The 228,770-nt window shown below is 54.0% G+C and carries 220 protein-coding genes, 2 tRNA genes, 1 other RNA gene, 3 pseudogenes and 1 riboswitch (2 of these 227 cut by a window edge); of the genes and pseudogenes, 81 read left to right on the top strand and 145 right to left on the bottom strand.

Annotation, left to right across the window (positions count from 1 at the left end; translation table 11 throughout):
* Positions 1 to 1,222, bottom strand: the beginning of a protein-coding gene (locus tag ACIP6T_RS18705) for an autotransporter outer membrane beta-barrel domain-containing protein (RefSeq protein ID WP_400458325.1). The gene continues 1,490 nt to the left of window position 1, outside the view; 1,222 of the gene's 2,712 nt are visible here — the first part of the coding sequence; its start codon is at positions 1,220 to 1,222; its stop codon lies off the left edge, out of view.
* A gap of 684 nt (positions 1,223 to 1,906) precedes the next feature.
* Between ACIP6T_RS18705 and ACIP6T_RS18700 the strand changes: the two genes are divergently transcribed.
* Complete coding sequence (locus ACIP6T_RS18700) at positions 1,907 to 7,342, top strand: Ig-like domain-containing protein (RefSeq protein ID WP_400458324.1); 5,436 nt, start codon at positions 1,907 to 1,909, stop codon at positions 7,340 to 7,342.
* 220 nt (positions 7,343 to 7,562) lie between these two features.
* Here the strand turns inward: ACIP6T_RS18700 and ACIP6T_RS18695 are convergent.
* Positions 7,563 to 7,638: transfer RNA gene (locus ACIP6T_RS18695), tRNA-Phe, on the bottom strand.
* 195 nt (positions 7,639 to 7,833) lie between these two features.
* On the opposite strand from ACIP6T_RS18695, the gene ACIP6T_RS18690 reads away from it, so the two are divergent.
* Positions 7,834 to 9,156, top strand: coding sequence for a methyl-accepting chemotaxis protein (locus tag ACIP6T_RS18690; protein ID WP_400458323.1), 1,323 nt, complete (start codon positions 7,834 to 7,836; stop codon positions 9,154 to 9,156).
* Between the two features lie 9 nt (positions 9,157 to 9,165).
* Here ACIP6T_RS18690 and mrdA read toward each other — a convergent pair whose 3' ends face one another.
* The 11 genes from mrdA to ACIP6T_RS18635 form a co-directional block, all read right to left on the bottom strand.
* Positions 9,166 to 11,040: a penicillin-binding protein 2 gene (gene mrdA, locus ACIP6T_RS18685; RefSeq protein WP_097096038.1), complete on the bottom strand. Its 1,875-nt coding sequence runs from the start codon at positions 11,038 to 11,040 to the stop codon at positions 9,166 to 9,168.
* Positions 11,041 to 11,275: 235 nt separating this feature from the next.
* Entirely contained in the window at positions 11,276 to 11,989 is a 714-nt protein-coding gene (deoD, locus tag ACIP6T_RS18680) for a purine-nucleoside phosphorylase (protein WP_097096037.1), read from the bottom strand.
* Between the two features lie 33 nt (positions 11,990 to 12,022).
* Positions 12,023 to 13,246 carry a phosphopentomutase gene (deoB, locus tag ACIP6T_RS18675; protein WP_400458322.1) on the bottom strand — a complete coding sequence of 408 codons (1,224 nt, stop codon included), beginning with the start codon at positions 13,244 to 13,246 and terminating at the stop codon, positions 12,023 to 12,025.
* Between the two features lie 94 nt (positions 13,247 to 13,340).
* Positions 13,341 to 14,663, bottom strand: coding sequence for a thymidine phosphorylase (deoA, locus tag ACIP6T_RS18670; RefSeq protein WP_400458321.1), 1,323 nt, complete (start codon positions 14,661 to 14,663; stop codon positions 13,341 to 13,343).
* 62 nt (positions 14,664 to 14,725) lie between these two features.
* On the bottom strand, positions 14,726 to 15,505 hold the full coding sequence (deoC, locus tag ACIP6T_RS18665) for a deoxyribose-phosphate aldolase (RefSeq protein ID WP_097096034.1): 780 nt from the start codon (positions 15,503 to 15,505) through the stop codon (positions 14,726 to 14,728).
* Between the two features lie 294 nt (positions 15,506 to 15,799).
* Positions 15,800 to 16,579, bottom strand: a complete 780-nt coding sequence (locus ACIP6T_RS18660; protein ID WP_345828307.1) for a TatD family hydrolase — start codon at positions 16,577 to 16,579, stop codon at positions 15,800 to 15,802.
* Positions 16,576 to 17,628, bottom strand: a complete 1,053-nt coding sequence (locus tag ACIP6T_RS18655; protein ID WP_345828305.1) for a DUF6363 domain-containing protein — start codon at positions 17,626 to 17,628, stop codon at positions 16,576 to 16,578. The genes ACIP6T_RS18660 and ACIP6T_RS18655 overlap by 4 nt, the downstream gene beginning before the upstream one ends.
* Before the next feature lie 174 nt (positions 17,629 to 17,802).
* Positions 17,803 to 17,964, bottom strand: coding sequence for a DUF1328 domain-containing protein (locus ACIP6T_RS18650; RefSeq protein ID WP_007893192.1), 162 nt, complete (start codon positions 17,962 to 17,964; stop codon positions 17,803 to 17,805).
* Between the two features lie 93 nt (positions 17,965 to 18,057).
* Positions 18,058 to 18,672, bottom strand: coding sequence for a molecular chaperone OsmY (osmY, locus tag ACIP6T_RS18645; protein WP_097096031.1), 615 nt, complete (start codon positions 18,670 to 18,672; stop codon positions 18,058 to 18,060).
* A gap of 261 nt (positions 18,673 to 18,933) precedes the next feature.
* Positions 18,934 to 20,523, bottom strand: coding sequence for a peptide chain release factor 3 (gene prfC / locus ACIP6T_RS18640; RefSeq protein ID WP_400458320.1), 1,590 nt, complete (start codon positions 20,521 to 20,523; stop codon positions 18,934 to 18,936).
* 286 nt (positions 20,524 to 20,809) lie between these two features.
* Entirely contained in the window at positions 20,810 to 21,913 is a 1,104-nt protein-coding gene (locus tag ACIP6T_RS18635) for an amidohydrolase (protein WP_400458319.1), read from the bottom strand.
* 238 nt (positions 21,914 to 22,151) lie between these two features.
* Here ACIP6T_RS18635 and ftnA point away from each other — a divergent pair, with 238 nt between their 5' ends.
* Positions 22,152 to 22,658, top strand: coding sequence for a non-heme ferritin (gene ftnA, locus ACIP6T_RS18630; RefSeq protein ID WP_097096028.1), 507 nt, complete (start codon positions 22,152 to 22,154; stop codon positions 22,656 to 22,658).
* A gap of 108 nt (positions 22,659 to 22,766) precedes the next feature.
* Here ftnA and ACIP6T_RS18625 read toward each other — a convergent pair whose 3' ends face one another.
* The 11 genes from ACIP6T_RS18625 to ACIP6T_RS18575 form a co-directional block, all read right to left on the bottom strand.
* Entirely contained in the window at positions 22,767 to 25,610 is a 2,844-nt protein-coding gene (locus ACIP6T_RS18625; RefSeq protein WP_400458318.1) for an EAL domain-containing protein, read from the bottom strand.
* A gap of 202 nt (positions 25,611 to 25,812) precedes the next feature.
* Positions 25,813 to 27,549: an ABC transporter permease gene (locus ACIP6T_RS18620; protein WP_400458317.1), complete on the bottom strand. Its 1,737-nt coding sequence runs from the start codon at positions 27,547 to 27,549 to the stop codon at positions 25,813 to 25,815.
* Between the two features lie 2 nt (positions 27,550 to 27,551).
* Positions 27,552 to 28,538, bottom strand: coding sequence for an ABC transporter substrate-binding protein (locus ACIP6T_RS18615; RefSeq protein WP_345828288.1), 987 nt, complete (start codon positions 28,536 to 28,538; stop codon positions 27,552 to 27,554).
* Positions 28,539 to 28,562: 24 nt separating this feature from the next.
* Positions 28,563 to 29,630 (bottom strand): ABC transporter ATP-binding protein, encoded by a 1,068-nt coding sequence (locus ACIP6T_RS18610; protein WP_097096024.1) that lies wholly within the window; start codon positions 29,628 to 29,630, stop codon positions 28,563 to 28,565.
* A 152-nt stretch (positions 29,631 to 29,782) separates the two neighbouring features.
* Entirely contained in the window at positions 29,783 to 31,483 is a 1,701-nt protein-coding gene (locus ACIP6T_RS18605; protein ID WP_345828284.1) for a GNAT family N-acyltransferase, read from the bottom strand.
* A 132-nt stretch (positions 31,484 to 31,615) separates the two neighbouring features.
* Positions 31,616 to 32,320, bottom strand: coding sequence for a proteasome-type protease (locus ACIP6T_RS18600; RefSeq protein ID WP_097096022.1), 705 nt, complete (start codon positions 32,318 to 32,320; stop codon positions 31,616 to 31,618).
* Positions 32,321 to 32,340: 20 nt separating this feature from the next.
* Positions 32,341 to 33,138, bottom strand: a complete 798-nt coding sequence (locus ACIP6T_RS18595) for a transglutaminase family protein (RefSeq protein WP_097096021.1) — start codon at positions 33,136 to 33,138, stop codon at positions 32,341 to 32,343.
* On the bottom strand, positions 33,135 to 34,064 hold the full coding sequence (locus ACIP6T_RS18590) for an alpha-E domain-containing protein (protein WP_345828280.1): 930 nt from the start codon (positions 34,062 to 34,064) through the stop codon (positions 33,135 to 33,137). The genes ACIP6T_RS18595 and ACIP6T_RS18590 overlap by 4 nt, the downstream gene beginning before the upstream one ends.
* A complete protein-coding gene (locus tag ACIP6T_RS18585; protein WP_400458316.1) occupies positions 34,058 to 35,497 on the bottom strand; it encodes a circularly permuted type 2 ATP-grasp protein in 1,440 nt (479 codons plus the stop codon). Before ACIP6T_RS18585 ends, ACIP6T_RS18590 begins: the two co-directional genes overlap by 7 nt.
* Positions 35,498 to 35,608: 111 nt before the next feature.
* On the bottom strand, positions 35,609 to 36,217 hold the full coding sequence (locus ACIP6T_RS18580; protein ID WP_097096018.1) for a hypothetical protein: 609 nt from the start codon (positions 36,215 to 36,217) through the stop codon (positions 35,609 to 35,611).
* 751 nt (positions 36,218 to 36,968) lie between these two features.
* The gene (locus ACIP6T_RS18575) at positions 36,969 to 37,661 is read right to left on the bottom strand and encodes a FliA/WhiG family RNA polymerase sigma factor (RefSeq protein ID WP_097096017.1); all 693 of its coding nucleotides are present in this window, start codon (positions 37,659 to 37,661) and stop codon (positions 36,969 to 36,971) included.
* An 884-nt stretch (positions 37,662 to 38,545) separates the two neighbouring features.
* On the opposite strand from ACIP6T_RS18575, the gene ACIP6T_RS18570 reads away from it, so the two are divergent.
* Positions 38,546 to 39,028: a YlaC family protein gene (locus ACIP6T_RS18570; protein WP_400458315.1), complete on the top strand. Its 483-nt coding sequence runs from the start codon at positions 38,546 to 38,548 to the stop codon at positions 39,026 to 39,028.
* On the opposite strand, the gene ACIP6T_RS18565 is transcribed toward ACIP6T_RS18570, so the two are convergent.
* The 3 genes from ACIP6T_RS18565 to ACIP6T_RS18555 all read right to left on the bottom strand — a co-directional run bounded on the left by ACIP6T_RS18565 (position 39,025) and on the right by ACIP6T_RS18555 (position 44,868).
* Positions 39,025 to 40,437 (bottom strand): PLP-dependent aminotransferase family protein, encoded by a 1,413-nt coding sequence (locus tag ACIP6T_RS18565; protein ID WP_345829839.1) that lies wholly within the window; start codon positions 40,435 to 40,437, stop codon positions 39,025 to 39,027. The two genes, ACIP6T_RS18570 and ACIP6T_RS18565, sit on opposite strands and share 4 nt — an antisense overlap.
* A 96-nt stretch (positions 40,438 to 40,533) precedes the next feature.
* Positions 40,534 to 42,624 carry a bifunctional diguanylate cyclase/phosphodiesterase gene (locus ACIP6T_RS18560; protein WP_097096013.1) on the bottom strand — a complete coding sequence of 697 codons (2,091 nt, stop codon included), beginning with the start codon at positions 42,622 to 42,624 and terminating at the stop codon, positions 40,534 to 40,536.
* Positions 42,625 to 42,783: 159 nt separating this feature from the next.
* Positions 42,784 to 44,868, bottom strand: coding sequence for a putative bifunctional diguanylate cyclase/phosphodiesterase (locus ACIP6T_RS18555; protein WP_400458314.1), 2,085 nt, complete (start codon positions 44,866 to 44,868; stop codon positions 42,784 to 42,786).
* 548 nt (positions 44,869 to 45,416) lie between these two features.
* Here ACIP6T_RS18555 and ACIP6T_RS18550 point away from each other — a divergent pair.
* The 5 genes from ACIP6T_RS18550 to ACIP6T_RS18530 are packed head-to-tail and all read left to right on the top strand — an operon-like array spanning position 45,417 to position 50,639.
* Entirely contained in the window at positions 45,417 to 45,986 is a 570-nt protein-coding gene (locus ACIP6T_RS18550) for a spore coat protein U domain-containing protein (protein ID WP_097096011.1), read from the top strand.
* Between the two features lie 22 nt (positions 45,987 to 46,008).
* Positions 46,009 to 46,524 carry a spore coat U domain-containing protein gene (locus ACIP6T_RS18545; protein ID WP_400458313.1) on the top strand — a complete coding sequence of 172 codons (516 nt, stop codon included), beginning with the start codon at positions 46,009 to 46,011 and terminating at the stop codon, positions 46,522 to 46,524.
* A gap of 25 nt (positions 46,525 to 46,549) precedes the next feature.
* Positions 46,550 to 47,248, top strand: coding sequence for a molecular chaperone (locus ACIP6T_RS18540; RefSeq protein ID WP_176519149.1), 699 nt, complete (start codon positions 46,550 to 46,552; stop codon positions 47,246 to 47,248).
* Positions 47,248 to 49,677, top strand: coding sequence for a fimbria/pilus outer membrane usher protein (locus ACIP6T_RS18535; protein ID WP_097096009.1), 2,430 nt, complete (start codon positions 47,248 to 47,250; stop codon positions 49,675 to 49,677). The genes ACIP6T_RS18540 and ACIP6T_RS18535 overlap by 1 nt, the downstream gene beginning before the upstream one ends.
* Complete coding sequence (locus ACIP6T_RS18530; protein ID WP_400458312.1) at positions 49,674 to 50,639, top strand: spore coat U domain-containing protein; 966 nt, start codon at positions 49,674 to 49,676, stop codon at positions 50,637 to 50,639. The genes ACIP6T_RS18535 and ACIP6T_RS18530 overlap by 4 nt, the downstream gene beginning before the upstream one ends.
* Positions 50,640 to 50,727: 88 nt before the next feature.
* Here ACIP6T_RS18530 and ACIP6T_RS18525 read toward each other — a convergent pair whose 3' ends face one another.
* From ACIP6T_RS18525 to exbB, 3 genes are all read right to left on the bottom strand, one after another.
* Positions 50,728 to 52,047, bottom strand: a complete 1,320-nt coding sequence (locus ACIP6T_RS18525; RefSeq protein WP_400458311.1) for an MFS transporter — start codon at positions 52,045 to 52,047, stop codon at positions 50,728 to 50,730.
* 182 nt (positions 52,048 to 52,229) lie between these two features.
* On the bottom strand, positions 52,230 to 52,652 hold the full coding sequence (gene exbD, locus ACIP6T_RS18520) for a TonB system transport protein ExbD (protein ID WP_097096006.1): 423 nt from the start codon (positions 52,650 to 52,652) through the stop codon (positions 52,230 to 52,232).
* Positions 52,653 to 52,657: 5 nt separating this feature from the next.
* On the bottom strand, positions 52,658 to 53,386 hold the full coding sequence (gene exbB, locus ACIP6T_RS18515; protein ID WP_176519207.1) for a tol-pal system-associated acyl-CoA thioesterase: 729 nt from the start codon (positions 53,384 to 53,386) through the stop codon (positions 52,658 to 52,660).
* Positions 53,387 to 53,646: 260 nt separating this feature from the next.
* Between exbB and metC the strand changes: the two genes are divergently transcribed.
* The gene (gene metC / locus ACIP6T_RS18510) at positions 53,647 to 54,837 is read left to right on the top strand and encodes a cystathionine beta-lyase (RefSeq protein WP_400458310.1); all 1,191 of its coding nucleotides are present in this window, start codon (positions 53,647 to 53,649) and stop codon (positions 54,835 to 54,837) included.
* A gap of 97 nt (positions 54,838 to 54,934) precedes the next feature.
* The gene (locus ACIP6T_RS18505) at positions 54,935 to 55,597 is read left to right on the top strand and encodes a DedA family protein (protein ID WP_097096003.1); all 663 of its coding nucleotides are present in this window, start codon (positions 54,935 to 54,937) and stop codon (positions 55,595 to 55,597) included.
* Here ACIP6T_RS18505 and ACIP6T_RS18500 read toward each other — a convergent pair whose 3' ends face one another.
* Positions 55,598 to 56,518, bottom strand: coding sequence for an AraC family transcriptional regulator (locus ACIP6T_RS18500; RefSeq protein WP_097096002.1), 921 nt, complete (start codon positions 56,516 to 56,518; stop codon positions 55,598 to 55,600).
* 205 nt (positions 56,519 to 56,723) lie between these two features.
* On the opposite strand from ACIP6T_RS18500, the gene dkgA reads away from it, so the two are divergent.
* Positions 56,724 to 57,551 carry a 2,5-didehydrogluconate reductase DkgA gene (gene dkgA, locus ACIP6T_RS18495; RefSeq protein WP_097096001.1) on the top strand — a complete coding sequence of 276 codons (828 nt, stop codon included), beginning with the start codon at positions 56,724 to 56,726 and terminating at the stop codon, positions 57,549 to 57,551.
* Positions 57,552 to 57,760: 209 nt separating this feature from the next.
* Here the strand turns inward: dkgA and ftsP are convergent, their stop codons facing one another.
* From ftsP to parC, 3 genes are all read right to left on the bottom strand, one after another.
* The gene (gene ftsP, locus ACIP6T_RS18490) at positions 57,761 to 59,188 is read right to left on the bottom strand and encodes a cell division protein FtsP (protein ID WP_097096000.1); all 1,428 of its coding nucleotides are present in this window, start codon (positions 59,186 to 59,188) and stop codon (positions 57,761 to 57,763) included.
* Positions 59,189 to 59,307: 119 nt separating this feature from the next.
* Positions 59,308 to 60,045 carry a 1-acylglycerol-3-phosphate O-acyltransferase gene (locus ACIP6T_RS18485; RefSeq protein ID WP_097095999.1) on the bottom strand — a complete coding sequence of 246 codons (738 nt, stop codon included), beginning with the start codon at positions 60,043 to 60,045 and terminating at the stop codon, positions 59,308 to 59,310.
* 41 nt (positions 60,046 to 60,086) lie between these two features.
* A complete protein-coding gene (parC, locus tag ACIP6T_RS18480) occupies positions 60,087 to 62,357 on the bottom strand; it encodes a DNA topoisomerase IV subunit A (protein WP_097095998.1) in 2,271 nt (756 codons plus the stop codon).
* A 407-nt stretch (positions 62,358 to 62,764) separates the two neighbouring features.
* Between parC and ACIP6T_RS18475 the strand changes: the two genes are divergently transcribed.
* From ACIP6T_RS18475 to ACIP6T_RS18440, 8 genes are all read left to right on the top strand, one after another.
* Positions 62,765 to 64,327 (top strand): BglG family transcription antiterminator, encoded by a 1,563-nt coding sequence (locus ACIP6T_RS18475; RefSeq protein WP_400458309.1) that lies wholly within the window; start codon positions 62,765 to 62,767, stop codon positions 64,325 to 64,327.
* 17 nt (positions 64,328 to 64,344) lie between these two features.
* Positions 64,345 to 64,815 carry a PTS sugar transporter subunit IIA gene (locus ACIP6T_RS18470; RefSeq protein ID WP_097095996.1) on the top strand — a complete coding sequence of 157 codons (471 nt, stop codon included), beginning with the start codon at positions 64,345 to 64,347 and terminating at the stop codon, positions 64,813 to 64,815.
* 24 nt (positions 64,816 to 64,839) lie between these two features.
* Complete coding sequence (locus ACIP6T_RS18465) at positions 64,840 to 65,154, top strand: PTS fructose transporter subunit IIB (RefSeq protein ID WP_008103372.1); 315 nt, start codon at positions 64,840 to 64,842, stop codon at positions 65,152 to 65,154.
* A gap of 11 nt (positions 65,155 to 65,165) precedes the next feature.
* Positions 65,166 to 66,257, top strand: a complete 1,092-nt coding sequence (locus ACIP6T_RS18460) for a PTS fructose transporter subunit IIC (protein ID WP_400458308.1) — start codon at positions 65,166 to 65,168, stop codon at positions 66,255 to 66,257.
* A gap of 9 nt (positions 66,258 to 66,266) precedes the next feature.
* Positions 66,267 to 67,115 (top strand): class II fructose-bisphosphate aldolase, encoded by an 849-nt coding sequence (locus ACIP6T_RS18455; RefSeq protein WP_400458307.1) that lies wholly within the window; start codon positions 66,267 to 66,269, stop codon positions 67,113 to 67,115.
* 127 nt (positions 67,116 to 67,242) lie between these two features.
* Complete coding sequence (locus ACIP6T_RS18450; RefSeq protein ID WP_097095992.1) at positions 67,243 to 68,103, top strand: ketose-bisphosphate aldolase; 861 nt, start codon at positions 67,243 to 67,245, stop codon at positions 68,101 to 68,103.
* Between the two features lie 218 nt (positions 68,104 to 68,321).
* Entirely contained in the window at positions 68,322 to 68,903 is a 582-nt protein-coding gene (locus ACIP6T_RS18445) for an NAD(P)H-dependent oxidoreductase (protein ID WP_345828263.1), read from the top strand.
* A 31-nt stretch (positions 68,904 to 68,934) separates the two neighbouring features.
* Entirely contained in the window at positions 68,935 to 69,243 is a 309-nt protein-coding gene (locus tag ACIP6T_RS18440; RefSeq protein WP_097095990.1) for a putative quinol monooxygenase, read from the top strand.
* 36 nt (positions 69,244 to 69,279) lie between these two features.
* Here ACIP6T_RS18440 and ACIP6T_RS18435 read toward each other — a convergent pair whose 3' ends face one another.
* From ACIP6T_RS18435 to nudF, 6 genes are read right to left on the bottom strand one after another with little or no spacing between them, the layout of a single operon-like run.
* A complete protein-coding gene (locus ACIP6T_RS18435; protein ID WP_097095989.1) occupies positions 69,280 to 70,179 on the bottom strand; it encodes a LysR substrate-binding domain-containing protein in 900 nt (299 codons plus the stop codon).
* A gap of 56 nt (positions 70,180 to 70,235) precedes the next feature.
* The gene (parE, locus tag ACIP6T_RS18430; protein WP_345828261.1) at positions 70,236 to 72,131 is read right to left on the bottom strand and encodes a DNA topoisomerase IV subunit B; all 1,896 of its coding nucleotides are present in this window, start codon (positions 72,129 to 72,131) and stop codon (positions 70,236 to 70,238) included.
* Between the two features lie 46 nt (positions 72,132 to 72,177).
* A complete protein-coding gene (gene yqiA, locus ACIP6T_RS18425; protein WP_097095987.1) occupies positions 72,178 to 72,759 on the bottom strand; it encodes an esterase YqiA in 582 nt (193 codons plus the stop codon).
* Between the two features lie 3 nt (positions 72,760 to 72,762).
* Entirely contained in the window at positions 72,763 to 73,590 is an 828-nt protein-coding gene (gene cpdA, locus ACIP6T_RS18420; RefSeq protein WP_345828260.1) for a 3',5'-cyclic-AMP phosphodiesterase, read from the bottom strand.
* Between the two features lie 42 nt (positions 73,591 to 73,632).
* The gene (locus ACIP6T_RS18415) at positions 73,633 to 74,058 is read right to left on the bottom strand and encodes a DUF1249 family protein (RefSeq protein ID WP_008103400.1); all 426 of its coding nucleotides are present in this window, start codon (positions 74,056 to 74,058) and stop codon (positions 73,633 to 73,635) included.
* Positions 74,055 to 74,690 carry an ADP-ribose diphosphatase gene (gene nudF / locus ACIP6T_RS18410; RefSeq protein WP_097095985.1) on the bottom strand — a complete coding sequence of 212 codons (636 nt, stop codon included), beginning with the start codon at positions 74,688 to 74,690 and terminating at the stop codon, positions 74,055 to 74,057. Before nudF ends, ACIP6T_RS18415 begins: the two co-directional genes overlap by 4 nt.
* Positions 74,691 to 74,903: 213 nt before the next feature.
* Here nudF and tolC point away from each other — a divergent pair, with 213 nt between their 5' ends.
* The 3 genes from tolC (at position 74,904) to ACIP6T_RS18395 (ending at position 78,364) form a co-directional block, all read left to right on the top strand.
* Entirely contained in the window at positions 74,904 to 76,376 is a 1,473-nt protein-coding gene (tolC, locus tag ACIP6T_RS18405; protein WP_097095984.1) for an outer membrane channel protein TolC, read from the top strand.
* Positions 76,377 to 76,517: 141 nt separating this feature from the next.
* Positions 76,518 to 77,192 carry a DUF1190 family protein gene (locus tag ACIP6T_RS18400; RefSeq protein ID WP_345828258.1) on the top strand — a complete coding sequence of 225 codons (675 nt, stop codon included), beginning with the start codon at positions 76,518 to 76,520 and terminating at the stop codon, positions 77,190 to 77,192.
* A gap of 8 nt (positions 77,193 to 77,200) precedes the next feature.
* The gene (locus tag ACIP6T_RS18395) at positions 77,201 to 78,364 is read left to right on the top strand and encodes a glutathionylspermidine synthase family protein (protein WP_345828256.1); all 1,164 of its coding nucleotides are present in this window, start codon (positions 77,201 to 77,203) and stop codon (positions 78,362 to 78,364) included.
* A gap of 38 nt (positions 78,365 to 78,402) precedes the next feature.
* Here ACIP6T_RS18395 and ygiD read toward each other — a convergent pair whose 3' ends face one another.
* Entirely contained in the window at positions 78,403 to 79,188 is a 786-nt protein-coding gene (gene ygiD, locus ACIP6T_RS18390) for a 4,5-DOPA dioxygenase extradiol (protein WP_400458306.1), read from the bottom strand.
* A 332-nt stretch (positions 79,189 to 79,520) separates the two neighbouring features.
* On the opposite strand from ygiD, the gene ACIP6T_RS18385 reads away from it, so the two are divergent.
* A complete protein-coding gene (locus ACIP6T_RS18385; protein ID WP_345828253.1) occupies positions 79,521 to 79,925 on the top strand; it encodes a cell wall hydrolase in 405 nt (134 codons plus the stop codon).
* Between the two features lie 32 nt (positions 79,926 to 79,957).
* On the opposite strand, the gene ribB is transcribed toward ACIP6T_RS18385, so the two are convergent.
* A complete protein-coding gene (gene ribB, locus ACIP6T_RS18380; RefSeq protein WP_400458305.1) occupies positions 79,958 to 80,614 on the bottom strand; it encodes a 3,4-dihydroxy-2-butanone-4-phosphate synthase in 657 nt (218 codons plus the stop codon).
* Between the two features lie 105 nt (positions 80,615 to 80,719).
* Positions 80,720 to 80,869: riboswitch (FMN riboswitch) on the bottom strand.
* 171 nt (positions 80,870 to 81,040) lie between these two features.
* Between ribB and ACIP6T_RS18375 the strand changes: the two genes are divergently transcribed.
* Positions 81,041 to 81,346 carry an accessory factor UbiK family protein gene (locus ACIP6T_RS18375; RefSeq protein WP_008103418.1) on the top strand — a complete coding sequence of 102 codons (306 nt, stop codon included), beginning with the start codon at positions 81,041 to 81,043 and terminating at the stop codon, positions 81,344 to 81,346.
* 37 nt (positions 81,347 to 81,383) lie between these two features.
* On the opposite strand, the gene hldE is transcribed toward ACIP6T_RS18375, so the two are convergent.
* The 3 genes from hldE to ACIP6T_RS18360 all read right to left on the bottom strand — a co-directional run bounded on the left by hldE (position 81,384) and on the right by ACIP6T_RS18360 (position 87,094).
* Positions 81,384 to 82,808, bottom strand: a complete 1,425-nt coding sequence (gene hldE / locus ACIP6T_RS18370) for a bifunctional D-glycero-beta-D-manno-heptose-7-phosphate kinase/D-glycero-beta-D-manno-heptose 1-phosphate adenylyltransferase HldE (RefSeq protein WP_400458304.1) — start codon at positions 82,806 to 82,808, stop codon at positions 81,384 to 81,386.
* A 91-nt stretch (positions 82,809 to 82,899) separates the two neighbouring features.
* Positions 82,900 to 85,758, bottom strand: a complete 2,859-nt coding sequence (gene glnE, locus ACIP6T_RS18365; RefSeq protein WP_400458303.1) for a bifunctional [glutamate--ammonia ligase]-adenylyl-L-tyrosine phosphorylase/[glutamate--ammonia-ligase] adenylyltransferase — start codon at positions 85,756 to 85,758, stop codon at positions 82,900 to 82,902.
* A gap of 25 nt (positions 85,759 to 85,783) precedes the next feature.
* The gene (locus tag ACIP6T_RS18360; protein WP_400458302.1) at positions 85,784 to 87,094 is read right to left on the bottom strand and encodes an inorganic triphosphatase; all 1,311 of its coding nucleotides are present in this window, start codon (positions 87,092 to 87,094) and stop codon (positions 85,784 to 85,786) included.
* Positions 87,095 to 87,298: 204 nt separating this feature from the next.
* On the opposite strand from ACIP6T_RS18360, the gene ACIP6T_RS18355 reads away from it, so the two are divergent.
* Both ACIP6T_RS18355 and ACIP6T_RS18350 read left to right on the top strand, forming a co-directional pair.
* Entirely contained in the window at positions 87,299 to 87,922 is a 624-nt protein-coding gene (locus tag ACIP6T_RS18355) for a TIGR04211 family SH3 domain-containing protein (RefSeq protein WP_097095975.1), read from the top strand.
* Positions 87,923 to 88,064: 142 nt separating this feature from the next.
* Entirely contained in the window at positions 88,065 to 89,297 is a 1,233-nt protein-coding gene (locus tag ACIP6T_RS18350; protein WP_345828248.1) for a multifunctional CCA addition/repair protein, read from the top strand.
* A gap of 18 nt (positions 89,298 to 89,315) precedes the next feature.
* On the opposite strand, the gene bacA is transcribed toward ACIP6T_RS18350, so the two are convergent.
* Complete coding sequence (bacA, locus tag ACIP6T_RS18345) at positions 89,316 to 90,134, bottom strand: undecaprenyl-diphosphate phosphatase (protein WP_097095973.1); 819 nt, start codon at positions 90,132 to 90,134, stop codon at positions 89,316 to 89,318.
* 191 nt (positions 90,135 to 90,325) lie between these two features.
* The gene (gene folB, locus ACIP6T_RS18340) at positions 90,326 to 90,685 is read right to left on the bottom strand and encodes a bifunctional dihydroneopterin aldolase/7,8-dihydroneopterin epimerase (protein WP_097095972.1); all 360 of its coding nucleotides are present in this window, start codon (positions 90,683 to 90,685) and stop codon (positions 90,326 to 90,328) included.
* A gap of 107 nt (positions 90,686 to 90,792) precedes the next feature.
* Between folB and plsY the strand changes: the two genes are divergently transcribed.
* On the top strand, positions 90,793 to 91,392 hold the full coding sequence (gene plsY / locus ACIP6T_RS18335; protein WP_097095971.1) for a glycerol-3-phosphate 1-O-acyltransferase PlsY: 600 nt from the start codon (positions 90,793 to 90,795) through the stop codon (positions 91,390 to 91,392).
* A 29-nt stretch (positions 91,393 to 91,421) separates the two neighbouring features.
* Here the strand turns inward: plsY and tsaD are convergent, their stop codons facing one another.
* The gene (tsaD, locus tag ACIP6T_RS18330; RefSeq protein WP_400458301.1) at positions 91,422 to 92,435 is read right to left on the bottom strand and encodes a tRNA (adenosine(37)-N6)-threonylcarbamoyltransferase complex transferase subunit TsaD; all 1,014 of its coding nucleotides are present in this window, start codon (positions 92,433 to 92,435) and stop codon (positions 91,422 to 91,424) included.
* Positions 92,436 to 92,716: 281 nt separating this feature from the next.
* On the opposite strand from tsaD, the gene rpsU reads away from it, so the two are divergent.
* From rpsU to rpoD, 3 genes are all read left to right on the top strand, one after another.
* Positions 92,717 to 92,932 (top strand): 30S ribosomal protein S21, encoded by a 216-nt coding sequence (gene rpsU, locus ACIP6T_RS18325; protein ID WP_008103436.1) that lies wholly within the window; start codon positions 92,717 to 92,719, stop codon positions 92,930 to 92,932.
* Positions 92,933 to 93,050: 118 nt separating this feature from the next.
* Complete coding sequence (gene dnaG / locus ACIP6T_RS18320; protein ID WP_097095969.1) at positions 93,051 to 94,796, top strand: DNA primase; 1,746 nt, start codon at positions 93,051 to 93,053, stop codon at positions 94,794 to 94,796.
* Between the two features lie 285 nt (positions 94,797 to 95,081).
* On the top strand, positions 95,082 to 96,923 hold the full coding sequence (gene rpoD, locus ACIP6T_RS18315; protein WP_097095968.1) for an RNA polymerase sigma factor RpoD: 1,842 nt from the start codon (positions 95,082 to 95,084) through the stop codon (positions 96,921 to 96,923).
* A 48-nt stretch (positions 96,924 to 96,971) separates the two neighbouring features.
* On the opposite strand, the gene ACIP6T_RS18310 is transcribed toward rpoD, so the two are convergent.
* The 3 genes from ACIP6T_RS18310 to ACIP6T_RS18300 all read right to left on the bottom strand — a co-directional run bounded on the left by ACIP6T_RS18310 (position 96,972) and on the right by ACIP6T_RS18300 (position 98,919).
* Positions 96,972 to 97,730, bottom strand: a complete 759-nt coding sequence (locus ACIP6T_RS18310; protein WP_400458300.1) for a substrate-binding domain-containing protein — start codon at positions 97,728 to 97,730, stop codon at positions 96,972 to 96,974.
* A gap of 89 nt (positions 97,731 to 97,819) precedes the next feature.
* Positions 97,820 to 98,335: a G/U mismatch-specific DNA glycosylase gene (mug, locus tag ACIP6T_RS18305; protein WP_400458299.1), complete on the bottom strand. Its 516-nt coding sequence runs from the start codon at positions 98,333 to 98,335 to the stop codon at positions 97,820 to 97,822.
* The gene (locus tag ACIP6T_RS18300) at positions 98,332 to 98,919 is read right to left on the bottom strand and encodes a TetR/AcrR family transcriptional regulator (RefSeq protein ID WP_400458298.1); all 588 of its coding nucleotides are present in this window, start codon (positions 98,917 to 98,919) and stop codon (positions 98,332 to 98,334) included. Before ACIP6T_RS18300 ends, mug begins: the two co-directional genes overlap by 4 nt.
* 133 nt (positions 98,920 to 99,052) lie before the next feature.
* Here ACIP6T_RS18300 and ACIP6T_RS18295 point away from each other — a divergent pair, with 133 nt between their 5' ends.
* The 3 genes from ACIP6T_RS18295 to ACIP6T_RS18285 all read left to right on the top strand — a co-directional run bounded on the left by ACIP6T_RS18295 (position 99,053) and on the right by ACIP6T_RS18285 (position 100,663).
* Positions 99,053 to 99,838: an SDR family NAD(P)-dependent oxidoreductase gene (locus ACIP6T_RS18295; RefSeq protein WP_400458297.1), complete on the top strand. Its 786-nt coding sequence runs from the start codon at positions 99,053 to 99,055 to the stop codon at positions 99,836 to 99,838.
* 187 nt (positions 99,839 to 100,025) lie between these two features.
* A tRNA-Ile gene (locus ACIP6T_RS18290) sits at positions 100,026 to 100,101 on the top strand.
* Positions 100,102 to 100,258: 157 nt separating this feature from the next.
* A complete protein-coding gene (locus tag ACIP6T_RS18285; RefSeq protein WP_400458296.1) occupies positions 100,259 to 100,663 on the top strand; it encodes a hypothetical protein in 405 nt (134 codons plus the stop codon).
* A gap of 46 nt (positions 100,664 to 100,709) precedes the next feature.
* On the opposite strand, the gene ACIP6T_RS18280 is transcribed toward ACIP6T_RS18285, so the two are convergent.
* The 15 genes and pseudogenes from ACIP6T_RS18280 to ACIP6T_RS18210 form a co-directional block, all read right to left on the bottom strand.
* A complete protein-coding gene (locus ACIP6T_RS18280) occupies positions 100,710 to 100,937 on the bottom strand; it encodes an ogr/Delta-like zinc finger family protein (RefSeq protein ID WP_200536656.1) in 228 nt (75 codons plus the stop codon).
* Positions 100,938 to 101,005: 68 nt separating this feature from the next.
* Positions 101,006 to 102,193, bottom strand: coding sequence for a phage late control D family protein (locus tag ACIP6T_RS18275; RefSeq protein ID WP_400458295.1), 1,188 nt, complete (start codon positions 102,191 to 102,193; stop codon positions 101,006 to 101,008).
* Positions 102,190 to 102,717, bottom strand: coding sequence for a phage tail protein (locus ACIP6T_RS18270; protein ID WP_211727751.1), 528 nt, complete (start codon positions 102,715 to 102,717; stop codon positions 102,190 to 102,192). The genes ACIP6T_RS18275 and ACIP6T_RS18270 overlap by 4 nt, the downstream gene beginning before the upstream one ends.
* A 3-nt stretch (positions 102,718 to 102,720) precedes the next feature.
* Positions 102,721 to 105,183, bottom strand: coding sequence for a phage tail tape measure protein (locus ACIP6T_RS18265; RefSeq protein WP_400458294.1), 2,463 nt, complete (start codon positions 105,181 to 105,183; stop codon positions 102,721 to 102,723).
* The gene (locus tag ACIP6T_RS18260; protein ID WP_400458293.1) at positions 105,173 to 105,298 is read right to left on the bottom strand and encodes a GpE family phage tail protein; all 126 of its coding nucleotides are present in this window, start codon (positions 105,296 to 105,298) and stop codon (positions 105,173 to 105,175) included. The genes ACIP6T_RS18265 and ACIP6T_RS18260 overlap by 11 nt, the downstream gene beginning before the upstream one ends.
* A 32-nt stretch (positions 105,299 to 105,330) precedes the next feature.
* On the bottom strand, positions 105,331 to 105,606 hold the full coding sequence (locus ACIP6T_RS18255) for a phage tail assembly protein (protein WP_400458292.1): 276 nt from the start codon (positions 105,604 to 105,606) through the stop codon (positions 105,331 to 105,333).
* 64 nt (positions 105,607 to 105,670) lie between these two features.
* Entirely contained in the window at positions 105,671 to 106,180 is a 510-nt protein-coding gene (locus ACIP6T_RS18250; RefSeq protein ID WP_200536650.1) for a phage major tail tube protein, read from the bottom strand.
* 12 nt (positions 106,181 to 106,192) lie between these two features.
* A complete protein-coding gene (locus ACIP6T_RS18245) occupies positions 106,193 to 107,362 on the bottom strand; it encodes a phage tail sheath protein (RefSeq protein WP_400458291.1) in 1,170 nt (389 codons plus the stop codon).
* A gap of 118 nt (positions 107,363 to 107,480) precedes the next feature.
* A complete protein-coding gene (locus ACIP6T_RS18240) occupies positions 107,481 to 107,885 on the bottom strand; it encodes a tail fiber assembly protein (protein WP_400458290.1) in 405 nt (134 codons plus the stop codon).
* A 9-nt stretch (positions 107,886 to 107,894) separates the two neighbouring features.
* The gene (locus ACIP6T_RS18235) at positions 107,895 to 109,199 is read right to left on the bottom strand and encodes a tail fiber protein (RefSeq protein ID WP_400458566.1); all 1,305 of its coding nucleotides are present in this window, start codon (positions 109,197 to 109,199) and stop codon (positions 107,895 to 107,897) included.
* A gap of 12 nt (positions 109,200 to 109,211) precedes the next feature.
* Positions 109,212 to 109,943, bottom strand: a pseudogene (locus ACIP6T_RS18230) (phage tail protein); the annotation flags it as partial.
* On the bottom strand, positions 109,940 to 110,548 hold the full coding sequence (locus tag ACIP6T_RS18225) for a phage tail protein I (RefSeq protein ID WP_400458289.1): 609 nt from the start codon (positions 110,546 to 110,548) through the stop codon (positions 109,940 to 109,942). The pseudogene ACIP6T_RS18230 and the gene ACIP6T_RS18225, both read right to left, overlap by 4 nt.
* Positions 110,541 to 111,449 (bottom strand): baseplate assembly protein, encoded by a 909-nt coding sequence (locus ACIP6T_RS18220; protein ID WP_400458288.1) that lies wholly within the window; start codon positions 111,447 to 111,449, stop codon positions 110,541 to 110,543. The genes ACIP6T_RS18225 and ACIP6T_RS18220 overlap by 8 nt, the downstream gene beginning before the upstream one ends.
* Positions 111,450 to 111,453: 4 nt before the next feature.
* On the bottom strand, positions 111,454 to 111,804 hold the full coding sequence (locus tag ACIP6T_RS18215; RefSeq protein WP_400458287.1) for a GPW/gp25 family protein: 351 nt from the start codon (positions 111,802 to 111,804) through the stop codon (positions 111,454 to 111,456).
* Positions 111,801 to 112,388, bottom strand: a complete 588-nt coding sequence (locus ACIP6T_RS18210) for a phage baseplate assembly protein V (RefSeq protein ID WP_400458286.1) — start codon at positions 112,386 to 112,388, stop codon at positions 111,801 to 111,803. The genes ACIP6T_RS18215 and ACIP6T_RS18210 overlap by 4 nt, the downstream gene beginning before the upstream one ends.
* Positions 112,389 to 112,513: 125 nt before the next feature.
* Between ACIP6T_RS18210 and ACIP6T_RS18205 the strand changes: the two genes are divergently transcribed.
* The gene (locus ACIP6T_RS18205; RefSeq protein ID WP_400458285.1) at positions 112,514 to 112,972 is read left to right on the top strand and encodes a hypothetical protein; all 459 of its coding nucleotides are present in this window, start codon (positions 112,514 to 112,516) and stop codon (positions 112,970 to 112,972) included.
* Entirely contained in the window at positions 112,962 to 113,723 is a 762-nt protein-coding gene (locus ACIP6T_RS18200) for a hypothetical protein (RefSeq protein WP_400458284.1), read from the top strand. The genes ACIP6T_RS18205 and ACIP6T_RS18200 overlap by 11 nt, the downstream gene beginning before the upstream one ends.
* A 1-nt stretch (position 113,724) precedes the next feature.
* On the opposite strand, the gene ACIP6T_RS18195 is transcribed toward ACIP6T_RS18200, so the two are convergent.
* The 12 genes and pseudogenes from ACIP6T_RS18195 to ACIP6T_RS18140 form a co-directional block, all read right to left on the bottom strand.
* Entirely contained in the window at positions 113,725 to 114,171 is a 447-nt protein-coding gene (locus ACIP6T_RS18195; RefSeq protein ID WP_400458283.1) for a phage virion morphogenesis protein, read from the bottom strand.
* A complete protein-coding gene (locus tag ACIP6T_RS18190) occupies positions 114,168 to 114,635 on the bottom strand; it encodes a phage tail protein (protein ID WP_400458282.1) in 468 nt (155 codons plus the stop codon). Before ACIP6T_RS18190 ends, ACIP6T_RS18195 begins: the two co-directional genes overlap by 4 nt.
* Positions 114,568 to 114,888, bottom strand: a complete 321-nt coding sequence (gene lysC / locus ACIP6T_RS18185; protein WP_400458281.1) for an Rz1-like lysis system protein LysC — start codon at positions 114,886 to 114,888, stop codon at positions 114,568 to 114,570. Before lysC ends, ACIP6T_RS18190 begins: the two co-directional genes overlap by 68 nt.
* Positions 114,809 to 115,159: pseudogene (locus tag ACIP6T_RS18180) on the bottom strand (LysB family phage lysis regulatory protein); the annotation flags it as partial. The gene lysC and the pseudogene ACIP6T_RS18180, both read right to left, overlap by 80 nt.
* Positions 115,156 to 115,545, bottom strand: a complete 390-nt coding sequence (locus ACIP6T_RS18175; RefSeq protein ID WP_400458280.1) for a DNZ54_00345 family protein — start codon at positions 115,543 to 115,545, stop codon at positions 115,156 to 115,158. The gene ACIP6T_RS18175 and the pseudogene ACIP6T_RS18180, both read right to left, overlap by 4 nt.
* Positions 115,542 to 116,057: a lysozyme gene (locus ACIP6T_RS18170; RefSeq protein WP_400458279.1), complete on the bottom strand. Its 516-nt coding sequence runs from the start codon at positions 116,055 to 116,057 to the stop codon at positions 115,542 to 115,544. The genes ACIP6T_RS18175 and ACIP6T_RS18170 overlap by 4 nt, the downstream gene beginning before the upstream one ends.
* A complete protein-coding gene (locus ACIP6T_RS18165) occupies positions 116,038 to 116,250 on the bottom strand; it encodes a hypothetical protein (protein WP_200536636.1) in 213 nt (70 codons plus the stop codon). Before ACIP6T_RS18165 ends, ACIP6T_RS18170 begins: the two co-directional genes overlap by 20 nt.
* 3 nt (positions 116,251 to 116,253) lie before the next feature.
* Positions 116,254 to 116,460, bottom strand: coding sequence for a tail protein X (locus tag ACIP6T_RS18160; protein ID WP_400458278.1), 207 nt, complete (start codon positions 116,458 to 116,460; stop codon positions 116,254 to 116,256).
* Positions 116,457 to 116,927: a head completion/stabilization protein gene (locus ACIP6T_RS18155; protein WP_400458277.1), complete on the bottom strand. Its 471-nt coding sequence runs from the start codon at positions 116,925 to 116,927 to the stop codon at positions 116,457 to 116,459. The genes ACIP6T_RS18160 and ACIP6T_RS18155 overlap by 4 nt, the downstream gene beginning before the upstream one ends.
* 90 nt (positions 116,928 to 117,017) lie before the next feature.
* On the bottom strand, positions 117,018 to 117,686 hold the full coding sequence (locus ACIP6T_RS18150) for a terminase endonuclease subunit (protein WP_400458276.1): 669 nt from the start codon (positions 117,684 to 117,686) through the stop codon (positions 117,018 to 117,020).
* 3 nt (positions 117,687 to 117,689) lie between these two features.
* Positions 117,690 to 118,811, bottom strand: coding sequence for a phage major capsid protein, P2 family (locus tag ACIP6T_RS18145; protein ID WP_400458275.1), 1,122 nt, complete (start codon positions 118,809 to 118,811; stop codon positions 117,690 to 117,692).
* 46 nt (positions 118,812 to 118,857) lie between these two features.
* Positions 118,858 to 119,712 carry a GPO family capsid scaffolding protein gene (locus tag ACIP6T_RS18140; protein ID WP_400458274.1) on the bottom strand — a complete coding sequence of 285 codons (855 nt, stop codon included), beginning with the start codon at positions 119,710 to 119,712 and terminating at the stop codon, positions 118,858 to 118,860.
* 145 nt (positions 119,713 to 119,857) lie between these two features.
* On the opposite strand from ACIP6T_RS18140, the gene ACIP6T_RS18135 reads away from it, so the two are divergent.
* Both ACIP6T_RS18135 and ACIP6T_RS18130 read left to right on the top strand, forming a co-directional pair.
* Positions 119,858 to 121,621: a terminase ATPase subunit family protein gene (locus tag ACIP6T_RS18135; protein ID WP_400458273.1), complete on the top strand. Its 1,764-nt coding sequence runs from the start codon at positions 119,858 to 119,860 to the stop codon at positions 121,619 to 121,621.
* Positions 121,621 to 122,658 carry a phage portal protein gene (locus tag ACIP6T_RS18130; RefSeq protein ID WP_400458272.1) on the top strand — a complete coding sequence of 346 codons (1,038 nt, stop codon included), beginning with the start codon at positions 121,621 to 121,623 and terminating at the stop codon, positions 122,656 to 122,658. Before ACIP6T_RS18135 ends, ACIP6T_RS18130 begins: the two co-directional genes overlap by 1 nt.
* A gap of 27 nt (positions 122,659 to 122,685) precedes the next feature.
* Here ACIP6T_RS18130 and ACIP6T_RS18125 read toward each other — a convergent pair whose 3' ends face one another.
* The 13 genes from ACIP6T_RS18125 to ACIP6T_RS18065 form a co-directional block, all read right to left on the bottom strand.
* Positions 122,686 to 122,904 carry a hypothetical protein gene (locus ACIP6T_RS18125; protein ID WP_400458271.1) on the bottom strand — a complete coding sequence of 73 codons (219 nt, stop codon included), beginning with the start codon at positions 122,902 to 122,904 and terminating at the stop codon, positions 122,686 to 122,688.
* Positions 122,905 to 124,242: a hypothetical protein gene (locus tag ACIP6T_RS18120; protein WP_400458270.1), complete on the bottom strand. Its 1,338-nt coding sequence runs from the start codon at positions 124,240 to 124,242 to the stop codon at positions 122,905 to 122,907.
* A 491-nt stretch (positions 124,243 to 124,733) separates the two neighbouring features.
* Positions 124,734 to 124,991 (bottom strand): hypothetical protein, encoded by a 258-nt coding sequence (locus tag ACIP6T_RS18115; RefSeq protein ID WP_400458269.1) that lies wholly within the window; start codon positions 124,989 to 124,991, stop codon positions 124,734 to 124,736.
* Between the two features lie 76 nt (positions 124,992 to 125,067).
* Positions 125,068 to 125,301 carry a DinI-like family protein gene (locus ACIP6T_RS18110; RefSeq protein ID WP_400458268.1) on the bottom strand — a complete coding sequence of 78 codons (234 nt, stop codon included), beginning with the start codon at positions 125,299 to 125,301 and terminating at the stop codon, positions 125,068 to 125,070.
* 17 nt (positions 125,302 to 125,318) lie between these two features.
* A complete protein-coding gene (locus ACIP6T_RS18105; RefSeq protein ID WP_071845586.1) occupies positions 125,319 to 125,510 on the bottom strand; it encodes a hypothetical protein in 192 nt (63 codons plus the stop codon).
* Between the two features lie 201 nt (positions 125,511 to 125,711).
* Positions 125,712 to 127,961, bottom strand: coding sequence for a replication endonuclease (locus tag ACIP6T_RS18100; protein ID WP_400458267.1), 2,250 nt, complete (start codon positions 127,959 to 127,961; stop codon positions 125,712 to 125,714).
* Positions 127,958 to 128,782 (bottom strand): DNA adenine methylase, encoded by an 825-nt coding sequence (locus tag ACIP6T_RS18095; protein ID WP_400458266.1) that lies wholly within the window; start codon positions 128,780 to 128,782, stop codon positions 127,958 to 127,960. The genes ACIP6T_RS18100 and ACIP6T_RS18095 overlap by 4 nt, the downstream gene beginning before the upstream one ends.
* Positions 128,779 to 129,006 carry a TraR/DksA family transcriptional regulator gene (locus ACIP6T_RS18090; protein ID WP_400458265.1) on the bottom strand — a complete coding sequence of 76 codons (228 nt, stop codon included), beginning with the start codon at positions 129,004 to 129,006 and terminating at the stop codon, positions 128,779 to 128,781. Before ACIP6T_RS18090 ends, ACIP6T_RS18095 begins: the two co-directional genes overlap by 4 nt.
* The gene (locus ACIP6T_RS18085; protein WP_400458264.1) at positions 129,006 to 129,233 is read right to left on the bottom strand and encodes a DUF2732 family protein; all 228 of its coding nucleotides are present in this window, start codon (positions 129,231 to 129,233) and stop codon (positions 129,006 to 129,008) included. The genes ACIP6T_RS18090 and ACIP6T_RS18085 overlap by 1 nt, the downstream gene beginning before the upstream one ends.
* A 69-nt stretch (positions 129,234 to 129,302) precedes the next feature.
* Positions 129,303 to 129,641: a DUF5347 family protein gene (locus tag ACIP6T_RS18080; protein ID WP_400458263.1), complete on the bottom strand. Its 339-nt coding sequence runs from the start codon at positions 129,639 to 129,641 to the stop codon at positions 129,303 to 129,305.
* On the bottom strand, positions 129,605 to 129,781 hold the full coding sequence (locus ACIP6T_RS18075; RefSeq protein ID WP_211728207.1) for a phage filamentation protein Fil family protein: 177 nt from the start codon (positions 129,779 to 129,781) through the stop codon (positions 129,605 to 129,607). Before ACIP6T_RS18075 ends, ACIP6T_RS18080 begins: the two co-directional genes overlap by 37 nt.
* A 10-nt stretch (positions 129,782 to 129,791) precedes the next feature.
* Positions 129,792 to 130,301 (bottom strand): phage regulatory CII family protein, encoded by a 510-nt coding sequence (locus ACIP6T_RS18070; protein WP_400458262.1) that lies wholly within the window; start codon positions 130,299 to 130,301, stop codon positions 129,792 to 129,794.
* Between the two features lie 30 nt (positions 130,302 to 130,331).
* Positions 130,332 to 130,583, bottom strand: a complete 252-nt coding sequence (locus ACIP6T_RS18065) for a hypothetical protein (protein WP_400458261.1) — start codon at positions 130,581 to 130,583, stop codon at positions 130,332 to 130,334.
* 135 nt (positions 130,584 to 130,718) lie between these two features.
* Between ACIP6T_RS18065 and ACIP6T_RS18060 the strand changes: the two genes are divergently transcribed.
* The 4 genes from ACIP6T_RS18060 to ACIP6T_RS18045 all read left to right on the top strand — a co-directional run bounded on the left by ACIP6T_RS18060 (position 130,719) and on the right by ACIP6T_RS18045 (position 134,179).
* On the top strand, positions 130,719 to 131,330 hold the full coding sequence (locus tag ACIP6T_RS18060; RefSeq protein ID WP_400458260.1) for a phage repressor protein CI: 612 nt from the start codon (positions 130,719 to 130,721) through the stop codon (positions 131,328 to 131,330).
* Positions 131,327 to 132,346: a tyrosine-type recombinase/integrase gene (locus ACIP6T_RS18055; RefSeq protein ID WP_400458259.1), complete on the top strand. Its 1,020-nt coding sequence runs from the start codon at positions 131,327 to 131,329 to the stop codon at positions 132,344 to 132,346. Before ACIP6T_RS18060 ends, ACIP6T_RS18055 begins: the two co-directional genes overlap by 4 nt.
* A gap of 309 nt (positions 132,347 to 132,655) precedes the next feature.
* Complete coding sequence (locus tag ACIP6T_RS18050) at positions 132,656 to 133,414, top strand: hypothetical protein (protein ID WP_400458258.1); 759 nt, start codon at positions 132,656 to 132,658, stop codon at positions 133,412 to 133,414.
* A gap of 102 nt (positions 133,415 to 133,516) precedes the next feature.
* Positions 133,517 to 134,179: a hypothetical protein gene (locus ACIP6T_RS18045; protein WP_400458257.1), complete on the top strand. Its 663-nt coding sequence runs from the start codon at positions 133,517 to 133,519 to the stop codon at positions 134,177 to 134,179.
* Positions 134,180 to 134,695: 516 nt separating this feature from the next.
* On the opposite strand, the gene ACIP6T_RS18040 is transcribed toward ACIP6T_RS18045, so the two are convergent.
* Positions 134,696 to 135,073, bottom strand: coding sequence for a hypothetical protein (locus tag ACIP6T_RS18040; RefSeq protein WP_400458256.1), 378 nt, complete (start codon positions 135,071 to 135,073; stop codon positions 134,696 to 134,698).
* Between ACIP6T_RS18040 and ACIP6T_RS18035 the strand changes: the two are divergent.
* The 4 genes and pseudogenes from ACIP6T_RS18035 to ACIP6T_RS18020 form a co-directional block, all read left to right on the top strand.
* Positions 135,070 to 135,834 (top strand): annotated as a pseudogene (locus ACIP6T_RS18035) (tyrosine-type recombinase/integrase); the annotation flags it as partial. The gene ACIP6T_RS18040 and the pseudogene ACIP6T_RS18035 sit on opposite strands and share 4 nt — an antisense overlap.
* A gap of 11 nt (positions 135,835 to 135,845) precedes the next feature.
* Entirely contained in the window at positions 135,846 to 136,460 is a 615-nt protein-coding gene (locus ACIP6T_RS18030) for a hypothetical protein (protein WP_400458255.1), read from the top strand.
* Positions 136,461 to 136,732: 272 nt separating this feature from the next.
* Positions 136,733 to 136,897, top strand: a complete 165-nt coding sequence (locus ACIP6T_RS18025; protein WP_400458254.1) for a hypothetical protein — start codon at positions 136,733 to 136,735, stop codon at positions 136,895 to 136,897.
* 288 nt (positions 136,898 to 137,185) lie between these two features.
* Positions 137,186 to 138,034, top strand: coding sequence for a benzoate transporter (locus ACIP6T_RS18020; protein WP_400458253.1), 849 nt, complete (start codon positions 137,186 to 137,188; stop codon positions 138,032 to 138,034).
* A 119-nt stretch (positions 138,035 to 138,153) separates the two neighbouring features.
* Here the strand turns inward: ACIP6T_RS18020 and ACIP6T_RS18015 are convergent, their stop codons facing one another.
* The 4 genes from ACIP6T_RS18015 to ACIP6T_RS18000 all read right to left on the bottom strand — a co-directional run bounded on the left by ACIP6T_RS18015 (position 138,154) and on the right by ACIP6T_RS18000 (position 144,085).
* Entirely contained in the window at positions 138,154 to 138,858 is a 705-nt protein-coding gene (locus tag ACIP6T_RS18015; RefSeq protein ID WP_097095959.1) for an MgtC/SapB family protein, read from the bottom strand.
* Between the two features lie 334 nt (positions 138,859 to 139,192).
* A complete protein-coding gene (locus ACIP6T_RS18010; RefSeq protein ID WP_400458252.1) occupies positions 139,193 to 140,584 on the bottom strand; it encodes a TolC family protein in 1,392 nt (463 codons plus the stop codon).
* 1 nt (position 140,585) lies between these two features.
* The gene (locus ACIP6T_RS18005; RefSeq protein WP_400458251.1) at positions 140,586 to 141,827 is read right to left on the bottom strand and encodes an HlyD family type I secretion periplasmic adaptor subunit; all 1,242 of its coding nucleotides are present in this window, start codon (positions 141,825 to 141,827) and stop codon (positions 140,586 to 140,588) included.
* Complete coding sequence (locus ACIP6T_RS18000) at positions 141,824 to 144,085, bottom strand: type I secretion system permease/ATPase (RefSeq protein WP_400458250.1); 2,262 nt, start codon at positions 144,083 to 144,085, stop codon at positions 141,824 to 141,826. The genes ACIP6T_RS18005 and ACIP6T_RS18000 overlap by 4 nt, the downstream gene beginning before the upstream one ends.
* A gap of 244 nt (positions 144,086 to 144,329) precedes the next feature.
* On the opposite strand from ACIP6T_RS18000, the gene ddlA reads away from it, so the two are divergent.
* The gene (gene ddlA / locus ACIP6T_RS17995) at positions 144,330 to 145,424 is read left to right on the top strand and encodes a D-alanine--D-alanine ligase (RefSeq protein ID WP_400458249.1); all 1,095 of its coding nucleotides are present in this window, start codon (positions 144,330 to 144,332) and stop codon (positions 145,422 to 145,424) included.
* 16 nt (positions 145,425 to 145,440) lie between these two features.
* Here ddlA and ACIP6T_RS17990 read toward each other — a convergent pair whose 3' ends face one another.
* The 4 genes from ACIP6T_RS17990 to ACIP6T_RS17975 form a co-directional block, all read right to left on the bottom strand.
* The gene (locus ACIP6T_RS17990) at positions 145,441 to 146,862 is read right to left on the bottom strand and encodes a diguanylate cyclase (RefSeq protein WP_400458248.1); all 1,422 of its coding nucleotides are present in this window, start codon (positions 146,860 to 146,862) and stop codon (positions 145,441 to 145,443) included.
* A 293-nt stretch (positions 146,863 to 147,155) separates the two neighbouring features.
* Entirely contained in the window at positions 147,156 to 148,625 is a 1,470-nt protein-coding gene (locus ACIP6T_RS17985; protein WP_400458564.1) for a SulP family inorganic anion transporter, read from the bottom strand.
* A gap of 2 nt (positions 148,626 to 148,627) precedes the next feature.
* Positions 148,628 to 149,266 (bottom strand): carbonic anhydrase, encoded by a 639-nt coding sequence (locus ACIP6T_RS17980; RefSeq protein ID WP_097095953.1) that lies wholly within the window; start codon positions 149,264 to 149,266, stop codon positions 148,628 to 148,630.
* A gap of 581 nt (positions 149,267 to 149,847) precedes the next feature.
* Positions 149,848 to 150,657: a 5'-nucleotidase, lipoprotein e(P4) family gene (locus ACIP6T_RS17975; protein ID WP_097095952.1), complete on the bottom strand. Its 810-nt coding sequence runs from the start codon at positions 150,655 to 150,657 to the stop codon at positions 149,848 to 149,850.
* 109 nt (positions 150,658 to 150,766) lie between these two features.
* Here ACIP6T_RS17975 and ACIP6T_RS17970 point away from each other — a divergent pair, with 109 nt between their 5' ends.
* Entirely contained in the window at positions 150,767 to 151,486 is a 720-nt protein-coding gene (locus tag ACIP6T_RS17970; protein ID WP_400458247.1) for a polyphenol oxidase family protein, read from the top strand.
* A 29-nt stretch (positions 151,487 to 151,515) separates the two neighbouring features.
* Here ACIP6T_RS17970 and ACIP6T_RS17965 read toward each other — a convergent pair whose 3' ends face one another.
* The 4 genes from ACIP6T_RS17965 to ACIP6T_RS17950 all read right to left on the bottom strand — a co-directional run bounded on the left by ACIP6T_RS17965 (position 151,516) and on the right by ACIP6T_RS17950 (position 155,596).
* A complete protein-coding gene (locus ACIP6T_RS17965) occupies positions 151,516 to 152,835 on the bottom strand; it encodes a gluconate:H+ symporter (protein ID WP_064738443.1) in 1,320 nt (439 codons plus the stop codon).
* A gap of 82 nt (positions 152,836 to 152,917) precedes the next feature.
* Positions 152,918 to 153,682 (bottom strand): gluconate 5-dehydrogenase, encoded by a 765-nt coding sequence (gene idnO, locus ACIP6T_RS17960; RefSeq protein WP_400458246.1) that lies wholly within the window; start codon positions 153,680 to 153,682, stop codon positions 152,918 to 152,920.
* Between the two features lie 9 nt (positions 153,683 to 153,691).
* Entirely contained in the window at positions 153,692 to 154,723 is a 1,032-nt protein-coding gene (gene idnD / locus ACIP6T_RS17955) for an L-idonate 5-dehydrogenase (RefSeq protein ID WP_400458245.1), read from the bottom strand.
* Positions 154,724 to 154,894: 171 nt separating this feature from the next.
* The gene (locus ACIP6T_RS17950; RefSeq protein ID WP_097095948.1) at positions 154,895 to 155,596 is read right to left on the bottom strand and encodes a response regulator transcription factor; all 702 of its coding nucleotides are present in this window, start codon (positions 155,594 to 155,596) and stop codon (positions 154,895 to 154,897) included.
* Between the two features lie 662 nt (positions 155,597 to 156,258).
* On the opposite strand from ACIP6T_RS17950, the gene ACIP6T_RS17945 reads away from it, so the two are divergent.
* On the top strand, positions 156,259 to 158,262 hold the full coding sequence (locus ACIP6T_RS17945) for an FAD-dependent oxidoreductase (protein ID WP_400458244.1): 2,004 nt from the start codon (positions 156,259 to 156,261) through the stop codon (positions 158,260 to 158,262).
* Here ACIP6T_RS17945 and rlmG read toward each other — a convergent pair whose 3' ends face one another.
* On the bottom strand, positions 158,263 to 159,381 hold the full coding sequence (rlmG, locus tag ACIP6T_RS17940; RefSeq protein ID WP_400458243.1) for a 23S rRNA (guanine(1835)-N(2))-methyltransferase RlmG: 1,119 nt from the start codon (positions 159,379 to 159,381) through the stop codon (positions 158,263 to 158,265).
* A gap of 81 nt (positions 159,382 to 159,462) precedes the next feature.
* Between rlmG and ACIP6T_RS17935 the strand changes: the two genes are divergently transcribed.
* Complete coding sequence (locus ACIP6T_RS17935) at positions 159,463 to 159,963, top strand: M48 family metallopeptidase (RefSeq protein WP_097095945.1); 501 nt, start codon at positions 159,463 to 159,465, stop codon at positions 159,961 to 159,963.
* Here the strand turns inward: ACIP6T_RS17935 and ACIP6T_RS17930 are convergent.
* Positions 159,960 to 161,648, bottom strand: coding sequence for a chloride channel protein (locus ACIP6T_RS17930; RefSeq protein WP_400458242.1), 1,689 nt, complete (start codon positions 161,646 to 161,648; stop codon positions 159,960 to 159,962). The genes ACIP6T_RS17935 and ACIP6T_RS17930 overlap by 4 nt on opposite strands.
* A 138-nt stretch (positions 161,649 to 161,786) precedes the next feature.
* Here ACIP6T_RS17930 and ACIP6T_RS17925 point away from each other — a divergent pair, with 138 nt between their 5' ends.
* From ACIP6T_RS17925 to sstT, 3 genes are all read left to right on the top strand, one after another.
* Positions 161,787 to 162,773, top strand: coding sequence for a Gfo/Idh/MocA family oxidoreductase (locus tag ACIP6T_RS17925; RefSeq protein ID WP_345828214.1), 987 nt, complete (start codon positions 161,787 to 161,789; stop codon positions 162,771 to 162,773).
* A 256-nt stretch (positions 162,774 to 163,029) separates the two neighbouring features.
* The gene (locus ACIP6T_RS17920) at positions 163,030 to 164,001 is read left to right on the top strand and encodes a TerC family protein (protein WP_097095942.1); all 972 of its coding nucleotides are present in this window, start codon (positions 163,030 to 163,032) and stop codon (positions 163,999 to 164,001) included.
* A gap of 229 nt (positions 164,002 to 164,230) precedes the next feature.
* Complete coding sequence (gene sstT / locus ACIP6T_RS17915; protein ID WP_345828212.1) at positions 164,231 to 165,472, top strand: serine/threonine transporter SstT; 1,242 nt, start codon at positions 164,231 to 164,233, stop codon at positions 165,470 to 165,472.
* A 72-nt stretch (positions 165,473 to 165,544) separates the two neighbouring features.
* Here the strand turns inward: sstT and ACIP6T_RS17910 are convergent, their stop codons facing one another.
* The 3 genes from ACIP6T_RS17910 to uxaC are packed head-to-tail and all read right to left on the bottom strand — an operon-like array spanning position 165,545 to position 169,906.
* Positions 165,545 to 167,035, bottom strand: a complete 1,491-nt coding sequence (locus tag ACIP6T_RS17910) for a UxaA family hydrolase (RefSeq protein WP_400458241.1) — start codon at positions 167,033 to 167,035, stop codon at positions 165,545 to 165,547.
* A 4-nt stretch (positions 167,036 to 167,039) separates the two neighbouring features.
* Positions 167,040 to 168,488: a tagaturonate reductase gene (locus ACIP6T_RS17905; protein ID WP_400458562.1), complete on the bottom strand. Its 1,449-nt coding sequence runs from the start codon at positions 168,486 to 168,488 to the stop codon at positions 167,040 to 167,042.
* 2 nt (positions 168,489 to 168,490) lie between these two features.
* Positions 168,491 to 169,906 (bottom strand): glucuronate isomerase, encoded by a 1,416-nt coding sequence (uxaC, locus tag ACIP6T_RS17900; RefSeq protein WP_400458240.1) that lies wholly within the window; start codon positions 169,904 to 169,906, stop codon positions 168,491 to 168,493.
* 371 nt (positions 169,907 to 170,277) lie between these two features.
* Here uxaC and ACIP6T_RS17895 point away from each other — a divergent pair, with 371 nt between their 5' ends.
* From ACIP6T_RS17895 to ACIP6T_RS17845, 11 genes are all read left to right on the top strand, one after another.
* Positions 170,278 to 171,579 (top strand): MFS transporter, encoded by a 1,302-nt coding sequence (locus tag ACIP6T_RS17895; RefSeq protein ID WP_400458239.1) that lies wholly within the window; start codon positions 170,278 to 170,280, stop codon positions 171,577 to 171,579.
* 89 nt (positions 171,580 to 171,668) lie between these two features.
* Entirely contained in the window at positions 171,669 to 172,442 is a 774-nt protein-coding gene (gene exuR, locus ACIP6T_RS17890; protein ID WP_097095937.1) for a transcriptional regulator ExuR, read from the top strand.
* A gap of 334 nt (positions 172,443 to 172,776) precedes the next feature.
* Positions 172,777 to 173,448 (top strand): DedA family protein, encoded by a 672-nt coding sequence (locus ACIP6T_RS17885; protein WP_097095936.1) that lies wholly within the window; start codon positions 172,777 to 172,779, stop codon positions 173,446 to 173,448.
* Positions 173,449 to 173,450: 2 nt separating this feature from the next.
* Positions 173,451 to 173,819, top strand: a complete 369-nt coding sequence (gene mzrA / locus ACIP6T_RS17880) for an EnvZ/OmpR regulon moderator MzrA (protein WP_097095935.1) — start codon at positions 173,451 to 173,453, stop codon at positions 173,817 to 173,819.
* A 174-nt stretch (positions 173,820 to 173,993) separates the two neighbouring features.
* The gene (locus ACIP6T_RS17875; protein ID WP_141400238.1) at positions 173,994 to 174,365 is read left to right on the top strand and encodes a DUF1090 domain-containing protein; all 372 of its coding nucleotides are present in this window, start codon (positions 173,994 to 173,996) and stop codon (positions 174,363 to 174,365) included.
* A 35-nt stretch (positions 174,366 to 174,400) separates the two neighbouring features.
* Complete coding sequence (locus ACIP6T_RS17870) at positions 174,401 to 174,706, top strand: YqjD family protein (RefSeq protein WP_008103512.1); 306 nt, start codon at positions 174,401 to 174,403, stop codon at positions 174,704 to 174,706.
* 2 nt (positions 174,707 to 174,708) lie between these two features.
* Positions 174,709 to 175,107 carry a phage holin family protein gene (locus ACIP6T_RS17865; RefSeq protein ID WP_176519205.1) on the top strand — a complete coding sequence of 133 codons (399 nt, stop codon included), beginning with the start codon at positions 174,709 to 174,711 and terminating at the stop codon, positions 175,105 to 175,107.
* The gene (locus ACIP6T_RS17860; protein WP_097095932.1) at positions 175,104 to 175,388 is read left to right on the top strand and encodes a YqjK-like family protein; all 285 of its coding nucleotides are present in this window, start codon (positions 175,104 to 175,106) and stop codon (positions 175,386 to 175,388) included. The genes ACIP6T_RS17865 and ACIP6T_RS17860 overlap by 4 nt, the downstream gene beginning before the upstream one ends.
* A 206-nt stretch (positions 175,389 to 175,594) precedes the next feature.
* Positions 175,595 to 176,005, top strand: a complete 411-nt coding sequence (locus ACIP6T_RS17855; RefSeq protein ID WP_097095931.1) for a DoxX family protein — start codon at positions 175,595 to 175,597, stop codon at positions 176,003 to 176,005.
* Positions 176,006 to 176,084: 79 nt separating this feature from the next.
* Positions 176,085 to 177,059, top strand: coding sequence for a glutathione S-transferase family protein (locus ACIP6T_RS17850; RefSeq protein ID WP_097095930.1), 975 nt, complete (start codon positions 176,085 to 176,087; stop codon positions 177,057 to 177,059).
* Positions 177,060 to 177,222: 163 nt separating this feature from the next.
* A complete protein-coding gene (locus ACIP6T_RS17845) occupies positions 177,223 to 178,281 on the top strand; it encodes an NAD(P)-dependent alcohol dehydrogenase (protein WP_097095929.1) in 1,059 nt (352 codons plus the stop codon).
* Between the two features lie 36 nt (positions 178,282 to 178,317).
* Here ACIP6T_RS17845 and ACIP6T_RS17840 read toward each other — a convergent pair whose 3' ends face one another.
* The 5 genes from ACIP6T_RS17840 to rsmI all read right to left on the bottom strand — a co-directional run bounded on the left by ACIP6T_RS17840 (position 178,318) and on the right by rsmI (position 181,781).
* Entirely contained in the window at positions 178,318 to 179,277 is a 960-nt protein-coding gene (locus ACIP6T_RS17840; protein ID WP_345828204.1) for an AraC family transcriptional regulator, read from the bottom strand.
* A gap of 93 nt (positions 179,278 to 179,370) precedes the next feature.
* Positions 179,371 to 179,700 carry a multidrug/spermidine efflux SMR transporter subunit MdtI gene (gene mdtI, locus ACIP6T_RS17835; protein ID WP_097095927.1) on the bottom strand — a complete coding sequence of 110 codons (330 nt, stop codon included), beginning with the start codon at positions 179,698 to 179,700 and terminating at the stop codon, positions 179,371 to 179,373.
* On the bottom strand, positions 179,687 to 180,037 hold the full coding sequence (mdtJ, locus tag ACIP6T_RS17830; protein ID WP_097095926.1) for a multidrug/spermidine efflux SMR transporter subunit MdtJ: 351 nt from the start codon (positions 180,035 to 180,037) through the stop codon (positions 179,687 to 179,689). Before mdtJ ends, mdtI begins: the two co-directional genes overlap by 14 nt.
* 468 nt (positions 180,038 to 180,505) lie before the next feature.
* Positions 180,506 to 180,884: RNase P RNA component class A (rnpB, locus tag ACIP6T_RS17825), an RNA gene on the bottom strand.
* Positions 180,885 to 180,917: 33 nt separating this feature from the next.
* Positions 180,918 to 181,781 carry a 16S rRNA (cytidine(1402)-2'-O)-methyltransferase gene (gene rsmI, locus ACIP6T_RS17820; RefSeq protein WP_345828202.1) on the bottom strand — a complete coding sequence of 288 codons (864 nt, stop codon included), beginning with the start codon at positions 181,779 to 181,781 and terminating at the stop codon, positions 180,918 to 180,920.
* A 62-nt stretch (positions 181,782 to 181,843) separates the two neighbouring features.
* On the opposite strand from rsmI, the gene ACIP6T_RS17815 reads away from it, so the two are divergent.
* The 4 genes from ACIP6T_RS17815 to dolP are packed head-to-tail and all read left to right on the top strand — an operon-like array spanning position 181,844 to position 185,416.
* Positions 181,844 to 183,874, top strand: a complete 2,031-nt coding sequence (locus ACIP6T_RS17815; protein WP_400458238.1) for a penicillin-binding protein activator — start codon at positions 181,844 to 181,846, stop codon at positions 183,872 to 183,874.
* Positions 183,832 to 184,227 (top strand): YraN family protein, encoded by a 396-nt coding sequence (locus ACIP6T_RS17810; protein ID WP_345828198.1) that lies wholly within the window; start codon positions 183,832 to 183,834, stop codon positions 184,225 to 184,227. The genes ACIP6T_RS17815 and ACIP6T_RS17810 overlap by 43 nt, the downstream gene beginning before the upstream one ends.
* Positions 184,228 to 184,241: 14 nt before the next feature.
* The gene (gene diaA / locus ACIP6T_RS17805; protein WP_007890352.1) at positions 184,242 to 184,829 is read left to right on the top strand and encodes a DnaA initiator-associating protein DiaA; all 588 of its coding nucleotides are present in this window, start codon (positions 184,242 to 184,244) and stop codon (positions 184,827 to 184,829) included.
* 14 nt (positions 184,830 to 184,843) lie between these two features.
* Entirely contained in the window at positions 184,844 to 185,416 is a 573-nt protein-coding gene (dolP, locus tag ACIP6T_RS17800; RefSeq protein ID WP_400458237.1) for a division/outer membrane stress-associated lipid-binding lipoprotein, read from the top strand.
* A gap of 41 nt (positions 185,417 to 185,457) precedes the next feature.
* On the opposite strand, the gene ACIP6T_RS17795 is transcribed toward dolP, so the two are convergent.
* The gene (locus ACIP6T_RS17795; RefSeq protein WP_097095921.1) at positions 185,458 to 186,159 is read right to left on the bottom strand and encodes a pirin family protein; all 702 of its coding nucleotides are present in this window, start codon (positions 186,157 to 186,159) and stop codon (positions 185,458 to 185,460) included.
* Between the two features lie 129 nt (positions 186,160 to 186,288).
* Here ACIP6T_RS17795 and ACIP6T_RS17790 point away from each other — a divergent pair, with 129 nt between their 5' ends.
* The gene (locus ACIP6T_RS17790) at positions 186,289 to 187,188 is read left to right on the top strand and encodes a LysR family transcriptional regulator (RefSeq protein WP_400458236.1); all 900 of its coding nucleotides are present in this window, start codon (positions 186,289 to 186,291) and stop codon (positions 187,186 to 187,188) included.
* A 66-nt stretch (positions 187,189 to 187,254) separates the two neighbouring features.
* Here the strand turns inward: ACIP6T_RS17790 and ACIP6T_RS17785 are convergent, their stop codons facing one another.
* The 11 genes from ACIP6T_RS17785 to pmbA all read right to left on the bottom strand — a co-directional run bounded on the left by ACIP6T_RS17785 (position 187,255) and on the right by pmbA (position 196,817).
* On the bottom strand, positions 187,255 to 189,165 hold the full coding sequence (locus ACIP6T_RS17785) for a BglG family transcription antiterminator (RefSeq protein WP_400458235.1): 1,911 nt from the start codon (positions 189,163 to 189,165) through the stop codon (positions 187,255 to 187,257).
* Between the two features lie 23 nt (positions 189,166 to 189,188).
* Positions 189,189 to 189,926 (bottom strand): KDGP aldolase family protein, encoded by a 738-nt coding sequence (locus tag ACIP6T_RS17780; RefSeq protein WP_400458234.1) that lies wholly within the window; start codon positions 189,924 to 189,926, stop codon positions 189,189 to 189,191.
* Positions 189,923 to 191,044: a DgaE family pyridoxal phosphate-dependent ammonia lyase gene (locus tag ACIP6T_RS17775; protein ID WP_400458233.1), complete on the bottom strand. Its 1,122-nt coding sequence runs from the start codon at positions 191,042 to 191,044 to the stop codon at positions 189,923 to 189,925. The genes ACIP6T_RS17780 and ACIP6T_RS17775 overlap by 4 nt, the downstream gene beginning before the upstream one ends.
* On the bottom strand, positions 191,028 to 192,161 hold the full coding sequence (locus tag ACIP6T_RS17770; RefSeq protein WP_400458232.1) for an amidohydrolase/deacetylase family metallohydrolase: 1,134 nt from the start codon (positions 192,159 to 192,161) through the stop codon (positions 191,028 to 191,030). Before ACIP6T_RS17770 ends, ACIP6T_RS17775 begins: the two co-directional genes overlap by 17 nt.
* Before the next feature lie 91 nt (positions 192,162 to 192,252).
* The gene (locus ACIP6T_RS17765) at positions 192,253 to 192,900 is read right to left on the bottom strand and encodes a DUF4310 family protein (protein WP_097095916.1); all 648 of its coding nucleotides are present in this window, start codon (positions 192,898 to 192,900) and stop codon (positions 192,253 to 192,255) included.
* A gap of 12 nt (positions 192,901 to 192,912) precedes the next feature.
* Positions 192,913 to 193,689 carry a DUF4311 domain-containing protein gene (locus ACIP6T_RS17760; protein WP_007892190.1) on the bottom strand — a complete coding sequence of 259 codons (777 nt, stop codon included), beginning with the start codon at positions 193,687 to 193,689 and terminating at the stop codon, positions 192,913 to 192,915.
* Positions 193,690 to 193,748: 59 nt separating this feature from the next.
* Positions 193,749 to 194,045, bottom strand: coding sequence for a DUF4312 family protein (locus ACIP6T_RS17755; protein WP_097095915.1), 297 nt, complete (start codon positions 194,043 to 194,045; stop codon positions 193,749 to 193,751).
* A gap of 2 nt (positions 194,046 to 194,047) precedes the next feature.
* Positions 194,048 to 194,404, bottom strand: coding sequence for an SFCGS family glycine-rich protein (locus tag ACIP6T_RS17750; RefSeq protein WP_009087404.1), 357 nt, complete (start codon positions 194,402 to 194,404; stop codon positions 194,048 to 194,050).
* A gap of 17 nt (positions 194,405 to 194,421) precedes the next feature.
* Entirely contained in the window at positions 194,422 to 194,760 is a 339-nt protein-coding gene (locus tag ACIP6T_RS17745; protein WP_097095914.1) for a glycine dehydrogenase, read from the bottom strand.
* A 254-nt stretch (positions 194,761 to 195,014) separates the two neighbouring features.
* Positions 195,015 to 195,404 (bottom strand): cytochrome b562, encoded by a 390-nt coding sequence (gene cybC, locus ACIP6T_RS17740; RefSeq protein WP_097095913.1) that lies wholly within the window; start codon positions 195,402 to 195,404, stop codon positions 195,015 to 195,017.
* Positions 195,405 to 195,476: 72 nt separating this feature from the next.
* The gene (gene pmbA / locus ACIP6T_RS17735) at positions 195,477 to 196,817 is read right to left on the bottom strand and encodes a metalloprotease PmbA (RefSeq protein WP_008103558.1); all 1,341 of its coding nucleotides are present in this window, start codon (positions 196,815 to 196,817) and stop codon (positions 195,477 to 195,479) included.
* Positions 196,818 to 196,933: 116 nt separating this feature from the next.
* Here pmbA and yjgA point away from each other — a divergent pair, with 116 nt between their 5' ends.
* Positions 196,934 to 197,476, top strand: coding sequence for a ribosome biogenesis factor YjgA (gene yjgA / locus ACIP6T_RS17730; RefSeq protein ID WP_097095912.1), 543 nt, complete (start codon positions 196,934 to 196,936; stop codon positions 197,474 to 197,476).
* Between the two features lie 86 nt (positions 197,477 to 197,562).
* Here yjgA and mpl read toward each other — a convergent pair whose 3' ends face one another.
* On the bottom strand, positions 197,563 to 198,918 hold the full coding sequence (gene mpl, locus ACIP6T_RS17725) for a UDP-N-acetylmuramate:L-alanyl-gamma-D-glutamyl-meso-diaminopimelate ligase (protein ID WP_345828176.1): 1,356 nt from the start codon (positions 198,916 to 198,918) through the stop codon (positions 197,563 to 197,565).
* Positions 198,919 to 199,084: 166 nt separating this feature from the next.
* Between mpl and fbp the strand changes: the two genes are divergently transcribed.
* On the top strand, positions 199,085 to 200,092 hold the full coding sequence (gene fbp, locus ACIP6T_RS17720) for a class 1 fructose-bisphosphatase (protein WP_097095910.1): 1,008 nt from the start codon (positions 199,085 to 199,087) through the stop codon (positions 200,090 to 200,092).
* 69 nt (positions 200,093 to 200,161) lie between these two features.
* On the opposite strand, the gene ACIP6T_RS17715 is transcribed toward fbp, so the two are convergent.
* The gene (locus tag ACIP6T_RS17715; protein WP_400458560.1) at positions 200,162 to 201,730 is read right to left on the bottom strand and encodes a methyl-accepting chemotaxis protein; all 1,569 of its coding nucleotides are present in this window, start codon (positions 201,728 to 201,730) and stop codon (positions 200,162 to 200,164) included.
* Between the two features lie 170 nt (positions 201,731 to 201,900).
* On the opposite strand from ACIP6T_RS17715, the gene ACIP6T_RS17710 reads away from it, so the two are divergent.
* The 3 genes from ACIP6T_RS17710 to ppa all read left to right on the top strand — a co-directional run bounded on the left by ACIP6T_RS17710 (position 201,901) and on the right by ppa (position 203,471).
* Entirely contained in the window at positions 201,901 to 202,317 is a 417-nt protein-coding gene (locus tag ACIP6T_RS17710; RefSeq protein ID WP_345828175.1) for a lysozyme inhibitor LprI family protein, read from the top strand.
* Between the two features lie 73 nt (positions 202,318 to 202,390).
* Positions 202,391 to 202,840 carry a DUF441 domain-containing protein gene (locus ACIP6T_RS17705; RefSeq protein ID WP_007892168.1) on the top strand — a complete coding sequence of 150 codons (450 nt, stop codon included), beginning with the start codon at positions 202,391 to 202,393 and terminating at the stop codon, positions 202,838 to 202,840.
* 100 nt (positions 202,841 to 202,940) lie between these two features.
* Positions 202,941 to 203,471, top strand: coding sequence for an inorganic diphosphatase (gene ppa / locus ACIP6T_RS17700; RefSeq protein WP_007892166.1), 531 nt, complete (start codon positions 202,941 to 202,943; stop codon positions 203,469 to 203,471).
* Between the two features lie 107 nt (positions 203,472 to 203,578).
* Here ppa and ACIP6T_RS17695 read toward each other — a convergent pair whose 3' ends face one another.
* The 3 genes from ACIP6T_RS17695 to ACIP6T_RS17685 are packed head-to-tail and all read right to left on the bottom strand — an operon-like array spanning position 203,579 to position 209,441.
* Positions 203,579 to 203,932, bottom strand: a complete 354-nt coding sequence (locus ACIP6T_RS17695; RefSeq protein ID WP_345828172.1) for a gamma-glutamylcyclotransferase — start codon at positions 203,930 to 203,932, stop codon at positions 203,579 to 203,581.
* Positions 203,933 to 203,934: 2 nt separating this feature from the next.
* Complete coding sequence (locus ACIP6T_RS17690) at positions 203,935 to 207,705, bottom strand: translocation/assembly module TamB domain-containing protein (protein WP_400458230.1); 3,771 nt, start codon at positions 207,703 to 207,705, stop codon at positions 203,935 to 203,937.
* Entirely contained in the window at positions 207,702 to 209,441 is a 1,740-nt protein-coding gene (locus ACIP6T_RS17685; protein WP_345828169.1) for an autotransporter assembly complex family protein, read from the bottom strand. The genes ACIP6T_RS17690 and ACIP6T_RS17685 overlap by 4 nt, the downstream gene beginning before the upstream one ends.
* Before the next feature lie 440 nt (positions 209,442 to 209,881).
* Here ACIP6T_RS17685 and ACIP6T_RS17680 point away from each other — a divergent pair, with 440 nt between their 5' ends.
* A complete protein-coding gene (locus ACIP6T_RS17680) occupies positions 209,882 to 211,219 on the top strand; it encodes a hemolysin family protein (protein WP_097095905.1) in 1,338 nt (445 codons plus the stop codon).
* A 227-nt stretch (positions 211,220 to 211,446) separates the two neighbouring features.
* On the opposite strand, the gene ACIP6T_RS17675 is transcribed toward ACIP6T_RS17680, so the two are convergent.
* The gene (locus tag ACIP6T_RS17675) at positions 211,447 to 211,653 is read right to left on the bottom strand and encodes a DUF1107 domain-containing protein (RefSeq protein WP_007892150.1); all 207 of its coding nucleotides are present in this window, start codon (positions 211,651 to 211,653) and stop codon (positions 211,447 to 211,449) included.
* Positions 211,654 to 211,967: 314 nt separating this feature from the next.
* Between ACIP6T_RS17675 and ACIP6T_RS17670 the strand changes: the two genes are divergently transcribed.
* Complete coding sequence (locus tag ACIP6T_RS17670) at positions 211,968 to 212,525, top strand: YtfJ family protein (RefSeq protein ID WP_097095904.1); 558 nt, start codon at positions 211,968 to 211,970, stop codon at positions 212,523 to 212,525.
* 189 nt (positions 212,526 to 212,714) lie between these two features.
* Here the strand turns inward: ACIP6T_RS17670 and cysQ are convergent, their stop codons facing one another.
* Positions 212,715 to 213,461, bottom strand: coding sequence for a 3'(2'),5'-bisphosphate nucleotidase CysQ (gene cysQ / locus ACIP6T_RS17665; protein WP_400458229.1), 747 nt, complete (start codon positions 213,459 to 213,461; stop codon positions 212,715 to 212,717).
* A 293-nt stretch (positions 213,462 to 213,754) separates the two neighbouring features.
* Between cysQ and ACIP6T_RS17660 the strand changes: the two genes are divergently transcribed.
* Positions 213,755 to 215,701, top strand: coding sequence for a bifunctional 2',3'-cyclic-nucleotide 2'-phosphodiesterase/3'-nucleotidase (locus ACIP6T_RS17660; protein WP_400458228.1), 1,947 nt, complete (start codon positions 213,755 to 213,757; stop codon positions 215,699 to 215,701).
* A 3-nt stretch (positions 215,702 to 215,704) separates the two neighbouring features.
* On the opposite strand, the gene ACIP6T_RS17655 is transcribed toward ACIP6T_RS17660, so the two are convergent.
* The 3 genes from ACIP6T_RS17655 to fklB form a co-directional block, all read right to left on the bottom strand.
* Entirely contained in the window at positions 215,705 to 216,010 is a 306-nt protein-coding gene (locus ACIP6T_RS17655) for a type II toxin-antitoxin system RelE/ParE family toxin (protein WP_097095901.1), read from the bottom strand.
* The gene (locus tag ACIP6T_RS17650; protein WP_097095900.1) at positions 216,011 to 216,259 is read right to left on the bottom strand and encodes a type II toxin-antitoxin system Phd/YefM family antitoxin; all 249 of its coding nucleotides are present in this window, start codon (positions 216,257 to 216,259) and stop codon (positions 216,011 to 216,013) included. It abuts the gene before it with no gap.
* Between the two features lie 129 nt (positions 216,260 to 216,388).
* The gene (gene fklB, locus ACIP6T_RS17645; protein WP_097095899.1) at positions 216,389 to 217,009 is read right to left on the bottom strand and encodes an FKBP-type peptidyl-prolyl cis-trans isomerase; all 621 of its coding nucleotides are present in this window, start codon (positions 217,007 to 217,009) and stop codon (positions 216,389 to 216,391) included.
* Positions 217,010 to 217,225: 216 nt separating this feature from the next.
* Between fklB and ACIP6T_RS17640 the strand changes: the two genes are divergently transcribed.
* Positions 217,226 to 217,882 (top strand): LysM-like peptidoglycan-binding domain-containing protein, encoded by a 657-nt coding sequence (locus ACIP6T_RS17640; protein WP_345828162.1) that lies wholly within the window; start codon positions 217,226 to 217,228, stop codon positions 217,880 to 217,882.
* A gap of 56 nt (positions 217,883 to 217,938) precedes the next feature.
* Here ACIP6T_RS17640 and rplI read toward each other — a convergent pair whose 3' ends face one another.
* From rplI to rpsF, 4 genes are read right to left on the bottom strand one after another with little or no spacing between them, the layout of a single operon-like run.
* Entirely contained in the window at positions 217,939 to 218,388 is a 450-nt protein-coding gene (gene rplI / locus ACIP6T_RS17635; RefSeq protein WP_097095898.1) for a 50S ribosomal protein L9, read from the bottom strand.
* Between the two features lie 39 nt (positions 218,389 to 218,427).
* Positions 218,428 to 218,655 (bottom strand): 30S ribosomal protein S18, encoded by a 228-nt coding sequence (gene rpsR, locus ACIP6T_RS17630; RefSeq protein WP_002210155.1) that lies wholly within the window; start codon positions 218,653 to 218,655, stop codon positions 218,428 to 218,430.
* A gap of 4 nt (positions 218,656 to 218,659) precedes the next feature.
* Positions 218,660 to 218,977, bottom strand: coding sequence for a primosomal replication protein N (gene priB / locus ACIP6T_RS17625; RefSeq protein WP_007892027.1), 318 nt, complete (start codon positions 218,975 to 218,977; stop codon positions 218,660 to 218,662).
* A gap of 6 nt (positions 218,978 to 218,983) precedes the next feature.
* Positions 218,984 to 219,379 carry a 30S ribosomal protein S6 gene (gene rpsF / locus ACIP6T_RS17620; protein ID WP_007892026.1) on the bottom strand — a complete coding sequence of 132 codons (396 nt, stop codon included), beginning with the start codon at positions 219,377 to 219,379 and terminating at the stop codon, positions 218,984 to 218,986.
* Between the two features lie 386 nt (positions 219,380 to 219,765).
* Between rpsF and ACIP6T_RS17615 the strand changes: the two genes are divergently transcribed.
* Positions 219,766 to 219,975 carry a hypothetical protein gene (locus tag ACIP6T_RS17615; RefSeq protein ID WP_400458226.1) on the top strand — a complete coding sequence of 70 codons (210 nt, stop codon included), beginning with the start codon at positions 219,766 to 219,768 and terminating at the stop codon, positions 219,973 to 219,975.
* Between the two features lie 49 nt (positions 219,976 to 220,024).
* Here ACIP6T_RS17615 and yjfP read toward each other — a convergent pair whose 3' ends face one another.
* Complete coding sequence (gene yjfP, locus ACIP6T_RS17610) at positions 220,025 to 220,774, bottom strand: esterase (RefSeq protein WP_345828158.1); 750 nt, start codon at positions 220,772 to 220,774, stop codon at positions 220,025 to 220,027.
* 158 nt (positions 220,775 to 220,932) lie between these two features.
* On the opposite strand from yjfP, the gene ACIP6T_RS17605 reads away from it, so the two are divergent.
* Both ACIP6T_RS17605 and bsmA read left to right on the top strand, forming a co-directional pair.
* Positions 220,933 to 222,864: a methyl-accepting chemotaxis protein gene (locus ACIP6T_RS17605; protein WP_097095894.1), complete on the top strand. Its 1,932-nt coding sequence runs from the start codon at positions 220,933 to 220,935 to the stop codon at positions 222,862 to 222,864.
* Between the two features lie 54 nt (positions 222,865 to 222,918).
* Positions 222,919 to 223,245, top strand: a complete 327-nt coding sequence (gene bsmA, locus ACIP6T_RS17600; protein WP_097095893.1) for a biofilm peroxide resistance protein BsmA — start codon at positions 222,919 to 222,921, stop codon at positions 223,243 to 223,245.
* Here bsmA and ACIP6T_RS17595 read toward each other — a convergent pair.
* The 4 genes from ACIP6T_RS17595 to nsrR all read right to left on the bottom strand — a co-directional run.
* Complete coding sequence (locus ACIP6T_RS17595; protein WP_400458225.1) at positions 223,219 to 224,847, bottom strand: isovaleryl-CoA dehydrogenase; 1,629 nt, start codon at positions 224,845 to 224,847, stop codon at positions 223,219 to 223,221. The genes bsmA and ACIP6T_RS17595 overlap by 27 nt on opposite strands.
* A gap of 185 nt (positions 224,848 to 225,032) precedes the next feature.
* Positions 225,033 to 225,767, bottom strand: coding sequence for a 23S rRNA (guanosine(2251)-2'-O)-methyltransferase RlmB (rlmB, locus tag ACIP6T_RS17590; protein WP_097095891.1), 735 nt, complete (start codon positions 225,765 to 225,767; stop codon positions 225,033 to 225,035).
* Positions 225,768 to 225,890: 123 nt separating this feature from the next.
* Positions 225,891 to 228,341, bottom strand: coding sequence for a ribonuclease R (gene rnr / locus ACIP6T_RS17585; protein WP_400458224.1), 2,451 nt, complete (start codon positions 228,339 to 228,341; stop codon positions 225,891 to 225,893).
* Between the two features lie 16 nt (positions 228,342 to 228,357).
* Positions 228,358 to 228,770: the 3' portion of a nitric oxide-sensing transcriptional repressor NsrR gene (nsrR, locus tag ACIP6T_RS17580; protein WP_097095889.1), read on the bottom strand. 31 nt of this gene lie beyond the right edge of the window; the window shows 413 of its 444 coding nt (coding positions 32-444); its start codon lies off the right edge, out of view; it ends in the stop codon at positions 228,358 to 228,360.

Genomic DNA, 228,770 nt, shown 5'->3' with positions numbered 1-228,770 from the left:
TACCGCTCTTACTGTCCAGCAAAATACCGTTACCCGCAATCAGCTGCGAACCATTCTTCACGGTTAAATCGAGTGCGGCGCCATCGGCCATCACCGCTGAACCACTTTTACTCACCAACGAGGTGTTATCTAACACAACATTGCTGGTGTTAAACCCCGTATCGCTGGTGACATATAACGCTGGTGCATCTCCAAGCGTTTCCAGCTGGCTATTGCTGATATTAAAATTCCCTGAATGCGCGGCAAGAATATAAGCGTCCTGACCATGCGTGAGAGCCTGAATATGATCAGCATTAATAGTGCCGCCCGCATCAGCAAACAGGGTATGAGCGGCATTGCCGTAAGTGGTGAGTGTGGTATCTGAGAGGGTTACTGAAGAGTTATTGCCCGCCACAGATATTGCCGTGCCGTCATCATCCTGAGAAGTAATGCTACCACCGTTGAAGGTGGCAGTCGCATTATCGCCAACATTAATACCAATGCCGCTATCCGTATTAATGATGGTATTGCTAATAGCAATATCGCCGGACTGCACATAAATGGCCTCGCCCTCTGACGTGTGAATATTACTATTATCAAGGGTCATTATGCCACGGCCATTACTGGCACTGTTAATTTCAATGCCGCGCGTTCTGCCATTGGCAGATATATTTAGCTCGTCTGCATTGACGCTGCCATTACCCAATAGTAAACCGCTATTGGCATTACCACGCATGACGATATCAACATTTTTAAGCGTCGCCTGGGAATCACTTGCGGTATTATCGACAAACAGCTTGAGGCCATTTCCCGCTTGCCCATTGCCAAATATATTGACATCTGTCGCCGTCAGGCTGCCATTTTTTAATGCGATGCCGTTGCCACCCACGCCGTCAGCCGTAATGGCAACACCGTTAAGATTGAGTGTGGCGCCATTGTCGGCATGGATTCCATCACTGTTATCTCCGCCCACGGTGATTGATCCACCGTTGATATTCACCGTGCCATTATCAACATTAATGCCATGCGAATTCGCGCCACGGGTAACCAGCGTCGAACTTTCTAAATTTAACGTACCAAGATCTAATACCTGGGCAGCAGCATAATTATCACCCGAAGTACGAAAATCTAACCCAGCAATAGTTTGTAATACGCTATTATCCCCGGATACATACAATGGATAATCTCCAGGCGTACGTCCTTGATAACTCGATGTGGCGATTAATATTTTACCATCAGTCACTTTCCAGGGAGAATCCGCATAGGATAGCGATGAAATACTCATCGTGGTGATAGCTATTAGACATTGGTGCGATAATAAGGATAACTTTAATTTAGGTAACATATTCTTACTCCTTGAACGTGTTTCTACCGTGAATACATCTGAAATAAAAAGACATAAAATCCTTCATGCAAGATTGATAAACATTCCTTTAAATGTCATTCGGAACGCTATCTTCCTTTTGTAGTCTTTTTCTCTATGGGGTGTAGGAGGAGGAGAGTTTTTGAAGTGATTTATTTTTTAAAATAAGGCGGGTTTTTATTTAAAATAATCCCCATTACGGCGCGGAGAAATATTATAAACGAGTATTATTGCGGGAGAGTTTTTCATCAGCTATTAAAAATTTTTTCACATGCTAATTAACATTATTTAATAGCACTAATGCTGTCGTCCTCTACTCAATGCCCTCGCCCCGCCAGATGCGAGTAAAGTGTGGATTGAGGTGACATGAAATAATAACGAAAAATTTAACTTCTAAAAATCGATTTAACCCATTGTATTCATTGCACTTTAAACCAGACGCAAGAGAAATCATCCTGTCTCACAGCGTATTGAGCCACGTCTCATAAGCGCATTTTTTTGAATCCTTATTATAGCGCCGTTAGTTACGTACTGGATGTAGCTAAGTAATAGAGAGTCAATACCATGGAAGAATCGAAAAAGAGTAATGTGCACCGTTCCAGCCACGAGAACGCCACCGTCTCTGTTTTAACCGATGCGCCTGCAGCTGCCATCAATCATGCAGCAGATTCTGCGGTTGGGCAGATCTCAGCCACCAACGCCGCGCTCGCAGAAGCAAAGCCGGTTCAGGTTTCGTATGTTGCCGATGACGAGCACGCTAAACAGGTCATTGCCGACGGCATAACCTACGACGCCACCCCACGTTTTGTTGGTACGGCTGAACCCTACACGTCCATCATCATTTACGATGGTGAAAATCAAATTGGTGTAACGACATCTGATGAGAACGGAAACTGGACATTCACGCCAGCATCGCCATTAGAGGTCGGGGCACGCAATCTTACTTTCAGCTCAGATAAATCCAGTGATTCCTTTAATTTTGTCTTACTTGCTGAGGGAACGACGGTGATTTCGCTGGATTATCAGATCGATGACAGCGGAGAGCGCAACAACACGATTGTGCCAGGCGATAAAATTCAGGACACCACGCCACGATTTGCTGGAACGGCCGATCCTAATACCACGATCACCGTCTACGACAATGGTGAACCGATCGCGGTAATCACCTCTGAAGATAATGGCAACTGGTCCTTCTTCCCGACGCTGGGAACTGGGGCACACTCGCTGACCTTCGATGCAGGTAATGGTAATACGACTAAACCGTTTAAGTTTGAGATCGTCGGTACGGCGGAACCTGAAGTGCCTGTCATTGTGGAACCGGAAACGCCTATCGTTGTCGATCCAGAAATTCCTGGCATCCGGGAGCCTGGAGCACCCGTTAGAATTTCCTTTGTCGTCGATGATGAACGCAGCAAGCAAATAGTCGAGGGCAGCAAAAGTTACGACTCCACGCCACGTCTGATTGGTGATGCAGCGCCAAATACCTTAGTTACCATTTTTGATGGTGAAAAAGTGGTCGGCAGCACTATGTCAGATGATAAGGGCTTCTGGAGCTTCACGGTCAAGCCTGCACTGGATGCGGGATCTCACCACCTGATCGTCACTACCCCAGGATCGAGCGTTTCGTTTGATTTTGTTGTTCTTCCCGTAGGCACAACCCCTATCACCCTGACGCCGCCAGTCGATGACAGCGGCGAACATAACAGCTATATCGCTCCCGGCGATAAAATCCACGACACTACACCACGCTTTGCTGGACGTGCCGATCCTGGCGCCGTCATTACCGTTTATGATAATGGCAAACCGATTGCTGAAATCACGGCTGAAGCCAACGGAAACTGGTACTTCTTCCCTGAAATGGGCGTTGGTGAACATAACCTGATATTTGATGCGGGTAATGGCAACACCACACAACCTTTTAATTTTGAAATCGTTGGTCCTGAAACCGTAGCAACAACCATTGATTACGGTATTGATGATTCCCGCGGCTATGAAAATTATCTTAACCGTGGCGACACCACTAATGACACCACACCACTTCTGCGCGGTCATGCTGCACCGAATGTAGAGGTCACCATTTTTGACAATGGCAAACCTGTTGGTACCGCAATGGCTAACAGCCGTGGCGAGTGGAAATTTACGGCCGAGCTGTCTGACGGCTCTCACAACATCACCGCAAAAGCCAGTACCGGTAATGAAAGCGATACCTTCAGCTTCACCATAGTGGACCCGCAGGGTGTGCAAATTATTATCGGTAACGCTTACGATGATACGCGTGGCTACGAGCTCGATATTGAGCGCAACGGCATCACGAACGATACCACGCCACGCTTTACCGGCAGCGCCGGTCCGAATGCAAAAATCACCGTATATGACAACGGCCAGCCTATCGGTACCGTTGATGCCAACGACATGGGCTATTGGACCTATACAGCAGATCTGGGCAGCGGCGCGCACAGCATCACCTTTGAGGCAGGCAAAGGCAGCCTGAGCGATGCGTTTAACTTCACGGTAGTCACACCGGAAAGTCAGCCAATCACTGTCGATCACGCCTACGACGATACGCGCGGCTACGAACGTGAATTTGATCGCAACGCCACCACTAATGACACTACACCGCGTTTTACCGGGCGTGCAGGTCCGAATGTAAAAATCACTGTGTATGATAATGGGCATCCGGTTGGTGAAACTGTTGCAGATTCTGCAGGTTACTGGACCTATACGGCGAAGCTGGGCGCTGGCGCGCATAGCATCACCTTTGAAGCAGGAAAAGGCAGCCTGAGCGATGCATTTAGCTTCACTGTGACAGCACCGGAAAGTCAGCCAATCACCATTGAAGCGGTAAATCAGGACATCAATTACGGCTGGGAGCCGGTTGGTGAGAACGGCACCACACGTGACACCACGCCACGCTTTAACGGCAAAGCCAGCCCGAACGTGCAGATCACCGTGTATGACAACGGTCAGCCTATTGGTGTCACCACCTCGAACAGCCGCGGTGAGTGGGTCTTCACGCCGGAACTGGGTGGCGGTGCGCACAGCATCAGCTTTAAGGACGCGCAGGGCAACGAGAGCAAACCGTTCAGCTTCACCGTCGATGCAAACATCACCATTGAAGCGGTAAATCAGGACATCAATTACGGCTGGGAACCGGTTGGTGAGAACGGCACCACACGTGACACCACGCCGCGCTTTAACGGCAAAGCCAGCCCGAACGTGCAGATCACCGTGTATGACAACGGTCAGCCTATCGGTATCACCACCTCGAACAGCCGCGGTGAGTGGGTCTTCACGCCGGAACTGGGTGGCGGTGCGCACAGCATCAGCTTTAAGGACGCGCAGGGTAACGAGAGCAAACCGTTCAGCTTCACCGTCGATGCAAACATCACCATTGAAGCGGTAAATCAGGACATCAATTACTTCTGGGAACCGATTGGTGAGAACGGCACCACACGCGACACCACGCCGCGCTTTAACGGCAAGGCCAGCCCGAACGTACAGATCACCGTGTATGACAACGGTCAGCCTATTGGTGTCACCACCTCGAACAGCCGCGGTGAGTGGGTCTTCACGCCGGAACTGGGTGGCGGTGCGCACAGCATCAGCTTTAAGGACGCACAGGGTAACGAGAGCAAACCGTTCAGCTTCGCGATTACAACACCAGAAAGCCAGCCAGCCACTATCGATCGCGCATTTGATGATAGCGGATGGTCCGATCGTGAAGTCGGCGACAATGACTCGGTCAAAGACACATCGCCACGTTTTAACGGCACGGCGGCACCGAATACGCTGATCACTATTTACGATAACGGTGTTGAGATCGGCTCTGTCGTCTCGAGCTGGGGCGGACGCTGGAACTTCGAGCAGGAACTCGGCGGCGGTAAGCACATCATTACGGTGCAAGCCGCAGGTGGCAGCATGAGCGATCCCTTTACTCTGTATATCAACGCACCGGTTGTGGAGCCAGAAGTACCGGTTGAACCAGAAGTGCCAGCAATCCCCGTCACTATCGATCGCGCATTTGATAATAGCGGATCATATGATCGTGAGGTCGGCGACAATGACTCGGTCAATGACACATCGCCACGCTTTAACGGCACGGCGGCACCAAATACGTTGATCACTATTTACGACAACGGCGTTGAGATTGGCTCTGTCGTATCGAGCTGGGGCGGACGCTGGAACTTCGAGCAGGAGTTGGGCGGTGGTGAGCACACCATTACAGTGAGAACCGCTGACGGCAGCGAAAGTGATCCGTTTACGCTGTATATCAATGCACCGATTGTGGTTGATCCAGTGGAGCCAGAAGTTCCGGTTGAGCCAGAAGTGCCAGTTGAACCGGAAGTGCCAGTTGAGCCGGAAGTGCCAGTTGAACCGGAAGTGCCAGTTGAGCCAGAAGTGCCAGTTGAGCCAGAAGTGCCGGTTGAGCCAGAAGTGCCGGTTGAGCCAGAAGTGCCGGTTGAGCCAGAAGTACCGGTTGAACCAGAAGTGCCGGTTGAGCCAGAAGTGCCGGTTGAGCCAGAAGTGCCAGTTGAGCCAGAAGTGCCGGTTGAGCCAGAAGTTCCGGTTGAACCAGAAGTGCCGGTGACGATCAAGTATGCGGCAGACGATCGTGGCCTCATTTTCCGGGCAGGCGGGCAAAACTATGACACGACACCATGGTTATTTGGCAATGCGGCGCCGGGGGCATTGGTCGCTATTTATGATAATGGTAGATTGATTGGTAATACGACAGCTGAGGTGGATGGACGCTGGTCCTTTACTGCGCCTGAACTTCAGCAGGGCCCGCACAGTATTACCGCTCAGGTAGGGGAAGGTAATGTATCTGATGCATTTACTTTTGACATTGTGACGCCTGAAACCAAAAAAATTACGGTTACTCATATTTGGGATGACACCAACGGCTACGATCAGCTTGTTGAGAAGGGATCAGAAACGGCAGATAGCAAACCGCGCCTTAGTGGTACCGCTGGCGAGAACGTAACGATCACCGTTTATGACAATGGCGTTGCAATTGGCACCACGATCTCTCGCGATGATGGTTACTGGTCCTTTGAGCATGAGTTAATTAACGGTACTCACAACTTCACCTTCGAAGCGGGTGAAGGCAGTCAGAGTGATCCAGTCCAGTTGGTCATTAATACTCCCGATGCCAGCGATCCTATATTGCCGGGAGTGATTTACGCCGTTGAAAGTGCGCACGATAGCGTTCTGGTAGCAGGCCGTATTCCCGCCAATGGCGAGAGTGATGACAATAAGCCTCGCTTTAGTGGACACGTATCGCGTTTGGCAGTGGTTTGTATCTTCGATAATGGCGTTAAGATCGGTGAAACACGTGCTGATGGCTCCGGCTTCTGGACATTCAAGCCTGAAACCGATTTATCTATTGGTGTGCATAACATCACTGTAGGACCGGATGCAGAACGTCAAGGCCCAGCCTTTACCTTCACCGTGGTTACCCCTGATCCAGAAAACCCATTACCGAAAGGCACAACTTATGAAGTAACCGCTGCCTACGATAGCGTGCTTGAATCCGGCCGCATTCCTGAAAATGGCGAAAGTGATGACAATACGCCTCGCTTTACCGGAAAGGCTGATGGATATGCTGTAGTGAAGATCTTCGATAATGGCATTCTGATTGGCGAAACGCGCGCTGAGGGTAATGGCTTCTGGACGTTCAAACCAGAAACACCATTATCACTGGGTGAACACAACATCACCGCAGGTTCGAATCCCGATTACCACGGTAAGGCATTTACCTTCACCGTGGTTCCTGTCGAAGCGGATCGTATTTCAGTGCTGGAAGATATCTCAGCTGCCGATCTTCTCAGCTCCCCGGAGCAAGCGCTGTTTAGTGAAGAAGTTGAAGCACAGCAGCCAGCTGCAAAACCCCTGTCTATCGCGCAAGCCGATATGACCGTAGAAACGCAGTCTGGTGTAGTGAACAACAGTGCGTTGCCGCTGATTGAACCTGAAGAGCAAAACTACACAGCAATGTGATGTTTTACTTCATTAACATGTAAGTAAAAACGGATGGTTCGCCATCCGTTTTTTTATGTCTGAAAAGCCGAATGTTACGGATGAGCACCAATGAAAAAAGGGTATCAGCGTTAACTGATACCCTTTTTCTGAAGGCTTTGATGTTCAACTAGAATCGTTGCTGTAAACACCACCTTCTTAAGCCACCCGTCATAATATCTAACCAGTGTGCTTCGATGTATGGTGCCCGGACGCGGAATCGAACCACGGACACGGGGATTTTCAATCCCCTGCTCTACCGACTGAGCTATCCGGGCAACGGGGCGCATTAAACCCTACTCGCGGCGCACCGTCAAACGCTTTTCGGCAAAAATCCGCTGACTGATGCCTTTTAAAGCAACCGCCAGACCAACCGGTAAAAATACCTCCTCACCTACTAATATTAGCGGTGGATTTTTGAGCATTTGTGCCGATAACCGTGCTGACAACTCATACCAATAATAAGGTCCACCATGTTCAGCACCATTACATCAGGAATCCTGTCACGCCTTGCGTGGCAGAAACGCGACCATAGCGTAGCAACGCTCAATTCGTTGCAGGATGCTATCGCCATGGTCGAATTCACCCCCGAAGGGAAGATTCTCACCGCCAACGATCTGTTTCTTGAGCGCATGGGGTATACGCTCAACGAGATCGTCGGCCAGCATCACAGCCTGTTCTGCACCGCCGATCAGATCACCTCTCCGCACTATCGCGACTTCTGGCGGCGCCTGAACCGTGGCGAAGGTTTTAGCGACAAATTCCTGCGCGTGGCGAAACACAGCCGTCCCATCTGGCTGGAAGCCAACTATGTGCCGGTGCAGGATCGCAGCGGCCGGGTGATTAAAATCGTCAAGCTGGCAAGCGATATCACCGCGCGCATTATGGATGCGCAGGAGCAGCGCGCGATGACCACTGCCATAGAGCGCTCCATGGCAGTGATTGCCTTCAACTTGCAGGGCGAAGTGTTGATGACCAACGACAACTTCCTGAAAACCATGGGATACAGCGCGGCGGAGGTGGTTGGCGTGCATCACCGCCAGTTCTGTCCGCCAGAGATGCGTAACAGCGACGAATATCGCCGCTTCTGGCACAAGCTCAATCAGGGCGAATTTATCTCCGGTCAGTTTCAGCGCGTGAACAAACGCGGCCAAACGGTGTGGCTGCGCGCCACCTACAACCCGGTGTTCAATGAAGCGGGTGAGCTGTACAAAGTGGTGAAGTTCGCCACCGATGTCACCGCTCAGGTGGAGAAGAATCAGCAAGAGCGCGAGGCCGCGCAGCAAGCGTACCAAACCGCGCTGCAAACCAGCGAAAGCACGCGACTGGGCGCAACGGTAATTGAAAACAGCGTGCAGACCATGAACGATTTAGCGGGCGAGCTGCATGGTATTTCCGGCGATATCAATAATCTGAGCGAATCCTCCGATCGCATTGGTGCCATTGTTGAGAGCATTCGCCGCATCGCCGATCAAACCAACCTGCTGGCGCTCAATGCCGCCGTTGAGGCGGCGCGCGCCGGCCAACACGGCCGCAGTTTTGCCGTGGTCGCTAATGAGGTGCGTACGCTGGCGGCCAATATCAACCGCGCCACCACCGAGATTGAGAATAGGGTGCAGCAGAACCACACATTGGCGGAGAAAGCGCTGAAAGGTATCGCATCAAACCTGAAGCGCGCCGACCAGGGCGTGGTGCTAGCGCAAGAAGCCGGCGGCATGATGGCCGATATTCGCGGCAGTTCCAGCGAAGTGGTACGCGCCATCGGCCACGTTACGGATGCATTGAAAGAGGGCTAAGTCACTTATCTACTGCGCCGCTGTTGCTAACGGCGGCGCTGCAGCTGGCGGCACAAAGATATGGTCGAGGATGTTGCGCATCAGCGGCGCCGCCGTCACGCCTTCATTACCGCCGTTCTCCAGAATCAACGCCACCGCCACTTTCGGATCGTTAAACGGCGCAAAGGCGGTGTAGAAGATGTGATCGCGCAGACGCATCGGCGTCATTTTGGCGTTATAGATCTGATTCTGCTTCAGACTGAAAACTTGTGAGGTACCCGATTTGGCCGCAATGCCGTAAGGCGCGGTATGGAAATATTTGTAGCCCGTGCCGTTCGGCGCGTTCGCCATGCCGAACATGGCGTGACGCACCAGCGACCAGTACGGCGATTTGGCATCGCCAATCTGCGCCTGCGGCAGTTTTGGCTGATAGAGCTGCACCACCGTGCCGCGCTGCGATTTCTCCAGCAGATGCGGAGTGATGACGCGGCCGTTATTGATCAGCGCCACCATCGCTTTCACCATCTGAATCGGCGTCGCAACCCAGTAACCTTGCCCAATGCCCACCGACACCGTATCACCTTGATACCATACGTGTTTATGCACCTTCTGCTTCCATTCGCGGCTTGGCAGTAACCCAGCATACTCTTCATTGAGATCGATGCCGGTCGATTTGCCATAGCCAAACTGGCTTAGCATGGTGTGGATGCGATCGATGCCCATCATAAAAGCAACCTGATAGAAGAAGGTATCCGCCGACTCCTCAATAGCACGCGTCACATCCAGCATGCCGTGGCCCGATTTTTTCCAGTCGCGATATTTACGATCGGTGCCCGGCAGCGTCCAGGTGGGTGCGCCGAAGAAGGTGGTACTTGGGGTGATCACTTTATTGAGCAGCGCCGACATCGCCATATAGGGTTTGACCGTGGAAGCCGGCGGATACAAGCCTTGCGTGACGCGGTTGATCAGCGGCAGGTCTTTATCCTGCAACAGCGTTTTATACGCTTTATAGCTGATGCCTTTGACGAACGGGTTAGGATCGTAACTCGGCGCGGAAACCATCGCCAGCACGCTGCCGTCGTGCGGATCTTCAATCAGCGCCGCCGCGCGTTGCCCTGCCAACTGACTCTCCACGTACTGCTGCAGGTGCAGATCGAGCGTCAGCGTGATGTTCTGGCCCGCAACCGGCGGCACCTCCTTCAGCACGCGCACGATACGCCCGTGGTTATCCACTTCCACTTCCTGATAGCCGGTTTTGCCGTGCAGCAGCGCTTCGTAATAGCCTTCAATGCCCTGCTTACCAATGTTGTGGTCGGCGGCATAATTCTCGCCCAGGCCTTGCGCGTTCAGGCGTTTGTAGTCGTTGTCATTGATTTTAGAGACGTAACCGAGCACGTGCGCCAGGTCCGCGCCGTAAGGGTATTCGCGATCCTGGTAGGTATCGACGGTGACGCCAGTAAAGCGGAACTGATTGACGGCAAAGCGCGCCACTTCCTCATCCGTTAGCTCAGCTTTCAGTTCGACCGGCTTATAGCGGCTGCTCTGTTTGAGATCGTGCTCGAAGGTTTCGATCTCTTCTGGCGTCAGATCAACAATCGGCGTCAACGCCTTCAGCGTCTCCTGCATATTGTCGATTTTGTACGGCGTGATGTGAATGTCATACCAGCTAACGTTACGCACCAGCGGAATACCATTGCGATCGAAAATCAGACCACGAGTCGGCGCGATAGGGATCATTTTGATGTCGTTTTCGTTGGATCGCGTCTGGTAATAGCTGTGCTCATCAACCTGCAGGCGATACAGGTTAACGCCTAAAATGGTAAAGCAGATGACAACCAGGGCAAAAGCGACAATCGCACGGCGGGCAAACAGCTTTTCTTCTGCTTCGAAATTACGGAAATTCATCAGGTGGGCTTAATCTCTTTGTTATCACGCTAATGATAAGCAGAGATCGTTTCAGAGCCAGCACGAAGATGCACAAGCCTGGGTAAAAGTGTGTCAGATGTTTACGGTGGGAAGCCAGGTCGCCATGAATGGCGACCCTACGTTCGTTGTAGGAGCGGCATTTATGCCGAGCCTACGTTCGTTGTAGGGGCGGCATTTATGCCGCCCTGGCTCATATGCGCAGCAAGGGTAGAAATTAATCCCCCAGCAGCACCGACTCCAGCGCGATCTTAATCATATCGTTGAAGGTGGTCTGGCGTTCAGCCGCGGTGGTCTGCTCGTGGGTGCGGATATGATCCGACACGGTGCAGATAGTCAGCGCTTTCGCACCAAACTCTGCTGCCACGCCGTAAATACCCGCCGCTTCCATTTCCACGCCCAGGATACCGTACTTCTCCATCACGTCGAACATCTGCGGATCTGGCGTGTAGAACAGATCGGCGGAGAAGATGTTACCCACGCGCGCCTCAACGCCCAGCGCTTTCGCTGCGTCAACCGCGTTACGCACCATCTCGAAATCAGCAATGGCGGCGAAATCGTGATCCTTGAAACGCATACGGTTCACTTTGGAATCGGTGCAGGCACCCATACCAATCACCACGTCACGCAGTTTTACGTCAGCGCGCACGGCGCCGCATGAACCCACGCGGATGATCTTCTTCACGCCGAAATCAGTGATCAGCTCTTTGGTGTAGATCGAGCAAGATGGGATACCCATGCCGTGACCCATCACAGAAATCTTGCGGCCTTTATAGGTGCCGGTGAAACCGAGCATGCCGCGCACGTTGTTCACTTCCACCACATCTTCGAGGAAGGTTTCAGCAATGTGCTTAGCGCGCAGCGGATCGCCAGGCATCAGTACGACGTCCGCGAAATCACCCATTTCTGCATTAATATGAGGCGTTGCCATGTTTATTTTCCTTATAAAAATTGGTGCGCTGTTTTACAGCATGCTCTTGCCGTAGTCCATGCTGGACAGGCCAAAATATTTTGCGACGGTCTGGCCGATATCGGCAAAGGTATCGCGGTATCCCAGCGATCCAGGCTTCACATGCGGACCGTAGATCAGAATTGGAATGTGCTCACGCGTGTGTTCGGTGCCTTCCCAGCTTGGATCGCAGCCGTGATCGGCGGTGAGGATCAAAATGTCACCCTCTTTCACCAATTCCATCAGCTCGGGCAAGCGACGATCGAACAGCTCCAGCCCGCCCGCATAACCGGCGATATCGCGACGATGTCCCCACGTTGAGTCAAAATCAACGAAGTTGGTGAACACAATCGAGGTATCTGGCGCTTTCTTCATCTGCTCAATGGTGGCGTCGAACAGTGCATCTAAGCCGGTGGCTTTCACCTTCTGCGTGATGCCCTGCTCGGCGTAGATATCGGCGATTTTACCCACCGAAATCACTTCGCCCCCTTTCTCGTCGACCAGTTTTTTCAGCATGGTCGCCGACGGCGGTTCAACGGCCAGATCGTGACGGTTGCCGGTACGCTCGAAGTAGCCGGCTTTGTCGCCAACAAACGGACGCGCAATCACGCGGCCAATGTTGTAGCCACCGTTCGTCAGCTCTTCACGGGCGATTTCGCACAGCTCATACAGGCGATCAAGGCCAAAGGTCTCTTCGTGGCAGGCAATCTGGAACACTGAATCCGCCGAAGTATAGAAAATCGGCTTACCGGATTTCATATGCTCTTCGCCGAGCTGGTCGAGAATGACCGTTCCTGAAGAGTGGCAGTTGCCAAGATAGCCCGGCAGATCGGCACGCTTCACCAGAATATCCAGCAATTCCTGCGGGAAGCTGTTCTCTTTGTCGCTGAAATAGCCCCAATCAAACAGCACCGGCACGCCGGCGATTTCCCAGTGACCCGACGGCGTATCTTTACCTGACGAGAGTTCGCTGGCGTACGCGTACGCACCGATGATTTCCGCGTTGGGATCGAGGCCTGGCGGGAAACGACCGGTGGAAAGCTCAGCGGCTTTGCCGAGTCCTAATTTAGTCAGGTTAGGTAAGTGCAGCGGGCCTTCGCGACCTTCATTGGCGCGGCCTTCGAAACACGCTTCGGCGATATGACCGAGGGTGTCCGATCCTTCATCACCGAATTTATCGGCGTCTTTGCTAGAACCGATCCCGAAGGAGTCGAGAACCATAATAAAAGCACGTTTCATGCAAGTCTCCTGCGCAATGCGCGATGACAAGTCAAAAAAAAGCGATCAGATCAGTATACCCGAACGGCCGCTGCCTGGCACGCGGAAGCGTGCGTTATTCGCTCACGCGACGATAAACGACCGGTGTAATTTCGGGGGCCGCGTCGCTCAGCGTAATCGCGGCTTTCACCGCGGCGGCGGCCTGCTGCCACTGCGCTTCAGAGCTGGCATGAATAATCGCCAGCGGACGCTGCGCGTCTACCGGGGTGCCGAGCGTGGTCATATCGCTTAAGCCCACGCTGTAATCAATGCTGTCGCTGGCGCGCTGGCGACCACCGCCGAGTGACACCACCGCCATGCCGAGCGCACGCGTATCCATGGCGCTGACAATACCGGCGCTGTCGGCATACACCGCTTTGCTTAAGGTAGGTGCAGGTAAATAGTTGTCCATCCGCTCGATGAAATCTACCGGGCCCTTTTGCGCCGCTACCATGCGGGCGAACACTTCAGCGGCTTTGCCGTTATCCAGCACCTGCTGCAGTTTTTTGCGCGCATCGGCGTCGTTTTCCGCCAGTTTGCCGGAGATCAGCATTTCTGAGCACAGCGCCATCGTCACTTCCAGCAAACGTGGATTGCGCGCAACGCCGGTCAGGAATTGCACCGCTTCACGCACTTCCAGCGCGTTGCCGGCGGTAGACGCCAGCACCTGATTCATGTCGGTAAGCAGCGCGGTAGTTTTACATCCTGCACCGTTCGCCACGCCGACAATCGCCTGCGCCAGATTTTCTGACGCTTCGAAGGTCGGCATAAAGGCACCGGAGCCCACTTTGACGTCCATCACCAGCGCATCCAATCCTTCCGCCAGTTTTTTGGCGAGGATCGAGGCGGTGATCAGCGGAATCGAATCAACGGTGGCGGTGATATCGCGCGTGGCGTAGAAACGCTTGTCGGCCGGTGCCAGCGAGTTGGTCTGGCCGATAATGGCGATACCCACGTCTTTAATAATCTCGCGGAAACGATCGTCGCTGGGGAAGATATCGAAGCCGGGAATCGCTTCCAGTTTATCCAGCGTGCCGCCGGTGTGACCCAGGCCACGACCGGAGATCATCGGCACGTAGCCGCCGCACGCCGCCACCATCGGACCGAGCATCAGCGAAGTCACATCGCCCACGCCGCCGGTGGAGTGTTTATCCACAATTGGGCCGTTGAGGTTGAGCGATTTCCAGTTCAGCACCGTGCCGGAATCGCGCATCGCCATGGTTAGCGCTACGCGCTCTTCCAGCGTCATGTCATGGAAGTAAATGGTCATCGCCAGCGCGGCGATTTGACCTTCCGAGACGCTGTTGTCGCGCACGCCGTTAATAAAGAAGCGAATCTCTGCTTCACTCAGCGCCTGGCCGTCGCGTTTTTTACGAATAATTTCTTGTGGCAGGAACACAGTTGCCTCCCTGGAATGAGGAGGTCGCCATGAATGGCGACCCTACAAAGAATGGGTTGAACTTAGTAGCCCGCTTTACTGGTCGCGGTTTCGTGGCCCAGCGTATTGAGCAGGCTTGCCAGCAGGCTGGACGCGCCAAAGCGGAAATGACGCGCATCCGCCCAGCCTTCACCCAGCGTGTCGTCAGCCAGCTTCAGATACAGCGCCGCATCTTCAGCGGTACGTACGCCGCCCGCCGGTTTAAAGCCGACCTGCTGCTGCACGCCTTTATCGCGGATCACCTGCATCATGATGGCCGCCACTTCTGGCGTGGCGTTGACCGGCACTTTACCGGTGGAGGTTTTGATGAAATCGGCGCCCGCATCAATTGAAATCTCAGAAGCCGCACGAATCAGTGCTTCATCTTTCAGCTCACCACTTTCGATAATCACTTTCAGCAGCACATTAGCGTCTGCGCAGGCTTTTTTACAGGCTTTCACCAGTTCAAAACCCACGTCGCGATTACCGGCAATCAGCGCGCGATACGGGAACACCACGTCAACTTCGTCGGCACCGTAGGCGATCGCCGCGCGGGTTTCGGCCAGCGCAATCTCGATGTCATCGTTGCCGTGCGGGAAGTTGGTGACGGTAGCAATGCGAATTTCTGGTGTACCCTGCTCGCGCAGCGCTTTACGCGCCGCCGGAATGAAGCGCGGATAGATACAGATTGCAGCGGTATTGCCGGCCGGCGATTTCGCCTGACGGCACAGCGCGATCACCTTCTCGTCGGTGTCGTCTTCGTTCAGGGTGGTTAAATCCATCAGTTGCAATGCGCGCTGTGCTGCTGCTTTCAGGTCGGTCATGATGCTCTCCAAAATTCAGATCGGCGGGCACAACCCACCGGGGAATGTGATAATTCTAACAATTACCGTGACAACGAATTGCGTTTCATGTCACACATGAACAGAAAACTCGTCATTCATATACAATAATTTAGTGATTAACATCACAAATAATTGCCAATCAAGCCAGAATACCGCCCGGCTCGCCATTGTTAGTATTATCACAAAAAAGGATGCAAAAGTGTACTGTCGGCTCTATCACTGTAGCTAATCAGACGTAAGGTGGCGTAAATGCAGATTTTGTCGGGTGGGGAATCAGGCTGGCAGCGCAAAAAGACGCAGGCTGTTATGCCATAACGCATTGGCGATGGTTTCAGGGGATTCACTGCGCAACTGGCACAGCACATCAAACACATTACGCGCCCGCTCGGGGCGATTCGGCTGGCCCTGAAAACCCTGCAGCGGCATATCCGGCGCATCGGTTTCCAGTAACAGCGACGCCAGCGGCAGATGGGCGATGGTATTGCGGGTTTTGCTGGCACGTTCATAGGTGATAGTGCCGCCGACGCCAATCGCGTAGCCGAGCTGAATAAAGCGCTCAGCCTGCTGCTGGCTACCGGCGAAACCGTGTACCACGCCACGACGCGGCAGATCGTGACGACGTAAATGCATGGCTAACTGATCGTGGGTGCGACGCGAGTGCAGAATGACCGGCAGATCGTACTGCTTCGCCAGCCTGAGCTGCTTATCGAGCAGCCGCGTCTGCTTAGCGAATTGCGCATCTTCCATGTAAAGATCGAGACCGATCTCACCGATCGCCACGCGCTTGCTGTCTGGCTTTTTCAGCCAGCTTTCCAGCGCCTCAAGATGCGCATCTTCCTGATGCTGCGCAATATTAATGGGATGCAGGCCCAGCGCAGCATACAGCGCGTCATGTTGCTGCGCGAGCTGGCTAACCCGAGCGAAACGGCTGGCATCTACGCTGGGCACAATAATGCGCTCCACGCCCGACTGCGCGGCACGCTCAATGCTAGCGTGCGCATCTTCAACAAATGGGGGAAAGTCAAAGTGGCAATGCGTGTCGATAAATCTCATGCCAGCGAACCTTTATTAAAATCTGCATCGTTTTCCGCCAGCGAAGGCGTAATTACAACGCGATTATCTGGCGCATTCGCTACGGCTGCCGGCGGCGTTACCGTGATCTGACGGACAAACGGCTCGGCATCGCTCAGCCATTGCCCAAGCGTGGCGAGGAAATAACGCCCGCTGCGCCGACCTAAATGGTAATCCTGATTCAGCGACGACATCCTGCTGCCGAGCGCCATGCTCGCCAGCGGTTTCGGCGGACAGATTTCGATGATGCGCAGATTATCCGGTGGCTGCTCAATAAACTGCTGAATCTCGCGATAACTCTCTTCATGCTGATGCAAGATGTTGATCATCGGCTGCAAGGCGCTGTCGGACAAAAAACGCTCCATGCGTTTAAACCACTTCGGCGTGTATGACATCTGCGAAGGCACGGTGCGGATCACCACAATGGTATCTGCGCCGCGTCGTGCCGCTTCACGCACCGGAATCGCATCGCTGATACCGCCATCCAGATAACTTACGCCGTCCATCTGCACGCCGCTGCGGTAAAAGCCGGGAATGGCGCTGGAGGCCTTAATGATGTCATGCCAGTTGGTGCTGGTAGGATTGAAATACTCCGCGCGATAATCATCGCTGCGGCAGGCGCACATATAGAATTCGCTGCCTTTGGCAAACAACCCTTCGGCGGTAGTCAGCGCCAGCGGAAACTCCTGCTTGGTAATATCGATTAGCCAATCGAGATCGATAAGATGCCCACCGCGCACGAAACGCAGCGGATCAAAAAACAATTTGCTGGTGGTGTAACGAGAAATCACGCGCCGCGCGTAGCCGGGCTGGCCACAGACAAAGGCAGACAAGTTTTGTGCACCGGCTGAAGTGCCGAGTAATAGCTGAAAGGGATTGAATCCTGCGCGTTGAAACTCATCGAGTACGCCTGCAGTGAAGATACCGCGCTGACCGCCGCCTTCGCAGACGAGGGCAATTTTATTGGCTTTGAAGGGCGTTAATGCAAGCGGTTCAATCGAACCCAACGTTAATGGAATACGCGTACCCATGGACATCCCTCAGTATTTTGCTCTGAGGGAGCTGCCAGAGGCAGCATCCCGGAGAACCAGTCATTGTCGTTCCCTGACCAATTGCTTCTGCAATCGTCGCGGCTTCGTAGTATGCCGCAAATGACTGGTCTCCGCTTTAGGTGACTCGCGGGTTAACGTCTAAGACGCAAGTAGTCAGGGTCGTTTGCGCCCGGTAAACAGGCTCACGAGGAACAGAATAATACCGACAATGAAGACAATTTTAGCTGCCCATGCTGCCGTACCCGCCAGACCGCCGAAACCTAATGCTGCAGCAATCAGAGCGATGACCAGAAAGATAATACCCCAACGAAACATAAGCCTCTCCTTTACCATTGTGAAAATCGAACTGCTTATTTACACCTTTGTTTTTATTACGAAACGGCATCAGATGATGCCGTAACGCTCGCGTTAAGATTTCACCTTCAGGTCATTCTTCACGCTTTTCACGCCTTCAATGGCTTTAGCGATTTTCTCTGCACGATCGGACTGTGCCTGGTTCGCCACCTCTCCAGATAACTGCACGACGCCATCGGTGGTTTCCACCTTCACGTTGCGCGACGGTACGATGTCATCTGCTAAAAGCTTAGCTTTAATTTCGCTGGTGGTGGCGGTATCACCGGCATAACCCTTCAGCGAAGCATTTTTGCTGTCTTTAACGTGTAGTTTGTCACTGACGGATTTCACACCTTCGACTTTCTGCACCAGCGCGACGGCTTTTTCCGCCTGATCCTGAGAAGCAACGAAGCCGCTCAAGGTCACTACGCCATCATGCGTTTTGACGGAGATATCCGTGCTTTTAATCGCTTCATCATCCACCAGCGCTGCTTTAGCTTTGGCGGTGATGCCGCTGTCATCCATATAACCATCGACTTTTTTCATAGAACTATCGATTTTCGCACCCGCGCTGTCGGAGGTTTGCTGTGCTTTCTGCGACATGGATTCATCGGCAAAAGCGGCACCGCTCAGCAGAGCAGAACCCGCCAGAGCAGCAATCAGGGTTTTGGCAATCTTAGTCTTATTCATCGATATCATCCTTCTATCAGTTAACTCATCCGTTATCGCGGATGCGCCAGCAACGAACGGCGTTGCTGAGTTGATGGACGTAATGAAACCTGAAAGGTCTCTTTTCTCGTCCGACAGGATAAGAGTAGTAGGGATTACAGCTTTTGCTGACTCTTGTGGTTGATATATCGCCAAAAAGAGAAAAAAACAGCGGAATTAGGAGGAGTCTGTAACAAAGAAAACAGGGCCAGTGAAAATTACTGGCCCTGCTGATAACGCCGATTAGTGCTCGCGCGTTTTGCGGAAAGTCACGTCAGGATAGCGTTCCTGCGTGATGTTGAGGTTTACCATGGTTGGTGCGATATAAGTGAGGTTATCACCGCCGTCTAGCGCCAGGTTAACTTCGTTTTTACGCTGGAAATCGTCGAATTTTTTCGCGTCATCGCACTCAACCCAACGAGCGGTTGAGACGTTGATGGCTTCGTAAATCGCTTCCACGTTGTATTCGCTTTTCAGGCGCGCCACCACCACTTCGAACTGCAGCACACCGACCGCGCCAACGATCAGATCGTTGTTATGTACCGGACGGAACACCTGTACAGCGCCCTCTTCCGACAGCTGCACCAGCCCTTTCAGCAGCTGTTTCTGCTTCAACGGATCGCGCAGGCGAATACGACGGAACAGCTCTGGCGCGAAGTTCGGAATGCCGGTGAACTTCATGTTTTCACCCTGGGTAAAGGTGTCGCCGATCTGGATAGTGCCATGGTTGTGCAAACCGATGATGTCGCCAGGATACGCTTCTTCAACGTGTGAACGGTCGCCCGCCATAAAGGTCAGCGCATCGGAAATCACCACATCTTTACCGGTACGCACCTGACGCAGCTTCATGCCTTTTTCATATTTACCGGACACCACACGCATAAATGCCACGCGGTCGCGGTGTTTCGGGTCCATGTTTGCCTGGATCTTAAACACGAAGCCGCTGAACTTCTCTTCTTTCGCTTCCACCAGACGCGCGTCAGTGTTGCGTGGCATCGGACGCGGTGCCCAGGAAACCAGGCCATCCAGCATATGGTCAACGCCGAAGTTACCCAGCGCGGTACCGAAGAACACCGGCGTGATTTCGCCGCTCAGGAACAGCTCTTGATCGAACTCGTGCGATGCGCCCTGCACCAGCTCCAGCTCGTCGCGCAGCTGCTGAGCCAGATCTTCGCCTACCGCCGCGTCCAGCTCTGGATTCGCCAGGCCTTTAACGATGCGCACTTCCTGAATGGTGTGACCTTTACCGGTTTGATACAGGTAGGTTTCGTTGTTATAGAGGTGATACACCCCTTTGAACAACTTGCCGCAGCCAATCGGCCAAGTGATTGGCGCGCAGGCAATCTTCAGCTCGCTCTCCACTTCATCCAGCAACTCCATCGGATCGCGGATGTCACGGTCGAGTTTGTTCATGAAGGTGATGATCGGCGTATCGCGCAGGCGTGTGACTTCCATCAGCTTGCGGGTACGATCTTCAACACCTTTCGCGGCGTCAATCACCATCAGACAGCAGTCGACCGCCGTTAGCGTACGGTAAGTATCTTCGGAGAAGTCTTCGTGTCCTGGGGTATCCAGCAGGTTCACAAGGCTATCGCGATACGGGAACTGCATCACCGAGGTGGTGATGGAGATACCACGTTGTTTCTCCATCTCCATCCAGTCTGATTTTGCGTGCTGATTGGAGCCGCGGCCTTTAACGGTACCGGCGGTTTGAATCGCCTGTCCGAACAGCAGCACTTTTTCGGTAATTGTGGTTTTACCGGCGTCCGGGTGCGAGATGATCGCAAAGGTACGGCGGCGCGCCACTTCTTCTAAAAAGGGGGCATTCGACATGAGTGAATTCTTCTTCAAGGGCAGCGCGCGGGTGGCGAGCTGCGATAAATCGTTTCGGGGTCATTCCGCGGGATAACGCGGCCAATGGTGACGCAGTGGCGTCGGTTCACAGCAAGATATGCGCGATCTACATTGGCGGCAGTCCTGAAGTCCCATCAGTATTGAGGCGGCATAGCATACAATATTTCGCGGAGGGGGGAAATCGTCGGATGGCCGGGCTTGTAGGGTGCGCATTCATGCGCACCAGGGAGCGTCCAGGTCAGCATAAATGCTGACCCTACGTGTTTCAGCCCAGAACCCGCACCGCCGCCGCTTTAAAGATCTTCACGCCAATCTCCAGCGAACTCAGCTCAAAACGCATATCAGGATGATGCAGGCCCGGCACCAGATTGGTTCCCAGTCCCCAGAAACCGGCCTTCAGCTGCGGATTTTTCACCGGATAATAAAAGAAATCCTCGCTGCCCGGCGTGGTTTTGGTCTCCAGCAGCCCCGCTTCGCCCAGCACATCAACAATCGCCGCGCGAATCACCGCGGTAGCTTCCTCATGGATCTCCGCGGCAGGCATCTCTTTCAACACCACCACGTCGGCCGTGGCGCCCAGCGCCGCCACGCTGTGCTGAATCGCCAGCGTCACCTTCTCTTTCAGCAAGTCCATCGGCGCGTTTTCCTGCGACCGCAGATCCCACACCACGCGCGCCTCATCCGGTACCGAGTTGGTGACACCGGCATCGCACAGGAAGCGCGTCGCTTTGACGCTCCAGGTTAATCCCGGCGGCAGATGGATGGCGTTCACCGCCTGCACCGCTTGCACCGCCGCATCCAATGCGTTGACGCCCAAATGTGGCCGCGCCGCATGCGCGGGAGCCCCTTTAATGGTGGCTTCCAGCGTGCTGCAGGCAGAATAGATCACCGCCGGCGTCGCCTGTCCCACATGGCACTCTTCCAGCGGACGCACGTGAAAGCCGAGGATCATCTCCACGTCAGCAAGCGCGCCGCCCTCAATCATCGCCAGCGCACCGGCACCCAGCTCTTCCGCGGGCTGGAACAGCAGCTTCAGCCGCCCTTTCTTGATTGCCCCCTCTTTCAGCAGCTCCTGCGCCGCCGTTAGCACCACCGACGAATGCCCATCGTGGCCGCAGGTATGACGCGCGCAGGGCACGCCATCAATAATATGACCTAGCGCATCCATGTCCGCCCGCAGCGCCAGCACCGGGCCGGGCACGCCGCTGTCAATTTCCGCCACGATACCGGTCGTGTTATTGATACCGCGCGTGACCATCATGCCAGCGCTTTCCAGCTGGTCGGCAATATAAGCTGAGGTTTTAAATTCCTGAAAACCCAACTCGGGGATTTCATGCAGAAAATGGTAATGCTCTAAGACATTCGACACCGCTAAGCTCCTGACAAGTAAAGGCAAGCCTCAGCATCGCCCGATGTGCCGCTATAATCAATCCAGCGTGAATGAAAATTAGTCAAAACTGAGAACTCTTCGCATTCAACAAGTGGAATAATTCCATTTACAATCAATAAGATAAATTCAACCTTTTTACGGAAAACCCTTCACAAAAAAGTATAGATTGATGCATAATTCATCGCACTTCACCTGATAAATTAAAAAGGAATCAGCCATGTTAACTGCTGAAATGACCTCTCGTTTAAACGACCAACTGAACCTGGAATTCTTTTCTGCCAACCTGTATCTGCAGATGAGCGCCTGGTGCAGCGATAAAGGCTATGAAGGTGCCGCTTCATTCCTGAAAATGCATTCACGCGAAGAGATGCAGCACATGCAAAAGCTGTTCGATTACGTTAGCGATGCAGGTGCCCTTCCGGTTCTGGGCAGCATTGCTGCTCCGGCAATTAGCTGGACCTCGTTGAATGACGTGCTGGAAGAAGCGCTGAAGCATGAGCAGCTGATCACCAAAAAAATCAATGAGCTGGTGCATTCGGCATTAACCACGCAGGATTACTCAACCTTCAACTTCCTGCAGTGGTACGTGGCAGAGCAGCATGAAGAAGAGAAGCTGTTCAAAACCGTGCTGGATAAACTGGCGCTGGTGGGCAATAAAGGCGAAGGCCTGTTCCTGGTGGACAAAGATCTCGGCCACATGTCCGTTGACGGCCACGGCGCATAAAAAAAAAAGATTACACACAGCAAAACCGCTAACGCCCGACATGTCGGGCGTTTTTTTATGGCTTCGCAGGGAAGATTGTAAGGTCGCCATTCATGGCGACCAGGATAATTAATCCAGCTCTTTCAAACGCAGTTCCGATGGCTGTGGACGCCCAAAGAAATAGCCCTGGAACAACGTACAGCCCTCTTCGCGCAGCTTGGCAAACTGCTCGCTGCTCTCTACACCTTCGGCGGTAATCTGAATATCGAGGCTGCGGCTCATGCCGGTAATGGCGCGGATAATCGCCAGCGCTTCGCGGCTATCGCCCATATCGTTGATGAACGACTTATCGATTTTGATCTTGTCGAACGGGAACGATCGCAAATAGCTCAGCGATGAATAGCCGGTGCCAAAATCATCGAGCGCAATCTGCACGCCGAGGGTTTTCAGGCTTTGCAGCGTGCGGATATTACCGAGCGTATCGTCCAGCAGCACCGATTCGGTGATTTCCACCTCCAGCCGATGCGGCGCAAGCCCTGATTCCCGCAGCGCGCCTTCGACCACCGAAACCAGCGAGCTGTTCTTGAACTGCAGCGGTGACAAATTCACCGAGACCGATTGCTCCGTGCCCCAGCTCTGCGCTTCGCGGCAGGCTTCATACAGCGCATACGCGCCGAGCATATGGATCAAGCCGGTCTCTTCGGCGATGGGGATAAAATCATTCGGCATGATCAGCCCCTTAATCGGGTGATGCCAGCGCATCAGCGCTTCATAGCCGATAATGCCGTTCTCATCGGTGATCGGCTGGTAATAGAGTTTAAGCTGGCGGCCAGTAATGGCTTCACGCAGATCGTTCTCGATCACGCGACGGCTGCGCGCCAGATCGTCCATCGCCAGCGTGAAGTGTTCAAAGCGGTTGCGGCCATTGCGCTTGGCTTCGTACAGCGCCATATCGGCGCAGCGCAGCATATGTTCGGGGGTATTGGTGGTTTGTGACGTCAGCGCAATTCCCACGCTTAAGCCCACCGACAAATTATGCCCTTCAATGTTCACCGGTGGACGAATCGCTTCTATGAGCCGCTGCGCCACCATCGCCGCTTCATCCGCACCGCGAACATTCGGTAGCACAATGGCAAACTCATCGCCCCCAATGCGTGCCAATGTATCGTGATCGCGCAGGGCGCTGCGCAGGCGTTTCGCCACCACGCGCAACAAATCGTCACCAATCTGGTGGCCCAGCGCATCATTCACATTCTTGAAGTTGTCGAGATCGAGACAGAGCGTCGCGCTGATGTGCTTGTTCTGGCTATCAACCCGCAGCGCTTCGCTCAGCTTCTGGCGGAACAGCACGCGGTTTGGCAGGCTGGTGAGGTTATCGTGGTGCGCCATATGGCGGATGCGCGCATCCGCTTCGCGCTGATCCGTTACGTCTTCCACAATCAGCATCACGTAGTTTTGACGCATATCCTTGCCGCTGATGGTGGTGGCGCGGGTATGCAGAATGCGCTCGCCGCCGGCGGTTAGCAGCAGCTGTTCCCGTGAATGAATACCTTCGCAGCGCAACGCCACATCCGCCAGGCTGTTGAAGTAATCCCCCAGCTCCGGCGACATACATTCGTGCGGGCGTTTATGCATGATCAGCGCTTTGTTGATGCCAAACAGCTGCTCGGCTTTGTCATTTACCATCAAAATTTCACGGCTGATGGCGTCTTCGACAATCACACAAGAGGGAATATTACTGATGATGGTGTCGAGAAAGCCGGATAACTCCGACATTTTCGCGCTCTGCGTCTGCGCCAAATCCCGCGCGCGCAGCAGCTTTTGCTCATTCTCACGACGCTCGGTCACGTCGCGGGTAATTTTGGCGAAGCCAATCAGTTTGCCGGTTTCATCGCTAATCGCTTCGATAACCACGTGCGCCCAGAAGGCGGAACCGTCTTTACGGTAGCGCCAGCCTTCATCTTCAAAACGCCCGGTTTTTAACGCAATCCCGAGATTCGCTTCAGGCGCATTGGCATTGCGCTCGGCTGAACTGTAAAACACCGAGAAGTGTTGGCCAATAATCTCATCGGCAACATAGCCTTTGGCACGCTGTGCACCGCTATTCCAGTTCACCACTCGGCCCTGCACATCCAGCATATAAATGGCGTAATCGCGCACGCCCTCAACCAATAGGCGGAAGTTTTTCTCTTGCTCGTGCTGTTTGCGCAGTAGCGCCTGCTGCTCGGTACAGTCGCGGGTGATTTTAGCGTAGCCGATCAGCTTGCCGGCATCATCACGAATTGCGTCAATGATGACGTGCGCCCAAAAGGCGCTGCCGTCTTTGCGATAACGGTAACCTTCATCCTCAAATCGACCGGTTTTAAACGCGGTGCTGAGGTTCTTCTCCGGGATGTGATTGAGGCGATCCTGCGCACTGTAGAAGCGCGAGAAGTGCTGCCCAACGATCTCTTCCGCCACGTAGCCTTTTGCGCGCTGCGCGCCTACGTTCCAATTTTCAACGTTGCCGTCCAAATCGAGCATATAGATGGCGTAATCGCTAACGCCCTCCACCAGCATACGAAAACGCTGCTCCTGTTCCCGCTGTTTCCGCTGTAATGCCTGTTGTTCGGTGCAGTCGCGGGTGATTTTGGCAAAACCCAACAACTCGCCATACTCATCCCGAATCGCGTCAATCACCACATGCGCCCAAAACGCGCTGCCATCTTTACGATAGCGCCATCCTTCGGTTTCGAAGCGCCCCGTCGCTGTCGCCACTGCCAGCCCGCGCTGCGGCGCGCCGTTTTTACGATCGTCTTCGCTGTAGAACAGCGCAAAGTTCTTCCCAACAATTTCATCGGGTGTGTAGCCCTTGGCGCGTTGTGCCCCGGCGTTCCAGTTCGCCACGGTGCCATCGGGTTTGAGCATGTAAATGGCGTAATCCACCACGCTCTGCACCAATAATCGGTACATGACGTCAGAGTTATTATTCATTGTTATTCGCCTATTGCTGGCCTGGTATTATTCAGAATTATTAAGAAAATTCTTAATTAGCATGCAGACTTAAGCGCAAATACGCAGCGCTGACAAGCGCTATTCGCCCACAGACAAGTGTTGGTAGGTAGATTATCGGCAGTGGCGAGAAAATGTTCAGCGGGATACTTAACCACTCATCATGCGTTGACGGAAACGCCCGTTACGCTTGCCAGGGAAGAACGCCTTGCGGCAGGCGTCGCGCCAGATAGGTGGCGAGCGTCATCAATAAGCAAACCACAACAATCATCAGGCAGCCCACTGCCGCCGCCAGCGAAGCCGATCCGCCTTCGTCGAGAAACACAATGGTAGGTCCAATGGTTTGGGTTTGCGAAGTGACCAGCAATATCGAGACCTGAATTTCATTCAGGGCGGTGAGAAAGACCAGCACGCTGCCCGCCAGCGCGGCGGGCGCAGCCAAAGGCAGCAGAATATCGCGCATGCGCCGCATAAAGCCGGCACCGCACAAACGTGCCGCTTCATCCAGCGCCGGCTCCAGCTGTGCGAATCCGGCCAGCGTCGGACGCAGCACCAGCGCGAGGAAGTTTGCCAGATAGGCGGCGAGGATGATCCACACCGTGCCGTACAGTGAAACGTTGACGATCGGCAGCGGGCGCAGGAAGAACAGCATCGCCGCCACGCCGGTCACAATTCCCGGCAGCGCGTAGGTGAGTTCACTCGCCAGCCACAGGCCGTGCACCAGTTTTGTACGACGCCAGCTAAGGAAGTAAGCGAGGAATAGCGCGCAAACCGTCAGAATCAGCGCCGCTAGCGTGGTCAATCCCAGACTGGTGAGGAAAGCCTGACGCACAGCCGGATAACCCCACAAGGCGGCGCGGAAGTTTTCCAGCGTCAGCGTTTGCCAGGTCAGCGCCTGGCCAAAGCCGCGGGTTAACGCCGTGATAAGCAAGGCACTGAGCGGTAAAAGTAGTGTCAATGCCATCCACCACCACGCCAGCGCTTCAATAGCCATACGGGCGCGCCCCAGCGATTGCTGCCACAGGCGCGGTGCGCCGTTAACGCGCACATCATGCCGCCCGCCCAGCCACGCGCTGGCCGCCATGCCCGCCAGCGTAATCGCCGCGATCAGCAAGGCGTATACCGCCGTATTCGGCAGCGCACTCGGGCCAATACCATTGAGCTGCTGATACACCAGCGTGATAAGCGTTGGCACGCGCGCCGGAATGCCGAGCAGGGCCTGAATACCAAAATTGCCTGCTGCGGCAACAAAAGTGAGGGCGGCACCGGCAAAAATCGCCGGCCGTGCCAGCGGCAAAATAACGGTGAATAACACACGCAGGCGCGTCGCCCCGCTCGCCTGCGCCGCTTCGACTAAGTCTGCCGGTAAACGCCGCAAACCGGCGCGCACGGTGAGAAACACCAGCGGCGCATTGTGCGTCCCCAGCAGTAGCACAATGCCGGTAAGGGAATAGAGCGGTTGTTCACCCGGCGCAAACCACGGCAGCCCCATCGCGGCACACAGCAGCGCCAGCGGACTGCCCGGTGCCAGCGCCTGTAGCCAGGCCAGCGCCGTGACCTGCGGCGGAATCATCAGCGGCAGAATAAAGGCAAATACCCACGCGGTTTTGCCGCGCAGGTTGCTGAGCGCCACCAGCCAGGCGGCGGCGGTGCCCAGCACCACGGAAATCAAGGTGGAACTGAGCGCGATAAACAACGTGTTGCCGCTGGCGATAAGCACGCGATCGCTGGTCAGCAGACGCGCTAACCGCGTCATGTCCGGCACGCCGGCAGGCGCGATAGCGGTCCATACCAGCCGCAGCAGTGGCGCGACCGACAGTAAACCAATCAGCACTACCATCAGCGCCAGAACCAGGCGTTCGCTGTTAACGCGTTTACCGCCGCGCGCCGCGCTGCGCCATTCGTTGCTGACCACGCTCATGCTTAGCCGCCGAACAGGGCGGTGAATTGATCGCGCACCGCGGCGTCTTCTTTAATCGCTTTCGCGACGTCAGGCGACAGCAGCTTGATCTGGTCGATCGGCGTGAAGCCTGCTGGCGCCGCAACGCGATCGTCCACCGGACGGTTGCCCTGTTCGACCACGAGTTTCTGGCCCGGCTCCGACAGCATAAAGTTCACAAACGCCTTGGCGGCAGGCAGATTATGCACCGACTTCATGATGGCTACCGGCTCGGTCACATAGGAAACGCCTTCTTTCGGATAGACCAGGTCAACCGGGGAGCCTTTTTTCTTCGCCAGAATCACGTCGGCATCGGTGATGATGCCGTATTTATCCAGCCCGCTGGCGACGGCTTTCAGCGCCGGGCCGTTACCGCCCTGCGGCGCCACGCCAATCGCCGCAAGCTGCTTATAGAAGTTCCAGCCAATGGACGGCGTGTTGATGTCGGTGTGCAGCTTGTAGAGCGCCGCGCCGGAATAGAGCGGGCTAGGCACCGCAATCTGCCCCTTGTTGGCTTCAACCGCCAACGCGTTCCAGCTATCAATCGGCTGCGCGTGCTGCGTGTTATAGGCAATCACCGTGGCGATGATTTTGGTGCCAAAAAAGGTTTTATCTTTATCGTAAAACGCCGGATTGATATGGCTGAGTGGCGCGTCGCTGTAGCGGTAGAGCTGGTTTTCATTCTTGAGCGCGCCGAGGTTAATGGCATCGGCAATCAGCAGTACATCGGGCTTCGCCTGGCCGCTCATCATCTCGGTGCGCAGCACGTTCATCAATTGCGTGGTGCCGTTACGCGTCCACTCAACCTGCACATTCGGATAGGCTGCTTTGAATGCATCCATGGTCTGCTGAGCAATTTCCGGTGCCTGCGAGGTGTAAACCACCAGCTTTCCCGCTGGCGCGTCGTCGGCATGGCTGACGGCTGAAACGAGTAATCCGGCTAACATCAAAACGTTAAATGACGTACGCATAGCATTTCCCTGAGTTGATAACGATTAAGAAGGCAGAATCCAACCGTCGCGCAGCGCCACACCCAGCGTAGCGTCGACAACGGGTAAAGGTGGCCCATCCAGCAGCAACGTAATGCGGGTTTCAGGTGCCGCCAGCGGCGTGACAATCAGCTGATAATGGCCGCCGCGATAAATCACCCGCTGCACCTGGGCGGCAAACTGCGGTTCGCCAGGCTGCGCCAGGCGGAAGTCCACCGCATGAAAACTGGCTTGCCCGTGCGGCTGCGGGCGCTGCTCAGGCGCGCAGCGTAATGACACGCGCAAACCGCACAGCGTGGCCTGCGCGCGGCCTGCGCCGAACGGTTCGATGTCGTGGATGGGCAGCACTTTGCCGTCATCAATAAAGCGGGCAACCATCTCATTCGCCGGTTCACGCCACAGCGTGTGCGGCGTGGCAAACTGCATCACGCGTCCGCCATCCATCACCACGATGCGGTCGGCCAGCGCCATGGCTTCATGCTGATCGTGAGTGATATAAAGCAAAGTCGCGTGGCTGTGATGGTGGAAGCGGCGGAACTCCTCTTCCATTGTGGCGCGCAGGTGCACATCAAGATTCGCCAGCGGTTCGTCGAGCAATACCAGCGTTGGCTGCGCGACCAGACAACGCGCCAGCGCCACACGCTGACGCTGGCCACCGGAGAGATCGGCGGGACGACGCGTGGCAAAATCCTGCAATCCCACCAGTTCCAGTGCCTGCTCGGTGCGGCGTTCGCGTTCTGCACGCGCCACGCCATTGACCTTCAGGCTGTAGGCGACATTTTCCGCAACCGTCATATGCGGCCACAGCGCGTAGCTTTGGAACACCACGCCAAGCTGACGATCTTCCGGCGGCACGTGAACGCCCGGAGCCGCAAAGCAGCGATTGCCAACGTGGATTTCCCCGGCATCGGCGGTTTCAAATCCGGCCAGCAGGCGCAGTAACGTGGTTTTGCCGCAGCCCGACGGGCCTAATACGGCGATGAATTCTCCCTGCGCAATCTGCAGCGAGATATCTTGCAACACCGGCTGCGCCGCAAAGGATTTGCACAGCCCGCGCAGTATGATTGATGCCATGTTTCGGGCCTTTCTTAATCAGTCCGGCTAAGACCCTACGACACTGTGATGACGATTCCATGACATTGAGCCTGGTCGCCATAAATGACGACCCTACATAAACATACGATCCCCGCCACCTCGCCGTAGGGGCGCCATTTATGGCGACCAATTCACAGATGCATCCCGATATAACGCTCATAGCGCGCGGGCTTCACCCGGGTGAGATCCACCAGCACTAACCCATCAATACAGTGGTTAAAATCGGGGTCGCTGCCGAAATCGATAAACTGCACGCCGCCCGGTTCGCATACCTCCGAATACTGTTTGTACAGCGTGGGAATAGCGGTGCCGAGGTTGGCCAGCAGGTGTTTAAGGCGTCGCAAATCTTCGCTGTAATTATCGCCGGTGAACTGCGCCAGCACTTCCGGCAGCGATGCTGGATAGGGGCGACGCGAGGTTGCCAGCGGCAGTTCGGTAGGGAAATAGAGACGATAGAACGCCACCAGCAAATCGCGCGCCGCCAGCGGCATCCCGCCGGAGATCGATACCGGACCGAACAGATAGCGGGTTTCGGGATATTTGGCGATATAGGCGCCAATCCCCATCCACAGATAATCAAGGCCGCGTTTCCCCCAGTAAGCGGGTTGAATAAAACTGCGGCCCAGCTCGAGACCTTGATGGATAATCGGCAGCATACGCTCGTCGTAGTGGAACAGGCTGTCGCTGTAAATGCCCTCCAGTCCGCGACGCGCCAGCTGCTCGGCGCCCGGAATAAAGCGATAGGCACCGACAATTTCCAGTTCATCGTCATCCCACAAAATCAGGTGATAATAATCATCATCGTATTTGTCGAGATCGCGACGGCGCCCGCTGCCCTCGCCGACCGCGCGGAACGCCACTTCACGTAAACGGCCCAGCTCGCGCAGCAGCGGTACCCAACTCGCGCCATTACGTCGCCACAGGTAGATCTGTTTGCCATCCGGCAGCGTGCCGAGTCGTTCGCTCTCCAGCAGCGCTTTTTTCAGCTCGGCACGATCTTCCGGGCGGGCAATCGCCGCTGCGGTCTGGAACAGGCCGCGTCGCCCCTGCCCGATGCGATACAGATGCTTACGCAGCCGCTTCGCCAGCTCTTTGCCGGGCGTATGGCCATCATGCCAATGCGCAAAGGGGATCTGCTCGCCGATATGCAGCTTGATGCGCGCGCCGCGCTGACGAAACATCTCACGTACCAGCATCAGCAACGCCAGCGGTGCGGCAATTTTCGCTGCCGCGTAAAATGCCAGGCTGTTACGCCCCACCACATGCACCGGTACGATAGGCGCGCGCGCGCGCGCGGCGAGACGCAGAAAGCTGTGATGCCAGTGACGATCGCGCACGCCTCGACTGGTAAGCCGCGAGACTTCACCCGCCGGGAAGATGATCAGTACACCCTGATTATCAAGATGCTGCTGCATGCGCGTGAACTGTTCGCGGCTGGTGCGGTTGCCCATGTTATCCACCGGCAGCATCATGTTGTTGATCGGTTCCAGCATCATCAACATGCGGTTGGCCACGATCTTCACATCGCGCCGCACCTGCGAAACGGCCGCCAGCAGGGCTAATCCATCCAGGGCGCCAAGCGGATGATTAGCGACAATCACCACCGGGCCACGCGTGGGGATTTGTTCCAGATCGCGCTCGCTCAGTTCACAACGCACATCCAGATGCTCCAGCACTTGCTCCACCATATCCACGCCTTTGAGGTGGCGATAGCGGGCAGCAAATGCCTGGAATTCATGTTCGCGAACCGCCCATTTCAGCGCGTTTTTTTGCCAGTTCGCGGGTTGGTGACCGGGCCAGTACGTATCGAGAAGCTGATCAACTGAAAACATTATTCACCTTTTTATGCGCAGCGATTAATCGCTTCGACGTTAAAACGGCTTGTTTTCAGATTTATGACCGGGATGTACTAACCGAGGAAAAAGTCAGAAGGGGCAAACGCGGCGAGGCGTCTGCCATTCAGGCTACAGCTGCAGGGGGGGCAACTGCGAAAACACGCTCAATAAGCCTTTGCTCCACAGCTGACGAATCTGTGAAAAATAGGGGTGCTGCTCGGTGATGTGATACTGCTGGTTATCGCTGAAACTGTCGGTGTGATACACCATCACATCCAGCGGCAGGCCCACGGAAATATTACTGGCGAGCGTCGAATCCATTGAGATCAGCGCACACTGCATGGCCTGGCTAAGCGGCGTTTCATAACGCAGCACGCGATCGATAATCGGTTTGCCATATTTGCTCTCGCCAATCTGGAAATAAGGCGTGTCGACGCTGGCCTCAATGAAATTACCCTGCGGATAGATCTGGAACAGACGCGGCTCCTCGCCACGAATCTGGCCGCCCAACAGCAGCGTGCCGCCAAACTCTTCGCCGTCGCGTTTGATTACCTCCCGCAGCGTTTCCCCCACCATCAGCGCAATGTCATACAGCGATCGCCCATTGAGCAAATTGGGCTGTTCGCTATCGCCGTTGTTACGTCGCAGCAGGCTGAGTACGCTCTGCGTGGTGGCCAGATTGCCTGCGCTTTGCAGCACCAGCGTGCGTTCATCATCCACCTGAAAAACATGCAGTTTACGGAACGAGGAGATATGATCAACGCCCGCATTGGTGCGCGAATCGGAGACAAAAATCATCCCTGACGATAAACGCATTGCCACACAATAAGTCATAGTCGTGCCTATTCAGATTGCTACTGCGCATGCACCTGCAGCACCGCAGCCACCGCCAGCATATCTTCACCGCCGCCGCCCAGCCGCATACCGCGCACCGGACATGCATCGAGATAATCCACGCCGACCGCCAGCCGTAAATGCTGACGCGTACTGCGGGTATTATTGGTGATATCAAAGCTGTGCCAACTGCCATCCAGCCAGGCTTCAACCCAGGCATGAGTGGCGACGTGCTCAACGTTTTCAGTATAGAGATAGCCGCTGACATAGCGCGCCGGAATGCCAAGGCTGCGACAGCAGGCGAGAAAAACGTGGCTGTGATCCTGGCAAACACCGCTGCCGGCAGCAAATACTTTCGCTGCGGCATCTGTTACCTGAGTACTGCCAGGACGATACGGCATTTTCAGCAGCAGTTCGTCCATGAGCTTTTCCAGGCTGGCCAGCGGCTTCTCTGGCCGCCAGTAGCGCTGAGCAAAATCGCGAATCTCGCCGTTGGGCTGGGTTAACGGCGTTGAGCGCAGAAACACCAGCGGCGATAGCGCGCATTCCGGATCGGGTGCCCACTCGCCGTCATCGAGGATCTCCACCACCCCGCGCGCTGCGATAGCCAATTGCTGATGCGGCGTATCCAGCGTCAGCACATGCATCACATTGCCGTAGGCATCTTCTGTACGCGTGGCGGCACACGGCAGCTCCAAATCCCACGAGATAATCTGCTGATGCACCGAGTTTTGCGGCGTCAGGCGCAGATACTGGGTGCTGAGTTTTACCTGCTGCTCGTAGGCGTAGCTGGTTTTATGCTCAATGTTCAGTCTCATTTCGCCTCCAGATAGGTGTGATTAATACTCTCGGCCAGCGCGTTAAGACGCGTGAGGAAGTGATTGAGCCAGCCATCCAACCCTTCGTGCGTCAGGCTTTCCCAAGTGCTGAAACGCATCTCCGCCAGTAGCACGGTGATCAGATAACGTGGACGATCTTCGCCGCTGCTGCCGATCTGTTCCAGCTGGGTAGCGATCTCATCAATGCAGGAGTGCAGCGATCGCGGACTTTCGCTGCGCAGGATCAGCATCTCGTTCACCAGATCGGGAAACAGCTGCTGCTTAAAGATAGCGTTATAGGCTTCGCGCGCTGAGACCGCACGCAGCAGGGTATCGAGACAATAATATTCGCGTACCGAATCCGACTGCTGCTCCAGCAGCTGCTGATTCACACTCAGCAAACGCGCGGTGCCATCGCTGCGCTCCATCAGGGTGCCGATACGAATAAAACACATGGCATCGCCGCGCAGCAAAGTGCCGAACATCGCGCCGCGAAACAGGTGCGAGCGCTCTTTAACCCAATCAAAAAAGGTATCGGCATTAGCGCTGGTAATACCGCGTCGTCGCGTATTGCGCATTTCAATCCAGGTGGAATTAATGCTCTCCCACACTTCCGATGACAAACTGCCGCGCACCGCATGCGCGTTGTTCCACGCCTCCTGCCAGCAGCTGAAAATACTGCTCGGATTGCGATCGTCGAGGGCAAAGAAGTTGAACAGCTGCGCCATGGTGAAACGGCCGTTGAGGGTTTCAAACAGCTCGCGTGTGCCGGTAAGATTGAGCGGCAGCAGCAGCTCATCCCCCTGGCTGCCGCGCACCGGCATCAACGATAAGCGATTGGTGACGTCTAACACACGAGCGAGTTGTTCCGCGCGCTCCAGATAGCGCGCCATCCAATAAAGACCACTGGCGGTGCGGCTTAGCATGATGCGTCATCCTCCAAAACCCAGGTATCTTTAGTGCCACCGCCCTGCGACGAGTTCACCACCAGCGATCCTTCATTTAACGCTACGCGAGTTAACCCCCCGGGCACCAGCCGAATGTCGGCACCGCACAAGGCAAACGGTCGCAGATCGATATGGCGCGGCGCCAGGCCGTTATCAATAAAGGTTGGGCAAGTGGAGAGCGAAAGCGTGTCCTGCGCGATGTAGTTTTCCGGTCGCGCTTTGAGGCGATCGCGGAAATCACTCAGCTCCTGCTCGCTTGCCACCGGACCAATCAACATGCCGTAACCGCCGGCGCCATGTACCTCTTTCACCACCATTTTGCTGAGGTTAGCAAGCACATAGGTGAGATCCTGCGGTTTACGACACTGCCAGGTGGGCACGTTATTGAGGATCGGATCTTCATCGAGATAGAAGCGGATCATCTCCGGCACATAAGGATAGATCGATTTATCATCGGCAACGCCGGTGCCGATGGCGTTAGCCAGCACCACGTTGCCGGAGCGATACACCGACAGCAGACCGGGCACCCCCAGCATTGAATCAGGACGAAACGCCAGCGGATCGAGGAAGGCATCATCCACGCGACGGTAGATCACATCCACCTTGCACGGCCCGGCGGTGGTGCGCATCATCACCGCGCCGTCCTTCACGAACAGGTCGGCGCTTTCCACCAGCTCCACGCCCATCTGCTGCGCGAGGAAGCTGTGTTCAAAGTAGGCGCTGTTGAAGCGGCCTGGCGTCAGCACCACCACCACCGGATCGTTAACCGGCGAGCTTTCGCGCAGGGTTTGCAGCAGGTGCGAGGGGTAACGCTCTACCGGCGCGATATGCTGTTCGGCGAACAGCTCCGGATAGAGCCGCATCATCATTTTGCGGTTTTCCAGCATGTACGAGACGCCGGACGGCGTGCGCAGATTGTCCTCCAGTACGTAATAGTCGCCATCGTTATTACGCACCATATCCACGCCGACAATGTGCGCATATATGTTGCGATGCAGATCGACTCCCTGCATGCAGGGCTGATACTGATCGTTAACCAGCACCTGTTCGGCGGGGACAATTCCGGCTTTAAGGATGTGTTGCTGATGGTAGATATCATGCAGGAAGGCGTTAAGGGCCTGGACGCGCTGGCGGATGCCGCGGTCGAGCATTGCCCATTCTCGCGCAGGTATGATGCGCGGCACGCTGTCGAAGGGGATTAAACGCTCCGCTCCACCATCGTCACCGTATACGTTGAACGTAATGCCCACACGATGAAACAGCAGTTCCGCCTCTTCACGCTTGCGCGCCACTGCATCGACGTCCGCCTGCTGTAACCATTCCCAGTATTGCTGATAATGAGCGCGGTGTTGGCCATCGCTTAGCAACATCTCATCATAGAAGTGCGATGCTATCTGGTAGCTTTCTTTCATGATTTACCCGGCGCTTGTCAGAGGACCTCACTCTCTCCTGCACAAACTGTGCCAGAGGCTTGCCCCGGCATGGCACACGCGCCGCGCGGACGATTACGGCTGATTTGCACCTTACTGGTGCATCAGCTGCTGCGCGATTGGCAGCCAAATCTCCGTCATCGCGCCATCGCCACCGGTGAAGGGATCGCGATGCGGCAAGGGAACATGCTGGATCTTCTCCTTCGACGCACGTAAACGCGACGGCTCATCACGCACGGTTTCCGGGGACATCCCTTCAGGATAGGCGCCCACGGTGAAAAAATCCTCAGAGGCAAATACCTGCTTATGGCCCACTCCGGCGGGGATCAGCACCGCATCGCCTTCGCGTAGCGTCACCATGCGACCGCTGTCCCCGCCAAACAGCACTTCCGCCCAGCCGGCGCCGACGCCTAAGACTTCATGCGTGTTGGGGTGATAATGCGTATAGGGGAAGATCGGCGAGCGCCAGGCAGCGGGCCAGCCGTTGCGGGTAAAGGTTTTTTCAAACCAGGCCGCGCTGTCTGCCGCTTCATCTTCATCCGGCACGATACCGGGCCAGATAATCAGCGGCAGCGGATTGTTAGGCACGCCACCGGACGGTAGCGATAGCATCAAATGTTGCGGATTGCTGGACGATCCAGCGGAAAAGGTGCCGGCGGCGAAAGACATCAGTAACAGCAGGCTGGAGTTGTTGGCAGTCATACTCTTTCTCCGGTTAACCACATGGCTTAATTGTGGCTTACCTCACAGCCATTGCAATGTGCGCCCGCCGACAAAATTCACATAAAAGAATGATTTAGCTAACTAAAGCCAAATTAGTTTGCAACATATTTAACATTTCGTGCCGCCATTCTGCGGTGACCCTAAATGACAATCCTACGAGGGTTCCGGGGCTGTTGTCGGGTGCGCATTTATGCGCACCTGGTCGCCATCAATGGCGACCCTACGAGGGTTCCGGCGTTGTTGTAGGGGGCGCATTAATGCGCACCTGGTCGCCATCAATGGCGACCCTACGAGGTTCCGGCGCTGTTGTAGGGTGCGCATTAATGCGCACCTGGCCGCCATCAATGGCAGCCCTGCGAGGGTTCCGGCGCTGTTGTAGGGTGCGCATTTATGCGCACCTGGTCGCCATCAATGGCGACCCTACAAGAGTTCCGGCGCTGTTGTAGGGTGCGCATTAATGCGCACCTGGTCGCCATCAATGGCGACCCTACGAGGGTTCCGGCGCTGTTGTAGGGTGCGCATTAATGCGCACCTGGTCGCCATCAATGGCGACCCTACGAGGGGCCCGGGGCTGTTGTAGGGTGCGCATTAATGCGCACCAGCCAAATTACAGGCAAAAAAAAGCCGGTGGATTTCGCCACCGGTCGAACCCACAAATGGATTCAAAGGCACTGACAGGTTATCGCAGGCATTTAGCGTTCTGATGTCAGAACGTTAATTGCAGGATGCTCTACTCAAAGAATTGTTTAATCTTCACGCCAATCTTCTTATTAATCTGGCAGACGCGCGCTTCGGTGAGCTCGAGCACCAGCGCAATCTCTTTCAGGCTCATTTCGTGCTGGTAATAGAGGCTGAGAATCAACTGTTCGCGCTCACTCAGCGAAGCCAGCGCGGTCTTTAGCGTGCGCTGAATGCTAATTTCCTCTTCCAGCGCACGTCCGCTTAACACACTGCTCAGCGCTTCGCCTGCCAGCAGATCGTCAAAACTCTCCATCGCGCTAGCGGATTCCAGCAGCAAATACTCCTGCACCTCTTCCGGACTGAGCTTGAGGTGTCGACGCAACTCTTCTTCGTTCGGCTCGTGGCCGAGACGGCGCGTGAGTGCGCGCACCGCATCATTGATTTTGTGCGTTTTCTGCCGCAGACGTCGCGGACGCCAGTCGTGCAGACGCAGCTGATCCAACACCGCTCCCCGCACGCGCTGTAAAGCGTAACCGGCAAAATGATCGTCAGGACGGCCATAACGACGTAGCGATTCAAGCAGCCCCATAAAGGCAATTTGTTCCAGATCGCCACGATCCATCACCGCATCCGTTTGGGCGGAGAGCTGCCGTACTACGCGCTTCACCAGCGGCTGCCACTGTTGCAGGTAGCGCGTCTCTTCAACAGGCGTCAGTTCGGTGACTTCATTGAATACGCTCATGAAATCTCCTCACGACAAAACCCGTCTGGCGACGGACTTGAACGACTGATAGCGATTTGACGGAGATTTCACGGTATCCGGAGTCGATATAATCAATACATGTTGATGGATATATTTCTCAGGCAGATTCATAGGGAAATCCGCCTGAGAAATAAAGCGACCATCATTATTTTTCTGTATTGCCCCACCGATACTCATAATAAAAAACGTCCTGAACGCCGATTAAAAATCGCGCCTTTATTAATAAAAGCGTTGTCTTATTACATATGCCAATGCATGCGAGTTAAAAAGATAACAGCCATACTTAACGCTATTAATACGGACTACGCATCAGCCGCTATTGATAACTAATAGCCACCGTTACCTTTAATGGCGATGAGTATACGCATCAGAATATTCTTAGCTATAAGGTTTAATGAATTAAAATATTAATCAATTAAAATCAATAAGTTGAATAAATTAATTAATAATTAACACCGTTAAAAAAACAATAAATCATTAATTTTCACCTTTTTTGTAATATTGAGAATTGTTTCTATTTTCATGAATGAAGCAATCGGAAACCTAAACCCCCCACCTTAATAGCGCATACTGCTCAGCAGGTAATAGCCGGATCGGGCAGGTAGCGTGGTTAATTGAGGTGATGCACGCTGATGTGATGGAGATCCATTATTTACCAAGCATCGATAAAACAGCGTTGCTCTGAACATATCCTCTGTAATCAACCTTTATCACTGCGCGTCGTCACCTATTGCGCTATAAGGTCAACGTGCAGAACCAGCCGCCCCTTCAGCAACTGTTATAAAAAAACACCGTAAATCTGTCACTAATTCGCTTCACTGTTATGTGCTTTACTGGCAGGTAGTAATAATTAGAGGTGAACAATGGACGCGATCAAACAAATCCTGCTCGACGAAATCGCCACGCTGAACCGTGAGGGACGGCGCGATAATTTGCCGCGCTTTAGCTTTTCCTTCCTGAAAACCCATCCGGGACTCTGGGCCATTATGTACCTGTGCTACGCGCTGTGCGTGGCGCTGCTCTTCTCAACCGACATGCTCGGCTGGCCCGCCTTTTGGTTTGCCACTGTGTTTGTGCTGGTGATGAGTGTATTGATGCTGATGGATATCAATCCAAAATATCGTTTCGAAGATATCGATACGCTGGATTTGCGCGTTTGCTATAACGGCGAATGGTATTACGTGCAGCCGGTTTCCCAGCAGGCGCTGGACAAAATTCTTGAGAATCCGCAGACGCCGGATCGCGTGCGAAGCGGCATCGATCGATTGATGAAGCAGAAGGGCGAAGTGGATTTCTACGACGTTTATTATCTAACCTGGGGCCACCAGCAGGCAGCCCTGGTTTAACGATGTAATCCAGCTATCAATTTGCCCAGTGTTTCTACCGCCGCCTCGGCACGTGCATCCCACGGCCAGGCGGTGTTAAAGCGAAAACAGTGGCTAAAGCCCTCGCTGCTGGAAAACAGCTGGCCGGGAGCAATACTGATCCCCTCCTGTAGCGCCAGATGATACAGCTGCGTGGTGTTAATCTGCGCGGGCAGCGTTACCCAGAGAAAATAGCCGCCCGGCGTATCGCTAATCCTTGCCGCTTCCGGCAATACCCGTCGTAGTGCCTGTTGCGCCAGCTGTTTACGTTTTGCCAGCGTCTGACGCAGCTTCTTCAAATGCGCATCGTAGCTACGCGTGCTGAGAAAATCGGCTAACGCCAGCTGCATTGGCGCACTGGTCGATAACGTGCTCATCAGCTGAATACGCTGCACGCGCTGCGCATGCCGACCAGCGGCTACCCAACCGACGCGAAATCCCGCCACCAGATTTTTCGAGAAGCTGCCGCAGTGCAGCACGTTGCCCTCACGATCAAAGGCTTTGGCCGGCAGCGGCTTATCTTGTCCCTCATACAAATCGCTATACACATCGTCTTCGATCATTGCCACGTTATAGCGCGCCAGCAGAGCCACCAGCTGCTGTTTACGCTCTGCGCTCAGGGTGAAACCGAGTGGGTTTTGCCGGTTGGTCATTAACCAGCAGGCTTTCACCGGCCAGCGCTGCAGCGCCTGCTCCAGCTCAGCCAGATCCATGCCGTGTTCAACATCACTGGCGATGGCAATGGCGTTCAGCTTGAGGCGTTCAATGGCCTGCAAAGCGCCATAAAAGGAGGGATTCTCGAGGATGACCCAATCACCGGGTTCGGTAACGGCTTGCAGGCTCAGATTGAGCGCTTCCATCGCGCCGTTGGTGATGACGATATCATCCGGCGATAGCGTAATGCCCTGTTGTGCATAGCGCTGAGCCAGAATTTTACGCAGCGCTTCATTGCCCGGCGGCAAGTTATTCAGCGCATCCGTGGGCTTCAGATTATGGGAGACTTTCACCAACGAGCGCATCAACTGGCGCTGGGGGAACAGTTCAGGATCGGGAAAAGCAGAGCCAAACGGTATGATGGCGGGATTACGCGTGGCCTGCAGCACGTCAAACACAAAGCTGTTGGTATCCGCCTGGTCGGTTTTCGCCACTTCACGGGTGGGCAGACGGGGACGACTTTCTGCGGCGCGCGGCGCCACGTAATAGCCCGATTGCGGCTTCGACACAATCCAGCCCTGGCTTTCCAGCACCTCATACGCGTGCATCACCGTCATCAGGCTCAGCCCGCTCTGCTCAGCCTGCTGGCGTAGCGACGGCAGTTTTTCACCCGGCGGCCAGATACGTGCCTCGATTTGCGTGCGAAGCTGTTCCACCAACTGCTGATATTTCGCCACCCGAACTCCCATGTAGAGGATTTGGCGGCTAGTTTCCCTCACCCTATGCCTCTCCCGCAAGCGGGAGAGGGAGGAATCGGAGAGACAACGTGCTGGCTAAGTGACGCGCTCCAGCTCTAACGCTTCTGCATAAAAATTCGGCAGTTCGCCAATGCGCTCTGGCGGGACCGGTTTGCCCAACAAATAGCCCTGCAAGGTATCGCAACCCAAGCCGGTAAGAAACGCCTGCTGATCCTGGGTTTCTACCCCTTCGGCCACCACCTTTAGATGCAGCGACTGCGCTAAGGCAACGATGGCGGAAACAATAGTGGCATCTTCAGACTGCGCCTGAAGTTCATTGACGAAAGCGCGGTCGATCTTCAGTTCACTCGCCGGTAAACGCTTGAGATACAACAAACTCGAGTAGCCGGTACCGAAATCGTCAATCGAGGCTTTGACGCCCATATTGGTGAGCTCGGTCAGAATGCGTACGCTCACTTCAGGATCGCGCATCGCCGTGGTTTCAGTCACCTCAAGCGTTAAAAGCTCCGCCGGGATTTGGTGCTTATCCAGCGCTTCGGTCACGGTTTCCACCAGATTGCTCTGCTCAAACTGGAGCGCCGACAGGTTCACCGCTACGGACCAATGCGGATGCCCCTGTAGATGCCATGTGCGCAGCTGGCGACAGGCTTCGTTAATGACCCAGTTGCCAATGTTCACAATCATGCCGGTCTTTTCCGCCATCGGCAGGAAGGTATCCGGGGCCAGCAGGCCACGCGTAGGATGTTGCCAGCGCAGCAGCGCTTCAAAGCCGAGGATCGGTCCGCTCGGTGCGCAGTATTTAGGTTGGTAAAACAGCCGCAGTTCCTGATTATCCAGCGCTTGCCACAGATCGTTGTTCAACTGCAGCTGCGACTGCGCCAGGGTGTTCATCGACTGCTGGAAGAAGGTGTAACCGTTGCGGCCATTATTTTTAGTGTGATACATGGCGGCATCGGCATTAAACATCAGCTCGCGGTCGTCTTTGCCATCCCCCGGATAAACGGCAATGCCAATACTCAGTGACACCACCAGCTCATAACGCGAGATGTCAAACGGGCGATCGATGGCCTTCACCAGCGTATCCGCTACCGCCGCCGCATCGTTCGGATCATCAATTTCCAGCAGCAGCACAAATTCGTCGCCGCCCATCCGCGCCAGCGTGTAGTGCCCTTTCATCTGGTCGGTCATACGCTCGGTGACGCCAATCAGCAGATTATCACCAACGTGATGGCCAAAGGCGTCATTGACTGCCTTGAAGCCATCCAGATCCATAAACATCAGCGCAAACTGTGATTTCTCGCGGTTCGCTTTATTGATGGCTTGTTCAAGGCGATCTTCCAAAAGAATACGGTTGGGCAAGCGCGTCAGGTTGTCGTGCAAGGCCAGCTGGGCCAGCTCGCGGTTAGCCTCGGCCAGTGATTGCGCCAGAATTGAGGTGCGCGCCTGCATGCGGGCATCCAGCATCGATACCAGCAAGGTAATGCCAAGGATCGCCAGCGTCACTACCGTGACCACAATTGCCAACCAGTTACTGTTTACGCCCATGTGCGTGGCGTGGCTGTGCATCGGGAAGTTGGCGGCGGCCATGCCGGTATAGTGCATACCTGCAATGGCACAGCCCATCACCACCGATGCCCCGAGCCGCAGCAGCGTCACGCGGCCATGTCCTTCGCGCAGGTGAAACGCCAGCCACAGCGCCGCGCAGGAGGCGACCATGGCGATGGCCACCGACGCAGCTACCCAGCCCCAGTTCCAGCTAATACCCGGTGCAAACATCAGCGCCGCCATGCCGGTGTAGTGCATGGCAACGACCCCGGAACCCAGCACCAGTGCCCCGCCAATTAATCGTGTCCAGGGAAGTTCCTTCGTCGCACAAGCCAGCCACAGGGCAAAAATCGAGGCCAGCACCGCCACCACCATTGAGGCGACGGTGAGCAGGGGATCGTAGCTCATCACCATATCGAGGCTCATCGACAACATGCCGATGAAGTGCATTGCCCAGACGCCGACGCCCATGGCGAATCCACCGCCAAGCAACCAAACCAGCGCCACCTTGCCAGTTGAGGAAGCCACGCGTCCTGCCATATCAAGCGCAGTAAACGAGGCCAGCATCGCTACTAAAATCGAAACGATGACGGTAAATGAGTCATACGAAGTCACTAACATAGTGATTTCCTAAGTTGAAGCCGTTTTAAGTCAGCTGTGGTGTGGTTAAAAAGAGTGAAATCTATTGGTTTTATTGTAGGAATTATCGGCAGTTATCCTGCCGATCTGAGCCGATGAACGATGAAACCTTCCAATGCGGAAGAACACAAAAAATGATTATTACGCGCCAGAAGACACGACGTTATCCGTAAATGCCAGCGCAGCGGTAAACTCCCCGATGCGCTCCGCCGGGGTCGGTTTACCCAGCAGATAGCCCTGTAAGGTATCGAAGCCTAAACCGGTTAATAAGCGCTGCTGCTCTTCCGTTTCAACGCCTTCTGCCACCATGCGCAGGTTCAGCGAGCGAGCCAGCGTGAGCATCGCACTCACCACCGTGGCGTCTTCGCTATCCGCGCGTAAACTATTAATAAAGGCGCGATCGATTTTCAGCTCGCTCGCTTCCAGATGTTTCAGATGCAGCAGATTGGCATAGCCGATGCCAAAATTATCGATAGCCACTTTCACCCCTAGCCGATGCAACTCGGCAATGCGCTGCTGGCTAAACTGCGGATCGCGCATGGCGATATTTTCAGTAATTTCCAGCATCAGCGCCCCGTCGGGGATCTGATGACGCTGCAGCGCCTGGTGCAGGCTTTCAATCAGATCGCGCTGTTGGAATTGCAGCGCCGAGAGATTGACCGATACGCTCCAGTCGCCGTTGCCTTCATCGCGCCACTGTTTTAGCTGGCGGCAGGCTTCGTTGATCACCCAATTACCCAGCGCCACAATCTGGCCGGTTTTCTCGGCTCGCGCCAGAAACATGTCCGGCATCAGCAGCCCACGACGCGGATGCTGCCAGCGCAGCAACGCCTCAAACCCCATCAGCACCGTGCCTCCGGCGCGAAATTTGGGTTGATAGAACAGACGCATTTCCTGATATTCCAGGGCATTCCACAGATCGTTGGCGAGCGCCAGCTGATGCTGAGCAACAGCACTCATGGCCGGTTCAAACAGGCACCAGCCGTTACGCCCGCTGTGCTTGGTGTGATACATGGCGGAATCGGCGTTGAACATCATCTCCTGCTGGCTGCGCCCGTGCAGCGGGAAGATGACAATGCCGATGCTGAGCGAAACACGCAGCGAATAACGATCTAACTCAAAAGGGACATCAATGGCTTGCACCAGCTGCTGCGCCAGATTTGTCGCCTGATGAACAGCGTACTGCGGGCACAGCAGCACAAATTCATCGCCGCCTAAACGCGCCAGCAAAATATCTTCACTGACTTCCGCCTGCAAGCGATCGGCCACCGCAATCAGCAAGCGATCCCCCACATGATGGCCCCAGGTATCGTTGACCGCTTTAAACCCGTCGAGGTCCATAAACATCAGTGCGAAGGTTTCATCCTGCAGCGTAGCCTGCTTGATCTGTGTGGTGAGCTGCTGCTCTAGCATCACGCGGTTCGGCAGCGCAGTGAGGTTGTCATGCAGCGCAAGCTGGCGCAGTTCGCTGTTGGCGCGCTTCAATTTGGCTGCAAGACGCGCCGCGCGCAGCTGAGCGTCCAGCATTGAAATCAGCAGCGTCAATCCAAGAATACTCAGCGTGATAATGGTGACCCACACCGCCAGCCCCTCTTCACTGACGCCGTGATGCTGCATCATCATCGGCTGGCTGTAGTCCGCCGCGGCCATACCGGTGTAATGCATGCCGGCAATGGCAATACTCATCACCAGCGCCGCACAGACACGCAATATCAGCAGGCTTTCCCCCTGGCGTAGATGAAAGGCCAGCCACAGCGCGGCACCGGACGCCGCGTAGGCAATCACCACGGATAACGTCACCAGCGGCATATTCCACCTAATCGCCGTCTCAATCATTAGAGCGTTCATGCCGATGTAGTGCATGGCAATCACGCCGCTACCGAGTATTAACGTGCCGCGCATTAAGCGCCGGCGCGTGAGGTGACTGCCCTGCACGCTTTGGGCAAACGCGAAGATAGACGTCGCAATAGCGACCAGTAAGGAGAGTGCCGTGAGCGGGATGTCATAGCGCATGGTCACCGGCATCATCATCGCCAGCATGCCAATAAAGTGCATCGCCCAGATGCCAATGCCCATTGCGGTGCCGCCGCCCACTAACCACAGTTTTGCCAGGCAACCGCGGGATACGGCGACGCGGCCTGCCGTATCTAATGCGGTAAAGGCGGCGATGAAGGCCACAATCAGTGAAACGGAAACCAGAACGCTATCCCAGGTAACCAACAGCATGTGCGCTCCTAAACTCAACCTGCTACGGGGCAGGTTTGGTGTCATCAAATAAAAACAAGGAAGATAAAGCGCCGATTACGGGCGAATAATGACCATTAGCGGCGAAACAGTGAGAATGCCAGGTCCAGTAAAAACTGGAACTCTCATGCTATTTATTTTTATTTTCATCATCAGTCATCGGGTGGAAAATTAATAATATCTGATTAATGCACGAACATAGCATTGAACCGACGCGCGTGATAGAGGGGGAAATCGCCGGCTGTTTAGTTTTTTTAACTGGCCGCCACCCCTTGTTATTACTGAGTTATCGGCGAAAAACGTCAATTGATTAGGGAAAAAATGAACCCTGGGTGCACAAGGCCAGATTTGCTGATCTATAGTAAAGAAAACTGATATAAATCATTAATGCACCATCCAGGAATTTTCTTAGGTGGTAGGCGCTTACGCTGTCGGGCCAAATGCGGCTCTTGTTTGATTTCGGATGTATTTTCATAAATGAATGACCAGGTGAAAAAGCACTGACCTTGGATAATCAGTAAGGAATGATTATGAAACTCAAGCTTTTTCTTGTGGCTTCTAGCCTAAGCGCCGCCCTTGCTCCCACCGCTGTTTTTGCCGCCACCACAACGGGAACCATCAATGCCACATTGACGCTTACCACCGGTTGTTTAGTGAACGGTCAGTCTGCAACGACCGGGGTTAACTTCGGTACCCTGAACTTCGGTAGCAGCGCAGCCACCTTCGATACATTGAACGCGACGTTGGTGGGCGCATCTGGCAACGGTATATTTGTTCGCTGTACCACCGGGCAAACCTTCAACGTACAGGTCACCAGCAGTAACGCCGCACCGGCGACCATTTACGGCACGGTGAGTGGCCAGCCACGCTACCTGATCCTCGGCTCCAACAATACGCAGGGCATTGCCTATACGCTGTATAGCGATGCCGCATTTACCACCGCGATCGCCAATAACACCAATATTGCCCCCAGCGGCACTACCGACCCGACGTTGGGTACCAACTACGCCATTTATGGTCGCGTGGTGGGAGGTGGCTTTAACCCGCTGATCCCAGCTGGCACCTATACGGACACGATTAACGTGGCGGTGAATTACTGAGAGAAGCGTAAGGGTTCTCAGGGTGGCCGTGGTGCAGCGTGGGCTGCACTGTGCAGGTGGCCTTGCTCTGCTGATAGGGAGTGTCTCCGCCTGGGGGTTGCCGACGGCAACCTTTCAGGTCTCAGCATCAGTAGTGGCAGGTTGTGTCGTATCCGGTACCAATACCGGGGTATTCGGCACGCTTAATTTCGGCACACAACCGGGCGTGTCCTCCAGCAGCGTCAGCGCCAGCTATGTGCAAAGCACCACCATCACGCTCGCCTGCACGCCAGGCACCGCTGTCAGCATGAGCATCAACGGCGGCAACAACTACACCGCGACCCGCAACCTCAAACACACCAGCAACACCAATACCGTGGCGTATGGCTTGTACAGCAATGCCGCTCATACCACGGCGATTCCGGTGAACAGCGCCGTTGCGCTGAGCTACAGCAATGCCAATAACATTACGCTGCCTATTTACGGCCTGCTAACGCTACCCGGCCCGACGCGCGCCGGGACGTATACCGATACCTTAACCGTCACCCTGAGCTGGTGACGTTAGTACCATGAAGGATGACAAAATGATGAACCTGCGCGCCCTGATACTCTTGTTATGTGTGGCACTAACACCTGCGGTGAAGGCAGCCAATTCACTGATGGTTTGGCCCATCGATCCGGCCATTGATCCCGAAGAAAAAGCCAGCGAACTGTGGCTGGAGAATCGCGGCAATGCCACCACCATGATGCAGGTACGCATCTTCAGCTGGCAGCAAATCAACGGCCAGGAACAGTATCAAACGCAGCAGCAAGTGGTGGCGAGCCCGCCGATGGTGCGTCTTGAACCGGGACAGAAACAGCTGGTGCGTTTAATCAAGCAAACGCCACCCGCCGCCGGGCGTGAAATGTCGTATCGCGTGGTACTGGATGAAATCCCTACGCCGCGCACGCCGGGGGAAAACCAGGCGGGTCTTACCTTCCAGATGCGCTATTCGGTACCGTTATTCGTCTATGGCAACGGCGTCACGCGCGATACGGCACAACCGCAGTTGAGCTGGCAAGAGGTAAACAGCGGCGGCAAGCGCTGGCTGGAGCTGACCAATCGCGGCAACGGTCACGCGCGATTAAGTAATGTCACCATCGGCGGACGCCGCATGGGTAACGGTTTATTCGGTTACGTGTTGGCCAACAGTAGTCATCGCTGGCCGTTAACCAGCAGCGTGAGCGGTGAACTCTCGGCCGAGATGAATAAAGGCCACTGGAGCAGCGCTGCCGCGCGTTGATGAAGTTTACGCCGCATCCCTGCGCGCTGGCGGTTGCCAGCGTGCTTTGCATCAGCCCGATGATCAGCAGTGCCGAGACCTTCTCTGAGCTGCCGCCACCGCCTGCGCTGGAGAATAGCGCCAGCGGTCAGCAATATATGCTGGAACTGGTGGTGAATCAGGGCGGGCGTGGCGATATCGTACCGGTTGAACGCAAAAACGGTGATTTCTGGCTACGACGCGGGGATTTAGAGCGTGCCGGTATTCCTGCCGAGAAGCTGCAAGGTCAGCAGATCGATGTGAATCAATTAGCCAAAGTGGAGTATGACGAACAGCGCCAACGCCTATTGCTCACGGTACCCGCCGCGTGGCTGCCGGGACAGACCATTGGTCAGCAACAGAACGCACCGCGCTTTCCGGGGCGCGCCAGTAACGGCGCCCTGCTCAACTACGACTTCTACGCCACGCGGACGGATAACGCCGGTTCGCGTCTTTCCAGCTGGAACGAGCTGCGTTTCTTCGGACCGATTGGCCAGTTTTCCACTAACGGCGTGTACGTGCAGCAGCTGGAAGGCGGCGTTTCCGGTCAGCAGGAAGGCTATATTCGTTACGATACCTGGTTTAGCAATGAAAACGAGAACGCGGCTATCAGCTGGCGCGCCGGGGATTTGGTTACCGATGCCCTGAGCTGGAGCAACAGCGTGCGCCTCGGCGGCGTGCAGATTGGGCGTGATTTCAGCGTACGACCCGATCTGGTGACCTATCCTTTGCCGGCGTTTTCCGGCCAGGCGGCAGTCCCCTCCTCGGTCGACCTCTTCATTAACGGCTACCGCAGCGCGCAGGCCGACGTGCAGCCCGGCCCGTGGTCGCTCACTAACGTGCCTTTCGTCAACGGCGCCGGTGATGCGGTGATCACCACCACCGATGCGGTAGGCCGACAAATCACCACCACGCTGCCGTTTTACGTCTCCAGCAGCTTGCTGAAACAAGGGTTATCCGATTATTCGTTCTCCGCCGGTGCGATACGCGAAAATTACGGCGTGCAAAATTTTGATTATGGCGCTGCAGCGGCGAGCGGCTCCTATCGCTATGGCTTAACGGATTGGTTGACGCTGGAAAGCCATGCGGAAGGCAGCAGCAGCGTTGCCATGGGCGGCGCAGGCGGACTGCTGAAGCTCGGCAGCTGGGGGGTGATTAATGGCGCGCTGGCGCAGAGCCAGATGGCTGGTGATCCCGGCACTCAGTACAGCTGGGGTTATCAGTACAACAATAGCTGGTTCAGCCTTGGCACTCAGCACATTCTGCGCACCGCCGATTTCGGCAACCTCGCACTGGTGGGCAGCCGCGGCGACAACGCGAACACCAGCTACTCGCTGTCGCGGCGCAGCGCGCAATACACCGCCAGCGTGTCGCTGAATGATTATGGCAGCCTGGGGCTGGCATATATTGATATCGCTGGCGGCAGCGGCGATCGCACGCGCTTGATGAATCTCTCATGGAGTAAAAATCTGTGGGGCAACAGCAGCGTGTATATCTCCGCCAGCCGCGACCAGCAACAGGGTGACTGGAGCGGCGCGATTTCCCTTGTGATCCCATTTGGTGAGCAGAGCAGCGCATCAGTGAGCATGGAGCGCGATCAGCAGGGCAACAATAATCAGCGCCTGTATGTTTCACGCGCGATGCCAACCGATGGCGGCTTCGCCTATGATGCGGCGTGGGCCAATCAGGGCAGCGACAGCGGCGATTATCGCCAGGCCAGCTTACGCTATCGTAATAATAAAATTGATACCTCCGCCGGTTTTTACGGCGATAACGATAACACCACGCAATGGGCCGATTTCACCGGTTCGCTGGTGTTAATGGATAACCGCGTCTTTGCCGCCAACGACATCAACGATGCGTTCGTCGTGGTGAAAACCGACTATCCGGACGTTACGGTACGTTACGAAAACCAATCGATGGGACGCACAGATAAACAGGGTTATTTGCTGGTTCCGTCCATCAGCAGCTACTACGGCGCGAAATACGACATCGATACGCTCGATCTGCCAGCCGATCGCACTGCGCCAAAGGTCGAACAGCGCTTTGCTGTGAAGCGCAAAAGTGGCTATTTGCTCAATTTCCCGGTGGAGCGTCTGCGCGCTGCCAGCGTCGTGCTACATGACAGCAGCGGGCAGCCGCTGCCGATTTCCAGCCAGGTATTACGTCCTAATCAGGCCACCGAATACGTCGGCTGGGATGGCATTGTGTGGATGGAAGATCTCGGCGCCAGTAATCCGATACATGTGGTTACACCGGATGGACGCAGTTGCAATACGCAGTTGGATATCGCTGACGGCCAGCCAAAAGCGTTGCAAACTTACGGGCCGCTTACCTGCCCGCTGCCGCCGCCAGCGCAAGGTTCTGCGGTGAGTACCGCGGATAATTCACAGTCAGGGATTTCACCATGAAAAGGCTTCTGCTCCTGCTGGTGCTGTTTTTACTGCCAATGACCAGCTTTGCGCTCTGTACCTTATCGGCGCCGACCGCCACATTCGGTTCGGTCACCACTTTCTCCGTGGGTTCAACCGCCAATACCACCTCAAGTACCACCAATGTTAACTGTGGTTCGGGCACGCTTTCGTTGTTGGGTAGCGATAACATTACTTACGCGTTTACCACCGCCTCCAATCTGAGCGGAAACCGTGCAGCGCTGAAAACTGCGGCCAGCGGCACCGACAGCATCCCGATTCAGATGTGCATTGATAGCGCCTGCGCCACCGAATTACAGCAGGGTGGCAGCTATCGCTGGAGCTCAGCGTCCTTGCTCGCACTAGGAAACAGCCTCAACTTCAATATTCCGCTCTTTTTCCGCACCGTGCCCGGACAGGTGGTGGCGGCAGGCACCTATACCACCACCATAACGTTGACGGTAAGTTATACGGTGTGCGCGGGATTAAATGTGGCGGGATTGTGCGTGGGAACCGTGCAAACCAGCACCGGCACGGCAATGCCGATTACGGTTAATCTGGTGATTACCAACGACTGCACCACCATTACCGCACCCGATGTCAGCTTTGGCAGTGCACCGCTGGTGGGGAGTTTTTCTACGGTGCAGCAAACCATTAACGTGGTGTGTTCGAAAGGCAGCACTTATACCGTGGGTTTGAGCAACGGCAGCTACTACAGTGGTACCACGCGCCAGATGGCGAGCGGCACCAATCGGCTGGCTTACGATATCTACAAAGGCACCACCACCACGTCTCGCTGGGGGCCAACCGGCACCGATCGCTGGAGCAGTACCACCTCTACCTCGCTGAATGCGGATACCGTGACGCGTAACTTCACCTATACCGCACAAATTCTCACCACGCAGAATACGCCTGCGGCGGGGAATTATACCGATAGCGTGGTGGTGGATGTGTCGTTTTAGTATGGAGATGGGGATCAGGTCGCCATGAATGGCGACCCTACAATGTATGCATCGGTTTTCGTAGGGTCGCCATTCATGGCGACCAGGTTTACGACGCGCTTAACGAAACGGCGCCGTGACGCGCCTGATACTGCTTCACCATGCGGCCAATCAGCAGCGTACCAATCAATCCGCACACCGCAGCAAACGACAGCCACACGCCCGGCATTGCTTTATCGCCCGTGGCATGAATCAGATAACTCGATACCGCTGGGGTAAAACCGCCAAACAGCGCAGTGGCCAGACTATAAGCCATTGAAAAACCGGTGGCGCGCACCTCGGCTGGCATGATCTCAGCCAGATAGACCACCATGGCACCGTTATAGCTGGCATACAGGAACGATAGCCACAGCTCTGCTTCAACCAGATGGGCGAAGGTCGGCGATCCAACGAGCCAGTGCAGTACCGGCCAGGTGGTAACAATCATCAGTATCGTGAAAATAATCAGCAGCGGGCGACGACCGACGCGATCCGATAGCGCCCCCATCACCGGTAACCAAAACAGGTTGGATATGCCGACAAACAGCGTGACGAGGAAGCTCTGTTTGTCGCTCATCATCAGCACGGTTTTGCCAAAAGTGGGCGTGAAGGCGGTGATCATGTAGAACATCACGGTGGTGGTCACCACCATTAACATGCCCGCCAGCACCAGCGCCCAGTTTTGACCTACTGAACGCACGATCTGGCTCATTGAGGGATGATGCTTACGCTGGCTAAACGCTTCCGTCTCTTCTAGCATGCGGCGGATATAGAACAGGAATGGCACAATCATACAGCCCACTACGAACGGAATACGCCAGCCCCATTCGGTGACGGCGTCTTTCGCCAGCAGGTGGTTTAATCCCAGGCCAAGTAGCGCGGCGAAGATCACCGCCACCTGCTGGCTGCCCGATTGCCAGCTAACATAAAAGCCTTTGCGCCCTTTCGGCGCCACTTCGGCCAGGTAAACCGATACGCCGCCCAATTCAACGCCGGCGGAGAAGCCCTGCAATAAGCGTCCCAGCAAAATTAAAATCGGCGCGGCGGCACCCAGCGTGGCATAGCCAGGCACCAGCGCGATGGTTAACGTCCCGATCGCCATCAAACCCAGCGTCAATAGCAGGCCTTTGCGACGCCCGTGATGATCGATGTAGGCACCGAGAATGATTGCTCCCAACGGGCGCATCAGGAAGCCAGCACCGAAGGTCATCAGCGTGAGCATCAAAGAGGCAAAGGGATCATCACCGAGGAAAAAGGTTTTGGCGATCGCCGTGGCGTAATAGCCAAATACCATGAAATCGTACATCTCAAGGAAGTTACCGCTGGTAACGCTAAAGATGGTTTTGGCACCGCCCTGCGACGACTTTTGTAAAGAGTGACTTGAGCTCATATTGTCCTTCCTGGTTTTTCTTCCGTTTTAACGTGCTAAGCCAGGAATAGATGTGATCTTCTTCACCATTGCAGTTTACAAAAATGAGACCAAAAGTAACAAGGAATTAACAAGTTGAGTGCGGGACATAAAAAAAGGCCGCCATGAATGGCGACCCTACGAGAAGGTTGGGTGAGATTAGCTTACTTCTTCACCGTTTCCATGCCCATCAACCCAATTTTCAGGTAACCGGCTTCGCGCAGCTGATCCATTACGCTCATCAGCGTGGCGTAATCCACGGATTTATCTGCCTGGAAGAAAATGGTGGTGTCTTTGTTACCTTCTGTTTGAGCCGTCAGCGCATTTACCAGCGTCTCTTTCGTCACCGCATCGTTACCGATATAAATCTGCTTGTCTTCCTTGATGGAGAGATAAACCGGTTTTTCCGGACGCGGCTGAGGCGCGCTGGTGGAAGCGGGCAGATTCACGCGTACATCCACCGTCGCCAATGGCGCGGCAACCATAAAGATGATCAGCAAAACCAACATGACGTCGATAAACGGCGTCACGTTGATTTCATGCATTTCGCCATCGCCTACCGAATCATCGTTTAAACGCATCGCCATAATACTTATCCTACGCGCAGTTTCTGTGCCGCTGCCGGACGGTTGGCTTCTTTTGCGGTATCAACGTTGCCGAGATCAAGGTCGCGGCTCTGCAGCAGCATGACCTGAGCGGCCACATCGCCCAGCGAGGCTTTGTAGCTGGCAATCATACGTGCGAAGACGTTATAGATAACCACCGCAGGAATCGCCGCAACCAGACCAATGGCCGTTGCCAGCAGCGCTTCCGCGATACCCGGCGCAACCACAGCAAGGTTGGTGGTTTGCGTTTTAGCGATACCGATAAAGCTGTTCATGATCCCCCATACGGTACCGAACAGGCCGATAAACGGCGCGACCGAACCGATGGTGGCGAGGAAGCCATTGCCGCGACCGGCATGACGGCTGAAGGCCGCAACGCGACGGTCCAGACGGAAGCTGGTGCGCTCTTTAATGCCGTCGAGATCTTCAGTGCCGGCTGACAGCTCCAGCTCATTCTGCGCATCATTGAGCAACACAGCGCTGTGGCTGTTGCCTTTGAAGTTTTCAGCAGCACGGTACGCATCGTTTAACGATCGGGCTTCGCCCAGCGCCTGCTGTTCGCGCTTCAGGCGACGTTTCGCCCCGCTCAGCTCAGCAAACTTACCGAAGAAAATCGCCCAGGTGACGACAGACGCCATTAACAGGCCAATCATCACAATCTTTACCACGATATCGGCATGCTGATACATGCCCCAAACGGAGAGATCCGTTTGCATCAAATCACTGGCTACCACGCTGCATCTCCAACTTCTGTTGCACAGTTCACGATTGAAGCGCGGATCATAGCAAAAAAAGCGCCCGAAGTGATAGTGGTTCTCATTACTATTTACAAAGCAAAGATGTCATTTATTTCCACCATTTAGCTGACGTTATGCACAATACTGGCCTCACTCTGATAATCCGCATTCAGGCTCAACCCACTACGCTGATTCGTGGTAACGTGGATGTTTTGTGGGAAATGTCAGGTAAGGCAGTGATGGCAACGAAAAAAATAGACACCACGCTTGTCAGCGCGGGACGCAGCAAACGTTACACTCAGGGCTCAGTTAACAGCGTGATTCAACGCGCTTCCTCACTGGTTTTTGATACGGTCGCCGACAAAAAACGCGCCACCGCCGGTCGCGCTAAAGGCGAACTGTTTTATGGCCGCCGCGGCACCCTCACCCATTTCTCGCTGCAGGATGCCATGACCGAGCTGGAAGGCGGCGCGGGTTGTGTGCTCTATCCCTGTGGTGCCGCAGCGGTATCGAATGCCATCTTGTCCTTCGTGGAAGCCGGTGACCATATTCTGGTAAGCGGTGCGGTCTACGAACCGACGCAGGATTTCTGCTCAAAAATTCTTAGCAAGCTGAATGTCGCTACCACCTATTTCGATCACTGCATCGGCAGCGAAATCGGTGAGCTGGTTCAGCCTAATACGCGCGTTGTCTTCCTCGAATCGCCGGCTTCTATCACCATGGAAGTGCAGGATATCCCGGCGATTGTGGCTGCGGTGCGCGCGAAAGCGCCAGATGCGGTCATCATGATCGATAATACCTGGGCGGCGGGCGTATTATTTAACGCGCTGGAGCATGGCATTGATATTTCGATCCAGGCCGGCACTAAATACATTATTGGGCACAGCGATGCGATGATTGGCACCGCCGTGGCGAATGAGCGCTGCTGGGCGCAGCTGCGCGAGAATTCGTATCTGATGGGCCAGATGGTCGATGCCGATACCGCCTATATGGCGAGCCGAGGCCTGCGTACGCTGGGGACGCGCCTGCGTCAGCACGAAGAGAGCGGATTGCAGGTAGCCGAGTGGCTGGCCGCGCAGCCGGAAGTGGCGCGCGTTAATCACCCGGCGCTGGCCCAGTGTAAAGGCCACGCATTCTGGCAGCGCGACTTCAGCGGCAGCAGCGGTTTGTTCTCTTTCATCCTGCATGAAAAATTAAGTAGTGAGCAGCTGGCAAACTACCTCGATCACTTCCACCATTTCAGCATGGCTTATTCATGGGGCGGCTATGAATCACTGATTCTGGCCAATCAGCCTGAGGAACTGGCGGCGATTCGTCCGGCGGGTGGCGTCGATTTTGACGGCACCTTAGTCCGTTTGCACATCGGCCTTGAGCATGTGGATGACCTGCTGGATGACTTAAAAGCCGGCTTTGCTCGCTTAAAAAATTAAACAGAACATAAACCACGCTGTGGTGACGATGAGAGATCAACGAATGCCATGCCACAGAAGGTTAAAATAGAATCCTTGTGACTCGATGGAATAGCTGATGGGTGTTTTACATGAGATTGTCCAGGCGCTTTGGCATCAGGATTTTGCCGCGCTGGGTAATCCGGATGTCGTGTGGATTGTCTACGGCGTGATGTTTTTGACGCTGTTTCTGGAAAACGGTTTATTGCCCGCCTCGTTTCTGCCGGGTGACAGCTTGCTGTTACTGGCGGGTGCGATGGTGGCGAAAGGTGTGATGGATTTCGTGCCGACCATTGTGATTCTAACCACCGCGGCCAGCCTTGGCTGCTGGCTGAGCTATCTGCAAGGCCGCTGGCTGGGCAACACCAAACTGGTGAAAAGCTGGTTATTGCATTTACCGGCGCAATATCACCAGCGCGCGTGGAATATGTTTGATCGTCATGGCCTGATGGCGCTGCTGGTGGGCCGCTTCCTCGCCTTTGTGCGCACGCTGCTGCCGACCATGGCGGGTATTTCGGGTTTGAAAAACGGCCGCTTTCAGCTGTTTAACTGGCTCAGCGGCCTACTGTGGGTGGGGATTGTGGTGACGTTGGGCTACGGCATCAGCCACGTGCCTTTTATCAAGCGCCACGAAGATCAGGTGATGGCTATCCTGATGATCCTGCCCATCGCACTGCTGTTTATCGGCCTTGCCGGCAGCATTGTGGTGATTTGGAAAAAACGCCGCCAGAAAGTCTCGTGATTACGACGCGGCGTCAAACGGTAATACCGGTACGGTTTGACGCACGCGGCTCGCCTCCTCTCCCGGCGTCACGCCGAAATAGCGCTTAAATTCCCGCGAAAATTGCGACGGGCTTTCATAGCCCACGCGCACCGCTGCCGCGCTGGCTTTCATGCCATCCTGCAGCATCATCAGACGCGCCTGATGCAGGCGATAGCGTTTGAGATACTGTAGCGGCGAAGTTTGCGTTACCGCTTTGAAGTTGTGATGAAATGCCGAAATGCTCATGTTCACCTCGGCCGCCAGCATGTCCACGCTGAGGCTTTCGGCAAAGTTGTTTTCGATGCGACGTAACGCGCGAGCAATTTGGCTGAACTGCGTCTGACGATTCACCAGCGACAGCAGCGCGCCGCCAATGGGACCGATTAATACGTAATAGATGATTTCGCGGACCAGCTGCGGGCCGAGCACGCGGGCATCACGCGGATTGTTCATGACATCCAGCAAGCGCTCAGCGGCGCAGAGCATCTCATCACTCATGAACGCCGAGTGAATACCTGACGTTTGCGCCTGCGGCTGGAACTGCTCGTCATCACCAATATCCATCAGCAAATCCTGCAGACTGGCGATATCGACGCTCAAACACATGCCCGCCAGCGGCTCTTCCAGCGTGGCTTCGGTTTCACACTCCACCGGCAGCGGCACGGTGAGCATCAAATATTTGGTGGCGTCGTAGTGAAAGACGGTGCTGCCGAGATAACCGGTTTTGCGCCCCTGAAAAAGAATCACAATGCCGGGCTGATACATCATTGGCGTGCGCGGCAAGGTTTCGCAGGCATAGATTAACCGCACGTTTTCTACTGCGCACAGCGGCTTATTCAGGTCGCTCATCAAAGCAACCACGCGCTGCGCCAGCTGGCGACAAAGGACGTCGTTGGACATGGTTCTCTCACTGGCAGCCAAAAACGCAGTGTGCCGTAACGCTGCTCAAAACTCCATCATGCCGGAGAATCAGGCAAGATTTTTGCAGAAATTGCCCAGGCAAAAGTGCTGCTCGCTTGTCACAATGATCCGCAGGCAAGGTTTGTTGACTAGACTTAAGCACATCTTTTCTACGGTAAGTCACTGCAACTGATAAGGAGCAATTATGGCAGAGCAACCCATCATTAAATTGCGCGACGGCAACATGATGCCGCAGCTTGGCCTTGGCGTTTGGCAAGCAAGCATTGAAGATGCGCGCAACGCGATACTGGAAGCGTTGAAAGTCGGCTATCGCTCCATTGATACCGCGGCCATCTATAAAAATGAGGAAGCGGTAGGACAGGCGCTGCAGGATACTGACGTGGCGCGCGAAGACATTTTTATCACCACCAAGCTGTGGAATGACGACCAAACCAACTGGCAGCAGGCGATAGAAACCAGCCTGCAGAAGTTACAGCTGGAGCAGGTCGATTTGTATCTGATGCACTGGCCGTGCCCGGAGAAAGATAACTATGTCGACGCCTGGAAAGGGATGATTGAGCTGCAGCAGCAGGGCTTAACCAAAAGCATCGGCGTGTGTAATTTCCACGAGACGCATCTCAAGCGTTTGATCGACGAAACCGGCGTAACACCGGTGGTGAACCAGGTGGAGCTGCATCCAATGCTGCAACAGCGCACGCTGCATGCGTGGAATGCGCTGCACCAGATTCAAACCGAATCCTGGAGTCCGCTGGCGCAGGGCGGCAAAGGCGTGTTTGATCAGGAGATCATCCGCGAGCTGGCGAAGAAGTACGGTAAGACGCCCGCACAGATCGTTATCCGCTGGCATCTGGATAGCGGTTTAGTGGTGATTCCTAAGTCGATCACCCCGGAACGTATCCGCGAGAATTTCCAGGTGTTTGATTTCAGGTTAGATAAGACCGAGGTGAGTGAGATCAGTAAGCTGGATAGCGGGAATCGTCTGGGACCGGATCCGGATGCGTTTAACGGCTAGCGTTTTGAAAAGGTCGCCATGAATGGCGTAATGCCGCTCACTTAAGCAAAAAATGCCTGTTTATGCAGGTGCGCATGAATGCGCACCCTACGAAAACCCGGCGATATTCACGTAGGGTCACCATTCATGGTGACCGATTCACGCTTAACTGACGAGCATTACGCCATGAATGGCGACCCTACGGTGCGCATACATGCGCACCGTTTTAATTAAGACGTAGGATTCACCAATAACTGCCCCGCCGTACCGCGATCCGCCATCTCTAGCGCCTGGCTGTAATAGACAAACGGGAAGTGATCCGACGAACTCTGCGGGAAGCTCACCAGCAGCTCAACGCTGCCATCCACCCACACCGTATCTTTCCAGCCGCGATCTTCACCCATCGGCTGCGCACCATTCACATTCTTAATCAGGAACATCACGCCCTGAATATGCAGTGATTGCGGACGATCGGCGTGAATAATCCAGCGCTCAAACGTACCCTGCTGCACGGTGGTGTCAATTCGATTCATATCCCACAGCACGCCGTTAATACCCGGCTCGCTGTCACCAATGCGGAATTCACGCGTGCGTACCGCTACGCCGTCGAGAATCTGATCCGCCAGCAAACGCATTGGCAAATTATCCGTCACCAGCGGCAACAAACCGGTTGGGCGCAAGCTTAGCACCAGCGTGTTGGTCAGAATCGAAGAGGGCTCAAACAGGCCGCGCAGGCGATCCATAATGCCCGCCGCCGTGCCGGCCGTAATCGAGACTTCATCCCCCTGCGACATGTCTACCAACACTTCGCGACGTTCGCCCGGCGCCAGTGACAGCAGCTGTACCGCAACCGGTGCAGGCAAGAACCCTTGATCGCTGGCGATTACCGTAAAGGGACGATTATCGGAGAAGCTAAGATCGAAACGGCGCGCGTTCGAGCCATTTAGCAGGCGCAGGCGCACCCAGCCGCGAGACACTTCCACATAGGGATTTTGTACCCCATTCACCAGCAGCACGTCGCCAATAAAACCGCCGTTGGACGGTGGGTTGTAAACCGGCGTGGCGAAGTTATCGAGGCGCTTGTCCTGAATGATCAGCGGGAAATCATCGACACCGTAATGCTTCGGCAAAGGCAACGACTTGCTGACGTCATCTTCAACCAGCCACATGCCTGCCAGGCCATTGTAGACGTGCGGCGCCATGCGGTTTGGCGTGTTGGCGTGATACCACAGCGTGCCTGCACCCTGGCGAATCGGCAGCACTGGCGCCCAATCCGCGCCGGCGGACATCAGGCGCGGTGCGCCGCCCATCAAGGCGCCAGGCACCTGCAAACCGCTAACGGTCATGGATACCGGCTCGTTGAGGCGGTTGCTGTAAATCAGCTTCACATCATCGCCGCTGTAAACGCGCACCGTTGGGCCGAGGTACATACCGTTAATGCCCCACACCGGAACTTTGTTACTGTTGCCGCTAAATGACCAGTGGCTGCGCTGCAAGGTTAAAAACAGCGGCTGTCCGCGACGTGACTCAATCAGCGGAGGAATCGGAAGCGGCGTGTCGCCGATGGGCGCGGCAGCGCGGGCGGCGTAAGGCATAGCACCGGAAGCCAGTGCGATACCGGCAGATAGCTGAATAAACTGACGTCTGCTGCAAGACATAAAACTTCAGACCTTTTGAGCGTGGCGTGAAGACGCCGTGTCCATGTTGTTCTAATTAATTATTAGTTGCTGTGCTGCTTGAGAACGGGGCAGATGATCATCTGCCCCATTTTTGCTGGTCAGAGTTTACCGTTTTTTTCGCGCTCGGCGACTTCAGCGTTCAATTCTTCCAGTTTAGCCGACATTAATTCACGGCAGTGCGTGGCGAGCTTGCGCACCGAGGTGGTGGCAAACTGCGACGTATCGACCGGCGGCAGCATCTCAACAATCACCAGGCCGTTATTCCAGCGGTTCAGCTTGATCTTGTCATGAGTGTTGGAGACCACGATCGGAATGATCGGTACGCCAGCCGCCACCGCAGCATGAAACGCGCCGGTTTTGAACGGCAGCAGACCACGACCACGGCTGCGCGTCCCTTCCGGGAACATCCAGAACGAAATGCGCTTTTTGTTGAACTGATTGACCAGCTCACTGATGGTGCCGTGCGCTTTAGAGCGATTATCCCGATCAATCAGCAAGTTACCGGTTAGCCAATACAGCTGGCCAAAAAACGGAATCCACAGCAGGCTTTTCTTGCCGACGGTGACCGTTGTTGGCTGCACAATTTTGGCGGCGGTGATCATGTCGTAGTTGTTCTGATGGTTGGCGATGTAGATCGCGTTACCGTAATGCGCGGCTTCTGGCGGCTTACGCAATTCCACTTTGACGCCAAACACCGTCGACAGACGACCCAGCATATGGCCGAACGTCGCCACGTGACGCGGATTACGCGGTGAAAACAGACACCAGATAATGCCGATAATACTCACCACAATCGAATAAACAATAACAATAATTGCGCGTAAAATTAGTAACATAGATTCCTCAAATTGGGCATTCCATCCCCTGAACTAAAGCGTTACTCTTCGCTCGCGTCGGCTTTTGGACGCGCTGGTGCATTCACTTCTACGCTATCGATGCGTTGCAGCCCGCGCGCGATGCTGCCGCGACGACCGCGATCGGCACGTACTTTCTGCAGATCTTCATCACGCATAATCAGCTTACGTTTGCCGACATAGACGGTGATGGAAGCGCCCGGTGGCAGAATCAGCAGCCACTGGAGTTTGTCGGTGCCGGCAGCGATATCCGCTGACGGAATCGAGATGATTTTGTTGCCCTTGCCTTTCGACATTTGCGGCAGATCGCCGACCGGGAACATCAACATCCTTCCAGCCTGGGTAATCGCCAGCAGCATGTCATCGCCGGAATGCACCGCCATTGGCGTCATCACTTTAGCGTTTTCCGGCAGCGTCAGCAGCGCTTTACCGGCGCGATTGCGCGAAACCAGGTCGGCAAAGGTACAGATAAAGCCGTAGCCCGCATCTGATGCCATCAGCAGTTTCTGATCGTCGGGTTCCATCAGCACCTGCTCAATCACCGCGCCCGGCGGTGGCGTCAGTTTGCCGGTAAGCGGCTCGCCCTGCCCGCGCGCTGACGGCAAGGAGGTGGGATCCAGCGTATAGCTGCGTCCGGTGGAGTCGATAAAGGCCACCGGCTGATTACTCTTACCGCGCGCGGCAGCCAGATAGCTGTCACCCGCTTTGTAGCTCAAGCCCGCGGGATCGATATCGTGGCCTTTGGCGCTGCGCACCCAGCCCATCTGCGACAGCACGATAGTGACTGGCTCGGCGCTCACCAGCTCGGTTTCGCTTAGCGCTTTCGCCTCTTCACGTTCGCGCAGCGGTGAACGGCGATCGTCGCCGTAGGTTTGGCTATCGGCCAGCAGCTCTTTCTTCATCAGGTTGCTCATCTTGCGCTCGGACGCCAGAATCGCCTGCAGCTGGTCACGCTCTTTTTCCAGTTCCGCTTGCTCACCGCGAATTTTCATCTCTTCCAGTTTGGCGAGATGACGCAGTTTTAACTCAAGAATGGCTTCGGCCTGGGTTTCGCTGATCTCAAAGCGCGACATCAGCACCGGCTTCGGCTCATCCTCATTACGAATGATGTGGATCACTTCATCAATGTTGAGGAAAGCCACCAACATACCTTCAAGGATATGCAGGCGGCGCAACACGCGATCCAGGCGATAGTTGAGGCGGCGCGTTACGGTCGCGCGACGATACACCAACCATTCCGACAGGATTTCCAGCAGGTTTTTCACTGCCGGACGGTTATCCAGCCCGATCATATTCAGGTTAACGCGATAGCTTTTTTCCAGATCGGTGGTGGCAAACAGATGATTCATCACCTGCTCCAAATCAACACGATTGGAGCGCGGCACAATCACCAGCCGCGTCGGGTTTTCGTGGTTAGATTCATCGCGCAGATCTTCCACCATCGGCAACTTCTTGTTGCGCATCTGGTTAGCGATTTGCTCCAGCACGCGCGCGCCAGAAACCTGATGCGGCAGCGCGGTGATCACCACGTCGCCATCTTCCTTTTTCCACACCGCACGCTGGCGAATGGAACCGCGACCGCTTTCATAGATCTTACGGATTTCGCTGCGTGGCGTGATGATTTCGGCCTCGGTCGGATAATCCGGGCCTTGCACAATCTCCAGCAGCTCATTCAGCGTGGTATTCGGGCTATCGATCAGTTTAACCGCGGCTTCAGCCACTTCGCGCAGGTTGTGCGGCGGAATGTCGGTTGCCATACCCACGGCAATGCCGGTGGTGCCGTTCAGCAGAATGTTGGGCAGGCGTGCCGGCAACATTTTCGGTTCCTGCAAGGTACCGTCAAAGTTGGGGATGTAATCAGACGTGCCCTGACCGAGTTCACCCAGCAGGATTTCAGCGTATTTTGACAGGCGCGATTCGGTGTAACGCATCGCGGCGAAAGATTTCGGATCGTCGGGTGCGCCCCAGTTTCCCTGGCCATCTACCAGCGGATAGCGATAGGAGAACGGCTGCGCCATTAACACCATCGCTTCATAGCAGGCGCTATCGCCATGCGGATGGTATTTACCCAGCACGTCACCCACGGTACGCGCCGATTTTTTGAATTTGGCACTGGCATTCAGGCCCAATTCAGACATGGCATACACAATGCGGCGCTGCACTGGCTTGAGACCGTCGCCGATATACGGCAACGCACGGTCCATGATCACGTACATGGAGTAGTTCAGGTACGCGTTTTCCGTAAACTTGTGCAGGGCTAGACGCTCTGCACCATCCTGCGTCAATTCGCTCATTAAGATCGCATCCTCACTTCGTGGCCCGCAACGACGGGTCATCCGGCGCTCATTTGGCGAGGATATTACCTTATTCGTGCGATTTAGTCACAAAGAAGCCGGTGCAGGGAAAAGATTCCTGCTGCGCTAAATAACGTGATATCGCTTAGAAAAATAAAAGGGGATGCGAGCGACATCACACTTAATATCGCCAATGTTATGTGAGCAAGCTCGCAATTAATTTACTTTCTCGTTTTGCATATTAATTATGTCCTGTCACGCGGACAACATTTAGTATTGTTGCTTACGCCTGACTCTCCTAAATTCATACGCCACAAGACCCACACTTTTGCGCTTCTGATTTCTGGCATGGAATAAATATAAACATCACGTCGCCATTAACGTATTGCCAAAATAAGGGTGAACGCATGCAAATACTGACTTCACGACAACACCGATTAGTAAAATTGCTGCTGCATCATGCCGCTCCGCAGCCCAGTAAAGCGTTAGCGTTACAGCTTGGCGTGTCTGAGAAAACCATTCAGCGCGATTTACAGTGGCTTGAGAGCTGGCTCAGCAACTGGTCGCTGCAGCTGGAAAAAATGCCGGGACGCGGCGTACGCCTACGGGTGGATGATATCCAACTGCGCTTGCAGCTTGAGCAGCAGCTTACCGGCGATGAGAGCAGCGCCGAAGCGCTCAGCCACAATAGCCGAAGACTGAAGATTGCCTCGCAGTTATTGAGTGATGCGCCGCGCGCCACCTCGATCAGCAAGCTTTCGGAACGCTACTTTATTAGCCATGCGTCTATCGTGAACGATCTGAAGGTGATTGAAGAGTGGCTGCAACCGCTGGGGTTAACTTTACAGCGCGGCCCCAGCGGCACCCATATTGAAGGCAATGAGCAGATGCTACGCCAGGCGATGGTGTCGCTGATTAATGATGTGATGCAGCAAAATGTCGCTGGCACACCGCTGCTGCCGCGGCTCGATCCCGGTAGTCAGCAGGCGCTGGTGCACTATTTTGGAGATGAGGATGTGGCGTTTGTGCAGCGGCTCCTAAAGCACATGGAGCAGCAGCTGAGTTATCCGCTGGGCGATGCGTGGTATCTCAACCTGTGCACTCATATTCTGATCATGATGCATCGAATGGCGCAGGGTAATGCACTGGCGCTGGAAACGCTAACCAGCGCGCACGATCTCGATCAGCGCATTCTCACTATTGCGCAGCACATGGTGACGCAGATTGAGCAACGGATGTGCTGCGCGCTGCCAGCGGATGAAGTGGGCTTTATTTATCAATATATCGTTTCGTCCGGCATTGTTGTGGAAGAACGCGGTGACAATACGCCGCTGCATAATCAATTTTCCACTGCGGAATCAGTAAAAATCACCTGTGAATTGATCGATCGCTTTTCATCTTTTATTCAGCAGGACTTAGCACAAGACCGTTTATTATTTGAAGGATTATTGGTTCATATAAAGCCCTTATTAAATCGACTCAAATACCATATTCATATTCGTAATCCGCTGCTGGAGGATATTCAGCAGGAAATGAAAGAAATATTTTTCCTGACTAAACAGGCAATGCAATTAACCGCGCGCAGCCAGGGACTTTCATCGGTGGCGGATGACGAAATAGGCTATTTGTGTGTGCATTTCCAGGCCGCGCTGGAGCGGCAAATCGCCCATAAACGCATCCTGGTGGTGTGCTCCAGCGGGGTGGGTACCTCGCATTTGCTCAAGAGCCGCATCCTGCGCGCCTTCCCGGATTGGGAAATTGTTGGCGTGGTATCGGCCAGCAATCACGCGGCTTTCTGCCAGCACCAAACGGTGGATCTGGTGATTACCACCATTCACCTCAACGCCGCGGCAATTCCGTCGGTGTATGTCAGTGCCTTCTTTAACGATGACGATATTCGGCGGGTGACTGACGCCATGATTGGCAGCCAGCTACCTGACGGCGCGTCCTGCGCGTTGGCTGAACATTAATTGAATGAGGATTCACCATGGATATTTCCCGCATTCTCACGCCACGCCGCGTTAACCTGGCGCTAACCGCCACCAGCAAAGAAGAAGCGATTCATGAGCTGACCGATTTGCTCTACCACGATGGTGCCATCAGCGATCGCGCCGCATTTATCGAAGATGTCTGGCTGCGCGAGGCCGAAGGTTCCACCGGCTTCGAAAATCACATCGCCATCCCGCACGGTAAATCTGCGGCGGTGAAGCACACCACGCTTGCCATCGGCCGCACCCAGCACGACATTCCGTGGGAAACGCTGGATGGCAGCCAGGTGCGCTGCATCATCCTGTTCGCCGTGCGGCTGGAAGATCAGAACACCACCCATATTCGCCTGTTGTCGCAGGTGGCCAGCGCGCTGGCCGATGATGAGGTGATAGCCCAACTGCTGGTAGAAAACGATCCCAGCAATATCATCCGGCTGTTTAGTCAGTACGCCGAAACCGATCTCTGTTAACACCCTAACGCTTTGAGGTGACACATGAATATCGTCTGTGTAGCAGCCTGCACGGCAGGCATCGCGCATACCTATATTGCGCGCGAGAAACTGATCAAAGGCGCGCACGCGCTGGGCCACACCATCCACGTGGAAACGCAGGGCACTATTGGCACCGAAACCGCGCTGACGCAGGAGGACATTGCCGCCGCTGACGTGGTGATCCTTGCGGTCGACGTGAAGATCAAAGGCGAAGAGCGCTTCCAGGGCAAACCCATTGTGCGAGTGAAAACCGAAGTGGTGATTAAGTCACCGGTGAAATTCCTCGAAAAAGTGGCGGATTCACTGGCGCGCGCCTGAGGAGATCCATCATGAGTGATAACAAACGTCAGTACGGTCAGGAGATCAAAGGCCATCTGCTCACCGGTATTTCCTGGATGATCCCGCTGATCGTCGCCGCCGGGATCTGTATCGCCCTTGGGCAGGTGATCGGCGGGCCGGACGTCGGCAAACATACCGGCACCCTCGCCTGGATGCTCAATCAGATCGGCGGCTGGGGCATGGGCCTGATCGTACCGCTGATCAGCGCGGCGATCGCCTATTCGATCGCCGATCGTCCCGGCTTTGCGCCCGGCCTGATCGTCGGCTTTATCTGCGGCCAGATCGGCACCGGTTTTATTGGCGGCATTTTCGGGGGTTTCCTCGTCGGTTACACGGTGCTGCTGCTGCGCCGCACCATCAGGCTGCCGAAATCAATGCAGGGATTAATGCCGATTATGGTGCTGCCGGTGCTCAGCACCGTTATTGCCGGGCTACTGATGATGACCTTTATCGGCCAGCCGATTGTCTGGCTGCAAAAGGCGCTGATTGCGCTGCTGGAATCGATGCAAGGCGGCTCGAAGTTTGTGATGGGCGCGATTCTAGGCGCGATGGCCACCTTCGACTTCGGCGGACCGGTGAACAAAACCATGTCGCTGTTCGCCGACGGCATGCTAGTTGACGGCATTTACGGGCCGGAAGCGGTGAAGTTTGTCGGCTCAATGATTCCGCCATTCGGTATCACGCTGTCGTATCTGCTGAGCCGCAACAAGTACACCAAAGCGGAAAAAGAGGCGCTGAAAGCCGCCTTCCCGATGGGCATCTGCATGATTACCGAAGGAGTGATTCCGATTGCAGCACGTGACCTGTTCCGCGTGGTCGGCAGCTGTGTTGTGGCCTCGGCCATCGCCGGTGGGTTGATTATGGTGTGGGGCGTGGGCGCGCCGGTGCCGCACGGCGGGATGTTTGTGGTGCCGCTGTTCAATAAACCCTGGCTGTTCTGCTTAGCGCTCGGCATCGGCACCACGGTGTGCGGCGTGATGCTGTCGGTGCTGAAAAAACCGATTACCCAGGCGGATGAAGAGTTCGATGACGTGGAAGCACCCGGCGTCCGCGATGAAGAGATCAAATTCACTCTGGAATAAGGAGCCACTATGTTTGCCATGATGAATGACCTGATTCAGGCCGCTGCCCAACAGCGCTACGCGGTGCTGGCGATCAACTGCTTCAACCTTGAAACCGCGCGTGCCGCCATTCAGGCCGCTGAGCAGCAGCGTGCCCCGCTGATTCTGAATGTTTACCAGGGACATAGCGCGCACTTTCCGCCGGCGATTGCGGTGCCATTGGTAAAAGCGCTGGCCGAATCGGCTCGCGTGCCGGTGGCGCTGGCGCTCGATCACGGCAAAGCGTTTCCGCTGATTGGCCAGGCATTTCGCGCCGGCTTTACCGGACTGATGATTGATGCTTCATCTGAACCGCTGGCAGAAAACATTCGCCAGACTGCCGCCGTGGTGAAGATGGCACATACTGCGGGCGTTTGCGTGGAAGGCGAGCTCGGACATATCGCTGATGCGCCGACCTATGAACTGGCCGATGCCTCGGTGAAGATGACGCAGGTGGCGGACGTGCTGCCGTTTATCGAACAAACCCATATCGATCTGCTGGCGATTTCGGTCGGCACGGCGCACGGACTTTATCCGGCTGGGGTGAAGCCGAAGATCGATTTCCAGCGCTTAGAGGAGTTGCACGCGGTCTCCACTCGGCCGCTGGCGCTGCATGGCGGTTCAGGCACGCCCGCGGAGGATATTCGTCGCGTGAGCGAGTTTGGCGTCGCCAAGATCAACGTCGGTGCGGCGGTGTTTGAAGGCGGAAAAAGGGCCGTCGAACAGGCGCTAAAGCATTCCCACGCCGAGTTAGCCGATCTGCTTGGGCTCATGGAATCTGCCTGCCGTGAGGTGGTGGCTGAGTATCTGAGCTGGTCGGGATCGGCGGGCAAGGTTTAGCCATCGGTTGATTGGCGGTCGCCATGAATGGCGACCCTACATCGCATTATCAATTTCACATTCATATCCATCATCGGGTCGGCGCGCGCGTCGGCTCCGGTAAACATCACGCTGAGGAAAAATTAACATGTTGATTTCAATGAAAGAAATGTTGGCACCGACTCGTGAACACCGCTACGCGATTGGCGCATTTAACGTGGCGGACAGCTGCTTTATTCGCGCGGTAGTCGAAGAAGCCGAAGCCACGCATACGCCAGCCATCATCTCCATCCACCCGAGCGAGCTGGAGTTTGTCACTGACGAATTCTTTGGCTATGTGCGTGAACGTACGCTCAAGAGCAAGGTGCCTTTCACTATCCACCTCGATCACGGCGCCTCCATCGCTCAGGTGCTGCGCGCCATTCAGTGCGGTTTCACATCGGTGATGATCGATGGTTCCCTACTGCCTTATGAAGAGAACGTGGCGCTGACTAAAGAGGTGGTGAAGCTGGCGCATTCTGTAGGCGTTTCGGTAGAAGGTGAACTGGGCACCATCGGCGATACCGGAACGTCGGTAGAAGGCGGCGTGAGTAAGGTGATCTACACCGAACCGGCGCAGGCGGAAGATTTTGTACAGCGCACCGGCGTGGATACGCTGGCGGTGGCGATCGGCACCGCGCACGGCATCTACCCGAAAAATATGAAGCCAGAATTGCAGATGCATATCCTGAAAGACATTTCGCAGCGCCTCACCATCCCGCTGGTGCTACACGGCGGTTCGGCCAATCCAGATGCAGAGATCGCCGAAGCGGTGACGCTGGGCGTGGGTAAAATCAATATCTCTAGCGACATGAAATACGCCTACTTCGCTAAGCTGCGTGAGATTCTGGCGCGCGAAACCTGGTGGGATCCCAACGTGATTTACCCCGATGCCATCACTGCCGCGAAGGAAGTCATTCGCTACAAAATGAATCTGTTTGGTGGGTTGGGTAAGGCGAGTTTGTACTGATCGTTCTGCTACCTTGCGCAATAAATTGCGCCGCTACAGAAAATACGAGTGTAGCGGCGCGATTTAACGCGCATTTTTTTGCCATTCCGCTTGCTCGGATTGTTTCATAACCTGCCGCATTATTGCTTTTTTGGCAAAAGTGTTGTGATCAATCACGCATTTTTCTCTTTCCTGCGCGCGCGTAGAGTGTGCGCCATCAACGAGAAACGGAGCGAGTTATGAGCAATATTTTAATTATCGACGGCGGCAAAACCTTCGCCCATTCGAAAGGCGAGCTGAACCACACTTTGACAGAAGTTGCTGCCAGCCAGCTGCGCGACCTTGGCCACCAGGTGCAAGTGACCATTGCCGATAGCGATTATAACGTGGCAGAAGAAGTGCAAAAGTACCTCGATAGCGATGTGGTGATCTACCAGATGCCGGGTTGGTGGATGGGTGAGCCGTGGACCGTAAAAAAATACATCGATGATGTATTCACCGAAGGCCACGGTTCACTGTATGCCAGCGATGGTCGTACGCGCAGCGATGCCGGTAAAAAATACGGTTCTGGCGGGTTAATCCAGGGCAAAAAATATATGCTGTCATTGACCTGGAATGCGCCGCTGGAAGCCTTTAACGATCCAGAGCAGTTCTTCGAAGGCGTTGGCGTGGATGGTTTGTATCTGCACTTCCACAAAGCCAATCAGTTCCTGGGGATGGACGCTTTGCCGACCTTTATCTGTAATGATGTGATTAAAATGCCGGACGTGCCGCGCGATATTGAACGTTATCGGACTCATCTCAGCCAGATTTTTGCTTAACTGTAAGCACCCAGGGAAAAGAGGAAGCACTATGTTAACCGTCGTTGCAGAAATTTGTGTGAAACCAGGCCGCCGCAAGGTCGTGCTGGATGCCATCAACAAACTGATTCCTACCGTGCTGGAAGAAGAGGGGTGCCATCAATACGATGCACTCGTCGACCACCAGGCGCAGGTGCCGTGGAAACAGAATTCGCCTGACTCTATTTTTATGCTGGAACAGTGGGAATCACTGCGTCATCTCGAGCAGCATCAGCAGATGCCGCACATGGATGCCCATCGCTCAGTGATTAAAGACGACGTGGTGGATGTGAAAATCCTCGTGCTGGAACCCGTGGGCTAATGCGCTTAGGCCTCTGCCCGGTGCAGAGGCTTTTTACTAAAGTAGCTGATTTTCTTCAATTTTCTCACGCAGAAAATCGAGAAAGCAGGTAATGCGCGACGTCAGAGATTGATTGCGGTAATAGACAGCATGAATCGGTAGACGAAGCTCACGCGTCTCCTGCTCCAGTACCTGCACCAGCTTTCCTCGCTCACGATCCTCACGACTGACAAAATCCGATAATCGTGCAATGCCCTGCCCGGCCAACGCCAGCTGACGTAACGTTTCGCCGCTTGACGCCGAGAGCGTCGGTTTTATCTGCAAAAACTCGCCTTCGCGCTGCCATACCGGCCAGATGTTATGTGCATCCAGCTGGCTAAAACCGAGCAGCTGGTGGCTGGACAAAGCGGCAACGCTCTCCGGTGCGCCATGCTGTTGCAAATAAGCCGGGCTGGCCACTAAACGCGTGGCGCTGCTGCCCAGCACGCGAGCGCGTAGCGTTGAATCACGCAGTTCCCCCACACGAATGGCAATATCGGTTTGCTGCTCCAGCAGATCGATCATGATGTCGTCGGTATTCAGTTCCAGCAGGATTTGCGGATAACGCTGACGGAATTCAGCCACCAGCGGCACAATCACATGCAGCATAAACGGCGCGTTGGCGTTTACCCGTAATCTTCCGGATGGGATCTCACGGCGCTGGGCGATCTGCTCTTCGGCTAGCTCGACGGCGGAGAGGATCTGGCGCGCATGATCGAGAAAAATCAGGCCTTCTTCCGTGAGCGCAAGGCGACGGGTAGTACGATGTAAAAGCGTGGTTTGTAACTTACCTTCGAGGCGGCTCAGCGCCCGACTGATACCTGAACTGGTTTGATCAAGCTGATCGGCGGCAGCGGTAATCGATCCGCTATCCACTACCGCGACCCAGGCGCGTAACTCTTCCAGTGTGATTTTCACGTTCCCTTCCCCGGCGAATAGCAAAATAATAAAGGACGCCGCAGCGCCCCTTATTGTTAGACTTCGAGGTCGGCTAAATCGCCTTTCTCTTGCAGCCAGTTGCGGCGGTCTTCCGAACGTTTCTTCGCCAGCAACATATCCATAACGCGTAGCGTTTGCTCCACATCATCATCGCTCACCGTCAGCTGGACCAGACGACGCGTGTTAGGGTCGAGCGTGGTTTCACGCAGTTGCAGGGGGTTCATTTCACCGAGGCCTTTAAAGCGCTGCACATTTGGCTTGCCTTTCTTGCGCTTCAGCTGCTCAAGCACGCCCTCTTTCTCATCCTCGTCCAGCGCGTAATAGACTTCCTTGCCGAGATCGATGCGATAGAGCGGTGGCATCGCCACATACACGTGGCCGTGCTGCACCAGCGAGCGGAAATGCTTCACAAACAGCGCACACAGCAAGGTCGCAATGTGTAAACCATCCGAGTCCGCATCCGCAAGGATACAGATCTTGCCGTAACGCAGCTGGCTCAGATCGTCACTGTCGGGATCGATACCGATCGCCACAGAGATATCATGCACTTCCTGCGAGGCCAGCACTTCATCTGAAGAGACTTCCCAGGTATTGAGGATCTTACCTTTCAGCGGCATGATCGCCTGATATTCACGATCGCGCGCCTGTTTGGCCGATCCGCCGGCGGAATCCCCTTCCACGAGGAACAATTCCGTCTTGTTCAGATCCTGCGCGGTGCAGTCCGCTAGTTTGCCGGGCAATGCCGGCCCGCTGGTGAGTTTTTTACGCACGACCTTCTTCGCTGCACGCATACGGCGCTGGGCGCTGGAGATCGCCAGCTCGGCCAGCATTTCAGCTGCCTGCACGTTCTGGTTCAGCCACAGGCTAAAGGCATCTTTCACTACGGCTGAGACAAACGCCGCACACTGACGTGACGACAAGCGTTCTTTAGTCTGACCGGCAAATTGTGGATCCTGCATCTTCACCGACAGCACGTAAGCGCAGCGATCCCAGATATCTTCCGCTGAGAGCTTTACGCCGCGCGGCAGAATATTGCGGAATTCACAAAACTCGCGCATCGCATCCAGCAAACCCTGACGTAAGCCGTTGACGTGCGTGCCGCCTTGCATGGTCGGGATCAGGTTAACGTAGCTTTCTGTCAGCAGTTCACCGCCTTCCGGCAGCCACAGCAGCGCCCAATCTACCGCTTCAACATCGCCAGCAAAGCTGCCGACGAACGGTTTTTCCGGCAGCGTTGGCAGGCCATCGACCGCTTCGCAGAGGTAGTCAGTCAAACCATCCTGATACATCCACGTCTGTTCGGTGTCGTTAACCTTGTCTTTAAAGACAATCTCCACGCCTGGGCACAACACGGCTTTGGCTTTTAACAGATGCGATAAGCGGGAAACTGAGAAGCGCGGGCTATCGAAGAAGCTGGCATCTGGCCAGAAATGCACGCTGGTGCCGGTGTTACGTTTGCCAACGGTGCCGGTAACCGTAAGATCCTGTACTTTGTCGCCATTTTCAAAGGCGATCTGGTAGATTTCGCCGTTGCGGCGCACGGTGACTTCGACCCGCTTAGATAAGGCGTTAACCACCGAGATCCCCACGCCGTGTAGACCGCCGGAGAACTGATAGTTTTTATTGGAGAATTTGCCGCCCGCATGCAGCCGACAAAGAATCAGCTCAACCGCAGGCACGCCCTCTTCGGGATGGATATCCACCGGCATGCCACGCCCGTCATCAATCACTTCCAGCGACTGATCGGCATGAAGAATCACTTCCACGCGTTTAGCATGACCCGCCAGCGCCTCATCGACGCTGTTATCGATCACTTCCTGGCCTAGATGGTTCGGGCGCGTGGTATCGGTGTACATCCCCGGGCGACGACGCACCGGTTCAAGGCCGGTCAGGACCTCAATGGCATCGGCATTATAGCTTGATTGGCTCATCGTAAATGTCTGATTAGCAATAAGAAAATGGCCCCACCTCGCGGAATTACTGAGCGTTTAATCCCAGAAAATCAATAATTTGTGCGAAATGGCGTTCGAATCCGATATAGGCATGATTGCCGCCCTCTTCAACCGTCTGGCGGCATGCGCTGTAATACTCCAGCGCCTGGCGATAGTCGAGTATTTCATCGCCGGTTTGTTGCAGCAACCAAAGTAAATCGGGCGCTTCAAGAGGGTCAATCTGCATGACTTTCAGATCGTAAATGTGGCGAGACTCTAACACATATTGCTGGCCGGTGTAGGGATTACGATTTTCGCCCAGATAATCCACCAGCAGCTCAAACGGGCGCACGGCGGGATTGACCACCACCGCGGGCAACATAAAACACTGCGACAGCCAGGTAGCAAAATAACCGCCGAGCGACGATCCTACCAACCCCAGCGGTTCACCCGCATATTGCATCACCAGATCTTCCAGCATACTGGCTGCTTCCGCCGGGAAAGCCGGCAGCTGTGGCACCATAACCTGAAGCTGCGGATGCCGCTCGCTGAGCCATTGTTGCAGCTGGGTGGCTTTCGCCGATTGCGGTGAACTGTTGAATCCATGCAGATAGATCAGCGCCGCCATCGCTTAGTAGCCCTCAGAATCAAGGTCGGGGCGGAACATGTCACTTTGCAAGCGGTTCACTTCGGTTTCCAGCGTGCCGTCCGGTTGCAAGGTAAACCAGCGCCAGCCAGGGGCGAGCGTATCAATGGTGAAGTTGGTGCAGTGAGGTTTGAACTGTACGCAGGTTGACGGCGAAGCCAGCACGCGACGGCCATGCCAATCGAGATCGAGTTCCTGATGAATATGACCGCACACCAGATTTCGCGCACGCGGGAAGTGTTGCAACACCGCTTCCAGCTGATGAGGATTGCGTAAACTGTGCTGATCTAACCAGGTACAGCCGGAAGCGAGTGGATGATGGTGCAGCAGCACCAGCGTATGACGCTCCGGATATTTGCGCAGAGCGCTATCCAGCCACTCCAGTTGATATTCACTCAACATGCCGTGCGGCACGCCAAACACCTGGCTATCCAGCAGTACCAGCTGCCAGTGATCGCCTAATAAGACATGCTTGTCTGACTTAATGCCGGCATCAGCTAAGGTATCCACCATCGCTGGCTGAAAATCGTGATTACCCGGCAGCCAGACGCAAGGCTTTGGCAGGCGTGAAATGCCCGCTACAAAGTGTTGGTAAGCTTCAACGGTGTGATCCTGAGCGAGATCGCCTGTGGCGATAATCAGATCATAGTTATGCTGCTGTGCCTCAATGGCGTCCAGCACGGCATCAAAACTCGACCAGGTATTCACCCCAAGTAGCGATTGATGTTTTCCAGCAAAAAGATGGGTATCCGTGATTTGTAAAATCCTGATATCAGACCCATCTACCGCAGGAAGAGTTAGCAGGCTATCCAAAGCGTTTCCTTAATCTCCACGCCATCGTTGCTTTTTACGCTATCAGCAGACCGGTACGGCCACAGCGCCGTGCGCCAGGCAGTAGCGCAGCCAATCCGCAAGGAACTGGTTAATCTGATGTTTTTCATCGCGCTGATGCAGTTTTTTATTAGGATAATCATAGCGCGCTTTAAAACGGTAGATCTGTTTAGTGGAACACACTTCAGCGACCATCGCATCATGATAGAGCCGCACGGACATGGATGGCAGGCTCCAGTAGCTCACCGCCGGCGCCACCTGGCGCACTTCAACCAGCGTGGTGTAGCGCGTTGATTCTTCTATGGTGAGCTGATAACTGGCGCCGTTCACCTGATAAATCACCGATGCGCCTGCTTCGTCATTACGCGGCAGCAGGCGGCGCAGCTGAGCGAAATTGGTTTCGCACAGACGCATCATTTCGGGAAAGTCAGGGGTGTAGCGCTGTTTCATTTTAGCTTCCACTCTTCTCGTAGTTTTTCATGGTGCAACGCCAGCCATTGCAAGGCGATGACAGATGCTGCGTTATCAATAATCCCCTCTTCCACCCAGCGATAGGCCTGTTCACGGCTTACCACATGCACAAGAATATCCTCATTCTCTTCCTCCAGCCCGTGATTTCCCTCTGCCAGGCTGGCATCCACTTCGCCCACCAGCACCGACAAACGTTCAGACGTTCCGCCCGGGCTGGCTAAGTAATTCACTATCGGTTTGACGCGACCAACCTTGAGGCCGGCCTCTTCTACGGCCTCACGGCGCGCGACATCTTCCGGTGTTTCACCGGTTTCGATAATGCCGGCCACCATTTCCAGCAGCCAGGGCGTTGGGCTGGAATCATAAGCCGGGATGCGGATTTGTTCGATCAGCACCACTTCGTCACGTAAGGGATCATAGGGTAGCAGCACGGCAGCGTGACCGCGCTCAAAAACTTCGCGTACCACTTCACCACTCATTTCGCCATTAAAACGGCGGTGACGAAAACGGTAACTCACGATGGAAAAAAAACCATCGTAACGCGTTTCGCGTGCAATAATTTCTACATCGTTTTTTGTGAAAGTCACAGGGGATTTTTTTTCACTTACCATCGTCTGATTCCTTATGCAGATTGGGGTGGAGCAAAGAAAAGCCAAGCCCGCCGCTCCGTCCGAGTGGTTCTTTTTGAATTAATTGCGTAAATTAGGGGAAGAAGGCACGTTCAGCCAACTTATCTCTGACGCCGCCTCTGTAGAATCGGCGATTATTTTTTTGGCTTACCTGCAGCGCTACCAGTGCAATTTGCTGCAACAAAAGGAATGCAAATGAAAAAACTGCTCCCACTTTTTATTGGACTGAGCCTGGGCGGATTCAGCCTGGCCAGCCAGGCAGAAAACCTGTTGCAGGTCTATCAGCAGGCGCGCCTTAGCAACCCCGATCTGCGTGCTTCCGCTGCGGATCGCGACGCTGCATTTGAAAAGATCAATGAAGCGCGTAGTCCTTTATTGCCGCAGCTAGGCTTGGGCGCAGATTATACTTATAACAATGGCTACCGCGACAGCAGCGGACTTCATTCCAACACGACCAGCGCGTCTCTGCAATTAACTCAAACTATTTTCGACATGTCGAAATGGCGCGCGCTGTCACTGCAGGAAAAAGCGGCTGGTATCCAGGACGTCACTTATCAGGTTGCCCAGCAAGACCTGATTCTGAACAGTGCAACTGCCTATTTCAACGTGTTGAAGGCGATCGATACGCTTTCTTACACTGAAGCACAGAAACAATCGATCTACCGCGAATTGGATCAAACCACCCAGCGCTTCAACGTTGGGCTGGTGGCGATCACTGACGTTCAAAACGCCCGCGCGCAATATGACAGCGTACTGGCTAACGAAGTCACTGCCCGCAACAACCTCGATAACGCCGTGGAATCGCTGCGCCAGATTACCGGCATGGATTATCTGTCACTGGCTTCACTGAATATCGATCGTTTTAAAACGGCGCGTCCCGATGCCGTTGCTGCGCTGCTGAAACAAGCTGAAAGCCGTAACCTGAACTTGCTTTCTGCACGTCTGAGCCAGGATCTGGCACGTGAGCAGATTCGTTCAGCGGAAACCGGCCACATGCCAACGCTGGATTTGACGGCCTCAACCGGTATGTCTAACAGCAAATATGGCGGCAGCCGCGCGAACCAGAGCGCAAGCAGCACCGACTCAATTACCGGTTCTAACCAGGTTGGCCTGAGCTTCACCATGCCGCTGTACAGCGGTGGTTCTGTGACTTCACAGGTGAAACAGGCGCAGTACAATTATGTTGCCGCTAGCGAGCAGCTGGAAGGCGCGCACCGTAGCGCGGTGCAAACCGTCCGTTCCTCATTCAACAACGTGAATGCGTCTATCAGTAGCATCGATGCCTACAAGCAGGCGGTTGTCTCTGCGCAGAGTTCACTTGATGCGATGGAAGCAGGCTATCAGGTGGGTACGCGGACGATCGTGGATGTGTTGGATGCCACCACCACGCTGTTCAACGCTAAACAGCAGCTTTCTGACGCACGTTACAGCTACCTCATTAACCAGCTGAATATTAAATATGCGCTGGGTACGCTGAACGAGCAGGATCTGCAACAGCTGAACAGTTCACTCGGCAAAGAGGTGACGACAGCACCCGAAGTTGTTGCACCGGAAAACAACCAGCAAGCCGCCCGCGTGGATAACGGTCCGCAGACGACAGCGCCTTCAAGCGCCGCACGAGCGCGTCCCGCTGCCGCCCGCAGCAGTGGAAATCCCTTCGGTAATTGATTTATAAAGGGGTCGCTTGCGGCCCCTTTCGCATTCAATCGTATAACAACGTAAAGATCCCCTCTCCCTCTGGCGTCACGCTTCATTTTCCACCACTCATCCCCTATCCTAACCCCCACCTTTGGGCACAGGATAAAGATAATGAAACGGACGAAAAATATTCGCCACGCCGCTTTCCGTAAAAGCTGGCAGGCACGCCACTTAACGCCGGTTGCATTTGCCGTTAGCGCAGTGTTTATGCTGGCAGGCTGCGAACAGAGTGACGAAACGGTTTCCCTCTACCAAAACGCGGATGATTGTGCAAAAGCCAATCCAGGCGAGAGCGCGCAATGTACCACTGCGTACAACAACGCCTTGAAAGAAGCCGAACGTACCGCGCCAAAATATGCCACGCGTGAGGATTGCGTTGCAGAGTTTGGTGAAAATCAGTGCCAGCAAACGCCAGCGCAGGCAGGCGTTGGTACCACCGCGAATAACGCGGAAGCACAGCAAAGCGGCAGCTTCTGGATGCCGTTAATGGCCGGTTACATGATGGGTCGGATGATGGGCGGCGGCGCAGGCTTTGCCCAGCAACCGCTCTTCTCACCGAAGAATCCAAATAGCCCAGCAAACGGCAAATTTGTTGATGCAGCGGGTAAAAATTACGGTAATGCCACCTCAGGCCGCACAATGAACGTGCCAAAAACCGCCATGGCACCTAAACCGGCAACCACCTCCACCATTACCCGCGGCGGTTTCGGTGACAGCGTGGCAAAACAAAACACCATGCAGCGCAGCAGTGCCTCCGGCACCAGCAGCCGTTCGCTGGGAGGCTAAGCCGCAGCATGCAACGTATTGCAATCAGCGAGCGCCCAGACTGGCGTGAAAAAGCAGCGGAGTATGGCTTCCAGTTTCACACCATGTATGGCGAGCCGTACTGGTGTGAAGATGCTTACTATCAGTTCACGCTAGCGCAGGTTGAACAGCTGGAAGAGACCACCGCCGAACTGCATCAGATGTGTTTACAGGCCGTGGAAAAGGTGGTGAATAGCGAGGCGCTACTCACCCGTTTCTGCATTCCTAAGCACACATGGGATTTTGTGCGTGAGTCCTGGAAGCTACGCCAGCCTTCACTTTATTCGCGCCTCGATCTGGCATGGGATGGTAAAGGTGATGCCAAACTCCTGGAAAATAATGCCGATACGCCAACCTCGCTGTATGAAGCGGCATTCTTTCAGTGGATCTGGCTAGAAGATCAAGTTAAAGCGGGCAATCTGCCGCACGGCAGTGACCAATTCAACAGTCTGCAAGAGAAGTTGATTGATCGCTTTGCCACACTGCATCAGCAACACGGTTTTAACTGGCTGCACTTTTCCTGTTGCCGTGACACCGAAGAAGATCGCGCTACGGTGCAATATCTGCAGGACTGCGCTACCGAAGCCGGGCTGCCGAGTGAATTTCTCTATATTGATGAAATTGGGTTAGGCGAAAGAGGCCAGTTTACCGATGTAAACGATCAGGTTATCAGCAACCTATTTAAACTCTATCCGTGGGAATTCATGCTGCGCGAAGTGTTCTCAACCAAGCTCGCGGATGCCGGTGTCCGTTGGCTGGAGCCTGCGTGGAAAAGCATTATATCCAATAAGGCGCTGCTGCCGCTGCTGTGGGAGATGTTCCCTAACCATCCTAACCTGCTGCCCGCCTATTTTGCAGATGACAAAAACGCGCCACAGATGGATAAATATGTGGTGAAACCGCTGTTCTCGCGCGAAGGGGCCAATATTCGCATCATCGAAAATGGTCAGGAGATCGCGCGTGCCGACGGCCCGTATGGCGAAGAAGGCATGATTATTCAGCAGTTCTATCAGTTACCTAAATTTGGTGATAGCTACACGCTGATTGGTAGCTGGCTGATTGACGATCAACCTGCCGGCATTGGCCTGCGTGAAGATCGTGCCTTGATCACTCAGGATCTGTCTCGCTTTTATCCGCACACTTTTATTGAGTAAAAGCTGCGCCGCCCGCAATCCTCGGGCGGCCAGAATAGTTAACCAACCTGCACTGACATCATACTGATCGCGCCCATCTCCATCCCTTCCACCGGGAGCGTAATCGCTTCATCAGCGGCGCGTGCGCCCAGAATATACAGCAGCGGCAGATAGTGTTCCGGCGTTGGGTTTGACTGCTGCGCATCTGGATGTTGCATAAAATTCACCAGAGGATGATCCGCCACCTCGCCCTGGAAGCTCAGGTTCTCACGTACGAACTGATTAAAACTCTCTGCCCAGGGATAAGCGGTTTCTGCTCCCTGCCAGCGCAGCATACGCAGATTATGTACCACGTTACCGCTAGCAACGATCATCACACCTTCGTCGCGTAACGAGGCTAGCCTTTGCCCCACTTCGTAGTGCCATGCGGCGGGTTTAGTGCCGTCGATACTCAGCTGCACAACGGGAATATCGGCAGCTGGATACATTTTTGCCAGCACGCCCCAGGATCCATGATCAAATCCCCACTCCTGATCGGCCTTGACTGCAATCGGCGTCAGTAAATCAATCACCTGCTGCGCTAAATCGGGCGATCCAGGCGCCGGGTAGCGCACATCAAACAGCGCTTGTGGGAAACCGCCAAAGTCATGGATGGTGCGTGGATCCTTCATCGCCGTCACGGCCGTACCCCGCGTATACCAATGTGCCGAAACGGCGAGAATAGCGCGCGGCCGCGGCAATGTGGCACCTAAATGCTGCCAGGCTTGGGTATAACGGTTATCTTCCAGGACGTTCATTGGGCTGCCATGACCAAGGAACAGCGCGGGCATACGGGTGTGGCTCATGATTAATCCTCTGGCGAATTGTAGCTTTGTTAACCGCTACGATACGCGCTTTCATGGCCGGATTAACGCTGATAAGCATGATGTTCTTCATCAGTTAATTTGAACAAATTTTCCATTGAAACGCCCATGGCTTTTCCCCTGACGTCAACAGACCAGCTTAACTACTTCCCCTTTTCTTTTTGAAGCAAGATTCGTCGCAATCTTACCAATGATATCTCCAGTTATCAGGCACATAGCTTGCAGGCAGCGGCGAGCCAGACAGGTCTTGTTACATCGTCGAAATCTGATTCTTACACTCCACTCGGTTTAACAAACATGAGCGGTGGAACATTATGTTAATTGAGGCGGCAATATTGTGCCTGGCGATGAATATCTACCATGAAGCGCGTGGTGAACCGATTAAAGGACAAATAGCCATAGGTACGTTGACCATGAACCGCGCAAAGGGGGAGATCAAAGAGATCTGCCCTGTGGTGTACGCACCGAAGCAGTTCTCCTGGACGTCTCTCAGAAAAAAACCTTATCGTTCTCCGCCCAGAGAAGACAAGAACTGGCAGCAAGCCAGAAAGCTGGCGAAAAAGATCGTAAAGGGGGAATTAAAAGACGTGACGAAAGGAGCGACCTTTTTTCACGCACACGGTGCTAAACCGGCATGGCGTCATACGTTCCAACGCACAGTGGTGATTGGTAATCATGTGTTTTACGCCAAACGAGCACGCATAAAAAAAGCCGGATAGTGTCTCCGGCCCTTTCTATTATCATCATCCAGTTAGCTGGCCTGACGCGTCTCGCGCTGACGGCGATATGCAACCAGATCTTCGATGGTGACAACTGGCATATCATGTTGCTTAGCAAACACAATCGCTTCTGGCGCATGCGCCATGCTGCCATCATCGTTGGTCAATTCACACAGCACGCCTGCAGGCTTGAATCCTGCCAACGTCACCAGATCGATGGTGGCTTCAGTATGCCCACCACGTGTCAGCACACCGCCTTCACGCGCACGCAGCGGGAAAACATGGCCAGGACGATTTAAGTCAGAAGGCTTAGCGCTATCCGCTACCGCAGCACGAATAGTGGTGATGCGATCGGCTGCAGAAACGCCTGTTGTTACGCCGGCTGCAGCTTCGATTGTCACAGTAAAACCGGTGCCATAAGCGCTGGTGTTATCTTCAACCATCATCGGCAGTTCAAGCTGTTTGCGATGCTCTTCAGTGATACAGAGACAAACAATGCCGCTACCGTGGCGGATAGTTAACGCCATCTGTTCAACGGTCATGGTTTCTGCAGCGAAAATCATATCGCCTTCGTTTTCACGATTTTCATCGTCAAGCACCATCACACCGCGACCATTACGCAGCGCATCAATGGCGCGTTCTACACGCTGTTCAGGCGTGCCAAATTCAGAAAGAAGCGTCTGATTCATGGTAAAAAACCTTATAAAAATATGAGTTACCAGAACCAGGGCGTGCTTAGGAGTGCGTACAAAACACATGGCAATAACGTGGCGCGGGCAAAGCCCGGCAGATGTCGTTACCCTCTCCCATCCGGACTCTAACCGTCGGCTCCGGAATCACACCGGATCTGCTGACCTATCACTTTGCAGTAATAGCGCTCGCGGGCTTTCAGCAGACGCTGATTTACCGCCGGTGGGGAATTTCGCCCCGCCCTGAGAATAAGCGGATAAACTATAACGCCAATCATCTGGTCGGGCAATCGACAAAAGTGCAAATGCTTTTGCATTTCCTGCGTTGCGGAATTCAGGTTTAACCTTTTCGTTTCAGGCATTACACTTAATAGCTATTAAGTCCGAACACGCACTGCTATCGGCCACCGTAATCAGGAAATCATCATGATCGACACGAAAAAAATTGAACAACTGGCTCGCCAGGTACATGAAGCTATGCCGAAAGGTATTCGTGATTTTGGCGACGATGTCGAAAAGAAAATCCGTCAGGTTTTGCAGGCGCAATTGACGCGCATGGATTTGGTCAATCGTGAAGAGTTCGACGTACAGACGCAGGTTTTACTGCGCACACGTGAGAAACTTGCCGCACTGGAACAGCGTTTGGCGAAGTTGGAAAGTGAGAGCCCAGCGGCACCGGCTCCAGCGATCATCACGCCCGATCCGGCTGGCAAAATCGATACTCCGCAGTAATGTATTTGGCGGGAGAGATTCTCCCGCCAGCTCAAGCTTAATGGCTGCGAATGGTTTTGATGATGTTGCTGGTTGAAATACCATCTTCAAAGTTGAGCACACGCACGTCGCCGCCGTTCGCCCACACTTCTTTGCTTCCCGCGATATCTTCCGGCTTGTAATCGCCGCCTTTCACCAGCAGATCGGGCAGGACTTCAGCGATGAGACGCTGTGGCGTATCTTCTTCAAACAATACTACCCAATCAACGGCTTCCAGCGCACCCAGCACAATCATGCGGTTTTCCTGCGGATTCACCGGACGCGTTTCGCCTTTCAGCCGCCTGGTAGAAGCATCGCTATTTACCGCCACAATCAGGCGATCGCCTAACTTACGCGCATTGGCCAGATAGGAAACATGGCCCGCATGCAGGATATCGAATACTCCGTTGGTCATAACCACTTTTTCACCGCGCTGGCGCGCCTGCGCCACAGCGGCTTTCAACTCTGACTCATTCATCACGCCAAAACCGCTTTCCGGACGAGCATGAATGGCGTTCTCCAACTCAACGGTGCTGACGGTGGAAGTACCCAACTTGCCTACCACCACACCCGCCGCCGCATTGGCGAGGAAACAGGCTTCCTCCAGGCTATCGCCCGCCGCCAATACCGCCGCCAGCACACCAATCACCGTATCACCGGCACCGGTGACGTCATACACTTCCTGCGCCTGCGTGGGCAAATGCAGCGGCGCTTTACCGGGTTGGAGCAGCGTCATTCCATTTTCTGAGCGGGTAACCAGCAGCGCGGAGAGTTCGAAATCGGCAATCAGCTGCATACCACGGCTGACAATCTCATCAACGGTTTTGCATTTACCCACCACGGCTTCAAACTCAGACAAATTAGGTGTCAGCAGCGTCGCACCACGATAACGTTCGAAATCCGTGCCTTTTGGATCGATCAGCACGGGCACATTGGCTTCACGCGCCAGCTGAATCATGGTCTGTACGCTATTCAGCGCGCCTTTAGCGTAGTCTGACAGTACCAGCGCACCCGCCTGCTTCAGCGATTGACGCATGCGATCGTGAATCGGCTGCGGATCCACTTCCTCAAACCCTTCTTCGAAGTCGAGGCGAATAAGTTGCTGATTACGGGATAACACGCGCAGTTTGGTAATGGTCGGATGGCTTTTTACTGCTACAAAATCGCAGTCAACCTTCACTTTCTGCAGCGTTTCGCTTAACACTCGCGCGGCATCGTCAGCACCGGTCAGACCAATCAGGCGAGACGCAGCACCGAGCGCGGCAATGTTCATCGCAACGTTAGCCGCACCGCCCGGACGCTCTTCAATGGTATCCACTTTTACCACCGGTACCGGCGCTTCCGGCGAAATACGGCTAGTTGGGCCATACCAATAGCGGTCCAACATCACGTCGCCGACGACCAACACGGTGGCCTTGCCAAAGGTGGGCAGTGTTACTTTCATTCCAAAGACTCCAGACTACGGTCAAAATTATGCGCGGATAATACCATATACCCTTCCTACGTTAAGTTGCAGGGTTTCGAAGCCCTATGGCTCACTGTCCCGCGCGATCTGATTCGGCAACGTTCAACCAACGCTGCCAGCTGCTGTTTACCACCGCTCGCTCAGCGGCAAAGGCGTCGGGCGCAACATGTCCCGGTAATTCCTGTAGCGCAAGATGATGTAGCGCATCACGCAGCGTTACGTAGGCGTGCGTCAGTGCCTGTGCCTCATCTTCCGGCATGATGTTATGCCGGGCCATCAGCTCAAATATGCGCACGTTATCCGACCAGCGCGTCAATGCGGGCTGTGCAGCGGCGTAGCCTAAGACAAAGTATTGTGCGATGAATTCAATATCGGTGATACCGCCCTCATCGGTCTTAATCTCCCAGCGGCCTTTATGTTTATTGCTGAGATGCGCGCGCATTTTTTCGCGCATTTCGCGCACTTCTTTCTGCAACGTATCGCGCTCTCGCGGCAGGCAGAGAATACCGCGCCGGATATCATCAAAACGTTCGCAGAGCGCCGGCTCACCGAACACAATACGCGCGCGCACTAATGCCTGATGTTCCCAGGTCCAGGCTTCGCTACGCTGATACTCGTTGAAGGCGGCAAAGGTGCTCACCAGCATCCCTGCGGCGCCAGAAGGACGCAGACGCGCATCCACCTCATACAAAATGCCGGAGGAGGTACGCGTGCTGAACAGATGCATCACGCGCTGTGCCAGGCGTAGATAGAACTGGCGGCCATCAATGACGCGTTCACCATCCGTTTCCGCATCATCAGGGCAATCGTGCAGGAAGACCAAATCGAGATCGGAGCTATAACCCAGTTCCCAGCCACCGAGCTTGCCATAGCCCACCACCGCGAAACCCCGTTCGCTATCGCTGGTGAGATGTGATGGACGCCCATAACGTTGCACCATCATTTGCCAGGCTTGCTGCACCACCGATTCAATTATCGCCTCCGCCAGCCAGGTTAAGTGATCGCTCACTTTCATGACCGGCAGCGTTTCAGCAATATCAGCAGCGGCAATGCGCAGATGCTGCGCCTGCTTAAACTGGCGCAGCGCTTCCAACTGCTGCTCTTCGTCATCGGTGGGGATGCGCAGCAGATACTGACGCAACTCATCGCGGTACGCATCGGTAGCGGTAGGTTGATAAAGGGTTGCCGGATCGAGCAGCTCATCCAGCAGCAGCGGATAACGCGCCAGCTGGCTGGCAATCATCGGTGATGCGGCGCAGAGGCGAATCAGATGGCGCAGCGCGCCATGATATTCGGTTAACAACTCGAGATAGGTACTGCGCGTCAACACGCCCAACAGCAGCGGCGTCAGGCGGTTCAGCAGCACATCCGCATCCTCGCGTGGGCAAACCTCACTGAGCAGACGCGGCATCAGCTGATCAAGCGCCAAACGCCCGCGCGGGCCAATAGTACGGCGACTCACATCCTGGCGAAAATTGTTTAGCGCATTGTAAAGCGCGTGACGCTGCGCATCATTCAGCTGCGGCACTACCGGAATAAGGTCGTTCTCTTCCAGCGTGTCTTGCCATAGCCCGGCAAATTCAGCCAGCTGTGGCTGATCGTCAACGTCAGGCGCATCGTCACCAATCAACTCATCAAAGATGGCGCGCACGCCAGCCATGTGCTCTTCAAGCTGTACCATCAGCGCATGCCAGTCCACCGCCCCCATTGCCCAGGCTAAGCGCTGGCGATCGAGTTCGTTTTCCGGCAGCGTTTGCGTCTGCTCGTCATTAATACTTTGCAGAAGGTTTTCCAGGCGACGCAGGAAAAGATAGGCTTCACGCAGATGTTCAACCTGCTGCTGGCTAAGTAGAGCCAGTTCGCCAATCGCTTCGAGCGTAGGCAGCAAGGATCGTAATTGTAGTGAGCGCTCACGTCCTCCTCGAATCAGCTGGAATACCTGAACGATGAATTCTGTTTCACGGATACCGCCCGCACCGAGTTTGATGTTGTCTTTCAAGCCCCGTCGGCGTACTTCGCGTGCAATCATACCTTTCATGTTACGCAGCGACTGGATCACGCTGAAATCGATGTAACGCCGATAGACAAACGGGCGCAGCATTTGCTGCAATTCCTGGCTCCAGTGGCCACGGTCATCGCCCATCAGCCGGGCTTTAACCATCGCGTAGCGTTCCCAGTCGCGCCCCTGTTCCTGGTAATAATCCTCCAGTGCAGCAAAGCTCAGCACCAGCGGACCACTGTCACCAAACGGGCGCAGGCGCATATCCACGCGATAGACAAATCCATCTACCGTCGGCTGATCGAGCACTTTGATCAGGCGCTGCCCCATGCGCGTAAAGAACTGTGCATTGTCGAGTTCGCGCCGTCCGCCGTGCGTGACACCGTTTTCAGGCCAGGCAAAAATCAGGTCGATATCAGAAGAGAAGTTAAGCTCGCAGCCACCCAGTTTACCCATACCCAGGATCAGCATCGGTTGGGCTTCTCCGGCGTCATTGCAGGGGGTGCCGAAATCACGGCTGCAATCCTGCCATACCCAATCGCGCGCTGCCGCAATCAGAATTTCCGCCAGCGTGCTGAGCTGCTGTAAGCTCTGTTCCGTGTTGGAGTGCTGCAGCGCCTGCATCCAGGCAATACGCACCAGCATATGCCGGCGGAACAGACGCAGTTCGCGCATCAGGGAGGATTCGTTATCAACCGCTTGCAGCGCGTCATTCAGCCAGCGGGCATAGTGCTGCCACTCATCTGGCGCGGGCGCTTGCTGCTGCAAATGCTGCCACCATTCCGGATGCTGCTGCAGGTTATCGAGGATAAAGTCACTAAAGGTCAGCGCACCAGCCTGTTCTGGCGTGAACGCTGAGAGTGGCAAACCAAGTCGCTCTGCCACATTAGCCAACTGCGCCTGCATCAGCGCTGGTAACGGTAACAACATCGTCTCTCCCTGATTGGATTTTTCGTTAGCGTTTGATTCCGCTATTGAGCCAGAACGGCGCGGGCCGAATAGCGAGATTAGCCAGATGAATTAAGCCTCGCTCCTGCTTTTCCCGAATGGCATGCTGCAACTCCTGCCACCCTTCCAGCCAGCTATTAACATCCTCGGCCGGATAGGCGCCCGCCAGCAAATTAACCGCCAGCAGCTGACGATTTAGGCGCGTCGCCTTATCCTGAAACTCATTGAACAGCTGAACGCCATCGAAGGTTTCTCTGAGGTCGGCTGCAATACGGCTCAGCATAATATCGCTGAAGCGTTTGAAGGATCCCTGCAATTTGCTGCGACTCTTGTCGTCGAGCCAATTCTGCCACTGAGACTCAACCAGCCAGTGAGTAAGCGCTAACTGGGCTTCGACGGAGGTGAGTGAGAAGCAGGCTGCTTCCGCATTGTTCTCTTCATCAGCCAGCATCTCTTCAAGACGGGTCAACTTCTGACGCAGATCGCTGCTGGCCTTACGTGGGACCAAAGCACCAAACAGTGAAAAGGCCTGGCGCAGCGTTTCCAGCGCTTCAATCACCGACGCTTTGGCATTTTTATTGCCGCGCAGCCAAACTTCTTCATGATATTGCCAATGCGTCAGCGCGGCGGTCATGGCGTTGATCATGCCCTGCTCCACCGACGCTTTGGCAGCGATTTTCTGCAACGGCAGGGCACGCACTGGACGAGGCAGATTGCCTTGCGCCAGCTGATAGCCGCGCGCCGCTTTGCTCAGGCTGCCGAGGCGTAATCCACCCAGCGCAATCAAAGCATCAGCAAACTTCAGCAGGTCATCGCGCTGCCCGCTTTTAAGCTCAAGCTCAACTTCATACAACGGCTCACTGAGCTCACCCGCCGTCACCTCACCGCGATCAAACGCCACTTCAATTTCACTGCCGCCAAACTCCACCAGCCATGTTTCACGCTGGAAGTGGGTGCTAAACAGCGGTTGCAGTTGCGATTGCAGCGCAGTGATATCGGTGCCTGCTGGCCAGATTTCAGTGGGAAGACGCGCAATATCCAGCTGTGGCTCCGTGAGATCAACGTTGTACTCCGGACGCTGATGCAAGCCACCCACGGTTTTACCGGCGGCTTTCAGCGTCATTTCATAACGTTGATCAACGCCGCGAATGCGCAGGCCCATATCCCAGCGACGCAGCTGGTTGTCGTCGGTTTCATAATAGATGTTAGTCAGATCGCGCGCGGCGAAATGCTGATGTGGCCAGGCGGCAAGCTTTTCAGCCAGTATTTCGGCGGCTTGCGGAGTGGCAATGAACTTTAATTCGATTTCAATGGTCATAATTTTTTATTCAATACGCTGCTGGCACTTACGAGTTTAATCTGGCGAAGAGTAATGCACCGGAAGCCCGCTGTCTCCGCTTTCTTGTGCTTTTACGACCCTTTTCGCACCAGATTGAGACCAGGATAGTTCTCATTCAGATTTATGAGAAGCGTCTCCAGACTGTGCCGGTAATTTTACGCCATTAAGAAAAAACGATATCGAATGAAAAAAATCACACTCGCTGCTCTTTCTTTGCTGGCTTTCAGCGCCATCACACCTGCCCATGCTGCTGACGAAAAGCGTTATATCTCCGATGAATTATCCACTTGGGTGCGCAGCGGCCCAGGCGATCAATATCGCCTGATTGGCAAGCTGAACGCCGGAGAGGAAGTCACCTTACTGCAAACCAACAGTGATTCCCAATATGGCCAAATCCGTGATGCAGAAGGTAAAACTAACTGGATTCCACTGTCGCAGCTGAGCGCCAATCCCAGCCTGCGCACTCGCGTGCCGCAGCTGGAGCAGCAGGTTAAAGACCTGACTGCGAAGCTGGCGAACATCGATAACAGCTGGAACCAACGCACCTCCGAGATGCAAAACAAAGTCGCCAACAGCGACGGCACCATTGACGGCCTTAAAGCTGAGAATCAGAAGCTGAAGAACGAGCTGATCGTCGCGCAGAAGAAAGTCAGCGCTGCTAATGTGCAGCTGGATGACAAACAGCGCACCATCATCATGCAGTGGTTTATGTATGGCGGCGGCGTGCTGGGCGTGGGCTTACTGCTGGGTCTGCTGCTGCCGCACATGGTGCCGCGCCGCAAGAAAAACGATCGCTGGATGAACTAACGCGCCACGTAGATTTGTTCTTTTATTCAAGGGGATCGTAAGATGCCCTTTTTGTCGTGCCCGATTTTTAGCCAAAGTATGCAACAATAAAGCAACAAGCGTGTTGTGCACGCAATTTCTGATTTGCTTCTGGAGTGGTTGAGTGAAGACGTTTCTGGTCGGTGGCGCAGTGCGCGATGCCTTGCTGCGTTTACCGGTAAAAGATAGAGATTGGGTGGTAGTCGGCGCTACACCCGATACCATGCTGGCGGAAGGATATCAGCAGGTAGGCCGGGATTTTCCGGTTTTTTTGCATCCGCGCAGCCGTGAAGAGTACGCGCTGGCACGAACAGAGCGCAAAAGCGGCAATGGTTACACCGGTTTTGTGACGCAATTCGCGCCTGACGTCACGCTGGAGCAGGATCTGCAGCGCCGCGATCTTACCATCAATGCCATCGCACAAGATGAAAGTGGTGAGCTAATCGATCCTTACGGTGGCCAGCGCGATCTGGCTCAGCGCCAGCTTCGCCATGTTTCTGCCGCTTTTAATGAAGATCCGCTGCGAGTGCTGCGCGTGGCGCGTTTCGCCGCCCGCTTTGCCCACCTTAATTTCCGGATTGCGGATGAAACCCTGGCGCTGATGCGTGAAATGGCCGCCAGCGGTGAACTGGCTCATCTCACGGCAGAACGCGTGTGGAAAGAGACGGAAAAAGCGTTGCTGACGCATAATCCGCAGGTCTATTTCCAGGTACTGCGTGATTGTGGCGCGCTGCACGTCTTGTTCCCGGAAATTGATAACCTTTACGGCATCCCTGCGCCAATCAAATGGCACCCAGAAATTGATACCGGCATACACGCGTTGATGACGCTGACGTTATCCGCCGCGCTCTCGGATCAGCTTGATGTCCGTTTCGCCACGCTCTTTCACGATGTTGGCAAAGCGCTAACGCCAGCGGACAAATGGCCTAGCCATCATGGTCACGGCCTGGCGGGAGTGCCCATCGTTGAAGCGCTGTGCCAACGCCTGCGCGTGCCGAATCACGTGCGTGATTTGGCGTTGGTCGTCACAGAATTCCACGACGTGGTGCACACCATTGAACGTCAGCCGGCCGATGCGCTCATCGCGTTGTTTGATCGTATAGACGCCTGGCGCAAACCCGATCGCGTAGAGAAAATGGCACTGACCAGCGAAGCCGATGCGCGCGGCCGAAGCGGCCTGGAAAGCATGGCTTATCCGCAAGGCGATTATTTGCGCCTGGCATTTACGCTAGCGCAAGCGGTGCCCACTAAAGAAGTGGTTGCGGCAGGTTTTAAAGGGGCTGAAGTACGGGAAGAGTTAACGCGTCGACGTATTGCGGTACTGCAGGCGGAATTGATTAACGCGCGGCCAGCGTAACCGGCCGCGCAGGATAACTTACATAAAGATGGCGTAAACCACGGCCGCGATAATGAAGCGGTAGATGGCGAAAGAGACGAACGAGATACGCTTAATCAGCTCCAGGAACACTTTGATTGCCAGCAGCGCCACAATGAAAGCGGTCACGAAACCTACCGCAAACATCGGGAGATCCTGCATCGTCAGGAATCCCAGACTCTTATAGAGATCAAGGCCGGTTGCACCAATCATCATCGGCACCGCCAGAATGAACGAGAATTCCGACGCCGCATAACGGCTTACGCCCATCAGCATACCGCCCGAAATTGTCGCTCCCGAGCGAGAGAAGCCCGGCCACAGCGCCAGACACTGGAAGCAGCCAATCATAAATGCCTGGCGATAGGTAATGTCATCCACGCCAACGGCTTTGGGTTGTTTTGGTTTGAAATACTCGGCCACCAACAGCAGCACACCGCCGACAACCAGCGCGTACATCACGTTAATCGGGTTAAACAACGTTTTGATTTGATCGTGCAGCAGCAAACCAATTACCACCGCTGGCACCATACCCAGCAGAATATGAATCAGCGTTAACCTTCCGGTCCCTACACCTTCGTGTTTGACCTCACCAAAGTGAATGCCGATTAAACCAAACAGTCGGCGCCAAAACATCACCACCACAGCCAGAATCGATCCCAGCTGGATCACCACTTCGAAGGTTTCGGCGGTCTCGCCTTCAAAACCCAGCAGGTGGCCAACAATAATCATGTGGCCCGTGGAAGAGACCGGCAGGAATTCCGTGAGGCCTTCTACAATCCCCAGGATTGCAGCTACCCAAAGCTGATGAATGTCTGCCATCAAAATTTATCCTCTATCCGTTTTAAACAGTAAAAAGGCGGTCGCAAAGGGCTACCGCCTGAAATTATGCCTGCGCTACGCTGAAGGAAACCTTAAGAAATTCAGGCACGATCGATTGGTCAGCGCAGCGGCCTCAAGTGAGACACACCATAATTTGGTTTGGTTTCATTGTGATGGCAATCACGGAAGATTTATTTCGGAATAGTCCCGCGCTCAATACGCACGCCAACGCTCGCAGCCTGGGCGATAGCCCCCGGTTTACCTACCTTTATGCGTACTCCCGGCGTTTTGAAACGATTCATCAACAGATCGGCGATTTCTTCCGCCACCCTTTCGACGAGGGCAAAACGCCGGCCTTGTAGGTGATTGAGGATCGCTTCGGTGACATCGGCATAGCTCAGACAATCATTCACATCATCGCTGGCCGCGGCCTGACGGTTGTCCCATGCCATTTCGACATCGAGCACCAATTTCAGTAGCATGCCTTGCTCCCAGTCGTAAACGCCAATGTGGGTGAACACGGTGAGTTGCTCGATAAATACGATATCCATGATGTCAGTCTCTGTTTTTGGCTAAGCCGGATACCACTTCCGGCGGATTATGCGTATTATCCACGCTTATCGAGAACAAAACGACCCAAAAGGAACGGTACGAAGCTATGAGTGCTATCGCGCTTGGTATGATTATTTTCGCGTATCTTTGCGGTTCGATTTCCAGTGCGATACTGGTTTGTAAACTGGCTGGTTTACCCGATCCGCGCACGCAGGGCTCAGGCAATCCTGGCGCTACCAATGTTTTACGCATTGGTGGTAAGGCTGCCGCGGCGGCGGTGCTGATTTTCGACGTGGCGAAAGGCATGATTCCGGTGTGGATAGCTTATCTGCTGCACGTTGCGCCACTCTATCTTGGCCTAACGGCAATTGCCGCCTGCCTTGGCCACATCTATCCGGTATTCTTCCGTTTTCGCGGCGGTAAAGGCGTGGCAACCGCCTTCGGTGCCATCGCACCGATCGGCTGGGATTTAACGGGTTTGATGACCGGCACCTGGCTGCTGACGGTGCTGCTAAGCGGTTATTCGTCACTGGGTGCGATTGTTAGCGCGCTGATCGCCCCGTTTTATGTCTGGTGGTTCAAGCCGCAGTTTACCTTTCCGGTGTCCATGCTCTCCTGCCTGATTCTGTTGCGGCATCACGACAACATCCAGCGCCTGTGGCGCGGCCAGGAAAATAAGATCTGGAAGCGGAAAAAGAAGAAATAAAAAAACCGGCGCGATGCCGGTTTTTCGTTTTAGATGGCGGGCAGTTCTGACAGCGGCCAGCGCGGTCGCACGCTGACGCCAAGCTCTCCACGCGTGCCACCTTTCAGTCGCACCATACCGGCATAGGCGATCATTGCGCCGTTATCGGTGCAGAATTCAGGACGCGCGTAAAACACTTCGCCGCCGCGCTTTTGCATCATCTCAGCCATGCGCTCACGCAGCGTGCGGTTGGCGCTGACGCCACCGGCAATCACTAAACGTTTAAAACCGGTTTGCTCCAGCGCGCGTTTGCACTTGATCATTAAGGTATCAACCACCGCATCTTCAAACGCGCGGGCAATATCAGCACGCGCTTGCTCGTCATCCTGATGCTCGCGAATGGTATTCGCCGCAAAGGTTTTCAGGCCGGAGAAGCTGAAGTCCAGCCCCGGACGATCGGTCATCGGACGCGGGAACTTGAAGCGGTTTGGCGTACCCTGCTGTGCCATACGCGATAACATCGGCCCGCCGGGGTAATCCAGACCGAGCAATTTGGCGGTTTTATCAAAGGCTTCACCGGCTGCATCGTCAATCGATTCGCCGAGCAAAGTGTATTCACCAATACCGGTCACGCTGATCAATTGCGTGTGACCGCCGGAAACCAGCAGCGCGACAAACGGGAATTGCGGCGGATGCTCTTCCAGCATCGGCGCCAGCAGATGCCCTTCCATGTGATGCACCGGTACCGCCGGCACATTCCAGGCGAAGGCCAACGCACGCCCAATAGTCGCCCCAACCAGCAGCGCGCCAACCAATCCTGGCCCCGCCGTATAGGCAACGCCGTCAATTTGCTGCGGCTCAAGACCGGCTTCTTTCAGCGCGGCCTGAATCAGCGGCACGGTTTTGCGCACGTGGTCGCGCGATGCCAGTTCTGGCACCACACCGCCGTAATCGGCATGCAGTTTCACTTGGCTATATAATTGATTTGCCAGCAGACCGGACGCATCGTCATAAATCGCGATGCCGGTTTCATCGCAGGACGTTTCAATACCCAGAACTCGCATAGCTTTTATCACCCTCTTCTTGCGGCGCGCAGTGTAGCACAGCCAAATCACAGCCCAGACACTTTGGCCAGGAAAAAGTGTTTTTCTGTCGCATAAAGAGTGCGCTATACTCCACGGCCTGAAAAAACCGGCAGCCGCGAAGGCATATGCCCCTGTTGGTTCTAAATTATACATGGTGCTTTACAAGTCGGCCGCGGCTGGAGTAAAATGCTGCACCATTTTGAAATGTGCTGGCGCCGCAGTCAGCAGCAAAAACCGAATTTTATCGAGGTAAGAGTTACATGCCGGTAATTAAAGTACGTGAAAACGAGCCGTTCGACGTAGCACTGCGTCGCTTCAAGCGTTCATGCGAGAAAGCAGGTGTTCTGGCAGAAGTTCGTAGCCGTGAGTTCTACGAAAAGCCTACCACCGAGCGTAAGCGCGCTAAAGCATCTGCAGTTAAGCGTCACGCCAAGAAACTGGCTCGCGAAAACGCACGCCGCACTCGTCTGTACTAATTTCTTGCGGAAGTTCGCTTCCGCCGCGTGATAAACGCAGACAGAGTCAAGTAAAAGGCCGTGCTTTCCGAAAGGAAGCGCGGCTTGTTGTCGTTTATGAGCTGAAAAATCGGGGCTTATGGCAGGACGAATTCCACGCGTATTTATCAACGACTTACTTGCCCGCACGGACATCGTGGATCTTATCGATGCCCGCGTTAAGCTGAAAAAGCAGGGTAAGAATTATCACGCGTGCTGTCCTTTTCATAACGAGAAAACCCCCTCTTTCACCGTCAGCGGTGAGAAGCAGTTTTATTACTGCTTCGGTTGCGGAGCCAAGGGCAACGCCATCGACTTCCTGATGAATCACGATCGTCTGGAATTTGTTGAGAGCGTTGAGGAGCTGGCAACGCTTCACGGCTTAGAAGTGCCGTATGAAGCGGGCAACGGCCCCAGCCAAATGGAACGCCATCAGCGTCAAAGTCTTTATCAGTTGCTGGAAGGCCTGAACGGCTTTTATCAACAGAGCCTGCGGAATCCGCAAGCGCAATCTGCTCAGAATTATCTCGCCACGCGCGGACTCAGCCAGGAAGTGATCGATCACTTCGCTATCGGCTATGCGCCCGCCGGTTGGGATAATGTACTGAAGCGCTTTGGCCAGCAAAAAGACGATCGCGAATCACTGATGGAAGCCGGCATGTTGGTCAGCAATGACTCAGGCCGCACCTACGATCGTTTTCGCGATCGCGTGATGTTCCCTATTCGCGATAAGCGTGGCCGCGTAATAGGTTTTGGTGGTCGCGTGCTGGGCAATGATACGCCGAAGTATCTGAACTCACCTGAAACACCCATTTTTCATAAAGGCCGCCAGCTGTACGGGCTTTATGAAGCACAAAAAAATCATCCGCAACCCGCGCGTTTGCTGGTGGTAGAAGGTTACATGGACGTGGTGGCGCTGGCGCAATTTGGCATCGATTATGCCGTTGCTTCGCTGGGCACCTCGACCACTGCGGAACACGTTCAGCTGCTGTATCGTTCAACCGATACCGTGATTTGCTGTTACGACGGCGACCGCGCCGGACGTGAGGCCGCGTGGCGTACGCTCGAAACCGCATTGCCATACATGAATGATGGTCGTCAGCTACGCTTTATGTTTTTGCCCGATGGCGAGGATCCAGACACGCTGGTACGCAAAGAGGGCAAAGAAGCCTTCGAAGCGCGGATGGAGCAGGCAACACCGCTCTCCACGTTTTTGTTCGATAGCTTAATGCCGCAGGTGGATTTGAGTACCCGTGACGGTAAGACCAAGCTGGCGACACTGGCGCTGCCGCTGATTAGTCAGATTCCTGGTGAAACCTTACGCATTTATATGCGTCAAACTTTGGGTAACAAACTCGGCATTCTTGACGATAACCAGTTAGACAAGCTGATGCCGAAGCTGGCCGAAAGCGGAGTGCTACCAACGGCGCCACCGTTGAAGCGCACCACCATGCGCGTGTTGATTGCGTTATTGGTGCAGAATCCGCAATTTGCTTCCATCGTGCCTACACTGGATGGACTCGAGCAGTCGAAAATGGCGGGTTTACCGCTATTTGTGGAGTTAGTCAGTCGTTGTACAGAGAATCCTGGCCTGACTACCGGACAGCTACTAGAGTTATATCGCGGGACAAATTTTAGCCAGACCCTTGAAACACTGGCCACCTGGAACCACATGATAGTGGATGAAGAGGCGGAAGAAGTGTTTCAGGATTCACTGGCAAGTATTTATGATTCCGCGCTCGAACAGCGCCTTGAAGCATTAATCGCACGTGAGCGAACGGAAGGCCTAAGCGCCATCGAACGTCGCGAGTTCTGGGCTTTAAGCCAGGCATTAGCGAAAAAATAAGATTTTTACTGGGTCAGAACTGCAAGCACGTTAAAAACCGCATTTTGGCTCAGTCATTTCCGGATTATTAGACGCGATAAGCGAAGCCGGAAACATCACCCTATTAGGGCCGTAGGCGTCGAAGCCAGGCCCGGAAAGAACAAAAGCGGCTTAAGTGCCGAATATAGAAGGGCAAAAGCCCTGGCCGCGATGTAGGCAGCGGCAAAAACACAACGCCTTCACTGTTATAGTTGGCTCGCCGCCGACCGACACCAATCTAATTAACAGAAGTGTGGATACCGTCTTATGGAGCAAAACCCGCAGTCACAGCTTAAGCTACTTGTCACCCGTGGTAAGGAGCAAGGCTATCTGACCTATGCTGAGGTCAATGACCATCTGCCGGAAGATATCGTCGACTCCGATCAGATCGAAGACATCATTCAGATGATTAATGACATGGGTATTCAGGTCGTAGAAGAAGCGCCTGATGCCGATGATCTGATCCTGAATGAGAACAGCTCCGACACTGACGAAGATGCCGCAGAAGCCGCCGCTCAGGTTTTATCCAGTGTTGAATCTGAAATTGGCCGTACCACCGACCCGGTGCGCATGTATATGCGTGAAATGGGTACCGTTGAACTGCTGACGCGCGAAGGCGAAATTGACATCGCTAAGCGCATCGAAGACGGTATCAACCAGGTTCAATGCTCTGTTGCCGAATATCCGGAAGCGATCACCTATCTGCTCGATCAGTACGATCGCGTAGAAGCGGGCGACTCTCGCCTGTCCGATTTAATCATCGGCTTCATCGATCCTAACGCGGAAGAAGATATTGCGCCGACCGCAACTCACGTTGGTTCTGAGTTATCGCAGGAAGATCGCGATGATGATGAAGAAGAAGACGAAGAGGATGATGACAGCTCTGACGATGACAACTCCATCGATCCAGAACTGGCTCGCGAGAAGTTTGGCGACCTGCGTACGCAGTATGAAACCACGCGTACCGTCATCAAAGCCAAAGGCCGCAGCCACGCGGACGCCGTTGCTGAAATCCAAAATCTGTCTGAAGTGTTTAAACAGTTCCGCCTGGTACCGAAGCAATTCGATTACCTGGTAAACAATATGCGTGAAATGATGGAGCGCGTGCGTACGCAAGAGCGCCTGATCATGAAGCTGTGTATTGAACTGTGCAAAATGCCGAAGAAAAACTTCATCACGTTGTTTACCGGCAACGAGACCAGCCCAAGCTGGTTTAAAGCCGCACTGGCCATGAACAAACCATGGTCAGAGAAGCTGCTGGAAGTCGAAGATGATGTGATGCGTTCGCTGTACAAACTGCAGCAGATCGAAGAAGAAACCGGCTTGACCATCGAGCAGGTGAAAGACATTAACCGTCGTATGTCTATCGGCGAGGCGAAAGCGCGTCGTGCGAAGAAAGAGATGGTTGAAGCAAACTTACGTCTGGTTATTTCTATCGCGAAGAAATACACCAACCGTGGTCTGCAGTTCCTCGATTTGATTCAGGAAGGCAACATCGGCCTGATGAAAGCGGTTGATAAGTTTGAATACCGTCGTGGTTATAAGTTCTCAACTTACGCCACCTGGTGGATTCGTCAGGCTATCACCCGTTCCATCGCGGACCAGGCACGTACCATCCGTATCCCGGTGCATATGATTGAGACCATCAACAAACTCAACCGTATTTCGCGTCAGATGCTGCAAGAGATGGGTCGTGAGCCGACGCCGGAAGAGCTGGCCGAACGCATGTTGATGCCAGAAGATAAGATCCGCAAAGTGCTGAAAATCGCTAAAGAGCCTATCTCGATGGAGACGCCGATTGGTGATGATGAAGATTCGCATCTGGGCGATTTTATCGAAGACACCACGCTGGAGCTGCCGCTGGATTCCGCTACCTCGGAAAGCCTGCGCTCAGCCACCCACGATGTGTTGGCTGGTTTGACAGCGCGTGAAGCGAAAGTTCTGCGTATGCGTTTCGGTATCGATATGAACACCGACCATACGCTGGAAGAGGTCGGCAAACAGTTTGACGTTACGCGTGAGCGTATTCGTCAGATCGAAGCCAAGGCGCTGCGTAAGCTGCGTCATCCAAGCCGCTCTGAAGTGCTGCGTAGCTTCCTCGACGATTAATCGATGTCGAGACGAAAAACCCCGGCTTGCCGGGGTTTTTTATTGCCATCAGTACGGCGTTAAACCTTTTTCCTGCATCATCTGGCGCGCTTTATCGCTTTGTAAATACTTCACAAACTGCGCCGCCGCTCGCTTTTGCTGCGTGTCACGCGTGATCACCGCGCCATACAGCGTATCCTGCTGCACAGCCTGCGGAATCAGTCCCACTATAGTAATGCCCTGCACCGCTTTTAATTCACTGTTCTGCTGAAAACCCAGTTCCGCTTTGCCCTGAGCGACAGCTTCACCGACCGGCGTTGCCGGGATCACCGCTATTTTTTTTGCGGTTTCAGCACCCAATGCCAGCTTACCCAGCATTTTGGTTTGGATATATTTGCCGCTAGCGCTATCGGACACCGCAATACTCGATGCCTCAGTTAGCGCCTGTTTGAATTTAGCGACGCTGCTGATATCCGGCTGCCCGCTGCCCTGCTTCACCGCCATGGCAATATACGAATGCGCCAGAACCTGATGGCTGTGGCTATCCACCCAATTGGCCTGCTCGAGCGGTTTGATAGCGTAATCAACCATCACTAATACATCGGCGCTATCGTGGCGTTTAAGACGATTGGGAATGGCTTGCGGCGTATCTCCCATGGAAGGCGCCGCTTCCAGCTGAATACTGTTACCGGTTTTTTGCTGATAATCCTGTTTCAGGCTTTCAATCACCGGATACATTCCGCCGGAACTGAACACCTTAAGCGTTGCGGCCTGCACACCACTTTGTGTCGCCAGCAGTAGCGTTGCCAGCGCAATCATGTGTTTCATCTGCCCTCACCTTTTATTGCCATAAAGGATTGGGTTTAGACAGGTTCGCGGAGGGATACAACGATCGGACCACACTTAACGGAGCGAGCTCACGCTTTTTTCTGTAACCAATCATGCAGTTGACGATAGAATGCAACCATCTCCTCTAGCGTTGCGCGGTTTAAGCCGCTCGGATTTGGCAGCACCCATAAACGCGTTGCGCCGAAAGTTTGCGGCTGCTCACCCCACTCCACTTTGCGCTGTCGAAACGCTTTCTGGAAAGCCTCTTTCCCCAATACCGCCAACGCACGCGGCTGATAATGCAGGATCTTTTGCTGTAGCCGCGTGCCGCCGTCGCGCAGCTCATGACCATCAAGCTCATTCGCCTGCACCGTGGGACGCTCAACCAGCATTGTGATGCCACAGCCCGTTTCCAGTAGCCGCTGCTCCTGCTCAGGCTTGAGTAGCTCACGCGTAAAACCGGCCTGATAAATCACTTTCCAGAAGCGGTTGCCTGGATGGGCAAAGTGAAAACCGGTGTGCGCCGAAGATTTGCCCGGATTGATGCCGCAAAACAGCACCTGTAAATCGGGGGCGACAATATCGCGAATATCATGCTCGCTCATATCGTCTCCAGACCAGCGCGTTGTTTCACCGAACGACGGCTCATAGCCAGCAAAGTGCGCGCTTCATCGTCATCGGCGCAGGCTCGTGCCAGCGCCACAGCGCCAACCATTTCTGCCAGCATACTGGTTGCGGCCTCATCCGCTTGCGGGTGATGCAACTCCTGCAGCGTCTGTACTAAACGCTGGCGCACGGCTTCACGTCGCTGGGAAAAAAGCGCGCGCGTATCCTCTGGTAAATGTGCCATTTCACTCACCAGCGCGGGCATCGGACAGCCTTCACCCGGCGTGCGGCAATGATGCTCCGACAGATAGTTATCTACCAGCTGATTAAGCCGCTGTGCCGGATCCTGAAGCGCGGTGATATCCGCGAAGCGTCGCGCTGAGTCTGTAAACATCTCAGAGATGACGGCTTTCACCAGCTCCTCACGCGAGGCGAAGTGGGCATAAAATCCTCCGTGGGTTAACCCTGCGCGCTTCATCAGGGCCGCCACACCAATGCCTTCCGTCCCGCTCTCGCGCATCGCCACAGAGGCCTCATCCAAAATGCGCTGCCGCGTACGCGCTTTATGGCTCAGCTTTTCCATCTCATTTATCCGCTCATCGTTAGTGACAATCAGTGTAATTATTACGCCCATCATATTCTAGCTTGACGCCGTATATGATGGGCGTCATATTTAACCACGTAAATATGATAACCGTCATTTCAAGGAAACCACTATGTCACAACAACTGGCTTTGATCACCGGCGCCTCAAGCGGTATTGGCGCAACCTATGCAAAACAACTGGCAGCACGCGGCGCAAACCTGATCCTGGTGGCGCGCGATGCGGCCAGGCTCAATGCGCTGGCCCAGTCTCTGCGCGATGAGCATGGCGTGGAAGTTAACGTATTAGCCGCAGACCTCACCCATCACGCTGACTTGCAGAAAGTTGACCGTGAAATCCATGAAAATACGCAGATTACGATGCTGGTGAACAATGCCGGTATGACGGTAGAAGGCGAATTTATTGAAGGTGACATTGCCCAGATCCAGACGATGCTGACCTTAAATATCACGGCACTGACCCAACTCGCGCACAGTGCTGCGCAGGTATTTCGTGCTCGCCGCAGCGGCACCATTGTGAATATCGCTTCGGTATTAGCGCTGGTGAGTGAATCCGCGAACAGCGCCTACAACGCCAGCAAAGCTTACGTGCTTTCTCTGACGCGCAATATGAACCGTGAGCTTGTCGACAGCGGCGTGCGAGTGCAGGCGGTGCTGCCAGGCTTAACGCGTACCGAAATCTTCGAACGTGCAGGCAAATCTATCAACGATCTTCCGGCGGAGATGCTGATGGAAGTGGATGATTTGGTATCCGCAGCGCTTAGCGGATTAGATGCGGGTGAGTTGGTAACGATTCCGTCAGTAGAGGATATCAGCCTGTGGCAGCGCTACGACGAAGCACGCATTGCCATTTTACCGTATATCTCGCTGAACAAGCCTGCATCGCGCTATTTATCGTAATGGCGGCCTTTTTGCACCAGTTTGGTCTCAAAAAGCGATCAGGGTTGAGCGCTTAATAATCGATAGGGTGTGGGATAATGGATTTTTCTTTTTGAGATCAAAGAGTCAGCCATTGCTGTAATTTTCACCATCCAAATGGCGAACTCTGGATCACCCCATCAAGATACTCTATAATCCCCGCTCCGCTGGCCCCTTAGCTCAGTGGTTAGAGCAGGCGACTCATAATCGCTTGGTCGCTGGTTCAAACCCAGCAGGGGCCACCAAATTTAAGTAGTTATAACAGTAACTTAAGCCACCATTCACGGTGGTTTTTTTGTTTATGTGTTTTGCGGTGGCGATGAAATGGCGATGGATTTTTTGCCGCCACCCCTTCAAAGCTGGCAATCAGCGCTTAGCTATCACCCTTTAGAAGGACTCTAAATGAAACGCTTGAACGCTTTTATCTTGGGCACAGCACTAGCAACATCACTCTCTGTTTCAGCGCAGTCGACTGATATAGTCACCTTGAAAAAGAAACTTGCGCCATGGCAACCAACAGAGATCAGCCAGAAAGACGATCAAATCACAGTTGCTTTACCTGATAAAAATGTCTCTTCAGAAGTTTACAGCCTCCTTATTTCAAACACTTGCACACCAATTTGGACAAAGGATGCCCCTGCAAATTATTTGAACGGCATCAAACAAATCAACGTGGTTAATAAATTCAAAGCTTCTGGTTATTCATTCGAAAACCCGCTTAACGTCTGCAAAGAAATGGGTGATTTAATGGAGAAACCTGCGGAAGTAAAAATGCTAAGCAACACTCATCTCTATAAAGCCAAATAGCACTCATTAAAAAACCCCGCATTGCGGGGCTTATTTCTTTGAAAAATTAGTGCAGCAGTGAAGGTTGACTTTGATGCCCACCATTACTGGCAAAGATGGGCACTGGGTTAACTTGCCCTGGAGAAACGATAATCATCGCCAACGTCTCATGAGTTTTAAATGAACAACTGCAGTTAATATTTTGACACTGGTGATAGCGCTCTTTCGTTTCTTTAGAAATGTATCTGCTGCTTTTAGCGTGCGCGGCGGTCTGGCAAAGCGGACAATGCATCATTGGTGGCGTCTCCCTGTTGGCTCGTAGGTTTAATACCCCACACTCACAAAAAGAGCAACAAGATTCACTTATTGTGAATCATCATTTTCTGAATCTTCCCCATCTTCTTCAGCCGTATACTCAACATCAGACAGCAGCACCTCGAAATCTAGTTGTGTTGTATATCCTCCGCTTGAAAGGCTGTGCGTCACCTTGCTGATAAGCCATGGCTGCGCATCGATCACCGATTTAAATCCTTTAACTTCTACCGGCGTTTCCGGGTAAAGGTCTGCACGCCCCATTGCCAACGTGAGCGAAAACTCAGCCACACCGCGCTGTAGCTTTTCCCATTTGGCCTTAGCTGCTCTCATTGCTGTTGCCTTGCTGGAATAAACCGTTGTCAGCGTGAATACGTTATCTTCGCTTCCTGCAAGATAATCACCCTCTTTTGCCTCCGGCGTTTTAACTGCTTTGGCTTTCGTCTTTTTTGCTGCCGGATGCTCAAGCGCACGCAGATGCCGCTCTTTCGGTTTACGCTGAAGCTTCACCTTCTTCGGCTTTGGATCTTTAGTGTGCAGCCAGCTCGCAGACACTCCGGTATATGCCCCACGGTCAGCAATACTAAAGCTATGCCGGTCGCCATCGCTGCGCGTGATGGTCATCTGAGGGATGGGTTTTCCGCTTATGGTTACGCCGTTCCCCGGCTTGATAAATAGCAGCCTGCCAGCCTTCACGGCTGCAACAGCACCATAAAGCGTAGCGAGCCGCGTCAGGAACTTCGCATCTGTCTCCTGTGTCTGGTCGATGTGCGCCACAGCGATCCCGGCAAATCCGCTTGCCAGCATAGGCTGCAATTTATTACGCCCCGCAATTTGCATCACGATTTCACCAAGGGTTGTATCATGGTAAGACACTTCACGGCGGGAATTTAGCGTACCGCGAAAGTCGGCGCTGCGGGCACGAATGGTCATGGTATCCGGCGCGCCGTGGTGCTCCACTTCATCAACGGTAAAACTACCCTTACCGATAAGCGCCTGCCCCTTCCATCCCAAAAACAATGTCACAACAGCGCCGCGCACTGGCATTGCAAGTTTGCCGTCTGCGTCGTCCAGCTCAATATCCAGCTGATCAGCTTCAAATCCGCGGTTGTCTGTCAGGGTGAGTGATATTAGGCGGTCTTTGACGCTGGTCGTAATATCCTTTGAGTCAACCTTGAGCATAAAGTCAGGCATTAGCCGGGCGCCCATTTGCACCGGCAGGCCACTGATTCCCGTCATCCCAGTAAACCTCCAGCCGATGAAATCAGACTGCCCGCCGCCGACTTCACGCTGCTGATAGCCGATGTGATTTGACCTGGCAGATTACTGACTCCGCTGATTAGCCCGCTGGCCTGTTGATTCAGATCGCCAAACATTGACGTCAGTGATTCATCCACGCGCTTAAGGCTCAGTGTAAACATGATTTTGCTGGCTGCGCCGTTCGGGAAAAACTCACTGTGCGTATTTGAAATGTTCTCGATTACGTACATGCCGTAAATCATGCCGCTGCCACCAATAAGAGGCCACGCCATGCCCTGATCAGCCAGCAGGCGAACCGTCATCAGGGAAATGGCGCCCCCTGTTATCTCCGGGCGCAGCTCGCCAGACAGCGTGATTTTTTCATCACCCGGCCCGATAAACTGCGCTGCCGGTCGCAGGCCAAACCGGTTATTTGTGGGCCAGCGATAGTCGATGTTCTGCTGCAGCTCTCCATAAGGTAGCGTCTGCCTCATAAACGGCATCATGCCGTAAATCATCATCATCGTTTAATCCTCCCAGCCCATTTTGCTGCGGTTCTGTGCCTGCCGGTTGCGCTGCTCTTTGGCCTGATGTTGCGCCATCAATGCCAGCGCATCGTCCTTCGTCATCCCTTCATGCATGTTGATATCATACTGATAGCTATTCTGGCTGCGGTCAGTGAAACCACCTCCCGCTGGCGGTGCCGTGACTGGCCTGTACGGTGCTCCACCCCATGCAAGGTTGTACTGCAGCCCGTCCGTATCCACGCCCGCCCCGCCTGTTGCTATCGGATCGGGGGAAGGAACTTTGTCTTTGAGTCCATCAGATTTGGTATCGATAATCCCGAGCTTCTCCAGCACCCAGTCAATGCCGCTGCGCAACTGGTCGAGTGCTTGCCCTGGAATTTTCAGCGCTTCCGCCAGCATGTTGCCAAATTTTTTCCCCATGTCACCGGCAGCAGCCAACTCGGTTTGCGTTGATTTAACTGGCTCCAGCAGCTTGCCGAACCAGTCCCACAACTCTTTGATTTTGTCGCCTACAGCAGAAAATATTGGCGTAAGTGATCCAAACGCTTCGCCAATTGGCCCCATCGCTGCGGTAAATCCCTCGGCGAAACCGCTGATGAATGCGCTGATGGGCTCCCAGTACTTCCGTACCAGTAGCGCACCGGCGACAATTGCCGCCGCCACTGCGACGACCGGCAATGTGATAGCACCCAGCGCAGTCGCTATAGCACCGCCTGCGACACTAAAAGCGGTACCGAGCAAAGCCGCTCCAGCAATTAGTGCATTTACGCCCGCGATGACGGGCCACGCTACAAGACCGATAGCGCCCAGCACGCCAATGATAATCAGCCCTGCGCCAGCAATCTTACCCATACCGCTCGCAAGCTGTGGATTGGCTTTAATCCATTTATCGATAGTAAGAAGGAAGTTCGCCGTACCCTGCGTCAGTTTTCGCAGGCCGCTGTCCTGCTGGTCGAACAAGTCTGTGCCGATAGCCTCATAAGCAGACTGCAGCTCTTTAAGATCGCCACCGAGGTTGTCCTGCATCACACCAACCAGTTCAGCAGTTTTACCGTCAGATGCCTTAAACGTCGCAGTTAGCATGTCCAGTTTGCCTGACGCTGCTGCGGACATTAGCACTGCAGCAGAGGAACTCGCCTCTTCGCCAAAAATGGTTTTCATATACTCGGCACGTTGGCCTGTGCCGAGCTTGTTTCGTTCAAAACTCGCCTGCATTTCTTTGAGGATGGTGAAAATAGGGCGAGTGTTGCCTTTGCTGTCGGCGGTTTTAATGCCCAGTTCTGAAATGGCTTTGTAAGACTGGCCTGTAGGTGCCTGCAGTCGGCTCAATACGGCGCGGCTTCCTGTACCTGCCATCGACCCCGTAATTTTGGCATCATGCAGTGCGCCAACCATCGCAGCAGTCTCTTCGATGCTGACTCCTGCATTTTTAGCTACCGGCGCTGCATAGGTCAGGGCATCACTCATGCCGTCAAAGTCTGCAGCGGTTTTGTTCATCGTCATCGAAAGCACATCGCCGATGTGTGCAACCTTGTCATTCGACAGTTCGAACGCTGATTTCATACCCATCAGCAGCCCGGCGTTTTCCTCCATGGTTCTCTTATTAGCGAGTGCCATGTTAAGAGTCACTGGAGTTACTGCCTGGATGGCTGCGGCATCACCGCCGCTTTTTGCGATAATGATCTGTGCGCCTGCCGCATCGTCTGAGGACGCCGCCGTGGTATCGCCGAGCTGGCGAGCCTGCGCACGCAGTGCGGTCATCTCGGCAGAGTCTTTAGCCAGCCCCAGCACTGCTTGTAACTCTGAGTTTTTTTGAGCGAAATCAAACCCCGGCGTAAGCAAGGTTTTCGCCGCCATACCGCCCACTGTCGCGGCACCAATCCCAGCAGCACTAACGTTGCGTACCTTTGCCGATAATTCCTGCCCGCGACGGTAACGCTCACTGGTCTGATTGAGCCGTTCCTGCTGTGCATTCAGCCGCTGTAATTCCTGCTTCTGGCGGCTCAGGCTGACAGCTGCCTGTGCCGAGGCAGATTTGAGCCGCTGCTGTTCAGTACTGAGGCTGCGCGTAGAAATGCCCGCTTCGGTCAGCGCTTGTCGCTGCTGCTGCACCGACTGGCGCAGCGTATTGGATTTGGTTTGCAGTTCAGATGCGGCCTGTCGCGCCTTCTCCAGTGCGCGGGCCTGCTGCGTGGTGGGTCGCTCGGTGTTTTTAAATGCCACCGCCAGCGACTCCGCTTCAGCCTTCGCGTCCTTCAGACTCTGATTAGTGACAGCAAGCTGCGCACTCGCCTTACGGAAACCATCGATTTTTGCGGCCTGCGCGTCCAGCTCTTTGATGCTGGTCTGCGTCTGGCGGATTTCAGAGGTTAAGCCCTTGGTAGCTTTTTCGATAGTTTTAAACGGGCGCGTGGCTTTGTCTACCGCGTTCAGCAGCACCTGAACTTTGAGGTTATTGCTCATCCGGGTTTACTCCGCTGCGGATCATGGCCTTATGCCGGTAGTCCAGTAATTCGGCTAATGGCAGCGCATTCATTTCGGAAGGTTGCCAGTGAAATATCGTGGCAATATCGGCCATCAGGTCATTGACCGTCAGGCCTTTAGGCCAGTCTATTCGTCCGACTTCGAGGATAAAAAACCAATCACCTTGCCAGCGAGCGCAATCAGGTCAACCGGATCGAGGTTGAGACAATCGGCCTTGGTCAGCGACGGAACGGTGATGCGCGGCAGCACAACGATCAGCGAGTCCACATCCGAACCAGCGATATCTGAAAGGCGCACGCCGCGTAAGGAACCTGCATTAGGTTTCATCAGTTCGACCTGCTTGATTTCAGTTTCACCACGCTTGAGCGGGGTTTCCAGTACGACGATGTTTTCATTTTCCATAGTGGTTTGCTCTGTTCACTGTAGTCAGGGAAGAACCAGCGCCGTTCTGGCGCTGGCATCAGGGTTAAACGAGGCCGATGTTTTTACGGCGCGCCGCCAGACGGTCAACGCCGTTGACGATTTCAACCATGTTCACGGTGTCGATTTCGATCAGCGCTTTGCCGTTAAACGTCAGCTTGTAATACGTGTTTTTACTGGTGATTTTCACTTCGGTGTCTTCACTCGGCTTTGATTCGCCAAAGTCGAAGTTCTGGTGCTTACCGCGCACCTCCACCTCTACCGCAATCTCCTCCCCGGTATCATCGCGCTGGTAAGAGCCGGTGAAGCGCAGCGGGATATCGGACGCGCCCCATTGCGTGAGCACCAGCTCATCCATACCGCCGATGCTCCATTCAATATCAAGGGCATCGTCTTCCAGACCGTTGTCGATAAACGCCGCGCCGCTCATGCCGCCCGCACGGAACGGGTCAAGCTTGCGTGCCAGCTTTGGCAGGGTGACGGCAGTCACCACGCCCTGATAGCTGTTAGCGTCGTTGAAAAGGTTCATCGCCTTTAGTTTGCGTGGCATTGCCATTTATCCGGCTCCTTAGCTGTTAACGGATGCGGCGAAGTTCGCCAGATAGCTGTCGGTAATGCGCTGGCGTAACGTCAAGTCTTCCAGCGGCGGAACCGGCGTGTAGTCATAATCGATAAAGAGTTTGCCCGCCTTCAGGGTGTCTTTAACGTTGGCGCTTTCGTCATACCAGGCGGTTGCGCCCAGCAGATAACCCGCGTTGCACAGTTCGCGGAATTTCGCGTTGATACCTGCGATGATTTCTTTCACCAGTACCGGCGTCAGTGGCTTGTCATTCGCCCACATGTGCGCCTCTGCCATGGTGTCAGCCAGCACCTGCGCGGTGCGGGTGTAGTTCTCAAACTGGAACAGTGGATCGTCACTGCAGGTGCGGTTGCCCCAGAAGCGGAACCCATCCTTGCGGATTAGCGTAGTGACGTCCGCCTCATTCAGCAGGTCTGCATCGGTGCCGACCTGCTGCAGATCCCAGAACACCGACGCCGAAATACCGGTCACGCCGTTTACGCCAACGTTCGACAGGGTTTTATGCCAGCCGGTGTCGTTATCGATTTTGGCGCGCAGGCCCAGCGCACGCGCGGTGGCGTATGCGGTGTCAGACGCATTGGTGGTGGTGTTCCACGCGAGGAAGTCAGGCCAGATGACCATCAGCTCACGCTGGCTGAAGTTCTGGCGATACAGGCGGGCTTCGGAAATGGTTTTGCACTCCCACGCGGACACGTAGGCGAAGGCGCGCAACTGCTGCGCAATGCTGGCAAGAGCGGTAGACACTTCCAGCGAGTCGAGGCCGGGAACGCCGAGAATGCGAGGTTTCACATCGAGCTGAGTCTGCGCCGTAAGCAGCGCTTTCATGCCGGTGTATTGCCCGTTCTCGTCGGTTCCGCCGATGATGTTGGAAATAGTTTCGGCCTGGCTTGCGCCTTCAGCCACGCGCACCACGACGGTGACGGGTTTAGACTGATCGGCGATTGCCTGCAGGGAAGCCGCAAGCGTGCCTTTCACGCCAGCTTTTGCGATTGCACCCTGCACGTTGGTAATCAGTACCGGCGTGTTCAGCGGGAACGTCGCCGCGTCTGCATCCTCAGCGGTGCAGACCATGCCGACAATTGCAGTTGATACGGTGGAGATGGTGCGCGTGCCGTCGTTGATTTCGACGACGCGGACACCGTGATGATAATCTGCCATCTGTTGCACTCCTGGTTAAAGGTGTGCTCAGGGTGTCAGGTCAGTTGGTGCGGTGCATGCGGTTGCGGTTTGCTCATGGTTCAGCGGACAAAAGAAAAGCCCCGCAGGGCTTATCTTGTCACTCTGGCTTTTCAGGCCAGACAATATCAGGCGCACCCGAAGTATCAATGCGGCTCAACCGGACGTAATACTTTTTCCATTCATTCAGCTTCGTTTCAATTTCTTCAGTCGATTCCTGAATATCAATGCTGTACTGCAACGGCTTGATGGCTTCAGTCGCCTGCTCAAGAAGAGTGGATTTATTCTGGTCCGCAATTTTCACTAACTCTTCCTGAGTTGGTGGCGGCGGATCGGTTAATTCCGGATTTCCATCAGCATCTGGCTCAATCCACTTACCGTAATCCTGCCCTTTCAGAAGCTCCGCCCAGCGGTCATCTGAAATTTCAATTACATCAGCAGGCATATTATCGCCATGAATTTCTAATGCATAAAAACCGCTGGTTGATGGTGAGAAATATTTCATTTTTACCCCTTACATTCCTACCGCGAAGTAACGGCAGGAAGCATTCCCCTGCGCATCAGTACCCGCAAGATTGCATGTCGCCTGAGCAAGATTCGTGAGATATGAAGCATTTGAGAATGGGGTTAATCCAGACAGTGTGCCCGCGGTCTTATCCGCCATGGTAAACAACACCTGAAAAACAATATTCGGAAATGCTACACCATAAGTTGCCCGCAACAGCGAACCTGTACCGGTTGCCGTTCCCCACTGAAGAATCAACCCACCCGGTAACTTCTGATACCCAGATTGGTTTGTCAGCAATGCTTCAAAGAAGCTCATGTCGGGGATCTGCCCAGCGGCAACGCCTATATTTTTTCCCGCTGCAGTACCCATTAGCGCTTTAATCAATTCAATGGCATCACTAATTGCTTTGGGGGTAGCTGCCAATTCCTGACTTGTGCTGTTTGTCGCGTTCGATAATTTAACTACCCCCTTAGCCGCCACAGAGGCTGCATCAGCAGTAGTAATTACCTGCTTCCAGTCAGAAAGCAGTGAACCTGCTGTACTGTAGCCCCGAAACCAAAGGGAAGCCGCCGGGCCACGCCCTGAAACCCCCACCTGAATTGGGCGTAAGTCACGCTGAATGTTGACACCCGCAAACTCTTCACCACTCACCGGGTTGTGAGCCACTGATTGATCGTCCGATGTTTTGGCATTCACAAACTGTGTTGGCGTTGTGTTGCCAGACTGTGCCGGATTAAAGATGTAATTTGGCGCAGTAGTACTGCTCACGCCCAGACCCCACCCCTTAACTAATTCTACCGTGGCAGTCTCTGTCCACGCGGTCCAGGCTGTGCCAGCACCGTTCCCCGTGCGCTTCCATTCCCTGTCAGCATTACCTGCTGATACCGATACGCTACGGTAGGTTTGGAGCACCTCTCCACTGCTCCTAAGCTCCACAGTTACATTACCGACTATATTCGCAGGTAGATTAAGTGCGGATGTAGTTACCGAAAGCTTACCCGGATACACCAGCGCGTTAAGGTCGCCGGAAAAATAACCCGCTGCTGTCTGATATCCCACAGCTCGCCAGACATCCCATGGACCATTAGTTCCATTCCAGGCGGCTGTTAATTGGCGCACATACTCGTAACCGAGTCGGGTAGTAAAACGCTGCGTGCATCCAAAATATCCGTAGGGGGTAACATGCAGGTATCCCTGCTGTGAATCAGGCAATCCAGTACTTGCTGCCTGCGCGGTTGAACTAACCCCCCAAACACCCTGAAATGATGGCCCATAATTATTAATATTATCGCTGGATGCGATATTACCCATTACCTTAAAAGCCGCATCATTAACTGTTTTAACTGCTTTTGGCGTCGCCGCCAGTACTTCACTCGCGCTGCTGATGTCACTACTTAATGACGCCTTGAACTGCGCCTGAACGAACGCAGTGGTCGCAATCTGCGTATCGTTTTTCGATGCAGCGGGCGTCGGCGCTTTCGGCGTTCCGGTCAGCGTCGGGCTGGCCTTCGGTGCATACTGCGTATGCGGGTCTGCGGCGGCAATGTGTTTCGCCATCAGGTCATCGGCATAGGCTTTCACCTCAATGACCGCGTTATCAACATACTGCCGCGTTGCCAGCACAATCGACGGGTCGATTTTCAGCGTTACAGCATCCGTGCTGCTGACAATCAGGATCATGCGCACGGTCTGCGTGCGCCCGCTGCCTTCCTGCAGTTGGGGTTTATAGGTCTCGGCGCAGTTTGCTACGGCAATCAGCACGCCGTCGGCGTCGAACAGGCCAATCTCACGTATCCAGAAGCCGCCCTCAGTTTCCGGGATAACCTGCTCGGCAATAATCTGGCTGCTGTTAGCCGCGTCAATACTCAGTGAGTTCAGCGCAGCACGGCGCTGTTCACCGATAAGCTTGGTCTGCGTGGCGTTAGGGGTTGGCAGCGTGCCGCCACCGTCGCCCACCGCCATTTGTGTAATCTGCAACTTGGTACCCAGCGCGGCGGCGTTTGCAAGCTTGGCTGCGCCGAGATTCGTCAGCAGGGCATAATATTTTGTCGTCATGCGCGCACTTCCGTCAGGTCAATGATATGTAGCGCCACGGCTGTATAGCCGGTGCCGCCCACGGTAATAGTTTCAGGGGTATAGGGATAAACCGTCAGCTCGTCGCCGGTGTAACAGGCTGCGCCAACGGTAAACGGCCCGGATGAATCGAGGTTGATGGACAGGCCAATGAGGTGACGGCTGCACGGTTTGGCGTCCGCAATCATCCGCTCCAGCTCGTTATACATTTCCTCCGTGATGCCGGTATCCAGCACGCCGACATCAAGACGGAACGTGCCAGGCGTCTCGTTGGTCTTCCACCACTCAATGACGCGGATCAGATAGCCGAGCGGCTCCACCACGCGGCGGATTGCACCAATGGTTCCCTTTTTCTGATGCACCGTACGGGACGCCGCCACAACGGCGCGCTTCGTGGATTCAGGCCACCTAGTATCCCAGCGGTCAACCGACCACGCCCACGCCAGATAAGGCAGCAGGACTAACGGGCATTCGTAGGGGTTCCAGAGCTGGCGCAGCGGCACGTTCATGGTGCTGAGACTGGACAGCGCTTCAGCAGCGGCAACCTCCAGCACAGACGAGCCGGTGGGAAGCAGGCGATCACTCATCCGATCCCCCCACGGTTAGCGTGTACCCGGTGCAGTAAGCGGCCTGCGTTTTATCCAGTACAACATCGGCGACCGGCTTAACCAGATTGACGCGCTGCACACCTTCAACGTGCATGGCGGCATAAAGCGCCGACAGGCGAATGTCACGCCCGAGCCGCTTCTGCGTGCTGATATAGGCAATCAGTTTTGCCTCAGACGCGGCGCGGATTGGCTCCGCCTCCGGCCCCGGATAAAGATATAGCTCAGCTTCGATTTCATAACTGACGATGGTTGCCGACTGCACATTTACCCGATCAGCAACGGGGCGCACGTTTTCATCGTTAAGCGCGGCGTTGACCACAGCCAGCAAATCATCTGCAGCGATTCCATTACCCTCGCGGGCCAGTATGGTGACCGTGACAACAGCCGGTGACGGACTGATGGCTGATGCATCCGCCACGCGTCCGTCTGCACTGCGGGCGTGATACTCATACGCGCCCGTCGGCCCTGCTACACTCAACCCCTCGAAAGCCCCCGCGATACGGGCGCGAAAATCGTCGTTACCCTCCATCACAGCCGCCGTGGGCGGAATGGTGGTATCGTCTGCCGGTGTGATAATCAGGCGTTCAACGCCGTTGTTAGCGCCAACCTGGTCTAAGTCATCGTCCATCGCATAAGCCACCATCACGGCACGCGCAGCTTCGTTAATGCGCTGTCGCAGGATCACTTCACGATAGGCATTTTCCTGCAGCACCTTCACGATGGGTTCAGATTCAAGCGTTAGCGTCAGCGCAATAGCCTCCTGCTGTTCTTCAGGGTACAGCGAAACCAGCGTGGCTTTTCGCTCAGCCAGCAGCACTTCATAATCCAGAGTTTCCACCACGTCGGGCGCGGGTAACTGGCTCAGGTCAATTGTTGCCATGTTCTCAGCTCACAGGAACGGTTAGTGAAAAAGGCTGCAGCGTGTCGGTTCTGTTACCAGTCAGTTCAACCACCATGCCGCCGTTAAAATCCGGGTCGAAATTAATGCCGGTGAGTTTGACGCGGGGTTCCCAGCGCAGCAGCGCCAGATAACAGGCCGACATAATCTGCAGGCGGAGTGATTCGTTTTGCGGCTGGTCAATCAGCGCAGACAGCAGCGAACCGTATTCGCGGCGCATTACGCGAGTGCCAACGGGAGTCATCAGAATGTCGCGCATCGACTGACGTATGTGATCGAGGTCGGTTATGGCGCTGCCGGTTTCCCGGTTCATGCCGATATATTTCGCAGTTGTCATAGTGGCTCACCCGTCTGCCCGCCGCTGTCGCCCGGGTGTTTATGCGAGTGCAGGACTTTGCCGTTAGAACTCAGCGAGCCATCGGTGTGTGTAACGTCACCTTTCATCGTGCCGCCGCTCGTCACCTCTAGCTGTGCGGTTTTCAGCAGCTTCGTGCACTCAACCAGCGGGGAATCCAGCAGGATTTTTACAGACGCCTCTATGGTTGCCGATTTGATGCCGGTCGCCTTTAGCGCTCCGGTCGCCGGTTCATACTCGATCACCGCATCGTCAGGAAATGACCAGTGCAGCGCGTCTGCCGACGCCGATGGCGCGGGGTTGGTATCAGAGAAAATGGCCGGCAGCACAAAGCCGGTATCTGTTTCACCGCCGAGGCACAAAACGATCACCTGCTCGCCCACTGACGGCGCATTCCACGAACGGGTATTACCCGCACGCGCAGTCAGCCAGTGAAGCCAGCCAGTCGTAAGATTCCCTGTATCCACGCGGCATAACCCGTCGTCCAGATTTACGGTAGACACGGTGCCTATGCGGATCAGATTGCGCAGCAGGCGCAGGATTTCGCTAACAGTTTCATTGTTCATGGAAGCATAATGACTTGTTAAGAGTGCTGATTTGAAGTTAGATAGCTTTGTTCATCCACCAACGGACAAAACACATCACAGCCAAATATATTTCCCCAAAAAAAACATTCTCAGAGGCATGCAAAATGAAAATTGATATTACGAGTTGCGACATTGATATTAATGAAACGAACAAGGATAAAGCCATAATAATCCCTGATAGTTATTGGTCTGACCCAAATGATTCAATTTACACATCGACTGCGCTAAGTTTTTATAAGGAACTCAAAAGTAAAACCGACGTAGAATTTCTTTCCCCCCCTAAGAATCTAATAGAACAAAGAAGCATTGAATGGTTTGGCCCCATAATTTACCTATCAATGAACATCATTCAAAATCACCCTGACATCATTGACTTGATTTTAGATACCGTTGAGACATGCGCCACTAAATTTACCCGAAAAGGTGAATCACCCTCAATTAAGTTAAAGGTAATTTGCGAAGAGCGTGATGGCGCAAAAAAAACCCAACTTAGTTATGAAGGCGACGTTGCTGGATTGGATAAAATAAAGCACAGTTTGGATGGGTTGTTCAATGGAAAATAAAAAAATAACAATAGACGAAATCGACCAACTTATGTCGAATGCTGTTACTGAAGCTTTTAAAGAGTTACAAGTTACCACATCAGCAAGGCTCATTAAATGCTGGATAGATTATCTTGACTCACATATTGATGCTGCAAAACAGTACAAACATCAATTAATAAAAGCGAACATTGAAAAAGATGCTGACGGGCTGCTTTACTTACAGTGTATCTTATCCGCTATGCGGAGCCTTTTCGAAGTAATATTATTTTTAAAAAAAGAAGAAAACCAGAAATCATGGCATAGCTTGATTGATAGCCAAGATTATTTACAAGTATGCACTGCATTTGTTAAAAAGTACCCTCATCTTAAAGAAACCGTAGGTAATTCGATTGATTTGATTTTCGAAACCTCTGTGAAATACGAAGATATATTATTCCCTAAACAGGCAGTCTTTAATAGCCCAGGAATGATAGAAACCATTGGCGAATGCTCTGTTTGTGGAAAAGGGTTCTATGAGTGCGGTCATATTGAAGGTGAAATATACACAGGTAAATATTGCCTTCGAGTCAACAGGGAAATCATAGATTATAATCATAGTGCAATAGTTACAAATCCAAGAGATAAAAGATGCATTATAACGACCAGGCATGACAAAGACGGATACAAAATAGACGTTTTTAGCAGAGAAAGAATTGAAGGACAGGACGGGCCTGCGCCTGATGAATACACATCTATATTATTCAACGCAAGTTTTATTGATGTTAACTGACTTATTTAAGTGCATCGATAATTTCGCGTTCGATAAACTTTAGATCCTCGCCTATTAATCCTAACAATGGCCGGGCCTCATACTGCACTTCCTTGCCTTTGCGTGATGGCCGGTCGCGCAGCCCGTAATGATGCACGCGGGCCATGCGCTGCACGTTGCCCGCAAACTCAATCACAGCCTCGTCAGATGTTGCCTGCGCTTTCATGTATTTTGCGGTGCGGAGTTTGGCAAACATCTCACGCTTAACGCGGCCCTTCTTACTGCGAATGGGTTGCGTCTTTCGCGGCTTAAAAGGCGTGCCGTCAGGTGCCTGCTGGCGCTTAATGTTCTGCTGCTGGCTGGCGCGCAACTTCTTAGCAATGTTGCGCGCCATTTCTTTGCGGGATGAAGCGGACAGATTGCCAATCAGCGCATTCAGCCGGTCACTGACCATCCTCAGGTCGTTCATGAATCAAGCTCGCTGATTAACGCGCCGTGAGCATAAAGCTGTAACGGACGGTAGTCGTTTTCCGGCAGCGGGTTTTCATTCAGATGATTTACGTGCAGCTCGTCGCCAATGCGCTGCACAATCACGCGTTCGCTCAGCAGTAAATCAATGCTGATATCGCAGGCGGTATCGCTGATCACGTCCGCCTTGAAGGTGAAGCCGGTCTGCTGCTTCTCTTTCGTCGCCATCATGTCGGGTTCATTCACCCGCAGCCATTCCAGCATCGGCACGATAAGCACGTCGATATCTCCGGTGTAGTCGGTAATAACCATGTTCAGCCGGTACTGATACTCAAACGACAGCGAGGTGGCGAGCGTTGAGACAATGCGCCCGCTGTCGATAAACACGTTCAGGCTGTCAGGGTTTCGTAGCAGCAGCGGGACGCTGGCGGTCAGCGCTTTGCGTAGTTGGTTGGGTTTCAGCATCGTGTTGCTCCTGACAGTCTTTGATAATTTCGACCTGCAGCCCGCAGGACGCGAGCGCCGCCTCAAGTTGACGGTTATCCGCCGCCAGATCGCCCGCCGTTCGCAGGCTGTTTCCCGGCACCGGGCAGCTTGTCACGCGCGGACAGCCAATCCAGATAATCTCTGGCGCTGGTGAAGGCCGGTCGGGTGTGCAGCCGGATAACATCGTCAGGCAAAGCAGCAGCAGACCAGTCACGTAATATCGGGTTCGCATCGGTTTCCCTCTGTATTTGTGCCTCACGGGTCAACGCTCCGGCGCTGGCCCGCCCCTGCATCAGCCGCAGCTCAGCTTCACGCTTCTGCCCCTGCAGGTTTTCACTGTTGAGCCTGGCTATCGCCTTGTCTCTGCTCTCAATGCCAGCCGAAAGCGTGCCGATAATTTTCTGTGCGCTAACCAGCTCACCGGCGGCAACCGACCAGCGCCAGCCGGTCAGCCCCAGTGCCACCAGTGCCGCTGCCAGAAGTGTGCCGATGATGCGCGTCATGCTGCGTCAGGCTTCGAGAGCATTGAACGGCACAGCTGATATAAAACCACTGTCAGTACGTAGCTAATCAGAGTGATAAGCCATCCCGAGTAAGCCAGGCTGATGACAATAAGCATCTTCATTCCCCAACCGTATGCCCGACTAAGCACCCCCTTCGCCGGTCGATTGAAAAACAGCACAAGCTGGGCGCGCATTTTAGTTTTCGCTTCGCCGCCTGCCACCAAAGCCAGTGCGCCCGCGAATGCTGCCAGCCAGACAAACGTGTTTAATAGCCAGGTAAAGGCGACAGGTAGATTCATCAACCAACTTTGCGGATCACGCAGACCGGCAATCAGCAGCCCGATATACACAACATCGATAATTACGTTCAGAATTTTGGTTTTCACTGAGTAACTCCTTTTAAGCACCAGACCAGCTCACGCCCACGGCGGTTATCCAGCCCCTGATTAAAAATACCTTTCACATACACCCAGCGCGGCAACTGCATACAGGCATCGCGCCATCGCTCCTGATTCAGCAACTTCACCAGCGTTGAGCTGCAGGCGTTGCCCGTTCCCACGTTGAAGGCAAACGACACCACGGCGTCATAAACCTTTTGCGGCAACTGCGTGAATATGCAGCGGGACAGCGCCTTTTCGGTCCGCAGTACGTTGGCAATAAACGTGCCTGCCGCCTGCCGCTCGCTGATGGTTTTACCCGGCACCACGCCAACCGTATTACCAATGCCGTCCGTCCACTTGTCCGCGTCGCATTTGTAAGGACTCAGTCGGCACCCTTCGTAATCTGCGATAAGCTTCATGCCCTCAACAGAAGTGTGCAGCGTCTGAAATCCCGGCATCGTGGCGGCGATGGCCAACACCACACCAACCGAACAGCGCTTAACGATTTGCAGATTCATAGTCCTCCTGGCTGATGCGCCCACGGGCCAGTAACAGGTAGGTTTTCCGCTTGTAGTACCAGCTTATAAACGCCATCAGCAAACCGATCACCACACCTGCTAAGGTTGAAAAATCTTTAACCGACATATCACCCAGCCACGCCATACCCAGCGCGATAACCCAGACAATTGCAGTACGAATGTTTTCCCACATGATTCAGTCCCAAAGGTTAACGGTCTCGCTCGTCGGCGCGTCCGGTAAGTCGGGCAGGTCAACCGGGTAGCCATGCGGCAGTACCGGCCCGGCACTGGCGAGGCCATGATTAGCCTCGTAAATCTGTTCGGTCACCTGCGCAGTTCGCCCGTAATGGCGATAACAGATATCGTCCACGGTATCGCCCTGCAGCGCGTAAACCCGTGTCATAGCAAGTCCACGATACAGCCCGGACGCCCGGCGATACGGCTGATACTGAATCGCGCATCGCGCCAGTATTCGTCTGCGCTTGCCTCCACTTCCGTTGCCTTTTTCGTGCCGCTGGCGTCATAGCCGCGATATTTCTCGGCAATGGCGGCGGCGGTGATCGAGGCCACGGCAGCGATGTAATACGTCACTTTCTCGCTCACGCCGTCGAGCGTTTCAGCCGGTACGGCATCCAGCGTTTTATAGCCCGCCGCCATTTTCTCGGCGCGCCAGTCGTACAACTCGGCGTTCACTTCGGAAATAGCCGTCAGCACGGCCTGACGCAGGCGCGTCGCGGTGACCGTTCCCTCGTAGCGCAGCGATTCGCGAAGCTGCTGCAGATCGATATCAGGCCAGAAAAAGGTATTTTTTACCGGCGGCTCGGCAGTCTCTGCCGGTCGCTGTGCTGCTATTACCAGCGTGGTGCTCATAGTTGGCCCTTAAATAGGTGGGCGGTGGAGGACGGCGCAGACACTGAAAGTGCGTTGCCGTCCTGCCGCCCTGCGCGGGGTCGCGTCCGGTCAGCGGCTGGCCTGCGCCTGCTTCTTCATCGCAGTTGCCAGTCGCTCAATGTCCTTTACAACGCCGCAGCGGTCATGCAACTGCAGCGCGCGTTGAAGGTGCTTCATCGCCTCATGAGTCCCGCCCGAATCGCGATGCACATACCCGATGATTTTGTGCAGCTTGGCGCGCACTTCATCAGGCATGTCCTCGCCGTCGGTCAGCCGAAGGGTTTCGAGAAGCGGCTCAATGTCCACCGCCTCTTTTGCCGTCCAGGCTCGCATCGCGGCGCTGGCAACTTCTTCTGCCAGCAGATACGGCAGGCTGTCGCGTTTGAATCCGTCAGGTGACACCAGACCGTGCCTGAGAGCGTAGCGGGCGATTTCAAGCGCGCCGGTTACGTCCCCCGTGTCCAGTCGCCAGATCATGACGGTCATCACGATGGCATCCTGCGCACCGCGCCCGCTGTTCATCACGCCTGTAACCCACGGCAGGTATTCGGGCAGCATCTTCGCTTTGAGTACTGCCTTATTTTCCTTTGAGTGGACTTTCTTCAGTCGGCGCTTGTCCTCGTTGAGTTTCACGAGCATCTGCTCATAGCCGGTGGCGTGGCGCATCGGGTTTGACTCCCGTTGCGTTTCGGTTTCGGCCTGAACGCGCATCCGGTGACGGCGGGCGGGACTCAGCATGCGTTACTCTCCGCCCGTTCCGGCTGCGCCAGCTTCAGCACTGCCTGCATCGCCCTGAGGCTCAGACGCGGCGCTGGTTGTCGCTGGGGTGAAATCACCGAGCTGAATGTTTTCGATCAGGCAACCCGCCGCATAGTCTTCCACCACGTAGTCCTCGTTCGCTGACTCGTAGTTTTCGATGCGGTCACGCTTCGGCACCTCTTCGATATGGCGGCGCTGCGTGCCTTCCTGCCAGTAAATCGACAGGTTATCGAGGCGCGTCACCAGAATGGCGTTAGCCGGGAAGTACGGCACGCGCACCGCTGGCAGGTTGCCGATACGCTTCTGACTGATGATCACGTCAGCCGCAAGCTGCTCGGTGTTCGCCTGGGTTTGGTTGACGATCGGGAAGTACTTATCAGCCAGCAGCTGACGGCCCACGATAACAACCAGCTCCGGGTCTTCCTGATACCACGGCTCGATCAGGTTGTTGGTTGCATCCATCACCAGCGCGTCGAGGTTGGCGTAGTCGCCGGATTTGCCCACGCGGATTTTTTCCGACACCACCGCGCCATCTTCATCGGTGACTTTGCTCATCACGCGGTCTGGCGCTTCGTTGCGGTACTTCTGCAGCCAGCCCACCGCCACGTCCTGCAGCATCGGATTCGTTGCACGGTTCGAAGTCTTGGCGCGGTGCGTACCGTTGAAGCCGATCATGATGCGGTCCAGCGCCTGACGCTGAATGATGGCGTCACGTAAGCGGGTCTGGAAATCTTCATAGCGCGCCCACAGGTCAAGAGTGTTGTAACGGATATGGAAATCAAAGTTGACCTGCGCGCATTCATAACCGCGGCTGTCCAGCGAAGAGAAATCAGCGGTTTCGCGCTCGTCGCCGCCAGCTGTATCGGTAGTGCTGGCAATCGAGCCGGACACGCCGACGCCGATTTTTTCACCCTTCATTTCCGGTACCGGCACGATATTGATGCGGGTCAGAAAAGCGGATGACTCCTGCACGCGGGTCATCAGCTTTTGCGCGACGGACGGCTCAACGCTGAACTTCTTGTTCATGTCGCCGGTTTCCACACCGTTAAGCTCGGCAACGCGTGACATATAGGCATTAAATTTAAAACGGGTTTGCTGGCGCATTGGCGCTCCTGTTAATCAGTGTTCGGGTTTAGTCAGGCCGGGTTTATCAGCAGTCGGTCTGCACGCTGCCTTTGTTGTCGCCTCCGGTGGCAGGCGGGCGACGGTTAAAGCCACCGTCGGTATTCGCAAGCGAATCCTGCAGCGCGGTCAGCGCCTCGCGGTCTTTACCTGCTGCCGTTTCCAGCGCTTCCAGACGTGAGGAATATTTCTGCTCAACGCTGGCGAGCTGCTGCGCAAAGCTTTCGCCGTTCTGCTGCACACGCTCAGCCACAGCCGTAACGGCTTCGCCCAGATCACCGAAACGCTCGTCATCGGTTTTCTTTTTCGTTGAGAAAAGGTTTTTCACGAAATCCAGCACGGACGGGGCTGCTTCGGCTTCTTCGTAAAACTCAATCTGAGTTTCTTCAGCAGCGGTAAAGAGGTTGTCTTTGTGCACTTTGCGTGATGCCAGCGGGTTAGCTTTGGCGGTGGCGCTGAAGCTCAGGTATTCAGTGCCTAGGCTTGCCGGGTCGTCAGTCACAGCCAGGCCAACCAGATAGGCTTCGCCGGTGTCGGAGAAATTCGGGTTCACTTCGATAGAGGTGTAAACCTTCTGGCGCGCCTTGGTCAGATCGACAAGGTCAGGCGTCGGGTCGATATAGCCAAACAGCGCGAGCTTGCCCGCCAGCGGGCCTTCGGTGATTTCTTCGGCTTCGACTTTCGTCACGTCACCAAAGCGGCGGAAAGTGCTGTCAGCGGCATAACCCTTGATGTGCTCCATGTTGATGCGGGCACCGTACACGGTCGGGTCATAGTTTTTCGCCATCTGCGAAATCCAGTCACGGGAAATCTCGCGACCATCGGTAGTAGCGCCCTGGACCGCGATGCGGAAACGCTTTGCTTTAGTTGCCTTAGTTGCCATGTAACAGGCTCCGGTCAGTGGATTGGTTCGGTTCGGGGCCAGTTTCCCCATCACCACCCAATCCCTCAACGAATGCCCGCCCGCTCACGTACCAGCAAACAGCGAGTGCAGGCGCGCGTTTTTCGCCATCGGTAGCCTTATCGCCATGAACATGACACCCGGCACTATCATCACCGATCCGCGCCGTCAGGCCGCGCTGTTGTACTGGCAGGGATTTTCCGTGCGCCAGATTGCGGAGACGCTCGGACAGAAAACGCCAACCGTACAGAGCTGGAAGCTGCGCGACGAGTGGGAAAACGTTGCGCCCATCAGTCGCGTTGAAGCCAGCATGGAAGCACGGTTGATTCAGCTCATCATGAAAGAGGTCAAGGGGAATGGTGATTACAAGGAAATAGACGCACTCGGACGGCAGATTGAACGACTCGCCCGCGTCGAGCGCTATCGCGGCAGCGGTAATGAGGCCGATCTCAATCCCAACGTGCGCAACCGTAACAAGGGCGAGCGCCAGCCGCCGAGCAAAAACGTATTCAGCGACGAGCAGACCGATAAGCTCACCGACCTGTTTATGGATGGCTGCTTTGACTATCAGCTCCACTGGCACAAAGCCGGACTGGCTCACCGTATCCGCAACATCCTCAAATCCCGCCAGATTGGCGCGACGTTCTACTTTGCCCGCGAGGCGCTGATTGATGCGCTGACGACCGGGCGAAACCAGATTTTCTTATCAGCGAGCAAGGCGCAGGCGCACGTTTTCAAAAATTACATTCTGAATTTTGCCCGACTGGTTGATGTTGACCTGAAAGGCGATCCGATTGTGCTGCCCAACGGCGCAAGCCTGATTTTCCTCGGTACTAACGTTCGCACAGCGCAGAGCTACACGGGCAACCTGTACCTGGATGAATATTTCTGGATTCCGAAGTTTCAGGAGCTGCGAAAAGTAGCCAGCGGCATGTCACTGCACAAGAAGTGGCGCACCACCTACTTTTCCACGCCGTCGAGCCTGTCGCACAGCGCTTACCCGTTCTGGTCTGGCGAGCTGTTTAACAAAGGCCGACGCAGCAAAGATGACCGCATTGAGATTGACCTGTCTCACTCTCACCTGGCGAAAGGCGCGCTGTGCGGTGATAACCAGTGGCGGCAGATTGTCACGGTTGAAGATGCGCTATCCGGCGGGTGTGACCTGTTCGACATCGATCAGCTGCAGCTCGAATACAGCCCGGCGGAATATCAGAACCTGCTGATGTGTGAATTTGTCGACGACGAAGCCAGCGTGTTTCCGTTTGCCGAACTGCAGACCTGCATGGTCGACAGCCTGGAGGAGTGGAACGACTTTAACCCTTACGCGCTGCGCCCGTTTGACTATCGCCCGGTGTGGATTGGATACGATCCTTCACATACCGGCGACAGCGCCGGGTGTGCCGTTCTGGCTCCGCCACTCGTCAGGGGTGGCAAGTTCCGCGTGCTGGAGCGCCATCAGTGGCGCGGCATGGACTTTGCCGCGCAGGCGCAGTCGATAAAGGAACTCACCGAAAAATACACCGTGGAATATATCGGTGTGGATGCGACCGGCATCGGTCAGGGTGTTTTCCAGCTTGTTCGCCAGTTCTTCCCGGCTGCGCGTGAAATCAAATACTCGCCTGAAGTGAAAACCGCGATGGTGCTGAAGGCAAAAGACACCATCACCAGCGGGCGACTGGAATACGACGCGGGCCAGACCGATATCACGCAATCCTTTATGGCTATCCGCAAAACCATGACCGCCAGCGGCAACCGCTCAACCTACGAAGCCAGCCGCAGCGAGGAGGCCAGCCACGCCGACGTCGCCTGGGCAATCATGCACGCCCTCTTAAACGAACCGCTCACCGCTGCCAGCGGCGGCGAATCATCCTCATTCCTGGAATTTAACTGATGACTAAACACAAAGGCCGCAAGGCTTTCGCCGCCCGAGCAAAGACAGAACAAACCACGCAGCAGAGCCAGCAGCCCTTCGAGGCGTTCAGCTTCGGCGAGCCAACCGCAGTGCTGGATAAGCGCGATATTATGGATTATGCCGAGTGCATTCATAACGGGCGCTGGTACGAGCCGCCGGTCAGTTTTCACGGTCTGGCTAAAAGCCTGCGCTCGGCGGTGCATCACAGCTCGCCGCTGTACGTGAAACGCAACATTCTGGCGTCAACCTTCATCCCGCACCCTCTGTTGAGCCAGCAGGAGTTCAGCAAATTTGCGCTAGATTATCTGGTGTTCGGCAATGCCTTCGCCGAGCTGCGCCGCAACACGCTGGGTAAGCCACTGCGACTGGAAACGTCACCGGCGAAGTACACGCGCCGTGGTGTGCAGGATGGCGTTTACTGGTTTGTGAATGAGTGGAAAGAGGCGCATCAGTTTGAAGCGGATCAGGTTTTCCACCTTATCGAACCGGATATCAATCAGGAGCTGTACGGTCTGCCGGAATATCTGAGCGCGCTTAACTCCGCCTGGCTGAATGAAGCGGCTACGCTGTTCCGCCGCAAGTATTACCAGAACGGTGCACACGCAGGTTACATCCTGTATATGACCGACGCCGCGCAAAGCAGCAGTGATATTGACCGCATGCGTCAGGCGATGCGCGACACGAAAGGGATCGGCAACTTTCGCAACCTGTTCATGTACGCACCCAACGGCAAGCCGGATGGCATCAAGATTCTGCCGCTCAGCGAAGTGGCGACGAAAGACGATTTCTTTAATATTAAGAAGGCCAGCCGCGACGACCTGTTAAGCGCACACCGCGTACCGCCGCAAATGATGGGTATCATCCCGGACAATACCGGCGGCTTTGGCGACGCGGTGAAAGCATCACAGGTATTTGTGCGCAATGAACTTACACCGCTGCAAGAGCGCATGAAGGAGATCAATTACTGGATTGGAGAGGAAGTTATTGGGTTCCGGCCGTATGAACTGGAACCCTAAAAGACTTAGCTCTAAATGAGTAGGTCTTTATCTTTTATTGACAGTGATGCTTGTCGCGAAAGGTGGATAAGCTGATGTTGAGTGGATCTCGTCATAAGTAGCGACAACATTTCCACTCTCATCTAACTGATTAAAAACGTACTCATCGTTATCCCTTCCTTTACGCAACCCCTTCCAGTCCATTGAGACCTGCTCTAAAACATGCCCTTCAGGGATGTTAAATCTTTTTCTAATTTCTTCTGACATTTAGCTCTCCTTCGTATTAGGTGTTTCTTGCTTTTCATCAATCAATAAATCTTTCGCATTTTTCCACTCTTGCAATAATTCCTCATCAAAATTTATTGCTCGTTCCTTCAGTTCACCATCTCTAACTTTAAGGTCTGGCAACTGTTTAAGCATCACGCAACTACTCTCAATAAAATCCTTAACAGAATTAAAACCCATTACCTCCCTATTGAAATATTGCTCCCCAATTCTATAAGCACCTTTCATAAGATCACTTTCATCTAAGCAAATCTGGATTGCTGATTTTCCATCCATAATGAACTTTGCATAAACGCCATTCTTTAAATATTCACTACGTATTTCTTCTAAATCATAAAGTATCAGAATAGATATATCGTTCTGAATAAAAGCAACCAAGCATTCATCCTCAAGTGAAAGCGTGAAAGGATATGCCACCCCCCAATCCTCTTCTGGTGTCAATTCGTGAAACACTACAGAATTCTTGAAACCGCATATACTCTCAAGGTGTTTAACCGAGTTAACATCTAAGCCTTCATCTCTGGCTATACGCGAACAAAAATAAGTTAAGCCGCTCTCAACCTCCATGCTGCTATATCCATCCTTGAGTGCATTTCTAACAACTAAATTAATTTCGTCATAATAAACTATATCGTTACTTTGTTTTTCGATTCGGTATGCATCAAGGCCATTTCTAAAGCTAGGCGCATAATCATTTCCGTAAAACATAGCTAACTGTTGTAGTTGCCTAAACTGTCTATTAACGCGGCCACCTGGGTTTGCATGTTTTGTTTTTTTTACCTCAATGGGTACAGGATCACTCCAGCCCATAGCACACACATCACCATGTCGGATAATATTCGTTATATCGGATAGGATAACGGGCACGTTTTTATCCAGCCCCATTCTAAATATCTTCCACTCTTGCTTGAATCCATCCTTTCCAGAAATAAATCCAGCATCCTCTTTCACATTGTAATTAGCGTCATAGTAGAGATGCTTGAGGTTGCACGTAGGCTGATAAATATTGGCGATCCCATCACCAAAAAACTTCCAAGTATATATCATTATCCTCCTAGCTTTTAACCTAGGTTCAATCATGCTCATCAAGGCCTTTAATTTATTTGAATCGTCTTTGCCGAGCCTTCTACTTTTTTTTATTCTAGCAAGGCGACTCCTAATGCGCTTAAGTCTTTTAATCCTTTTTTCTTCCTTAACTATCTTTCTAATTAGGAAACGATGTAACTCTAATATCAGTTCCATGTTGGAAGGATCAGCTTTTAGCGCTCTAATCATCGATGCTGCTTGGAAGAAATCTCTTTGATATCTAGGGAATCTCATGTGTATCCTTACAGTTCAACTAAGAGTTAGATAGTAGGAACGGAAAGCATCAGGCTTAAAATCAATCAAATATTTGAAAACTACTGTTTAGATACTTAAACAGTAAAATCATTGACACCTCAAAATCAATGATCTTGTACAGAAAGTTAGCTATTTCTAAAGCTAAAACCCTACCGCTACAAACCACCACAGAATTCAAGCATCAATCCGACACCCGCAGGCGCTCTCAGATGCGTTTTGCGAGGTTTTGCCGTTTTGCCATCTCGCGACTGGCGCGATGACGTGCGCCTGCCTCCGTGCAGCAGGCGCGACTTATGCATACATGTTTGCACCCCTCGCGCGCAATGCTATCCCCGCCACGCCTGCCCGCTTCGTAGGTCGCTTTTAATGCACTTGCACGATCCAAAAAAAACGAGGCCTGCTGCGGCCTCGTCGGGTATTTTTATCTGTGTGTACTGCATGCGGAAACATGCGTCTTATGCATGCATAGCTCATTGCAGCCTGAAATCGTCCGCGGAGTCGAGTTTAACCTTTGCCAATACTTCCTGTTCGCTCATGAATTTCATGCCCTGAGCAATAGAAACAGGGTGCGGTATTTCCAGCATGAAAACGAAATCGAATGTCTTGCCTAACCAGTACCCGCCGCCGTTCTCTTTCGCCCGCTGAAAGAAAACCCATTCACCCGGCTTGTAATGATTGAGCGCTTCACCCCGGTAAATGATTTGAAATTTGTCTGGTGACTTTGCCATAACCTAACGCCTCGCAGTGCTCGTTGTTCAACCCTGCCGCCGCCAAAATCAAGCTTTTGCCATCAGCAGCGTTTACTCAGTGCATCCAGCTATCGTCTTCCCAAACGTTTTGCAGCAGATCATTCAGACGGCGCTTGTCTTCATCCAGACTGACGCCGAGCATCTCAATTTTTGTATAGCTGCCCTGGCGAACCCGCACGAGGGTTTCAGGAAACAACGCGCAAACCCGCTTGCTGACTTCTTCATGGAATGCATCCATAACCGACTGGCTTATTTTTTGATTCTTATCGAGCATGATTTCAATGCGCATCGCAGTAACCTAAAGGATTATTTATCAAGAGGAACAGCCGAAAATACGACTGAAAATTGTTTGTTTGCCATCGCGGTGTTGCTTGCAATCTCAGCTATCAAGCTGAGTGCTATTTCCCTGTCTCTTTCCTTGCAGATCCCTTCAGTTGTTAGCCTTGCTATTAACTCAACCCGCTCAAGCATAACCCGCTCTTGTAATTCGTTATCCACGCGCCCTCCCCATCGAAATCACTGTACATCTATACAGTAGCATAGCAACTGAAGTTATCGAAAGAAAAATGTTGCAGCCGAAACATGTTTTTATCTGCATGATATGAAACACCTTTTCCCAACATAACCACAGCGGCTATTAAACTGTATAACCACAGTGGTTTAGCCAAAAGTTGCCCTGTTTATGCTAACTTCAGTCGATTACTGAGCGTTTTTTGCTCTGACCTGGTCCGCCAATCGGTTAAATCGCTCTAATATGCCAATAGTCTTACGCTCTATTTTGGGTCGGAACAGGTCGCCATAAGCCGAACTGTAGAACATCCGGCCTGCAATTTCTGTTTGCGTACCACCTATGAGGCGCACAGCCAGTCCACGACTGATTGTTTCACCGCATAAATCTCTCACCTGGCTAATAACGTTGTCGCAAGCCGCCTCGATTTTGTCTGACCGCCGCAGCTTCTTATGCCGCTTTTTGGGTTGCTCTGCCCTTATCCGGGCAAGAAGCTGGCGCCGTTCTTTCTTACTCATGCCATCTAGGTCGATTTTGTCGAAACTTTCCGGCGGGTTCGAATCCTCAGATCTCGAACCTCCCGTACAGTTATTGACAGAACTCCGAGAGGACGCGGACGCGTCCTGAAGGTCAAAATCAAAATCAACGGCACGCTTCGGAACGATCTTCCACTGTGCCAGACGGGTTAGGATTGGTGTGTCTTCACCAACTTCAGTGGCAAACACACCCTTAATGCGCACGGTTTCTTCCCCGTACTCGTTGACGTCATCGCTTGCCTGATACCAGGTGCGAACCGCCAGATCATCACGGCGGACGAACGGGCCGCCCTGCGCGTTGACGTAGCCAGCCCAATCGCCAGCATCAGCAGCGTCATGTGCAGCAGCAAACTCCACACTCAAGCCGTGTGCGGTTTCACTGTCAGCCATGCGGCGCAATTCGCGGTAAACGGTGACCGGCGCGCCGCCAACAAACTGGAACTGGCGAATGTGCCAACGTGCAGCCCATGCGGAAACCGCCGGTGCAGTTTCTTTCAGCTCTTTACCGCTTTCGTCGTCCAGCTCACCGTCCAGCGCATAGCCGTCGATGTTTTTAGAAATGTATTTCGCCACATATCCGGTGGCGCTGCCCTTTTCAGGATCGATAGCTTCAGCATGAAAGCGGGCTTTGCGCGCTTTATCCGTGGTCAGCTCGCCGCTGTCTTCCTGATAGGCGTAATCGCGGATTGTCTGGCGCACCTGATCCACATCTTCAGGGCGCATAAACATCAACATGTGCCAGTGTGGCGTGCCGTCATGGTGCGGCTCAGCAACCCGAATTCCGAAAATACGAATGTCTTCGCGGTGGAGTTTGGCGCGTATTTTCTGCCAGACACCGCAGAGATATCGCTGTGTGTCAGCAGGGCTTGAGCCGTTCCATTTGCGATTGCGATGGCCGGTCTTGATGGTGGCGTGATAGCGGGCTGGCGCTGTCAGAGTGTAGAACTCACCAACAAACCCCATATCGTTGCAGATATTTTCAAACCCACGGATGCGGGTCATCAGCTCACACCGGCGGATCGCCGGATTAGCCACGCTGCCGTCGTATTTATCGATCAAGCTGATGCGGTTGCCTTCTTCGTCTTCCAGCTCCAGCGATTTCAGAAACTCACGCGTGCGGCGCTTTTGCTCGCGCCATTCAGCAACGGTCATATTGCTGGCGTATGGGGTGTGCTTTTTGCTGACGTTCGCCAGCGCAATCTGAAGATGTTCACGCCATGATGCGGCAACGCGACGCAGTCTGCCTTTCCACCACTTTTCAGTCTGCATGCGCATAATTGCCGGGGTAACTTCTTCCGGATCGAACAGGCGTGATGTGACCTTTTCCCACAGTGGCGGCGTCTGGCTCAGCTCGCGCGTTATAGCGGCGGCGGTCATATAAACGCGGTGGGTGTATTTATAATCCGACTCGTCGCTGGCCTGCTGATGTGCTTGCACCAGTTCAGCCAGGATGAAATTAGCAACATCACCAGCGAGCAAATCAACATCCGCCCTTGCCATATCCGGCAGGCGGTTGAAACGGCGCATTAACTCCCACAGCGCGCCGACAGGTCTGGCAGCACCGGTATTTTCCGGGGCGTTGCCTGTAAAGATATTGATGGTGCCGGCACTCATATCACCGAGGCGATACTGAGCGCTGACAACCTCAACGCGTGGCAATGTGCGCTCAACGAATGTTTTCGTAAAGTACGCATTGGCACGGGCTGTGCCTTGTGTTTTTTCCAGATCACTAATGCGGCGCTTAACGTCGAGTTGCACCAAAGTTGGCTGCTTTTCGAGTAGCTCCTGCGCACGCACTAAAGCCGCAATCATCTTGTTGCGGCTGTGCATTTCCTCATAGGTTGGATATGGGCTGGCGATGGCCTCCCGTGGAGCGTTCCACGGGTAGGCAAACTCATGGATCATGCGACGCTTTCTCCGGTAGCCACCGGGTCGGAATGCGGTGCGCGCACCGCAATGATTTCTGCACCGCGCTTTCCTTCACCGGCTTTACTGCCAATGCTACGAGGCGCATTTACTGAGGATTTGTGAAATTGGCTGTAAAGCTGACGGGTAAACTGGTTATCGCTGTTTGAGCAAACCACGGCATTTTTTTCGGCAATGCCGGATAACATTGAGGCGAGCTGTGTGTGTTGCTCTTTGCCGAAGCCCTCACCGAAATACTGGCTGAATGTGCCGTCGTATGGAGGATCGCAATAAACAACATCGCCACCCTCTACCATCTGCAGAGTTTCTTTGAAGTCAGCACAGATGAAAGTCGCTCGCTGCGCCTTTACCGCGAATGTTTCAATTTCAGCGAGCGGGAAATATGCAGTATCGTTTTTAGCAAACGGGGTATTAAATCCCCCCTTCTGGTTGTAACGGCAGAGACCGCGATAACCATGGCGATTCAGATACAGGAAATAAACAGCGCGCTGTAAAAGCGTCAATGAAAGGCAGAGATTAAACTCACCACGGATGCGGTAATAATCCTCAAAGTTGGCGTTCTGGTTAAACATTTGCGCCGCCATAACGATGAACGGGCGCGTGTGTTCTTTTACCTGACGATAGAGGTTAATTAGATCGGGATTAATATCAGCGATCAGGTACTGCTGATAATCCGTGTTCATCATGACCGCGCACGAACCCGCGAACGGCTCAACCAAACGCTTACCCTGCGGAAGATGAAGAGAAAGAGCGGGCATGATGCCCGCCTTGCTTCCAGCCCATTTCAGAATGGTGCTCATATCGCACCGCCTTGATAGTGGGCGCTCTTAAGCTCGCCAATAGATTTACAGGTCACGCAAAGCTGAACACCCGGCAGCGCTCGGCGGCGGGCTTCGGGAATTTCTTCATTGCATGATAGGCAGAAAAATTCACTCGCACCGATTGGGTGCTGTTTTGCGAGGGCAAGATTGCGCGCCAGTTCTTCTTCAACGCGCTGCTGCACCAAGTCCATTGAATCAGCCATTAGTGCAACTCCTGAGATTCGTTAAGATAGCGCTCTGCTTCACGACGAATCAGATCGGCAGTTTCAACCGCGCCAAGCCCTTTTTGATAAACATGCACAGCCAGTTCAAGCAGGCGCTCAGAAGCTGCAATCGCACGGTCTTTGCGCTCTTCCATTCGGGCCTTAGTAATGATTGATGCCAGCGCTTCTGTATCAGCATCAAATTTGTGTGTTTCGATATTTCGCATATCTCTTTCTCCAGAATTTGGGCAAAAGAATGCCCGGCGGGTTAACGCCTTATATTTGTTTGGGGTTAATTAATTAGACAGTGCCAATCTTTTTGGAAATAAACTCACGACTGCTTTTAATTGATTCATCGCACGAATAAGCGCCGTTTTTTCATCAGTAGTCAGTTCACTAAAATCAACATCGTGTCTGGTGTTACCGATGTTCGCTAAAAAAAGAATCGCGCTTAAAGTCCGTTTGTTTTCCTGATAATTGCTGTCTCGAACGTCGCGCATATCTTTAAAGAAACGGGATAACTCTTTTTCACTGTTGCCGCCAAACTGAGAGCGAATTACAGCAAGATGATTTAAAGCGGAAACACGCTGGCCTGCTGTCAGCTCGCCCAGCATTGCATTACCTTCGATAGCCATGATTTACCTCTCTGCTTTGCTTCTTTGCCCTGGCTGCACAACACCGGATGCCATGGCTTGCCGTTCTCGCCCATAATCCAGCCGTTGCCGTAGGACATTGACGGGCTTTGTTTCTTCAGGCGTGCTGCTAATGAGATCATCGCTGCGCCCTCAACTCATGCCAATAGAAGCACCCAGCCCGCTAATTGCATCAACGGTTGAGGCTAAAGTCGGGTTGGAATGAATGCGCGTCTGCACCGCCAACGCTGCCAGCATCATGCAGCGGATACCGGTGTTTGCTGCCTCAACGATTCCGCGACGGCAACTAGCTGTGACCTTGTCAGCACCAAATGCACTTGCCGCCAGCACACCTACTTCAGCGGTAGCTTTCATCACGTAAGTCGAATACTTCTCTTTTGCCATTTCATTGACCGGTACACATGGCAGGCACTGCAACTGTGCCAGCATGCCATCGACCAGTGTGGCGTCTTCTGTCAGGTCGGTAAGCAACAGCACTTCATCAACGGTCAGCTTATGCACCTGATCAGGATTCAGCTTGTTGCGCAGCGTTTGCACTTTCATGCCGGCACGCTCTGACAACTCTCTCAGGCTGTGAGTGGCAGCAAACTTGCGGCAGGCTTCATCAAAGTGTGTTTGGGTGGAAGTCTTAAAATCAAACATATATCAATCCTTTGATTCACTTATAGTGAATTAACCAATTACTATTTCGAAACGTGAATGTCCCAAATTGGCGCGGACTTGCTTCTCTTTGTAGCGTGCATAGAGGATGCGGGTTTTACCCCCAACGCGTTTTTTACCTGGCTGAAGGCATTTAGGCTCAGCTTCGAGCTGTCCGCGCTGGGTCATTTTTCTAACAGTATCAACTGCATACCCTTCTAGGCGTGCGAATTCAGACGTTGATACGGTTGCACTAGGGATGCGGATTGTAATAACTGGATTCATGTTGCAAAATCTCCTGTTGGTTTATGAGTAGCGTTTAGTCTTTCTTGGCGCTAATCAGCCTCAATAGGTATTTAGCTTGAAGCTACAGGACGCACTTTATACTCACCCACATCTACATATCAAGAGGTTTATAGCTTGAAGCTACAAATTAACTTTGAGACCGGCGCTAAAGAAGTTCTTGATCGTGTAATCGAGGCGTACGGTTTTAAAACAAAGTTGGCCTTAGCTGACCACTTAGGTATTGCTAGCAGTAGCCTCGCAAACCGCTATACAAGGGGTTACTTTCCATCTGACATCGTTGTGAAATGTATGGCTGAAACCGGAGCTACTCTGGAATGGCTTGCAACAGGTAGGGGAAAAGCTAACGAAGATTCACAAAAAGTGAACTTGCTCGACCGCGCCCTACTTGAGAGGAAGGTTTTGAGTGGTGGCAGCCTAAAAGACTTAGATACTGTCTCGGTGGATACATCACTCTTAACTTACTTCAACGTTCCCTTGGTTAATCCATCGATCATTATAGAAGGCTCGACCCAATACGTTGCCGACTTTGGCATAAGCGATCTGTTCGACGGGCTCTGGTTAATAAGCATCGAAGGCTCACATTCAATCAAGAAAATTACCCGACTACCCGGCTCACGCCTGAAAGTTTCAGCAGGAAGTGAAAGCTTTGAGTGCGCTCAATCAGATATAGAAATTGTTGCGTTTCTTCCGATTTCTTTAAGCTTGACTGGAACATTTTCTGTATGACCGTGAGAAAGGAATCGACAGGTAAGTGGCTTGCAGAGGTTTACCCCAACGGTGCGAATGGCAAGCGTATCCGGCGAAGGTTTGCCACCAAAGGAGAGGCGCTAGCTTTCGAAAATCATGAGATCGAAAAAGCAAACGCAAAACCTTGGCTTGGCGAGAAGGAAGACAACAGCACACTTAAAGAGCTAGTCGATACCTGGTATTCACGACACGGGATAACATTGAAGGATGGGGAAAAAAGACAAAAAGCCATGCACCACGCATGTGAGAGCATGCGTCAACCTTTAGCAAAGGACTTCAGTGCGCAAGGGTTTTCAGATTATCGCGAAAAACGCCTAAATGGCTCCTTTGCTCGATCGCTTCGTGTCAAAGAAGTTTCACCTAGGACGCTCAATCTTGAGCTGGCTTATTTTCGGGCTGTATTCAATGAACTGTCTAGGCTTGGCGTCTGGAAGGGTGAAAATCCCCTAAAGCATGTGCGCCCGTTTCGCACTGAAGAAAGCGAAATGGCATTTCTTAGTAAGCAGCAGATCGCTAGCCTTTTAGATGAATGCGATAGAAGCAGCGTTGCAGAGCTGAAAGTGGTAGTAAAAATTTGCCTAGTCACTGGCGCTAGATGGTCTGAGGCCGAATCGCTGAAATCATCTCAGGTAACAGCTAATAAGATTACTTTTATTAAGACCAAAGGTAAAAAGAACAGAACGATCCCCATTAGCGAATCCATCGTCAAAGAATTACCGCGTAATGACAAAGGCGAGTTGCGAAGTGGTTCACTTTTTCCTTCTTGCTATGGGGCGTTTAGAGCAGCATTAAATAAAACGGGGATTGAACTTCCCGACGGACAATTAACTCACGTTTTACGCCATACCTTCGCAAGTCACTTTATGATGAACGGCGGAAATATTTTAGTATTGCAAAGAATCCTAGGTCACACCGATATCAAAATGACAATGCGATACGCCCACTTCTCTCCCGATCATTTTGAGGATGCAGTTAAGCTAAACCCGCTCGCTTAGTGGCGATGGATTGGCGATAGAGATTCCCCAGAGATACCTATTGATGCGAATAAAAACCAACTAAGACACTGATATTTATGACAAGTTATTGTTTTTTGGTTGCTATACAACTTTCTCATAATCGCTTGGTCGCTGGTTCAAACCCAGCAGGGGCCACCAAATTTTAGCATTAAAAATTATATAGTTAGGCCACTCTCTTGGGTGGCCTTTTTTCTAATATGTCCTCCAGCGTCGCAGAAGTGTCGCAATAGGTTTCAATTCAGTTCCCTTAACGGAATGCTTAGCGTCCGGATTTGAGGTTCTATGATTATGAAAGTGAAAAATGCATTGCATTCAGTACTGATGTTTTTCAGAACCAATCCGCACTTGGGGCCATCGATATTACTTTTCTCGATTGGAATGATATTTCTAGTAACATTGACTTTTTCTGCTGTAGCGGGGGCATTATTCGGTGCTGGTGCTTCATTACTCGGTGCATGGATCTCTGATTTTAATTCGCGCAAAAAAGAAATTGAGTCGAAAAAGCAAAAAGAAAGTGATGCAGAAAAATATCTCACTCCAGAGCTTTTACGAACTGTATCAAGAATTCTTAGCATTCAGGATCGTGCAATAATCAACTATGCTAATGCTGCTCGGGAGAATAATATAAGTGGTATATTGGTATACCCCCTAAATGCTGGCATTCAAGATAAGGTTGAGCTAGGTGATATAAAAGAAGATTTCCTACCCTATCTACCAATGCTTTACCCTAAGGTTCCTCAATTTAGAGATTTATCAGGTAATAAAGCAGTCAAATTGATAGCATATTATGATTCACTATATGATCTCGAAACATTTGTAAAAGATTGGTGGAAAAGAGAAGGACAGGTGCCTTCTAATATTTTTAACCAAATTAGCCAACAAGCAGAACGTAGCTTAGCGTTAGCCTTGGAGTGTTTGAAAGAATTCCAAATTGAAAGTTCTGTTTATGGAATAGGACATTCAAAAAATATTTCTTCGCAAATTGCATCTGCATTAGACGGAGCAATCAAAACCCGCGAGCGCTCGTTAGCTGTTTTAAAAAAATAAAAGCCAATTTTACTGGCTAGTACTGTCATAAACTCAAAATAAAACATTACAACCTACAGCAACTGTCATTTATTAAAAAATAATATAAGGTGCAAAATTTAAATGGATAAAGTTAATACCATTTTAGTTCTTTTAATTACATTTTCACTAGCTCTAATAGCTCTGTTCACAGGTACCGGTTCTGTATCAGGTACATTACCGATTGGAAGTTCTGGCGTAACATTACAGGCGCCGAAAGCAATACCTCTCATTCTGACAGTTATTTGGCTATTGCTATGGCAGCGCTTCATGGTTCTTTCCATGCATGAAAATAAACCCGAAATTGACAAATTAATCACAAATAAACTAAACGCATCAGGTTTTGTAAGTAGAGCATTCTCTCCTAAAACGGCCGGTTTTCCAGGAACCTATGGCGTGTGCAAATGGCCATGGCCGGATGTCAAAATCCCGCAGGCTGCTGCCGGAAACTACGTTCATTATGAGAGAGGATTGCTAGCTCGGAGATTTAAGTTCTCATATTTCGGCAACGATTCTACAGGCGAAGGCATGTTCGTACACTTTGGACCAAAAGCGAGTAATATCATAAACGGAACGCTTACCCCTTTAAATCTGGGTTATTGGAAGTGCTTACTTTTTGAGATGAAATATCTGATAATCCGCCTTTTCGATACACCTTCAGTAGGACAGCATTATATACCCCATGTGATTGCGTGGGCAGCTGCTCTAACAATTCTCATTATGAGCATACATCAATTCTCAATCTAAAATTTTCAGTATTGAATTGCATATAGCAAGCCTTGAAATGCACACATGCCAAGGCTTTTAAGTGTTCTTTTTATCATCTATTACTCGTTCAGCTTGATCTTCCAACCTCACACAAAAATTAAAATATTCTTATTTTTCATTATCTTGATGTTATTAACCGGATCCTCATAGATCCGAAAAAATAAAAATACTAAAATTCTTTTCAATATTTTCAGTTGTTGAACTCTGGCAGAAAGACAGCAGCCATGCGCTCTGGCGACGCTGTCTGTAATAAAATAAAACTGAAAAATTTTTATGATGCAAAAGCTGAAGGCGGGTGCGGTGTAGCGCCGTTTTGGTCTGCGAGAGACTTATTTTGTCGTGCTGAGGATTAGCCAGCGTAGCGCTGTGCAATTGATCTACTTGAAGGTGACAAACGTGGAATCTGCATTTATGCGGGCCGCATGATGCGTTCTATGCTGTCTGGCGATGGACTAAAAAAACCCGCTATGCTAGCGGGTCTGGTAAAGGGGACGATTAACTGATGACGGGTGAATATTTCTCTGCCAGTGCAGTGGCCTGCGTGGCACTTTGTCCGATGGCTGCGCTGTTTGTAGGCTGACCGGTAGAGGGGTGAGTGTGGCTGGCCAGTTGATCGGCCAGCTGTTTAACCAGAGCAACTGTGTCCAGCACCAGCTGTGCCACGTTAATTTGTTCTGAACCAATCCACACCACCGACGCAATTATCTCCTGACGCGCACCGGCAACGCTTTTCCTGAGTTGACCAATCTTCTCGACCAGCTCCATTCCTACGGTGACCGCAGCTTTCTCTGAAACGTCAGATTCAGCGTTGTCACCCACGGTAATCAGCTGTTCGCCCTTAATGCCACTAGAGTAACCGCCAGTTATACACAATGGCATTCGCCTGCGAGGCTATGGGAAACCCAGTCGCAACCGAGTTTAACGCGAAAATTTTTGCGTCTTATCGCGAACAGCGGTTAAGCGGAAAGATCACTCGCTCCACTCGAGTGAAGACAGTTACGCCTCGCACGGTCAATTTAGAGCTGGAGTATTTCAGGGCGATGTTTAACGGGCTGCGCCGTTTGGATGAATGGACCGCGCCTAATCCGCTTGAGAACGTGCGCGAGTTTAAAATCAGTGAATCAGAGATGGCTTATCTCACCATTGAGGAAATCAGAACTCTCCTCGCCGAATGTGAGAACAGCCGTTCCAAAGACCTCACTGCCATTGTGAAAATCTGCCTGGCAACTGGCGCACGATGGAGTGAGGCCGAAGGCTTGAAGGGCAACCACATCCGCGCCGGTCAAATCATCTACGTGAAAACTAAAGGCAAGAAAAACCGCGCGGTGCCGATAACTGAAAAATTACAGGCTGATCTGCCATCAAGCAGGAAAGCACAGGTGCTCTTTGAACAATGCTATTCAGCTTTTAGAAAGGCCATGCAACGCGCTGGCATCGAGACACCTGCTGGGCAGCTTACGCACGTCTTACGTCATACCTTCGCGTCTCACTTCATGATGAACGGCGGCAATATTCTCGTACTTCAGCGGATACTAGGGCATGCAGATATTAAGGTTACAATGCGGTATGCGCACTTTGCACCGGATCACTTGTCTGAGGCTTTGAGACTTAATCCACTAAGTATTATGGACTGAAGAAGATGTTAATGGATAACACAAAGTACAAATACAGTTTGCATGAAATTCTTTGTCTAAGGACTTATGCAGAAGCATTTGAAGCTTATCGAGTTGATGACTATGACAAAGAAATTACAGAATGGGCTGAGAGAGAAATAATAGAGGGGAATGGTTCAGAAACCATTTTGATTCTCGCCTCTCTTAATTTAGACAAAAAACCGGATCCTTATGAGGTAAAACATTACCTTTCAGCTTATATGCGCCAAGAGGGTATTCTCTTGCCTAATCTTAACGAAAGCTCTGTTGTATGGTTAAGAATTAAAACTTGGTTTTTACTTCATATTGAATCTATTGACGAAATCGAACTCAGATTACACCAAATACCTTCGTTCCCATTGGGTCCTGATTCTCTTTTGTCCAGCAAAATAACTTGGCGATACTATCATTTATATGAAGAATTGTTTGAAGATTGGGGACCAGATTATCCCTCCAAAGCATCTAAAATGAGCGAGCCAGAAATAATTAACTACGTAAGGAACAGATTAAAACCGTTTTATCGAATCCTTACCAATAAAGATTGGATTGACTTATTATCTGGTAACTATCGCAATTCTCCTAAGATACGTAAACAGGAAATAAATTGATGGGCGTTGAATTTCATATAACAAGAGCAAAGTTTTGGGCTGAGAACGATGATAAGCCAATCAGTTCTAATGAATAGTTAAATATCATAAATAGCGATCCCGAACTTAGTCTTTCCCCAAGAAATGGAGAGTTTAACGCCATATGGAATGGGGATGGTTCGGACGGAGAAGACTGGCTTGATTGGTCTGAAGGTAACATTTATACCAAATGGCCACCAACTCCCCTCTACCGGAAAATGCTCCAAATATCTCACAAGCTGAACGCGAAAGTAATGGATGACGATGGCACGATATATGAAACTCCAGACGCTTGGCAATACGATCCAAAAGGCTGTGTAGCCACGGCTTCAGTTGATACTACAAATGGGAGAAAAATGGCAGAAGAGCGTAACGCTATTCAATTCTTCCTATCGCTGTTCGGCCGAAAGAAAATATAAAAATCAGTAAGTTACTGATTTCACTCGCTTCGAATTGGGGTTGATAATCGCTCAGTCGCTGGTTCAAACCCAGCAGGGGCCACCAAATTTTACCTTTAAAATCATATCAATAAGCCACCTTGCATGAGGTGGCTTTTTTGTTTTTAAGCATCAGCGACGCTTGAGATTTTCATCATAAGCGTTGGAAAATGTACGTAATCCCTCACTTAATCATTAAGAACTAGACAACAGATGTGTCATTTTGTAAACATGTAGCTTCAGATGTTGGGCCACCTCAGGGAATGCACTGTGATTTACGACTGTTTCTTATATTATGATGAAGATATGCTATTAGATATCAGGCTCAATACTCTTAATGATGTCGTAGATCGCTTTGTGATTGTGGAATCAACCCATACATTCACCGGGAAGCCTAAAAAGTTAAATTTTGATATTAGTAAGTTTGAAAAATTTAAAGATAAAATAATTTATGTGATCTTTAATGAACGGCCTATATTTAAGCAGGAACACCCAGGCCAATATGATGCATGGGCGAATGAAGCCGCGACTAGAAATGCAATCATGCGGGGTTTAAAAGATGCTGGTGATACTGATCTTATTTTGATTTCTGATGTTGATGAAATATTTAAGCCAGAAATCATTAAGGAAATAAACCCTAAGCAGCTATGTACAATACTGCATATGCCTTTTTATAATTATCAATTTAACCTTCAGGTTTTCAATCCTGATGGTTCTGCACGTCAATGCAGACTGCCACGCGCAACCAGCATGCGCAACTTACGAGATCATTTTGATAGCAAGCCAGAAACCTTCAGGAACATCAAAAAATCAGGTTTATTTGACGATTTTATTGCCAGAAATTGGTTTAAATTTCGTAGCAAGGTTATCAAAGATGCTGGCTGGCACTTTTCATGGATTATGACACCAGAAAGAATTTCTGAGAAAATGTCGTCAATTTCACATACCGAATATGACCTGCCGCATTTAAACAATAAGGAGCACATCATTAAATCGTTAATCGATGGAAAGGATTTGTGGAATAGAGATAGAAATCTCGTCAAACAAAAACTATCAGACAACAAGTTTCCAGCCTATTTGGTTTCGAATAAAGATAAATATAAAGAGTTTATTCTGTAATGGTTTTAGATAATTCATAACACCAAAAAAATAATAATATTAAAATTAAATACAAAAAGCCCCCTCGCTCAAGGTGGCTTTTTGTTTACTCAATCCAAAATAAACTGGCGTGCAATGATTCAATCGCGCTCCATCTCACTCACCTGCCACCTTACAGAGCTCACGCCTTTCTCAAGGCTGATGCGGCTTACCAGACTTTCCAGCTGATCGGTCAGTGTGGGATTCCCCATCACCTCCGCATTGACTTCCATGCGATGCGGAGGATCCAGGTCTTCGCTGTGCAGCGATTGCAGGCGCAGGCCGCTGCCGCCCAGCGTATGCAGCATCAGGCTGCGTACCTGTACTTCATCCTGCGCGAGACAGATGATTTGTACTTTGTAGTGCTGGATAGCCTCGGCAGCGGAGACAATGGTTTGGCGATTGATGCCAAGCGCCAGCTCACGCAACAGGATATTGGCGCAAAGGATCACCATGCAGCCAATCGCGGCTTCGAGCAGTAATCCCATGCTGCACAGCACGCCAATCGCGGCGGTGCACCACAAGGTCGCGGCGGTATTCAGCCCGCGAATGTTTAGGCCATCACGCATGATCACGCCGCCGCCCAGGAAGCCGATACCGGAGACCACATAAGCGGCAACGCGTGAGGCATCGCTAGCAATGCCTGGCACGCTTTGCGTCATCAAAACAAACAGGCAAGCGCCGGTGCTCACCAGCGCATTAGTGCGTAAACCGGTCATGCGCTGGCGGAGCTGGCGTTCACAGCCAATTAATGCGCCCAACACCAGCGCGACGGTAACGCGCAGTAAAAAGATTTTCCAATCCATAATAGACCTCACTCCGCCGTGCTTTAGCCTTCGGAACAACGGGGTTAATAATTGGATTACAGCTAGAGCCATTACCGCTGTGGATCAGCAGCAAAACGCTAATGAGAAAGGGAGATTCTGGAAGGAAGTCCGCTGTCTTAACGCGCGGTTAAGACAGCGTGATAGCTATCTTACCGCAAGGGCCTGATGTAATCGTTCGGGACAAGTGTCCAATGTCGTGATCCTCTTGGGTAAAAATTCGCCGCGATTTTAAAGCGCTCGCCGCCGCGTTGCCAACCGCAAAATCCACTTTGTTTAAGTTGGGTTATGAAAATGCCAGCCCGCCACGGCTAATTTAGCGTCCCGTCATCAACCAGTGGCTTAGCGTGCCGGCGTTGGCATAACCGTTAATAATGGCGGCATAGCTATCGAAACGGTTACTGACTTCATTAACCTGATTGTTATAGAGATCGCTTTCTGCACTCAACACATCCAGTAATGAACGACGACCTAAGTGATACCACTGATCAAAAAAGTCTTTACGGATGCGATCGGATTCCACAATCAGGTTTTTATACAGTGCGGCACGTTCTGCGGTGGAATGTGCGTTCTGATTGGCCGTCCGCACGCGGTTTTCCAACTCACGCCGCTGTTCTTGCACCTGCTCGCGATTCGCTTCGGCACGCTTAATGGCGGCAATTTCCTGTGCGGTGGTTGAGCCGCCACGGAATAAACCCCAGCTAACGTTCAAACCGGTTTGCCAGGCTTGCTGACGGCCTAACTGATCTTCACGCGTGTTTTTACTGACCGTCCAGTTGAGCTTCGGCAGGCCCGAGGCTTTGATGGCTTCGGCTTCCTTAAAAGCCGCACGTTCTTCAGCGCTGGCGCGCAAGATCAGCGGATGCCCATCCAGACTCGAAAGCTGGCGATTTACGTCCGCAAAGGGAAGCGCCCACTTGTCGCTGGCCGGCAGAATTACCCGGCTATCACCCAATAGACGATGCAGAGTGATCTCTACATCACGCGCGCGTGATTCCGCGTTTTCCAGATAGCTCTGCGCCTGCAGTAGCCGCCCTTTTGCCTGTGTGAGTTCACTGCGGCGGCCCGCATCCGATTGAACAATGCCGTTGAGCATCTTGGTCAGTTCTGCCATGCGCGCCAGATATTGCTTGCTGATGGCGATAACGTGCTGCTGTTTATCCCATTCAATCAATGCATTACTTACCTGCATGGCGAGCTCTTCGCGCTGAGCCTGAACCGTTTGCCGCGCAGAGGTAACACGTTCCTGACGGCTTTCAATGGTGCTGCGGGTTTGGCCAAAATCGTACAAATTGGTTGCGACTGACAAGCCTAAAGAGGGCGTACTGTCCTGATATTGATAGTTTTTAACGCCGTTACCAAACTCTTTAGTGGCTGATGAGGCCGTAACGTCCACCTGCGGCCAACGCTGCCCCTTCGCATCTTCGACGTTGGCTTCGGCCGCCTCGCCCTGCGCCATATACGCCTTCAGCGTCGGACTCATGCTCCAGCTAATACGCGCAGCGGCAAGGAATTTTTGGCGCAGCTCACTTGCTGCGACCGTTTCATTCTTCGGTCCGCTCAGGCTCACCCGAGCCCCCTCCAGCGAGATATCGCTGGATTCCGCCATCACATTCACTGCGGGAGTCAACAAGGCGGCGATACAAACCGCGCGCACGGAGAAGTAACGCACCATCGCACGGTGCATCGTATTCTTTATTTTCATCATTTTAACGCTCGCGGAATGCTTCTTTAGCCTTCAGAACTGGCTTCAACAGATAATCGAGAATGGTTTTCTCACCGGTGCGGATCTCGACGGTGGCGATCATGCCTGGAATGATCGGCAGATCTTTATTGCCGGCGTGCAGCGTGCTTTTATCCGTCAGGATCAGAACGCGATAGTAGGTATCATCCGGGCGGCCACTGGCGGCTTTTTGCTCGTCTTTCAACGTATCAGGACTGATGTACTCCACATGCCCATCAAGCCCGCCGTAAATGGCAAAGTCATAGGCGGTGATCTTCACCTTGGCCGGTAAACCGGGATGGAGAAATGCCACGTCAGACGGACGGATTTTTCCTTCAACCAGCAGCTGTTCTTCCAATGGAACGATTTCAAGGATGTGTTCGCCCGGCTGGATCACGCCGCCGATGGTGTTAACGCGCACATTTTTCACCGTGCCGCGCACGGGCGCAGTCAGGGTAGTTCGCTCTACCACATCGGCGCGCCCCACCAGGTTTTCACTGACCTGGCTCAGCTCTAGCTCCAGCCGCGTCAGCTCTGCATGCGCTTCAGATTGATAACGATTGCGACGCTCAACGATTTGCGCCTGGATGTCATTCGCCTGGCGCTGCATGCGCAGCAGCTCGACTTCAGACAACAGCCCTTTTGCAGCCAGCGGCTCCGCCAGGTGAATCTCGCGCAGAGATAAGGCGTAACTACGCTGCAATGAGGTAATGCTGTCATTAAGCGCGCGCTTGCGCGATTCGTAGGCCTGGGTCTCTTGCGCAACGATGGCAGGATCGCTCTTCACCTGCTCATCAAACGCCAGCGGCAGCGAATAAGCCTCGGCGCGCAAACGCGCAATGCTGCCCTTCAGACCCACCACTTTACTCAGGACTTCGCGGTAGCTGGACTGCGCGCGAGTGGGATCGATCTTCAGTAATACATCACCGCGATTTACCACCGAACCCTCATGCACGTTCATCTCCGCCAGAATGCCGCCTTCCAGGCTTTGAATGACCTGTTCGCGGCTGCGCGAGATGACTTTGCCATCGCCTTTGGTAATCTCTTCAACCCGGGCGAAGTTGGCCCAGAGAAGCCCTATACCTAACACCGCAATAATCAGCCACATCACCAGCCTGGAACCGGGTGTGGTTTGCGACAGCAGCGAAGCCTGCACATCGTTCATAAACTCAGCGTCAGCAGCAGACAGAGGCTTGGCGCGGTTACGCCATGGCAGCAACTTGCTCATACGGCTGCCTCCTGCCCGGCGGCCACCGGCGTGGAAGGCGTTAGCGCCTGGCGCGGCTGCGCTTTATTTTTCCCCTCCAGCGTAGCCAGCACCCGATCTTTGGGACCGTCCGCGACCACTTTTCCCTCTTCCACCACGATGATGCGATCGACCAGCGCCAAAATGGAGGGACGATGTGTCACCACAATCAACGTATGTCCTTCGCTGGCGTGGCGGAGATGCGTAAGAAACTGATTTTCAGTCATGCTATCCATGGCGCTGGTTGGCTCATCCATCAGCACAATTTTGGGACGCGTTAACAAGGTGCGCGCCAGCGAAACCAGCTGTCGCTGCCCGCCGGATAATCCTTCACCGCCCTCGCCCACCATCAGGTTGATACCGCTCGGATGGCGAGCAGCCACCTGATCCAGGCCGGTAAGTTTTAGTACGCGCAGCAGCTCATTGGCGGTGGCATCCGGACGGCCAATCATCACATTTTCACGCAGCGTGCCGTAAAACAGACGCGCATCCTGGCTAACAAATCCGACGGCTTTGCGCCAGTCCGCCGGATCGATCTGGTTAACGTCCAGGCCATCCGCCGCCAGCTGGCCTTTTATCGGCTGATAAAGCCGCGCCATCACGCGTAACAAGGTAGATTTACCGCTGCCAATACGGCCAAGAATGGCGACGCGTTCACCCGCGTTAATGCTCAGCGAGATGTCCTGCAAAATCTCTGGATTGGGCTTCATTGGCGGAGCCGGATAAGAGAAGCTCACATTGCGCAGTGAGATCGCACCGCTCAGAGGGGGATCGGTCAGATAGGTTTTGCTGCTGTCGCGATCGACAGGCATCTCCATTAATTTGTTCAAGGACATCATCGCGGCTTTCGCCTGTTGATAGCGTACCGCCAGACCCACCATCTGCCCCAGCGGACCGGTTGCACGGCTGGCTAGCATCACGGTGGCGATCATGGCCCCCATGGTGAACGTGCCGGCATTAATCAGATAGACGCCCGCCACCACCAGCATCACCGTCTGAAACTGTTGCAGGAACGTCACCACGCCGGTTGCCAGCGTCGAATAGCGTTTAGATTTCATGGCGTTGGCTGATTGCAGCGCGCTGAAATTTTCCCAGCGACGCTGCATATGCGCTTCGCCGCCCACCGCTTTCAGCGTCTCCATGCCCTCGATCGATTCGATCAGCACGCCCTGCTTCAATGAGGCATCGCGCAAGTTCTCTTTCATGATGCGCGCCAGCGGCCACTGGATCGCAGCGCTGACAATGATGATCATCGGGATCATCATCAGCGGAATGATGGCCAGCGGACCGCTAATAAAGAAGATCACGCCAACAAACATCAGGATGAAGGGTAAATCGGAGATAGCCGCGAGTGTTGCTGAGGCCACAAAATCGCGTACGGATTCATATTCGCGAATCTGGTTAGCAAAGGTGCCCGACGATGCCGGCTTATGCTCCATCTGAATCGACAGAGCCTGACGAAACAGCATACTGCCCAGCACCAAATCGGCCTTCTTACCGGCCATATCCAGCAGGTGCGCGCGCACAAAGCGCGTTATCGCTTCGAAGATCATCGCAATCGTGACCCCAATCGCCAGCGACCACAGCGTAACGAACGCCTGGTTGGGGACTACGCGATCGTAGACATTCATGGTGAAGAAAATGCTGGAGAGTGCCAGCACATTGATTAATACCGCGGCGATCGCGGCACTGCGATAGTAGCGGCGATAGCGCCACAGCGTGGTAAACAGCCAATGTCCTTTGACCTCCGGCAGCATGGCACTGGCGCGCTCGTCCAGTACCGCTGCCGGTTTGGCCAGCACGGCAAAGCCGGCATAGATCTCATTGAGCTCCGCGAGTGTCATCTCCACGGCTTTTTCGCTGACATCTGGCATCACCAGCTGGAAGCGCAGTTCGCGTTGATTCTCCGCATTGGTCTGTATTCGGCGCGAAAGCACAATGCAGCCGCCGTAGCCTTTGCGCAGCAAAATCATCGGCATTAACGGCTCTGGCAGCTCTTGCAGGCGGCGTTCGACCATGCCGCCCGTGATGCCGGCGTTTTCCAGCGCAGTCATGGCCTGCGAGGGGCTAAGAAATGTCGCTTTGGGCAAACCCGCCACCAGCGCATCTTCACTTTTTTCACGGTTGTAATGTTTGCAGATCCACGCCACGCTTTTTAACAGCGTGTCATCTACGGTGGTTTCTATTCGAGCAACAGAACGCGCATCCCGCTCCACAGCATCCTGCTTCTGGTCGACCATTTCCCGACTCCTGTAAACCTGACAAAAAAACGGCGGGCACATTGCCCACCGTTTCATCTGTTTGAAGGGGCAAAATTTTGACAGATGTCAGGTTTCAGAAAGTCTAAGGCTTGTCTCAAAGGAATATAACGATTTGTTTAACATTGGGAAGATGGCGTTTTGCAGGGCGAAAACCGGGGACTGTTGGTGCTCCTCATCTGCGTGTTATCTTACTGACTCGCTTGATAGCAATCGGAAAATAGCAATGGCAAAACAGCGCGTAGGTATCGTATTTGGTGGCAAATCGGCCGAACATGAAGTGTCGTTACAATCAGCCAAAAATATCCTTGAAGCCATTGATAAGAATAAATATGAAGTGGTGTTACTGGGGATTGATAAACAGGGCGAATGGCATCTGAATGATGCGTCGGGTTTTTTACTCAACGCAGAAAATCCGGCGTTGATTGCCCTCAATCGGTCTGGCGAAAATATCGCGCTGGTACCCGGCAGCGCCTCGCAGCAGCTGATAACACGCCAGCAGGCGCAGCCGCTGTCACAGCTGGATGTGATTTTCCCCATCGTACACGGCACGCTGGGTGAAGATGGCTCGCTGCAAGGTCTACTGCGCATGGCTAATCTGCCGTTTGTCGGTTCAGATGTACTGGGTTCCGCCGTGAGCATGGATAAAGATTTTACCAAACGTCTGTTGCGCGATGCCGGACTCAATGTCGCGCCGTGGCTGAGCGTTACGCAGGCACAGCGCGCCAAGGTCGATGCTCAAGCGGTGATCGCGCGCTTTGGCCTGCCGCTGTTTATCAAACCCGCTAACCAGGGCTCGTCGGTGGGCGTGAGTAAAGTTGATAGCCTGGAACAGTTTGATGCAGCGCTGGATCTCGCCTTTACTTTCGATCGCAAGGTGTTGATTGAGCAAGGCATTAAAGGTCGTGAGATTGAGTGTGCGGTGCTGGGTAATGACACGCCGGAGGCCAGTCCATGCGGCGAAGTGGTGGTACACGATGCGTTCTACTCGTATGACACCAAGTACATCAGCGAAAGCGGTGCCCACGTGGTGGTGCCGGCGGCAATCAGCGATCAAGAAAGTGATGCCATTCGCGCAGTGGCGATAACCGCTTTCCAGGCGCTGGAGTGTTTTGGTATGGCGCGCGTCGATGTGTTCCTGACGGACGCCGGGGAGATTATTGTCAATGAGGTGAATACGTTACCGGGTTTCACCAATATCAGCATGTATCCGAAGCTCTGGCAGGCAGCAGGCTTGAGCTACAGCGATTTAATATCGCGTCTGATCGTGCTGGCGCAGCAGCGCCATCAGCTCACCAGCCAGCTTAAAAGCAGCGTGTAACCGGCATGGACGTGGCTCAGGCCACGTCCATGATATTGCGCGGCTCCGTCGCCGGTGAGGTTTGATTGCGGCCGTTGCGCTTGGCGAGGTAGAGATTCTTATCCGCTGCCGATACTAAGCGGTTGATAACTGCCGGCCATTCCCGTTCGCTCTGGGCGCTGCCGCGCGCCAGACCTAAACTGGCCGTCACCGTTACCGTGTTGCCCTGAATCCAGAACTTCTCCTTCACCATAGCCTGACGCACGGTTTCGGCCAGCTGATACAGCTGGCTGTGATTGCAGCCAAATACCACCACCACAAATTCTTCGCCGCCAAAACGACACACCAGACCACGATTGCCAACCACCTGCTGAATACGGCGCGCAATTTCCTCTAGCACACTATCGCCAGCATCGTGGCCGAAGTTGTCATTAATCGCTTTGAAATAGTCGACATCCAGCAACACGACCCCCGCTTCGCGCTGCAGTGAAAAGGGTTCATTCTTCAGGCTTTCATACAGGCCGGAACGGGAGAGCAATTGGGTGAGGAAATCATAATTAGCGCGCAGTGAAAGACGGTGATTGAGCTGCCTGATCGCATCCATACTCACCGCCACCAGCAACGGGCTGATCGCAACGGTGGCAACGCCAAGGCGTGCTGAGGTGAGATGGCTAATAGGCAGCAGTGCATCGTCGCCCTGAATATTCATAACGCCATGCGAAACCAAGACGATCTCGGTGATCCCTGTGATCAGAATAACCAGGCTGGTCAGCGGAATCGGCAACACAATGGCGCACCAGATCAGCGCCGGCACCGGGAAGGTCAGGCTGCCGGCACCACCAATTAATGCGCCAACGATCAACGACAAAATGACCGCCGCCAGCGGCAGCAGTTTGCCGGGATGCAGTAAGGTGCGCGGCGCTACCGTGCGCAGTGGGCGCGCCAGCATCACCGGGAGCAACATCAGTGAAGTTGAAAACTGCTCGCTAAACCAGTCGCCCCACGCCACGATAAAGCGCGCGTTGAAGTCGACATCCTGCGCCCAGGCACCCCAGGTGGCGCAGGCCGCCGCGCCGAGGAAACAGGCAGGAAAAATGCGCATGGCATTAAACACCTGGCTATGCGCCGAAGGGCGCTGCAGATGTTTGATCAGCATGCTGACCGCCACGAGAATAAACAGAATATTGGCGAAATTGACGGTGAACGCTGGCAACGCCCAGCCGGAAAATACCATGTCGTTAAAGACCATGGCACTGAAACACACCAGATAACTGGAGGTGGTGTGCAAAAACGGGTTACGCACCATTAAACCGGCCACCAACGCATTTACCGGCCAGAACAGTGAAAACTCTTCGGGGATGCGTAAATGGCTACCGATAAAACAGAAAAACAGCGTAATGAAGAACAGCGTGAGAGCATTCTTTTTTAAATTATTCTCTTCAAACAGCATAACGCGCATACGTCTGAATCCTGTAACCTGGAAATCGCTGCCATCAGCCATGGGCATCAGCAAGCATTAAACCTGAAATAACCGTGCGATGATTCGGTAATTAAGCAAGTGTTCGTCATCCTACTCTGCGGCTGGATGGCGCTCAATCTGCCATGAAAGCAGGATAGGGGCCAGGTGGTATTGCGGTAACGTCAGAGAAAAAGGATGCAACTGTGGCAATTATGCCCTGTAAATAAAAAAATCGGATATCCGAGATATCCGATTTTAGGGTGAAAAAATGACTTTCCCGCCGGGGATTGTTGCTATTTAACCGCAACGGGCCACTGGCTTAGCCGAATGCCACGTTCAGGGGCGCTTTCACCAAAATCCTGTAATACCGCTTTTACATCCGGATCCATATATTCGGCATTATCGTGTTCGACAATCACTACGCTATTTTCCGGAATCTCCGCCAGTAATCCCTGCAATTTTGGATTATGCATAAAAGTGAGGTTTTGCTGGAAGCGCAATACATAGTGATCGTCATAACGCGTGAGCTGCAAAGCATTACGATGACTTTTATAGATGCTGCAAAGGACCTGGGTGGCGATGCCAATCCCAATCCCCGCGAGCATGCCAAATACGATAATGCCGCCGATGGTGGCAAGGAAAGGCACATATTGCTGCGCGCCCATGCGCATCTGTTCAATGAACAGACGCGGCGTCGCCAGCTTATAACCGGTGTAAAGCAACACCGCTGCCAGGCTGGCAAGAGGGATGGCGTTTAGCAGATGGCTAAACCACAGGCCGCAAATCAGCAGCAGCACACCATGAATCAGAATGGAGAGCTTGGTTTGTGCGCCCGAGCTGACGTTCACCGAGCTACGCACGATCACTGCGGTAATGGGCATCGCACCAAGAAAACCGGCAGTGAGATTACCAATGCCCTGCGCAAACATCTCTTTATTCGGTGACGGCGCAGGATGCTGTGGGCGCAGCTTTTTCAGTGCTTCCTGACTCAGCAAGGTTTCAAGGCTCGCCACTAATGCCAGCGTTAGCGCCACCATCCACACGGAAGGATTTTGCCATGCCTGCCAGTCTGGCGTTTCAAGCTCTGCCGCCAGCGCGGATAGGCTATCGAATGCGGGCAGCGCAATACGCGGTAAACCTTCGGCCAGAGCGGGAAAAAGGCGATCGCCAAACACCGTCGCGACACAACCTATCAGCACGGCGACCAGCGGCCCGGGGATCCAGTTCAGCGCTTTAACTGATTTGATCAGCGGCGTGGTCCACAGCCATAAAATAGTCAGACCCGTGCCAGCCACCAGCATTGCACTGGCTGAGAACGCAAACTCGCCATTCACCAGCGAGATCAGCTCCGCATCACCCTTTGCGCCAAAGGCCACAGGGATTTGCTGCATGATCAGTAAAATACCAATCGCTGCCAGCATGCCTTTAATCACACTTCCCGGTACCAATGAGATGAAGCGCCCGGCGCGTAACACGCCCAACACACACTGCAGCACGCCCGCCAAAATCAGCGCGGTGAGAAAGGCAGAAAAGCTGCCCAGCGTGGCGATGGATGCCACCACAATGGTGACTAATCCAGCGGCAGGTCCACTCACCGCAAAGCGGGATGGGCTGAGCGCAGTGACCAGCAATCCACCGATTACGCCGGTAAGTAAACCCGCAAACGGCGGCAGTCCGCTGGCTTGCGCGATACCAAGACAGAGCGGCAGCGCAACCAGAAATACCACTAAACCCGCGGGAATATCCTGACGAAGGGTGCTCAGATTCATGGCGTAAATTCCTCTGCAGACTGCTGGATTAACTCTTTCAAATGGCCGGATTGCAAATCGTAGACGCAGCCAAAAACGTCCAGCGCTTGTCCGGCTTGCCACGCCTGCCGAACCGGCTCGCTGGCTACGAGCTGCGCATATTGTGCCAGCACATTGGCTTCCACCAACCTGTTGAGCCTGGTACCCTCTTCCCCGGCATCGCTGGCGTGATACTCCACCAGCCCTTGCTGTAAACTCCTGCGCAGTGCAGCGATACGCCGCGCCAACGCCGAGTTCTCTGTGGCCAGCGGGCTGGCAGGTAAGCCCAGGGCAGCCTGCACGCCGCCACAGCCGTAATGGCCACATAGCACGATGCGCTGCACGCCCAGATAGAAAATGGCGTACTGCATAACACTCATCAGATTATCGTCATCCGGTACCACCATATTGGCGATATTACGGTGCACAAACAGTTCGCCCGGGTGCGAACCGGTGAGCACTTCCGCCGGCACGCGACTATCTGAACAGCCAATCCACAACGAGTGTGGTTTTTGCTGATGCAGGTATTTTTCGAAGTAATCGGGATTGCGCTCGCGGCGCTGCAAAGCCCAGCTGCGATTTTTCGCTAATAAGGGTTTCAGTGTCGTCACAATAATCTTCTCTCTACGTTTAAAAATATCGCTTTCAGGCAAATAGCGTCGCTATTAAACGCGGCTATGGAGAATAATTGAGGACGAAAGCAGAACTTCCTCACAGAAATTGTTTATAGACGCTTAAGCATGGTGTTGCATCATGAATATTTTCATGGATGACAAATCGAGACTATTTGTAAAATAAAATTCAGCAAACGTATGTAGAGAGTAAATTTACGCAAGCATCAGGAAAAAGAGAGCGTGAAGTAAAAACGCGGCACAACAAAGCATTAAGCACCTAACTTATTAATATATTCTTAATACCATTACAAAAATATACACGCAATTGCGGCAAGCCTTTAGCCGAGCTGGGAAATTTAAACCATTCGGGCTGGGAAGATTCCTAATTATAAAATTTATGATTAGAATGATTCACTGCTTTTATATTTAATCAGCGCTATTTTTCACTCAGTTCATACGAATAATTAAGCAAGAGATCAGGAATATAATGAGGAGAATAATAGTTTCGCAGAAAAGTAAATAAAAGTGGATCTAAAAAAGACGTTAACGCGCCTGCATCAGCAGGCGCTATTTCGCTTGACGAATTATTTACCGTTCCAGGCTTTCATACGCGCATCACGCACCTGCAACTGCTGCTCCGGGGAGAGTTTGTTGTAATTCTCTGCCATACCGCTTTCCCAATCGCCATACAGTGGATTCGGCAGCACGATAAATTGCGTACCAAAATGCTGATGGTTAAGGCTGACGAATTGCTGACGCTGGGCATTCCCCTGATGCCAGGTGGCACCACCGAAGTCGTTCAGGTTATCACCCACATACAGCACCACGTTGTAGCCCGCATTTTTCACCGCGTCGAAGCGCTCTTGCTTATTAGAATTACCGCTGCTTAAGCGCACGGTTTTGTCGTTCACGCCGGAAAAGCCCAACCTGGTGAGGTTCTCAACGGTCGCGGCATAATCCTTCCGATCGCGATTAGAGATATAAAACATGGTGCCGCCATGGCTGTTCACGTAATTGGCAAATTCCACCGCGCCCGGCACCGCCGTAGCCTGGCGCGCCTGGGTCCACGCTGACCAGGTTTTAGCGGAGAAGGGCTGCCCATTTTTCGCCTGCCACGCGCTATAAGCGCTGTTATCGATCATCGTTTCATCCAGATCGACGATCACCGCTTTCGGTTTTCCTGCCAGGGAGGGCGCCTGATCAAATGCCATGCGCGCGGTGTTAAATGCTTGCCAGCTCAATGCCTGATATTCGCCGGATTGCTGGAACCAGTTCACCGCCAGCACAGATTGCTGGCCGAGCTGCTGTTGGGCCTGCTGTTTTGACGGCTGGGCACAGCCCGCCAGGGCCAGCACGATAAAGCCAGACGCGGCCAGCCAGGTGGTGTTTTTCATCATTTCATCCTTAAGTGATTATGGTCAGTTTTTGTAAAGCTTTAAAAATGTAGCAGTTAACGTAAGCTGTGGGCAGCAGAATACGGCATTCAGGTTATAGGAGACACTTATGGTTCAGCACCTGCAACGCGGTCCACGTTCAGCGCTGTTAGAGGGCCTTACGTGGCTGGAATATGCGTTCCAGCCGGCGGGCCAACCGGCTCCGGCCAATGCGGCGTACGGTCAGCAGCGTCACAGCGCCAACGTGGTGCTGGCGAGTCAAAACCAGCCGCCGAAAAGTTGTGAATCTGATGGAGTGATTGGCGAACATCATCTGCCGGTCGCGGTATATACCGCCGATTGTTTACCGGTATTGTTTGCCGATCCGCAACAGCAGCAAGTTGCAGCGGTGCATGCAGGGCTGCAAGGTACGCTAGGTGGCGTATTAAATAACGCCGTGGATCGTTTGCTGGAACGGGGTGCCAGCCGCGAAACACTGCGTGTCGCTATCGGCCCAGCCATTGGTCCCTGCTGTTATGAACTGGGCAACGATCTTGTCACACAGATGCGGGATCGTAGCGATCTGCCACCGCTACAGTGGTCTACGCAGCAGCCACACAACGCGCAGGCAATTCGCCCACAGGCGCGTGCGCAGCAGCAAGGGATTTGGTTTGATCTGCCACATCTGGCTCGGAGTTTACTGTTACAGCGCGGTATTCAGGCGGAACATATTGAGGTCGTGAAGGTTTGTACTTACTGTATGGCGGAGCCGGGATCCAGCTATCGCTATAACACCCATTTTGCCAGCGGCTATCAGTCGCGCTTCTCGTGGATCCGTACCCGCGGCTAGCGGCTTCACGTCCTTGTGAAGCCGGTCGGTCAGTGAATCACTGCATTAAGGGCCAGCACGCCCGCCAAACCGAGAATCGAGATCAGCGTTTCCATTACCGTCCAGGTCTTCAGGGTTTCCACCACGCTCAGGTTGAAGTAGCCCTTAAACAGCCAGAAGCCGGGATCGTTAACGTGCGATGCGATAACACTGCCGGAGCCCACAGCCAGCACCATCAGTGCGGGATCGGCATGTGTCGCAGCGATAATCGGCGTGACGATACCAGCGGTGGTGATAGCAGCCACCGTGGCCGAGCCCAGCGCCACGCGCAGCATGGCGGCCACCGTCCAGCACATCAACAGCGGCGACAGTGATGATCCCTTCATCATATCGGCAATATAGTTACCCACGCCGCTGTCCACCAACACCTGTTTGAATGCGCCACCGCCGGCGATGATAAAGATGATCATGGCGATGGCAGCAATCGACTCGCCGCACATATCCATCACTTCTTCCATCTTCCGGCCATTACGCAAACCGAGGGTCAGCACCGCAATCACCACCGCAATAAACAGCGCCACCGCCGGGTTGCCGATGAACTCGAAGAACTGGCGCAACGCGTTTTCTTTTGGCGTGGTCAATTCAAAAACAGCGGCAATCGCCATCAGCACCACCGGAATAACGGCGGCAAAGATGCTGATACCGAAGCCCGGCATCTCCTCTTCGGTGAAGATTTTCGGGTTATACAGGCCTTCTGGCGGCGACTTCTCAAAGCTCTTGAGGAATTTGGAGAACACCGGCCCGGCAATGATCACCGTCGGAATGGTGATGATCATGCCGTACAGCAGGGTGGTACCGAGATTGGCGCCAAAGATGGTGGCTATCGCCGTTGGACCCGGATGCGGGGGCAGGAAGCAGTGAGTCACCGACAACGCTGCAACCATCGGCACGCCGACGTACAACAACGGTAAGCCCGCCGCCGCCACAATGGTGAACACCAGCGGCAGCAACAGCACGAAGCCGACTTCATAGAACATGGCTAAACCGACAATCAGTCCGGTGACCACCAGCGCCCATTGCAGCCGCTCTTTACCGAAGGCAGCGATGAGCGTGGTGGCAACGCGCTGTGCCGCACCGGTATCGGAAACTAGCCGGCCGAGCATGGCACCAAAGCCGAGAATCATCGCTAATCCGCCCAGCGTCGAACCGATACCTTTTTGAATGGAGGCCATTACATTGAGTGGCGTCATGCCTTCGGCAATACCCACCACCGCCGACACAAACACCAACGCAATGAAGCCGTTGACCTTAAATACAATCATCAACACCAGCAGCAGTATCACACCCAGCACAATGATAGTGATTGGCATTTTTTATTATCCTTAGGAATACAGAGGGGTGATTAAGGTTTAGGCGCGAGCTGGCGATAATGCCAGCCGCGCGCCCCCGGCATCACACGGCGACGCGCATGCCACCATCAACGAACAGCAGATGTCCATTAACGAAGTTTGATGCCCCCGAAGCCAGGAACACCGCCGCACCAATCAGCTCTTCTGGCTTGCCCCAGCGCGCAGCAGGCGTACGCTTGGTTAGCCAGCCGGTAAAGGCGGGATCGTCCGCCAGCGCCTGCGTCATCTCGGTAACGAAATAACCCGGCGCGATGGCGTTTACCTGAATGTTGTGACGCGCTAACTCCACGCACATTCCGCGCGTCAGCATGGTGACCGCCCCTTTTGAGGCCGCATAAGGCGTGATGGTGTCGCGTCCTAATTCGCTCTGCATCGAACCAATGTTGATGATTTTACCCTGCTGACGCGCCACCATTTTTTTTGCCACGGTTTGCGAAACCAGAAAGACCGCTGTCTGGTTTACGGCGATGACGTCATTCCAGTCCTGCTCCGGGAATTCGAGGAAGGGGCGACGGCGCTGGATGCCCGCATTGTTTACCAGTACATCAATTGCACCCCACTCGGCTTCAATCTCCTCAACCGCCTGCTTAACCTGCGCTGATTGCGTCACGTCGAACGCTTTGGCATGCGCACACAGTCCGCGCTCACGCAGCTGTGCCGCGCCCTTCTCAGCACCTTCACGGGTTGTGGCGTTGATGATCACTTCGGCACCGGCTTCCGCCAGCCCTTGCGCCAGTAAAAATCCAATGCCACGCGCCGAACCGGTGAGCAGCACACGCTTACCTTCCAGGGAAAATAACTGACTCATCACAACTCCTTAAAAGGTTAACTGGACTTTAGCGGCGCGGGTTTTATCGCCGGCAAACTGCAATGCGGCATCAATGTCTTGCAAGGCATACTCCGCGCTGAACAGCGGCAATGGATCGACCACGCCGTTAGCCAGCCACTCAACGGCGGTGTTGAATTCATGGGTAAAGCGGAAAGAGCCAACCAAATTAATCTCTTTGGCAATCAACGCCATGATCGGGAAATCGGGGATGGTGCCGCCCATGCCAACCTGCACCAGCGTGCCTTTGGCGCACACCACATCCAGGCAACGCTGCAGCGATGCAGGATGACCAGAGGCTTCAAACGCCACGTCGAAATAACCTTTATCGGCGAGATAAGATGCGAAATCACCTTCGGCGGCATGAATGACCTGCGTCGCGCCCATTTGTTGCGCCATTTGAAGTGAACGCTCGCTGATATCACTGCAGACGATTGAGGCTGCACCGCGCGCTTTCGCAGCTGCCGCAATCAGGCAGCCAATCGGTCCTACGCCAGAGATAAACACGTTTTTACCGCTAAGGTCGCCGGCTTGCTGCGTCGCATGAATGCATACCGCCAGCGGCTCGGCAAACACCATCACCGTTTCATCCGCCGTTTGCGGGAAAGGTACGCATTGCGCGCTATCCACCACTTTGTACTGGGTAAAACCGCCGTCAACGTGTGGAACATACATGGCGCTGCCGAAAAAGCGCATTGAGGTGCACTGATTGCTCTGGTCGCGCTGGCAATATTTACATTCGCCGCAGGGTCTGGAGGGATTAACGGCCACTTTTTGCCTGGGCTGCAATGCCGGATCATCACTCTCAACGACATAGCCAATGACTTCATGGCCAAGCACCATCGGCATTTTGATGGCAAAACTGCCGACTTTACCTTCCTGATAGTAATGCAGATCGGAGCCGCAAATGCCGCCGCGCGTAATGCGTACCAGCGTGCCCTTTCCGTCCCATTTCACCTGCTGCTGTGCCACGCTGACTTGTTTTTTTCCGGTGATCACGCAGGATTGCGTTTCAATATCCATAACATCCCCCTAAGTGCTGTAACAATGGGGGTCATCAGACCGGGTTCTGCGGGTTAGAACTGTGATAAAGATCACTCTAAAACATGTTACGGCAGAGCTGTTACCGAGAACGTGATGTACACGCAGCGAAAGTGGGAAAAGGCGGTCATGGAGTGCCGCCCGGCGAGAAAATCAGTAACCTGACAACAGATCCTGGCTGTACTTGAATAGCTCTGAATCTGAGCGCAAACCGAGTTTTTTCAGCGCAGATTGTTTTTGCCCGCTGACGGTTTTACGACTGCGTTTAAATTTTACCGCGATTTGCGACACGCTGAGGCCATCAAGAAAACAGCGCACCACTTCCATTTCGCGTGGGCTGAGGGTCTTAACCCGTTCATAGATATTGCCTTTGCTACACGTTTCGAGGCTAGTATCCAGCGCGTCTTCACTCATTACATAAAGATTTTCGACTTCGTAAGCCACTTCCTTAGATAAAAACAATCGTCCCAGCGCGACCTGACGAATCGCATGAACAATCTCCGGCATATTGTGGCTCTTGCCGATAAAACCTTTTACGCCTGCGCTCAACACCATTTTGATAATGGCTGGACTTTCCATTGAAGAGGAGATCAAAATCTTTTGCTGAGGATAGTGATTACGCAGTTGCTTAACTAACGCCAGACCATCCAGTTCCCGCTCGCCCAAGAGAAAATCCAGTACCAACACATCAACAACGGTACTTTTTAACTGATTAAAGAGCTCATTACTCGAAGCCCAGGCGCCCACTAGTTGAATGTCGGGCTCATGTTTTAAACATAACTCGAAAACAGTACGGACCATCGGGTGGTCATCAAGGACAGCGACACGCACCTGTTTATTATGTGCATATACCATTTATTCGTTCCTTTATTACTGCATTAACTTTGTCCAATTCTGACTACCTCCTTATTTCAGATGAGCGGGTGAGATTTATAAATCAAAACCGTCATAGCTTTTTATTACCTGCTCACGTAAAAATGCGAAAAGTCTGACGTAACTCATCCAGAAGACCACACAAGAATCGTCTCAAAAAGGCATGATGAAGGTAACCAATTTAATAAGTTAAGTAATCACCTTACGGGTTTCTGACTCATCACTTTAGCTTCCTGTGCATTAATTAATGGCAAGTAAAAAAACACGTAAAGTATTAGCGCGTTATGATATTGCGCATTCCGTCTGGTAATGATGCGCAGGGAAAGAAAAATCAAGACCGTTCTTGGGGATTAATCAGGTTTGTACATGGCATGATGTGCTTCGTCCTCACCCGGGACTGTGTTTAAAAAGGTTGAGTTTTACGAAATTAATAACCATAGAGCTAATTAATTAGCCCCCAACTTCATGCTATTACAGGGCGAGCAAGTTTCTTCCCGTGCCTGGCGAGAGAAATCCACACTTTCGTCTGCGACTTGCCGCCCTGCTTTTTTTTGATGTTTCTCACAGGCTGAACGCCGCACACTTTCTTCCCCGCAAAATCCCGCTAGAGTTCACTCATCCGACCACTTTCAGAGTATGTGATCATGTCTGAGCATTATGCCCATCTCTTCGCCCCGCTCGATCTGGGCTTTACCCAACTCAAAAACCGTTTCCTGATGGGTTCGATGCATACCGGACTGGAAGAACATGCTGATGGCGCAGAGCGTCTGGCTGCCTTCTACGCTGAGCGCGCACGTGAAGGCGTGGCGCTCATCGTTACCGGCGGCATCGCGCCTAACCCTCAAGGCGTGGTGGCGCAGGGCGGCGCGATACTCAATCAGGAAAGCCAGTGCGAGTGGCATCGCATCATTACCGATGCCGTGCACGCGGAGGGAGGGAAAATTGCGCTGCAGATCCTGCATGCCGGACGCTACAGCTATCAGCGGGATCTGGTTGCACCTTCGGCATTGCAGGCCCCCATCAATCCCTTTACCCCGCAAGCGCTCAGCGATGCCGATATCCGAAAAACTATTCAGGACTTTGCGCGCTGCGCCAAACTGGCGCAGCAGGCCGGCTATGATGGCGTCGAGATCATGGGCTCGGAAGGTTATCTGATTAACCAGTTCCTGGTCGCGCATACCAATCAGCGTGACGATGATTGGGGCGGCGACGTAGCACGACGCCGACGCTTTGCACTGGAGATCACTCAGGCGGTGCGTGACGCCGTGGGTGGCGATTTCATCATTATTTTCCGTCTTTCGATGCTGGATCTGGTCAACAACGGTAGCTCACTGGAAGAGACGCTAATGCTGGCAGAAGCCCTGGAGCAGCGCGGCGTTACGCTGTTTAACAGCGGCATCGGCTGGCATGAAGCGCGTATTCCGACCATTGCAACCTGCGTGCCGCGCGCCGGTTTTGCCTGGGTCACCCAACATCTACGCGATCGCGTATCGGTACCGGTTATCGCCACCAATCGCATTAACCATCCCGAAGTTGCGGAGCAGCTGTTGCGCGATGGCATTGCCGACATGGTCTCGATGGCGCGCCCCTTTCTTGCCGATGCCGCTTTCGTCACTAAAGCAATGCGCGGCCAGCCCGATGCAATCAACACCTGTATTGCCTGCAATCAGGCGTGTCTCGACCAGATTTTTCTCGGCAAAGTCACCTCGTGCCTGGTGAATCCGCGCGCCTGCCACGAAACGCAGATGCCGGTAATCCCGACCGAACAGCCGAAAAAACTGGCGGTAGTGGGCGCTGGACCCGCAGGTATGGCATTTGCCCTTCAGGCGGCACAACGCGGTCATCAGGTCACGCTCTACGAAGCGGATGCGCAGATTGGCGGACAGTTTACTATCGCCCGGCAGATCCCCGGCAAAGCCGAATTTAGCGAAACGCTGCGCTATTTCCGTCACCAGCTCGCCGCAGCAGGGGTGACGATAAAAACGGAACATCGGGTAAGCGCCGATGAGTTAATCACGGCGGACGACGTGATCATCGCCACCGGCATCGTACCGCGCCAGCTGGCAATCCCCGGCATCGACCATCCCAGCGTGCTGAGCTACCTCGACGTGATACGCGATAAAAAACCGGTGGGAAAACGCGTAGCGATTATCGGTGCTGGCGGCATTGGTTTTGATACCGCGGAGTATCTGCTGCATCAATCCGACCACGAGGATTTTTATCAAAGCTGGGGCATCGATCGCAGCTTGCAGGCACGCGGCGGTTTGATTGCACCGCAGCCGCTGCCTGCCGACCGGCAAATCTGGCTGCTGCAACGTAAATCAGGCAAACCGGGCGCAGGTCTGGCAAAAACCACCGGCTGGATCCACCGCGCCAGTTTGCAGGCGCACGGCGTGCAGTTGTGGGGTGACGTTGAGTATCTGAAGATTGACGATGCTGGGCTGCATTTGCGTCATCAGGGCGAAGATATGACGTTGGCGGTAGATAATGTGGTGATTTGTGCCGGTCAGGAGCCGCTGCGTCAGCTCGCGGACGAGCTTAGCGCGCGAGGTAAAGCGGTGCGGGTGATTGGTGGGGCGGATGTGGCGCAGGAGCTGGATGCTCGCCGCGCCATTGCTCAGGCAACAGAACTGGCGCTAAGTGTCTGATTACCGAAGTTTGACCGAACGCAACACCACAAACTTGGCATTGGACGCCACCAGTTCACAGTTGCCAAACAGCTTTTTCATTTTGACGTGATAACCGAGGTGGCGGTTGCCGACGATGCGCAATTCGCCACCGTACTGCAGGCAGCGCTTGGCATCACGCAGCATTTGCCATGCCAGATGATCGGTCACCGCGTGCTGCTGGTGGAACGGCGGATTACACAGTACCGCATGCAGGCGATCCGACGGGAAACCGCTCAACACGTTGTTAACGCGGAACTGGCAGCGCGCCATATCCTGCGGGCGGTTGACTTCCACATTCAGCTTGCTCGATGCCACTGCCATGTAAGATTCGTCATAAAACAGCACATCGGCGTTAGGGTTTTGTTCCAGCGCCAGTAAGCCAATCACGCCATTACCGCAGCCCAAATCAAGAATCTCACCTTCAATATCATGAGGCAGATGCTGCATAAAGAAGCGCGCGCCCACATCCAGCGAGGCGCGAGAGAAGACGTTGGCGTGGTTATGGATCTGATATGGCGAGTCGTCGAGCGGCCAAACGGTGGTCGCCGCCTGTTCCGCTAACTCAGGTGCGGTGTAACGGCTATAAATCAGACGCGCCTTTTTCCACGCCAGCGAGGTTTTACTTTCACCAAGGATGCGCTCAAACAGCTGCAGCGTGGAGTTATGAATATCTTTGGCTTTCGCTGCCGCTAAAATCAGCGTCTCCGGCGTCACCACTTCGCGCAGGGCGCGCAGTTGATGCTCAAGCAGCGCCAGCGCTTTCGGGATTTTGATCATCACCACCGCTGGCGCAGCGGGTAACGGCGCCAGGCTGTCAATAAAGTGCACCTGATCTTCATCCATGTCGTTGAGACGCAGGTTCTGCTTTGCCGCCTGTTCGCTCAGCAGCGAATCGCTCACGTGCCATACCGGACGCGCACCCAGACCGCAGGTCAGTGCACCAAAGCTGTCGTTGAACACCAGCACCGGTCCCTCTGGCAGTTCTTGCTGCAACAGGTATTCATCGGCGGAATCCCACGCCTGTAGCGGGCTTTCCTCGCGCATAGGCGGGAAGCGGTGCAGCGTCAGCGTGCGATTGGTCAGTTCAAGTTGGCTCATGGAATCTCCGGCGTGGTACACTTTGCGCGATTTTCGCCCTAAAAAGGGGGCGCAGTATACTGTCTTTCGTCGGGAATCCCAATGTCATTAATCTATCTGCAGGGTTACCCTGAAAACATCCTCGAACAGGTGCAGACGCTGATCGATCATCAGCGATTAGGCACCTTTCTCCAGCAGCGCTATCCCGATACCCATAATATCGTCAGCGACCGCGCGCTTTATGACTACACGCAAGCGCTTAAAAACCGCTATATGCGCAGCGCGCCGCCGGTAAGCAAAGTGATTTGGGATAATAAAATCAAGGTGATGAAGCACGCACTTGGGCTACACACCGCGATTTCACGCGTGCAGGGCGGTAATCTAAAAGCCAAAGCCGAGATCCGCATCTCGACCTTTTTCCGTCTCGCACCGGAAGCCTTTTTGCGCATGATCGTGGTGCACGAGCTGGCGCATCTTAAAGAGAAAGAGCACGACAAAGCCTTTTATCAACTCTGCTGCCACATGGAGCCGGATTACCACCAGCTGGAGTTCGATGCCCGCTTATGGATGACCGACCAGGCGATGCGCGGCAACGCGGCTTAAAGAAACTCCTGCGCTTTTTGAATCAGGCTGGTTTTCGTCAGTGCGCCCATAAAACGGCGCTCCTGCGGATTATTCAGCACCGGCAAGCGCTCAAGCGTGACGCGAGCAAAAGCCTCCCATCCTTCACGCATGCTTTGATTCTGATAAATACAGGGAAAATTGTTGTCCATCACCTGACTTACCGGTGAATGCAGGGTGATCTCCTGTGCCAGCACCTTGCGCGAGATGTCATGAATCGACACCACGCCGAGAAATTGCCCTTCACTATTTATGACGTAGACATAACGCTCACGTTTGAGTGAACTCACCGCCAGCGCCTGCCCCACCGACTCTTCCGGCTGCAGCGCCGCGCCGGGAATGATCAGCTGATCAACCCGCATATTATCGAAATCATATTTGGCTTCGGCGCGGCTGAAATGCGTGCTCACCACCGGATAAGTGCTGGAAGACTGCAGGCGATATACCACCATTGATGCCAGCACCGAGGCAATCATCACCGGGAACAAGAGACTACTGTTGAGCGTCATCTCCAGCACCATCAGCATCGCCATCAACGGTGCCTGGCTCACCGCCGCCAGCACGGCCGCCATGCCGATGGCCGCATACAGCAGGGTATCGCCTACCGGTAAATACAGCATCGTGCCAATCTGGGCTAGCGCCACGCCAAGCAGTGCACCTATCAATAATGAAGGGGTAAACAGCCCGCCGACCGCGCTTGAGCCGACCGAAAGCGTCGTTGCCAGCGTTTTCAGCACCAGCAATCCTAACAACCCCATTAAGACATAGTGACCATCAATGATGTTAACGATCACTTCATAACCGTTACCGAGAATATCGGTGGAAATAAGCGCCAGAAAACCCACGGCTAACCCACCCGCGCCTAAACGCAACGGCAGCGATCGCACGCGACTAAACAACACCTTGCTGCGCGCAATTAGTTTGATCAGTATCCAACCGGCAAATCCGGCAACCAGACCAATCAGCAGCGTCATCAGCAAGCTGCTGATATCCATCTGGAACAGCGCTTCAGATAAGGGATAAAGCGCGCTGCGGAATCCCAGTGACCACATGGTCATTACCGCCACCGCCGAGGAGACAATCAACGGGATCAGCCGTTGCAGCGCCGAGATGCCGAAGGCGATTTCTGCAACAAAAATCGCCGATGCGAGCGGCGCGTGATACACCGAAGAGAGGCCTGCGGCGGCGGCCATCGCCACGATATCGCTATGGCGTAAATTGAGCGATGCGGGCAACCAGCGTCCGATTAAACTGCCGCTTAGCGCCGACAGCTGCACCATCGGCCCCTCTTTACCAATCGACGCCCCGCTGCCGATACTGGCAATTGAGGAGAGCGCACGAAACAGTGAGGTTTTGGTCGGCACCGCATCGAGGCGCGCATTGATCACTTCCAGATAATCGGTTTTTACCGTTTCCTGCTGCTCTATCGCCACTGCATAGCGCAGAAACCAGCCGGCCAGCACGCCGCCTGATCCCACCAGCAGTGGCCAGAAGATCCACGGCCAAACGTGCATCGCCACGGTGATTTCATTATCACTGTTGAACAGCAGATGGTTGATCAACTCAATCACACCGCGAAATGCCAGCGTGACCAGCGACGCGACGAATCCCACGGGAATGGCGATCAGCAATGTGGTCCAGTTCAGAGCATGTTTACTTCCACTCACCGCGCGTCCCCGCTTAGTCGGTTAAAAAATTGTGCGACATCATCATATTGGAATGCGGATCTCAGGATCAAATTTCGCCTGCCTGCCGATTCGCTGAACATGCTACTCTGCCGCTTTACTTTAGCAGGAGAACAGCTCGTGATTCGTTTCGCTATTGTGGGAACCAATTGGATTACCCGTCAGTTTATCGATGCCGCACATGAAACCGGCAAGATGAAGCTGAGCGGCGTCTATTCGCGTAACCAGCAGCAGGCCGAGGCTTTTGCAGAGGATTATCCCTGCAAGCTCACCTTCACTTCCCTTGAAGCGCTCGCTAGCAGCCGTGAAATCGATGCGGTGTATATCGCCAGCCCCAATGCGTTGCACAGCGAGCAGGCAATACTGTTCATGTCGCACGGCAAGCATGTGATTTGCGAGAAGCCGATGGCGTCCAATCTGCGTGAAGCCGAGGCGATGATTGCCTGCGCACGCCAGCATCAGGTGGTGCTGTTCGAGGCCTTTAAAACCGCCAGCTTGCCCACCTTCCTGCAACTACAAAGCACCTTGCCGCAGCTGGGTAAACTGCGCAAAGCGCTGTTTAACTATTGCCAGTATTCGTCGCGTTATCAGCGCTATCTTGATGGTGAGAACCCTAACACCTTCAATCCGCGCTGGTCGAACGGTTCCATCATGGATATTGGGTATTACTGCCTCGCCGCAGCGGTTACGTTATGGGGCGCGCCGCAGCAGGTTAAAGCGCAGGCTTCGCTGCTGGAAAGCGGCGTTGATGCGCATGGCGTGGTGGTGCTGGGCTATGGTGATTTTGATGTCACCCTGCTGCACTCCAAAGTGAGTGATTCAGTGATCCCGAGTGAGATTCAGGGCGAAGCGGGCGCGCTTGTCGTGGAAAAGATCTCCGAATGCCAGCAGCTGCGCTTTATCCCGCGCGGTGGTGAAAGCCAAAATCTGACGCAGCCCCAGCACATCAACACCATGCTGTACGAAGCAGAGACCTTTGCCAGCCTGGTGGAGGCCGGTGAAGTAGACCATCCGGCGTTAGAAACCTCGCGCATCACCGCCCAGCTGCTCACCGAAATTCGCCGCCAGACGGGCGTCGTGTTTCCGGCAGACCAGGCTGGTGTGTAAATATTGCAGAATATTTCACGTTGCCTCTTGAAACCGCACGCCATACTCCGTATGTTTGCCGCTGCAAAGGGGAGTAACTTGTAAGCTGATTGATCGTCATTACGATGCGTAACGCATCCGGTCGTCAGGCAACCCGGAATCTATTCTGAGTTGTAAGTGAGACCTTGCCGGAAGGCGAGGTTTGCTTGCAGCACGATCAAAGCGGCTGACGTCTTCTGACTTCAGCCGTTTTTTTATGTTCAGAAAAGGATACGCCATGCACTCTGTAGGCACACCGTTACTTTGGGGCAGCTTCGCTGTCGTTGTGCTCGTCATGCTCGCGATCGACCTGCTATTACAGGGCCGACGCGGCGCGCAAACCATGTCATTCAAACAAGCGGCTGTGTGGTCGCTGGTTTGGGTTTCCGTTTCGCTGCTATTCAGTGCGGCCTTTTGGTGGTATCTCGAAGGCACGGCTGGACGTGAAGTCGCTACCGCACAAACCCTCGCTTTCCTCACCGGCTACGTATTAGAGAAAGCGCTGGCGGTCGATAACGTCTTCGTCTGGTTAATGCTGTTTAGCTACTTCGCCGTTCCGGCCAATCTGCAACGTCGCGTGCTGGTTTATGGGGTATTAGGCGCGATTGTGTTACGTACTATCATGATCTTCGCCGGTAGCTGGCTGGTGGTACAGTTCAGCTGGATTTTGTATATCTTTGGCGCTTTCCTGCTGTTCACCGGTATCAAAATGGCGCTGGCCAAAGAAGAAGAGGATAGTGCGGTAGGCGATAAGCCAGTGGTGCGCTGGCTGCGCAAGCATCTGCGCATGACGGATAGCCTTGAAGGCGAGAAGTTTTTCACTCGTAAAAATGGCGTACTGTTTGCGACACCGCTGCTGCTGGTGCTGATTATGGTGGAGCTAAGCGATGTGATTTTCGCCGTGGATAGCATTCCCGCCATCTTCGCGGTCACCACCGATCCGTTCATCGTATTAACTTCCAACCTGTTTGCCATTCTCGGCCTGCGCGCCATGTACTTCCTGCTGGCAAATGTGGCGGAGCGTTTCTCAATGTTGAAATACGGTTTGGCTATCGTGCTGGTGTTTATCGGTATCAAGATGCTGATCGTCGAGTTTTATCATATTCCAGTGGCGATCTCGCTGGCCGTTGTCGGTGTGATTCTTGGCGGTACGCTGCTGATCAATGCCTGGGTGAACCACAGAAACGACCAGAAGAAGATCTCACAATAATCATCTGCAGGGGCGCTAATCGCCCCTGCTTTGTTTCGCCAGTCGCAATCTTCGCCTTTTATATGTCTGTCACACTTCCTATCATCAGCAGATCAAAAAACCGATCTGCTGCGCACGCACAGAATTATCTCTTTCCTCGATAGCTCTTTTCCTTATACTCCGCCGGGCAAACCGTTATGCGCGGCAGAACCGCGCACAACACTCATGACCACAATAAAAAGACCGTACTATGCAAAACAACGTTATTGGACGTCTGGGCGCGCTGTTCGCAGGAAGCCTGGTAAAACAAATCATGATCGGCCTGGTGGCCGGCGTCGCGCTGGCGTGGTTCTCACCCGATGCCGCGCTAGCCGTTGGCCTGCTGGGCGAGCTGTTCGTTCGCGCGCTAAAAGCCGTCGCGCCGCTGCTGGTTCTGGTGCTGGTGATCTCCTCCATCGCTAACCATCAGCAAGGGCAGAAAACCAACATTCGCCCAATTATCATGCTCTATCTGCTCAGCACCTTCTTTGCGGCGGTCGTTGCGGTGATCTTCAGCCATCTGTTCCCACAGACGCTGTCGATGAACGTGGGCGCCACACAGATCACCCCGCCGTCGGGCATTGGCGAAGTGCTGCACGGCTTGCTGATCAGCATGGTGTCGAATCCGATTGAGGCACTGATAAATGCCAACTACATCGGTATTCTGGTGTGGGCATTGGGCTTAGGGTTGGCGTTTCGTCATGCCAGCCCAGGCAGCAAAGCGTTTCTCAATGATGCATCCAGTGCCGCAACCTGGGTGGTGCGCTGTGTGATTCGCTGTGCGCCGCTGGGGATTTTTGGTCTGGTGGCGTCGATCCTCGCTTCCACCGGTTTTGATGCCATTTGGGAGTACGCCAATCTGCTGACGCTGCTGCTCGGCTGCATGCTGATTATGGCGCTGGTGATCAACCCCATGCTGGTGTTGCAGAAGATCCGTCGTAATCCTTATCCGCTGGTGTTTACCTGCCTGCGTGAAAGCGGCGTTACTGCGTTCTTCACCCGCAGTTCGGCGGCCAATATTCCAGTGAATATGGCGCTGGCTAAGCGTCTCAATCTTGATGAAGATACCTATTCCGTGTCGATTCCGCTGGGCGCCACCATCAGCATGGCCGGTGCATCGATCACCATTACCGTACTGACGCTGGCCGCGGTGCATACGCTGGGCATTTCAGTGGATGTGCCAACCGCTATTCTGCTGAGCCTGGTCGCATCGCTATGCGCCTGCGGTGCATCAGGCGTCGCCGGCGGTTCGCTGCTGCTGATTCCGGTAGCCTGTAATATGTTTGGTATTCCAAACGATCTGGCGATGCAGGTAGTTGCGGTGGGCTTTATTATCGGCGTACTGCAGGATTCCGCCGAGACCGCGCTGAACTCATCGACAGATATTCTGTTTACTGCGGCCGTTTGCCAGGCGGAAGCCGAGCGCGCGCCGCGTCGTACGGTTTCAGAATAACTATCGCTCCAGGTCGCCATACATGGCGACCTCACGTGAATCCGTAGGGTGCGCATTCATGCGCACCGGGTTTTATAGCGTTACACCACTTTTAAAAATCGCCAACTCGCGAAAATCATTGGTTTCATTCCGCGCCGGTTGGCCATTGGCAATCGCCACAATCATATCGACGAAATCCGCCAGCATCTCCGCCATGCTCATGCCTTCAATTAAACGTCCGGCATTAAAATCGATCCAGTGCGGTTTTTTCTCGGCCAACTGCGTATTGGTGGCAATCTTCACCGTGGGTACAAACCCGCCATAGGGCGTGCCGCGCCCGGTAGTAAACAGCACCATATGACAACCTGCGCCCGCCAGCGCGCTGGTCGCCACCGCATCGTTACCCGGTGCACTCAACAGATTGAGTCCCGGCGTGTGCAAACGTTCGCCGTACTTCAACACTTCCACCACCTGGCTTTGGCCGGCTTTCTGCGTACAGCCGAGCGACTTCTCTTCCAGCGTCGTGATGCCGCCCGCTTTGTTGCCGGGCGATGGATTTTCGTAAATCGGTTGCTGATGATCGATAAAGTAACGCTTAAAGTCGTTGATCATCGCCACGGTTTTTTCGAAGGTGGCCTCATCGCGGCAGCGGCTCATCAGAATGCGCTCCGCACCAAACATTTCAGGCACTTCCGTCAGCACGGTCGTACCGCCGTTGGCAATCATCTGATCGGAGAAACAGCCCAGCATCGGATTGGCGGTGATGCCGGAAAAACCATCGGAACCGCCGCACTCCAGACCAAACTTCAGCTCGCTGAGTTTGCCTGGCTGACGTCGGTCTGCACGCATCACCTGGTAGAGCGCGTGCAGACGTTCCAGCCCCGCTTCCACTTCATCATCCTGCTTCTGACACTCCATAAACTGCACGCGATCGCTGTCGAAACCGCCAAGCGTGTCGCGGAATACATCAACCTGATTGTTCTCACAGCCAAGGCCAATCACCAGCACCGCACCGGCATTAGGATGGCGCACCATATTTTGCAGCATGGTGCGGGTGTTTTCATGATCCTGACCGAGCTGCGAGCAGCCGAACGGATGGCTGAACAGGTGTACGCCGTCAATACCTTCGGCATCATTGCTCTCTTTCATAAAGCGCGTGAGGATTTGCCGCGCGATTCCATTGACGCAACCAACGGTAGGCAGGATCCACAGCTCATTTCGTATCCCCACTTCGCCGCTGGCGCGACGGTAGATCTGTACCTCACGATCGCCCGCTTGTGGCGGCAATTCGAGGAACTCGGGCCGATAGTCGTACTCATCCACATCGCTCAGATTGGTGCGCGCATTGCTGGAGTGAATCATCTCTCCAGCAGCAATCGGCTGCGTAGCATGGGCAATCGGCAAGCCGTATTTGATCACCAGCGCCTCGTTGGGCAACGGCTGCAGAGCAAACTTATGGCCACGCCCAACGTCCTGTTGCAGGGTAATCAGTTGGTGATTGATTTCGACCTGGGTATTGGCGGGCAAATCGCGCAGCGCCACGGCAACGTTGTCGCGTGAATGTATTCTTATCGCATCTTGCATAGCGTTATCTCAGTTGGGTCAACGCCGTCCGCATCCCGTGGACGATGATGTTTTGCAGGTGTTGGCTTACTGCGGCCACTAATCCTGGCCGCTGGGTGAGATCTTCGCCCCAGTGATGAGCATCGCTAAGTACCGCGCGCACCAATTGTTCCGGGGTCTGTTTATCGTGCTGCACGGCGGGCCACAGCTCAGCGAAACGCTGCAGCCAGTGTTCGTCGTCCTGAAGCGGCCAGTGACGATCGCCCTCTTCACCGCGGTAAAACGCCAGCAGCGCGGCAAAGGCGAAGGTCAGGCGTGCAGGCCATTGCCCATTTTGCTGCTGCGCCAGCAACAGCTGCGGCAGCAAACGGGTGCGGAATTTGGTCATGCCGTTGAGTGCGATAGAGAGCAGCGCATGACGAATAAAGGGATTGCGGAAACGCCGCTGCACCGCATCAGCGAAGGCGTGCAGCTCATCGCGCGGCAGATCCAGCGTTGGGATCACCTCGTCACGCAGCAGGTCATCCACAAAGCCAGCAATCTGCGCGTCTTCCATCGCGTCACCCACGCTTTCCAGCCCGCACTGAAACGCCACCGGCACCAGCGCAGTATGTGCGCCGTTGAGGATCGCCACCTTCTGCGCTTTGTACGGCGTGATGTCATCCACCCGCTTCACTTCCGGCACCAGCGTGTTGAGCTTCAGCTCCTGCGCTAATGCGGCTGGCCCCTGAATCACAAATTGGTAATAGACTTCGCCCGCCACCAGATAGCGATCCTCATAGCCAAGCTGCGCCTCGATCGCCGCGCTGTCGGCGGGATAACCGGTAACAATGCGATCCACCAGCGTGTTGTAGAAAGCGCAGTGATCCCACACCCAGCGCGCAAACTCCGGCGGCAGCTGCCAATGTTTGATGTAGTGCAGCACCAACTCACGCAGCGTGTCGCCGTTATAGTCAATCAGCTCGCACGGCACGATAAGCCAGCCTTTATCGCTGGCACCGGCAAAGTGGTTAAAGCGCGTCCACAGCAGCTGCGTCAGCTTTCCGGGAAACGAGGATGCTGGCGCATCGTCCAGCCGATCCTGCTCAACAAAAACAATGCCGGCTTCGGTGGTATTAGAGAACACAAAACGCATCTGCGGCGCGCGGGCCAGCGCAAGGAAATCGTCAACCTGTTGATACGGCTGAATTTCACGATTCAGGCTGCGGATCAGGCGGGTTTCACTCACCTGTTCACCTGCCGCGTTGAGACCACGTATCAGCGTAGTGTATAAGCCATCTTGCTGATTCAACGTCTCTTTCACCACGCGGTTGCGGGGCCGTACCACCACCACGCCAGCATCCGTACCTTGATGCTGATTAAGCCAGTCGAGCTGCCAATCGATAAAGGCGCGCAAAAAGTTGCCTTCACCAAACTGAATAACGCGATCGCTATACTGCGCGCCCGGAAAATTGTGACGATTGAGTCGCTGCATCATCAGGCTCCCAGCTCAATGCCGAAGTAATCGCGCGCATTGTTAAAGCTGATGTTCTGTACCATCTGGCCTAATAACGCCTCGTCAGCGGGCGCTTCACCCCGCGCTACCCAGTTGCCGATCATTTGACACAGCAGGCGGCGGAAATATTCGTGGCGGGTGTAGGAGAGGAAACTGCGGCTGTCGGTTAACATGCCAACAAAGCGGCTCAGCAAACCAATTTGTGCCAGCTGCGTCATCTGACGCTGCATGCCATCCAGCTGATCGTTGAACCACCATGCCGAACCGAACTGCATCTTGCCCGGTTCGCCTTCGCCCTGGAAATTGCCCGCCATGGCGGCCAGTACTTCGTTGTCGCGCGGGTTGAGGCAATAGAGGATGGTTTTGGGCAGAGCATTCTGACGGTTTTGCGCATCCAGCAGGCGTGCCAGCGGCATCGCCAGCGGCGCATCATTAATCGAATCGAAGCCAACATCCGGACCGAGGATATCGAACTGGCGGCGATTGGCATTGCGCAGCGCGCCAATGTGGTACTGCTGCGCCCAGCCACGGCGTGCGTATTCGCTGCCAAGCCATACCAGCACAGCGGTTTTAAATTGCGCCGTTTCTTCTGCTGAAGGTGCAGCACCTTGCAGGCGACGTGCCAGAATGCCGTCCAGCGTGGCGTCATCGGCCTCGGCAAACACCACCACATCCAGCGCGTGATCGGAGATTTTGCAGCCATGGGCAGCGAAATGATCGAGCCGCTGACTCAGGGCGCGTCGTAAATCGTCAAAGCGTTGCACGCTAACATCCGCCACTTGTTCAAGGCGCTGAATCCATGGCAGGAAGCTCTCCAGCTCAATGTTGAACGCCTTGTCCGGACGCCAGCTCGGCAGCACTTTCACGTTAAAACGGCTGTCTTCAGCCACCGTGCGGTGATGCTGCAAGTCATCAAGCGGGTCATCTGTGGTGCCGACCATCTTTACGTTCATCTGCTGCATGATGCCGCGCGCGCTAAACGCGTCCTGCGCCAGCAATTCATTGCATTGCTGCCAGATACGCTCGGCGCTCTGTTCATTTAGCAGTACATCGGTAATGCCGAAAGGACGACGCAGTTCGAGGTGCGTCCAGTGATAAAGCGGATTGCCGATGGTATGCGGCACGGTGCGCGCCCAGGCAGCAAATTTATCCCGGTCGCTGGCATCACCGGTGCAGAGCGCTTCCGCGACGCCGTTGGCTCGCATCGCACGCCATTTGTAGTGATCGCCTTTTAACCAGATGTCATAGAGGTTGCTGAAGCGGTAATTTTCGGCAATTTGCTGCGGCGGCAAGTGGCAGTGATAGTCAAAAATCGGCTGATCTTTTGCGTAGTCATGGTACAGACGACGGGCGAACTCGGTGTCGAGAAGGAAATCTTCACTCATAAAACGCGACATACCTGCTTCCTCATTTTGGAGCCATCCGGCTTTTCACTAAAAGTTATCATACCAATTTAAGCAGCCGGAAAAATTGTTTGCGATCTCACTCACAATAATCACTGTTTTACTGTGGACATATGGACATTCTTGTTGCGGATATTGTGTTAAATGGCTGTTTTATCGATCTTTCACGCTAACACACACTACTGACATGGTTTATGTGATGGCATTCAACTTTTCAAGATGTATAACAAGTTAACCTCTCGCTCCGTTGTAAACGAACTTATGGCACAGGCAAGGAACTGCGGGGGTGAGAAGTACGTTTCACACTATCCCGCTCCAGATAACTACAGCGGCAAACCGCAACGACAAACTGGACGAGGTTAATAATGCGTAAGATCAAAGGGCTACGTTGGTACATGATTGGGCTGGTGACGCTGGGCACCGTGCTCGGTTACCTGACGCGCAATACCATTGCCGTTGCGGCGCCGACGCTGGAAACCCAGCTGGGCATTACCACCCAGCAATATTCCTACATCGTGGCTGCCTATTCGGCGTGCTACACCATCATGCAGCCGGTGGCCGGTTATGTGCTGGACATGCTCGGCACCAAAATCGGCTATGCAGTCTTTGCCATACTGTGGGCGATCTTTTGTGCCGCGACGGCGATGGCCGGCAGCTGGGGCGGTTTTGCCCTGGCGCGCGGTGCCGTGGGCGCAGCCGAAGCCGCAATGATTCCCGCAGGCCTGAAAGCCAGCAGCGAATGGTTCCCCGCCAAAGAGCGTTCGGTCGCGGTGGGCTATTTCAACGTAGGATCGTCAATTGGTGCGATGCTGGCGCCCCCGCTAGTGGTATGGGCGATCGTGGCACACAGCTGGCAAATGGCATTTATCATCACCGGCGTGCTGAGTATGGTGTGGGCGCTCTGCTGGCTGGTGTTTTACAAACATCCTAAGCAGCAAACCAAGCTGAGCGATGAGGAGCGCCACTACATCATTGCAGGACAAGAGTTGCAGCATCAAACCGGCAACAACAAGAAAATGTCGGCCCGCCAGATCCTGCGCAACCGTCAGTTTTGGGGCATCGCGTTGCCGCGTTTCCTCGCCGAACCGGCCTGGGGAACGTTTAACGCGTGGATTCCGCTGTTTATGTTCAAAGTTTATGGCTTCAACCTGAAAGAGATCGCCATGTTTGCGTGGATGCCGATGCTGTTCGCCGATCTTGGCTGCATCGTTGGCGGTTATCTGCCGCCGCTGTTCCAGCGCTGGTTTGGCGTCAATCTGATCGTTTCGCGCAAGCTGGTGGTTACGATGGGCGCGGTATTGATGATTGCGCCAGGCACCATCGGTTTATTCACCAGTCCATATGTAGCAATTGCACTGCTGTGCGTGGGTGGCTTCGCTCACCAGGCGCTCTCTGGCGCATTGATCACCCTCTCTTCTGATGTATTTGGCCGTAACGAAGTCGCCACTGCCAACGGATTGACCGGCATGGCGGCATGGACGGCGAGCACCATGTTTGCCCTGGTGGTGGGCGCGCTGGCCGATACGCTGGGCTTCAGCCCCCTGTTCGCGGCGCTGGCGGTGTTTGATCTGTTAGGTGCGGTTGTCATTTGGACGGTACTGAAAAACCAACCGGTTTCCGAGCTGGATGAGCAACCTACCGGACAGGCAGCGCCGGCACGCTCCTGATCTCTTCGGGCTGGCGCAGGCCAGCCCATTTCCTCTACGCGGCTGAAGTGGTATAACAACTCAACTTTGATCCCACAGCGGACCCCGTAATGGACCTGACCGAATCCCGTCGCCTGTATCAACAGCTCGCCAGTGAACTCAAACGCCGCATAGAAGCCGGTGACTACGCCGTTGGCGATAAGCTGCCTGCAGAACGTCTGATCGCCGAAGAGATGCAGGTAAGCCGTACCGTGGTGCGTGAAGCGATCATCATGCTGGAAGTGGAAGGTTACGTGGAGGTGCGCAAAGGCTCCGGCATTCATGTCATGAGCAACCAGCAGCAGAACCGCGTGATGACATCCAGCCAGCTGGAGTTTGCCAATTTCGGTCCGTTCGAGTTATTACAGGCGCGCCAGCTGATTGAGAGCAACGTTGCCGAGTTTGCCGCCACCCAGGTGACGCGTCAGGATATTGTGGCGCTGATGGCGATTCAGGAAAAAGCGCGTCAGGAAGATCATTCACGTGACTCAGCATGGGATATGGAATTCCACGTGCGCATTGCGCAATCGACGCAGAATAGCGCGCTTGCCGCCATCGTCGAGAAGATGTGGCTACATCGTTTACACAACCCCTACTGGCTCAAGCTGCACGAACACATTGATGCCAAAAATATCACCAGCTGGTGTGACGATCACGACCAGATTCTAAAAGCACTGATTCGCAAAGATCCCGCCGCCAGCAAGCTGGCAATGTGGCAACATCTGGAAAATACTAAACAGATGCTGTTTAACGCGACGACCGACGATTTTGAATTTAATGTCGACCGTTACATGTTTGCGGAAAATCCGGTCATCCTGCCTGAAGCTAGCGATACGCCGCGCTAAATCTGCTGGTTTTTCCGGCATTTCGCCGCTGAAAAGTCAGTTAGTCTGCAATAGTGTCAGCTCATGTAAAGCTCCTTTGGACCCTCTGCGTGTAAAGGTAAAACTCCTGTGCTGCAGGCACTTTCCCCTGTCTGGATAACGTTATTTTTGTTACAGTTATCGCCCTTTTATTACCCTTTGCGACAGGGCTTTTAAAAGTCGCTGATTTAACAATCAATTCTGGAAGGATCCGGAAACTCCTGCTCAGGCTGCTTATCTAACAATGTATAAACAATGCCAGTCTGCGCCTAAGCCCCTCACGGGCACGATTAACAATGATGTTCAGGAATGATTGATGGATATTTTGCAAGCATTGCTGCATGCCTTATGGCAGCAGGATTACGAAATGCTCTCCGACCCAACATTGGTTTGGGCCATTTATGGCGTGCTGTTTATGATTCTGTTTCTGGAAAATGGGCTGCTACCCGCCGCCTTTCTACCCGGCGACAGTTTGCTCATTCTGGTTGGGGTGCTGATTGCTAAAGGCACCATGGGCTTCCCGCTTACCATTCTGATTTTAACTACCGGCGCTAGCCTCGGATGCTGGGTGAGCTACATTCAGGGCCGATGGCTGGGCAATACGCCCACCGTGCAAAACTGGCTTTCGCATCTGCCGGCGCAATACCACCAGCGCGCACATAGCCTGTTCCATCGCCACGGTTTATCGGCTTTGCTGATTGGTCGCTTTATCGCCTTCGTGCGCACCTTGCTGCCGACCATCGCCGGGCTCTCAGGCCTGAGCAATGCACGCTTCCAGTTTTTTAACTGGGTGAGCGGATTCTTATGGGTGCTGATTCTTACCGTATTAGGCTTCGCGCTGGGTAAAACCCCGATTTTCCGGCGTTATGAAGATGAATTGATGTTGTGCCTGATGCTGCTGCCGCTAGTGCTACTGGTCGTTGGTCTGGTCGGTTCGTTAGTGGTGCTTTGGCGCAAACGTCAGTCAACTCGTAACGGGAATCCATAATCATGTTCAAATTTAATGGATTCCCAAGGCGCTTCCTGCCTTGGGCGCTGGGTGGCGCGCTGGCGCTGCTGGTTGTCTGTTCTGTCCCAACGCTGATGCAGCACGAAACCGTGGTTAAAATCCGCGTGGCAAACAACGGCACCAATCTGCCAGATGGTTTCTATCTTTATCAGCAACTTTCGGCACAAGGCGTGCGTATCAAAAGTATTACGCCTTCTGGCGATGCGTTGGTCATTCATTTTGAGAATGAAGAGCAGAGCCTGGCAGCGCAGAAAGTGCTGAAACGCCTGTTACCACAAGGGTTCGTCGTGGCTGCTGGGCCGCAGGCTTCGCAGCAATACCCTGACGCAAATCGGCCAACGTATAGTTAATCGTCACCGCCTGACAATAAGCCAGGCGGTGAGTCAATCCTCGCTATCCCCGCGTCTTCTTTGAATTTTTTCGTCTGCTGTCTATCCTTAGAGGTAGCGTAAGCCTAAGACATGCTGGGAAGCTTCTCCTGTCTGCTCTCAGGCAGGTCATCAACAATGGAAGGTCACTACCTGATGAAACATCAATTACTGCTAGGTGCTATTCTTTTCTCACTCTCGGGTTCGCTGCTGGCGGCTGAATCGCTCTGTCAGCAAAAAGAGCAGGATATCCAGCACGAAATCGATATGGCGAAGCAGCATAACAACCAGCGCCGTGTCACCGGGCTGGAACGCGCTTTAACCGAAGTGCGTGCAGGCTGCACCGACGAGAAACTGAAATCTGCGCATAGCGAACGCATCACGGCGCAGAAACACAAGGTTGCTGAGCGTGAACGTGAGCTTAAGGAAGAGCGTCAGGACGGCGACAAAGACAAAATTGAGAAGCGCGAGCGTAAGCTTGAAGAAGCCCAGCACGAATTGAAAAAGCTTGAAGCAGAACCTTATTAATCGGACTTAACTCAATGCTGTAAAAGGAGATTTCCATGGCTAAAGAATCAACATCTGAACATCTGCGCGCTGAATTGAAAAATCTGGCTGATACCTTGGAAGAAGTGCTGAGCAGCTCAGCGGACAAATCCAAAGGTGAGCTGGATAAACTGCGTCACAAAGCGCGCGGCGCTATCGAAAGCTCCCGTGAACGCCTTGGCGATTCTGGCGAACGTATTGCACAAACCACGCGTGAAGCGGCGGAAAAGGCGGATGAATACGTACGCGATAATCCATGGCACGGCGTCGGTATCGGCGCGGCGGTAGGTATTTTAATCGGCATTTTAATCTCACGGCGTTAATGATGAGTGATAGTCAGCAAAGCCACGGCCCCGGCAAAGGGGTCTTTAACATTGGGCAGCGGATAGTTACCACACTGGTGAGCATGGCCGAGACACGCGTCCGTCTCGCCATCGTGGAACTGGAAGAGGAAAAGGCAAACCTGATTCAGATGCTGATGATGGTGGGCCTTACCATGCTGTTTACTGCTTTCGGACTTATGAGCCTGATGGTGCTGATCATCTGGGCGGTGGATGCACAATATCGCCTGATGGCGATTGCCATTACCACCGGCGTGCTGTTTGCGTTGGCGCTGATTTTCGGCTTATGGACGCTCTATAAATCGCGTCAGTCAACGCTGTTGCGCCATACGCGTAAAGAGCTGGATACCGATCGTAAATTGCTGGAGGAGCATCGCTCATGAGCCGCCGCGAACGTGAAGCTCGCATTCACGAGCTGCTAAATCAGGTGCAGCAGCAGCGGCTCGACCTCAGTGCCGATAGCCGCGACTGGCTAACCAGTACCGCACAGTACGATCGTGGCTGGCTAACGCTTATCGGCATGCGCCGCTATCTGGCGATTGGCAGCAGTGCATTGGCGATTTGGTCGATTCGCAGCCCCAACCGTCTCCTGCGCTGGGCCAAACGTGGCTTCGGCGTCTGGAGCACGTGGCGCATGATTAAATCGACGTTAAATACACGCTAATTCCTCTCTCTAAAACCGGATCGGATTGATTCGGTTTCGTTCCCTCAAATTTCCTGAATAACACTGACAGTTTATCTCGCTTACAACTCTTTCAAGCTGCGATTATCATCTCCCTCCATCAACCCAGTGAACTGAAATAAGCGGTTCAACGGGATTCAAAACCCGCAGGCCAACAACCTGCAACAAAAACCTTGTTGGAGTAGATGATGAAAAAATTCGAAGACTCAGGCCTGCTGGTAGCACGCGTATTAATGACCATTCTGTTTATCACCGCAGGCTGGGGCAAAATCACCGGTTACGCCGGTACCGCGCAGTATATGCAATCCATGGGCGTCCCGAGCTTCATGCTGCCGCTGGTTATTTTGCTTGAGTTCGGTGGCGGCCTGGCAATCCTGTTCGGTTTCCTGACGCGCTTTACCGCGCTGTTCACCGCAGGCTTCACTCTGCTGACCGCGTTCCTGTTCCACAGCAACTTCGCTGAAGGTGTTAACCAGCTGATGTTCATGAAGAACCTCTCCATCGCTGGTGGTTTCCTGGTGTTGGGTCTGGTAGGTCCAGGCGCTTACAGCATTGACCGCCTGATTCGTCAGCGCGTCCAACCGGCGACCGCACGCTAAGCAGCACAAGCGTCACAGAGCACATATACTCAATTGCAGGGGCGGGGATTTTCCTCGCCCTCTTTTTTATGGAGGGCTTATGGGACAGCTGATTGACGGTGTCTGGCATGACACCTGGTACGACACGAAGTCAACCGGAGGCCGCTTCAAACGCACAGAAGCCGTTTGGCGCAACTGGATTACAGCCGATGGCAGCGCCGGCCCAACCGGTAAAGCGGGCTTCGCCGCCGAACGCGATCGCTATCATCTCTATGTCTCACTCGCCTGTCCGTGGGCGCACCGCACGCTGTTGATGCGCCAGCTTAAAGGATTGGAAGAGATGATTTCGGTTTCAGTGGTGCATCCGCTGATGCTGGAAAACGGCTGGACTTTCGACGATGACTTCCCCGACGCCACCGGCGACTCGCTGTATCAAAATGAGTTTCTCTATCAGCTTTATCTGCACGCCGACGCGCAATACACCGGACGCGTCACCGTACCAGTGCTGTGGGACAAAACGCAGCACACCATCGTTAGCAATGAATCCGCCGATATCATACGCATGCTGAATAGCGCGTTTGATGCGCAAGGCGCACGCGCCGGTGATTACTATCCACCGGCACTGCGCGACAAGATCGATGAACTGAACGGCTGGATTTACGATACCGTGAACAACGGCGTGTACAAGAGCGGCTTTGCCACTTCACAGGCGGCTTACGATGAGTCGGTGACGTCACTGTTCCACTCACTGGCGCGCCTGGAGCAAATTCTTGGCCAGCATCGTTATCTCACCGGCGACAAGCTTACCGAAGCCGATCTGCGACTCTGGACCACGTTAGTGCGCTTCGATCCGGTGTACGTTACCCATTTCAAGTGTGACCGCCATCGCATCAGCGATTACCGTAATCTCAGCGGTTTCCTGCGAGACATTTACCAAATGCCTGGCATTGCCGATACGGTCAATCTGCCGCATATCCGCCATCACTACTATTGCAGCCACAAAACCATCAACCCAAGCGGCGTAATTTCGCTGGGCCCGGCGTTTGACTGGGACGAGCCGCACGGGCGCGGCTGATGCCCTTTTCCTTCTCCCGCTTGCGGGAGAAGTTTCGGATGAGCGGAACGGCTTCACCGATTTCCCCCAAGAGAAACAGGCAATCATCAGGCAGAATCAGACTCACTCCTTCATCCCTTCACTGGCTACAGTTAAACGACTCTCACCGTAAACTGGAGCGACTATGAAAACCTACGGTTATGCTGCACTGAGCGCTGATGCGCCGTTAACCCCGTTCGCCTTTGAACGCCGCGCGCTGCGCAATAACGATGTGGCTATCGAAATTGTCTACTCGGGCGTCTGCCACAGCGATCTACATCAGGCAAGGAATGACTGGCAAGAGTGGGGACCGACCGTTTACCCACTGGTGCCAGGACATGAAATCATTGGGCGCGTTATTGATGTCGGCAGCGACGTTCAACGCTACACAACAGGACAATGGGTGGCGGTGGGTACTATTGTCGATAGCTGCCAGATATGCGATCAGTGTCGCCGTCATGAAGAGCAGATGTGCCGCGAATTCCCGACGGTGACCTATAACGGTCGCGATCGCCTCACTGGCGACATCACTTATGGCGGCTATGCCAAACATGTGGTGGTGCGAGAGGAATTTGTCCTCAATCTGCCGGAGGGACTCGATCCTGCTCGCGCCGCGCCGTTATTGTGCGCCGGTATCACCGTATACTCGCCATTACGTACCTGGAACGTCGGGCCGGGATCGCGCGTCGGCGTAGTGGGCATTGGCGGATTGGGGCATCTGGCGGTGCGACTTGCCGCCGGCCTTGGTGCGGAGGTGACAGTAATCACCCGCAGCGCGGGCAAGGCCGAAGAAGCACATCAACTCGGTGCTGAACATGTGCTGCTTTCAACCTCGGACGAGGCAATGCAGCAGGCAGCATCCTCATTTGACGTGATCATCGATACCATTCCGACCCGCCACGATGTCTCGCCTTATGTACAGCTGCTGGATGTGGAAGGCGCATTGGTGATTGTTGGTGCGCTCGGCAATATGGAGGCATTCAGCTCGTTGCCGCTGATTATGGGGCGTCGCCGCATTACCGGTTCGCCGTCCGGTGGCATTGCCGAAACGCAGGAGATGCTGGATTTCTGCGCGCGTAAAAACATCCATCCGGATTGCGAAATCATTAATATGCAGCAGATTAATGATGCGTTTGAACGCATGGAACGCGGTGATGTGAAGTATCGCTTTGTGATTGATATGGCCTCATTAACCGCGGCCTGATAAGCGTCTACTATCAGCCGGTGCATCCGGCTGGTATTAGCGCACCGCCATCGCCAGATTCCCTGTCCCCGCCAGCAGCTGCGCTTTGTCCCTAATCGGGGTGGCGCCAAACATGCGCTTATATTCACGATGAAATTGCGTCACGCTCTCATAGCCGACGCGAATCGCCGCGCTTGATGCATCGATCTCTTCCGCAATCAGCAAACGGCGCGCTTCATACAGCCGTAAATGCTTCTGAAATTGCAGCGGGCTCATGGTGGTCATGCGTCGGAAATGGTGATGGAGCGTCGATACCCCCATTCCTGCCCGCTGTGCCAGCGCCTCGACGCTCAACGGTTGCACATAATTTTCTCGTAACCAGTTAATGGCAATCGAGACGCGCTGGCTACTGGTTCCGGTTAAAACGGTCTCACGAAATACGCTGCCCGCTTCACTGGTTAAGATGCGATAAAGAATTTCGCGCTGAATGAGATCGCTGACATAACTGCTGTTGTGTGATGAATCATGATTAGCGAGATAGCGCAGCACCGCATTCAGCAAAGAACAATCTGCCGCGCCCAACGACATGCCGGTATTCTGCGGATTCACACGGCTGCCGTGCTGCTCCATATCGGCGATCACTTCGCGCGCCAGTGGCAAATCCAGCGTGATGAGTAGCGACAGAAACGGTTCTTCCGCACTCGCCTGCGGCACTTCGGCAATGGTAGGCAAATTAACGGCGGTAAGAAAAAAGCGCGACTCATTATAAGTGTAAGTTGTATCACCAAGTGACACGCGCTTTTCACCCTGAATAATTAGCGAAAGACTGGGTTCATAAATATAGGACATTGGTGGAGTGGGCTCATGCAACTCCGCCATCATCATCCCAGGAAAAGGCTTCACAATATTGGGCCGGCTCCCGGTGTACGTCTGCAAGCGAGCGGCAATCTCGCGACGCAACGCTGCGGTTTGCTGGCGCAGGGCGTTTGGCCAGCGATCAATCGGCTGAAGATGCATGCTATTTTCACCTGTGACGAAACAGAGCGGAATGATCGCTAGCCTAAACTATCCCGCCCCGTATGTTGAGGTGGATTGTGCGCCGGTAAGTTATTATGCGAACTTAATTAGCACCATACCGATTAATAACAGTGCCACACCCAGCCAACCCGTGCGGCTCAGTCGCTGGCCGAATAAAATCCAACCCGCCGCTACCGTAGCAACTAATCCCAATCCGCCCCACAGCGCGTAGGCGACGGTCAGGTCGATGCCTTTCACCGCCTGCGCCAGCGCGCTAAACGCCGCCAGCACGGCAACCAGCGATAACACGCCATAAAGGGGACGGCGGAAGCCATTGGAGTATTTCAGAAAGATATTGGCGACAATCTCCAGCCCGATCGCCAGCGCCAACCATGCGATATGCAGCCCATTAAACGTTGCCATGGCGCAGCTCCTTACGACTCAGCGTGCCCGTTTTAATCAAGACGATGCCAGCGATTAATGTCAAAAGCCCGACGACTTTCACCGCAGATAAAGCTTCCTCGAATAGCAGCACGCTAAACAGCGTAATGAACAGAATACCTACGCCTTCCCACATGGCATACGCCACGCCAAGCGCAATACGCTTAATGGCAAAAGAGAGGAGAATATATGAGAGTGCAATCATCACCAGCATAAAAATATAACCGGCATTGCCACCGTTAACGCTGGCCCATTTCATTGAGACAGTACCGATAATTTCCGCGGCGATCGCCAGCGCTAATAAAATCCAATACAACATGATTTCTCTCCTGAACGAGAAATAAACGCCGTCCACGCCAAAAATAAGCGTGTTAGCAAAGTTAAATTAAAAAATCAGAAAAGGAGAGAACGGAACTATAGCGCGAAGCGCCAGTGCTGATCGCAGATTGGGCAGTTTGACTCAGGAAAAGAAGAAGAGATAAAAGTGTTAATTGGCGCAAACATTTTGTCCATAAAATTACAACTTATCCACGTTGTTGCTTCTCGTCAGTGTGGATTAAATTTGTCCTCAGTAGTTAAACACCCGCATATTCTGGCATAGCCGTAATAATGTTTTGCGAGATTTTCATTTCTTTACGTGGGAGAGACTACGTAATTTTCGCGCATTAATACCCTCACCCTAGCCCTCTCCCATTGGGAGAGGGAACCGTTGGTGGCAGTCTGACAGCTCGCGCGATCGGTCCCCAGAAAACACAAAACCCGCCGAAGCGGGTTTTGTGTTGAAAAAAGTCGAAACTGACCGATAAGCCGGGTTCTGTCGTGGACAGTCATTCATCTAGGCCAGCAATCGCTCACTGGCTCAAGCAGCCTACCCGGGTTCAGTACGGGCCGTACCTTGTGAACCCCTATTTGGCCTTGCTCCGGGTGGAGTTTACCGTGCCACGAACTGTTGCCAGCCGCGCGGTGCGCTCTTACCGCACCCTTTCACCCTTACCTGATCCCATTACTGGGCCATCGGCGGTTTGCTCTCTGTTGCACTGGTCGTAGGCTTGCGCCCCCCAGGCGTTACCTGGCACCCTGCCCTATGGAGCCCGGACTTTCCTCCCCTTTGCCCGTCTCCCCCCGAAAGAGGACGACGACAAAGCGGCGACTGTCTGGTCAGCTTCGGCGCGGGATAATAGGCGATCCGCCGCCGTTTGTCACGCCTCTTGCTGATCCAGCGCGTACTTATAGAGCGCGTTCTTCTTAACGCCATGAATTTCCGCCGTCAGCGCAGCAGCTTTCTTTAACGGCAGCTCTTTTTGCAGCAGCGCCAGAGTACGCAGCGCTTCAGCGGGTAGCGCTTCTTCATCCGCTTTATGGCCTTCAACAATCAGCACCATCTCGCCCTTGCGACGGTTTTCATCTTCCAGCACCCACGCCAACAGCTCGCCCACCGGCGCACCGTGCAATGACTCCCAGGTTTTGGTCAACTCGCGCGCCAGCACCACGTAACGTTCGGCACCCCACACGCTGACCATATCCTGCAGGCTATCAATCAGGCGATGGGTGGATTCGTAGAAAATCAGCGTACGCGTCTCTTCACCCAGCGCGCGCAGCACATCACAGCGCCCTTTGCTTTTGGCCGGCAGAAACCCTTCGTAACAGAAACGATCGGACGGTAATCCCGCCGCGCTTAATGCTGTGATCGCCGCGCAGGCGCCTGGCAACGGCACCACGCGCACGCCGGCTTCTCGGCAGCGACGCACCAAATGGTAGCCCGGATCGTTGATCAACGGCGTGCCCGCATCGGAGACCAGCGCAATGCTCTGGCCCTCTTGCAGCCTGGCTAACAGCACCTCGGCTTTCTGCTGTTCGTTGTGGTCGTGAAGTGCGAAGAGTCGCGCATTGATGGCGAAATGTTGTAGCAACAGCCCGGTATGACGTGTATCTTCCGCTGCGACTAGATCGACGCTTGAGAGCACCGTCAACGCTCGTTGAGTGATATCACCCAGGTTACCGATCGGGGTAGGAACGATATAGAGCGTGCTGGCAGAAATCTCTGCCCGATCGAGTTGTTTCATTGTTTCATCCGAATTGCCGATTTAATATTGAGCATCTTGAAAAAAACATCACTGGATACAGTATGCTTCCTTCAAAAGTCGTACGTCATAAAGCAGGACGCTTAGTACCTGTTCTTCTCGCTGGGCTGATTTTAGCCGCTTGTAGTGGTCAGGGACCGCAACAAACCTCTAACGTCAATATTCAGGGTCCTGCGACTGGCCGGTCTGACTATTATCTGCAACAGGTGCAGCAAAGCAGCGATGATAGCAAGACCGACTGGCAATTACTTGCCATCCGTGCCCTGTTGAAGGAAGGAAAATATCCACAGGCCGCCGATCAGCTGAAACAACTACCGCAACAGCTCAGTGATGTGCAACAGCAAGAACTGCTGCTGCTGCGTGCGCAGATGCAGATTGGTCAGCAGGATTTCGGTGGCGCGCAACAGTTACTTGGCCAGGTGAAAACCGGCGATCTGTCGCAGGATCAACAAGTGCGCTACTACGCGCTGCAAATTGCCGCAGCGCAGAATCGTCCATCGCTCGCGCTGCTGCGCGCCTATATTGCACAGGAACCGCTGCTCAAAGCGGCCGATCATCAAAGCAATATCGATGCCACCTGGCAAGCGCTGACGCAGATGACCCAAGATCAGATCAGCAGTCTGGTGATCAATGCGGATGAAAATACGCTGCAAGGCTGGCTGGATCTGCTGAACACCTGGCGGGCCAATAGCCAGGATCCGCAAATGCTGAAAGCCGCAATAAAGGACTGGCAGACGCGATATCCGCAGAACCCAGGCGCAAAAACGCTGCCAACCCAGCTGAGCCAGGTGCAGAATTTCACCAAAGCCTCCACCAACACCATTGCGTTGCTGCTGCCACTTAACGGCCAGGCGCAGGTATTTGCGAGCGCGATTCAGAAAGGCTTTACGGATGCGCGTAACGGCGTGCTGAATGCTCCGGCACCACAAGCAGCGCCCGCGCCTGCTGCGGCCGATAATAATGCCCAACCGGCTACAGACGCGAATGCCGAGGCGAATAGCGTGGTGAGCCCGGCGATGGCGGGTAACACACCGCAGCAAACGGAACAGCCGCAACCCGCCGCTCAACCGGCAGCAGCCCAGGGCGACAGCAGCGCGCAGGTGAAAGTGTATGACACCAGCAGCCAGCCCATTGCCCAGGTCATGCAGCAGGCCCAGCAGGATGGTGCCACGCTGGTGGTTGGCCCCCTGCTCAAAAACGACGTGGAACAAGTGGTGAACAGCCAAACAGCGCTTAACGTATTGGCGCTGAATGAGCCGGAACAGATCCAGAACCATCCGAATATTTGTTATTTTGCGCTTTCTCCTGAAGACGAAGCGCGCGATGCCGCGCACCATATCTACGAGCAGGGTAAACGTCAGCCCTTGCTGTTGGTACCGCGCAGCAGTTATGGCGATCGCATCAGCAAAGCCTTTGCGCAAGAGTGGCAAAAGCTGGGGGGGTCAACCGTGCTGCAGCAGCGTTTTGGCGGCGTCGCGGAGTTGAAGCAAGGCATCAACAGCGGTGCGGGTATTGCGTTAAGCGGCACTCCGCTGAACGTCGAGCCTGATCAATCACAGAGCGTAGCGATTGCCGGCCTGACGATTCCTGCGCCACAAACCAGCACACCGGCGCCTGTGGCGGATACCAGCGGCGGCAGCGTTGATGCTGTCTATATTGTCGCCAGTCAGGATGAGCTGCAGCTGATCAAGCCAATGATTGCGATGCGCACCAGCAGCCGCAGCAATACTGCACTTTACGCCAGCTCGCGCAGTGCCCAGGCTGGCGCTGGCCCGGATTTCCGTCTGGAGATGGATGGCCTGCAGTTCAGTGATATTCCGCTGCTGTCTGGCAATAATCCTGGCCTGATGCAGCAGGCGGCAAAGTCGTTTAACAACGACTATTCGCTGGTTCGCCTTTACGCGATGGGCATTGATGCCTGGACGCTGGCGAATCACTTTAACCAGATGCGTCAGGTGCCAGGCTTTGCCATTGATGGCAACACCGGCAAGCTGAACGCAGACGCGGATTGCGTGATCAACAGGAAGTTGGCATGGAACCAGTATCGTCAGGGACAGATCGTTCCGGTGCAGTAAATCGTCAGCGCATTGGCGCTGAGCAGGAACAACTGGCGCGCCGCTATCTGGAGCGCGCCGGGCTGCAGTGGTTCGCTAGCAATGTGCGCTGTCGCGGCGGGGAAATTGACCTGATTATGCGCGATGCCGATTGTTGGGTATTTGTTGAAGTGCGCTATCGGCGCGATGCGCGCTACGGCGGAGCCGCCGCCAGCGTGACGCGCCAGAAACAACAAAAGTTGCTGCGTGCTGCCGCGCTCTGGTTGCTGGCTCGCGGCGGCAGTTTTGATACGGTGAATTGCCGTTTTGACATCATTGCCATTACCGGGCGTGAGCTGGAGTGGCTACCCGATGCCTTTAATGCCGATGGATAGAACCAGGTGGTCTTGTGCAGGACAGAATTAAAGCGTGTTTTACCGAGAGTATTCAGACACAAATCGCCGCAGCCGAAGCGCTGCCCGATGCGATTTCTCGTGCGGCGATGACGCTGGTGCAGTCGCTGCTGAACGGTAACAAAATCCTGAGCTGCGGTAACGGTGCGTCATCCGCCAACGCGCAGCATTTTGCCGCCAGCATGATTAACCGTTTTGAGACGGAGCGCCCAAGCCTGCCGGCGCTGGCGCTGAGTGCGGATAATGTCATGCTGACAGCGATTGGTAACGATCGTCTGCATGACGAAATTTACGCCAAGCAGGTTCGAGCGCTTGGGCAGGCTGGCGATGTGCTGCTGGCCATTTCTACCCGTGGTAACACCCGCGATATTGTCAAAGCGGTTGAAGCTGCGGTTACTCGCGATATGACCATCGTTGCGCTAACCGGCCATGACGGCGGCGAGCTGGCGGGCCTGCTCGGTCCGCATGATGTGGAAATTCGCATTCCATCACATCGCAGTGCTCGCATTCAGGAAATGCATATGCTGACCCTGAACTGCCTGTGCGATTTGATTGATAACACTTTATTCCCACACCAGGAATGACTGAAGGAGCTCAAATGAAAGCATTGAACGCTGTCGCCATTCTATTAACCGCCATGCTGCTGCAAGGCTGTGTCGCCGTGGTTGCTGGCAGTGCCGCCGTGGCCACGAAAACCGCCACCGACCCGCGCACCGTGGGCACGCAGGTGGATGACGGGACGCTGGAGCTGCGCGTAACTAACGCACTGGCAAAAGATGAACAAATCAAAAGCCAGGCGCGCGTAGTGGTGACAGCCTATCAGGGCAAAGTGCTGCTGACGGGTCAGTCTCCAACGCCGGATCTGGCAAGCCGAGCTAAACAGATTGCAATGGGCGTGGATGGCGCCACCGAGGTGTATAACGAAATCCGTAGCGGCCAGAAAGTCAGCTTCGGCACCTCGTCGTCAGATACCTGGATCACCACCAAAATTCGCTCGCAGCTGCTGGGCAGCGATAAGGTGAAATCCTCTAACGTGAAAGTGACCACAGAGAACGGTGAAGTGTTCCTGCTGGGTCTGGTAACGCCAGAAGAAGCGAAGGCGGCGGCCGATGTTGCCAGCCGTGTGAGCGGCGTGAAGCACGTCACTACGGCGTTCACGATTCTCAAGTAAGCGTTAAAGCACATCATCAGGGCGACTTCGGTCGCCCTTTTTTATGCCGGAAGATCAATCACCAGCGCGCGCAGCGGCGTTCTGGCTTGCAGGCTGATGTGGTGTTCATCACTGAGAAACGCGCCATCACCGCAGCTGAGCGGCTGCTGCTGCGCGCTACTCGCCTGCACATCCAGCGAACCATGAATCGACTGCAAATAAGCGCGCGGCCCGTGCAATTTCACCGTATGCTGCTCGCCCGGCGCTAATGTCACCTGATGTACCCACACTTGCTGGCGTAGCTGCAGGCTGCCATCCACGCCATCGGGCGACGCAATCAGCACGCTGGTTTTTTGCGGTAACTCGCGCTTTTGTAACAGCGGATTTTCACGTTCTGGACATGCCGCTAACCACAGCTGCATGCGGGTTAACGGGCGATCTTTACTGATGTTGATTTCACTGTAATTCACGCCCGGGCGCGTAGAGAGCAGCATCGCTTCGCCTTCCCGGGCGATAAGATGATTGCCTTCGCTATCGCGATACTCTGCTTCACCCTGCAACACCAGATTGAGCACATCAACCTGCGGATAGCTGCGCGGCTGGAAGGCGGCGCCCGGTGCCAGGATTTCCTGGTTAAGCACGCGCAACGAAGCATAGCCCATCAGTTTTGGGTCAAAATAGTGGCCAAACGAGAAGCTGTAACGCGCCTGCAACCAACCGAAATCGGCCTGGCCACATGCGGACGCGCAGCGGGTTGTCATCATGATAATCCTCCGAGGCGCTGCGGTGAGATTCGACCGCAGGCTTAATAGGATCATGGTAAAAGTCTGGACGCCGGATTGTAAGCCAGTTAATCTGCCTGGCATGTTCAAATTTACTGACAGAGAATCGGGATGGCAAAAGACCGCGCGTTAACCCTGGAAGCTTTACGTGTGATGGATGCTATTGACCGTCGTGGCAGTTTTGCCGCCGCGGCCGATGAACTGGGTCGCGTCCCTTCCGCGCTGAGCTACACCATGCAGAAGCTGGAAGAGGAGCTGGATGTGGTGCTGTTTGACCGCTCCGGCCACCGCACCAAGTTCACCAACGTGGGACGTATGCTGCTGGAGCGCGGTCGCGTACTGCTGGAAGCGGCCGATAAACTCACCACCGATGCTGAAGCGCTGGCGCGCGGTTGGGAGACGCATCTCACCATCGTTGCCGAAGCGTTGGTTCCTACCGAACGTCTGTTTCCGCTGGTGGATAAGCTGTCAGAAAAAGCCAATACCCAGATTTCGCTGATCACCGAAGTATTAGCGGGCGCCTGGGAGCGCCTGGAACAGGGGCGCGCAGATATTGTTATCGCCCCGGATCTGCATTTTCGCGCCTCAACCGAGATCAACACCCGCAAGCTCTACAGCGTTATGAGTGTGTATGTTGCCAGCCCGGATCACCCGATTCATCAGGAAGCCGAGCCGCTGTCAGAAGTGACGCGCGTGAAATACCGCGGCATTGCGGTGGCAGACACTGCGCGTGAACGCCCGGTACTCACGGTACAGCTGCTGGATAAACAGCAGCGTCTAACGGTAAGCAACATGGATGACAAACGCCGCGCGCTGTTGGCGGGTTTGGGCGTTGCCACCATGCCGTATCCGATGGTGGAACAAGATATCGCAGAAGGCCGTTTACGCGTGGTGAGCGCGGAATATACGCGCGAAGTAGACATCATTATGGCGTGGCGCCGCGACAGCATGGGCGAGGCGAAATCATGGTGTTTGCGTGAGATTCCGAGATTATTGGCGAAGCGCGGGTAGGATTGCACGTCGCGCGGTTTTGTAGGGTCGGCATTTATGCCGACCGGGTCAAACGCCGCATAACCATCACAACCGGCTCAAACAATCGATCGCCACCGCTTTAAAGCTGACAAAATCCGCGCAATCGCGTAGCCGCGTTGTCGCCCTTTCACGCAGGAAAGTGACGAACAGATCGTAAATCGCCATCGCCTCTTCGTATTCACTCTTACTGATGGCCAGCAGGAAAATCACCGACGCCGTCTCTTCGCCCCAGCTAACGCCGTGCGGCGCCAGCACCGTATACACCACGGTTTTCTTTGCCAGCAACCCCAGTGAGTGCGGCAGCGCGATGCCTTCGCCAAGCAGCGTGCTGACAATCGCTTCACGCTCCTCAACCGACGGATTGAAATCCGCATCAACATAGCCTTCGCTCTCCAGCTGCTGACACAGTAAACGGAACAGATCCGCCTGCGCCATGGGCTTATCCAGCACCATAAAGTGCTGCGCGTCGAAGTACTTCTCCAGCATGTAGGGCCGCGTACGATCCACCAGCACCAGCTTGCCTACCTGCTCCAGCTGGAATTCGGTGGGGAAAGGCGACATCACGGCAATCGGCTTGTTCTTCTCGTTTAACCGCGCGGTAGAAATCACGAAATCTTCGTCGATTTGCTCTCGTAGCTCGTAATCACGCTGCGACAGCCGCGCCGTTACCACCAGCTGGGGGTATTTACGTAGCAACAGCGCTTCAATCATGCGCAGCGTCGAGTTACCGCTGTCACACACCAGCAGCACCTGCGGATGGCGCTGATAGCCAACGTCATAATGCCTCTCCAGCCCGACGCCGATGTGCAGCACCAGAAAACCGATCTCGTTCTCACTGATGGTGTAAGGCGTGTATTTGCCCCAGCTGGTGACTGCCGCCAGCGTCACATCGTAGGCCATGGGATAGTGCTGTTTGATGTTACTTAACAGCGGATTAGGTATGTGGATTTGGTAGCGCACCCGGGTGATCATGGTTTTGATATGGGTGAGCAGATCGGCGCGCAGCTGCTCATCGTGCTGCAGCCGGTAGTTGTAATGGGTGTTGATGTAATTCAGCAGGTAATCGACCAGCGCATCAGCATCATCGGCATTGATGGTGCTGGGTGCCAGCGCCTGAATTTGACGCGCGGCGATGTTAACGCGCAGCCAGTTCTCTTCCGCCTGCGAAATTGGCTTGCCGACCAGCGGACGCATCAGATTAACCAGATCGTGAGCCGCCTCGCGCACCTCATCGCCCACATCTTCCGCACCCGGATCGTTGAGGGGAAAGCCTTCGCTGATACGTCGCACCGCCACCGCGCAGTAAATTTGCAGATAGCGATCGCCTTCATCGCTGAGACGAATCGCGTGCTGGGCAAAGCACTGTTGCAGCAAGGGCTCAAGCTGCGCCAGAATGCCGCTGTGTAGCGCCTCCACCGTCAGCAGCGGGCTGTCCGGCGTTTCCTGATCAATCTGCCACAGCAAATCGGTTAAGCAGGTGCGGATCGCCGCCTCGCTGCCAAACAGCTTCATGCCGTAATGCGGTTTGGTTTCGATATTGAGGTGATAGCGGCCGAGCCATTCGCGAACGATCGCCATATCGCTTTGCAGCGTGGCGCGACTGACAAACCACTCCTCCGATAGATCTTCCAGCTTGATGGAATAAGCGGCGGTGAGAAACCGCGTCAGCAGGTAGCGCACGCGTTCCTGCGAGGTGCGCGGCACGCGCAGCGGCGTGGCGCTCTCTTCCTGCAGCCGGCCAAAGCGCGCCGCATCATCAATTTTGAGTTGATATCCCGCGCCGCGCGCCAGCACAAACTGCGCGCCGTGCTGCTCCAGCAGCGCGTTCAGCGCGGTGATATCGGTGCGCACCGTGCGCGTCGAAACGGAAAAGCGGCGTGCCAGCTCATCCTGCGGCAGCGTTTCATTTTGCAGCGCAGCGAAAAGCTGGGTCAGACGCTGATTGGGAAATCTCACGGAGCTCACCTGTTACTCATTTGTTACAGCAGTTTCTTGCACGTTGCCAGAAGCTGACGCACGTCGTCAATGCGCGTGTCGCCGCTTGCGCTATCAATAATCGAACTGTAGACGTGCGGGATCACTTTGCTTACGCCTGCATCGAGCGCAATACGTACAATCTCTTCGAAGTTGTTAAGATCGATGCCGCCGGTTGGCTCCAGCCAGAAGTCGTGACGCGCACAGGCTTCCGCCACCGCGCGATACTCATTCACCGCCTTCAGGCCGCCCATTGGGAAGTATTTCACCGAGCTGCCGCCCATGTCCTGCAGCATGGCGATGGCGCTGTCGATCGGCACAATCGCGTCGGCGTTCTTTGAGCTGCGCGGTCCGGTGGAGATTTTCACCATGCCAGGCGTGCCGGTAGGTGAAATCAATCCATTTACCACGGTTTGGCTCTGGCCGAGCAGTGCGCGGCTGGTCGCCACGCCGGTGAACACCTGATTAACGTGCTGCGGCTGCAGCACCGCCGAGATTTCGCTCACCATCGTCGACTGATTGGGATCGCCCGCGCCCAGCCCAACCGACAGCGCGTTGTCGATCAGCGCCGCATACTCACGCATATCGGCAATCGCGTCTTCATTACTGGCATAGTTTTTCGATAACACGCCGACCAAAACATGGCCTTCGGCCGCCTGCCAAATTTCTTTGGCATTCTGTTTGGAACCGGCCAGTACGTTAAGGCACAGGCGATCCTGATAAAAATTCGGGTTCAGACTCATGCGCGTTTTCCTCCGCTGATCAACGCCTGGATAGCGCTAAAGATGATGTGCAGCTGATCGGCGCTGACGCTGCGCACATCGGCTTCGATAATGCCTTCGTTGGCTTTGTAGCCACGGAAATAGATGGCGATGTCGCCGGTTTTCAGCGCCTGTACCAGCTCGCCGGTCGGCCAGCCGGTGACCGCTTCATCGAACTTGATTTCGGCACGCGCAATATCGCGCCCTGCCGCATCCCACACCACGCGCGCGCTCACGCCGTTCAGCGTGTTGAGGTTGTCGATAAACGGCGTCATGTTAGCCACCATCTCGGCACCGCTGGTTTTTGGCTGTACCAGATAGTTTTCAATTGCCTGCGTCAGGCCGAGGATGCCCTCTTTGCCGACTTTCATCGCGCGGCCAATGCCGTTGCTTTGACGTTTCACCCACTCAACGTACTGCGTGCGGCCAATCACCAGACCGCTGGTTGGCCCTTCAATCGCCTTGGCACCGCTGTAAATCACTAAATCAGCGCCCATTTGGTAATAGCACTGCAAATCTTCTTCAGCTGCGGCATCCACAATCAGGGGAATACCGTGTTTGCGCGCCACGACGGCCGCCTGCTCAACGCTCAGATGGCTTTTCTGCACGCAGTGGTGCGATTTGATATACATCAGTGCCGCGGTGGTGGGCGTGATCGCCGCCGCCAGCTGCTCTGGCGAACATTCGTTGCTGTAGCCCGCTTCGATCAGGCGACCACCACCCAGCGCCACCATGGTGCCGACCGGTGCGCCGAAGTTCACGTTGTGCCCTTTTGGCACCACGATATCGTGCGGTACGTTGAGCGGCGCGGCGTGCAGATTTTCCAGCAGCCAGTCGTTGTCTTTAACGATCACCGCCGCCACGCTCTGCGCGATGCCCGCCGAGGCGCAGGACACCACTACTGCGCTTTCCACGTCCAGCAATGTGGCGATGTAAGCGCCGGTCTTGTTGACCAGATCTTTCATCTCGAAATAGTGATTCAGACCGTAGCTCACGGTGTCTACCACATCCGCGGACGGCGTGGACACGCCTAAAATCGTCATGCGGCCCGAGGCGTTTATGACCTTTTTCAGGTCATATTTTTCATAAATCGAAGACATGATTGGCTTTCCCTTCATCAGTCAGATGCCAGTGACCGCCGATAACTACGGCCTGCGGCAGCAAATGTTGTTCACCCAAAACCTGGTCGCCTTCAGCATCGACGAACGAGCGGGTTTCCTCTTTGACGGTAAAAATGGTCAGGTCGGCGTCATAACCTTCGGTTAAACGCCCTTTGCCCGCCAGACGCAGGCCAGCGGCGGCATTGGCGGTGACGCACGCAATAACTTGCGGCAGCGTCATGCCAATACTGAAGAATTTCGACATCACGTGCGCCAGGCTATGCACCGGTCCGTTGAGGCGGTTGCGACAATAAATGTCGGAGCTGATGGTGTCAGGCAGAATGCCCTGCGCGATCGCCTCGCGTGCCACTGCAAAACTGAAGCTGGCGCTGCCGTGACCGATATCCAGCTTCACGCCGCGCGCGATGGCATTTTTCACTGCGGCTTTGAGCTCGCCCTGCGGAGACAAGATGCGGTTCGGTTTGCCGTTGAAGCAGTGCGTGATGATGTCGCCGGAGGTCAGCAGATCGGCGATCTCCTCCAGCACCGGCGGATTGTTACCGATGTGCACCATCAGCGGCAGATTACCTGCTGCCTGCTGAATGGCTTTGGCGCGCACCAGCGGCTGAATGCCGTTTTCGCCCACTACGCTGCTGCTCATGCGCGCTTTCAGGCCAACGATAAAGTCGGGACGGCGTTTTACCGCCTGCACCACCGCATCGCCATCGATCTGCGCCATATCGGCCAGCTCGTTTTGCGTCACAATGCCGGTGCGGGAAATGTTAATCAGCGCGCGAACTTCGGTGGTTGCCGTACGCGTGAGCTGATAGAAGTCGTCGATGTCATCCGCGCCGGTGCTGCCCGCATCAACCACCGTGGTGACGCCTTGCGCCATACCAATGCTATCGGCTTCATCGTGATAAATCGGGGATTTGGGATAACAGTGCACGTGGCTATCAATCCAGCCAGCGCTCACGTAGAAGCGCCCCGCCAAATCGCGCTCCTGCTGCGCCGTGCCATTCACTTCACCGACGGCGGCAATTTTGCCGTGCTGGATGGCGATATCCACCAGCTGTTCGTCGCACAGACGTGCGCGGCGCAGAATCAGATCAAACATGCTCACTCCTTTACTGCGATTTTTCAGGTGCGCATGAATGCGCACCCAACATGTAGGGTCGCCATTAATGGCGACCGTCCAATCAGCCGCATTACAGCGAAATCGGGAACAGCGCGCCCAGCACCATGGCACCCAGAATTGCGCCGCCGGTAATCGGCTTGTTCCACAGGTAGAACAGCAGCGCGCCCACCAACGAACCCAGGCCGATAGGAATGGATGCGGCCATCGCAGACAGGATAATCAACGGCCCCAGGAAGCGACCTGAAGCGTTACCCGCGCCCATCATCACGTCCGCACCGTAGGTGGAGTCGCTTTGGTTAATGGTGAACTTACGCGCCAGAATAATCAGATATCCAATCGCTAAACCCACCACCAAACCGGTTGCCAACGACGCGGCGAAGTTCGCCACCGGGAAAACAATACCGGCACCCAGCAGCAGCGCAGGCACACCGAGGCCGACGCCAGTCTGGATCGCACCGCCAATATCGAGAATCCCCACCAGCGAACCTTCGATAATGCGTGCGAACAGGAAGCTGGCGCCAAACGCCGCTACCGCGCCATACACGCCGGTTTCCATACCGGAACGCAGCATCGAAACGAACGCCACTTCGTTGAAGGCACCAATGCCATACAGGTAATACATGTGCGTACCGGCAAATACGCCGGAAGAGAGCAAACCGACAAAAATCGGGAAAGACCAGTCGGCGTACCAGAACCCTTTGTTTACGTTCTCGTTCATGCTGATGGCTCCTTATTTGCCGCTGACGCTGTTGTGGATCATATCCAGCCAGCCCGGAATACCCAGCTGGAAGGATTGCAGCAGTTTCATGTCGAATCCGCGGAAGAAGCCGCTTAACGCAAACAGCAGCACGATGGCGAACATCATCACTTTAGTGACCTTATTCCAGCCGCTCTCTTCCACGCCTTTACCAATCAGAATACCGAGCACCAAACCTGGCACCGCGTTCCCCATAATCAACTGCGCCAGACCGCCAAAAATGGTGGCCCAGAAGCCTGATTTCTTACCGGCATCAATCGCCGCCAGCCAGAAGATCACCGGCATTACGGTGTTCACCAACAGATTCGCTGCCGGTACCAGCACTTTCACTGCCGTAACCTGCAGTGCCGCAGGAACCGCTGAGGCGGTGCTATTGAGGAAGGCCACCACGATCATGCCGATGATGCCGCAGGCAATCGCCATGCGTTTCGGGTTGTGCAACGTTTCCGCTACGTTGCGATTTTTCACCATCAACGCGGCCGCGCCCCAGTTCGGCAGAATGCGGTGATCGACGTCCTGCGTGAAAGAACCTGCTGCGACGGATGATGCCCAGGCGTTAAAGAAGAAGCCGAGACCAAAGGAGAAGTGCGATGCCGGATCGCCTTCGCAGGAATTGAGTTCACCCAGGGTACGGAACGCGCCCATACCTTGGGTGGTTGGTGCGTGGAACATGCGCGCTGCGCCCGCTCCTACCCCAACGCCAACCAATCCGCCAATGATTAACGACTTAAACAAAATGATTAAAAACATGTTGTTGACCCTTTGTTGTCGTTTTTTTACCCAACACAGTGCGATGCCGGGCAGTTCTTTTAGGTCGCCGTAAATTCAACTTTCTCGGTGTCGATCACGGTGACGCTAACGGTAATTTCCAGCTCAACGCTGTAACTCCGTCGCTCGCGCGCGAGGAAAAAGAACAGAAACTTCTCCCTTCGCACGCTCTCCTGCGCGCGCAGCACCCGCACATCTATGGGTTCAATGCGCAACAGAATCTTTTGGCTGGTGCGCAGCACTTGCTGCTGCACCCTGCTCAGCGCATCGGCAAAGGCTTTTGCTTTACTCTCGCCTTTGCCCTGCACCTTTACCTGCATCTCGTATTGCTGTTTCATACTTAGCTGCCGTGTTTTTTATTCCAGGCCTGTACCAGCCGCTCACCCAGCTCTTCTTTATCCATAAAGCCGAAGCCCAGCACGGTGGCGCCTTCGTTGATGGCGGTAACGCCTTCATCGATAGAGCGCATGCCGTGTTTGGCTTTGTAACCATATTTGTTCTGCGCGGTGATGGCGCCAGCGCCGCCGCTGCCGCAGAAGGAGATGCCGAAGTCGGCATTTTCCGCTTTCATCACGTCGCCCAGCTTCATGTCAGCAGCCACGCCTGGCACCACCACCGCACGGCCACCGGCTTTCTCAATACCCGCAGCCACTTTCTGACCTTTACCCAGACGATCGCCAATCACTACAGTTACCATGTTCATTTCCTCGCAATTCATGCTTCGTTCGATTTCGCCACTTCGATATGGACGGATAACAGCCAGGCTTCTTCTTTTGGCAGATTGCCAAATAGATCAACGACCTGCTGCGCCAGCGCCATGGTTTCTGGCGAGATATCTTCAAACAATTCAGCTTCAACATCCGGCAACGCTTCGCCAGTAAGCGATCGCGATGCCATCGCCCGTACATGTGACGCCAACATCTGCTGCTGAACGGCATTGGCCTCAATATGGTGCGCGGCGTAAATCGCCGCTATTTGGCTCATCACCTTATCCGCCAGTGCCTGAATTGCCTCCGGCGTGCTCTGTTTCAGTGGGACAGCTTCACTCCTCACCTTGTTACTCCTGTTTACAGCGGACAATTACAGATAATTCTTGTTGTTAAGAAAGTTACGCGTTCCTCTTAAAGCTGTTGAGACGCTTCTTTTCCACCTTGAAGTGGAAATAGCGCGGGCGAGTGTGCGCCAGATCTCAGGACGCACGAAGTGTGCGAAATGGGTCACAAAATGCGAAAAATGATGGATTTATGCGGGATAAAACGGAGAGGCGGCAGGAAACAATAAGGCCAGCCGCAGGGCTGGCCGGTTTATCAGCGGAATTTCTTATGGTTGGCGTTGCGAATATCTTCCAGTTTCTTCGCTTCGGTTTTGGCTTCGTCCAGTTTGTTGGCTTGCGCCAGCTGATCAACCACATCGATCTGTGCAATCAGTGAATCCAGACCGGCGTGAAAATCCTTAATCTGCGCGCTATCGGCCGGCTGCCCCTGCAGTTTTTCCGGCGTGGATTGCTTCGCATCCGTTGCCGCCTGACGCATCTTGCCCAGCGCGGTGTGCATTTCCTGCGCGTCAGAGGTTTTTTTCACCACGCTCAGACCATCCTTAAGCGTATCCATATCTTTTTCCAGATCGGCCGCAAATACGCTAGCCGAGGAGAACAACAGCGACAAAGACAACATTGCGATCAAATGCTTATTACGCATTGGTATTTCCTTTTATTATTGTCGGGCGAAAAAAAAGCAGCCTCATGGGCTGCTTTCAGAAAGCGATGACTCTTATTGTCCGGCGATTTTCATCTCCGGCAGCAGCACCGAACCGCATTGTATATTGCTGCGCGTTTCAATGTCGTTACCGACAGTTACCATATTGAGCCACATATCCTTGAGGTTTCCGGCGATTGTGATCTCGCTCACAGGATATTGAATCTCACCGTTTTCGACCCAAAAACCTGACGCACCGCGTGAATAGTCCCCGGTCATGCCGTTGATGCTGGAACCCATCATCTCGGTTACCACTAAACCGGTGCCCATCTGCTTCAGCATGTCGTCAAAGCTGTGGCCCTGTCCGGCGATGCGCCAGTTGTGGATGCCGCCCGCGTGGCCGGTGCTCTGCAAGCCCAGCTTACGCGCCGAGTAGCTGGTCAATAACCAGTTTTGCAACACGCCGTCTTTGATGATGTCTCGCGACTGGGTGCGCACGCCTTCGCTGTCGAACGGCGTGGAGGCCAGGCCTTTCAGCAGATGCGGATGTTCTTCAATCGTCAGCCACTCCGGCAGAATTTGCTTGCCGAGTGAATCCAGCAGGAAGGTGGATTTACGATAGACGCTGCTGCCGCTGATCATGCCAACCAAATGGCCAAACAGGCCGGTGGCGACTTCCGGCGCGAAGATAACAGGCGCTTTCATGGTGGAGAGCTTGCGCGGTGCCAAACGTGCCAGCACGCGACGCGCGCACTCTGCACCTACCCAATCCGCGCTTTTCAGATCGTCAAATGATCGGCCAATGGTGTACGCGTAATCGCGCTCCATATTGCCGTCCTGCTCCGCAATGACGCAGCTGGAGAGCGAATGGCGGCTCGAGCAATAGCTCTGCAACATGCCGTGGCTGTTACCGAAAACTTTAATGCCGACGTGGCTATTAAAACTGCCGCCTTCGGTATTGGTGATGCGCTTGTCGGCCTGCAATGAAGCCTGTTCCGCCTGCGCCGCCAGTTCGATCGCGCGATCGGCATCGATCTCCCATGGATGGTAGAGATCGAGATCCGGCGCTTCAAATGCCAGCAGTTCGGGATCGGCAGGGGCGCCAAAAGGATCAACCGAGGTGTAACGCGCAATATCGATCGCCGCCTGCACGGTGCGTTTGATCGCATCCGGGCTAAGATCGGTTGATGAGGCGCTGCCTTTACGGTTTTGATGGTAGACGGTGATGCCGAGCGCACCATCGCTGTTGAATTCGACGTTTTCCACTTCGCCATAGCGGGTGCTGACGCCGATGCCGGTGGTTTTCGTGACCGCCACTTCAGCGCCATCGGTGCTGGCTTTTGCCAATTCCAACGCCTGCGCGACAGCCTGTTCCAACACTTTACGTTGTTCTGCAACCTGAGTAGATACGTTCATCGACCTGCCGTCTAATCTTAAGTATGAATGAATTGAGTCTATCAGACTCAGAGAACAATTTCGCAGTCGCCCGATAAACTGGTAGGATTAGCCTCTTTTTTTTAGGGAGCCAAGAGATGACCAAGCAGCCCGAAGACTGGCTCGACGATGTGCCGGATAATAATGACGAAGAAGATGAAGAGATTATCTGGGTCAGCAAAAGCGAAATTAAACGCGATGCCGAAGAGCTGAAACGCCTTGGTGCCGAGTTAGTTGACCTGGGGAAAAACTCCCTCGACAAAATCCCCCTCGACGAACAGCTGCGCGACGCGATTGAACTGGCGCAGCGCATCAAGAAAGAAGGCCGTCGCCGTCAGCTGCAGCTGATTGGTAAGATGCTGCGCGCACGCGATGAAGATCCGATTCGTCAGGCGCTGGATAAGCTGAAGAACCGTCACAACCAGCAGGTTGCGCTGTTCCACAAGCTTGAGATTTTGCGCGATCGTTTGATCGAGCAGGGTGATGACGCGGTAGCCGAAGTGTTTAACCTCTACCCGCACGCCGATCGCCAGCAGCTGCGCAGCATGATCCGTAACGCGCAGAAAGAGAAAGCCACCAATAAGCCACCAAAATCTGCACGCCAGATTTTCCAGTATTTGCGCGAGCTGGCAGAAGCGTAAGTTTTCAGCGGACATGAAAAAGGTCGGCATGAATGCCGACCTTACGATGTACCGTTGTAGGGTGGCCATTGATGGCCACCGCTAAATCAGCGCCCTAACCGCTCCAGCAGTTTCTGGTGAATGCCACCAAACCCGCCGTTACTCATTACCAGAATCGAATCGCCTGGCTGGGCTTTTTTCGCCACCATCTCGACCAGCGTATCAATATCCGCGCTCCACTGCGCCGGTTGGATGCACGCTTCCGCCACATCGGAAACCTGCCACGGAATATGGTGCGGCTGGAACAGGAACACTTCATCTGCGCGCCCTAAAGAAGGCGCCAGCTCATTCTTACTCACGCCCATTTTCATGGTGTTGGAACGCGGCTCCAGTACCGCCAGAATGCGCGCCGTACCGCCCACTTTGCTGCGCAGCGCCGCCAGCGTGGCCAGAATCGCCGTAGGGTGATGGGCAAAATCGTCATACACTTTGATGGCATTCACTTCACCGCGCAGTTCAAGACGACGACGGGCATTAATGAAGCTGCTCAGCGCTTCACCGGCATCCACCGGTTTCACACCGACATGGCGGGCAGCTGCAATCGCCATCAGGCCATTATGCATGTTGTGTTCGCCAACCAGCGCCCAGTTCACTTCGCCCACTTTCTCGCCATCGAGCCAGATTTCCCAATGTGAGGAGTCAGGCGTGAGCTTTTTCGCCTGCCAGTGACCGTTATCACCCACGGTTTCCTGCTCACTCCAGCAGCCCATCGCCATCACCTGCTTGAGGTTGTTGTCGTGTTCCGGCAGCAGGATCTTGCCCTGGCCCGGCACGATGCGGATCAAGTGATGGAACTGCTTCTGGATCGCACGCAGATCGTCAAAGATATCGGCGTGATCGAATTCGAGGTTGTTGAGGATCAGCGTGCGCGGGCAGTAATGCACAAATTTGGAACGCTTGTCGAAGAACGCGCTGTCGTACTCATCCGCTTCGATGACGAAGAATGGACTTTTTCCTAATTTTGCCGAAACCTCAAAGTTTCCTGGCACACCACCGATGATGAAGCCCGGTTCAAGGCCGCAAGCCTCGAGAATCCACGCTGCCATGCCGGCTGTGGTGGTTTTACCGTGCGTTCCGGCAACGGCCAGCACCCAACGATCGCGCAGCACGAAATCGTGAAGCCACTGCGGTCCAGAGAGGTAAGGAATGTTACGTTCCAGTACCGCTTCCACACACGGATTACCGCGCGTCATTGCGTTGCCAATGATCACAAGATCCGGCTGCGGATTAAGCTGACTAACATCGTAACCTTCAGTTAATTCAATGCCTTGCTGTTCCAGCAACGTGCTCATCGGCGGATAGACATTGGCGTCTGAGCCGGTAACTTCATGTCCCAGCGCGCGCGCGAGCATCGCCAGGCCACCCATGAAAGTGCCACAAATCCCGAGGATGTGAATACGCATAAAGAGATCCATTACTCAAAAGTTCGGCGCACAGTGTAACGCCGAGTTGAGAGGGAAGAAACGGATTAGGACTATGGTTTTTAAAGTTCAATCGGCTAAACTGCGCTCATACGTTGGTAGCTTGTTACAGCTGCTGCCACTCCATCGTAGATTCAGGGAATGTGTTATGAAAACGTTAGGCGAATTCATCGTCGAGAAGCAACACGACTTTCCACACGCCACAGGTGAACTGACGGCGCTGATTTCTTCCATTAAGCTTGGCGCTAAAATTATCCACCGCGACATCAATAAAGCGGGTCTGGTGGATATTCTGGGTGCCAGCGGCGTGGAAAACGTGCAGGGTGAGCAGCAGATGAAGCTCGATCTGTTCGCTAACGAAAAGCTGAAAGCCGCTTTGAAAGCGCGTGGCGTGGTGGCCGGTATCGCCTCGGAAGAAGAAGATGAGTTTGTCATCTTTGAAGGTTCAGAGAATGGCAAATACGTGGTGTTGATGGATCCGCTGGATGGTTCTTCGAATATCGATGTTAACGTCTCCGTGGGTACCATTTTCTCCATCTATCACCGTATCAGCGAGCCTGGCACGCCGATTACCGAAGCCGACTTTATGCAGCCGGGCAACAAGCAGGTTGCGGCCGGTTACGTGGTGTACGGCTCCTCGACCATGATGGTGTATACCACTGGCGTGGGCGTGCATGCGTTTACTTACGATCCGTCACTCGGCGTGTTCTGCCTGAGCCACGAGCGCATGACCTTCCCAGAGAAGGGTTACACCTATTCGATTAACGAAGGTAACTACATTCGCTTCCCACAGGGCGTGAAGAAATACCTGAAGTTCTGTCAGGAAGAAGATATCGCCACCAAGCGTCCGTATACCTCGCGCTACATTGGTTCATTAGTGGCCGATTTCCATCGTAACCTGCTGAAAGGCGGCATCTATCTTTACCCAAGCACCGCCAGCCATCCGCAAGGCAAGCTGCGTCTGCTGTACGAATGCAACCCAATGGCCTTCCTCGCTGAGCAAGCGGGCGGTAAAGCCAGCGACGGTGCCAATCGCATCCTTGATATCCAGCCAGAAACGCTGCACCAGCGCTGCCCGTTCTTCTGCGGCAACGATGCGATGGTAGGCGACGTTGAACGCTTTATCCGTGAGTACCCGGACGACCATTCAGCGTAAGTTGCGAGCCTGATGCAATGAAGCCCGCCTCCGTGCGGGCTTTTTATTGCTGCGTATGAATGCGCCTCCTTACGAAGGCAGAGCAGCAACCACGCGGAAATGCGCCATCGAATCCTGCAACTGCTGCGACTGCGCTTCCAGCGATTGCGTAGCGGCGCTGGCTTCTTCCACCAGTGCGGCGTTTTGCTGGGCGGCTTCATCCATCTGCGTCACCGCCTGATTCACCTGCTCAATGCCGCGACTCTGCTCTTGCGAGGCGATGGAGATCTCTTTCATCAGCGAGGTCACGCGCATCACTTCGCTAGAGATTTCATCCATGGTTTCACCCGCGCGCGTAGCCATGTCGCTGCCCTCTTTTACGCGCGATTGCGATTCCGCGATCAGCTCACGAATCTCTTTGGCCGCAGTAGCGCTGCGACCCGCCAGCGTGCGCACTTCATTAGCGACCACGGCAAAACCGCGCCCTTGCTCACCGGCCCGTGCCGCTTCGACCGACGCGTTCAGGGCGAGGATGTTGGTCTGGAAGGCAATGCCATCAATCACGCTGAGGATGTCGCCAATACGGTTAGAGCTTTGCGTGATTTCCTGCATTTTCTCCATCACATAGCCCACCACTTCGGCACCGCGATCGGCGCTGTCGGATACATTGCTGGCAAGCTGATTGGCCTCTTTGGCATTGCTGGCGTTGAGGCGCACGGTGGCCGTCAGCTGCTCCATGCTGGCGGCGGTTTGCTCCAGCGAGGCGGCGGACTCTTCGGTACGCTGGGAAAGATGCACGGTGCCCGCCGCTAACTCGCGACTGCCCACGTCAATTTGCAAGCTGGCTTCACGCACCGAGCTCACCGAGCTGCTCAGGGCCTGCTGCATGTTGGCCAGCGCCTGATTAAGACGGCCCAGCTCATTTTTCCCGGCTTCAGGCAGCGGCTGCGATAAATCGCCCGCGGCAATCTGCTCAAGATGCTGAATCGCACCATCGAGCGGCCGTAGCAGTAAACGACGCAACAGTTCCCAGGCCAATGCGATCAGCAGCAATGTCAGCGCCATCGCTACACCAATCATGATCTTCATCTGCGTTTCATTGCGCGCCGCCTGCGCCAGACGGGCAGCGGAGATGCCGTCGGCGTAGAGGCTAAAGTCATTGACGGCTTTGGCATAGTTGCCCGCTAGCGTCGAAAGATTGCCCTCCAGCACCTGGTAATACTCATCGGTGTACTGTTTTTCCAGCGCATCCATCATCGGCATAATCGCGCCTTTGTGATACGCCGCAAACGTCGCCGCCACAGCATCGGCGAGGGTTTTTCCCTGCGCCGTCACCGTTCCCGCGTCAATAAAGGCGTTGAGATGGCGCTGAGAGCTTGCCACATCCGCCTGCGCCTGTTTGGTGACGCTGCTGCCTTCATCCAGTAAGCCAATTTCAATTTTTCGCACCGCCAATGCTGCGCTCGCGCGCGCGCGCATCAGATCGGCATTGCTTTGGTACAAACTGTTCAACTCAATCCCCTGAATACGATTAATGGTATCAAGTGATTGATTGCCAATATTAATAGCAGAAATGCCCATGGCGCTTACCACCAATAACAGCAGCGTCATAAAAGCCAGGAGCGTGAGTAATGCAGTACGAATTGATAGCTTTTTGATCATGATTGTCCCCGTTTGCACGAAAAGGCAGAAATCCGCTGGCCCTAAAACGGAGAGATTATCGGCAGTGTCGCAGGGAAACTTTATCCTTTGTTGATGGTCAATCTGCTCACTAACGCCTACGCTTCACTTTTGTTGAAGTCCGCTGCAGAAAATTAAGGAAGGAAATGATGAAAAAATGGCTCCCGGTCGCGTTGTTACTGGTTAGTGGTTTTGCCTCGGCGCAGCAGCAAAACCCCATCGATCAGCAGCTCGACCAGTGTATGAACAAGGAATCTACCACCCTCGGTATGTCGAAGTGCTACGACACTGCCAGTAAGGCGTGGGACAAAGAGATGAACGTGCAGTACACGCAAGCGATGAAAAAATTAACCGGCGACCCTAAAGACAAATTGCGCAGCGCCCAGCGCGCCTGGCTGGCGTATCGCGACAGCTGGCTTGATGCCAGCCGCAGCTATTTCCTGAGCAGCCAGGGCAGCATGGCAGCGCTATCGGTGGGCGCGCAGGGCGTGAGCCTGGTACGGAATCAGGCGCTGATGTTGCAATCAATTAACAAAGGCAGTTGCGCCAACCCCGACGATTGTTGATTAATGGAGGCGTTAAAATAACGCTGAGCGCTGGCCACTTGTCAGCGCGCCCATCAATCGTCAGGGAGAAACCATGGCTGCTTATGCCTCCACCATCATTCTTGTTTGCCTCGCCGTCCTCAGTTACTTCGTCCATAACAGCGCCGTTACCATTTCTATTCTGATTCTGCTGGCGATTAAGCTCACGCCGCTGTCGCAATTCTTTCCCTATGTGGAAAAACAGGGCATTCAGATTGGCATTATTATCCTGACCGTTGCCGTGATGGCGCCGCTGGCTAGCGGTACGCTGCCGGCCTCTTCGCTGCTGAAATCGTTCGCGAATTGGCAATCGATTGTGGCCATTGTGGTGGGCATTTTTGTCGCCTGGCTGGGTGGCCGCGGCGTTAACTTTATGAGCGTGCAGCCGTCGGTAATTGGTGGATTGTTAATTGGCACCGTGATTGGCGTGGCCTTCTTCCGCGGCGTACCGGTCGGACCACTGATTGCTGCCGGTATCGTCTCGCTGTTTGTCACCGCGAAGTAGCAGGTTGGAGCATTCTGAAACGCCAAAAAGGGGGCATACTTTCAGAGTCAGTTGGCTATAATAGCCGTCACTCAACATATGACTAATGAAGGAAAGCCAGATGAGTTTGAACCAGGTGCCTGCAGGTAAAGAGTTGCCAGAAGATATCTATGTTGTCATTGAGATCCCGGCCAACGCCGATCCGATCAAATATGAAGTCGACAAAGAGTCTGGTGCCCTGTTTGTAGACCGTTTCATGTCTACCGCCATGTTCTATCCGTGCAACTACGGTTACATCAACCACACGCTGTCTCTGGATGGTGATCCGGTTGACGTACTGGTGCCAACCCCGTATCCGCTGGTGCCGGGCTCAGTGATTCGCTGCCGCCCAGTTGGCGTGCTGAAAATGACCGACGAGTCTGGCGAAGATGCCAAGCTGGTTGCGGTTCCGCACACCAAGCTGAGCAAAGAGTACGATCACATCAAAGATGTGAACGACCTGCCAGAACTGCTGAAAGCCCAGATCACCCACTTCTTTGAGCACTACAAAGATCTGGAAAAAGGCAAATGGGTGAAGGTTGACGGCTGGGATAACGCGGAAGCGGCCAAAGCTGAAATCATCGCTTCGTACGAGCGCGCACAGAAGAAATAAGCAAGCCTGGTGCGCATGAATGCGCGCCCTGCTTTCCCTGTAAGGTCGACATTCATGGTGACCGGTTTGCAGATAAAAAAACACCGTCCAATGGACGGTGTTTTTATTTATGCTTCTGTTTCGTCATCACGCCGTAGCCAGTCGCCGCTCGCGATGCGCGTACGCCCCGCGATTGAGCGTTGATAGACATACAGCCAGGCACTGCCGTAAGGCGTCTGGATGAGTTGGCGTTTGTATTCGCCATTTTTAGTGCGCAAGGCATCAAGCTCGCCGAGCGTGCTGGCGTCGATGCGATAAACCTCGCAAGAGACGTTTCCTTCGCCTGCAACCACGCCCGGATAGTGACCCAGATTGTAGAGATCAAACCCAACAATCTGATGGTCACCTAACCATTGCGCATTCGTCATCCAATGACTGTTTCCCTGTTTGCGCCGTAAACTACCATAGACAATTATTCGCATTGCTAAAACTCAAACTGATAGAGCAAATCCAATGCCTGGTCGAGACCCGACACGGCTTCTAAATAGAGTTTGGGCATCAGGCGATAACGCAAGGTTAAAGTCGCCAGTGAATCAAATATGCCAACACCGTATTTTACTTGTAGACCTGGCAACACATAACCACTGACCTGCACTTGCTGGCTGTCGCCCACGCCTGCGGTGTCAACTGCGAGGTTACTGACGCCGAATGTCTCGCCGATTTTACCCACAACCTGACCACTTTGTGCAACCCCCAAACCTACCAGCGCTGAAGTTAATGCATTACTGTCACCATCGCTGCCCAGTCCCTGACCGCGTAATAAGTAAGAAAGTGCTTCCTGCTGAGACATAGCCGGATCGGAGAACACTTCCACTTTCGGCTCATCCGCCAGCCCCGTCACGCGCAGGCCCGCTGTCACGTCATCCTCAGTGGCTTCCGGATTACGGATCGCTTCCAGGTTGACGTAAGGTTGATCCGGCGGCCCCGCGAATTGCAGCTCACCTTTACGCACCACCAGATCCTGACCATAAGCGTGGAAACGGCCGGATGGAATATTGATTTGCCCGTTCAGACCAAGGCCATTTTTATCCTGCACCAGCTTCAGATCGCCATTCAGCTTGGCTTTCAGGCCAAATGCTGAAAGGCGTACGTCGTTGCCCACGTGGATAATCAGATTGCTGTTGATCGGAATGGCAGCCGTTTTTGGCTGAATCGGTTTGAGATTTTCATCCAGCATCACTTCATCCGAGGAGACGCCGGTGGCGCTTTCTGGCACTTCCTGCACGGTGATGCGCGCCCACGGAATATCCACTTTACCGTCCAGATTGAACGCGGCTGGCGTGGCTTCAAACACCAAATCTGGCGATACATCCATGCGCACCATCGGCGGGACGGTGACGCGTACGCGGCTGCCCTGCGCCGCCACGCGGGCTCGCCAGTTATCCAACTGGCTCCAGTCAGCGTCACCGCTCAGATTGATATTGCCCTGCGCCGTCTGGATCAGGCCGTTGAGCGTTGAGCTCATGCCGTTGAACACCATATTGAGGTTGGCAGCGGTGAGATCGACCGGCATAAAGCTGCCGTCGACATCCACATCCCTGAGCCCCAGCTGGCCAAACACCTGCGGCTGCTGCAGCGTACCGCCAAGGCGCAGATTGCTGTTCAGGTTGCCTTTGATCTTCTCACCTGACATCAGCGCGGGATTGAGCATCGCCAGCGAAATATTGCTGATGCCGATGTTGCCCGACAGCTGACGGCGGTTCTGCGGATCGGCAATTTGTACGTTACCGCTTAGCTGCCCGTTATTAACGATATGGATCAGCCAATCCAGCTGCGCACGACCGTTACGCAGCGCCGCATTCAGATTCAGCGTATCGAAGGCGATGGTTAAGCTGTTGCCTTGGACATCCTGCTCCACCTTCACGCCATTACCTTTCAGCGAAACGGAACCGGTTGGCAACGCGCCGTCAGCCGTCCAGTTGACGCGCGCATCACCGCTGAACACCCCGTTCAGTTTGGTGGCATCAGTGAGGAACGGTTTGATCATCGCCAGATCGAAGCGATTGAGCACAACGTGTGCATGTCCACTCGCGCCTGCTTCAATCGGTTCCGGCACGCACAGCTGCGCATTAGGATTCTGCCAGCAGTGCGGCCCAATGGTCGCCGTCTGCTTACTGTTGAGGTAATCAATGGCCATTGCGCGCGTCAGGCGCCATTCACCTACCGGCGTGTCAAAGCGGGTGTTGTTAAGATTGCCCTGCCAGCGCTCAGTTTTGCGATCGAAACTGCCGTTAAGCGCCAGCTGACCGGAAACCGGTTCGCCCTCAACATTGAGCTTCAGCTGATGCTGATGCTCATTACCATCGGCATTCAGCGTCAGCAGATTCACTTTCAAAGCATCTTGCTGCAGCTGTTCCACGCGTAATTGCAGCTTCCCGGCCACCTGATCGCTGGATTTCACATCCCCCAGCAAGGCGATGCGGCGGATTTGCAGCTGCTGCCAGCGCAAGCCGGTTGCCGTGAGATCGGCCAGCAGCTGCGGTGCCTGCAGAGTGCCACGCGCTTTAAGGGTGCCTTTCGCTACGCCGCCAAGGCCAGGTAGCGCGTTGTTCAACTGCGGCGCATCAAGCGTGGCATCAAGGTTGAGGCTATCACCCAACTCGCCTTTCACGTCCAGATGGTTACGTCCCAGCGCCAGATTCAGGCCGGGAATTTTCCACTGGTTGTAACTGTTGCCGGTTAACGTGCCGTTGGCACTCAGCGCGTTCTGTTTCACGTTACCTTTCAGCGCTAGCTGCGGCACGCTGAGCTGCCAGCTTCCGCCGTACAGACTCCCGCGCGTGGCTATTTTGCCATCCAGTTTCGCTGGCCAATCCGGATACTGTTTGGCGGTGTTAATACCTGACAGCGTCAGCTCGCTGCGCCAGCTGATGGCTTTACTCCAGTCCACCAGCGCGGTCAGATCGATATTGCCCTGCAGCGCCGCGACGCGCAGTTTATCGAGATTGAACTGCTGCTCGTTGCCTTTGCCGTCCAGTGCAATCGTCGCCGGCGGCACGCCCTCGCCTTTCACTGCGGTGCGCAGCGACATCACGTAGTCGGTGGCTTTGCCCTTGAACTGATAATCCAGATTATCGGCCTGATACTGCACCGGGCCGGTTAGCGGCCAGCGCAGCTGCGGACTGGTGAGATGCAATGCCAGCGGTAAACCGGCGACCGCAGGTTGGGCACTGGCATCAAGCTGCGCGCGCACCGGGCCAGAGAGATTGAGCCCCAGCTTCAGCTCCTCGCGCATTGCGCCACCGAGGTTCATTTTGATCTTCTCACCCTTAATGGGATCGAGATTGAGCGTGCCGTTCAGCGCAAAATTCACCGGCCAATTATCGGCAAGGGTGGCTTCGCCGCTGGCGTTTACCTGCCCCTGCGGCGAATCAACATCGAAGGTTTCTAACTGCAAATGGCGATCGGCGGTTTTCGCTTTGAGCAACAAGCGTGTAATAGAGACATCGGTATCGCCGGTAATACGCAGCTGTTCACCCAGCAGCTCCTGTACGGTGATATCCAGCGGCAGCTGGAAGTCAGGCATTTCGGGCAGCAGCGGCTTAGCAAACATCTCCTGTAGCGTTTCACCGAGGGGTTTTTCCAGCGGCTGTGGCTGCTCCACTTTAGGCTGCACCACTTGCTCATCCACCACTTTGGCCGCTTTCGGTAGCGCAATCAGCAGGCTTTGGATATGGGTGGGCGTCAGCGTCAGCGCACGATCTTGCCACTGCAGGCCGGTGGTAAAATCAAGCAGGGAAATCGCGGTGTCATCGACCTTAACGTTGATGTTATGCAAACCCACTTTGCTTAGCGTAATGGGATAAGGCGTGCTGAGATTGGTGCTGCCGCTCTCCTCTTCCGGTGGCGGCGCGCTGGCGGGGGCCATTTTTTTGCTATCCACCACCACGCTAACATCCTGCAAGGCGATATCATTCACACACACAGAGGAGTGCAGCAAACAGTTGAGATTCAGCGCCAGATGGAAGCGCCCGGCATCCACGCTGACGCCTGGCATTTCATACTTCACACCGCTCAGCGTGAGATCGCGCCAGCCGCCGTCAACCTGTTTGATCGATAAGCCCGGCACCCAGCGATCGGCGCCTTTCAGCAGCAGATGCAAACCGGGCGTGGTGCCAACCAAAAACGCGATGCCGCCAAGCAGCAGCACTAAAAAAATAGCGATACCAATCAGGACCTTTTTCCATAGCTTCATAGTTCAGGCCCCAATCCTACGTAAAATTGCAATCCATGCTCCTTGTCATCGCCAATCGGCCGTGCGATATCAAACTTGATCGGCCCCACCGGAGAAGACCAGCGCACGCCGAAGCCCGCGCCGGTTTTAACGTTGCTCTGCTTAATGTCGTTGACGGCTTCACCGGAATCGACAAACACCGCGCCCCACCATTTTCCGGTCACGTTATATTGATATTCGAGCGAGCCGGTGGCCATTTTTGAGGCACCGGTCAGCTTGCCATTATCATCACGCGGCGAGATGTCTTTATATTTGTACCCACGAATACTGCGATCGCCACCGGCGAAGAAGCGCAGGTCCGGTGGCACTTTGTCGAAATTGTTGGTTTCAATCCAACCGAGATTGCCGCGCGCCACGAAGCGATGCTTGTCGGCGAGGGTACGAATCCAGACGTTTTGCGCTTGCAGGATCATGAAATCAACGTCCGATCCCCAGGTGGTATCCGATACATCCACCGAATAACGCTGTGAATCGCCCCACGTTGGCATCAACCCACCGCGCGAACGGGTGCGGTTCAGACTCACGCCCGGATAGAGCAGCATGGTGGTGTTGGTGACGCTGGCCTGAGTAAAGTGATCGAGGCTCCAGCGCAGGTTGATCGCCTTCTGCCAACCGCTGCTGCTGTCCCAGTTGCGCGACATCGCCAGCGTAGTGGTATCGGCTTTAGTGTCATTGAGATCGGTGCGCTTCACGCCGCCGGAGAAGGTGTAATACTGCTCCAGCGGACTTTTCAGCAGCGGCACTTTATAGCTGAGATCGAGCTGCTGCTCAGGTCCGGAGACGTAGGCGCTGGCAGCCAGGCTGTGGCCGCTACTGTTAATCCACGGTTTTTTCCACGTGCCTTTCAGACGCGGACCGACGTCAGTGGAGTAACCCACGCCGGTTTCTATGGTGTTTTCCACCCGTGGCGATACGGCGGCGCTGAGCGGCAGGACTTTGGTTTGACGGCCTTTATCAAACTCCGGTGCCACCACCACTGAGTTAAACCAGCCGGTGGCGGATAAACGGCGGTTGAGCTCGGCTAGATCCCGCGAACTGTAGTGATCGCCTTTTTTAAACGGCACCAGATTCTGCAAGTAGGCTTCGTTGATTTGCGAGCCCTCGAAGCTGACGTCACCAAAACGATAACGCGGACCGCTATCGTAATTGATGTCCCAGAACGCTTCGCGGCGCTCGACCGATACGCCAAGCTGGCTTTGCTTAAAGTCACCGTCAAAGTAACCGTTACGCAATGCCAGGCTGGAGAAACCATTTTTGAATTTGTCGTAGGCGCCGTGATTCAATTGCGTGCCGACTTTTGGTGTGCCCTGTTTAACCCAGGCTTGATAGTCCTCGTCGGTTTTCGCCTCACCTTCTATCACGATGTTACTGCCACCAATCTTTACCGGTTCGCCAGGCGTAACGTGGGCAATCAACACCGGACGACCACCCTGCGGGGGCGCCGGGCGCGATTCAAAATCGATCTGCGGTTCGTAGTAACCTAGCGCGCGCAGGCCTTCTTTAATCGCCACTGAAACACGAGCCTGGAAACGGCCGTCGTTTGACACCTCGTCACTGCCAATGGTAGACAAGCGTGCCCTGACGTTCTTTTGCAAATCCCCGGTCAGGCCTTCCAACTGCAAGCGCACCTTGGCTGCCTCGACGGCAGGTGCAGCAAGCAACAGGCTGGCCAAACAATAAATATGAAATCGTGGCACACGTACTCCTGTTAATAATGCCGGCCCCTATTCCGCAGGGGCGTTTATTCATTCGAAGGGTATCACCACCGCCGTGTACCCATCAGCATAGCCGCTCTTTTTACCCACAACGGCGACGACGCCAAATTGTGGGCTATTGTCGGTAAATGGGGGAAACGATACAACAGCCAGGCACGTCTTCCGCCTCTGGCACGCACGCACTCGGATTAATCCGAGCGCACAGTGCGCCCCTCTGGCGGCATGATAAGCGCTGCTGCTATAATCAGCGACCAGCAGGCTTCGCCTGCACTCTTTTCTGCCCCGACGTTAACCTTATCTTGTCGATATGGCGCAGACATTTTTGGCACGGATAGCCTGTTTGACTGGCGAGTACCGGATGTACGCCCACTCCCGCGCTGCCCAGGCCAAAAATGACAAGTGATTAACCCAACGGATCTCTTATGCTCGATAGCTTACTTGTCATTCTTTTACTGATTCTCATCAGTTCATTTTTTTCTCTTTCGGAGATCTCGCTGGCGGCTGCCCGCAAGATCAAGCTGAAGTTACTGGCTGACGAAGGCAATATCAACGCACAGCGCGTGCTGAAAATGCAGGAACAACCCGGCATGTTCTTCACCGTGGTGCAAATTGGCCTCAATGCCGTGGCTATCCTCGGCGGTATTGTCGGCGATGCGGCTTTCTCTCCTGCCTTCAATGGCCTGTTTAGCCGCTTTGTGGCCCCAGAACTCGCAGAACAACTCAGTTTTATCTGCTCTTTTACCATTGTAACCAGCCTGTTCATTCTGTTTGCTGATCTCACACCAAAACGCGTGGGGATGATTGCACCGGAAGCGGTGGCGCTGCGTATCATCAACCCTATGCGCTTCTGTTTAGTGGTGCTGCGCCCGCTGGTATGGCTATTCAACGGTTTAGCCAACGTCTTCTTCCGCATGTTCAAATTGCCGATGGTGCGTAAAGACGATATTACCTCCGACGATATTTATGCAGTGGTAGAAGCGGGCGCCCTGGCCGGCGTGCTGCGTAAGCAGGAACATGAGCTGATTGAAAACGTTTTTGAACTGGAATCACGCACCGTGCCGTCATCAATGACCTCGCGCGAGAACGTGGTGTGGTTCGATTTACACGAAGATGAAACGACCCTCAAAACCAAAATCGCTCAGCATCCGCACTCCAAATTTATCGTGTGCGATGGCGATATTGACCATATCGTCGGCTATGTGGATTCGAAAGAACTGCTGCTGCGCGTACTGGGCAACCAGAGTTTGACGCTCAACAGCGGTGTGCAAATTCGCTCGGCGCTGATTGTGCCAGATACGCTGACGCTCTCTGAAGCGCTGGAAAGCTTCAAAACCGCCGGTGAAGACTTCGCGGTGATCATGAACGAATATGCGTTGGTGGTCGGTATTATCACGCTGAATGACGTGATGACCACGCTGATGGGCGATTTGGTCGGACAAGGCCAGGAAGAGCAGATTGTCGCGCGTGATGAGAACTCATGGCTGGTAGAAGGCGGTACGCCGATTGATGACGTCATGCGTGTGCTGGATATCGATGATTTTCCGCAGTCTGGCAATTACGAAACCATTGGCGGCTTCATGATGTACATGCTGCGCAAAATTCCTAAGCGTACCGATTTTGTGAAGTTTTCCGGCTACAAGTTTGAAGTGGTCGATATTGACAGTTACCGCATCGATCAGCTGTTGGTGACACGCATTGATGAACGTCCGCCGGTGCTGAATGTATCGAAGAATGCGGTGGATGAATCGGAGTCGTCGTAGGGTCGCCAGTTATCGCGTTATGCCGCTCACTTAGGCCAAAAAATGCCTGTTTATGCAGGTGCGCATGAATGCGCACCCTACGGAAATCCGGCTATATCCACGTAGGGTCACCATTCATGGTGACCGATTCACGCTTAACCGACGAGCATTACGCCAGTTATCGCGATCAACACAACACCAACCGCAGAAATACTGAGGGCGCCATCGGCGCCCTTTATTTTGCTTACTTAGTTGTACTCGGCTTGCAGCCGCAGTACCTGGCGGTTGATCTCTGACATCACGCTAAGATGTTGTTTGTCTTTAACGCGAGGCAACATGACTTTGCCTTTATCAAACTCAAACGCGCCAACATCCTTGATATACAACCTTCCTCTAAATAGCGTTTTTACATATTTCGCGATTTGCAGCGGATTATAGCGCTGGAAGATCTTCATGCTGATTAACTCCTGAAAATTTTTTAATACGCTCCGTCGTTACCAAATTTGGCACGAACCCATGAAGCGCAAATGAAGCATAACTATAGAGCATCCTTCGTTGCCGATGTTCCGAAAAAGTGAATTATTTACTGAATTGACACATCATTACAGAATACTCTGTTATCAGCCTCACTAAACCCAGTATAAACCTTCACTCATTATGGAATTGTGGCATAGGTTGCAAACCTGTTAACTCATTGCGACAGACGCATCATCCACGCCTAATATTGCAGGAACATGAACAACTGGTCGGATCACCAAGGAGTTTGACAATGCGTTTGGGACATTCTGTATTAGCACTGGCTTTGCTGCTGCCTGCCCTGGCCTCGGCACATGCATTCAAAACGGGTGAACGCGTGCCTGCCGTGGGCATCAATGACCGGGGAGAGCTGCTTTATCAACAAGATAAGTTTAGCTACAAATCCTGGAATAGCGCGCAGCTGAGTGGAAAAGTACGCGTCATCTTACATATCGCTGGCCGTTCGTCCGCTAAAGAGCAGAATGCAGCGCTGATTGAAGCGATTAAAGCGGCGCATCTGCCGCACGATCGTTATCAAACTACCACCATTGTAAATACCGACGATGCCATTCCTGGCACCGGCATGTTTGTACGCAGCAGTATTGAGAGCAATAAGCAGCAATATCCGTGGTCGCAATTTATTGTCGATAGCAACGGCAGCGCTCGGCAGGCCTGGCAGTTAGAGAAAGGCGGATCGGCGATTGTGATATTGGATAACACCGCGCATGTGCGCTATGCCAAAGATGGGCCGCTAACGCAGGATGAAGTGCAGCAGGCGATGAAGCTGATTCATGAGCTGTTGCAGAAGTAAGGATTATCGGGGTCGCCATTCATGGCGTAATGTTCGTCAGTTAAGACATGGAAAACCTCATTACCGAGAGCACACATTGTAGCGGCGCAATTCATTGCGCGATGAATCGCGCCGCTACGGAAGGTGAGGTGATTTGATACGGCGCTGAACCGATCGGCATTACGCCATCAATGGCGGCCCTATCCAATCTTAAAACAGCGAGACGCGGAAACCGGGATTGAGAAACGACTCACGCGGCGTGTAGTCGAGCGTTTTGCCCTGCCAGTCATGTACATGCGCACCTGCAGCGATCGCCACGGCGTGTCCCGCACCGGTATCCCAGATATTTGTCGGTCCAAAGCGCGGATAAAGCTGCGCGGCGCCTTCTGCCACCAGGCAGAACTTCAACGATGAGCCGATGGAGGTAGTTTGATGCTCGCCCAGCTGATGCAGATATTCTTGTAGCTCGGTATCGCTATCAAAATGCGAACGGCTCACCACCACCAGTGGCGGACGCGCTTCACGCGCATGGATCTGCATCTGCTGGCCGTTCTCTTCTTTCCAGGCTTTACCTTCCGCAGCGGAATACATTACGCCCAGTACCGGCGCATACACCACGCCCAACACCGGCTTACCGCTTTCGATGAGCGCAATATTTACCGTAAACTCGCCGTTGCGTTTGATGAACTCTTTGGTGCCATCCAGCGGATCGACCAGCCAATATTTCTGCCAGTGCTGGCGCACTTCCCAGCCCGGCGGATCTTCTTCTGATAACACCGGAACATCGGGCGTAAGTGAGTTTAGCCCGCTAACAATGACCCGGTGCGCGGCAAGATCGGCCGCCGTAACCGGCGAATCATCCGACTTACGCGTGACATCCACCGGCTCTGCACCGTTATAAACCTGCATAATGGCATCACCCGCTTCACGCGCCAGCTGACAAATTTTATCTAACATTCTGCACCTCTTTTCCGCTGATTCTGCCTGTCAGACATCCACCGCCAACCTGTTCTTATTTTAGCAGTTGTCCTTCGACAGCCTGCGACTGCGCTGTCTGCTACGGCAATCTATATGATTATCAATATCATAGTTCATCAGCTGCGGCTATGGCAGGATGCTGAATGCGCGCTGAGCGCGGCGTATAGCAAGAAATAAGATGGAATTCCGAGCACCATCACAAATTGAAATGATAATTCGTCATCGTTTTACATTATTTTGAGAGGCCCATTGGACCGAACAAGGAGCAAGCGATGTTCAAAGCGAGCATGTCGTTATTGGCGCTGTGTATTTCTGCCGCTACGGTACAGGCTGCTACGGTGGATCTGCGCATTCTGGAAACCACCGATCTGCACAGCAATATGATGGATTTCGATTATTACAAAGATACGCCCACCGAGAAGTTTGGCCTGGTTCGTACCGCGACACTGATTCAGCAGGCGCGCGCTGAAGCGAAGAACAGCCTGCTGGTGGATAACGGCGATATCATTCAGGGAAGTCCGCTGGGTGATTACATGGCGGCGAAGGGGCTAAAACCGGGCGAAGTGCATCCCGTCTATAAGGCAATGAACACGCTGGATTATGTGGTTGGTAACCTGGGCAATCATGAATTCAACTATGGCTTACCGTATCTGCAAAAAGCGCTGGCTGGCGCACGCTTCCCTTACGTCAATGCCAACATTATCGATGAAAAGAGCGGGAAACCGCTGTTTACGCCCTATCTGATCAAAGAAACGACGGTCACGGACCGTGAAGGCAAGCCTCACACGCTAAAAATCGGTTACATCGGCTTCGTTCCACCGCAGATTATGGTGTGGGATCGCAACAATCTGCAGGGAAAAGTGCGAGTTGATGATATTACGGCAACAGCGAAGCGCTATGTGCCGGAAATGCGCGCAAAAGGTGCTGAAATTATCGTCGCTATTCCGCACTCCGGCTTAAGCAGCGAACCCTATCACGCCATGGCCGAAAACTCGGTTTACTACCTAAGCCAGGTTCCAGGCATCAACGCCATCATGTTCGGCCATGCGCATGCCGTGTTCCCGAGCAAAGAATTCGCCGCCATACAAGGCGCTGATATTGCACAAGGCACGCTGAACGGTGTTCCCGCCGTCATGCCCGGCATGTGGGGCGATCATCTTGGCGTGGTTGATTTGGTGCTGAATAATGACGGCGGCAAATGGCAGGTGGCGCAGGGCAAAGCCGAAGCGCGTCCGATTTATGACAGCACGGCGAAAAAATCGCTGGCCGCTGAAGATGCCAACTTAGTAAAAGTGCTGGAACAGGATCACCGTGCCACGCGCGAGTTTGTTGCCAAACCGATCGGCAAATCTGCCGACGTGATGTACAGCTACCTGTCGCTGGTACAGGACGATCCCACGGTGCAGATCGTCAATAACGCGCAGCGCGCTTACGTTGAGCACTTTATTCAGGGCGATCCCGATCTCGGCCGCTTGCCGGTGCTCTCCGCCGCGGCACCGTTTAAAGCCGGTGGTCGTAAGAACGATCCCGCCAGCTACGTAGAAGTGGAGAAAGGCAATCTTACCTTCCGTAACGCTGCCGATCTCTATCTCTACCCCAATACGCTGGTGGTGATGAAAGTCAGCGGGGCGCAGGTGAAAGAGTGGCTGGAGTGTTCCGCCGCGCAGTTCAATCAAATTGATCCGCATAGCAGCAAACCGCAATCGCTGATCAACTGGGATTTCCGCACCTATAACTTCGATGTGATCGATGGCGTGCAGTACCAAATCGATGTAACGCAACCGGCGCGTTACGACGCGGAATGTACGCTGATCAACAAGCAGGCATCGCGTATTAAAGACCTCACCTGGCAAGGCAAGCCGATTGATCCCAATGCCACCTTCCTGGTCGCCACCAATAACTACCGCGCTTATGGCGGTAAGTTTGCCGGCACCGGCGATAAGTATGTCGCGTTTGCTTCACCGGATGAGAACCGCTCGGTGGTTGCCGCTTATATCAGCAGCGAGACCAAAGCGCACGGCGAAGTGAAACCGCAGGCGGATCACAACTGGCGCCTGGCACCGATTAGCAGCACCACGCCGCTGGATATCCGTTTTGAAACCGCACCCGGCGCGAAAGCCACGCAGTTTATTGAACAGCATGCCGATTACCCGATGAAAGCGGTAGGCAGCGATGAGATCGGTTTTGCGCTGTGGCAGGTGGATTTGCAGAAGAAATAGTTGCTACAACCGGGTGGCCAGATGTGTTGCTGGCACCCGGCTCTGATGCAATATCGCCAAAATAATGATGCCTTTCCCGCCTGGCTGGTAGTAAACCATGTGGCTGACATAGGGAAAGCTCAGTACACCTTCAGCAACATCCAGCGCTCTGCTTTTTCCCAAATTCGGCATATCGGCAAGTGTGCGCAACGTTTCCTGCAAACGCTTGAGATAGCTTTTCGATTGCGCATCGCCCCACTTCTGCAGGGTAAACCGGCGAATATCGACGATATCCTGCCGCGCTTCATCCGTGAGCTGAAAAGTAGCCATTTAGTCCAGCAGTTGGTCGAAAAAGGTTTCACCATCGGTCAGTTGCCCGTTGGCAATGTCATTTCTGGCACGGGCAATTTTTTCCTGCACAAATTGCTGCTTCATGGCCTCTATCGCCTGATACTCCTCCGCGGAAATCACGACTGCTACCGGCTTTCCGTTACGGCTAATCTGGACCGGTTCACGCTGCGCTTTCAGTAGCATATCGCCAAATTGGGTTTTGGCTTCATTGGCAGAAAGTAAATACATACCGCACCTTTCGTGTGAATCGTTCGATTCGCACATTATAAGCGCTGATCATTTTAAAACCAGCGCGAACTACAGATATAAAAAAACCGGCATGATGACATGCCGGCTTTAGAGAAGCGGGTTAGCGGCTTACAGAATTTCCAGCAGCTCCACTTCAAACACCAGGGTGCTGAATGGCGGGATGGATGCGCCAGCACCGCGCTCGCCGTACGCGAGGTTGTGTGGAATCGCCAGTTCCCATTTGGAGCCAACCGGCATCAGGGTCAGCGCTTCAATCCAGCCCGCGATAACGCCGCTTACCGGGAATTCCGCCGGCTCGCCGCGCGCCACTGAGCTATCAAACACGGTGCCATCGATCAGTTTGCCGGTGTAATGCACACGGACACGATCCTGACGTGAAGGGATCGGGCCATCGCCTTGGGTGATCACACTGAACTGCAGACCGGTTTCGGTGCTGCTCACGCCTTCGCGCTGCGCGTTCTGCTCGAGGAATTTCTGACCGTCTGCCGCCATGGCTTCTACGCGCTCACGACGCACGCCTTCTGCGCGTTCGTGCACTTCACGCAGCGCGCGATGTACCACATCAACCGGGACGGCAGGTGAGTTCCCTTCCAGCGCGTCGCGCAGGCCGGCGAGCAGTGCTTCTGGCTGCAGACCCTGCAGTCCAGACTCTTGCAACTGCTGGCCTACCTGTAAACCGATACCGTAACTTGCTTGTGATTCGACGCTGTCGAATGAAGGGGTCGTCATCTTGATTCCTTAATCCCGGAGAAAAATAGAACCGGCAGCATACCAGCGCGGGCGGCTGGCGTAAAATCTCGCGCGCCGCAGATGACATTTTCCAGCGAAAGAGAAACAATACACCGGTCAAATTTTTCAATGCTGCCAGGCACTTCCCGTCCGCATTGCCCATACTATAGCTGTGGCGAGGTTTTCACCTGCCACCGTCGGAACAAGAGAGAATACATGGGCCAGATCGCCCCACGACGTCGCAGGACGCGCGCACCGCGTACTTTATTACCTTGGTTGCAACGTTGGCTACCGCGCATTCCGCGTAAAGCAGCCAGCGAGGAGGATTCACGAATGGCTTCCGATCACCCTTCCCGCGTTCCCGCCGCATTACAGCGCGTTTGGCATCTGTTGGATGATGTGCGCTGGATGGACCCGCTGCCCGCTTTGCATCGTCGCGGCATTGTGATTGCGCTGCTGGTGCTGCTGCTGGCGTTTCTCTGGCCGAGCAGCACGCCGCAGTATCCGGTGGAGCGTCCAGCGGATAACACCGGCAAAGAAGTGCCAATGCAGGCGGAGATTTACAATAACAATAATCAGCAGCAGAACACCTCGCCCAAAACCGATTCGCAGGGCGAATGGCGCACTTACAGCGTGGCATCAGGTCAGACGCTGGCGCAGTTGTTCCGCGACAATAATCTGCCGGTGAATGATGTGTTTGCCATGGCGCGAGTGGAAGGTGATGGACAACCGCTGAGTGCGCTGCAGAACGGTCAGCAGGTGAAAATCCGTCAGAACGCACAAGGCGTGGTGACCGGTTTAACGGTAGATGGCAGTAACGGTCCGGTGCTGTTTACACGCCAGCCGGATGGCAGCTTTATCCGCGCCCAGTAAAGCATAAAAACAAAAACGCCGGCACAAGGCCGGCGTTTTCGCATTACCGAGTAAAATTACTCAGCAACTACATTCACAACCAGTTTAGCGAAGACTTCGCTATGAACCTGGAAGTCAACTTCGTGCTCACCGGTGGTGCGCAGAACGCCGTTCGGCAGACGAACTTCGCTCTTAGACACTTCAACGCCAGCGGCAGTAACTGCACCAGCGATGTCGCGCGTACCGATGGAACCGAACAGTTTGCCGTCGTCGCCAGCTTTAGACGCGATGGTTACGTTGCCCAGTGCGTTGATTTTCTCTGCACGTGCGTTAGCAGCAGCCAGAACGTCAGCCAGTTTGGCTTCCAGTTCAGCGCGACGCGCTTCGAAGAACTCAACGTTTTTCTTGGTAGCAGGAACAGCTTTACCCTGTGGAACCAGGAAGTTACGAGCATAGCCCGCTTTAACGCTAACCTGATCACCCAGGCTGCCCAGGTTTGCTACTTTATCAAGCAGAATAACTTGCATTACCTTATCCTCTTAAAGTCGTTAATGGACAACTACCGATTACTGATGACGATCAGTGTACGGAAGCAGGGACAGGTAGCGAGCGCGCTTGATGCAACGAGCGAGCTGGCGCTGGTATTTTGCACGAGTACCGGTAATACGGCTCGGGACAATTTTACCGCTTTCGGTAATGTAGTTTTTCAGTGTAGCGATATCTTTGTAATCAATCTCTACAACGCCTTCCGCGGTGAAACGGCAGAACTTGCGACGACGGAAATAACGTGCCATTTGGCTAGTCTCCAGAATCTATCAAATCAATCTGCTCGGCATGTAACACCATTCTACTCTGACCATTGCGTGCCTGATGGCAGCTAATAAAGCCTTCGAGAGTGAGTTGCGTGCCGACCGTTATATGTTGAGTAATCACCTGATGGGTGCTGCCGCTGATAATCACCGGCATTTGACACCAGGCTTGCCGGTGGAAACCGGCCTCCTCCTGCACAGAACGATGCTCAAGCACGAACTGGCAATGAGGTATCCCTGACGGACTGACTTTTCGAACCGGCGTCTTGCACACAGTGCCAGACAGGCGCAGTCGATTTGCCGTCATGACGGATTACTCTTCAGAATCCCCAGCATCTGAGTCATCAGCCGATTCGTTAGCAAAGTCTTCGCGGCGATCACGACGCTCGTCTTTAGCTTTAACCATCGGAGATGCTTCAGTTACCGCGTGCTTAACGCGCATAACCATGCTGCGGATAACGGCGTCGTTGAAGCGGAAGTTAGTTTCCAGCTCGTCAATCACTTCCTGCGGCGCTTCTACGTTCAGCAGAACATAGTGAGCTTTGTGCAGTTTGTTGATTGGGTAAGCCAGCTGACGGCGGCCCCAGTCTTCCAGACGGTGAATCGTGCCCTGTGCACCGGTGATAGCACCAGTGTAACGCTCGATCATACCTGGAACCTGTTCGCTCTGGTCAGGGTGGACCATAAATACGATTTCGTAATGACGCATCGATAGCTCCTTACGGATTATTCAGCCTCCTGTCGGGGTCAGCTGCGGCCCACGGAAGCAAGGAACGTTATAGGTTGTGAATCATTCAATAAATGAAACACACCTCTGAATGCAGCTGAAAAATTGACGCGTAATCATACTGGCGTCCCCGCAGAAACTCAAGCGCACAATTCATCAAATAGCGACTATCGTGCCAGCTGATGCTGCTTTTTGTGCTAAGTGTTGAGATTCATTGCGTTAGCAGACGCTTCATCAAATTCTCTGAAGAAAGCGTTCAGCAGGACGATCTGGCGGCAAGCTGGTTAAGCACTACACTAGTTACAGGCGCAACGATTTAACCATTTCGTAACGTCTGAGAGTGTAATCCCTGGAGTGAGGAGTCGATTATGAAAATCATCATTTTCGCCACTTTACTGGGTCTCTTCCTGTCTACCCCCGCTTTTGCCAGCTCCGCTGACCAGGCGTTGCAGATGAGAAGTCACAACAGCAACGCGGCATCAGGCTATGTCTACGTTAATCGTTTGGATGCGCCTGCAAGCAGTAACCCTGTCAGTGCTAATACCAGCGCCGCCGAACGGTTGTCGTCAGAACTTTAGTGCGGCTTATCGCAACGGGTTGGCGTCAATCACGCCAACCCGCTTTAGTTTATAAATGATGTTTAAAGAAGCTGACCAGCGCCGTCAGGGCCGAAGGCGTGATTTTATGGCCGATATGCTTCTCAGAAAGTGAGGTCAAGTGTTGATCGAGCTCCGCGTCACGTAACGCTTTGTCTAGCCGCACCGTTTCGGCAAAGGGCACCACTTCATCCGCTTCGCCGTGCCACAGCAGTAATGGCCGATTCGCCAGTTTTTGTAACTGTTCGCTGGGATCATAGGGTGCCAGCGGAGCTAAACGCGCGGCAAAGGTCTCTTTCTGTTCTGGCGTACGGGCCACCAGCGGCGGAAACAGCGTATGACTGAGCTGCATGAAATAGCCGGAGCCCATCAAACACGCCACGCTATGAATCTGTGGGTAGCGCGCCATTGCGCCGAGCGCGGTCATGCCGCCCATCGATGCGCCCGCCACGGCAAAACGCTCATCGGCAATCCAGTCATTCTCACGCAGCGCCGCTTCCAGCACCGCCACTTCATCAATGTTCTGTTTAAGGATGTCCCAGAAGTGCGTGTTTCGCATTTCGGTATCGCCGTTATAGCGCGCACCGTGCATATCTGCATCGGGCATGATGACGCGGAAACCGGCCTGCGCCAGCGCCACGGCAAAGTAACTGTAAACCTCTTTCGAAGAGGTAAACCCGTGGTAGAACAATACCGTAGGTAAACGTGCTTGCCGCTGCCCGGTCGGTGCCGCGTGAATACATTCGATACCGGCCAGATTCTCCGTTGCCAACTCAATCATACCGCCTCCATTGAGAATGATTATCACTGGACTCAGTGTAAGCGCTACCGGACAAAATGCGAGCCACTTCACATTAAGTTGTAATAATTTCTGCCCTAAACATTTAGCGCGCTTTGCCGTTGATCTTGTACCCCTCCAATAATCTCAAAAGGTACTTTATGCAGCGTCTTTCTCTCAGCGCCATGAGTCTCGGAATTAAGCTGTCTGTATTGACGTCTTTGAGCGTGGCAATTGTGCTCTTTACGTTGACCCTTACCCTAAGCCATAACGCGGCCCGTCAGCTGGAGCAGCTGGCGACCGATGATATGCAGAATCAGGTGCAGGGCATTAATGAAATGGCCACCATGTTCAACGCCACGCTATCGGAAGAAGTGGCAAATTACACCAAACTGTTCCAGAGCTTTCTGCCAAAACGCTTTAGTCGCGACGAAAGTGAACGCATTCAGGTGGGTGAATTCAGTACGCCAACGCTACGTGCCGGGCTGAAAACCCTCAATCTCGACCAGATTGCCGTGGATGATTTCCTCGATCGCACCGGCGCGGTCTCCACCGTTTTCGTGCGTGACGGCGAGGATTATGTGCGTATTTCCACCTCGCTGAAAAAAGAGGATGGCAGCCGGGCGATTGGCACCAAACTGGATCGCAGCAGTGCCGCCTGGCGCAGTGTGAATCAGGGCGCGGTATATCGTGGCCTGGCAACGCTGTTCGGCCATCGTTACATCACGCAGTATCAGCCGGTGCAGGATAGCAGCGGTGCGGTGATCGCTATCCTGTTCGTGGGCGTGCAGATCGATGCGCAATACGCGCTGATGCGCGACAAAGTGCTGGCGCGTCATTTAGGCGACAGCGGCACCTTCTCGGTGCTCAATGGTGCGCCGGGCAGCAGCCAGGGACAATATCTGTTTGATCGTCAATCTGAAGGCAAACTGCCGCGCTGGGATCAGGCCACACAAAAGCAGCTGCTTAGCCAACCGAAGGGATTAGTCGCGGTTGAACTTGAGGGCGAAACCAAACTGCTGGCGTGGCAGCAGCTGCCGGGCTGGAACTGGATCATCGTCAGTGAGGTGAGCCGTGCCAGCCTGCTGGCGCCCATCACGCACAGCCGTAACCTGTTTATGGCGATTGGCCTGGCGCTGGTGGTTGCGTTTGCGCTTGGCTTTATGTGGTACAGCCGCCGCGCCATTACACGTCCGCTGCAGCAGGTCATTCATCTGGCGGAACAGTACGCCGCCGGTAATTTGCAGGCGCATCTTGACTCCACGCGTCGTGATGAGATCGGTCAGCTGGTTAGCGCCATCAACGGCATTGGCGATGGATTGGAAAAAGTCGTCAGCCAGGTGCGCTCGGCCGCGCGTGAGATCAGCAGCGGCACCGACACTATCGCCGCCAGCAGCTCCAGCATTAGCGAGCAGATTGGCCGCCAGGCCAGCAGCGTGGAAGAAACCTCGGCCAGCATGGAGCAGTTTGGCGCTACGGTGGCACAAACCGCCGCCAACGTGCGTCAGGCCATGGCACTGGTGGGTGAAGCAGCCAATACCGTCAATCACGGCGGCAGCACCGTAGCGCGCTCGGTGGAAACCATGTCGGAGATCCGCGTTGCGTCGCAGAGCATCGCCGATATCACCCACGTTATTGAGTCGATCGCATTTCAGACCAACATCCTGGCACTGAACGCCGCGGTTGAAGCGGCGCGTGCCGGTGAACACGGTAAAGGTTTTGCGGTTGTCGCTGCTGAAGTGCGTGCGCTGGCGCAGCGCAGTGCCAATGCCGCGAAAGAGATTGATGGGTTGATCGCCAGCTCAATCGATAAAGTGGCGGCCGGGCATACGCTGTCGGAGCAAACGCGCGATGCGATGAGCCATATCGTCAATCACATTGAGCAGGTTAAAACGTTGATGGGAGAGATCAATATTGCCGCACAGGAGCAGGCGGCAGGTATTGGCCAGGTGAATCTGGCGATGAATCACATCAGCCAGGCAACCCATCAAAGTAGCGATATGATTAATCAGTCAGAATCCACCGCCAATCATCTGAGTCAGAAAGGTCACCATCTGACCCAGCTGGTGAGCATTTTTCATCTGAAGGACTAAAACTGCTGGGAAGATGGCATACACTTGAACCATCTTCCCCCTTCTGGAATTGCCATGCGTACTCTCTTTCTGGTGTTAACGCTGCTGCTCAGCGGCTGCGCTGCTTTCACCACCACGCCACAAGCCCCGCCGCCGCCAAGTCATCAGGCGCAGGAAATTTCGCGTGCGCAGAGTTATGGATTGCCGAAGCTCGGCACTATCACTGCCACCACGCGCGGCTCGCCGGATGATGCGCAGCGCGCCATCGCAGCCAAAGCCAATCAGGCCGGTGCGGTTTATTATCAGATTCTGATGCTGGATGAGACCACCATTCCCAGCTTCTGGTACGCCACCGCCATTCTGTATGGCGCACCTTCAAGCGGCACTGGCGCGCAGCAGTAAGCGTGCGCAAAGATCGTCACTTAACGCGCGTTTACCGCGCATATCGAGGTGCTGCTGACACCAGCTATCGGCCAGCGGCGGCTCAGCGACTTTCAGCAGAATTGCCGCGCTGCCCAGCAGATACAGCTCACGCGTGATGTCGCGTGCTTGCCCTTCGCGCGCGTGAGCAAGCTGTAAACGCAGCTGTCGCCAGCGACGATCGAAATGGCGATTACTGCCTTTTACCGCATCAAACTCATCGTGCAGCATGGTTATCACTTCTGAATGACGATCCATTACGCGCAGTACATCAAGGCACATCACGTTGCCAGAACCCTCCCAGATGCTGTTGACGGGCATCTCTCGATATAGCCTTGGCAGCTCGCTCTGTTCGCAATAGCCGATGCCGCCCAGCACTTCCATCGCTTCCGCCACAAACGGCATCCCCGCCTGACAGACGGCAAATTTGGCGGCAGGGGTGAACAAACGCGCATATAAGCGTTCATGTTCGCTGGCGGGCGATGACCAGGCACGTGCCAGACGCATCAACAGCGCAGTTTGTCCCTCCAGCTGCAGTGCCTGCTGCGCCAGCACTGCATGCATCAGCGGCTGATCGATAAGGTTTTTGCCCATCACCTGGCGCTGCTGCGCATGGTGTACGGCAATTGACAGCGCGCGGCGCATTTGGCCGTGGCTGCCCAGCGCGCAGTCGAAGCGCGTCATGCCGCCCATTTTCAGGATCAGCCGTACGCCGTCGCCCTCTTCGCCCATCAACCAGCCAATGGCATCCTGAAACTCGACTTCGGCACTGGCGTTGGAGCGATTGCCCAGTTTGTCTTTGAGACGCTCGAGGCGAATAGCGTTACGCGTACCGTCCGGCAGCAGGCGCGGCAGGAAGAAGCAACTCAGCCCTTGTGGCGTTTGCGCCAGAACCAGATGCGCATCGCTCTGCGGTACCGAGAAGAACCATTTGTGGCCGGTAATACGATACGCCTGACCGGCACCACGCACACCTAACGGCTCAGCGCGCGTGGTGTTGCTCAGCACATCGGTGCCTCCCTGTTTTTCCGTCATGCCCATGCCTATCAGCAGGCCGCGTTTCTTATTGCCCGGCAGGTGATGCGCGTCATAACGATCGCTGAGCAGCGTTTCGCGCCAGTCAGCATAGGGTTCAGGCAGATGATTTTGCAGCAGCGGAATGGCGGCATGCGTCATGGTGACGGGACAAAGCGAGCCTGCTTCAACTTGCGCATGCAGGATAAATCGCGCGGCACGTGCCACCATCGCATGTGGCTGCACGTCGGGTTGCCAGCTGAGATTGTGCAGTCGGCTGGCACACAATCCCTGCATCAGCAGATGCCAGGCCGGATGAAAACGCACTTCGTCGAGACGTTCACCGCGCGCATCGTAACGCAGCAGCTCCGGCGATTCGACGTTGGCCAGGCGGCCTAGTTCCAGCGATTCAGCGCTGCCAAGTTGCAGGCCCACTGAAGCCAGCCATTCACGGTCCCAGCTAGCACCTTCGCGTGCAACCGCCTCACACAAGGCGATATCACGCGTAAACAGGTTACTGTTGCTGAGCGGATGGGGTTGATTGAATACGGTGTGAGTGGTCCAAATCATAAATATCCCCGTCATACTTCGAGCTACAGGTGCGTTGGCTGCGTGTGTTCACCCCAGTCACTTACTGATGTAAGCTCCTGGGGACTCACGCACTTGCCGCCTTCCTGTAACTCGAATTATTTAGGGTATAAGTATGTCGCTGTTTTGCAGTTATGCCCGGCCTGGAAAATTTTTTGCGGCGGGGATCACGCCTGACGCTGACGAACGGCTTCGAACAGACATACGCCAGTGGCCACTGACACGTTCAGTGACGATACGCTGCCTGCCATAGGGATGCTGATCAGCTCATCGCAATGTTCACGCGTCAATCGACGCATACCTTCACCTTCAGCCCCCATCACCAGCGCCATCGGGCCAGTCATTTTGCTTTGGTAAACGGTATGATCGGCTTCACCCGCGGTGCCGACTACCCAAATGTTGTATTCCTGCAGCAAACGCAGGGTACGTGCCAGGTTGGTGACGCGAATCAAAGGCACGTTTTCTGCCGCGCCGCTCGCCACTTTTTTCGCCGTGGCATTCAGCGGAGCTGCGCGGTCTTTCGGCACGATGACCGCATGCACGCCAGCGGCATCAGCGCTACGCAGGCAAGCACCGAGATTATGCGGGTCGGTAACGCCATCCAGCACCAGCAGGAACGGCTTTTCCAGGCTCTGCAGCAGATCCGGCAGATCGCCTTCCTGGTACTGCTTGCCCGGCTTAACGCGCGCCACAATACCCTGATGTACGCCGCCTTCAACCTGGCTATCCAGCCATTGGCGATTGGCAACCTGTACCGGAATACCCTGAGCTTCCAGTGCGAGGATCAGCGGTTGCAGGCGACGATCTTCGCGGCCTTTAAGGATAAAGACTTCCTGAAAACGCTGCGGATCGCGCTCCAGCAGCGCCTGCACGCTATGAATACCAAAAATTATTTCACTCATTACTTTGCTCAAGGTTGGAGATGAATCATGAAGAGATCGGCCGTTATTCAGGTGCGCATAAATGCGCACCCTACGAAAACACGTTGCTGGTGTGTTAGGTCGCCGTCAAATGCGACCACACAATCAGGCTTCGCCTGTTTGCTTCTTCGACGCGCGCCTGGACTTAGTGGCGGCGGCGATTTTACGGGTTTTCTCCGAGACTTTTTTGCCTTTTTTCTCGGTTTTAGCCGGTTTTTCAGCAGCCGCAGGCTTTTTCTTCTCGCCGCGGAACGCTGAATCAGGTTCAAAAGTCCCCTTCTTACCGGCGTCACGACGGCGTTTGGCCGGTGGCTTGCCGCCGCGTTTCTCACGCTCGCGCTCGGTTTTGCCTTCGCCGCGCGGTACACGCTTGCTGGAGATCAGCGCGAAGTCGATTTTACGCTCATCCATATGCACCGCATCAACGCGCACTTCAACCGCATCGCCAAGACGATAGGTACGACCGCCGGATTCACCAATCAGACGCTGGCCTACCGCATCGAAGCGATAATAGTCGTTATCCAGCGACGAAACGTGCACCAAGCCATCGATAAACAGATCGTTAAGACGGACGAAGAAACCAAAACCGGTCACGCTGGAGATCACACCGCTGAACACGTTGCCGACCTGATCTTGCATGAAGTCGCACTTCAGCCAATCGGCGACATCGCGCGTGGCTTCATCAGCACGACGCTCGGTCATCGAACAGTGTTGGCCAAGCTGCAGCATCTGCTGCATATCGTAGTGATAGCCGCCGGTCGGCGTGGTGATGCCATCCACTTCACCCCGCTCTTTCGCCAGCAAATATTTGATGGCGCGATGCAGCAGCAAATCGGGATAGCGGCGAATCGGTGAGGTAAAGTGCGCATAAGACGCCAGCGCCAGACCGAAGTGACCACGGTTTTCCGGGTCATAAACTGCCTGCTTCATTGAACGCAGCAGCATGGTTTGCAGCATTTCTGCATCTGGACGATCGGCCACTTGCTTCAGCAGGTCGGCATAATCAGTCGGGTGCGGCTTGGCACCGCCCGGCAGGCTTAAGCCCAGTTCGTTGAGTACGGTGCGGAAACTTTTGATGCTGTCTTCGCTTGGACGATCGTGATCGCGGAACAGTGCAGGCTCTTCATTTTTCTCAACAAAACGCGCTGAGGCAATGTTGGCGAGAATCATGCACTCTTCAATCAGCTTGTGCGCATCGTTGCGTGAAGTGCGCTCCACGCGCTCAATGCGACGCTCGGCGTTGAAGATAAACTTGGCTTCATCGGTCTCAAACGAAATGCCACCACGCTGCTCACGTGCGGTTTCCAGCACCTGATACATGTTGTGCAATTCATGCAGATGGGGCACCTGCGCCGCGTATTGTTCACGCAGATCGGCATCGCCTTGCAGAATGTTCCACACTTTGTTGTAGGTCAGTCGCGCGTGGGAGTTCATCACCGCTTCATAGTGTTTGAAGCCGGTGAGTTTGCCGCTGGAGGAGATGGTCATCTCGCACACCATGCACAGACGATCAACCTGTGGATTCAGCGAGCACAAGCCGTTGGAGAGAATCTCCGGCAGCATTGGAATAACCTGCGACGGGAAATAGACGGACGTGCCGCGCTGATGCGCTTCATCATCGAGCGGCGTGCCGGGACGGACGTAATAGCTCACATCGGCAATCGCTACCCACAAACGCCAGCCGCCACCGCGCTTCTTCTCGCAGAAAACGGCGTCGTCAAAGTCGCGCGCATCTTCACCATCAATGGTGACCAGCGGCAGGTTACGCAAATCAACGCGCCCTTTCTTCGCCTCTTCCGGTACTTCTTCTTTCAGCTTGGCGATCTGCTTTTCCACTTCTTCCGGCCAGCTGTGCGGAATTTCATGGGTGCGCACCGCCATATCCACGGCAAGGCTGGTTCCCATATCATCGCCGAGCAGCTCGGTAATTTTGCCGAGCGCTTTGCTGCGACGCGTGGCGCGTTGCGTGATCTCAACTACCACCACTGAACCCATGCGCGCGTTGAGCGTTTCTTCTTGTGGGATCAGGATGTCGAAGCTCAGACGGCTGTCATCAGGTACCACAAATCCCGTGCCCGCATCGGTGAAGTAGCGACCAACAATTTGGCTGTTGCGCGGCTCGAGAACGCGTACCACACGCGCTTCACGACGACCTTTACGATCGGCGCTGCCCGGCTGCGCCAGAATAACGTCGCCATGCAGGCAGAATTTCATCTGTTCGGCAGAGAGATAGAAATCATCTTTCTGTCCCTCCACGCGCAGGAAGCCATAGCCATCGCGGTGGCCAATCACTTTACCGCGAATGAGATCGAGACGTTCTGGCAGGGCGTAACATTGACGGCGAGTAAACACCAACTGACCATCGCGCTCCATGGCACGTAGACGACGGCGCAGCGCTTCCAGCTGCTCTTCGCTGGTGATATTCAGTTCCTGCGCGATGTCATCGCGGCTGGTCGGTTTTTCCCGTTTCTCTAACAGCGCCAGAATGAATTCACGGCTGGGAATAGGGTTTTCGTATTTTTCAGCTTCTCTATCCTGAAAAGGATCTTTTGACATTACGGTTCCTCCGATGTCATTTAATTTGGATTGCCACCGGCGGTTCGGACAATAAAAGTTGGTACAGCGCATCGTTATCTTTGACCAAATCGGCCAGCGTATATTTATCCAGCTCCTTGAGGAATAACTGGACCGCATCGTGCAATGCTTTACGCAAACGACAAGCTGGCGTGATGACACACTCGTTGCAGTTCACGAGCTGCAGTGGCTCCATTTTTCGTACCACTTCGCCAATCACGATTTTTTCCGGGTTCATGCCTAAACGAATTCCGCCGTTTTTACCGCGTGTTGCGGCGACAAAGCCAGCCCGGCTGAGTTGATTGATGATTTTGACCATATGGTTACGCGACACCCCGTAGGTATCGGTGACTTCGGTAATGTTGGTCTGCTTACCTTCCGGTAACGTCGCCATATAAATCAGCGCACGCA

The organism is Pantoea sp. NPDC088449 (assembly GCF_044753225.1).
In the GTDB taxonomy this organism is placed as follows: domain Bacteria; phylum Pseudomonadota; class Gammaproteobacteria; order Enterobacterales; family Enterobacteriaceae; genus Pantoea; species Pantoea floridensis.
This window is presented reverse-complemented; position numbering and strand designations above follow the sequence as displayed.

Bases quoted from the DNA above. Each gene is read 5' to 3' on its own strand.
- ACIP6T_RS18585 (WP_400458316.1), bottom strand. From the start codon at position 35,497: ATGAAAGAAAGCTACCAGATAGCATCGCACTTCTATGATGAGATGTTG.
- ACIP6T_RS18300 (WP_400458298.1), bottom strand. From the start codon at position 98,919: ATGGAAAAGCTGAGCCATAAAGCGCGTACGCGGCAGCGCATTTTGGAT.
- ACIP6T_RS17780 (WP_400458234.1), bottom strand. From the start codon at position 189,926: ATGAGTCTGAACCCGAATTTTTATCAGGATCGCCTGTGCCTTAACGTA.
- ACIP6T_RS18295 (WP_400458297.1), top strand. From the start codon at position 99,053: ATGTCACAACAACTGGCTTTGATCACCGGCGCCTCAAGCGGTATTGGC.
- ACIP6T_RS18125 (WP_400458271.1), bottom strand. From the start codon at position 122,904: ATGTCAGAAGAAATTAGAAAAAGATTTAACATCCCTGAAGGGCATGTT.
- ACIP6T_RS18130 (WP_400458272.1), top strand. From the start codon at position 121,621: ATGACTAAACACAAAGGCCGCAAGGCTTTCGCCGCCCGAGCAAAGACA.
- deoD (WP_097096037.1), bottom strand. From the start codon at position 11,989: ATGGCAACGCCTCATATTAATGCAGAAATGGGTGATTTCGCGGACGTC.
- ACIP6T_RS18470 (WP_097095996.1), top strand. From the start codon at position 64,345: ATGGATATTTCCCGCATTCTCACGCCACGCCGCGTTAACCTGGCGCTA.
- ACIP6T_RS18475 (WP_400458309.1), top strand. From the start codon at position 62,765: ATGCAAATACTGACTTCACGACAACACCGATTAGTAAAATTGCTGCTG.
- ACIP6T_RS18255 (WP_400458292.1), bottom strand. From the start codon at position 105,606: ATGGAAAATGAAAACATCGTCGTACTGGAAACCCCGCTCAAGCGTGGT.
- ACIP6T_RS17970 (WP_400458247.1), top strand. From the start codon at position 150,767: ATGGTTCAGCACCTGCAACGCGGTCCACGTTCAGCGCTGTTAGAGGGC.
- ACIP6T_RS18455 (WP_400458307.1), top strand. From the start codon at position 66,267: ATGTTTGCCATGATGAATGACCTGATTCAGGCCGCTGCCCAACAGCGC.
- ACIP6T_RS18650 (WP_007893192.1), bottom strand. From the start codon at position 17,964: ATGTTTCGTTGGGGTATTATCTTTCTGGTCATCGCTCTGATTGCTGCA.
- exuR (WP_097095937.1), top strand. From the start codon at position 171,669: ATGGACCTGACCGAATCCCGTCGCCTGTATCAACAGCTCGCCAGTGAA.
- glnE (WP_400458303.1), bottom strand. From the start codon at position 85,758: ATGTTGTTACCGTTACCAGCGCTGATGCAGGCGCAGTTGGCTAATGTG.
- ppa (WP_007892166.1), top strand. From the start codon at position 202,941: ATGAGTTTGAACCAGGTGCCTGCAGGTAAAGAGTTGCCAGAAGATATC.
- mug (WP_400458299.1), bottom strand. From the start codon at position 98,335: ATGAGCGAGCATGATATTCGCGATATTGTCGCCCCCGATTTACAGGTG.
- fbp (WP_097095910.1), top strand. From the start codon at position 199,085: ATGAAAACGTTAGGCGAATTCATCGTCGAGAAGCAACACGACTTTCCA.
- ACIP6T_RS18240 (WP_400458290.1), bottom strand. From the start codon at position 107,885: ATGAAATATTTCTCACCATCAACCAGCGGTTTTTATGCATTAGAAATT.
- ACIP6T_RS17760 (WP_007892190.1), bottom strand. From the start codon at position 193,689: ATGTTTTTAATCATTTTGTTTAAGTCGTTAATCATTGGCGGATTGGTT.
- ACIP6T_RS18595 (WP_097096021.1), bottom strand. From the start codon at position 33,138: ATGAGACTGAACATTGAGCATAAAACCAGCTACGCCTACGAGCAGCAG.
- ACIP6T_RS18555 (WP_400458314.1), bottom strand. From the start codon at position 44,868: ATGCTGTTGGTTACCTGGGATAGCGTTCTGGTTTCCGTTTCACTGATT.
- priB (WP_007892027.1), bottom strand. From the start codon at position 218,977: ATGACGGCAAATCGACTGCGCCTGTCTGGCACTGTGTGCAAGACGCCG.
- ACIP6T_RS18170 (WP_400458279.1), bottom strand. From the start codon at position 116,057: ATGAATCTGCAAATCGTTAAGCGCTGTTCGGTTGGTGTGGTGTTGGCC.
- ACIP6T_RS18485 (WP_097095999.1), bottom strand. From the start codon at position 60,045: ATGTTACTAATTTTACGCGCAATTATTGTTATTGTTTATTCGATTGTG.
- ACIP6T_RS17815 (WP_400458238.1), top strand. From the start codon at position 181,844: ATGCTTCCTTCAAAAGTCGTACGTCATAAAGCAGGACGCTTAGTACCT.
- ACIP6T_RS18200 (WP_400458284.1), top strand. From the start codon at position 112,962: ATGGAAAATAAAAAAATAACAATAGACGAAATCGACCAACTTATGTCG.
- ACIP6T_RS18560 (WP_097096013.1), bottom strand. From the start codon at position 42,624: ATGTTAGTGACTTCGTATGACTCATTTACCGTCATCGTTTCGATTTTA.
- ACIP6T_RS17615 (WP_400458226.1), top strand. From the start codon at position 219,766: ATGAAAATCATCATTTTCGCCACTTTACTGGGTCTCTTCCTGTCTACC.
- ACIP6T_RS18460 (WP_400458308.1), top strand. From the start codon at position 65,166: ATGAGTGATAACAAACGTCAGTACGGTCAGGAGATCAAAGGCCATCTG.
- ACIP6T_RS18590 (WP_345828280.1), bottom strand. From the start codon at position 34,064: ATGCTAAGCCGCACCGCCAGTGGTCTTTATTGGATGGCGCGCTATCTG.
- sstT (WP_345828212.1), top strand. From the start codon at position 164,231: ATGCAAAACAACGTTATTGGACGTCTGGGCGCGCTGTTCGCAGGAAGC.
- ACIP6T_RS18530 (WP_400458312.1), top strand. From the start codon at position 49,674: ATGAAAAGGCTTCTGCTCCTGCTGGTGCTGTTTTTACTGCCAATGACC.
- ACIP6T_RS18120 (WP_400458270.1), bottom strand. From the start codon at position 124,242: ATGAGATTCCCTAGATATCAAAGAGATTTCTTCCAAGCAGCATCGATG.
- ACIP6T_RS17795 (WP_097095921.1), bottom strand. From the start codon at position 186,159: ATGATGACAACCCGCTGCGCGTCCGCATGTGGCCAGGCCGATTTCGGT.
- ACIP6T_RS17810 (WP_345828198.1), top strand. From the start codon at position 183,832: ATGGAACCAGTATCGTCAGGGACAGATCGTTCCGGTGCAGTAAATCGT.
- ACIP6T_RS17790 (WP_400458236.1), top strand. From the start codon at position 186,289: ATGGCAAAAGACCGCGCGTTAACCCTGGAAGCTTTACGTGTGATGGAT.
- ACIP6T_RS17920 (WP_097095942.1), top strand. From the start codon at position 163,030: ATGCACTCTGTAGGCACACCGTTACTTTGGGGCAGCTTCGCTGTCGTT.
- ACIP6T_RS18220 (WP_400458288.1), bottom strand. From the start codon at position 111,449: ATGGCAACAATTGACCTGAGCCAGTTACCCGCGCCCGACGTGGTGGAA.
- ACIP6T_RS17840 (WP_345828204.1), bottom strand. From the start codon at position 179,277: ATGCATCTTCAGCCGATTGATCGCTGGCCAAACGCCCTGCGCCAGCAA.
- ACIP6T_RS18015 (WP_097095959.1), bottom strand. From the start codon at position 138,858: ATGGATTGGAAAATCTTTTTACTGCGCGTTACCGTCGCGCTGGTGTTG.
- ACIP6T_RS17605 (WP_097095894.1), top strand. From the start codon at position 220,933: ATGCAGCGTCTTTCTCTCAGCGCCATGAGTCTCGGAATTAAGCTGTCT.
- ACIP6T_RS18100 (WP_400458267.1), bottom strand. From the start codon at position 127,961: ATGATCCATGAGTTTGCCTACCCGTGGAACGCTCCACGGGAGGCCATC.
- ACIP6T_RS17905 (WP_400458562.1), bottom strand. From the start codon at position 168,488: ATGCAGCGACTCAATCGTCACAATTTTCCGGGCGCGCAGTATAGCGAT.
- ACIP6T_RS18005 (WP_400458251.1), bottom strand. From the start codon at position 141,827: ATGAGCAAGTTGCTGCCATGGCGTAACCGCGCCAAGCCTCTGTCTGCT.
- ACIP6T_RS18155 (WP_400458277.1), bottom strand. From the start codon at position 116,927: ATGAGCACCACGCTGGTAATAGCAGCACAGCGACCGGCAGAGACTGCC.
- ACIP6T_RS18195 (WP_400458283.1), bottom strand. From the start codon at position 114,171: ATGAACGACCTGAGGATGGTCAGTGACCGGCTGAATGCGCTGATTGGC.
- ACIP6T_RS17690 (WP_400458230.1), bottom strand. From the start codon at position 207,705: ATGAAGCTATGGAAAAAGGTCCTGATTGGTATCGCTATTTTTTTAGTG.
- nudF (WP_097095985.1), bottom strand. From the start codon at position 74,690: ATGGTAAGTGAAAAAAAATCCCCTGTGACTTTCACAAAAAACGATGTA.
- ACIP6T_RS17850 (WP_097095930.1), top strand. From the start codon at position 176,085: ATGGGACAGCTGATTGACGGTGTCTGGCATGACACCTGGTACGACACG.
- ACIP6T_RS17775 (WP_400458233.1), bottom strand. From the start codon at position 191,044: ATGTCTTCGATTTATGAAAAATATGACCTGAAAAAGGTCATAAACGCC.
- ACIP6T_RS17670 (WP_097095904.1), top strand. From the start codon at position 211,968: ATGCGTTTGGGACATTCTGTATTAGCACTGGCTTTGCTGCTGCCTGCC.
- ACIP6T_RS18115 (WP_400458269.1), bottom strand. From the start codon at position 124,991: ATGGCAAAGTCACCAGACAAATTTCAAATCATTTACCGGGGTGAAGCG.
- dkgA (WP_097096001.1), top strand. From the start codon at position 56,724: ATGGCAGAGCAACCCATCATTAAATTGCGCGACGGCAACATGATGCCG.
- ACIP6T_RS18055 (WP_400458259.1), top strand. From the start codon at position 131,327: ATGACCGTGAGAAAGGAATCGACAGGTAAGTGGCTTGCAGAGGTTTAC.
- ACIP6T_RS18030 (WP_400458255.1), top strand. From the start codon at position 135,846: ATGGATAACACAAAGTACAAATACAGTTTGCATGAAATTCTTTGTCTA.
- ACIP6T_RS18620 (WP_400458317.1), bottom strand. From the start codon at position 27,549: ATGAGCGTGGTCAGCAACGAATGGCGCAGCGCGGCGCGCGGCGGTAAA.
- ACIP6T_RS17975 (WP_097095952.1), bottom strand. From the start codon at position 150,657: ATGAAAAACACCACCTGGCTGGCCGCGTCTGGCTTTATCGTGCTGGCC.
- dolP (WP_400458237.1), top strand. From the start codon at position 184,844: ATGAAAGCATTGAACGCTGTCGCCATTCTATTAACCGCCATGCTGCTG.
- ACIP6T_RS18265 (WP_400458294.1), bottom strand. From the start codon at position 105,183: ATGAGCAATAACCTCAAAGTTCAGGTGCTGCTGAACGCGGTAGACAAA.
- ACIP6T_RS17945 (WP_400458244.1), top strand. From the start codon at position 156,259: ATGTCTGAGCATTATGCCCATCTCTTCGCCCCGCTCGATCTGGGCTTT.
- ACIP6T_RS18570 (WP_400458315.1), top strand. From the start codon at position 38,546: ATGGACGCGATCAAACAAATCCTGCTCGACGAAATCGCCACGCTGAAC.
- ACIP6T_RS18145 (WP_400458275.1), bottom strand. From the start codon at position 118,811: ATGCGCCAGCAAACCCGTTTTAAATTTAATGCCTATATGTCACGCGTT.
- ACIP6T_RS18075 (WP_211728207.1), bottom strand. From the start codon at position 129,781: ATGATCTCATTAGCAGCACGCCTGAAGAAACAAAGCCCGTCAATGTCC.
- ACIP6T_RS17680 (WP_097095905.1), top strand. From the start codon at position 209,882: ATGCTCGATAGCTTACTTGTCATTCTTTTACTGATTCTCATCAGTTCA.
- ACIP6T_RS18615 (WP_345828288.1), bottom strand. From the start codon at position 28,538: ATGCGTACGTCATTTAACGTTTTGATGTTAGCCGGATTACTCGTTTCA.
- rlmG (WP_400458243.1), bottom strand. From the start codon at position 159,381: ATGAGCCAACTTGAACTGACCAATCGCACGCTGACGCTGCACCGCTTC.
- ACIP6T_RS18140 (WP_400458274.1), bottom strand. From the start codon at position 119,712: ATGGCAACTAAGGCAACTAAAGCAAAGCGTTTCCGCATCGCGGTCCAG.
- bsmA (WP_097095893.1), top strand. From the start codon at position 222,919: ATGCGTACTCTCTTTCTGGTGTTAACGCTGCTGCTCAGCGGCTGCGCT.
- rpsF (WP_007892026.1), bottom strand. From the start codon at position 219,379: ATGCGTCATTACGAAATCGTATTTATGGTCCACCCTGACCAGAGCGAA.
- ftnA (WP_097096028.1), top strand. From the start codon at position 22,152: ATGTTAACTGCTGAAATGACCTCTCGTTTAAACGACCAACTGAACCTG.
- cybC (WP_097095913.1), bottom strand. From the start codon at position 195,404: ATGCGTAATAAGCATTTGATCGCAATGTTGTCTTTGTCGCTGTTGTTC.
- ACIP6T_RS17650 (WP_097095900.1), bottom strand. From the start codon at position 216,259: ATGTATTTACTTTCTGCCAATGAAGCCAAAACCCAATTTGGCGATATG.
- ACIP6T_RS18540 (WP_176519149.1), top strand. From the start codon at position 46,550: ATGATGAACCTGCGCGCCCTGATACTCTTGTTATGTGTGGCACTAACA.
- yjfP (WP_345828158.1), bottom strand. From the start codon at position 220,774: ATGATTGAGTTGGCAACGGAGAATCTGGCCGGTATCGAATGTATTCAC.
- ACIP6T_RS17875 (WP_141400238.1), top strand. From the start codon at position 173,994: ATGAAACATCAATTACTGCTAGGTGCTATTCTTTTCTCACTCTCGGGT.
- ACIP6T_RS17935 (WP_097095945.1), top strand. From the start codon at position 159,463: ATGTCATTAATCTATCTGCAGGGTTACCCTGAAAACATCCTCGAACAG.
- cysQ (WP_400458229.1), bottom strand. From the start codon at position 213,461: ATGTTAGATAAAATTTGTCAGCTGGCGCGTGAAGCGGGTGATGCCATT.
- lysC (WP_400458281.1), bottom strand. From the start codon at position 114,888: ATGCGAACCCGATATTACGTGACTGGTCTGCTGCTGCTTTGCCTGACG.
- idnO (WP_400458246.1), bottom strand. From the start codon at position 153,682: ATGAGTCAGTTATTTTCCCTGGAAGGTAAGCGTGTGCTGCTCACCGGT.
- ACIP6T_RS18070 (WP_400458262.1), bottom strand. From the start codon at position 130,301: ATGTTTGATTTTAAGACTTCCACCCAAACACACTTTGATGAAGCCTGC.
- ACIP6T_RS18260 (WP_400458293.1), bottom strand. From the start codon at position 105,298: ATGGCCGATATTGCCACGATATTTCACTGGCAACCTTCCGAAATGAAT.
- ACIP6T_RS18525 (WP_400458311.1), bottom strand. From the start codon at position 52,047: ATGAGCTCAAGTCACTCTTTACAAAAGTCGTCGCAGGGCGGTGCCAAA.
- ACIP6T_RS18600 (WP_097096022.1), bottom strand. From the start codon at position 32,320: ATGACTTATTGTGTGGCAATGCGTTTATCGTCAGGGATGATTTTTGTC.
- rpsR (WP_002210155.1), bottom strand. From the start codon at position 218,655: ATGGCACGTTATTTCCGTCGTCGCAAGTTCTGCCGTTTCACCGCGGAA.
- ACIP6T_RS18445 (WP_345828263.1), top strand. From the start codon at position 68,322: ATGAGCAATATTTTAATTATCGACGGCGGCAAAACCTTCGCCCATTCG.
- ACIP6T_RS18270 (WP_211727751.1), bottom strand. From the start codon at position 102,717: ATGATGATGATTTACGGCATGATGCCGTTTATGAGGCAGACGCTACCT.
- ACIP6T_RS18440 (WP_097095990.1), top strand. From the start codon at position 68,935: ATGTTAACCGTCGTTGCAGAAATTTGTGTGAAACCAGGCCGCCGCAAG.
- ACIP6T_RS18310 (WP_400458300.1), bottom strand. From the start codon at position 97,730: ATGAAACACATGATTGCGCTGGCAACGCTACTGCTGGCGACACAAAGT.
- deoB (WP_400458322.1), bottom strand. From the start codon at position 13,246: ATGAAACGTGCTTTTATTATGGTTCTCGACTCCTTCGGGATCGGTTCT.
- tolC (WP_097095984.1), top strand. From the start codon at position 74,904: ATGAAAAAACTGCTCCCACTTTTTATTGGACTGAGCCTGGGCGGATTC.
- ACIP6T_RS17885 (WP_097095936.1), top strand. From the start codon at position 172,777: ATGGATATTTTGCAAGCATTGCTGCATGCCTTATGGCAGCAGGATTAC.
- ACIP6T_RS18215 (WP_400458287.1), bottom strand. From the start codon at position 111,804: ATGACAACTGCGAAATATATCGGCATGAACCGGGAAACCGGCAGCGCC.
- ACIP6T_RS17910 (WP_400458241.1), bottom strand. From the start codon at position 167,035: ATGCAAGATGCGATAAGAATACATTCACGCGACAACGTTGCCGTGGCG.
- ACIP6T_RS18190 (WP_400458282.1), bottom strand. From the start codon at position 114,635: ATGCTGAAACCCAACCAACTACGCAAAGCGCTGACCGCCAGCGTCCCG.
- dnaG (WP_097095969.1), top strand. From the start codon at position 93,051: ATGGCAGGACGAATTCCACGCGTATTTATCAACGACTTACTTGCCCGC.
- ACIP6T_RS18610 (WP_097096024.1), bottom strand. From the start codon at position 29,630: ATGGCATCAATCATACTGCGCGGGCTGTGCAAATCCTTTGCGGCGCAG.
- parE (WP_345828261.1), bottom strand. From the start codon at position 72,131: ATGAGCCAATCAAGCTATAATGCCGATGCCATTGAGGTCCTGACCGGC.
- ACIP6T_RS18285 (WP_400458296.1), top strand. From the start codon at position 100,259: ATGAAACGCTTGAACGCTTTTATCTTGGGCACAGCACTAGCAACATCA.
- mrdA (WP_097096038.1), bottom strand. From the start codon at position 11,040: ATGAATTTCCGTAATTTCGAAGCAGAAGAAAAGCTGTTTGCCCGCCGT.
- ACIP6T_RS18010 (WP_400458252.1), bottom strand. From the start codon at position 140,584: ATGATGAAAATAAAGAATACGATGCACCGTGCGATGGTGCGTTACTTC.
- ACIP6T_RS18535 (WP_097096009.1), top strand. From the start codon at position 47,248: ATGAAGTTTACGCCGCATCCCTGCGCGCTGGCGGTTGCCAGCGTGCTT.
- ACIP6T_RS17695 (WP_345828172.1), bottom strand. From the start codon at position 203,932: ATGCGAATAATTGTCTATGGTAGTTTACGGCGCAAACAGGGAAACAGT.
- ACIP6T_RS18660 (WP_345828307.1), bottom strand. From the start codon at position 16,579: ATGAGATTTATCGACACGCATTGCCACTTTGACTTTCCCCCATTTGTT.
- ACIP6T_RS18505 (WP_097096003.1), top strand. From the start codon at position 54,935: ATGGGTGTTTTACATGAGATTGTCCAGGCGCTTTGGCATCAGGATTTT.
- hldE (WP_400458304.1), bottom strand. From the start codon at position 82,808: ATGAAAGTAACACTGCCCACCTTTGGCAAGGCCACCGTGTTGGTCGTC.
- parC (WP_097095998.1), bottom strand. From the start codon at position 62,357: ATGAGCGAATTGACGCAGGATGGTGCAGAGCGTCTAGCCCTGCACAAG.
- rlmB (WP_097095891.1), bottom strand. From the start codon at position 225,767: ATGAGTGAAATAATTTTTGGTATTCATAGCGTGCAGGCGCTGCTGGAG.
- exbB (WP_176519207.1), bottom strand. From the start codon at position 53,386: ATGCAAACGGATCTCTCCGTTTGGGGCATGTATCAGCATGCCGATATC.
- ACIP6T_RS17765 (WP_097095916.1), bottom strand. From the start codon at position 192,900: ATGAACGAGAACGTAAACAAAGGGTTCTGGTACGCCGACTGGTCTTTC.
- rsmI (WP_345828202.1), bottom strand. From the start codon at position 181,781: ATGAAACAACTCGATCGGGCAGAGATTTCTGCCAGCACGCTCTATATC.
- ACIP6T_RS18275 (WP_400458295.1), bottom strand. From the start codon at position 102,193: ATGACGGGAATCAGTGGCCTGCCGGTGCAAATGGGCGCCCGGCTAATG.
- ACIP6T_RS18690 (WP_400458323.1), top strand. From the start codon at position 7,834: ATGTTCAGCACCATTACATCAGGAATCCTGTCACGCCTTGCGTGGCAG.
- ACIP6T_RS18580 (WP_097096018.1), bottom strand. From the start codon at position 36,217: ATGACTGCCAACAACTCCAGCCTGCTGTTACTGATGTCTTTCGCCGCC.
- ACIP6T_RS18205 (WP_400458285.1), top strand. From the start codon at position 112,514: ATGAAAATTGATATTACGAGTTGCGACATTGATATTAATGAAACGAAC.
- ACIP6T_RS18065 (WP_400458261.1), bottom strand. From the start codon at position 130,583: ATGAATCCAGTTATTACAATCCGCATCCCTAGTGCAACCGTATCAACG.
- ACIP6T_RS18415 (WP_008103400.1), bottom strand. From the start codon at position 74,058: ATGAAACAGCGCTACACCCCTGACTTTCCCGAAATGATGCGTCTGTGC.
- tsaD (WP_400458301.1), bottom strand. From the start codon at position 92,435: ATGCGAGTTCTGGGTATTGAAACGTCCTGCGATGAAACCGGCATCGCG.
- ACIP6T_RS18550 (WP_097096011.1), top strand. From the start codon at position 45,417: ATGAAACTCAAGCTTTTTCTTGTGGCTTCTAGCCTAAGCGCCGCCCTT.
- ACIP6T_RS18385 (WP_345828253.1), top strand. From the start codon at position 79,521: ATGTTAATTGAGGCGGCAATATTGTGCCTGGCGATGAATATCTACCAT.
- rplI (WP_097095898.1), bottom strand. From the start codon at position 218,388: ATGCAAGTTATTCTGCTTGATAAAGTAGCAAACCTGGGCAGCCTGGGT.
- ACIP6T_RS18575 (WP_097096017.1), bottom strand. From the start codon at position 37,661: ATGAGCGTATTCAATGAAGTCACCGAACTGACGCCTGTTGAAGAGACG.
- ACIP6T_RS17990 (WP_400458248.1), bottom strand. From the start codon at position 146,862: ATGCGCGTTATGCTGTTTGAAGAGAATAATTTAAAAAAGAATGCTCTC.
- bacA (WP_097095973.1), bottom strand. From the start codon at position 90,134: ATGGCAGACATTCATCAGCTTTGGGTAGCTGCAATCCTGGGGATTGTA.
- ACIP6T_RS18110 (WP_400458268.1), bottom strand. From the start codon at position 125,301: ATGCGCATTGAAATCATGCTCGATAAGAATCAAAAAATAAGCCAGTCG.
- ribB (WP_400458305.1), bottom strand. From the start codon at position 80,614: ATGAATCAGACGCTTCTTTCTGAATTTGGCACGCCTGAACAGCGTGTA.
- ACIP6T_RS17660 (WP_400458228.1), top strand. From the start codon at position 213,755: ATGTTCAAAGCGAGCATGTCGTTATTGGCGCTGTGTATTTCTGCCGCT.
- mzrA (WP_097095935.1), top strand. From the start codon at position 173,451: ATGTTCAAATTTAATGGATTCCCAAGGCGCTTCCTGCCTTGGGCGCTG.
- ACIP6T_RS17750 (WP_009087404.1), bottom strand. From the start codon at position 194,404: ATGGTAACTGTAGTGATTGGCGATCGTCTGGGTAAAGGTCAGAAAGTG.
- ACIP6T_RS17705 (WP_007892168.1), top strand. From the start codon at position 202,391: ATGGCTGCTTATGCCTCCACCATCATTCTTGTTTGCCTCGCCGTCCTC.
- ACIP6T_RS18655 (WP_345828305.1), bottom strand. From the start codon at position 17,628: ATGGGTACGCGTATTCCATTAACGTTGGGTTCGATTGAACCGCTTGCA.
- ACIP6T_RS18150 (WP_400458276.1), bottom strand. From the start codon at position 117,686: ATGCTGAGTCCCGCCCGCCGTCACCGGATGCGCGTTCAGGCCGAAACC.
- rpsU (WP_008103436.1), top strand. From the start codon at position 92,717: ATGCCGGTAATTAAAGTACGTGAAAACGAGCCGTTCGACGTAGCACTG.
- ACIP6T_RS18375 (WP_008103418.1), top strand. From the start codon at position 81,041: ATGATCGACACGAAAAAAATTGAACAACTGGCTCGCCAGGTACATGAA.
- rpoD (WP_097095968.1), top strand. From the start codon at position 95,082: ATGGAGCAAAACCCGCAGTCACAGCTTAAGCTACTTGTCACCCGTGGT.
- ACIP6T_RS18625 (WP_400458318.1), bottom strand. From the start codon at position 25,610: ATGAATAATAACTCTGACGTCATGTACCGATTATTGGTGCAGAGCGTG.
- ACIP6T_RS18000 (WP_400458250.1), bottom strand. From the start codon at position 144,085: ATGGTCGACCAGAAGCAGGATGCTGTGGAGCGGGATGCGCGTTCTGTT.
- ACIP6T_RS17965 (WP_064738443.1), bottom strand. From the start codon at position 152,835: ATGCCAATCACTATCATTGTGCTGGGTGTGATACTGCTGCTGGTGTTG.
- ACIP6T_RS18450 (WP_097095992.1), top strand. From the start codon at position 67,243: ATGTTGATTTCAATGAAAGAAATGTTGGCACCGACTCGTGAACACCGC.
- osmY (WP_097096031.1), bottom strand. From the start codon at position 18,672: ATGAATAAGACTAAGATTGCCAAAACCCTGATTGCTGCTCTGGCGGGT.
- ACIP6T_RS17770 (WP_400458232.1), bottom strand. From the start codon at position 192,161: ATGTTTGATCTGATTCTGCGCCGCGCACGTCTGTGCGACGAACAGCTG.
- folB (WP_097095972.1), bottom strand. From the start codon at position 90,685: ATGGATATCGTATTTATCGAGCAACTCACCGTGTTCACCCACATTGGC.
- exbD (WP_097096006.1), bottom strand. From the start codon at position 52,652: ATGGCGATGCGTTTAAACGATGATTCGGTAGGCGATGGCGAAATGCAT.
- ACIP6T_RS18700 (WP_400458324.1), top strand. From the start codon at position 1,907: ATGGAAGAATCGAAAAAGAGTAATGTGCACCGTTCCAGCCACGAGAAC.
- ACIP6T_RS18210 (WP_400458286.1), bottom strand. From the start codon at position 112,388: ATGAACAATGAAACTGTTAGCGAAATCCTGCGCCTGCTGCGCAATCTG.
- ACIP6T_RS18395 (WP_345828256.1), top strand. From the start codon at position 77,201: ATGCAACGTATTGCAATCAGCGAGCGCCCAGACTGGCGTGAAAAAGCA.
- mdtI (WP_097095927.1), bottom strand. From the start codon at position 179,700: ATGGCAACGTTTAATGGGCTGCATATCGCATGGTTGGCGCTGGCGATC.
- ACIP6T_RS17845 (WP_097095929.1), top strand. From the start codon at position 177,223: ATGAAAACCTACGGTTATGCTGCACTGAGCGCTGATGCGCCGTTAACC.
- yqiA (WP_097095987.1), bottom strand. From the start codon at position 72,759: ATGGCGGCGCTGATCTATCTGCATGGATTCAACAGTTCACCGCAATCG.
- ACIP6T_RS18045 (WP_400458257.1), top strand. From the start codon at position 133,517: ATGGATAAAGTTAATACCATTTTAGTTCTTTTAATTACATTTTCACTA.
- ACIP6T_RS18025 (WP_400458254.1), top strand. From the start codon at position 136,733: ATGGATGACGATGGCACGATATATGAAACTCCAGACGCTTGGCAATAC.
- ygiD (WP_400458306.1), bottom strand. From the start codon at position 79,188: ATGAGCCACACCCGTATGCCCGCGCTGTTCCTTGGTCATGGCAGCCCA.
- pmbA (WP_008103558.1), bottom strand. From the start codon at position 196,817: ATGAACGTATCTACTCAGGTTGCAGAACAACGTAAAGTGTTGGAACAG.
- ACIP6T_RS17710 (WP_345828175.1), top strand. From the start codon at position 201,901: ATGAAAAAATGGCTCCCGGTCGCGTTGTTACTGGTTAGTGGTTTTGCC.
- ACIP6T_RS18360 (WP_400458302.1), bottom strand. From the start codon at position 87,094: ATGACCATTGAAATCGAATTAAAGTTCATTGCCACTCCGCAAGCCGCC.
- idnD (WP_400458245.1), bottom strand. From the start codon at position 154,723: ATGGATATTGAAACGCAATCCTGCGTGATCACCGGAAAAAAACAAGTC.
- ACIP6T_RS17855 (WP_097095931.1), top strand. From the start codon at position 175,595: ATGAAAAAATTCGAAGACTCAGGCCTGCTGGTAGCACGCGTATTAATG.
- ACIP6T_RS17655 (WP_097095901.1), bottom strand. From the start codon at position 216,010: ATGGCTACTTTTCAGCTCACGGATGAAGCGCGGCAGGATATCGTCGAT.
- deoC (WP_097096034.1), bottom strand. From the start codon at position 15,505: ATGACCGACCTGAAAGCAGCAGCACAGCGCGCATTGCAACTGATGGAT.
- ACIP6T_RS18235 (WP_400458566.1), bottom strand. From the start codon at position 109,199: ATGGGTAATATCGCATCCAGCGATAATATTAATAATTATGGGCCATCA.
- yjgA (WP_097095912.1), top strand. From the start codon at position 196,934: ATGACCAAGCAGCCCGAAGACTGGCTCGACGATGTGCCGGATAATAAT.
- ACIP6T_RS18500 (WP_097096002.1), bottom strand. From the start codon at position 56,518: ATGTCCAACGACGTCCTTTGTCGCCAGCTGGCGCAGCGCGTGGTTGCT.
- mpl (WP_345828176.1), bottom strand. From the start codon at position 198,918: ATGCGTATTCACATCCTCGGGATTTGTGGCACTTTCATGGGTGGCCTG.
- ACIP6T_RS17865 (WP_176519205.1), top strand. From the start codon at position 174,709: ATGAGTGATAGTCAGCAAAGCCACGGCCCCGGCAAAGGGGTCTTTAAC.
- ACIP6T_RS18465 (WP_008103372.1), top strand. From the start codon at position 64,840: ATGAATATCGTCTGTGTAGCAGCCTGCACGGCAGGCATCGCGCATACC.
- ACIP6T_RS17950 (WP_097095948.1), bottom strand. From the start codon at position 155,596: ATGGTATATGCACATAATAAACAGGTGCGTGTCGCTGTCCTTGATGAC.
- prfC (WP_400458320.1), bottom strand. From the start codon at position 20,523: ATGTCGAATGCCCCCTTTTTAGAAGAAGTGGCGCGCCGCCGTACCTTT.
- ACIP6T_RS18225 (WP_400458289.1), bottom strand. From the start codon at position 110,548: ATGAGTGATCGCCTGCTTCCCACCGGCTCGTCTGTGCTGGAGGTTGCC.
- ACIP6T_RS18605 (WP_345828284.1), bottom strand. From the start codon at position 31,483: ATGTTTTCAGTTGATCAGCTTCTCGATACGTACTGGCCCGGTCACCAA.
- ACIP6T_RS18400 (WP_345828258.1), top strand. From the start codon at position 76,518: ATGAAACGGACGAAAAATATTCGCCACGCCGCTTTCCGTAAAAGCTGG.
- ACIP6T_RS18080 (WP_400458263.1), bottom strand. From the start codon at position 129,641: ATGGCTATCGAAGGTAATGCAATGCTGGGCGAGCTGACAGCAGGCCAG.
- mdtJ (WP_097095926.1), bottom strand. From the start codon at position 180,037: ATGTTGTATTGGATTTTATTAGCGCTGGCGATCGCCGCGGAAATTATC.
- plsY (WP_097095971.1), top strand. From the start codon at position 90,793: ATGAGTGCTATCGCGCTTGGTATGATTATTTTCGCGTATCTTTGCGGT.
- ftsP (WP_097096000.1), bottom strand. From the start codon at position 59,188: ATGTCTTGCAGCAGACGTCAGTTTATTCAGCTATCTGCCGGTATCGCA.
- ACIP6T_RS18095 (WP_400458266.1), bottom strand. From the start codon at position 128,782: ATGAGCACCATTCTGAAATGGGCTGGAAGCAAGGCGGGCATCATGCCC.
- ACIP6T_RS18245 (WP_400458291.1), bottom strand. From the start codon at position 107,362: ATGGCAGATTATCATCACGGTGTCCGCGTCGTCGAAATCAACGACGGC.
- ACIP6T_RS18280 (WP_200536656.1), bottom strand. From the start codon at position 100,937: ATGATGCATTGTCCGCTTTGCCAGACCGCCGCGCACGCTAAAAGCAGC.
- ACIP6T_RS17860 (WP_097095932.1), top strand. From the start codon at position 175,104: ATGAGCCGCCGCGAACGTGAAGCTCGCATTCACGAGCTGCTAAATCAG.
- ACIP6T_RS18050 (WP_400458258.1), top strand. From the start codon at position 132,656: ATGAAAGTGAAAAATGCATTGCATTCAGTACTGATGTTTTTCAGAACC.
- ACIP6T_RS17895 (WP_400458239.1), top strand. From the start codon at position 170,278: ATGCGTAAGATCAAAGGGCTACGTTGGTACATGATTGGGCTGGTGACG.
- ddlA (WP_400458249.1), top strand. From the start codon at position 144,330: ATGGCAAAACAGCGCGTAGGTATCGTATTTGGTGGCAAATCGGCCGAA.
- uxaC (WP_400458240.1), bottom strand. From the start codon at position 169,906: ATGTCGCGTTTTATGAGTGAAGATTTCCTTCTCGACACCGAGTTCGCC.
- ACIP6T_RS18355 (WP_097095975.1), top strand. From the start codon at position 87,299: ATGAAAAAAATCACACTCGCTGCTCTTTCTTTGCTGGCTTTCAGCGCC.
- fklB (WP_097095899.1), bottom strand. From the start codon at position 217,009: ATGACGACCCCTTCATTCGACAGCGTCGAATCACAAGCAAGTTACGGT.
- ACIP6T_RS17640 (WP_345828162.1), top strand. From the start codon at position 217,226: ATGGGCCAGATCGCCCCACGACGTCGCAGGACGCGCGCACCGCGTACT.
- ACIP6T_RS18250 (WP_200536650.1), bottom strand. From the start codon at position 106,180: ATGGCAATGCCACGCAAACTAAAGGCGATGAACCTTTTCAACGACGCT.
- rnr (WP_400458224.1), bottom strand. From the start codon at position 228,341: ATGTCAAAAGATCCTTTTCAGGATAGAGAAGCTGAAAAATACGAAAAC.
- ACIP6T_RS17675 (WP_007892150.1), bottom strand. From the start codon at position 211,653: ATGAAGATCTTCCAGCGCTATAATCCGCTGCAAATCGCGAAATATGTA.
- ACIP6T_RS18160 (WP_400458278.1), bottom strand. From the start codon at position 116,460: ATGACACGGGTTTACGCGCTGCAGGGCGATACCGTGGACGATATCTGT.
- ACIP6T_RS18135 (WP_400458273.1), top strand. From the start codon at position 119,858: ATGAACATGACACCCGGCACTATCATCACCGATCCGCGCCGTCAGGCC.
- ACIP6T_RS17755 (WP_097095915.1), bottom strand. From the start codon at position 194,045: ATGAAACAGCAATACGAGATGCAGGTAAAGGTGCAGGGCAAAGGCGAG.
- ACIP6T_RS17595 (WP_400458225.1), bottom strand. From the start codon at position 224,847: ATGATTTGGACCACTCACACCGTATTCAATCAACCCCATCCGCTCAGC.
- ACIP6T_RS18085 (WP_400458264.1), bottom strand. From the start codon at position 129,233: ATGCGAAATATCGAAACACACAAATTTGATGCTGATACAGAAGCGCTG.
- ACIP6T_RS18165 (WP_200536636.1), bottom strand. From the start codon at position 116,250: ATGTGGGAAAACATTCGTACTGCAATTGTCTGGGTTATCGCGCTGGGT.
- metC (WP_400458310.1), top strand. From the start codon at position 53,647: ATGGCAACGAAAAAAATAGACACCACGCTTGTCAGCGCGGGACGCAGC.
- ACIP6T_RS18090 (WP_400458265.1), bottom strand. From the start codon at position 129,006: ATGGCTGATTCAATGGACTTGGTGCAGCAGCGCGTTGAAGAAGAACTG.
- ACIP6T_RS17870 (WP_008103512.1), top strand. From the start codon at position 174,401: ATGGCTAAAGAATCAACATCTGAACATCTGCGCGCTGAATTGAAAAAT.